228 protein-coding genes, 4 tRNA genes and 4 pseudogenes (2 of these 236 running past the window's edge) are annotated in these 217,275 nt (G+C 68.5%); 100 read left to right on the forward strand and 136 right to left on the reverse strand.

What is annotated here, in order from left to right; translation table 11 throughout:
• Positions 1-249, reverse strand: the beginning of a protein-coding gene (locus C3L37_RS01175) for a lysylphosphatidylglycerol synthase transmembrane domain-containing protein (RefSeq protein ID WP_129112790.1). Its footprint begins 780 nt before the window's first position; only the first 249 of its 1,029 coding nucleotides appear in the window; its start codon is at positions 247-249; its stop codon lies off the left edge, out of view.
• Positions 250-406: 157 nt separating this feature from the next.
• Here C3L37_RS01175 and thiL point away from each other — a divergent pair, with 157 nt between their 5' ends.
• Entirely contained in the window at positions 407-1,288 is an 882-nt protein-coding gene (thiL, locus tag C3L37_RS01180) for a thiamine-phosphate kinase (protein WP_129112791.1), read from the forward strand.
• Between the two features lie 105 nt (positions 1,289-1,393).
• Here the strand turns inward: thiL and C3L37_RS01185 are convergent, their stop codons facing one another.
• The 4 genes from C3L37_RS01185 to C3L37_RS01200 form a co-directional block, all read right to left on the reverse strand.
• Positions 1,394-2,524 carry a site-2 protease family protein gene (locus tag C3L37_RS01185; protein ID WP_129112792.1) on the reverse strand — a complete coding sequence of 377 codons (1,131 nt, stop codon included), beginning with the start codon at positions 2,522-2,524 and terminating at the stop codon, positions 1,394-1,396.
• 246 nt (positions 2,525-2,770) lie between these two features.
• On the reverse strand, positions 2,771-3,025 hold the full coding sequence (locus C3L37_RS01190) for a DUF7123 family protein (protein WP_129112793.1): 255 nt from the start codon (positions 3,023-3,025) through the stop codon (positions 2,771-2,773).
• A 298-nt stretch (positions 3,026-3,323) separates the two neighbouring features.
• A complete protein-coding gene (locus C3L37_RS01195) occupies positions 3,324-4,139 on the reverse strand; it encodes a molybdopterin synthase (protein ID WP_129112794.1) in 816 nt (271 codons plus the stop codon).
• Positions 4,140-4,192: 53 nt separating this feature from the next.
• The gene (locus C3L37_RS01200) at positions 4,193-4,897 is read right to left on the reverse strand and encodes a methyltransferase domain-containing protein (RefSeq protein ID WP_129112795.1); all 705 of its coding nucleotides are present in this window, start codon (positions 4,895-4,897) and stop codon (positions 4,193-4,195) included.
• 176 nt (positions 4,898-5,073) lie between these two features.
• Here C3L37_RS01200 and pyrH point away from each other — a divergent pair, with 176 nt between their 5' ends.
• The 3 genes from pyrH to C3L37_RS01215 all read left to right on the forward strand — a co-directional run bounded on the left by pyrH (position 5,074) and on the right by C3L37_RS01215 (position 9,422).
• Positions 5,074-5,790, forward strand: a complete 717-nt coding sequence (gene pyrH / locus C3L37_RS01205) for a UMP kinase (protein WP_129112796.1) — start codon at positions 5,074-5,076, stop codon at positions 5,788-5,790.
• Positions 5,787-7,472, forward strand: coding sequence for a lysine--tRNA ligase (gene lysS, locus C3L37_RS01210; RefSeq protein ID WP_129112797.1), 1,686 nt, complete (start codon positions 5,787-5,789; stop codon positions 7,470-7,472). Before pyrH ends, lysS begins: the two co-directional genes overlap by 4 nt.
• Positions 7,473-7,625: 153 nt before the next feature.
• On the forward strand, positions 7,626-9,422 hold the full coding sequence (locus C3L37_RS01215; protein WP_129112798.1) for a site-2 protease family protein: 1,797 nt from the start codon (positions 7,626-7,628) through the stop codon (positions 9,420-9,422).
• Between the two features lie 9 nt (positions 9,423-9,431).
• On the opposite strand, the gene C3L37_RS01220 is transcribed toward C3L37_RS01215, so the two are convergent.
• Both C3L37_RS01220 and C3L37_RS01225 read right to left on the reverse strand, forming a co-directional pair.
• Positions 9,432-9,950, reverse strand: a complete 519-nt coding sequence (locus C3L37_RS01220) for a PadR family transcriptional regulator (protein ID WP_129112799.1) — start codon at positions 9,948-9,950, stop codon at positions 9,432-9,434.
• Positions 9,951-10,021: 71 nt separating this feature from the next.
• Positions 10,022-10,861 (reverse strand): formate/nitrite transporter family protein, encoded by an 840-nt coding sequence (locus tag C3L37_RS01225; protein WP_129112800.1) that lies wholly within the window; start codon positions 10,859-10,861, stop codon positions 10,022-10,024.
• A 176-nt stretch (positions 10,862-11,037) separates the two neighbouring features.
• Here C3L37_RS01225 and C3L37_RS01230 point away from each other — a divergent pair, with 176 nt between their 5' ends.
• Positions 11,038-12,576 (forward strand): heme-binding protein, encoded by a 1,539-nt coding sequence (locus C3L37_RS01230; protein WP_129112801.1) that lies wholly within the window; start codon positions 11,038-11,040, stop codon positions 12,574-12,576.
• A 236-nt stretch (positions 12,577-12,812) separates the two neighbouring features.
• Here C3L37_RS01230 and C3L37_RS25960 read toward each other — a convergent pair.
• From C3L37_RS25960 to C3L37_RS01240, 3 genes and pseudogenes are all read right to left on the reverse strand, one after another.
• Positions 12,813-12,995, reverse strand: a pseudogene (locus C3L37_RS25960) (HVO_2922 family protein); the annotation flags it as partial.
• Between the two features lie 230 nt (positions 12,996-13,225).
• Positions 13,226-13,369: a hypothetical protein gene (locus tag C3L37_RS24065; RefSeq protein ID WP_164974629.1), complete on the reverse strand. Its 144-nt coding sequence runs from the start codon at positions 13,367-13,369 to the stop codon at positions 13,226-13,228.
• 50 nt (positions 13,370-13,419) lie between these two features.
• A complete protein-coding gene (locus tag C3L37_RS01240; protein ID WP_129112803.1) occupies positions 13,420-14,478 on the reverse strand; it encodes an aldo/keto reductase in 1,059 nt (352 codons plus the stop codon).
• A 183-nt stretch (positions 14,479-14,661) separates the two neighbouring features.
• On the opposite strand from C3L37_RS01240, the gene C3L37_RS01245 reads away from it, so the two are divergent.
• Positions 14,662-16,836, forward strand: coding sequence for a GH32 C-terminal domain-containing protein (locus C3L37_RS01245; protein WP_129112804.1), 2,175 nt, complete (start codon positions 14,662-14,664; stop codon positions 16,834-16,836).
• Positions 16,837-16,861: 25 nt separating this feature from the next.
• Here C3L37_RS01245 and C3L37_RS01250 read toward each other — a convergent pair whose 3' ends face one another.
• Positions 16,862-18,220: a glycoside hydrolase family 68 protein gene (locus C3L37_RS01250; RefSeq protein ID WP_129112805.1), complete on the reverse strand. Its 1,359-nt coding sequence runs from the start codon at positions 18,218-18,220 to the stop codon at positions 16,862-16,864.
• Between the two features lie 157 nt (positions 18,221-18,377).
• Between C3L37_RS01250 and C3L37_RS01255 the strand changes: the two genes are divergently transcribed.
• From C3L37_RS01255 to C3L37_RS01270, 4 genes are all read left to right on the forward strand, one after another.
• The gene (locus C3L37_RS01255; protein WP_129112806.1) at positions 18,378-19,283 is read left to right on the forward strand and encodes an acyltransferase; all 906 of its coding nucleotides are present in this window, start codon (positions 18,378-18,380) and stop codon (positions 19,281-19,283) included.
• A 175-nt stretch (positions 19,284-19,458) separates the two neighbouring features.
• A complete protein-coding gene (locus C3L37_RS01260) occupies positions 19,459-20,655 on the forward strand; it encodes a PQQ-dependent sugar dehydrogenase (RefSeq protein WP_228546072.1) in 1,197 nt (398 codons plus the stop codon).
• A 69-nt stretch (positions 20,656-20,724) separates the two neighbouring features.
• Positions 20,725-21,090, forward strand: a complete 366-nt coding sequence (locus C3L37_RS01265; protein ID WP_129112807.1) for a zinc ribbon domain-containing protein — start codon at positions 20,725-20,727, stop codon at positions 21,088-21,090.
• Positions 21,091-21,164: 74 nt separating this feature from the next.
• Entirely contained in the window at positions 21,165-21,899 is a 735-nt protein-coding gene (locus C3L37_RS01270; RefSeq protein WP_129112808.1) for an Nmad3 family putative nucleotide modification protein, read from the forward strand.
• Positions 21,900-22,385: 486 nt separating this feature from the next.
• Here the strand turns inward: C3L37_RS01270 and C3L37_RS01275 are convergent.
• The 4 genes from C3L37_RS01275 to cysK form a co-directional block, all read right to left on the reverse strand.
• Positions 22,386-22,456: transfer RNA gene (locus C3L37_RS01275), tRNA-Gly, on the reverse strand.
• Positions 22,457-22,538: 82 nt separating this feature from the next.
• Positions 22,539-23,831, reverse strand: a complete 1,293-nt coding sequence (locus C3L37_RS01280; protein ID WP_129112809.1) for an O-acetylhomoserine aminocarboxypropyltransferase/cysteine synthase family protein — start codon at positions 23,829-23,831, stop codon at positions 22,539-22,541.
• 129 nt (positions 23,832-23,960) lie between these two features.
• Positions 23,961-24,602 (reverse strand): helix-turn-helix domain-containing protein, encoded by a 642-nt coding sequence (locus C3L37_RS01285; RefSeq protein WP_129112810.1) that lies wholly within the window; start codon positions 24,600-24,602, stop codon positions 23,961-23,963.
• Between the two features lie 168 nt (positions 24,603-24,770).
• A complete protein-coding gene (gene cysK, locus C3L37_RS01290; protein WP_129112811.1) occupies positions 24,771-25,709 on the reverse strand; it encodes a cysteine synthase A in 939 nt (312 codons plus the stop codon).
• A gap of 139 nt (positions 25,710-25,848) precedes the next feature.
• Between cysK and C3L37_RS01295 the strand changes: the two genes are divergently transcribed.
• A complete protein-coding gene (locus C3L37_RS01295) occupies positions 25,849-26,169 on the forward strand; it encodes a DUF7553 family protein (RefSeq protein WP_129112812.1) in 321 nt (106 codons plus the stop codon).
• Positions 26,170-26,190: 21 nt separating this feature from the next.
• On the opposite strand, the gene C3L37_RS01300 is transcribed toward C3L37_RS01295, so the two are convergent.
• The 5 genes from C3L37_RS01300 to C3L37_RS01320 form a co-directional block, all read right to left on the reverse strand.
• Positions 26,191-26,934, reverse strand: coding sequence for a beta-ketoacyl-ACP reductase (locus tag C3L37_RS01300; protein WP_129112813.1), 744 nt, complete (start codon positions 26,932-26,934; stop codon positions 26,191-26,193).
• A gap of 239 nt (positions 26,935-27,173) precedes the next feature.
• Complete coding sequence (phaC, locus tag C3L37_RS01305; protein ID WP_129112814.1) at positions 27,174-28,661, reverse strand: class III poly(R)-hydroxyalkanoic acid synthase subunit PhaC; 1,488 nt, start codon at positions 28,659-28,661, stop codon at positions 27,174-27,176.
• On the reverse strand, positions 28,658-29,209 hold the full coding sequence (locus C3L37_RS01310; protein ID WP_129112815.1) for a poly(R)-hydroxyalkanoic acid synthase subunit PhaE: 552 nt from the start codon (positions 29,207-29,209) through the stop codon (positions 28,658-28,660). The genes phaC and C3L37_RS01310 overlap by 4 nt, the downstream gene beginning before the upstream one ends.
• Before the next feature lie 45 nt (positions 29,210-29,254).
• On the reverse strand, positions 29,255-29,758 hold the full coding sequence (locus tag C3L37_RS01315) for a hypothetical protein (RefSeq protein ID WP_129112816.1): 504 nt from the start codon (positions 29,756-29,758) through the stop codon (positions 29,255-29,257).
• A complete protein-coding gene (locus tag C3L37_RS01320; protein ID WP_129112817.1) occupies positions 29,751-30,071 on the reverse strand; it encodes an AbrB/MazE/SpoVT family DNA-binding domain-containing protein in 321 nt (106 codons plus the stop codon). The genes C3L37_RS01315 and C3L37_RS01320 overlap by 8 nt, the downstream gene beginning before the upstream one ends.
• A 174-nt stretch (positions 30,072-30,245) precedes the next feature.
• Between C3L37_RS01320 and C3L37_RS01325 the strand changes: the two genes are divergently transcribed.
• From C3L37_RS01325 to C3L37_RS01335, 3 genes are all read left to right on the forward strand, one after another.
• Positions 30,246-30,881, forward strand: a complete 636-nt coding sequence (locus C3L37_RS01325) for a MaoC family dehydratase (protein WP_228546073.1) — start codon at positions 30,246-30,248, stop codon at positions 30,879-30,881.
• A gap of 87 nt (positions 30,882-30,968) precedes the next feature.
• Positions 30,969-31,418, forward strand: a complete 450-nt coding sequence (locus C3L37_RS01330; RefSeq protein ID WP_129112818.1) for an HTH domain-containing protein — start codon at positions 30,969-30,971, stop codon at positions 31,416-31,418.
• A gap of 191 nt (positions 31,419-31,609) precedes the next feature.
• Positions 31,610-31,870 (forward strand): helix-turn-helix domain-containing protein, encoded by a 261-nt coding sequence (locus tag C3L37_RS01335; protein WP_129112819.1) that lies wholly within the window; start codon positions 31,610-31,612, stop codon positions 31,868-31,870.
• A gap of 90 nt (positions 31,871-31,960) precedes the next feature.
• Here the strand turns inward: C3L37_RS01335 and C3L37_RS24070 are convergent, their stop codons facing one another.
• From C3L37_RS24070 to C3L37_RS01345, 3 genes are all read right to left on the reverse strand, one after another.
• On the reverse strand, positions 31,961-32,122 hold the full coding sequence (locus tag C3L37_RS24070) for a hypothetical protein (protein WP_164974630.1): 162 nt from the start codon (positions 32,120-32,122) through the stop codon (positions 31,961-31,963).
• Positions 32,123-32,200: 78 nt separating this feature from the next.
• A complete protein-coding gene (locus tag C3L37_RS01340) occupies positions 32,201-33,364 on the reverse strand; it encodes a thiolase family protein (RefSeq protein ID WP_129112820.1) in 1,164 nt (387 codons plus the stop codon).
• Between the two features lie 139 nt (positions 33,365-33,503).
• On the reverse strand, positions 33,504-33,905 hold the full coding sequence (locus tag C3L37_RS01345; RefSeq protein ID WP_129112821.1) for a helix-turn-helix transcriptional regulator: 402 nt from the start codon (positions 33,903-33,905) through the stop codon (positions 33,504-33,506).
• A gap of 268 nt (positions 33,906-34,173) precedes the next feature.
• Between C3L37_RS01345 and C3L37_RS01350 the strand changes: the two genes are divergently transcribed.
• Together C3L37_RS01350 and C3L37_RS01355 are read left to right on the forward strand one after the other, a co-directional pair.
• Positions 34,174-34,602 carry a CopG family ribbon-helix-helix protein gene (locus tag C3L37_RS01350; protein WP_129112822.1) on the forward strand — a complete coding sequence of 143 codons (429 nt, stop codon included), beginning with the start codon at positions 34,174-34,176 and terminating at the stop codon, positions 34,600-34,602.
• A gap of 133 nt (positions 34,603-34,735) precedes the next feature.
• Positions 34,736-35,170: a CopG family ribbon-helix-helix protein gene (locus C3L37_RS01355; protein ID WP_129112823.1), complete on the forward strand. Its 435-nt coding sequence runs from the start codon at positions 34,736-34,738 to the stop codon at positions 35,168-35,170.
• Between the two features lies 1 nt (position 35,171).
• On the opposite strand, the pseudogene C3L37_RS01360 reads toward C3L37_RS01355, so the two are convergent.
• Positions 35,172-35,324 (reverse strand): annotated as a pseudogene (locus C3L37_RS01360) (helix-turn-helix domain-containing protein); the annotation flags it as partial.
• A gap of 160 nt (positions 35,325-35,484) precedes the next feature.
• On the opposite strand from C3L37_RS01360, the gene C3L37_RS01365 reads away from it, so the two are divergent.
• The 5 genes from C3L37_RS01365 to C3L37_RS01385 all read left to right on the forward strand — a co-directional run bounded on the left by C3L37_RS01365 (position 35,485) and on the right by C3L37_RS01385 (position 41,827).
• On the forward strand, positions 35,485-36,129 hold the full coding sequence (locus C3L37_RS01365; RefSeq protein ID WP_164974631.1) for a helix-turn-helix domain-containing protein: 645 nt from the start codon (positions 35,485-35,487) through the stop codon (positions 36,127-36,129).
• A gap of 120 nt (positions 36,130-36,249) precedes the next feature.
• The gene (locus tag C3L37_RS01370) at positions 36,250-37,767 is read left to right on the forward strand and encodes an arylsulfotransferase family protein (protein WP_129112825.1); all 1,518 of its coding nucleotides are present in this window, start codon (positions 36,250-36,252) and stop codon (positions 37,765-37,767) included.
• A gap of 173 nt (positions 37,768-37,940) precedes the next feature.
• Positions 37,941-38,639: a class I SAM-dependent methyltransferase gene (locus C3L37_RS01375; RefSeq protein ID WP_129112826.1), complete on the forward strand. Its 699-nt coding sequence runs from the start codon at positions 37,941-37,943 to the stop codon at positions 38,637-38,639.
• 112 nt (positions 38,640-38,751) lie between these two features.
• Positions 38,752-40,089 carry a RimK family alpha-L-glutamate ligase gene (locus C3L37_RS01380; RefSeq protein WP_129112827.1) on the forward strand — a complete coding sequence of 446 codons (1,338 nt, stop codon included), beginning with the start codon at positions 38,752-38,754 and terminating at the stop codon, positions 40,087-40,089.
• A 115-nt stretch (positions 40,090-40,204) separates the two neighbouring features.
• A complete protein-coding gene (locus tag C3L37_RS01385) occupies positions 40,205-41,827 on the forward strand; it encodes a gamma-glutamyltransferase family protein (protein WP_129112828.1) in 1,623 nt (540 codons plus the stop codon).
• Between the two features lie 87 nt (positions 41,828-41,914).
• On the opposite strand, the gene C3L37_RS24075 is transcribed toward C3L37_RS01385, so the two are convergent.
• Positions 41,915-42,079: a hypothetical protein gene (locus C3L37_RS24075; RefSeq protein ID WP_164974632.1), complete on the reverse strand. Its 165-nt coding sequence runs from the start codon at positions 42,077-42,079 to the stop codon at positions 41,915-41,917.
• A 254-nt stretch (positions 42,080-42,333) separates the two neighbouring features.
• Here C3L37_RS24075 and C3L37_RS01390 point away from each other — a divergent pair, with 254 nt between their 5' ends.
• The 4 genes from C3L37_RS01390 (at position 42,334) to C3L37_RS01405 (ending at position 45,579) form a co-directional block, all read left to right on the forward strand.
• On the forward strand, positions 42,334-44,166 hold the full coding sequence (locus tag C3L37_RS01390) for an aldehyde ferredoxin oxidoreductase family protein (protein WP_129112829.1): 1,833 nt from the start codon (positions 42,334-42,336) through the stop codon (positions 44,164-44,166).
• A complete protein-coding gene (locus tag C3L37_RS01395) occupies positions 44,163-44,939 on the forward strand; it encodes a DUF7124 domain-containing protein (RefSeq protein WP_129112830.1) in 777 nt (258 codons plus the stop codon). Before C3L37_RS01390 ends, C3L37_RS01395 begins: the two co-directional genes overlap by 4 nt.
• Positions 44,940-45,002: 63 nt before the next feature.
• Positions 45,003-45,263 carry a hypothetical protein gene (locus C3L37_RS01400; protein ID WP_129112831.1) on the forward strand — a complete coding sequence of 87 codons (261 nt, stop codon included), beginning with the start codon at positions 45,003-45,005 and terminating at the stop codon, positions 45,261-45,263.
• Positions 45,264-45,324: 61 nt separating this feature from the next.
• Entirely contained in the window at positions 45,325-45,579 is a 255-nt protein-coding gene (locus C3L37_RS01405) for a hypothetical protein (protein ID WP_129112832.1), read from the forward strand.
• Positions 45,580-45,638: 59 nt separating this feature from the next.
• Here the strand turns inward: C3L37_RS01405 and C3L37_RS01410 are convergent, their stop codons facing one another.
• Together C3L37_RS01410 and C3L37_RS01415 are read right to left on the reverse strand one after the other, a co-directional pair.
• Positions 45,639-46,271 (reverse strand): TorD/DmsD family molecular chaperone, encoded by a 633-nt coding sequence (locus C3L37_RS01410; protein WP_129112833.1) that lies wholly within the window; start codon positions 46,269-46,271, stop codon positions 45,639-45,641.
• Positions 46,271-48,400: a hydrogenase iron-sulfur subunit gene (locus C3L37_RS01415; protein ID WP_129112834.1), complete on the reverse strand. Its 2,130-nt coding sequence runs from the start codon at positions 48,398-48,400 to the stop codon at positions 46,271-46,273. Before C3L37_RS01415 ends, C3L37_RS01410 begins: the two co-directional genes overlap by 1 nt.
• A 215-nt stretch (positions 48,401-48,615) precedes the next feature.
• Between C3L37_RS01415 and C3L37_RS01420 the strand changes: the two genes are divergently transcribed.
• From C3L37_RS01420 to C3L37_RS01435, 4 genes are read left to right on the forward strand one after another with little or no spacing between them, the layout of a single operon-like run.
• A complete protein-coding gene (locus C3L37_RS01420) occupies positions 48,616-51,816 on the forward strand; it encodes a molybdopterin-dependent oxidoreductase (RefSeq protein ID WP_129112835.1) in 3,201 nt (1,066 codons plus the stop codon).
• A gap of 15 nt (positions 51,817-51,831) precedes the next feature.
• Positions 51,832-52,506 (forward strand): 4Fe-4S dicluster domain-containing protein, encoded by a 675-nt coding sequence (locus C3L37_RS01425; protein ID WP_129112836.1) that lies wholly within the window; start codon positions 51,832-51,834, stop codon positions 52,504-52,506.
• A gap of 3 nt (positions 52,507-52,509) precedes the next feature.
• Complete coding sequence (locus tag C3L37_RS01430) at positions 52,510-53,067, forward strand: hypothetical protein (RefSeq protein ID WP_129112837.1); 558 nt, start codon at positions 52,510-52,512, stop codon at positions 53,065-53,067.
• Positions 53,064-54,071 (forward strand): cytochrome b/b6 domain-containing protein, encoded by a 1,008-nt coding sequence (locus C3L37_RS01435; protein WP_129112838.1) that lies wholly within the window; start codon positions 53,064-53,066, stop codon positions 54,069-54,071. The genes C3L37_RS01430 and C3L37_RS01435 overlap by 4 nt, the downstream gene beginning before the upstream one ends.
• Before the next feature lie 34 nt (positions 54,072-54,105).
• Here C3L37_RS01435 and C3L37_RS01440 read toward each other — a convergent pair whose 3' ends face one another.
• Together C3L37_RS01440 and C3L37_RS01445 are read right to left on the reverse strand one after the other, a co-directional pair.
• Positions 54,106-54,507, reverse strand: coding sequence for a hypothetical protein (locus tag C3L37_RS01440; RefSeq protein ID WP_129112839.1), 402 nt, complete (start codon positions 54,505-54,507; stop codon positions 54,106-54,108).
• Between the two features lie 55 nt (positions 54,508-54,562).
• Positions 54,563-56,461: an ABC transporter ATP-binding protein gene (locus C3L37_RS01445; protein ID WP_129112840.1), complete on the reverse strand. Its 1,899-nt coding sequence runs from the start codon at positions 56,459-56,461 to the stop codon at positions 54,563-54,565.
• A 177-nt stretch (positions 56,462-56,638) separates the two neighbouring features.
• On the opposite strand from C3L37_RS01445, the gene C3L37_RS01450 reads away from it, so the two are divergent.
• Entirely contained in the window at positions 56,639-57,127 is a 489-nt protein-coding gene (locus C3L37_RS01450; RefSeq protein ID WP_129112841.1) for a hypothetical protein, read from the forward strand.
• A 31-nt stretch (positions 57,128-57,158) separates the two neighbouring features.
• Here C3L37_RS01450 and C3L37_RS01455 read toward each other — a convergent pair whose 3' ends face one another.
• The 5 genes from C3L37_RS01455 to C3L37_RS01475 form a co-directional block, all read right to left on the reverse strand.
• Entirely contained in the window at positions 57,159-58,436 is a 1,278-nt protein-coding gene (locus C3L37_RS01455) for an ABC transporter ATP-binding protein (protein WP_129112842.1), read from the reverse strand.
• Positions 58,429-59,547: an ABC transporter ATP-binding protein gene (locus C3L37_RS01460; protein ID WP_129112843.1), complete on the reverse strand. Its 1,119-nt coding sequence runs from the start codon at positions 59,545-59,547 to the stop codon at positions 58,429-58,431. The genes C3L37_RS01455 and C3L37_RS01460 overlap by 8 nt, the downstream gene beginning before the upstream one ends.
• Positions 59,547-60,572 (reverse strand): ABC transporter permease, encoded by a 1,026-nt coding sequence (locus C3L37_RS01465; RefSeq protein WP_129112844.1) that lies wholly within the window; start codon positions 60,570-60,572, stop codon positions 59,547-59,549. Before C3L37_RS01465 ends, C3L37_RS01460 begins: the two co-directional genes overlap by 1 nt.
• A gap of 2 nt (positions 60,573-60,574) precedes the next feature.
• Positions 60,575-61,573 (reverse strand): ABC transporter permease, encoded by a 999-nt coding sequence (locus tag C3L37_RS01470; RefSeq protein WP_228546074.1) that lies wholly within the window; start codon positions 61,571-61,573, stop codon positions 60,575-60,577.
• 90 nt (positions 61,574-61,663) lie between these two features.
• Positions 61,664-63,304, reverse strand: a complete 1,641-nt coding sequence (locus C3L37_RS01475) for an ABC transporter substrate-binding protein (protein ID WP_129112845.1) — start codon at positions 63,302-63,304, stop codon at positions 61,664-61,666.
• 385 nt (positions 63,305-63,689) lie between these two features.
• On the opposite strand from C3L37_RS01475, the gene trmY reads away from it, so the two are divergent.
• A complete protein-coding gene (trmY, locus tag C3L37_RS01480) occupies positions 63,690-64,286 on the forward strand; it encodes a tRNA (pseudouridine(54)-N(1))-methyltransferase TrmY (RefSeq protein ID WP_129112846.1) in 597 nt (198 codons plus the stop codon).
• Between the two features lie 51 nt (positions 64,287-64,337).
• Here the strand turns inward: trmY and C3L37_RS01485 are convergent, their stop codons facing one another.
• Positions 64,338-65,582 carry a cation:proton antiporter gene (locus C3L37_RS01485; protein ID WP_129112847.1) on the reverse strand — a complete coding sequence of 415 codons (1,245 nt, stop codon included), beginning with the start codon at positions 65,580-65,582 and terminating at the stop codon, positions 64,338-64,340.
• A gap of 594 nt (positions 65,583-66,176) precedes the next feature.
• Here C3L37_RS01485 and C3L37_RS01490 point away from each other — a divergent pair.
• The 3 genes from C3L37_RS01490 (at position 66,177) to C3L37_RS01500 (ending at position 68,841) form a co-directional block, all read left to right on the forward strand.
• Positions 66,177-68,369: a cation:proton antiporter domain-containing protein gene (locus tag C3L37_RS01490; RefSeq protein WP_129112848.1), complete on the forward strand. Its 2,193-nt coding sequence runs from the start codon at positions 66,177-66,179 to the stop codon at positions 68,367-68,369.
• Positions 68,370-68,453: 84 nt separating this feature from the next.
• Positions 68,454-68,526, forward strand: a tRNA-Pro gene (locus tag C3L37_RS01495).
• 108 nt (positions 68,527-68,634) lie between these two features.
• Positions 68,635-68,841 (forward strand): hypothetical protein, encoded by a 207-nt coding sequence (locus C3L37_RS01500; RefSeq protein ID WP_129112849.1) that lies wholly within the window; start codon positions 68,635-68,637, stop codon positions 68,839-68,841.
• A gap of 43 nt (positions 68,842-68,884) precedes the next feature.
• Here C3L37_RS01500 and C3L37_RS01505 read toward each other — a convergent pair whose 3' ends face one another.
• From C3L37_RS01505 to C3L37_RS01520, 4 genes are all read right to left on the reverse strand, one after another.
• The gene (locus tag C3L37_RS01505) at positions 68,885-69,286 is read right to left on the reverse strand and encodes a type II toxin-antitoxin system VapC family toxin (protein ID WP_129112850.1); all 402 of its coding nucleotides are present in this window, start codon (positions 69,284-69,286) and stop codon (positions 68,885-68,887) included.
• 3 nt (positions 69,287-69,289) lie between these two features.
• Positions 69,290-69,556: an AbrB/MazE/SpoVT family DNA-binding domain-containing protein gene (locus C3L37_RS01510; protein ID WP_129113383.1), complete on the reverse strand. Its 267-nt coding sequence runs from the start codon at positions 69,554-69,556 to the stop codon at positions 69,290-69,292.
• Between the two features lie 134 nt (positions 69,557-69,690).
• Positions 69,691-72,075: a cation:proton antiporter domain-containing protein gene (locus C3L37_RS01515; RefSeq protein WP_129112851.1), complete on the reverse strand. Its 2,385-nt coding sequence runs from the start codon at positions 72,073-72,075 to the stop codon at positions 69,691-69,693.
• Between the two features lie 267 nt (positions 72,076-72,342).
• On the reverse strand, positions 72,343-72,582 hold the full coding sequence (locus C3L37_RS01520; RefSeq protein ID WP_228546075.1) for a hypothetical protein: 240 nt from the start codon (positions 72,580-72,582) through the stop codon (positions 72,343-72,345).
• 146 nt (positions 72,583-72,728) lie between these two features.
• On the opposite strand from C3L37_RS01520, the gene C3L37_RS01525 reads away from it, so the two are divergent.
• Positions 72,729-73,997: a sulfatase gene (locus C3L37_RS01525; RefSeq protein ID WP_129112852.1), complete on the forward strand. Its 1,269-nt coding sequence runs from the start codon at positions 72,729-72,731 to the stop codon at positions 73,995-73,997.
• A gap of 100 nt (positions 73,998-74,097) precedes the next feature.
• Entirely contained in the window at positions 74,098-74,436 is a 339-nt protein-coding gene (locus tag C3L37_RS01530) for a CHY zinc finger protein (protein ID WP_129112853.1), read from the forward strand.
• A 37-nt stretch (positions 74,437-74,473) separates the two neighbouring features.
• Here C3L37_RS01530 and C3L37_RS01535 read toward each other — a convergent pair whose 3' ends face one another.
• From C3L37_RS01535 to C3L37_RS01545, 3 genes and pseudogenes are all read right to left on the reverse strand, one after another.
• On the reverse strand, positions 74,474-74,785 hold the full coding sequence (locus tag C3L37_RS01535) for a hypothetical protein (protein WP_129112854.1): 312 nt from the start codon (positions 74,783-74,785) through the stop codon (positions 74,474-74,476).
• 373 nt (positions 74,786-75,158) lie between these two features.
• A pseudogene (locus tag C3L37_RS01540) lies at positions 75,159-75,464 on the reverse strand (lycopene cyclase domain-containing protein); the annotation flags it as partial.
• 79 nt (positions 75,465-75,543) lie between these two features.
• A complete protein-coding gene (locus C3L37_RS01545; RefSeq protein WP_129112856.1) occupies positions 75,544-76,395 on the reverse strand; it encodes a UbiA family prenyltransferase in 852 nt (283 codons plus the stop codon).
• A gap of 229 nt (positions 76,396-76,624) precedes the next feature.
• Here C3L37_RS01545 and C3L37_RS01550 point away from each other — a divergent pair, with 229 nt between their 5' ends.
• Entirely contained in the window at positions 76,625-77,878 is a 1,254-nt protein-coding gene (locus C3L37_RS01550; RefSeq protein ID WP_129112857.1) for an arylsulfotransferase family protein, read from the forward strand.
• A gap of 98 nt (positions 77,879-77,976) precedes the next feature.
• Positions 77,977-78,573 carry an NUDIX hydrolase gene (locus C3L37_RS01555; RefSeq protein ID WP_129112858.1) on the forward strand — a complete coding sequence of 199 codons (597 nt, stop codon included), beginning with the start codon at positions 77,977-77,979 and terminating at the stop codon, positions 78,571-78,573.
• A 15-nt stretch (positions 78,574-78,588) separates the two neighbouring features.
• On the opposite strand, the gene C3L37_RS01560 is transcribed toward C3L37_RS01555, so the two are convergent.
• Both C3L37_RS01560 and C3L37_RS01565 read right to left on the reverse strand, forming a co-directional pair.
• Positions 78,589-79,044, reverse strand: a complete 456-nt coding sequence (locus tag C3L37_RS01560) for a hypothetical protein (RefSeq protein WP_129112859.1) — start codon at positions 79,042-79,044, stop codon at positions 78,589-78,591.
• A 137-nt stretch (positions 79,045-79,181) separates the two neighbouring features.
• A complete protein-coding gene (locus tag C3L37_RS01565) occupies positions 79,182-79,517 on the reverse strand; it encodes a hypothetical protein (RefSeq protein WP_129112860.1) in 336 nt (111 codons plus the stop codon).
• Between the two features lie 398 nt (positions 79,518-79,915).
• Between C3L37_RS01565 and C3L37_RS01570 the strand changes: the two genes are divergently transcribed.
• From C3L37_RS01570 to tgtA, 3 genes are all read left to right on the forward strand, one after another.
• Positions 79,916-80,740, forward strand: coding sequence for a CPBP family intramembrane glutamic endopeptidase (locus C3L37_RS01570; RefSeq protein ID WP_129112861.1), 825 nt, complete (start codon positions 79,916-79,918; stop codon positions 80,738-80,740).
• Positions 80,741-80,832: 92 nt separating this feature from the next.
• Positions 80,833-81,117 carry a YgaP family membrane protein gene (locus tag C3L37_RS01575; RefSeq protein ID WP_129112862.1) on the forward strand — a complete coding sequence of 95 codons (285 nt, stop codon included), beginning with the start codon at positions 80,833-80,835 and terminating at the stop codon, positions 81,115-81,117.
• A gap of 112 nt (positions 81,118-81,229) precedes the next feature.
• Positions 81,230-82,726, forward strand: a complete 1,497-nt coding sequence (gene tgtA / locus C3L37_RS01580) for a tRNA guanosine(15) transglycosylase TgtA (protein WP_129112863.1) — start codon at positions 81,230-81,232, stop codon at positions 82,724-82,726.
• A gap of 53 nt (positions 82,727-82,779) precedes the next feature.
• Here tgtA and C3L37_RS01585 read toward each other — a convergent pair whose 3' ends face one another.
• Both C3L37_RS01585 and C3L37_RS01590 read right to left on the reverse strand, forming a co-directional pair.
• Positions 82,780-83,259, reverse strand: coding sequence for a pyridoxamine 5'-phosphate oxidase family protein (locus C3L37_RS01585; protein ID WP_129112864.1), 480 nt, complete (start codon positions 83,257-83,259; stop codon positions 82,780-82,782).
• An 81-nt stretch (positions 83,260-83,340) separates the two neighbouring features.
• Positions 83,341-83,526, reverse strand: a complete 186-nt coding sequence (locus C3L37_RS01590) for a hypothetical protein (RefSeq protein WP_129112865.1) — start codon at positions 83,524-83,526, stop codon at positions 83,341-83,343.
• A gap of 179 nt (positions 83,527-83,705) precedes the next feature.
• On the opposite strand from C3L37_RS01590, the gene arcS reads away from it, so the two are divergent.
• Both arcS and C3L37_RS01600 read left to right on the forward strand, forming a co-directional pair.
• On the forward strand, positions 83,706-85,466 hold the full coding sequence (gene arcS, locus C3L37_RS01595; protein WP_129112866.1) for an archaeosine synthase subunit alpha: 1,761 nt from the start codon (positions 83,706-83,708) through the stop codon (positions 85,464-85,466).
• Positions 85,467-85,989: 523 nt separating this feature from the next.
• Entirely contained in the window at positions 85,990-86,517 is a 528-nt protein-coding gene (locus C3L37_RS01600; RefSeq protein ID WP_129112867.1) for a hypothetical protein, read from the forward strand.
• 82 nt (positions 86,518-86,599) lie between these two features.
• On the opposite strand, the gene C3L37_RS01605 is transcribed toward C3L37_RS01600, so the two are convergent.
• Complete coding sequence (locus tag C3L37_RS01605; protein ID WP_129112868.1) at positions 86,600-87,349, reverse strand: sugar phosphate isomerase/epimerase family protein; 750 nt, start codon at positions 87,347-87,349, stop codon at positions 86,600-86,602.
• A gap of 141 nt (positions 87,350-87,490) precedes the next feature.
• Between C3L37_RS01605 and C3L37_RS24080 the strand changes: the two genes are divergently transcribed.
• The 5 genes from C3L37_RS24080 to C3L37_RS01625 all read left to right on the forward strand — a co-directional run bounded on the left by C3L37_RS24080 (position 87,491) and on the right by C3L37_RS01625 (position 89,299).
• On the forward strand, positions 87,491-87,646 hold the full coding sequence (locus C3L37_RS24080; RefSeq protein WP_164974633.1) for a hypothetical protein: 156 nt from the start codon (positions 87,491-87,493) through the stop codon (positions 87,644-87,646).
• A 51-nt stretch (positions 87,647-87,697) separates the two neighbouring features.
• Positions 87,698-88,084 carry a hypothetical protein gene (locus C3L37_RS01610; RefSeq protein ID WP_129112869.1) on the forward strand — a complete coding sequence of 129 codons (387 nt, stop codon included), beginning with the start codon at positions 87,698-87,700 and terminating at the stop codon, positions 88,082-88,084.
• Positions 88,085-88,136: 52 nt separating this feature from the next.
• On the forward strand, positions 88,137-88,415 hold the full coding sequence (locus tag C3L37_RS01615) for a ubiquitin-like small modifier protein 1 (RefSeq protein WP_129112870.1): 279 nt from the start codon (positions 88,137-88,139) through the stop codon (positions 88,413-88,415).
• A 126-nt stretch (positions 88,416-88,541) separates the two neighbouring features.
• Positions 88,542-88,823: a hypothetical protein gene (locus C3L37_RS01620; protein ID WP_129113385.1), complete on the forward strand. Its 282-nt coding sequence runs from the start codon at positions 88,542-88,544 to the stop codon at positions 88,821-88,823.
• Entirely contained in the window at positions 88,823-89,299 is a 477-nt protein-coding gene (locus C3L37_RS01625) for a hypothetical protein (RefSeq protein WP_228546077.1), read from the forward strand. The genes C3L37_RS01620 and C3L37_RS01625 overlap by 1 nt, the downstream gene beginning before the upstream one ends.
• Before the next feature lie 2 nt (positions 89,300-89,301).
• Here the strand turns inward: C3L37_RS01625 and C3L37_RS01630 are convergent, their stop codons facing one another.
• The 4 genes from C3L37_RS01630 to C3L37_RS01645 all read right to left on the reverse strand — a co-directional run bounded on the left by C3L37_RS01630 (position 89,302) and on the right by C3L37_RS01645 (position 94,952).
• Positions 89,302-89,982 carry a class I SAM-dependent methyltransferase gene (locus C3L37_RS01630; protein WP_129112871.1) on the reverse strand — a complete coding sequence of 227 codons (681 nt, stop codon included), beginning with the start codon at positions 89,980-89,982 and terminating at the stop codon, positions 89,302-89,304.
• A gap of 122 nt (positions 89,983-90,104) precedes the next feature.
• A complete protein-coding gene (locus C3L37_RS01635) occupies positions 90,105-92,039 on the reverse strand; it encodes an aldehyde ferredoxin oxidoreductase family protein (RefSeq protein ID WP_129112872.1) in 1,935 nt (644 codons plus the stop codon).
• A 170-nt stretch (positions 92,040-92,209) separates the two neighbouring features.
• Entirely contained in the window at positions 92,210-93,592 is a 1,383-nt protein-coding gene (locus tag C3L37_RS01640) for a hypothetical protein (RefSeq protein WP_129112873.1), read from the reverse strand.
• Between the two features lie 55 nt (positions 93,593-93,647).
• On the reverse strand, positions 93,648-94,952 hold the full coding sequence (locus tag C3L37_RS01645; protein WP_129112874.1) for a M20/M25/M40 family metallo-hydrolase: 1,305 nt from the start codon (positions 94,950-94,952) through the stop codon (positions 93,648-93,650).
• Between the two features lie 148 nt (positions 94,953-95,100).
• Between C3L37_RS01645 and C3L37_RS01650 the strand changes: the two genes are divergently transcribed.
• From C3L37_RS01650 to C3L37_RS01670, 5 genes are all read left to right on the forward strand, one after another.
• Positions 95,101-96,219, forward strand: coding sequence for an ABC transporter substrate-binding protein (locus C3L37_RS01650; RefSeq protein ID WP_129112875.1), 1,119 nt, complete (start codon positions 95,101-95,103; stop codon positions 96,217-96,219).
• A 6-nt stretch (positions 96,220-96,225) separates the two neighbouring features.
• Entirely contained in the window at positions 96,226-97,410 is a 1,185-nt protein-coding gene (locus C3L37_RS01655; protein WP_129112876.1) for an ABC transporter ATP-binding protein, read from the forward strand.
• Positions 97,410-98,330: an ABC transporter permease gene (locus C3L37_RS01660; RefSeq protein WP_129112877.1), complete on the forward strand. Its 921-nt coding sequence runs from the start codon at positions 97,410-97,412 to the stop codon at positions 98,328-98,330. The genes C3L37_RS01655 and C3L37_RS01660 overlap by 1 nt, the downstream gene beginning before the upstream one ends.
• A complete protein-coding gene (locus tag C3L37_RS01665) occupies positions 98,327-99,160 on the forward strand; it encodes an ABC transporter permease (RefSeq protein ID WP_228546078.1) in 834 nt (277 codons plus the stop codon). The genes C3L37_RS01660 and C3L37_RS01665 overlap by 4 nt, the downstream gene beginning before the upstream one ends.
• Positions 99,161-99,248: 88 nt before the next feature.
• On the forward strand, positions 99,249-100,319 hold the full coding sequence (locus tag C3L37_RS01670) for an archaeosine biosynthesis radical SAM protein RaSEA (RefSeq protein WP_129112878.1): 1,071 nt from the start codon (positions 99,249-99,251) through the stop codon (positions 100,317-100,319).
• Positions 100,320-100,634: 315 nt separating this feature from the next.
• On the opposite strand, the gene purQ is transcribed toward C3L37_RS01670, so the two are convergent.
• A complete protein-coding gene (gene purQ / locus C3L37_RS01675) occupies positions 100,635-101,315 on the reverse strand; it encodes a phosphoribosylformylglycinamidine synthase I (protein ID WP_129112879.1) in 681 nt (226 codons plus the stop codon).
• 73 nt (positions 101,316-101,388) lie between these two features.
• Positions 101,389-101,643, reverse strand: coding sequence for a phosphoribosylformylglycinamidine synthase subunit PurS (gene purS, locus C3L37_RS01680; RefSeq protein ID WP_129112880.1), 255 nt, complete (start codon positions 101,641-101,643; stop codon positions 101,389-101,391).
• Positions 101,644-102,058: 415 nt separating this feature from the next.
• Between purS and C3L37_RS01685 the strand changes: the two genes are divergently transcribed.
• The gene (locus C3L37_RS01685) at positions 102,059-103,063 is read left to right on the forward strand and encodes a formyltetrahydrofolate deformylase (RefSeq protein WP_129112881.1); all 1,005 of its coding nucleotides are present in this window, start codon (positions 102,059-102,061) and stop codon (positions 103,061-103,063) included.
• Between the two features lie 71 nt (positions 103,064-103,134).
• Here the strand turns inward: C3L37_RS01685 and C3L37_RS24680 are convergent, their stop codons facing one another.
• From C3L37_RS24680 to C3L37_RS01700, 3 genes are read right to left on the reverse strand one after another with little or no spacing between them, the layout of a single operon-like run.
• Positions 103,135-103,809, reverse strand: coding sequence for an outer membrane protein assembly factor BamB family protein (locus C3L37_RS24680; RefSeq protein WP_129112882.1), 675 nt, complete (start codon positions 103,807-103,809; stop codon positions 103,135-103,137).
• Positions 103,745-104,359: an outer membrane protein assembly factor BamB family protein gene (locus C3L37_RS01695; protein WP_164974635.1), complete on the reverse strand. Its 615-nt coding sequence runs from the start codon at positions 104,357-104,359 to the stop codon at positions 103,745-103,747. The genes C3L37_RS24680 and C3L37_RS01695 overlap by 65 nt, the downstream gene beginning before the upstream one ends.
• A gap of 38 nt (positions 104,360-104,397) precedes the next feature.
• On the reverse strand, positions 104,398-105,414 hold the full coding sequence (locus C3L37_RS01700) for a phosphoribosylaminoimidazolesuccinocarboxamide synthase (RefSeq protein WP_129112884.1): 1,017 nt from the start codon (positions 105,412-105,414) through the stop codon (positions 104,398-104,400).
• 184 nt (positions 105,415-105,598) lie between these two features.
• Here C3L37_RS01700 and C3L37_RS01705 point away from each other — a divergent pair, with 184 nt between their 5' ends.
• The 4 genes from C3L37_RS01705 to C3L37_RS01720 all read left to right on the forward strand — a co-directional run bounded on the left by C3L37_RS01705 (position 105,599) and on the right by C3L37_RS01720 (position 110,533).
• A complete protein-coding gene (locus tag C3L37_RS01705; RefSeq protein ID WP_129112885.1) occupies positions 105,599-106,786 on the forward strand; it encodes an outer membrane protein assembly factor BamB family protein in 1,188 nt (395 codons plus the stop codon).
• Positions 106,787-106,936: 150 nt separating this feature from the next.
• On the forward strand, positions 106,937-107,812 hold the full coding sequence (locus C3L37_RS01710; RefSeq protein ID WP_129112886.1) for an alpha/beta fold hydrolase: 876 nt from the start codon (positions 106,937-106,939) through the stop codon (positions 107,810-107,812).
• The gene (locus tag C3L37_RS01715; protein WP_129112887.1) at positions 107,809-108,786 is read left to right on the forward strand and encodes an LLM class flavin-dependent oxidoreductase; all 978 of its coding nucleotides are present in this window, start codon (positions 107,809-107,811) and stop codon (positions 108,784-108,786) included. Before C3L37_RS01710 ends, C3L37_RS01715 begins: the two co-directional genes overlap by 4 nt.
• A gap of 52 nt (positions 108,787-108,838) precedes the next feature.
• Positions 108,839-110,533, forward strand: coding sequence for a thiamine pyrophosphate-binding protein (locus C3L37_RS01720; RefSeq protein WP_129112888.1), 1,695 nt, complete (start codon positions 108,839-108,841; stop codon positions 110,531-110,533).
• An 87-nt stretch (positions 110,534-110,620) separates the two neighbouring features.
• Here C3L37_RS01720 and C3L37_RS01725 read toward each other — a convergent pair whose 3' ends face one another.
• Together C3L37_RS01725 and C3L37_RS01730 are read right to left on the reverse strand one after the other, a co-directional pair.
• Entirely contained in the window at positions 110,621-112,090 is a 1,470-nt protein-coding gene (locus tag C3L37_RS01725; protein ID WP_129112889.1) for an outer membrane protein assembly factor BamB family protein, read from the reverse strand.
• Positions 112,091-112,253: 163 nt separating this feature from the next.
• On the reverse strand, positions 112,254-113,669 hold the full coding sequence (locus tag C3L37_RS01730; RefSeq protein ID WP_129112890.1) for an FAD-binding oxidoreductase: 1,416 nt from the start codon (positions 113,667-113,669) through the stop codon (positions 112,254-112,256).
• 113 nt (positions 113,670-113,782) lie between these two features.
• Here C3L37_RS01730 and cofH point away from each other — a divergent pair, with 113 nt between their 5' ends.
• Positions 113,783-115,252: a 7,8-didemethyl-8-hydroxy-5-deazariboflavin synthase subunit CofH gene (cofH, locus tag C3L37_RS01735; RefSeq protein ID WP_129112891.1), complete on the forward strand. Its 1,470-nt coding sequence runs from the start codon at positions 113,783-113,785 to the stop codon at positions 115,250-115,252.
• Positions 115,253-115,283: 31 nt separating this feature from the next.
• On the forward strand, positions 115,284-115,841 hold the full coding sequence (locus C3L37_RS01740; RefSeq protein ID WP_129112892.1) for a metal-dependent hydrolase: 558 nt from the start codon (positions 115,284-115,286) through the stop codon (positions 115,839-115,841).
• 51 nt (positions 115,842-115,892) lie between these two features.
• On the opposite strand, the gene C3L37_RS01745 is transcribed toward C3L37_RS01740, so the two are convergent.
• From C3L37_RS01745 to cofG, 4 genes are all read right to left on the reverse strand, one after another.
• Entirely contained in the window at positions 115,893-116,813 is a 921-nt protein-coding gene (locus C3L37_RS01745; protein ID WP_129112893.1) for a mechanosensitive ion channel family protein, read from the reverse strand.
• 89 nt (positions 116,814-116,902) lie between these two features.
• Positions 116,903-118,399, reverse strand: coding sequence for a Coenzyme F420 hydrogenase/dehydrogenase, beta subunit C-terminal domain (locus tag C3L37_RS01750; RefSeq protein ID WP_129112894.1), 1,497 nt, complete (start codon positions 118,397-118,399; stop codon positions 116,903-116,905).
• The gene (locus C3L37_RS01755) at positions 118,392-120,098 is read right to left on the reverse strand and encodes a nitrite/sulfite reductase (protein WP_129112895.1); all 1,707 of its coding nucleotides are present in this window, start codon (positions 120,096-120,098) and stop codon (positions 118,392-118,394) included. The genes C3L37_RS01750 and C3L37_RS01755 overlap by 8 nt, the downstream gene beginning before the upstream one ends.
• A 451-nt stretch (positions 120,099-120,549) precedes the next feature.
• A complete protein-coding gene (gene cofG, locus C3L37_RS01760; protein WP_129112896.1) occupies positions 120,550-121,701 on the reverse strand; it encodes a 7,8-didemethyl-8-hydroxy-5-deazariboflavin synthase subunit CofG in 1,152 nt (383 codons plus the stop codon).
• Positions 121,702-121,917: 216 nt separating this feature from the next.
• Here cofG and C3L37_RS01765 point away from each other — a divergent pair, with 216 nt between their 5' ends.
• A complete protein-coding gene (locus C3L37_RS01765) occupies positions 121,918-122,649 on the forward strand; it encodes a ferritin-like domain-containing protein (RefSeq protein WP_129112897.1) in 732 nt (243 codons plus the stop codon).
• Between the two features lie 297 nt (positions 122,650-122,946).
• Here the strand turns inward: C3L37_RS01765 and cofC are convergent, their stop codons facing one another.
• The 4 genes from cofC to C3L37_RS01785 all read right to left on the reverse strand — a co-directional run bounded on the left by cofC (position 122,947) and on the right by C3L37_RS01785 (position 126,670).
• Positions 122,947-123,561, reverse strand: coding sequence for a 2-phospho-L-lactate guanylyltransferase (gene cofC, locus C3L37_RS01770; protein WP_129112898.1), 615 nt, complete (start codon positions 123,559-123,561; stop codon positions 122,947-122,949).
• A gap of 40 nt (positions 123,562-123,601) precedes the next feature.
• Positions 123,602-124,396 (reverse strand): hypothetical protein, encoded by a 795-nt coding sequence (locus C3L37_RS01775; protein ID WP_129112899.1) that lies wholly within the window; start codon positions 124,394-124,396, stop codon positions 123,602-123,604.
• Positions 124,365-125,549 (reverse strand): tubulin/FtsZ family protein, encoded by a 1,185-nt coding sequence (locus tag C3L37_RS01780; protein WP_228546079.1) that lies wholly within the window; start codon positions 125,547-125,549, stop codon positions 124,365-124,367. Before C3L37_RS01780 ends, C3L37_RS01775 begins: the two co-directional genes overlap by 32 nt.
• Before the next feature lie 233 nt (positions 125,550-125,782).
• The gene (locus tag C3L37_RS01785) at positions 125,783-126,670 is read right to left on the reverse strand and encodes a complex I NDUFA9 subunit family protein (RefSeq protein ID WP_129112900.1); all 888 of its coding nucleotides are present in this window, start codon (positions 126,668-126,670) and stop codon (positions 125,783-125,785) included.
• 131 nt (positions 126,671-126,801) lie between these two features.
• Here C3L37_RS01785 and tmk point away from each other — a divergent pair, with 131 nt between their 5' ends.
• The 5 genes from tmk (at position 126,802) to C3L37_RS01810 (ending at position 131,772) form a co-directional block, all read left to right on the forward strand.
• Positions 126,802-127,392, forward strand: a complete 591-nt coding sequence (tmk, locus tag C3L37_RS01790) for a dTMP kinase (protein WP_129112901.1) — start codon at positions 126,802-126,804, stop codon at positions 127,390-127,392.
• Positions 127,393-127,489: 97 nt separating this feature from the next.
• A complete protein-coding gene (locus tag C3L37_RS01795) occupies positions 127,490-127,975 on the forward strand; it encodes a hypothetical protein (RefSeq protein ID WP_129112902.1) in 486 nt (161 codons plus the stop codon).
• A complete protein-coding gene (locus C3L37_RS01800) occupies positions 127,972-129,570 on the forward strand; it encodes a sodium:solute symporter family transporter (RefSeq protein WP_228546080.1) in 1,599 nt (532 codons plus the stop codon). The genes C3L37_RS01795 and C3L37_RS01800 overlap by 4 nt, the downstream gene beginning before the upstream one ends.
• Positions 129,567-130,037 carry a hypothetical protein gene (locus C3L37_RS01805; protein ID WP_129112903.1) on the forward strand — a complete coding sequence of 157 codons (471 nt, stop codon included), beginning with the start codon at positions 129,567-129,569 and terminating at the stop codon, positions 130,035-130,037. The genes C3L37_RS01800 and C3L37_RS01805 overlap by 4 nt, the downstream gene beginning before the upstream one ends.
• 64 nt (positions 130,038-130,101) lie before the next feature.
• Complete coding sequence (locus C3L37_RS01810; RefSeq protein WP_129112904.1) at positions 130,102-131,772, forward strand: acyl-CoA synthetase; 1,671 nt, start codon at positions 130,102-130,104, stop codon at positions 131,770-131,772.
• 27 nt (positions 131,773-131,799) lie between these two features.
• On the opposite strand, the gene C3L37_RS01815 is transcribed toward C3L37_RS01810, so the two are convergent.
• A complete protein-coding gene (locus C3L37_RS01815) occupies positions 131,800-132,120 on the reverse strand; it encodes a hypothetical protein (RefSeq protein ID WP_129112905.1) in 321 nt (106 codons plus the stop codon).
• Between the two features lie 146 nt (positions 132,121-132,266).
• Here C3L37_RS01815 and C3L37_RS01820 point away from each other — a divergent pair, with 146 nt between their 5' ends.
• The gene (locus C3L37_RS01820) at positions 132,267-133,313 is read left to right on the forward strand and encodes a thiamine pyrophosphate-dependent enzyme (protein WP_129112906.1); all 1,047 of its coding nucleotides are present in this window, start codon (positions 132,267-132,269) and stop codon (positions 133,311-133,313) included.
• Between the two features lie 116 nt (positions 133,314-133,429).
• On the opposite strand, the gene C3L37_RS01825 is transcribed toward C3L37_RS01820, so the two are convergent.
• The 3 genes from C3L37_RS01825 to C3L37_RS01835 all read right to left on the reverse strand — a co-directional run bounded on the left by C3L37_RS01825 (position 133,430) and on the right by C3L37_RS01835 (position 136,260).
• Positions 133,430-135,598, reverse strand: a complete 2,169-nt coding sequence (locus C3L37_RS01825) for a beta-glucosidase (protein ID WP_129112907.1) — start codon at positions 135,596-135,598, stop codon at positions 133,430-133,432.
• Positions 135,599-135,638: 40 nt separating this feature from the next.
• Entirely contained in the window at positions 135,639-135,857 is a 219-nt protein-coding gene (locus C3L37_RS01830; protein ID WP_129112908.1) for a hypothetical protein, read from the reverse strand.
• A 169-nt stretch (positions 135,858-136,026) separates the two neighbouring features.
• Positions 136,027-136,260: an Lrp/AsnC ligand binding domain-containing protein gene (locus tag C3L37_RS01835; RefSeq protein ID WP_129112909.1), complete on the reverse strand. Its 234-nt coding sequence runs from the start codon at positions 136,258-136,260 to the stop codon at positions 136,027-136,029.
• Between the two features lie 105 nt (positions 136,261-136,365).
• Between C3L37_RS01835 and C3L37_RS01840 the strand changes: the two genes are divergently transcribed.
• Complete coding sequence (locus C3L37_RS01840) at positions 136,366-137,055, forward strand: potassium channel family protein (RefSeq protein ID WP_129112910.1); 690 nt, start codon at positions 136,366-136,368, stop codon at positions 137,053-137,055.
• A gap of 1 nt (position 137,056) precedes the next feature.
• On the forward strand, positions 137,057-137,287 hold the full coding sequence (locus C3L37_RS01845; protein ID WP_129112911.1) for an Lrp/AsnC family transcriptional regulator: 231 nt from the start codon (positions 137,057-137,059) through the stop codon (positions 137,285-137,287).
• A 72-nt stretch (positions 137,288-137,359) separates the two neighbouring features.
• On the opposite strand, the gene C3L37_RS01850 is transcribed toward C3L37_RS01845, so the two are convergent.
• Positions 137,360-137,860: a DUF5813 family protein gene (locus tag C3L37_RS01850; protein WP_129112912.1), complete on the reverse strand. Its 501-nt coding sequence runs from the start codon at positions 137,858-137,860 to the stop codon at positions 137,360-137,362.
• A gap of 85 nt (positions 137,861-137,945) precedes the next feature.
• On the opposite strand from C3L37_RS01850, the gene C3L37_RS01855 reads away from it, so the two are divergent.
• On the forward strand, positions 137,946-138,233 hold the full coding sequence (locus C3L37_RS01855) for a winged helix-turn-helix transcriptional regulator (RefSeq protein WP_129112913.1): 288 nt from the start codon (positions 137,946-137,948) through the stop codon (positions 138,231-138,233).
• 341 nt (positions 138,234-138,574) lie between these two features.
• Here the strand turns inward: C3L37_RS01855 and C3L37_RS01860 are convergent, their stop codons facing one another.
• On the reverse strand, positions 138,575-138,772 hold the full coding sequence (locus tag C3L37_RS01860; protein WP_129112914.1) for a hypothetical protein: 198 nt from the start codon (positions 138,770-138,772) through the stop codon (positions 138,575-138,577).
• A gap of 123 nt (positions 138,773-138,895) precedes the next feature.
• Between C3L37_RS01860 and C3L37_RS01865 the strand changes: the two genes are divergently transcribed.
• Positions 138,896-139,096, forward strand: a complete 201-nt coding sequence (locus C3L37_RS01865; protein WP_129112915.1) for a hypothetical protein — start codon at positions 138,896-138,898, stop codon at positions 139,094-139,096.
• A 46-nt stretch (positions 139,097-139,142) separates the two neighbouring features.
• Here the strand turns inward: C3L37_RS01865 and C3L37_RS01870 are convergent, their stop codons facing one another.
• Positions 139,143-139,583: a hypothetical protein gene (locus C3L37_RS01870; RefSeq protein WP_129112916.1), complete on the reverse strand. Its 441-nt coding sequence runs from the start codon at positions 139,581-139,583 to the stop codon at positions 139,143-139,145.
• 161 nt (positions 139,584-139,744) lie between these two features.
• On the reverse strand, positions 139,745-140,404 hold the full coding sequence (locus C3L37_RS01875; RefSeq protein ID WP_129112917.1) for a helix-turn-helix domain-containing protein: 660 nt from the start codon (positions 140,402-140,404) through the stop codon (positions 139,745-139,747).
• Between the two features lie 427 nt (positions 140,405-140,831).
• On the opposite strand from C3L37_RS01875, the gene C3L37_RS01880 reads away from it, so the two are divergent.
• Both C3L37_RS01880 and C3L37_RS01885 read left to right on the forward strand, forming a co-directional pair.
• Positions 140,832-141,788, forward strand: coding sequence for a transcription initiation factor IIB (locus C3L37_RS01880; protein ID WP_129112918.1), 957 nt, complete (start codon positions 140,832-140,834; stop codon positions 141,786-141,788).
• Positions 141,789-141,983: 195 nt separating this feature from the next.
• A complete protein-coding gene (locus C3L37_RS01885) occupies positions 141,984-143,900 on the forward strand; it encodes a right-handed parallel beta-helix repeat-containing protein (RefSeq protein ID WP_129112919.1) in 1,917 nt (638 codons plus the stop codon).
• A 375-nt stretch (positions 143,901-144,275) separates the two neighbouring features.
• On the opposite strand, the gene C3L37_RS01890 is transcribed toward C3L37_RS01885, so the two are convergent.
• From C3L37_RS01890 to C3L37_RS01950, 14 genes are all read right to left on the reverse strand, one after another.
• Positions 144,276-144,360: transfer RNA gene (locus C3L37_RS01890), tRNA-Leu, on the reverse strand.
• A gap of 70 nt (positions 144,361-144,430) precedes the next feature.
• Positions 144,431-144,769, reverse strand: a complete 339-nt coding sequence (locus tag C3L37_RS01895) for a ferredoxin (protein WP_129112920.1) — start codon at positions 144,767-144,769, stop codon at positions 144,431-144,433.
• A gap of 39 nt (positions 144,770-144,808) precedes the next feature.
• Positions 144,809-145,531 (reverse strand): NAD(P)-binding oxidoreductase, encoded by a 723-nt coding sequence (locus C3L37_RS01900; protein WP_129112921.1) that lies wholly within the window; start codon positions 145,529-145,531, stop codon positions 144,809-144,811.
• 316 nt (positions 145,532-145,847) lie between these two features.
• Positions 145,848-146,987, reverse strand: coding sequence for a siroheme decarboxylase subunit beta (gene ahbB, locus C3L37_RS01905; RefSeq protein WP_129112922.1), 1,140 nt, complete (start codon positions 146,985-146,987; stop codon positions 145,848-145,850).
• Between the two features lie 94 nt (positions 146,988-147,081).
• Positions 147,082-148,410, reverse strand: coding sequence for an ornithine cyclodeaminase family domain (locus C3L37_RS01910; RefSeq protein ID WP_129112923.1), 1,329 nt, complete (start codon positions 148,408-148,410; stop codon positions 147,082-147,084).
• A 117-nt stretch (positions 148,411-148,527) separates the two neighbouring features.
• Complete coding sequence (locus C3L37_RS01915) at positions 148,528-149,358, reverse strand: YihY/virulence factor BrkB family protein (RefSeq protein WP_129112924.1); 831 nt, start codon at positions 149,356-149,358, stop codon at positions 148,528-148,530.
• On the reverse strand, positions 149,348-149,470 hold the full coding sequence (locus tag C3L37_RS25240; RefSeq protein WP_267195295.1) for a hypothetical protein: 123 nt from the start codon (positions 149,468-149,470) through the stop codon (positions 149,348-149,350). Before C3L37_RS25240 ends, C3L37_RS01915 begins: the two co-directional genes overlap by 11 nt.
• A 178-nt stretch (positions 149,471-149,648) precedes the next feature.
• Positions 149,649-150,626, reverse strand: coding sequence for an alpha/beta hydrolase (locus tag C3L37_RS01920; RefSeq protein WP_129112925.1), 978 nt, complete (start codon positions 150,624-150,626; stop codon positions 149,649-149,651).
• Complete coding sequence (locus C3L37_RS01925; protein WP_129112926.1) at positions 150,623-151,057, reverse strand: hypothetical protein; 435 nt, start codon at positions 151,055-151,057, stop codon at positions 150,623-150,625. Before C3L37_RS01925 ends, C3L37_RS01920 begins: the two co-directional genes overlap by 4 nt.
• A 118-nt stretch (positions 151,058-151,175) precedes the next feature.
• Positions 151,176-152,255, reverse strand: a complete 1,080-nt coding sequence (locus tag C3L37_RS01930) for a metal ABC transporter permease (RefSeq protein ID WP_129112927.1) — start codon at positions 152,253-152,255, stop codon at positions 151,176-151,178.
• Complete coding sequence (locus tag C3L37_RS01935) at positions 152,252-153,004, reverse strand: metal ABC transporter ATP-binding protein (protein WP_129112928.1); 753 nt, start codon at positions 153,002-153,004, stop codon at positions 152,252-152,254. The genes C3L37_RS01930 and C3L37_RS01935 overlap by 4 nt, the downstream gene beginning before the upstream one ends.
• The gene (locus C3L37_RS01940; protein WP_129112929.1) at positions 153,001-154,206 is read right to left on the reverse strand and encodes a metal ABC transporter solute-binding protein, Zn/Mn family; all 1,206 of its coding nucleotides are present in this window, start codon (positions 154,204-154,206) and stop codon (positions 153,001-153,003) included. The genes C3L37_RS01935 and C3L37_RS01940 overlap by 4 nt, the downstream gene beginning before the upstream one ends.
• A 329-nt stretch (positions 154,207-154,535) precedes the next feature.
• Complete coding sequence (locus C3L37_RS01945; RefSeq protein ID WP_129112930.1) at positions 154,536-154,778, reverse strand: hypothetical protein; 243 nt, start codon at positions 154,776-154,778, stop codon at positions 154,536-154,538.
• A gap of 74 nt (positions 154,779-154,852) precedes the next feature.
• On the reverse strand, positions 154,853-155,569 hold the full coding sequence (locus C3L37_RS01950) for a hypothetical protein (RefSeq protein WP_129112931.1): 717 nt from the start codon (positions 155,567-155,569) through the stop codon (positions 154,853-154,855).
• Positions 155,570-155,927: 358 nt separating this feature from the next.
• On the opposite strand from C3L37_RS01950, the gene C3L37_RS01955 reads away from it, so the two are divergent.
• Positions 155,928-157,310 carry an ATP-binding protein gene (locus tag C3L37_RS01955; RefSeq protein ID WP_129112932.1) on the forward strand — a complete coding sequence of 461 codons (1,383 nt, stop codon included), beginning with the start codon at positions 155,928-155,930 and terminating at the stop codon, positions 157,308-157,310.
• Between the two features lie 293 nt (positions 157,311-157,603).
• On the opposite strand, the gene C3L37_RS01960 is transcribed toward C3L37_RS01955, so the two are convergent.
• From C3L37_RS01960 to C3L37_RS02095, 30 genes are all read right to left on the reverse strand, one after another.
• Positions 157,604-158,365, reverse strand: a complete 762-nt coding sequence (locus C3L37_RS01960) for a hypothetical protein (RefSeq protein WP_129112933.1) — start codon at positions 158,363-158,365, stop codon at positions 157,604-157,606.
• A gap of 21 nt (positions 158,366-158,386) precedes the next feature.
• Positions 158,387-158,533 (reverse strand): hypothetical protein, encoded by a 147-nt coding sequence (locus C3L37_RS24090; protein WP_164974636.1) that lies wholly within the window; start codon positions 158,531-158,533, stop codon positions 158,387-158,389.
• A 165-nt stretch (positions 158,534-158,698) separates the two neighbouring features.
• Complete coding sequence (locus C3L37_RS24095) at positions 158,699-158,845, reverse strand: hypothetical protein (protein ID WP_164974637.1); 147 nt, start codon at positions 158,843-158,845, stop codon at positions 158,699-158,701.
• 83 nt (positions 158,846-158,928) lie between these two features.
• Positions 158,929-159,129, reverse strand: a complete 201-nt coding sequence (locus tag C3L37_RS01965; RefSeq protein ID WP_129112934.1) for a hypothetical protein — start codon at positions 159,127-159,129, stop codon at positions 158,929-158,931.
• Positions 159,126-159,551, reverse strand: coding sequence for a hypothetical protein (locus C3L37_RS01970; RefSeq protein WP_129112935.1), 426 nt, complete (start codon positions 159,549-159,551; stop codon positions 159,126-159,128). The genes C3L37_RS01965 and C3L37_RS01970 overlap by 4 nt, the downstream gene beginning before the upstream one ends.
• A 370-nt stretch (positions 159,552-159,921) precedes the next feature.
• Positions 159,922-161,394 (reverse strand): preprotein translocase subunit SecY, encoded by a 1,473-nt coding sequence (gene secY, locus C3L37_RS01975; protein ID WP_129112936.1) that lies wholly within the window; start codon positions 161,392-161,394, stop codon positions 159,922-159,924.
• Positions 161,395-161,679: 285 nt separating this feature from the next.
• Positions 161,680-162,183 (reverse strand): uL15m family ribosomal protein, encoded by a 504-nt coding sequence (locus C3L37_RS01980; protein WP_129112937.1) that lies wholly within the window; start codon positions 162,181-162,183, stop codon positions 161,680-161,682.
• Complete coding sequence (locus C3L37_RS01985; RefSeq protein WP_129112938.1) at positions 162,183-162,647, reverse strand: 50S ribosomal protein L30; 465 nt, start codon at positions 162,645-162,647, stop codon at positions 162,183-162,185. Before C3L37_RS01985 ends, C3L37_RS01980 begins: the two co-directional genes overlap by 1 nt.
• Entirely contained in the window at positions 162,647-163,291 is a 645-nt protein-coding gene (locus C3L37_RS01990; protein ID WP_129112939.1) for a 30S ribosomal protein S5, read from the reverse strand. The genes C3L37_RS01985 and C3L37_RS01990 overlap by 1 nt, the downstream gene beginning before the upstream one ends.
• A complete protein-coding gene (locus C3L37_RS01995) occupies positions 163,288-163,851 on the reverse strand; it encodes a 50S ribosomal protein L18 (protein ID WP_129112940.1) in 564 nt (187 codons plus the stop codon). The genes C3L37_RS01990 and C3L37_RS01995 overlap by 4 nt, the downstream gene beginning before the upstream one ends.
• Positions 163,851-164,312, reverse strand: coding sequence for a 50S ribosomal protein L19e (locus tag C3L37_RS02000; RefSeq protein WP_129112941.1), 462 nt, complete (start codon positions 164,310-164,312; stop codon positions 163,851-163,853). Before C3L37_RS02000 ends, C3L37_RS01995 begins: the two co-directional genes overlap by 1 nt.
• Positions 164,309-165,013 carry a 50S ribosomal protein L32e gene (locus tag C3L37_RS02005; RefSeq protein WP_129112942.1) on the reverse strand — a complete coding sequence of 235 codons (705 nt, stop codon included), beginning with the start codon at positions 165,011-165,013 and terminating at the stop codon, positions 164,309-164,311. Before C3L37_RS02005 ends, C3L37_RS02000 begins: the two co-directional genes overlap by 4 nt.
• Complete coding sequence (locus C3L37_RS02010) at positions 165,014-165,577, reverse strand: 50S ribosomal protein L6 (RefSeq protein WP_129112943.1); 564 nt, start codon at positions 165,575-165,577, stop codon at positions 165,014-165,016. It lies immediately after the preceding gene.
• Between the two features lies 1 nt (position 165,578).
• Positions 165,579-165,971: a 30S ribosomal protein S8 gene (locus C3L37_RS02015; RefSeq protein WP_129112944.1), complete on the reverse strand. Its 393-nt coding sequence runs from the start codon at positions 165,969-165,971 to the stop codon at positions 165,579-165,581.
• 2 nt (positions 165,972-165,973) lie between these two features.
• A complete protein-coding gene (locus tag C3L37_RS02020; RefSeq protein ID WP_129112945.1) occupies positions 165,974-166,150 on the reverse strand; it encodes a 30S ribosomal protein S14 in 177 nt (58 codons plus the stop codon).
• Entirely contained in the window at positions 166,147-166,683 is a 537-nt protein-coding gene (locus C3L37_RS02025; protein WP_129112946.1) for a 50S ribosomal protein L5, read from the reverse strand. The genes C3L37_RS02020 and C3L37_RS02025 overlap by 4 nt, the downstream gene beginning before the upstream one ends.
• Positions 166,680-167,414 (reverse strand): 30S ribosomal protein S4e, encoded by a 735-nt coding sequence (locus tag C3L37_RS02030; protein WP_129112947.1) that lies wholly within the window; start codon positions 167,412-167,414, stop codon positions 166,680-166,682. The genes C3L37_RS02025 and C3L37_RS02030 overlap by 4 nt, the downstream gene beginning before the upstream one ends.
• The gene (gene rplX / locus C3L37_RS02035) at positions 167,411-167,773 is read right to left on the reverse strand and encodes a 50S ribosomal protein L24 (RefSeq protein WP_129112948.1); all 363 of its coding nucleotides are present in this window, start codon (positions 167,771-167,773) and stop codon (positions 167,411-167,413) included. Before rplX ends, C3L37_RS02030 begins: the two co-directional genes overlap by 4 nt.
• A gap of 3 nt (positions 167,774-167,776) precedes the next feature.
• Positions 167,777-168,175, reverse strand: a complete 399-nt coding sequence (locus C3L37_RS02040) for a 50S ribosomal protein L14 (protein ID WP_129112949.1) — start codon at positions 168,173-168,175, stop codon at positions 167,777-167,779.
• Positions 168,175-168,627 carry a 30S ribosomal protein S17 gene (locus C3L37_RS02045; RefSeq protein ID WP_129112950.1) on the reverse strand — a complete coding sequence of 151 codons (453 nt, stop codon included), beginning with the start codon at positions 168,625-168,627 and terminating at the stop codon, positions 168,175-168,177. The genes C3L37_RS02040 and C3L37_RS02045 overlap by 1 nt, the downstream gene beginning before the upstream one ends.
• Positions 168,618-169,187, reverse strand: coding sequence for a ribonuclease P protein component 1 (locus C3L37_RS02050; protein WP_129112951.1), 570 nt, complete (start codon positions 169,185-169,187; stop codon positions 168,618-168,620). Before C3L37_RS02050 ends, C3L37_RS02045 begins: the two co-directional genes overlap by 10 nt.
• 1 nt (position 169,188) lies before the next feature.
• The gene (rpmC, locus tag C3L37_RS02055; protein ID WP_129112952.1) at positions 169,189-169,407 is read right to left on the reverse strand and encodes a 50S ribosomal protein L29; all 219 of its coding nucleotides are present in this window, start codon (positions 169,405-169,407) and stop codon (positions 169,189-169,191) included.
• Entirely contained in the window at positions 169,407-170,408 is a 1,002-nt protein-coding gene (locus tag C3L37_RS02060) for a 30S ribosomal protein S3 (protein WP_129112953.1), read from the reverse strand. Before C3L37_RS02060 ends, rpmC begins: the two co-directional genes overlap by 1 nt.
• Entirely contained in the window at positions 170,408-170,884 is a 477-nt protein-coding gene (locus C3L37_RS02065; protein WP_129112954.1) for a 50S ribosomal protein L22, read from the reverse strand. The genes C3L37_RS02060 and C3L37_RS02065 overlap by 1 nt, the downstream gene beginning before the upstream one ends.
• A 3-nt stretch (positions 170,885-170,887) precedes the next feature.
• The gene (locus tag C3L37_RS02070) at positions 170,888-171,310 is read right to left on the reverse strand and encodes a 30S ribosomal protein S19 (RefSeq protein WP_129112955.1); all 423 of its coding nucleotides are present in this window, start codon (positions 171,308-171,310) and stop codon (positions 170,888-170,890) included.
• Positions 171,307-172,038, reverse strand: coding sequence for a 50S ribosomal protein L2 (locus C3L37_RS02075; protein WP_129112956.1), 732 nt, complete (start codon positions 172,036-172,038; stop codon positions 171,307-171,309). The genes C3L37_RS02070 and C3L37_RS02075 overlap by 4 nt, the downstream gene beginning before the upstream one ends.
• A gap of 2 nt (positions 172,039-172,040) precedes the next feature.
• Positions 172,041-172,292 carry a 50S ribosomal protein L23 gene (locus C3L37_RS02080; protein ID WP_129112957.1) on the reverse strand — a complete coding sequence of 84 codons (252 nt, stop codon included), beginning with the start codon at positions 172,290-172,292 and terminating at the stop codon, positions 172,041-172,043.
• 58 nt (positions 172,293-172,350) lie between these two features.
• The gene (rpl4p, locus tag C3L37_RS02085; RefSeq protein WP_129112958.1) at positions 172,351-173,097 is read right to left on the reverse strand and encodes a 50S ribosomal protein L4; all 747 of its coding nucleotides are present in this window, start codon (positions 173,095-173,097) and stop codon (positions 172,351-172,353) included.
• Positions 173,098-173,100: 3 nt separating this feature from the next.
• Positions 173,101-174,117, reverse strand: a complete 1,017-nt coding sequence (locus tag C3L37_RS02090) for a 50S ribosomal protein L3 (protein ID WP_129112959.1) — start codon at positions 174,115-174,117, stop codon at positions 173,101-173,103.
• 4 nt (positions 174,118-174,121) lie between these two features.
• Positions 174,122-175,006, reverse strand: a complete 885-nt coding sequence (locus tag C3L37_RS02095) for a putative RNA uridine N3 methyltransferase (RefSeq protein ID WP_129112960.1) — start codon at positions 175,004-175,006, stop codon at positions 174,122-174,124.
• Between the two features lie 242 nt (positions 175,007-175,248).
• On the opposite strand from C3L37_RS02095, the gene C3L37_RS02100 reads away from it, so the two are divergent.
• Positions 175,249-175,319, forward strand: a tRNA-Gly gene (locus tag C3L37_RS02100).
• A gap of 271 nt (positions 175,320-175,590) precedes the next feature.
• Here C3L37_RS02100 and C3L37_RS02105 read toward each other — a convergent pair.
• A complete protein-coding gene (locus tag C3L37_RS02105; RefSeq protein WP_228546081.1) occupies positions 175,591-175,902 on the reverse strand; it encodes a hypothetical protein in 312 nt (103 codons plus the stop codon).
• Positions 175,903-176,001: 99 nt separating this feature from the next.
• Positions 176,002-176,247: a DUF7130 family rubredoxin-like protein gene (locus C3L37_RS02110; protein ID WP_129112962.1), complete on the reverse strand. Its 246-nt coding sequence runs from the start codon at positions 176,245-176,247 to the stop codon at positions 176,002-176,004.
• Between the two features lie 140 nt (positions 176,248-176,387).
• Between C3L37_RS02110 and C3L37_RS02115 the strand changes: the two genes are divergently transcribed.
• On the forward strand, positions 176,388-176,699 hold the full coding sequence (locus C3L37_RS02115) for an MTH1187 family thiamine-binding protein (RefSeq protein ID WP_129112963.1): 312 nt from the start codon (positions 176,388-176,390) through the stop codon (positions 176,697-176,699).
• 51 nt (positions 176,700-176,750) lie between these two features.
• On the opposite strand, the gene C3L37_RS02120 is transcribed toward C3L37_RS02115, so the two are convergent.
• Positions 176,751-177,005 (reverse strand): glutathione S-transferase N-terminal domain-containing protein, encoded by a 255-nt coding sequence (locus C3L37_RS02120; RefSeq protein ID WP_129112964.1) that lies wholly within the window; start codon positions 177,003-177,005, stop codon positions 176,751-176,753.
• A gap of 94 nt (positions 177,006-177,099) precedes the next feature.
• Between C3L37_RS02120 and mch the strand changes: the two genes are divergently transcribed.
• Positions 177,100-178,035, forward strand: coding sequence for a methenyltetrahydromethanopterin cyclohydrolase (mch, locus tag C3L37_RS02125; RefSeq protein WP_129112965.1), 936 nt, complete (start codon positions 177,100-177,102; stop codon positions 178,033-178,035).
• Positions 178,036-178,052: 17 nt separating this feature from the next.
• The gene (locus C3L37_RS02130; protein ID WP_129112966.1) at positions 178,053-178,574 is read left to right on the forward strand and encodes a hypothetical protein; all 522 of its coding nucleotides are present in this window, start codon (positions 178,053-178,055) and stop codon (positions 178,572-178,574) included.
• Between the two features lie 101 nt (positions 178,575-178,675).
• Here the strand turns inward: C3L37_RS02130 and C3L37_RS02135 are convergent, their stop codons facing one another.
• Positions 178,676-180,286 carry a GTPBP1 family GTP-binding protein gene (locus C3L37_RS02135; RefSeq protein WP_129112967.1) on the reverse strand — a complete coding sequence of 537 codons (1,611 nt, stop codon included), beginning with the start codon at positions 180,284-180,286 and terminating at the stop codon, positions 178,676-178,678.
• Between the two features lie 136 nt (positions 180,287-180,422).
• Positions 180,423-180,920, reverse strand: coding sequence for a J domain-containing protein (locus C3L37_RS02140; RefSeq protein ID WP_129112968.1), 498 nt, complete (start codon positions 180,918-180,920; stop codon positions 180,423-180,425).
• Between the two features lie 83 nt (positions 180,921-181,003).
• On the opposite strand from C3L37_RS02140, the gene C3L37_RS24100 reads away from it, so the two are divergent.
• Complete coding sequence (locus C3L37_RS24100; protein WP_164974638.1) at positions 181,004-181,180, forward strand: hypothetical protein; 177 nt, start codon at positions 181,004-181,006, stop codon at positions 181,178-181,180.
• Positions 181,181-181,199: 19 nt separating this feature from the next.
• On the opposite strand, the gene C3L37_RS02145 is transcribed toward C3L37_RS24100, so the two are convergent.
• Both C3L37_RS02145 and pyrF read right to left on the reverse strand, forming a co-directional pair.
• A complete protein-coding gene (locus C3L37_RS02145; protein ID WP_129112969.1) occupies positions 181,200-182,045 on the reverse strand; it encodes a manganese catalase family protein in 846 nt (281 codons plus the stop codon).
• 157 nt (positions 182,046-182,202) lie between these two features.
• Positions 182,203-183,000, reverse strand: coding sequence for an orotidine-5'-phosphate decarboxylase (gene pyrF / locus C3L37_RS02150; RefSeq protein ID WP_129112970.1), 798 nt, complete (start codon positions 182,998-183,000; stop codon positions 182,203-182,205).
• A 176-nt stretch (positions 183,001-183,176) separates the two neighbouring features.
• Between pyrF and C3L37_RS02155 the strand changes: the two genes are divergently transcribed.
• Entirely contained in the window at positions 183,177-184,142 is a 966-nt protein-coding gene (locus tag C3L37_RS02155) for a winged helix-turn-helix domain-containing protein (RefSeq protein ID WP_129112971.1), read from the forward strand.
• A 70-nt stretch (positions 184,143-184,212) separates the two neighbouring features.
• Here C3L37_RS02155 and C3L37_RS02160 read toward each other — a convergent pair whose 3' ends face one another.
• A complete protein-coding gene (locus C3L37_RS02160) occupies positions 184,213-185,814 on the reverse strand; it encodes an amidohydrolase (protein WP_129112972.1) in 1,602 nt (533 codons plus the stop codon).
• A 150-nt stretch (positions 185,815-185,964) separates the two neighbouring features.
• Here C3L37_RS02160 and hmgA point away from each other — a divergent pair, with 150 nt between their 5' ends.
• Positions 185,965-187,203 carry a hydroxymethylglutaryl-CoA reductase (NADPH) gene (hmgA, locus tag C3L37_RS02165; RefSeq protein ID WP_129112973.1) on the forward strand — a complete coding sequence of 413 codons (1,239 nt, stop codon included), beginning with the start codon at positions 185,965-185,967 and terminating at the stop codon, positions 187,201-187,203.
• A 152-nt stretch (positions 187,204-187,355) separates the two neighbouring features.
• A complete protein-coding gene (locus C3L37_RS25245; protein WP_267195296.1) occupies positions 187,356-187,484 on the forward strand; it encodes a hypothetical protein in 129 nt (42 codons plus the stop codon).
• 19 nt (positions 187,485-187,503) lie between these two features.
• On the opposite strand, the gene C3L37_RS02170 is transcribed toward C3L37_RS25245, so the two are convergent.
• Positions 187,504-188,019 (reverse strand): DUF5817 domain-containing protein, encoded by a 516-nt coding sequence (locus C3L37_RS02170; RefSeq protein ID WP_129112974.1) that lies wholly within the window; start codon positions 188,017-188,019, stop codon positions 187,504-187,506.
• A 130-nt stretch (positions 188,020-188,149) separates the two neighbouring features.
• On the opposite strand from C3L37_RS02170, the gene C3L37_RS02175 reads away from it, so the two are divergent.
• Complete coding sequence (locus tag C3L37_RS02175) at positions 188,150-188,950, forward strand: YihY/virulence factor BrkB family protein (protein ID WP_129112975.1); 801 nt, start codon at positions 188,150-188,152, stop codon at positions 188,948-188,950.
• Positions 188,951-189,018: 68 nt separating this feature from the next.
• Entirely contained in the window at positions 189,019-189,357 is a 339-nt protein-coding gene (locus C3L37_RS02180) for a cupin domain-containing protein (protein WP_129112976.1), read from the forward strand.
• Positions 189,358-189,420: 63 nt separating this feature from the next.
• Here the strand turns inward: C3L37_RS02180 and yciH are convergent, their stop codons facing one another.
• Entirely contained in the window at positions 189,421-189,711 is a 291-nt protein-coding gene (yciH, locus tag C3L37_RS02185) for a stress response translation initiation inhibitor YciH (protein ID WP_129112977.1), read from the reverse strand.
• 205 nt (positions 189,712-189,916) lie between these two features.
• On the opposite strand from yciH, the gene C3L37_RS02190 reads away from it, so the two are divergent.
• Entirely contained in the window at positions 189,917-190,738 is an 822-nt protein-coding gene (locus C3L37_RS02190; RefSeq protein ID WP_129112978.1) for an IS5 family transposase, read from the forward strand.
• A gap of 267 nt (positions 190,739-191,005) precedes the next feature.
• Positions 191,006-191,410, forward strand: coding sequence for a DUF1801 domain-containing protein (locus C3L37_RS02195; protein WP_129112979.1), 405 nt, complete (start codon positions 191,006-191,008; stop codon positions 191,408-191,410).
• Between the two features lie 599 nt (positions 191,411-192,009).
• Here C3L37_RS02195 and icd read toward each other — a convergent pair.
• Positions 192,010-193,272, reverse strand: coding sequence for an isocitrate dehydrogenase (NADP(+)) (gene icd, locus C3L37_RS02200; RefSeq protein ID WP_129112980.1), 1,263 nt, complete (start codon positions 193,270-193,272; stop codon positions 192,010-192,012).
• 223 nt (positions 193,273-193,495) lie between these two features.
• Here icd and C3L37_RS02205 point away from each other — a divergent pair, with 223 nt between their 5' ends.
• Positions 193,496-194,449, forward strand: coding sequence for an isoaspartyl peptidase/L-asparaginase (locus tag C3L37_RS02205; RefSeq protein WP_129113390.1), 954 nt, complete (start codon positions 193,496-193,498; stop codon positions 194,447-194,449).
• Between the two features lie 50 nt (positions 194,450-194,499).
• Here the strand turns inward: C3L37_RS02205 and ppk1 are convergent.
• Positions 194,500-197,571: pseudogene (ppk1, locus tag C3L37_RS02210) on the reverse strand (polyphosphate kinase 1).
• 217 nt (positions 197,572-197,788) lie between these two features.
• On the opposite strand from ppk1, the gene map reads away from it, so the two are divergent.
• The gene (gene map / locus C3L37_RS02220; protein WP_129112982.1) at positions 197,789-198,679 is read left to right on the forward strand and encodes a type II methionyl aminopeptidase; all 891 of its coding nucleotides are present in this window, start codon (positions 197,789-197,791) and stop codon (positions 198,677-198,679) included.
• An 80-nt stretch (positions 198,680-198,759) separates the two neighbouring features.
• Here map and C3L37_RS02225 read toward each other — a convergent pair whose 3' ends face one another.
• Positions 198,760-198,960 (reverse strand): DUF7835 family putative zinc beta-ribbon protein, encoded by a 201-nt coding sequence (locus C3L37_RS02225; RefSeq protein ID WP_129112983.1) that lies wholly within the window; start codon positions 198,958-198,960, stop codon positions 198,760-198,762.
• A gap of 236 nt (positions 198,961-199,196) precedes the next feature.
• Here C3L37_RS02225 and C3L37_RS02230 point away from each other — a divergent pair, with 236 nt between their 5' ends.
• Together C3L37_RS02230 and C3L37_RS02235 are read left to right on the forward strand one after the other, a co-directional pair.
• The gene (locus tag C3L37_RS02230; protein ID WP_129112984.1) at positions 199,197-199,730 is read left to right on the forward strand and encodes an HIT family protein; all 534 of its coding nucleotides are present in this window, start codon (positions 199,197-199,199) and stop codon (positions 199,728-199,730) included.
• A gap of 94 nt (positions 199,731-199,824) precedes the next feature.
• Entirely contained in the window at positions 199,825-200,880 is a 1,056-nt protein-coding gene (locus C3L37_RS02235; RefSeq protein WP_129112985.1) for a cation diffusion facilitator family transporter, read from the forward strand.
• A gap of 715 nt (positions 200,881-201,595) precedes the next feature.
• Here the strand turns inward: C3L37_RS02235 and C3L37_RS02245 are convergent.
• Positions 201,596-202,846, reverse strand: coding sequence for a tRNA (N(6)-L-threonylcarbamoyladenosine(37)-C(2))-methylthiotransferase (locus C3L37_RS02245; protein WP_129112986.1), 1,251 nt, complete (start codon positions 202,844-202,846; stop codon positions 201,596-201,598).
• 122 nt (positions 202,847-202,968) lie between these two features.
• Here C3L37_RS02245 and C3L37_RS02250 point away from each other — a divergent pair, with 122 nt between their 5' ends.
• Complete coding sequence (locus C3L37_RS02250; RefSeq protein ID WP_129112987.1) at positions 202,969-204,216, forward strand: outer membrane protein assembly factor BamB family protein; 1,248 nt, start codon at positions 202,969-202,971, stop codon at positions 204,214-204,216.
• A gap of 19 nt (positions 204,217-204,235) precedes the next feature.
• Here the strand turns inward: C3L37_RS02250 and deoC are convergent, their stop codons facing one another.
• Entirely contained in the window at positions 204,236-204,871 is a 636-nt protein-coding gene (deoC, locus tag C3L37_RS02255) for a deoxyribose-phosphate aldolase (protein WP_129112988.1), read from the reverse strand.
• Between the two features lie 120 nt (positions 204,872-204,991).
• Between deoC and C3L37_RS02260 the strand changes: the two genes are divergently transcribed.
• The 3 genes from C3L37_RS02260 (at position 204,992) to C3L37_RS02270 (ending at position 207,321) form a co-directional block, all read left to right on the forward strand.
• Positions 204,992-205,795 (forward strand): DUF63 family protein, encoded by an 804-nt coding sequence (locus tag C3L37_RS02260; protein ID WP_129112989.1) that lies wholly within the window; start codon positions 204,992-204,994, stop codon positions 205,793-205,795.
• Positions 205,796-205,887: 92 nt separating this feature from the next.
• Positions 205,888-206,754: a carbohydrate kinase family protein gene (locus C3L37_RS02265; RefSeq protein WP_129112990.1), complete on the forward strand. Its 867-nt coding sequence runs from the start codon at positions 205,888-205,890 to the stop codon at positions 206,752-206,754.
• 42 nt (positions 206,755-206,796) lie between these two features.
• Positions 206,797-207,321, forward strand: coding sequence for a hypothetical protein (locus C3L37_RS02270; protein ID WP_129112991.1), 525 nt, complete (start codon positions 206,797-206,799; stop codon positions 207,319-207,321).
• 88 nt (positions 207,322-207,409) lie between these two features.
• Here C3L37_RS02270 and C3L37_RS02275 read toward each other — a convergent pair whose 3' ends face one another.
• Positions 207,410-207,766 carry a toxin transporter gene (locus C3L37_RS02275; protein WP_129112992.1) on the reverse strand — a complete coding sequence of 119 codons (357 nt, stop codon included), beginning with the start codon at positions 207,764-207,766 and terminating at the stop codon, positions 207,410-207,412.
• Between the two features lie 502 nt (positions 207,767-208,268).
• Between C3L37_RS02275 and C3L37_RS02280 the strand changes: the two genes are divergently transcribed.
• Complete coding sequence (locus C3L37_RS02280) at positions 208,269-208,997, forward strand: nucleoside phosphorylase (RefSeq protein ID WP_129112993.1); 729 nt, start codon at positions 208,269-208,271, stop codon at positions 208,995-208,997.
• A gap of 18 nt (positions 208,998-209,015) precedes the next feature.
• The gene (locus C3L37_RS02285) at positions 209,016-210,452 is read left to right on the forward strand and encodes a universal stress protein (protein ID WP_129112994.1); all 1,437 of its coding nucleotides are present in this window, start codon (positions 209,016-209,018) and stop codon (positions 210,450-210,452) included.
• Between the two features lie 77 nt (positions 210,453-210,529).
• Here the strand turns inward: C3L37_RS02285 and C3L37_RS02290 are convergent, their stop codons facing one another.
• Positions 210,530-211,720: an NAD-binding protein gene (locus C3L37_RS02290; protein WP_129112995.1), complete on the reverse strand. Its 1,191-nt coding sequence runs from the start codon at positions 211,718-211,720 to the stop codon at positions 210,530-210,532.
• A gap of 72 nt (positions 211,721-211,792) precedes the next feature.
• Between C3L37_RS02290 and C3L37_RS02295 the strand changes: the two genes are divergently transcribed.
• The 3 genes from C3L37_RS02295 to C3L37_RS02305 are packed head-to-tail and all read left to right on the forward strand — an operon-like array spanning position 211,793 to position 214,541.
• Positions 211,793-213,043, forward strand: coding sequence for a potassium channel family protein (locus C3L37_RS02295; protein WP_129112996.1), 1,251 nt, complete (start codon positions 211,793-211,795; stop codon positions 213,041-213,043).
• On the forward strand, positions 213,040-214,260 hold the full coding sequence (locus C3L37_RS02300) for a potassium transporter TrkA (protein WP_228546082.1): 1,221 nt from the start codon (positions 213,040-213,042) through the stop codon (positions 214,258-214,260). Before C3L37_RS02295 ends, C3L37_RS02300 begins: the two co-directional genes overlap by 4 nt.
• A 5-nt stretch (positions 214,261-214,265) precedes the next feature.
• Positions 214,266-214,541 carry a ubiquitin-like small modifier protein 1 gene (locus C3L37_RS02305; RefSeq protein ID WP_129112997.1) on the forward strand — a complete coding sequence of 92 codons (276 nt, stop codon included), beginning with the start codon at positions 214,266-214,268 and terminating at the stop codon, positions 214,539-214,541.
• An 84-nt stretch (positions 214,542-214,625) separates the two neighbouring features.
• Here the strand turns inward: C3L37_RS02305 and C3L37_RS02310 are convergent, their stop codons facing one another.
• The gene (locus C3L37_RS02310; protein WP_129112998.1) at positions 214,626-215,480 is read right to left on the reverse strand and encodes a ubiquinol-cytochrome c reductase iron-sulfur subunit; all 855 of its coding nucleotides are present in this window, start codon (positions 215,478-215,480) and stop codon (positions 214,626-214,628) included.
• A gap of 469 nt (positions 215,481-215,949) precedes the next feature.
• Between C3L37_RS02310 and ppc the strand changes: the two genes are divergently transcribed.
• Positions 215,950-217,275, forward strand: the 5' portion of a protein-coding gene (ppc, locus tag C3L37_RS02315) for a phosphoenolpyruvate carboxylase (protein WP_129112999.1). It continues 1,368 nt past the right edge of the window; the window shows 1,326 of its 2,694 coding nt (coding positions 1-1,326); its start codon is at positions 215,950-215,952; its stop codon lies off the right edge, out of view.

Raw genomic sequence — 217,275 nt, forward strand, 5'->3', positions numbered from 1 at the left:
GGCGAAGACGAGAAACGCCTTTACGGAGGAAATTTCGACCCCGAGCACCGCAAGCACCGTCCGTAGCGCCAGGCTCCAGGCGGCGAGCCACCCGATCGTCACGAACACGACGAGGGCGACGGTCGCGGCGTCCGCGGCCGAAAGCTGCGCGACGAGGCGGTCGACGCCGACGAAGGAAAACAGGATCGCGAACACGACGAGCGCGCCGGCGAACCCCACTACCGTCGTCCGAATTCTCTCGCCGACCATGCGGCCGAATCGGCCACCGACGGCATTAAGCCACCGAAAGGAGTCAGCACCCGTCTCCCGGTTTTTCGGCGCTTCTCCCCGGTGGAGGACCGCCCGCCGAGCGGTCGGAACGGGACCTCCGGAGTCTTTACCACGTCGCCGCCGCAACCGCCGAGGCATGGACGAGCGCACGGCCCTGCGCGCGATCGCGGCGGCGCTCCCGGCGGCCGGCGACGACGCCGCGGTCGTCGACGGCACGGTCGTCACCACCGACATGCTGCACGAGTCGACGGACTTCCCGGCGGGGACGACGCGCTACACCGCGGGGTGGCGGTCGGTCGGCGCGTCCCTGTCGGACGTGGCGGCGATGGGCGCGACGGCGACGGCGGCGGTCGCGGTGTACGCCGCCCCCGCGTTCGATCCGGCGGAACTCGACGCGTTCGTCCGCGGGGCGCGGGACGTCTGCGAGGCGGTCGACGCCGAGTACGTCGGCGGCGACCTCGACGCGCACGACGAGTTCACGGTCGCGACCACGGCGCTCGGCGAGGCGGCCGATCCCGTCCGTCGGTCCGGCGCGTCGCCGGGCGAGGCGGTCTGCGTCACGGGGACGCTCGGGCGCAGCGCCGCCGCCCTCCGCTTTTTCGAACGCGGCGACGCGGATCGCGGAAACGAACTCTTCCGCTTCGAGCCGCGCGTCGCCGCCGGGCGGGCGCTGCGCGGCCGCGCGACCGCGATGATGGACTCCAGCGACGGGCTGGCGCGGTCGCTCCACCAGCTCTCGGAGGCGAGCGGCTGCGGCTTCGCGGTCGACGGGGACAGGCTCCCGATCGATCCGAGCGTCGAGGAGGTAGCCGCGGACGACCGCGACGAGCGCGAGCGTGCCGTCCACTTCGGGGAGGACTTCGAACTCGTGTTCACCCTTCCCGCGGACGCGTACGAGGCGGCGCGGGGGGCGTCGCCGACCCCGATAACGCGGATCGGCCGAACGACGGCGGAAGGGACGGTGACGATGGACGGAACGAAGCTTCCGGATCGGGGGTACACGCACGCGCGTTCGTAAAAGCGGCGGTCGATGGGGGTAACGGGCCGATCACCGGGAGTCCACATCAAAGCCCCTCCCTCAGGGAGCGAGCGGCGTATGCCGCGAGCGAGCAGGGAGGGTAGTTTACTGGAGTTGGATCGGCACGAGCATGAAACAGAGGAGACCGAGCCCGAAGGTGAACAGGCCGACGAGCTGTCGCTTCCAGCCGATTCCGGTCTCGTCGATGGGGTCCGCCGGCCCGTTGAAGGCGATGAACGTCGAGAAGAGCCCCCAGAACGCCCACAGGCCGACGGACTCGTTGATCCCGAAGCCGCGCACGTAGTAGAGGTACCCGGACAGGCCGAACAGCGCGAGCGGGACGAGCGCCGCGACCGTCTCCTGTCTGTCGCCGATCATCGCCCGGACCATGTGTCCGCCGTCGAGTTGGCCGACCGGGAGGAGGTTGAGCACGGTGAAGAACATCCCGACCCAGCCGCCGATGATGACCGGGTGGACGGTGTTCGGCGGCGGGTAGTCGGTCGGCTGTCCGATCGCGGCGGCGATGAGCTCCAAAAGCGGCGGGTTGTTGAAGTAGATGACCTCGCCGCCGCTCCGTAACACCTGCCGGGGAACCTCGAACGGTCCCAGCGAGAGACCGACGACGGTCACGACGATCGTCGCCGCGAGGCCCGCGAGCGGGCCGGCGACGCCGATGTCGAAGAGCGCCTTGCGGTCCGGCATCTGCCCGCGCATCCGGATGATCGCCCCCATCGTTCCGAACGGGAGGATGAACGGGATGACGTACGGCAGGGACACGTCCACCCCGTGGTACCGAGCCAGCGCGTAGTGGCCGAGTTCGTGTATCAGGAGGACGCCGAGGACGGCGGCCGTGAAGGGCCACGCGGCGAGCGCCGCGAGGGGATCGTCCGCGATCGTCGAGACGGGAATGTAGTACCACGCGGTCGCGCCGACGAAGAGCGTCGAACACACCGTCGCGACGAGGAGGAGGAGGTTCATCCACGGGACCCCTCCGATCCCCGTGTCGACGGGCGTGGCGACGAGCACGTCCTGCGAGTCGCGCGTGCGGGCCACCTGCACCTCGTACCCGGCGCGGCGGAACGCGGGCCAGACCTCGCGAAGGAGCATTCGCTCTGGGACGAGCGATTCGCCGTAGTAGAACACGCGTTCGCCGTCGCGGCGAACGTCTCGGAGGTGAAAAACCGATCGGAGCGCGTCGACGGCGCGACGATCCGACGGCCGGTCTACCCGATCCATTTAGCGTGAGTACGGGCGGCGGCTGTATAAATCCGGTGTCGCGCCTTCATCGGTCGAAAAACGGCGTCGAATCGCGTGGAATTCGGGTGTCAGACTGGCGTGTCGGACGGACCGCCGGGATCGACGTCGCCGACCTCGGCGGCCCGCGAGCGTCGAGACGGAACGGGCGCGGTCGAGACGGAACGGCTCGACCGCCCCGGCGAGATCGCGGGGACGTGCAGGGGAGAACGGGGACGAAAGCGCCGTTCAGGCGACGTCGGCCGGTCGAATGCGCCACGTGGTCGCGCTCGTGTACGACCACTTTTCGATGGTGAGGTCGGTCGCGGAATCGCGGAGTTTGACCATCAGCGCGCCGATCTCCTTCGGCGAGAGACCGACTTCGTCGGCGATGAACTTGCTCTTGAAGTAGAGCTCGCCGTCCTGCGCCTTGTCGACGAGGTATCGCTTCAGGCGTTCTTCTTTGGGAAGACCGTCCGCGGGGCCGTGTGCAGTTGCGCTCATGTCGTGTGACCTCGATCACTCGTCCCGCGGTCGGGATGTTATAAAGGGAGGAATATTGGGATCGCTTCGGTTTCCTTCGGTTACATTCGACCTGAACGCGCGTAAAATGGTCACTTTAGGACGTTTTTCTGGGAGCCGAGACGTTTTATGCGGCGCTCTACACAATACTTTCTGAATCAAATAAAAGAAATATCGTAATACATAGTTTCTTACTAATTACTTCGGATACGTAGTCGTAACGGATGATATTGCCGATTCAGGCTCGGTTCGACGACGGCGCGCGCCGAGGGTCGCTCCGCTACTCGCGGTCGTGGACCCAGAACTCCTCTTCGACCGTCGTCTCCTTCTTGAAGATCGGCACCTCGTCTTTGAGCCGGTTGATGCCGTCCTCGACGGCGCGGAACGCCTCCTCGCGGTGGTCGGCGAGCACGACGACGAACACGATGTCCTCGCCGTCGTCGATGACGCCGGTTCGGTGGTGCATCGCCACCTCCTCGACGCCCTCGCGCGACGCGATCTCCCGACCGATCGCCTCCATCCGGGGTTCGGCGACCCCTTCGTACTTCTCGAACTCCAGCCTCACCGTCCTGGCGTCGTCTTCCGCGTCCTTCGCGCGGACGCGCCCGGTGAACGTGGCGACGGCGCCCGCACGGTCGGCCCCCGGCGACCGCTTCACCCGATCGACGAGCGACCCGAGCGTGACGCGCGGTTCCGCGTCGTCGAGCCGCGCCGCGAGCTCGTCGAGGTCCGCCTCGGCCGCGCTCTCGGCGACGAAGAGCGCGCCGTCCGACCGAGCGTCGTCGGGGCGTTCGTCCTCGAACTCCGCGTCTCCGACGACGGCGGTCGGCAGGCGGGCGTCGTCGAAGCCGGTGACGAGGGCGTAGTCGTACTCGGGAGCGAGCGAGTCGAGGAGTCCGTCGAGGGGGCGCTCCGCCCCCGCGGCGACCCACGACCCGTCAGATGCGAGACCGTACGACGCGGTCGTTCCCGGCGTTTCGGCGTCGGGGTCGGTCTCGGGGAGTCGTTCGACCGTCGCGACGCGCCCGTCGAGGCGACGGACGAGCCGGGCGACCGCCTCGTCCGCGTCCGAGCCGACGAGAGAGAGCACGTGCATACCCGCAATCGGGCGGTGGACGGGCTTTAGTGTTGCTGGCCGGTCGGCCGCCGTCAGCGGGAGACGACGAGCGTTTCGGTCGCGCCGCGCTGAAATTCGAACGGAACCGGCCGGCGTTCGGTCGCGTAGCCGTCCGCTTCGAGCGTCCGCCGCAGATCGTCGAGTCGGCCGTACTCCGCCGCGTCGAACCCGACGAGCGGGAACACCCGGAGTTCGCCGGCGGCGACGCGGGCGAGTTCGCGGAGGGCGTCGCGGTGGAAGGCGTGATCGAGGCGGTCGTCGTACAGAAACAGCAGGTGCGCCGACAAGACGAGATCGAAGCTGTCGTCCGGGAACGGAAGGTCCGGCAGCGCCGCGCGGACGTACCTGCTCGGGCTGTCGGCGTAGTCCGCGAGGAACCGCTCCGCCGCGGTCCGGCGGTGCGATTCGAGCGTCCCGACGTCGCCGTAGTAGCCCCACTCGTAGAGGTGCTCGACGCCCGAGAGCGCGTCGACCGCTCGCTCGACGTCCCGCTCGCACCGGGTCGCGAGGTCGTCCGGCGGCGGCCCGTAGAGCGCGTCGACGGCGACCGCCTCGCCACTCCGGGCGGCGGTTTCGGCGATGAACGAGCAGGCTCCCCCGGGGCAATCGAGCACCCGAATCCCCGCGACGCGGTCGGGATCGAGATCGAACATCCGGCGGTACTCCTCGAAGATCCGACCGATGAAGGCGAAATCGTCGATTCGGTAGCGGTCGCCCGCGGAATCGTCGTCAGCCATGATCCGCACTATCGTACATCAATGCATAAAGCTAGTGTTTAATGTACAATTCCATTCGGTTACGTTTGCCGAGCGGACGACCGTCCGGCTGACCGCGGTCGGCCCGAAACACGTCGGCGAGTCGACCGTCTTCGAGTTGACAACCCTTAAGGCCGACTCACAGCAATCCGTGCGCAATGAGAGTCGTGGTTTCTATCGGGGGAAGCGTGCTCGCGCCGGAACTCGATCCCGGTCGCGTCGAGGGGCACGCCGCCGTCGTCGAATCGCTCGCGCGGGAAGGCTGTGAGATCGCCGCCGTCGTCGGCGGCGGCGGCGTCGCGCGCGAGTACATCACGGCGGCGCGCGATCTCGGGGCGAACGAGGTCCAGCTCGACCAGATCGGCATCGACGTGACGCGCATCAACGCGAGACTGCTCATCGCGGCGCTCGGAGAGCGCGCCGACCCGACGCCGGCGTACGATTACGACGAGGCGGGCGACGCGATCCGCCGCGGCGACATCACGGTCATGGGTGGCGTCATGCCCGGGCAGACGACCGACGCCGTGGCCGCGGCGCTCGCCGAGTACGTCAACGCCGACCTGCTCGTGTACGCGACGAGCGTCGACGGCGTCTACAGCGCGGACCCGCGATCGGACGACGGCGCGGAGAAGTTCCCCGAACTCACGCCGACCGAACTCGTGGAGGTCATCGTCCCGATGAGCCGCGACGCGGGCTCGTCGGCCCCCGTCGACCTCCTCGCGGCGAAGTTGATCGAGCGATCGGGCATGCGAACGATCGTCCTCGACGGGACCGACCCGGCCCGCGTGGAGGCCGCCGTCCTCCGCGGCGAACACGGCGGGACCGACATCGTCCCCGAGAGCGGGGGCGAACCGAGCTACTGGGCGCAGCGATGAGCGACGTCGGCGACGGAGCGGGGGAAAACGGGACGGGCGGCGAGGGGGACGAGGGGGGCGAACGGAGCGAGCGGAGCGAGCGGCGACACCGCGCCTTCTGGGCGGACGAGGTCGCGGACGAGGTGGAAGCGCGCGACCCCGACGAGCCGATCGTGATCAAGGGCGGCGTCTCGCCGTCCGGGGTCGCCCACCTCGGCAACTTCAACGAGATCATGCGCGGGTACTTCGTCGCGGAGGTGCTCCGCGAGCGCGGTCACGAGGTTCGGCAGGTGTTCACGAGCGACGACAGGGACCCCCTCCGGAAGCTGCCACGGAAGCTGGCCGACGAGGACGGGACCATCGTCGGCCTCGGCGACGTGGACGCGGGCGCGCTCGGCCGCAACCTCGGGAAGCCGTACACCGACATCCCCGATCCGTTCGGCGAGGCCGAGTCGTACGCCGCCCACTTCGCGTCGCTCCTGAAGGCCGACGCCGACCGCCTCGGCGTCCCGGTCGAGATGGTGTCGAACACCGAACTGTACGAGTCGGGCACGTTCGAGGAGGCGACGCGCACCCTGCTCGAACGCGCGGACGTCGCGCGCGAGGTCCTCTCGAAGTACCAGCGCAAGGTCGACGACGAGTACGTCCCGTTCAACCCGATCTGCGAGAACTGCGGGAAGGTCACGGAGACCGTGACCGACGTCGACCTCGACGCGGGCACCGTCGACTACGTCTGCACCGACATGGAGGCCGGCGACCGGACGATCGAGGGCTGCGGTCACGAGGGAACCGCGACGCTCCGGGAGGGTAAGCTCCCGTGGCGCTTCGAGTGGCCCGCCCAGTGGCAGGTGCTCGGGGTCGACTTCGAGCCGTTCGGCAAGGACCACGCCGAGGGATCGTGGCCGAGCGGCGAGGACATCGCGCGAAACGTGCTCGGGATCGAGCCGCCGGTGCCGATGGTGTACGAGTGGTTCACGCTCAACGGCGAGCCGCTTTCCTCGTCCGCGGGCAACATCGTCACCGTCGCCGAGGTGCTCGACCTGCTCGAACCCGAGGTGCTTCGGTACTTCTTCGCCCGGAACCCGAAGCGCGCGAAGGACTTCGACGTCGCCCGCCTCGACCTGCTCGTGGACGAGTTCGACCGCTTCGAGCGCGTCTACTTCGACGAGGAGGACGACCCGAAGCTGAAGGGCCTCGCGGAGCGCGCCTACCCGATGCTCGTCGACGAGGTCCGATCGGAGCGCGTCCGCCTGCCGTACACCTTCGCGGCGGTCCTCGGGATGACGGACGACCGCGACCTCCGCGAACGGATGGCCCGCAATCAGGGTCACATCGCGGACGACACGCCCGAGTGGGCGGTCGACGAGGCGCTGGAACGGGTCGAACGCGCGAGGACGTGGGCCGAGCGGCTGGACAACCAGTACAACTACCGCCTGCAAGCGACCCTCCCCGAGGTCGAGTTCGACGCGCCGACCGAGGCGGCGCTGTCCGACCTCGCGGATTTCGTCGAGGATGGGCACGCGGGCGAGGAGATACAGGGGGAGATCTACGAGGCCGCGCGCCGGCACGACGTCGAGGTCGGCGACCTCTTCGAGGCCGGCTACCGGCTGTTCTTCGACGCGACGCAGGGGCCGCGGCTCGGGGAGTTCCTCGGCGAACTCGACCCGGCGTTCGTGGTTGGGCGTCTCCGCCGAACGGAGTGAGCCGAAGGCTCGTCACGAGTGAAACGAAGTGGCGGTGTGTTCGTCGAACGGAGTGAGCCGAAGGCTCGTCGGAACGTAATTCCGACGACGTCTCCGTCCGCCGGGACTGGCCAACCCGAACGCATTTGCCGCTCCCCCGCCTCCGATTTTTCAATGAACACGCTGTTCTGGGTGCTCGCCGGCGTGCTCGCGTACTCAGTCGTCGCGCTCTCGCTGCAATCTCGCGGCCTGCTCCCGAGCTCGGTCCGGGTGCAAGGGCCGCTCACGACGATCCACACGAAGCGCGGTCGCGACTTCCTCGACTGGCTCGCGCGGCCGAGGCGGTTCTGGCGGGCGTGGTCCAACGTCGGCGTCGGCATCACGGTCGTGGTGATGGTCGGCTCGTTCTTCCTCCTCATTCAGGCGGCGCTCACGACCCTTCAGAACCCCCAGCAGACGTCCGTCAACCAGCCGCAGAACTTCCTCGTCATCCCCGGCGTCAACGACTTCCTCCCGCTGTCCGTCGCGCCGGAGATCGTCCTCGGACTCCTGATCGGCCTCGTCGTCCACGAGGGGGGCCACGGGCTGCTCTGCCGCGTCGAGGACATCGAGATCGAGTCGATGGGGGTGGTGCTCCTCGCGCTGCTCCCGATCGGAGCCTTCGTCGAACCCGACGAGGAGAGCCAGCGCGAGGCCGACCGCGGCGGGCGAACGCGGATGTTCGCCGCCGGCGTGACGAACAATTTCGCCGTGACCGTCGTCGCCTTCGCGCTGCTTTTCGGCCCCGTGGTGGGGTCGATCGCGGTCGCGCCGGGGGTCGCGGTCGGCGGCGCGTACGACGGCGCGCCCGCGGCGACTGCGGGCGTCGAGGACGGCGACCGGATCACCGCCGTCGACGGCCGATCGGTGTCGAACGAGGGCGAGTTCGACGCCGCGCTCCGGGACGCGCCCGACCGGACGGTGTCGGTGACGGTGAACGGCGGCGAACGGACCGTCGACGTGCGACGCTCCGTGGAGATCGTCGACTCGGTGCCCGGCAACGCCGCAGACCTGTCGGTTTCGCCCGACGAGCCGGTCCGGATCACCGCCGTCAACGGAACGCAGGTGACGACCATGTCCGAGTTCCGGTCGGCGGTCGGAAACGACACCTTCGCGCGTCTGTCCACCTCCGAGGGCGAAATCACGATCCCGGTCGGCGCGACGGTCGCGAACGTCCAGCCCGAGGGGCCGCTGGCCGAGGCCGGCGCGCCGACGAACGGAACGCTGACGATCACCCGGATCGACGGCGAGCGGGTGACCGACGCCGACGAGCTCGGTCGCGTCCTCGACGGGACGGGGCCGGGGGAGACGGTCGAGGTCGAGGCGGTGACGGCCGACGGACGCGAGACGTACGACGTCGAACTCGGCGAGAACCCGCAGGATGGCAGCGGCTTCCTCGGCGTCACCCTCCTGCCCGGGACGGGCGGGCTCAGCGTCACCGACTTCGGGATCCAGGAGTACCCAGCCGGGACGTACCTCGCGCTGCTCGGCGGCGACCCCGGCGCGGGCGGCGGCGACACCCCGCTCGCGGGCGCGGTGGACTCGTTCCTCGGACTGGTGTACCTCGCCCTCGTCCTGCCGCTCGCGAGCGTGTTCGGGCTGCCGTACAACTTCCCCGGCTTCACCGGCGAGGTGACGAACTTCTACGTCGCCCAGGGCGGCCCGGTCTCGTTCCTCGGCGGCGGGGTGTTCCTCCTCGCGAACGTCCTCTTTTGGACGGCGTGGATCAACCTCCAGCTCGGGCTGTTCAACTGCATCCCCGGCTACCCCCTCGACGGCGGCAGGATCCTCCGAACCGGCACCGAGGCGGTCGTCTCCCGACTGCCGGTCAGCGAACCCTACGCGCTCGTGCGGACGATCACCACCTCGATCGGCCTGACGATGCTGGCGGCGCTCATCCTCATCGTCTTCGGGCCGCAGTTGCTGTCGTGAGCTCCGCGGTCACTCCGTCGCGATTCCGCGCCCCTCGTAGAACGCTTCCGGCGTTCCCTCGACCCGTTCGAAGGGTCCGAAGTCGCGCTCGTGGTGGCGGATCATCTGTTCGACGATCCACGCGCTGAACGCCTCGTCGAAGCACCAGCCGTCGCCTGCGCGCTCGATCTCGAACCGATCGTCCGTGGCGAACGCCACGTACACGTGGTAGAAGCCGAGGATGACCTCTGCGAAGTCGCGCGCCTTGGAGCCGCACTCGCCGCGCTTGTCGTCGAGCGCGTCGCGGCCCGCCGCCGTGAGCGCGAAGTACTTCCGGTCGGGTTCGTCCTCGCGTTCGACGCGCTCTGTCCACCCTTCCTCTTCGAACTTGTACAGGATTGGGTAGACGGAGCCGTACGACGGCTCCCAGTGGCCGCCGCTCACCCCCCGAATCTCCTTCAGAATCTCGTAGCCGTACCGCGGCTTTTCGTCGAGCAGTTCGAGAACGAGATAGGAGACGAGGCCTTTCGGCGGACCGCTCTTCCGCATTAGCCCCCGTTCAGACCGACGTCGTGAAAGGGTTTCGGTTGTGGACACCGGACGCGGCCGCCCCCGGTCGTTCAGTCGTTCATCTCGGTTTCGGGGTCGAAGTCGACGTCGACCTTCTCGCCGGCGAGGGCGACGTGTCCGTAGTTGAGCAGCGCGACGAAGACCCCGCCGCCGACGACGTTGCCGATGGTCGTCCACGCGAGGACCGTCGCGAACTGCGCGGGCGTCACCCCCTGACCGAGGAACATCGCGGCGAGCATCTCCGTCGATCCCAGCAGGGCGTGGTGGAACGGTCCGAATCCGATCGCCGCGGTGGTGAGGAGCACGAGGACGACGCGGGAGATGGCGTCGAGGCTGGCCGCGACGAGCCACGTCGCGAGGCCCATCAGCCACCCGGCGACGACGCCGCTCAGGAGGATCACCCACCAGGGGTACGGGACGACGGCCTGCGCGATGGTCCCGAACGCGGACGGCTGGACGACGCCGAGCGCCGGACCGAGGCCGGCGATGAGCCCGGCGAACAGCGCGCAGCCGACGAGATTGGAGACGTAGACGACGCCCCAGAGCCCGAGGAGTTCGCGGAGCGTCGCGCGGCCGTCGAGCACCGGGATGACGGCCATCGTCGTGTGGGCGGTGAAAAGCTCCGTCTGGCCGAGGATGACGAAGACGAAGCCGACGGAGGACAGCGCCGCGAGGACCCCTTGCTCGACGAGCGACGAGGAGAACCCGCCGGCGTACGAAAGCGCCATGCCCATGAACAGCGCGCCGAAGCTCACGTTGAGTCCGGCGGAGATGCCGGAGAGGAACACGCCCTTCGCGGGGCGATTGATCTCCTTCAGCGCGTTCTCCATCTCCTGTTCGAGGATACGTCGGTACGACAGCGTCGCGCCCGTTGGCTCGTCGGATGACATCGGAGAGGGTCGTGGGGCGTCAAACGCGTGGCCCACGCAAAACGGCTACGGCTCTTTCGGCGGCCCGGACGGCGACCGAACGCGGCGTAACTCGGAACGCGGGGCGACCCGGGGCGCGCGCCCGCCGACGGCGCGGACTCAAAAGGTCCTTGGTCGCACCCTTCCAAGGCGGACGTATGCCAGAGCCGCCACAGACCGCCGAAGGCTGGTACGCGCTGCACGACTTCCGCACGGTCGACTGGGACGCGTGGCGAGCCGCCCCCGACAGGGAGCGCGAGCGGGCCGTCGCCGAGGGCGTCGAGTACCTCGAATCGCACGAGGCCGTCGAGGACGCGGCGGAGGGCGCGTCGGCCGCGTTCGGGATGCTCGGGCACAAGGCCGACCTCCTGCTCATCCACTTCCGACCGGCGCTGGACGACCTCTCCGCCGCCGAGCGTCGGTTCGAGCGCACCGCGTTCGCCGGGTTCACGGACCGCGTCTCGTCGTACGTCTCCGTCACCGAGGTGAGCGGCTACGTCTCGGACGACTACTTCGAGGACGACGCGGACGAGGTCGACGAGGGGCTGCGCCGGTACATCGAGGGGAAGATGAAGCCGGACATCCCGGACGACGAGTACGTCAGCTTCTACCCGATGAGCAAACGCCGGGGGGAGGAACACAACTGGTACGACCTCCCGTTCGACGAGCGCGCCGACCTGATGTCGGCCCACGGCGACACCGGCCGGAAGTTCGCCGGGAAGATCAAGCAGGTCATCGCCTCCAGCGTCGGCTTCGACGACTACGAGTGGGGCGTCACGCTCTTCGCGGCCGATCCGACCGACATCAAGGACATCGTCTACGAGATGCGGTTCGACGAGGTCTCCTCGAAGTACGGCGAGTTCGGGGCGTTCTCCGTCGGCCGTCGCTTCCCGCCGTCGGATCTCGGGGCGTTCCTCGCCGGCGAGCCGGTGCCCACGAGCGCGCACGGCGGCGAGCGCGCCCACCCGCACGCCGAGGGCGATCACTCACACGCGGAAGGCGGCCACCCCCACGACGCGGGCGAGTCGCGCGGACACGAGGACGGACGCCACGGCGAGGGTGGCCACCACGGCGGCGCGGGACACCGCGGCGACGAGACCGCCGGCGACGACGCGGGCGACATCCGGGGCGAACTGGAGGAGCTGAACGTCTACGCCGGCAAGCCGCACGGCGAGGACGTGTACGCGACGGTGCTGTACTCCGAGGCCGACCCCGAGGAGCTGTTCGACGAGGTGGCCGGCCTCCGGGCGAACTTCGACCACTACGGCACGCACGTCAAGACCGCCGTCTACGAGGCCGACGGGCGCGGCCGGTCGGCGGTCGTGAGCGTCTGGGAGACGGGGAGCGCCGCGGAGACGGCGGCGGGCTTCCTCTCGGAGCTTCCGGGGATCGTCAGCCGGGCCGGCGAGGAGTCCGGCTTCGGCACGATGGGGATGTTCTACACCGTCAAACCGGAGCGCCGCGAGGACTTCGTCGAGAAGTTCGGCGTCGTCGGCGACCTCCTCGACGACATCGAGGGCCACCACGACACGGACCTGATGGTCAACCGGGAGGACGAAAACGACATGTTCATCGCCAGCCAGTGGCGCTCGAAGGAGGACGCGATGGGGTTCTTCCGAAGCGAGGCGTTCCGCGATACGGTGCAGTGGGGCCGGGACGTGCTGGCCGACAGGCCGCGGCACGTCTTCTTGGCCTGACGTTCTCGATCTAATGCGGGCGAAGCCGACGGCCGAGCGCCCTTTTTGGCCCAGCTTTTTCGAGGAGCGGTTCCCGCAGCGAGCCGATTTTCGGCGAGCGAGGAAACCCGCCGCTGAAAATGGTGGCGCGGGCACGTCTTCTTGGCCTGACGTTCTCGATCTAATGCGGGCGAGGCCGACGGTCGATCGGGAGCGGCGATCGATTGCGGTCGGGACCGGATCGCTCGACGCCGTCCCTATTTCACCTCTTCTACGGGCGCGCCGGCCGCGTTCGCCTTGACGCTCCGGATTCCCTTTTTCGCGCCCCCCTTCGTCGCGTAGCCCTCGCCGCCGTCAGCGATGACGTTGCCGTTGTCGTGGCGCAGTCGCCAGCGCCACTCGTCGGCGCGGTCGCGGTACAACTCGAACGTGGCCCGCGATTCGGGCGTCTCCTCGGCTTCGACGGGGGAGGCGCTTTCGGCCGTGGCGGTCGCCCCGACCGCCGCACCGTCGGCCGTCGAGCCGGCGGTTCCGGCGTCCGGCGTCTTCCGGCGCTCGTCAGCGTTCGTCGCCGCGGTCTCCAGCGTCTCGCCGTCCACGTCCACGCGGACGGTGACGTCGATTCGGTCGTCTTTCATACCTCTCTGTTGTTCCCGCGCGGGGAAAGGTTTCACACCGCCGCGCCGTCGCCGATGGTCGCGCCGCCGTCTCGCCGCCGCGTCGGTTCCGCGACCGGCGCGACGTCGCCGTCCGCCGCCCGGACGTGACGGTGTCCACGACTCTCTCGGAACTCAACGCGAAACGAAGGGGTCACAATACGAACGAAGGGGGTCGAAACACGAGCCGTTCCGCCGCGGTTCGAGGTCAGTCGCCGGCGGCCCGCTTGTCCACGCCGGCCGCGCGGATGTCGTCGCCGCCGACCGACGAGCGCAGCGAGTCCATCCCGTCGTCGCGGGTGATCCCGAAGTTCTCGGCGTACAGCTCCTCGACGCGCGCCGCCTCTTCGGCGGAGAGCGACGGCGTGTCCGGCGCGGCGGCCCACTCGTCGATGTCCGCGATCGTGCGGAAGGTTGGCGTGACCGCGGAGACCGCGTCGTGGCTGAGCAGCCACTGGATCGCCGCCTGCCCCATCGTCCGCTCGCCGTCGCGTTCGAGGAACCGCAGGGTTTCGAGCTTCTCCCAGCCGGTCTCGTACCACACGTCCGGCCGGAAGCCGCGGTGGTCGCCCTCGCCGAGTTCCGTGTCGGGGCGGACCTGCTCGTTCAGCAGCCCCGACGAGTGCGGGACGCGCGCGACGACGCTCGTGTCCGCGTCCGACGCCTCGATGTAATCGAGGACGCGCCGCCCGGGGACCTGCTCGAAGACGTTGAACACGGTCTGGACCGCGTCGAAGCCGAGGTCGACGGCGCGCTCGTGCTCGGCGAGCCAGCCGATCGACGGCCCCATCGCCCAGCCGAGCGCGTCGACGACGCCCTCCTCGCGGAGCGCGTCGAGCGTCTCCATCACCTCCGGCGTCACCTCGTCGACGTTGGCGTTGTGGAGCTGCAGGAATTCGACGTGGTCGGTTCCGAGCCGGTCGAGGGAGCGCTCGACGCAGGTGCGGATCCACTCGGGTTCGAGCCGCTTCGGGATCTCGCCGTGGCCGGCCTGCGGGTTGTTGTAGAAGTCGTAGCCGACCTTCGTCGCGAGCGTCACCTCGTCGCGGTGCTCCGCGAGCGCCTTCCCCAGTAGCGTCTCGCTGTCGCCGTGGCCGTACACGTCGCCGGTGTCGAAGAACGTGATCCCGCGGTCGAGCGCGTGCTGGACCATCTCGACGGCCTGCTCCTCCGTCCGGTCGCCCCACCAGTCCGTGCCGACGACCCACGCCCCGAAGCCGACCTCGCTCACTTCGACGCCGGAGTCACCGAGCGTTCGGTACTTCATGGCGCCGGGTACGGAGGGACGGCACTTATCGACCGTGGTTCGGCCGTCGATCACGTATCGATCGCCGTTCGATCGTCGATCGAGGGGCGTCGTTCGATGGCCGACCGCGCGGAACTCACACCGCGGTGGCCGGCCGGAGCCAACTGACAACGCTTAATCGGAATCCCGCCCGTGTTTCATCCGATGGACTCGCTTTCGCTTCCTCTCCGGATCGCGTGCCTGTACGCGACCGACCGCTCCGTAGAACAGCGAGCGGCACACGAGTGGTGCGCCGACGCGGTCGCCACGGCCGACCGCGTCGCGCTCTCGGACGTGGCCGACGGGACGGTCGACCTCGCCGCCTACGACGCGGCGTGGTGGCACCGCGACGAGCCGCTGGACGACGTGTCGGCGGAGGCGGCGAACTGCGCGGGGGCGCTCTCGGCGTACCTCGAAGACGGCGGCGGACTCCTCCTCTCGCTGCGGGCGCTCTCGGCCGTCGAAGCCCTCGGCGTCGACCCCGTCGCCCCCGACGCGGTCGGCGTGGAGGACCACCCGAACCCGACCGGATTCGCCCCGAAGGCACTCCACGCCGCGCACCCGGCGTTCGAGTCGTTCGGCGACCGCGCCCACACCGACCCCGCGGCGCAGGACCGACCCTACGCTCGCTACGAGGCGCTCGTCCCCGAGCGGGGGCAGGTGCTGGCCTGCGCGCTCTCCGGCGACGACCTCCTCGCCGGGCGGAAGACCCTCGTCTCGTGGCGGACGGGCGAGGGGGCGGTCTTCGGCGTCGGGGCGAACGTCGTCTTCAGCGCCGAGGGCGACGAAACCGCGGCCCGCGACCGGCTCGTCCGGAACCTCCTCGCGACGGCGGGCGGCGACCGTCGGCCGGCGTTCACCGACCGGTACACGGACGGCACCGGCGCGACCGCGCTCCGGGAGGCGCTGGCCGACGACCACCACCGCCCGGCGTACCACCTCGCCGCGCCCGCGAACTGGCTGAACGATCCGAACGGACTCATCCACCACGACGGCCGCTATCACCTCTTCTACCAGTACAACCCGGCGGGACCGTTCCACGGCAGCATCCACTGGGGACACGCGACGAGCGAGGACCTCCTCCACTGGACGGACCGTCCGGTCGCGCTCGCCCCGTCGCCGGACGGCCCCGACAGGGACGGCTGCTGGTCCGGCTGCGCCGTCGTCGACGGGGACGGCACGCCCACGCTCCTGTACACGGGCGGACGCGGCCGCGTGCAACTTCCCTGTCTCGCCACCGCGAGCGACGACGGCCTCGACGCGTGGGTGAAGGACGGGGACAATCCGATCATCGAGGCCGCGCCGGACGACGTCGCGGTCCTCGAAACCGACGACTGGTCGGCGGAGTTTCGCGACCACTGCGTCTGGCGCGAAGGGGACGCGTGGTACCAGCTCATCGGGGCCGGGTTGCAGGACGGCGGGGGCGTGGTGCTCCTCTATCGCGGCGAGACCCTCCGCGAGTGGGAGTACGTCGGCCCGCTGCTCGTCGACGAGGACGACCGACCCGAGACGGTCTGGGAGTGCCCCGAACTGCTCGACTTCGGCGACGCGCAGGTGCTCCACGTCTCGAACTACGAGGAGACGCGCTACTTCGTCGGCGGGGCCGATCTCCGATCCCCGGGCTTTTCGGTCGAGCGCGCGGGCGTCCTCGACTACGGCGACTTCTACGCGCCCCAGTCGCTCCGCGCGCCCGACGGCCGCTCCCTCACGTGGGGGTGGGTGAAGGAGGCTCGCGGCGTCGACGCGCAGTGGCGCGCCGGCTGGTCCGGGGCCATGTCGCTCCCGCGCGAGCTCGACGTCGCGGGCGGCGAACTCAGACAGCGGCCGGCCGCCGAACTCGCCGCCCTCCGCGACCGGCGCGTCGACCTCGCCGCCTCGCTACACCTCGCCGCCGACGAGCGGCGGACGCTCGACCTGTCCGGCAACGCCTACGAGGTGGTCGCGGAGATCGACCTCGAACCGGGCGCGACGTTCGAACTCGGATTGTTCGAGTCGCCCGCGCTGTCGGAGCGAACCGCCGTCCGCTACGACGGCGACGCGGTCGTCGTGGACCGCTCGCGGTCCAGCCACGATCCGGCGGGCGCGGCGCACGAACAGCGGCTGCCGGTCGCCGACCTCGTCGGTTCGGACGGGACGCTCTCGCTGCACGCCTTCGTCGACGGCTCGATCCTCGAACTGTTCGCGAACGAGCGGCGGTGTCTCACGAGCCGGGTCTACCCGACGCGGGCGGACGCGGACGGCGTCTCGCTCTCGGCACGCGGCGGAGACGTCGCGTTGCGCTCGTTCGACGCGTGGGAGCTGGAGGCGACGTTCCCCGCCGGTCGGTCGCGGACGGAGTAATCCCTCTTAGAGTGGGGCTGCGGCGTCAACCGTCCGTCTCCGCCACGTCGAGGAGGCCGTCGCCGGCGTCGGCTTCGGGCGGCGTCAGGTACTCCCTGACGGGCACGTCCTCGCCGGGTTCCCACCACGGCTCGGGCAGTTCCTCGTCCGGGAGCGGCAGGTGGCCGTGATCGAGGGTGCCGACGACGCGCGTCCGGCGGCCGTCGAGCCGGAGGCGGACGGTGGGGGCGAGCGTCCCGCCGAAGCGCCGGAGCTGCTCGGACTCGGGGAGGTGCGCCACGTCGTCGAGGCTCGGGCGGTCGAAGTCGAAGTAGTTGAAGAAGGCGGTGACGAGCGCCTCGTCGCCGTGGTCGTCCGCGAGCCACGAGTACGCCTGAAACGGCGCGTTCCACGGGTTCGTCAGGACGAGACCCGAGCCGTTCAGCGGCTCGTAGTCGCCGCGGAGCGAGTCGGCGGCGAAGCCGTACAGTGCGTCGTAGCCGTCGAGCCCCGGCGCGAACGTGTGGTCGTGGCTGGAGACGAAGAGGTAGTAGGTGCCGTCGCGGACGATCAGGTGCGGCCGTTCGAGCTCCTGGTTGACGCAGACGGCGTCGAGGAGCGGCGGGCGGAGCTCGAAGGCCGCGGGGTCGCCCGTCGGCGACTCGGCGATGCCGACGCTGCCGTTGAACTCCCGCTGGGCCGCGTCGCCGCCGCAGGCCGCGGAGTCCTCCGGGACGGGCGTGTTCGCCTCGAAGAGCAGGTAGGTCCGGCCGTCGTCCTCGAAGAACCACGGGTCCCGGAAGGTGTAGGTCATCCCGCGCGACTGCGCCTCCGTCTCGTAGCGCTCGCCGTCGGGTTCGAGGAGCACCGAGTGCTCCCACGGCCCGACGATCCGGAGGCCGTCGCCGTCGGTCTCGACCGACCCGCCCCGGCCGAGCGCGATGCGCTGGGTGTAGGTCAGCTCCGCCTCACCGCGCCGGCCGGAGGCGGTGTAGTAGGCGAACACCTCGCCGTCGTCGTAGAGCGCGGAGCCCGCCCACTGGCGGGAGCCGAGCGGCTCGCTCCCCTCGAAGACGGGGCCGCCCGTCGTCCACTCGCGGCCGTCGCGCGAGTAGAAGTACCGGATCGTGGCGACGTCGTGGCGCTTGCCCGGAAGGAGCGCCGAGGACGAGCTGAGCGCGAAGATCACGCGGTACCCGTCGATCTCCGCGACGCTCCCGTCGCGGCGGCGGAGGAACCACGTGTCCCAGACGTGGAGGTCGGGGTCGAGCGGCGCGTCCGGCGGGTAGATGATCGGCGCGACGTTCTCGTCGCTCCGTTCGATGCCGGCCGCGTGCGCCCGGGTCCACGCCGGGGTGTCGTGGACGTCACGATCGAGCAGCAAGTCGTCGGATTCGAGATTCATGCGTAACGGTGACGGTTCGGTGCTCAAAGCTCTCACCGTTTGGGTCCGACCCGACCGATCGCCGGACGCGGCTCCGCAACCGAGACACCGCGTCGAGGTTTGACATCCCCTGCACACACCCGAATCCATTTGAAGGCTCCCGGCCAAGGGGTGGCTAATGACGAAGCGCTATGTGTCCCTCCCGGAGGACGCCGCCGCGGGGGTCGAGGACTTCATCGAGGACGTGGACCGACGACTCTCCTCGGACGAAGACACCTGCAAGGTCGTCCGCGACGTGCTCGTCGACCTCTACGGCGACCGCGAGGCGTGGGAAGCGTGGCGGCGCGGCGACCCGGTGTCGCCGGCCGAGCGGGTGCGGCTGCAGGGGTACGACCCGTGCAACTCGACGCTCGAAAGCGAGTACTACGCCGAAAAGGACGAGGAGAAGTTCCGCCGGTCCAAGCACCTCCAGTGGCTCTGGCGGCAGTTCGACGCGACGCCGATGGCGGACAACGTCGACTTCGCGCTCCGGTTCCGGCAGATGCTCGCGAACCACCTCTTCGAGGAGGCCGGCGACGGCCTCCGCATCTTCAAGGGCGTCTCCTTCTCCTACGGCCACAACATCACCGTCGGCGACAACACGGTCATCCACGACGACGTCCACCTCGACGACCGCGGCAAGCTCACCATCGGAGACCGGGTCTCCATCTCCGACAACGTCCACATCTACAGCCACGACCACGACATCGTCGATCAGACCGAGGTTCGAAACTACGAGACCATCGTCGACGACGACGCGCGGATCACCTACGACTCGATGATCCGAGCCGGCTGCCGGATCGGCGAGAACGCCATCGTCGGGGCCCGGGCGGTCGTCCAAGGCGACGTGCCGGCCCACCACATCGCGGTCGGCATGCCCGCCCGGAGCGTCAAGGTGAAGCCCGGGTGGGAGTCGGTTGCCGAACCCGTCGAAGACGCGAACCCGAACCGACAGGAGGAGCGGCGGATCGAGTACGACCTCCCGGACGACCTCGACGTCTTCGACGAGTTCGAGCGCGACCTCCGCCCGCCGGGCGCGGAGTGAGTGCCAGGTCGACCGAACCCAGACTTCGCGACGGCGCGTGCGTTCCTCCGGCGCACCCGCCGACGGAACGCGTCGGGATCGATCCGTTCCGGATCCGGGACTGTCCGCCCCCGGAACTATTTCAATTCTTTCATTTCTGCAACTGTTTTTAACCCTTCGGTTCCTTGCCGTTGGCATGTCACACGATCGGACGCGTTCCGACGGGTCGACGGAGAACCGGTTGCGCCGGCGACGCTATCTGGCCGGGGTCGGCGTCGGACTCGGTCTCGGCGGCGCCGGCTGCCTCGGCGCACCCGACGATTCGTCGCCCGGCGGAGGCGACGACGGGTCGGGGAGCGACGGAGCGCCCGAGGACGACGGGGGACCGCCCGTTCGCATCGAAACCGTCGCCTCCGGGCTCGAAGTCCCGTGGGGGATGGCGTACCGCGGCGGGGACCTCTACCTCACGGAGCGACCCGGCCGGGTCGTCCGCGTCCGCGACGGGGGAGGCGATGACGGGGGTAGCGGCGACGAGGGCGGCGACCGAACCGAGCTCGTCCGCGACGACTTCCCCGATCTCGAACCGACCGGCGAGGGCGGACTGCTCGGCCTTGCGTTCCACCCGGACGAGCCGACGGCGTACACCTACGGGACCTACGACGGCGGGGGAGGCCTGGAGAACCGCGTCGTCCGCCACGACCTCGAAGACGGGTGGGCCGGGGAGCCGATCCTGGGAGGGATCCCGGCGTCGAGCATCCACGACGGCGGTCGGCTGGCGATCTGCGACGGCGCGCTGTTCGTCACGACGGGCGACGCGAGCGAGGCGGAACTGGCCCAGGACCGCGACTCGCTCGCGGGGAAGGTGCTTCGGCTCACGCTCGACGGCGAACCCCACCCGGACAACCCGTTCGGCACCGCCGTGTTCACCTACGGCCACCGCAACCCACAGGGGCTGGCGTTCCGCGAGGGGACCCTCTACAGCACGGAGCACGGGCCGGACACCGACGACGAGATCAACGTCCTCGAAGCCGGTCGAAACTACGGCTGGCCGGACGCGACGGGCCCAAGCGGCGACGACGAGTACGCCGATCCCATCGCGTCGTACACCCCGACCATCGCGCCCGGCGGTGCGGCGTTCTACGACGGACCCGTCGAGGCGTGGCGCGGCGACTTCTTCTTCGGGACGCTCGCGGGCGAGCACCTCCGCCGCGTCCGGATCCGACGGGACGACGGGGTGACCGTCGACGAACCGCTGTTCGAGGGCGAGTTCGGCCGCCTCCGCACCACCGCCGTCGACCCCGACGGGCACCTCCTGGTCGCGACGAGTAACCGCGACGGCCGCGGCAGTCCGCGCGACGGCGACGACAGGGTGCTCAGATTCCTGCCGCGGTGATCCCGCCGGACGTATCATACATCTATACGATCGAAGCAACGAAGTCCCGTGCCATCCTATAGCAAAGTGATGGACATCTGGGGGTGGATCGTGGTCTACGCGGTGGGTCTCGCGGTGCTCCAGTTGCTCGTCTACCGGTACCTCTGGAACCGCGACGAGCCGTTCGCGGAGCGCGGACGGCCGACCTCCGAGCGCGAGGCGTCGGACCGCGAACCCCTCGACGACCGGGGCAGGCACGAGCGGGCCCGTCGCGAACGGATTCGCCGCGAGCAGGCGGATCCGCTGGGCAGGGCGATGTGGCGCGCGCCGCTGGAATCGCCCCCGAACGCGGGCGACGAGCCGGCGGCCGTTCGCCGCTGTCCGCACTGCGGCGAGGAGAACGAGCCGGACCCGGCCTTCACCTTCTGTCGGAACTGCGCGCAGCGCCTCGGATAGCGCCGACCGCTCCGTGGTGACCGGCGAGGAACTCCGCCGCGAACGTTTTCCGTCGGGCGGCGTACCTCCGGGTCATGCCCCGGAGCATCGCGATCAACGTCGCCGCCAACACGAACCTCCCCGGCTTTCGCGGGCCGATCCACGCCGACGGGCGCTTCGAGTACGTCCCGATCCCGGAGCGGAAGGCGACGCGCGACCGGGTGCCGACGTACGCCGACCTCGATCTCGACTTCGAGGTCCCCGCGTCGGTCGCCGACACCCCGGTTCACCTGGACCCGGAGTTCGCCACGTACCCGGGCTGTGAGAACTACACCTACGGCGACGAACACGGCGTCAAGGCCGGCCCCCTGTCGTCGCTGGAGCCGGGCGACTCCCTCCTGTTTTACGCGACGCTCGGCTACGCCGGCGATCCGGACGACCGGGCGGCGTGGATCGCGCCGGACTGGGGCGCGTACCTCGTCGGCGAGTTCCGCGTCGAGGTCGCCATGACGGGGGCGGAGTACGACCGCCTCCCCGCCGACCGACGGGCGCGGTTTTCGAACAACGCCCACGTGAAGCGCGACCCGTTCGACGCGAAGGTGCTCGTCGCCGGCGACGACGACTCGCGGCTGTACGACCGAGCGGTACCCCTGAGTTCGAGCGACTCGGGCGCGACGGCGAACCGGCTGGTGACGGAGCTTTCGAACGACTCCGGGAAGGGACCCTGGTGGCGGCGTCGTCTCTGGTTCGACGAGGAGGCGACGGCCGAACTCCGGCGGATCGTCGACGGCGACGGGCGATCCTCGCGGTTCGACGTCGAACGCGAGTGATCGGACGGAGCGGAAGCGCCGCCCGCGATCCGGTGAAGATGGGATCGCGGACCGTCGCGGGACGATCCGACGCGAAGGAAGCTCCCCCGCGGGTGTGCCCGAAATCGCGAGGGGTGAGGAGTGATGACGCGCGATCCGAGTCGCGCGAGAGACCGCGTGAATTCCGCATCCGCCCTTCGGGTGCCTCTGACCGCACTCTACGAGAGATTCGGGATTGACATGAACGTACGGCCTAACCTCTTTGGACGGCCGAGCGCGCGAGCGATCGCCGTCCGTTTTCGCGGGAACGGGCGGGCGAACCTGCGTGACGTCGAACCGAAGGAGACGAACGACTCGGTTCGTCGCTCACCGTCGCTCGCGACAGAAATGCGCCGTCCGGGAATTGAACCGAAACCAGATGGTCGTCCTCGCTCCGCTCGGACGCTGCGACTGGTAGGATTCAATTCCCCTTTCGATTTCGTCGCTCACCGTCGTTCGCGACAGAAATGCGCCGTCCGGGAATTGAACCCGGGCTATTGGCTTGGGAAGCCAATGTCCTACCACTGGACCAACGGCGCTGGGTGTTCGGATCGCATCACACCGTAGATGGCCATTCGTCTTGAAGATGGCGATCCGAAGAACCCGACGGCCGCGTCGCCCTCAGGAGCGGATCGCGGTCTCGATCGCACGATCGAGATCGGAGACGATGTCGTCGACGTCCTCCAGGCCGACGGAGAGCCGGACGAGATCGGGCGTCACGCCGCTCGCCCGGCGTTCGTCCTCGGTGAGCTGCCCGTGGGTGGTGCTGGCCGGGTGGATGGCGAGCGTCTTCGCGTCGCCGACGTTGGCGAGCAGGCTCGCGAGCGACGTCTCCTCGGTGACGCGCCGCCCCGCGTCGTAGCCGCCTTCCAGGCCGAACGCGACCATGCCGCCGTAGCCGCCGTCGAGGTAGCGCCGGGCGTTCGCGTGCGTGTCGTGGCTCGCGAGTCCGGGGTAGTTCACCCACGCGACGCCGTCGCGCTCGGCGAGGAATTCGGCGACGGCCAGCGCGTTCTCCGAGTGACGGTCCATCCGAAGCGGGAGCGTTTCCAGCTTCTGGAGCGTGACCCACGCGTCGAACGGCGACTGCTGGTTGCCGAGGTCGCGGAAGCCGCGGGCCCGCGCCGCATACGCGAACGCGGCCTCGCCGAAGCGCTCGCGGAAGGTCACCCCGTGGTACGCCGGGTTGGGTTCGGTGAGCTCCGGGTAGTCGCCGTCCTCCCACGGGAACGTTCCGCCGTCGACGAGCACGCCCCCGATCGTCGACCCGCTCCCGTGGAGCCACTTCGTCGTGGAGTGCCAGACGACGTCGGCTCCGTGGTCGATCGGCGTACAGAACGCCGGCGTCGCGAACGTGTTGTCGACCACGAGGGGGACGTCGCGTCCGTGCGCGGCGTCGGCGATCCGCTCGACGTCGGGGGTGTCCAGCGCCGGGTTGCCGATCGTTTCCACGAGCACGAACGCGGTGTCCCCGTCGATCGCCTCGCCGTACGCCCCGTAATCGAGGGTTTCGACGAACCGCGCCTCGATCCCCCGGCGCGACGCCGTGTGGGTCAGGTAGGTGCGCGTGCCGCCGTACAGCGACGACGCGGCCACGACGTTGTCGCCCGCCTCGGCGAGCACGAACGTCGCGAGATCCAGCGCGGCCATGCCGCTCGCGGTCGCCACCGCGGCCACGCCGCCTTCGAGCGCCGCAACCCGCTCTTCGAGGGCCGCGTTCGTCGGGTTCGTCAGCCGGCTGTAGACGTTCCCCGCCTCTTCGAGCGCGAACAACGAGGCCGCGTGGTCCGCGTCGTCGAACACGTACGAGGCCGTCTGGTGGATCGGCGGTGCCCGGGCGTTGGTCGTCGGGTCGGGTTCCTGCCCCGCGTGGAGGCTCCGGGTGTGGATCCCCCGGTCATGCTTTTCGGTCATTCACACGCCATTTTTTATGCAGTGTGTGCATTAAACGGCGACCACGATATGCCGGGTGTTGATGTCCTCCGCGACGGGGCTGCATCCGACGGGAGTCAGTAGTCGACGGGAGTCGCTACTCGGCGGGAGTCACGACGTCGAGATCGCGTCGAGGATCTTGCGCTGGGCGGCCGCGAGGTGTTCGCTGAACGTCGACGGCGAGATCCCGAGTTCGTCCGCGACGTCGCCGGCGTTCGTTCCCTTCGGGTGGTCGAAGTATCCCAGTTCGTAGGCGGTGCGCAGGACTTCGCGCTGACGGGCGGTCAGCCTGCCCCGATCGACCAACACGAGGTCGGTCCCCGCGCACCCGTCCGAGCGGGTGAGTTTCCGGAGACGGACGTTCGAGAATCGCTCCCGCAGCGCGGTCACGATCTCTCGGACCGTTTCGAGGTCCGGCGCGTGAAACGACGCGTGGAGCGCCCCGTCTACGGCGTGAATCTCCGAGACGGGATATCCGAACGATTCGATGCGCTCGCACACGCAGCGTCGGTCCCGAGAGCGCCTGAATCGATAGACGGTGCGTACGTCGTACGCGCCGACCTCGTCGATCTCCTCGGGCGTGGGCGGCGCGGTTCCCTCGACGGTGAACTCCTCCGCGACTCGGCCGGACGAGTCCGGTATCGAGGCCCGCGACACCGAGGTGATCGGCGTCTCCGCGTCCGCCGAAACGGCGGCCACCGGGCAGTCCCCGGGCGTCCCCACGACGACCTCGACTCGGAGTCCGGACGCCATACGAGGAGAGTTCGGTTGCCGACCGGGATGTACCCTTCCCCGAACATCTTAGCCGCTCCCGGAATCCCGCGAACTGTCGCGGCGACCGTCGCGGCCCCGTCGAACGCGCGCTCTCCCGGGCAGGGCGGACGGATCGCCGGCGCCGAGCGGATCCGCCCGAACTCTCGTTCACTCCGCGCTGGTCCGCAGAGCGCGCGCGTACAGGTCCGTGGAGAGGTAGCGCTCCCCCGTGTCGGGGAGGACGACCACGACGAGTTTTTCGGCGTTTGCCGGGCGCGACGCGACCTCGACCGACGCGTGCAGCGCGGCCCCGGACGAGATCCCCGCGAGGATCCCCTCCTCCGACGCGAGCCGTCTCGCCGCCCGCTCGGCGTCCGCTTTTCGCACTCGAACCACGTCGTCGATCAACTCCCGCCGCAACACGTCCGGGACGAATCCCGCGCCGATCCCCTGAATGGCGTGGCTCCCCGGCTCCCCGCCCGAGAGCACGGGGGACCCCTCCGGTTCGACGGCGACCGACTCGAATCCCTCCTTCTCCCGTTCCTCTTTGATGTGCTCCGAGACCCCCGTTATCGTCCCGCCCGTGCCGACCCCGGCGACGAGGATGTCGACCTCGCCGTCCGTGTCGCGCCAGATCTCCGGTCCGGTCGTCGTTCGGTGTATCCGCGGGTTCGCGAGGTTCGCGAACTGCTGCGGGATGAACGCGTTCTCGCGCTCGTCCGCGAGTTCCTTCGCCCGCCGGATCGCGCCGCCCATCCCGTCTTCGCCGGGCGTCAACACCACCTCGGCTCCGAACGCGGCGAGCAGCTGACGCCGCTCCCCGCTCATCGAGTCCGGCATCGTGAGGATCAACTCGTATCCCCTCGCCGCCGCCGTGAAGGCGAGGCCGATCCCCGTGTTTCCGCTCGTCGGTTCGACGATCACGGTCCCCTCGTCGACGAGCCCCTCCTCCTCGGCCCGGCGAATCATCGCCGCGCCGATCCGATCCTTGACCGAGTGCGCCGGGTTGAACGACTCGAGTTTGCCGACGATGTTCTCGCCGAAGGAATCGAGGCGCACGAGGGGCGTATCACCCAGCAGGTCCGTGACGTCGTCCGCGATGTTCATCGCATGAGTCGTGGAAAGCGACGCCCTTCATCGGCGTCCCACGGTATCGCGGGCGTTCAAAACGGGGCGGAACGCACGGGATCAAAACCCACGAAATACGGGTCTCGATTACTCGTCGGACGCGCCCGCACGTCCGACCGTGACCCGATCCCACCTCAGGGCGGCGAACCGGGCGCTCCTTCGGGCGATCCGGACGCCGCCGGACACCGGCGTCGAATCGGAGATCGATCGGATCGCAGACTCCCTGTGGACGCTCGCGCGGGCGGACCGCCGCCCCGACCCCGATCGGCTGCGTCGGCTCCGGCGGCGGCTGGCGGATCTCGAATCGAGGGTCGCCCCGGAGCGGGCGGCGTGCGTCCGTCGGGCCCGCGCGCACCTCCGGGCTTATCGGCGGACGACCGCCGCGCCGTTCGATTCGGGCGCGGATCGTCGACTCGCCGAAGCCGGGGCGCGGATCTGACGGGCGGGTCGGAGCGGCGGTCTACCACTCCATGCCGCCGTTGACGCCGAGCACCTGCCCGGTCATGTACCCGGAGTCGTGGCTCGCGAGAAAGCGGACGATGCCGGCGACGTCGTCGATCTCGGCGAACCGTTCGAGCGGGATGCGCGAGAGGATCTTCTGCTGGACGCGTTCGGGGACCTTGTCGAGCATGTCCGTCTGGACGAACCCGGGGGCGACGCAGTTCGCCGTCGTGTCGTACCGCGCGAGTTCCAGCGCGATCGTCCGCGTGAAGCCGAACAGGCCGCTCTTCGTGGTCGCGTAGTTGGCCTGCCCGTAGTTCCCCTGCTGGCCGACGACGCTCGAGATGTTGATCAGCCGGCCGTGATCGGCCTCCTTCAGGTCGTCGAAGAACGCCTTCGTGCAGTTGAAGACGCCGCCGAGGTTCACCTCCATCACGAGGTCCCAGTCCTCGCGCGTCATCTCCGAGAACTTCTTGTCGACGGTGATGCCGGCGTTGTTCACGAGCACGTTCGTCGTCCCGAACGCCTCCGAGATCGTCTCGCGCATCGCCTCGACCTCGTCGCGGTCGGTCACGTCGGCTTGCACGGCGATCGCCGTTCCCCCCTCGGCCTCGATCCGCTCGACGACGTCGTACGCGTCGCCCTCCGAGGATCGGTAGTTCACGGCGACGTTCGCCCCGCTCCGCCCGAGTTCTTCGGCGATTCCTCGCCCGATACCTCTCGACGAGCCGGTTACGATGCAGGTGCGGTCTTGTAGAGTCATGGTGGGATCACAGGATCGGAGCGCGTCACGCCCGACCGTCGCCTCGGGGCGGTACCCTCGACTCGGTTCCGAAGCGCAGAGCGTGGACGGCGTCCGCGCGACCTTCGAAGGTCGCACACCGCCCGCTCCGTCTCCTTACTGTGTGTCCAACCAATCCCCAGATAAAAGTTGTCCAGCCTCCACTCGCTGAATTAATTTTGTGTGAACGTACGAATCTATCGAATAAATGGTCGACCGGCTCACCGGTCCGGGGTCATCTCGCGCGCTTCCTCGATCCACTGCTCGACGCGACTCTCGGAGACGCCGATCTCGTCGGCTACGTCCCCGGCGTCGGCCTCGGCGAGCGCCGCGACGTCGTCTACGCCGCCGGCGCGGAGCCGCTCCGCGTACGCCGGACCGATGCCGTCGATGTTCTGGAGAACCGCCGACGGGGCGGTTCCCGTCCCCGCGCCCGCGTCCTCGCCCTCGGCCGTGATCGCCGTTCCCTCGGTCGCCTTCTGATCCTCGGAGAGGTCGGTCTCCGTCTGGTCGCCGCTCGCGGCGTCCGACTCGGTCCCCTCGGCCGCCTGTTCCCGCTCCTCGACGGTCGGCTCCCCGGGAGTCACTTCCTCGGTCGCGTCTTCGGGACGATCCGCCGACTCCGCCGACTCCGACCGCTCCTCGTACCACGCCGCCACTTTCGGCCAGAGCTCGGCGTGCGACTTCGCGGAGACGGAGAGTCCGATGTGCCCCGTCGGGAACTCGAAGGTCGTCGCGTCGTCGCTTGCGACGACCTCGTTGAACGGCTTGCTCGCCTCCGGCGGGATGAGGTGGTCGTACTCGCCGACGATCTGGAGGATCGGCATGTCGATCTCGCCGAGGTCGACGCGCTCGCCGTTCAGGGACAGCTCGTTCTCCATCAGCTTGTTCCCCTGGTAGATGTCGCGCAGGAACTGCTCGTAGGTCTCCCCCGCGACGTCGATCCCCTCGGAGAGCCACCGCTCCATCCTCGCGAAGTTCTCCACGAACTCGTCGTCCTCGAGGTTGTCGTACAGGCGGACGTACTTGGTGACGTAGTTGGCCACCGGGTCCATCAGCGCGAACCCGACGTCGAGGAACCCGGCCGGGACGTTGCCGAACGTATCCCTGACCTGCTCGGGCGAGTAGTGCTCGTCTTCGCCCCAGAGTTCGAGGATGCCGCCCGTCCCCGCAAAGCACAGTCCGGCCGCCATCAGCCCGAGGTTCCTGACCTTCTCGGGGTGAAGCGCGGCGTACATCGCGCTCATGGTTCCGCCCATGCAGTACCCGAGGAGGTTGATCGACTCCTGGTCGGACCGCTCGCGAACCACGTCGACGCAGTTGTCGACGTACCGGTTCACGTAGTCGTCGAGCGTGAGGTGGACGTCGAGCGTCGAGGGTTCGCCCCAGTCGATCAGGTACACGTCGAATCCGCTCTCCAGCAGTCGGCGAACCACGCTTCGATCGGGCTGGAGGTCGAGGATGTACGGCCGGTTGATGAGCGCGTAGACGACGAGGATCGGTACGTCGTGTTGCTCTTCCGTCAGCGATTCGTAGTGCAGCAATCGGAGCTTGTTCTCCTCGTAGACGACCTCGCTCGGCGTCTGACCGACCTCGATTTCGGCCATCTGCTCGGCCCGCTCTTCGAACACCTCCGTCCGCTCCGTGAACTCGGTCACGGCGTCCAGCCACTCCCGTTGAAAACGCACGGTCGCCGCGAACGGATTCATTCTTCCACCGCCTCGAGGATCCTGTCGAGCTTCTCCTCGACGGCGTGCTGTCGCCGTTCGAGTTCGACGAGTCGCTTTCCCACCTCCTCGATGTCGCCCTCTGTCGCGAAGCCGTAGGCGTGCAGGGTCGTTTCCGTCACCTCGTCGAGACCCTCCTTCGCGCCGAGCGCGTTGTCGACCGTCTGGCCCGTCGCGAGCGCGAACGCCGTCGTGCCCATCATCTCTTTGAACGCCTCGTTGGACGCGTTGAGCCAGATGTCGCGGAAGTCTTCGAGTTCCACGTCCTCGCCCTCCATCGCGTCGCTCAACCGTTCGGCCTGCTCTTCGGCCGCGCGCATCCACACCTGGTACGCCCGAACGTACCCCTCGGTTCCGTCCTTCATCGTCTCGTCCATCGGCGTGTCGTCGAGGGCCGCGAGCCACGTGTCGAGGAACCGGCTCTGTGCGTCCACGTTCCGCTCGAACGCGTCGACGAAGGCTCGGCTCATCGGCTTCGAGAAATCGGTCCACATCTCGGGGATCTCCCCCGGTGAGTCGTTTCTTTCCATTGGTCTAGTTGTATGTTGGGAAAAACAAAAAGGATTGCTCGGCGCCTATTCGGACTCGGTCGCCTGCGCCATCTGCTGGGTCCCCTCTCTGACCTGCTGTTCGGCCTCGTCGATCGAGTCCATGGCAACGTTCACCGAGTCGTCGACCATCGACATGGACTGTTCGACCATCCGATTGTACGCGTCGGAGTTGTCGTCGATGTTCTGCCGGATCACCTGCCAGGTCTGCTCGTTGATCTGGTTGACGGCGTCGAACTGGTCGTCGACGGCCTGTTCGAGGCTGTCGAACGCTTCCTCCGACTCCTCGCCGGGAACGCCGGCCTTGAACAGGTCGATGTAGGCCTTCCAGATGCTGCGCGTGGCGTCGACGCTCGTCTGCTGGACCGAACGCCCCGACTCCATCGCGTCCTGAAGCGCCTCCGGCAGCTGCTTTTGCGCGTTCGCGCTCTGGTGGAGCCACTGCTGGCCCTGCTTCATCGACTGGCGCTGCATCTCGAACATGGCGGTCATCGGGTTGGACATCTGGGTCTGGTTGGAACTTTCACTCATTGTGATCACCGGGGGATCGCTTTATCGGGATGACGAACGTCTGGACGATGTCGCCCTCGTCGAGGTCTAACGCCTCCCGCTCCGCGTCGGGAATGCTGATCCGACCGCCGCTTTGGACGCGCGTCTTGAACATCGCCATTCCCATACCCATCGACACGAGGTCTGCGGGGCTGCCCGTCCCCGATCCGGCGTTCGCCGACAGCATCTGGTTGACCCACCGCATCTGTTGATCGGTAAACTCCTCGCCCGCCTTCTGCATCTGCTTCGCGAAGAACGCCGGCGACCACGGCATATCGTTCAGTCCGTCCGTCATCTCATCCGTACCTGGGATCTCCACGCACAAGTATTTTCCCCTTAGAACCACTCAGTACCAGTAGATGGTAATGACTGTCGACGAGTGGTGGGAAGCGAGCCGACCGAAGGGAAACCGCGTATCGAAATAGCTAATAACCCATGATACCCACTACCAAACTATCCGACTTTACAAATGAGTAGTCAAGAAACGAAAGGAGACGCCGCTACCCTCGGGTACGGTTTCACCGACGCGTGGATTCGAGCGACCGGCCACATGATCAACAGCGCGGTCGAGGCCCAGCGGGCGGCGCTGGCCGCCTACGGGATCGACCGGGATTCGGCGAGCCTCACGGGCGGGACCGACTCCGTCTCGTACTCGAAAGACGACTGGTCCGATCGGCGGACGGACGACTCGCCGGACGAGATCGGCGTCGGCACCACCGTCTCCTTCAGCAAGACGCTCTCGGAGGACGACGTCGCCGTGTTCGCCGACGCGAGCGGCGACACGAACCGCCTCCACCTCGACGAAGCGTTCGCCGAGGAGTCCCGATTCGGCGACAGGATCGTTCACGGGACGCTCGTCTCCGGGCTGATCAGCGCCGCGCTGGCCCGGCTTCCGGGTCTCACGATCTACCTCTCGCAGGACGTCGAGTTCCTGCGCCCCGTCTACCCCGATCAGCGGCTGACGGCGACCGTCGAGGTGATAGAGGACATGGGTAACAGCCGGTACCTGCTATCGACTGACGTGTACGACGAAGAGGACCGCCAGATCATCGAGGGCGAAGCCATCGTCCTCATCGACTCGCTTCCCAGTCCCGACGCGGAGTGACCGGCGAACCTGACGATCTCCCCTCCGGACGTATCACTCGTCCCTTGCTAACTGTTTACACCCTTCGGGCCGACTGCCGATACGGACATGAGCGACAGCGAGCAACCACGGCCCTCGGTCACGCTGTTCGTCCGGACGAAGCCCGCCTGCGGCGTCGAGGGCTACAAGCGCCGGGTTCTGGAGCGGCTGACGGCGCTCCGCCGGGAGGGAAAACTCGCGGACTACGACGTCGAGCTGTGGGAGAAGGCGATCCCGTGCGAGGGCCCGATCGAAGAGTGCGACGCTCTCGACTCCGTCCACAGACGCATCGAGCGGTTCGAACGCTGGGCCGAACGGCACGACGCCTCGATCGACGGCGCGTTCCGCCGCCGGGAGATCCATTCGGCCATCACGGACGAGACGTACTCCGTCCTCTCCCTTCCCACGCTCTGTCTCGCGGCCTACGAGGACGACGAACTCCGCGCCGTCTACCCTCACGTCGACGGCGACGAAACCTACTCCGTGTTGGACTTTCTCGAAGCGCTCGGAAACGGATGACGACGGCGTTGCCGAAACCGTGTGATGGATGTCGATATTATGTCCTTTAACGGATTGCATTCTGTTTTAGCCAAGCACTATATGTGTGTGCGTGGTGCCACTAGCTGACCGACGGTCGGACGGCACCCGACCGGCGACGCGTCCTTCGGCGAAGTCGGACGGCGAGTCGTAACGCGGATTCGAACCCACCCATGAGCCAACACACGACCAACTACGACGCGGTTTCGAACGGCATCGAATCGACACCGGAGCCTCTCGCGGTCCCCGCGGAACTCGACTCGGCGGGCACGAAGCTCGTGTACCTCTACCTGCGGACCGCAGAGGAGGTGACGGTCGACGAACTCCGCGAGTCGCTCGGCATGAAGACCATCACCCTGTATCCGATTCTCTCGACCCTCGACCGGAAGGGGTTCGTCCAGCAGCGCGGCGACACCTACCGCTGTTCTTCCTGATCGGCGTCGATTCGGTCCGTCGCCGTCTCCCGTCGCGGTCCCTCGACGCCACCGCGCGGTCCCCATCGGGACGAAAAAATCGAAGGCCGATCAGATTTCCACCGCGCCGACCCACGCGTCCTCGCCGTGTCTCGGGCACCAGTGCACGTGCGCCTCGGCGCAGCGGTGGTCCATCGTCCACCCGCAGTTGCAGTAGTGCTGCACCTCCCTCGTCGCCATCGTCCGTCGGCAGAGCTTGCATCTCACGGCCATGTCAGAGGGTAGCACTCGGACGGAAATAAACGGCTTTCACGTCCGGACGGGACAGTCCCGCGGGTTGTCTCGACCCGATCAGCGGGCGAACAGGGCGGCGATCCCGCCGCCGCCGCCGATGCTCATGCCGACGACGCCGTACCTCGCGCCCTCCTCGCGCATCGCGTGCGCCAGCGTCGTCGCGAGCATCCCGCCGCTCGCCCCGATCGGGTGGCCGAACGCGATCGCGCCGCCCAGCGGGTTCAGCCGCTCGCGGGGGATCCCGAGCTCCGCGGCGACGTACACCATCTGGGCGGCGAACGCCTCGTTCAGCTCGAAGACGTCGACGTCGTCCGCGTCGAGGTCGTTCGCGCGGAGCAGCTTCTCGACGGCGTCGCCGACGGACATCCCGAACCACTTCGGATCGCGGTAGGCGACGGCGTAGTCGACGACCCGGGCGAGCGGGTCGAGGCCGGCGTCGCGGGCGGCGTCGGCGTCGCCGAGCAGCACGGCGCTCGCGCCGTCGCCGAGATCCGAGGCGTTCCCGGCGGTGATCGTCCCGTCGCGGCGGAACGCGGGCCGGAGGTTCGCGAGCCGGTCGAGGCTCGTGTCCGCCCGCGGCCCCTCGTCCCGCCGCACCTCCTCGCCGTCGACGGTCACCGGGACGATCTCGTCGTCGAACGCGCCGCCCTCGACGGCCGCGACGGCGCGCTCGTGGCTTTCGAGCGCGTACTCGTCCTGTTCCTGCCGGGAGATATCGAACCGCTCCGCGAGGTCCTCCGTCAGTTCGCCCATGTGGGCGTCGGAGGCGACGTCCCACAGCGCGTCGTAGATCATCGAGTCGACGAGCGTCAGGTCCCCGTGACGGTGGCCGCGGCGGACGCCGGAGAGGACGAAGGGCGCGTTCGACATCGACTCCGTGCCCCCCGCGACGACGAACTCGGCCCGGTCGGCCGCGATTCGGTCCGCCCCGAGCGCGACGGCGCGCAGCCCCGACCCGGACGCCTCGTTCACCGTCGTCGCCGGTACCTCCTCCGGGAGCCCGGCGTCGACGGCGACCTGTCGGGCGGGGACCTGCCCGATTCCGGCCGAGATCGCGTTGCCGAGGGCGACCCAGTCGAGCCGCGTCGCGTCGAGCGACGTTCGGTCGAAAAGGCCCGCGAGCGCCGTCGCGCCGAGTTCGACGGCGGATCTGTCGGCGAGCGAGCCGAGAAACGAGCCGTGCGCGGTTCGAGCGGCGTCGATGAGCGCGATCTCCGTCATGAACTGTCGGGAAGCACGCGCGCGGCGGCCAAGTAACCGCGGAGCGTTCCGATCGCGCGAGCGTTCGGATCACGCAACAGTCCGGCCGCGGAGCGTTCCGATCGCGGCGATCAGAAACGGTCTCCGCCGGCCGCCGGCCTCAGCGTCGTCGGTTCGCCCGCTCGTACGCCTCCGGCTCGGCTTCGGGCAAGTACACGACGTTCTCGCGTCCGAGTCGGTATCTCACGACCGCGCCGTCGCGTTCGAGTTCGGAGAGGGTCCGGCTCACCATCGACGGCGACAGCCGCGTCGCCTCGACGAGCGTCTTCTGGTGGATTTGCCCGCCGTTCCGTTCGACGTGGGCGAGGAGACACTCCGCCGGCGTCGCCCCCTCTTCGAGCATGAGTTCGGCCCGCGAACGCGGCCGCTCGTCGGCCGGGGGGCTTCGGAGCCCGTCCGCTTCGCGCGCCGACTCGACGGACCCCGATTCGCGCTCGGATTCGCCCCCGCGGCGGCCGAACCGGGCGGCGACGCGCCTCAACAAGCGATCGATGGCGCTCATCGTCCCGACCCCTCGACTCCCGCTCCGCCCCGTTTCGATGCGATCGGCATCTGACGTACTGTAGCTCCCGAGGGATCCGAATCACGGAATTGCTTGCTCGCGCAAGCCGGTTTTATACCCGACCTCGGAATCCGCTTCCGTCGGCGGGTTCGCGACGAACGGCCGAGGCGGCGGCGCGTCTGAAACGCCGGCCGCGCGACGCCCCGCGAGGCGTCCGCGGGCCCGACGAATAACAGAGTTTAATACTCGAACGGCCGTTAGTTAATACATGACCGTCGTAAGCGTCTCGATGCCGGAGGAGCTTCTTTCCCGAATCGACGCCTTCGCCGACGAACACGGCTACACCGGTCGGAGCGAGGTGATCCGCGAGGCGTCCCGCAACCTCCTCGGGGAGTTCGAGGACAAGCGGCTCGAAGACCGCGAACTCATGGCCGTCGTGACGGTCGTGTTCGACTACGAGACGACGAGCGTCGAAGAGCGGATGATGCACCTGCGACACGAGTACGAGGGGCTCGTCGCCTCGAACTTCCACAGCCACGTCGGCAACCACTACTGCATGGAACTTTTCGTCCTCGAGGGGCGGCTCGAAGACATCTCCACGTTCGTCGGAAAGATCCGCGCGACGAGAGACACCCTCAGCGTCGATTACTCGGTGATGCCGGTGGACAGCTTCGACGGGTTCGGGGAGATCGAGTAGACGGCGCGACCGGGTCGGCGCACGCGGCGCCGCGGATCGACGGCGAACCCCGCTCGCGATCCCGCGGTCGGTCGCTCCGCGTTTTCGTTTCGAAACGAGCCATTCTTATTATCTCATATCCGTATTTTAATACATGGTCGTTGTGAGCGTCTCGATGGACGATGCCCTGCTCGATCGGGTCGACGAGTTCGCGGACGAGCACGGCTATACCGGTCGAAGCGAGGTGATCCGCGAGGCGGCGCGGGCGCTCCTCGGCGAGTTCGACGACCGTCGTCTCGACGGGCGGGAGCTGACGGGAACCGTGACGGCGCTTTTCGAGTACGACAGTCCCGCGGTCGAGCGGCGGATGATGGACCTCCGCCGCGAGTACGAATCGCTCGTCGTGTCGAACGCCCACCACTGCGTCGGCGACGAGCGCGGGTGCGTCGAGACGTTCGTCGTCGAGGGCGACCTGTCGCAGATCTCCGCGTTCGTCGGCGCGCTTCGGTCGACGGCGGAGACGATGACCGTCGACTACGCGCTGAATCCGATCGACGGGATCGTCGACCCGCTCGCGTCGGAGCGCTGAGTCACCCCTCGTCGGAGCCGATCCAGACGGCGTTGCGGACGAGGTCCCCGTGGGCGCGCTGGAGGCGCTCCGACAGCGCCTGCTGGGAGATGTCGAACTCGCGCGCGAGCGCTCCGGTGGAGGTGCGACTCGGGATCTCGTAGTAGCCGCGTTCGAGCGCCGCCTTCCCGTCTCGTACTGGTTCTCGGTGAGGCCGAACTTCGCGCGACGGCGATCGTCGGCGAGACCGCGTCCGTCCTCCCGCCGGCTAGTTATATATGCCCTGGCATAACAAGTACACTGAACTACCTCCTCGTGTCGGCTTACTCTCCGCCGTGACGACTGCCGTCGAACTTAGCTTTCCTCCTGAGGCGTTTGTTCTCTCGGAAACGGTCGCAGAACACCCCGACGCCGAGTTGGACGTCGAGCGGGCCATCGCGAACCGCGCCGTGCTCGTGCCGTTCATCTGGGCGTCGAACGTCGATTTCGACGCCTTCGACCGATCGCTGGCCGCGGATTCGACCGTCACCGTCGGGGACTCGGTCGCGGTGACGGGAGACCGTCGCCTGTACCGGATGGAGAGCCTCCAGTGGGGCGAGATCATCCGGTATCTCGTCTCGGAGAAGGAGGCGACTGTACAGCGGGCGCGACTGCGGGACGGTCGCTGGCGGCTGCGGGCGTTCTTCTCCGATCGACAGAACGTCTCCGGGTTACTCAAGTTCTGCCGGAGGCGGGGGCTGGACCTCGACGTGGAACGGGTGTACCCGCTCGAAGAGCTGAACCTCCACCGCGCCGGATTCGACCTCTCGGAAGCCCAGCACGAAGCGGTCAGTCTGGCGCTGTCGTCCGGCTACTACGACATTCCTCGAACGACGACGGCGGCCGAGTTGGCGGCCGAACTCGGCATCTCTTCGCAGGCGCTGTCCGAACGGCTTCGGCGCGCCCACCGGACGTTCGCCGAAGCCACCGTCCTCCGGTAGGGCGATCGGACCGACGCGGATTTCGCGGCCGGAGCGCGCCTCTCGGCCGGCGAGCCGCCGCGAGCGGACCGCATTTCGCTGTCGGAATAGCTATAAGCGGGCACACTCTCCACTGTGATAATGTTCTCGCCGTCGAAGAGACGTCTCCGAATCGCCTTCGTCGCCCTCCTGCTGCTCTCTCTCGCGGCCGTCGGGTACGGGTTCGCGAAGTCGTCGACAGACACGACGCTCGAACAGCACCTCGACGGGGAAGGCGGCGTCGACGAGGGGGCGCAGATCGCCTCCGAATCGGACGGCGTCACCGTCGTCGCGACCGACTCGAACTCCTGGCGGGGCGAGCGCAGCGAGGGGCCGCGCGCGCTCGCGGAACTCGTCGCGTTCGAACCCGACGGGACGGTCCTCTACTACGACGACTCGCACACGCGGTACTGGGACGTCGACCCCGTACCGGGGACGCAGAGCACCGTCGAGTACTCGTACGCCGACCACCTCGACGGAAACGAGTGCCCGGCCGCCGACGAGTGGAACCACAGCGAGTACGGCGTCGACCGGGAGACGTGGGACACCTACTACGAGGAGCACGGAAAGATCGACGCCTGCACGTACAACGGCGTCGAGCGCGCGAACCTCTCCACCGGCGAGACCGAGGAGGTCTGGGGCCACCCGACGCCCGGTAAGGAGGCGACCCGGTACCACGACGTCGACCGCATCAACGACACCCACATCGTCGTCGCCGACATCTACCTCGACGGCATCCTCGTCGCCAACACCGAGACCGACGAGATCGCGTGGCGGTGGAACGCGTCCGACGACATCCCCACCGACGGCGCCGGCGGGCCGTACCCCAAGGACTGGTCGCACATCAACGACGTGGAGGTGCTGGAGGACGACCGCATCATGGTGAGCGGCCGCAACTTCGACCGCGCGCTCTTCGTCACGCCGCCGGATCGGGCCGGCGGCGAGGCGACGGCGAACGTCTCCGCGGACGACGTGAGCGAGACGACGAACGAAACGGCGTCGAACGAAACCCCGCCGAGCGCCGAGCTGGACGAGGAGTGGACGCTGGGCGAGGAGGACGACTACGAGATACTCTACGAGCAGCACAACCCCGACTTCATCAACGAGAGCAACGGCGGGCCGGCTGTCGTCGTCGCGGACAGCGAGAACAACCGCGTCCTCGAGTACCAGCGCGTCGACGGCGAGTGGGAGCAGACGTGGGTGTGGCGCGACGCGCGGATGCAGTGGCCGCGCGACGCCGACCGCCTGCCGAACGGCCACACGCTCATCACGGACTCGAACGGCAACCGCGTCTTCGAGGTCGACGAGGAGGGCGAGACCGTCTGGAGCGCCAACGTCGCGTTCCCCTACGAGTCCGAGCGTCTGGGCACCGGCGACGAGAGCGCCGGCGGCCCGAGCGCAGAGTCCGCAGACATCGCCTCCCGCGAAGGCTCCGCCGGGGACTGGTTCTGGATCACGCTCAAGAAGGTCCTGCCGGGCAAGTACGTGAACGGGCTGATGTACGTCACGCCGGTCTGGATGGGGCTGGCCGAGGTGCTGGCGCTCGCGCTCGGCCTCGTCGTCGCGCTCGCGTGGGGCGCGACGGAACTCCGGTGGTACCTCGGGAACCGTCGGTCGTGATCGGCGGACGACCCTGACGAATCGTTCGACTTCGACGTTCTCGATCCCGAGCAGTCCGCACGCGACCGGTCGGACCGCACCCCTTCCGACGGCGCGGATTCGAGGGAGAGAGACGCGAATGCGACGCACTGTCATTACACTCTTAATACACGTGGGCAGTGATAGCACACTGTATGAAACCGGATCCGTTCGGTCGCGCGATCCGCGACCACTTCCTCGGCGAGCGAACGGAATCGCTCGTCGACCGCGACGGGGAGCGAACGCGCGAGCACCCGATCGAGGGGAACTACTTCGGCGAACACGACGACGACGCGTGGCGGGATCGGTGGCTGGAGGGGCCGCTGATCGATCTCGGGGCCGGCGCGGGGCGGGACGCCCTCCACTATCAGGAGCGGTTCGAAACAGTCGCCGTCGACGTGAGCGAACACCTCGTTCGGACGATGCGTGATCGCGGCGTGGACGACGCCCGACGGGCGGACATGTTCTCCTTGCGCGAGCACTTCGACCGCGATCGGTTCCGTTCCGCGCACTCGATCGGGACGCAGGTGGGGCTGGCCGGATCGATGGACGGCGTCCGCGCGTTTCTCCGCGATCTCGCGCACGTGACGACGCCCGACGCGACCGCCGTGGTCGACAACTACGCGCCGGAAAAAGACGCCACGAAGAACGTGTTCGCCTACCGGGACGATCCCGCGCCCGGGCTGGGGTACCGCGTCTACCACGAGGAGTACGATGGCGACGTCGGTCGGACGCTGCTGTTTCGGATTTTCAGCGTCGATCGGCTCCGGGAGGCGGCGATCGGAACGCCGTGGAAGGTCGCCGAGGCCCGATACGGAGACGTCCAGTGGAGAGCGATCCTCGGAAAGCGGTAGGACGGATCGGTCCGTTCCCGTTCGATCCACGTCCCCGACCGCCCGCTCCCTTCGTCCGTTTTCGACCCGCGACGCGCGACAGCGTTTCGCCCCCGCGCGTCGTACTCCTCCCATGGCCGCGACGTCCGTGCGGGTCGGTGTGCTGAGCCTTCACAACAGCAGGGAGACGAAGGCGATCCTGAACGCCGTCGAGGCGCTCGGTCATCGCCCCGAGTGGCTCCGCGAGGAGAACACCGTCTTTCGGGTGACGGGCGGGCGACCGCGGTTGTCGCCGGACGTGGACGTCGTCGTCAATCGGCTGCTGGTGTCGAACGTCGACCGGCCGGCGGAGCACCTCGGCGTCGCACGCACGATCGCGGGGCTCCGGCCGACGCTGAACCACCCGGACGCGGTGGCGCGCGCGGCCCACAAGACGGCGACCGCGGCGCTGCTCGCCCGCGATGGGATTCCGACGCCGGACGCGGCCTTCGCGCTCTGCGCCGAGCGGCTGACCGAACTGCGGGGGGAGTTCGGCGAGGAGGTCGTCTACAAGACCGCGATCGGGACACACGGCGGGACCGCCTGGAAGCTCGACTCGGCCGAGCCGCTCGCGGCCGCCGTCGGCTCGCGGCGGGCGTTCCTCCAGGAGTTCGTCTCCCGGGGCGAGGGCCGCCCCCGCGACCTCCGGGTGTACGTCGTCGCCGACGCGGTCGTCGGCGCGATGTACCGCTACGCCCCGGCGGGGGAGTGGCGAACCAACGTCGCGCGCGGCGGCGAGGTGGAGGACGCGACGGAAACGTTATCGGACGAGGCCGCGCGGTTGGCCCGACGGGCGACCGCCGTCGTCGGACTCGACTACGCCGGCGTCGATCTCATCGAGTGCGACGGGCGGTGGCTCGTCCTCGAAGTCAATCCCACGGCGGGGTTCAGAGGGCTCTACCGCGCGACCGGTCGAAGCCCCGCGCCGTCTCTCGCGGCGCTCGCGATAGAGCGCGCCGGGGGTCGCGTCGACGCCGATCTGACGGGACGGCTCGCCGCGACGCTCGACGACTCCGAGCCGTCGTGCACCCCGTCGCTCGCGCGGTCGGTCGCCGCGGAGCAGCCGGTGATCGGGTTCACGGAGCGCGTCGTCGTGAGCGGAACGACGGGGACGAAGGCGGTCGTCGGCAAGTCCGACACCGGCGCGGCGCGGACGAGCGTCGACCTCCGACTCGCCGCCGAGATCGGCGCGGGGCCGATCCACACCGTCAGCACCGTCCGTTCGGGGGGGACCCGGCGCGGCCGGAGCAGGCCGGTGGTCGATCTGGTGCTCGGCGTCGGCGGCAGACAGCACACGGTCGCCGCGAACATCGAGGACCGAGGCCACATGGACTACCCCCTGCTCATCGGCCGGGACGTCCTGCAGCACTACGTCCTCGACATCGGGCGACGGGTCGACGACCGGGCGAGTCGCGCGGACGGCGGGACGTGACGTCGGCGACGGTCGCCCCGCGTCGGGGCGAGGAACGCCCGTCCCGCGCCGACGTCGATGCGGAAAGAACGTCCCGGTTGGATGCGTTTTTCACGGTCTCTTGCCATTCGATCGCATGGAACGACCCGATCTCGACGCCTTCGCGTCGCGGCGCTCGACCGTGTACGGCGCGCGGGGCGTCGTGGCGACGAGTCAACCGCTCGCCGCGCAGGCCGGACTCGCCGTCATGCGCGACGGCGGCAACGCCTTCGACGCCGCCGTCGCGACCGCCGCCGCGCTCAACGTCGTCGAACCGACGAGCACCGGGCTCGGCGGCGACGTGTTCGCCCTCTACCGCACCGCCGACGGCGAGGTCGGCGCGATGCGGAGCTGCGGGGACGCGCCCGCGGAGGCGACGATCGAACGCGTCCGCCGGGCGGTCGCCGACGCGGAGGGCGTAGACCCCGACGAGGCGACGATGCCGTACCGCGGCGCGCACGCGGTCACCGTGCCGGGAACGGCCCGCGGCTGGGAGCTGACGGCCGACGCGCTCGGTCGGAAGTCGCTTTCCGAACTCCTCCGCCCGGCGATCCGCTACGCGACCGAGGGCTACCCCGTCTCGGAGGTCGTCGCCGCGCAGTGGGAACACGGCGAGGACGTGTTCGAGGCCGACCACGCCCGCGCGGCGTACCTCTTCGACGGCCGCGCCCCCTCCGTCGGCCAGCGCGTCCGCCTCCCCGAGCTCGGGTCGACGCTCGAAACCGTCGCCGAGGAGGGCGCGGACGCCGTCTACGAGGGCGAAATCGCGGAGCAGATCGTCGCGGAGGTGCGGTCGAAGGGCGGCTTCCTCTCCCGTTCGGACCTCGCGGCGTTCGAACCGGAGTTCATAGAGCCCGTCTCGACGACGTACGGCGGCGCCGAGGTGTACGAGCTGCCGCCGAACAACCAGGGGCTCGTCGCGCTCGAAGCGCTGAACATCGCGGCGGAACTGGGAGCCGGCGAGCACCCGGCGGGATCGACGGGGCGGATCCACCGCCTCGCGGAGGCGACGAAGCTCGCGTTCCACGACGGCCACCGCTACATCACGGACCCGGAATACGAGGAAACTCCGCCGCTCGGCTCGAAGGCGTGGGCGCGGCGGCGCGCGGCCGGGGTGGGCGAGGAGGCCGCGAGCGACGTGACGTTCGGCGTCCCCGACGCGCGCGCGGAGGACGCGGACACCGTCCTCCTGACCGTCGCGGACGACGAGGGGAACGTCGTCTCCTACATCAACTCCCGCTTCGCGGGCTTCGGCAGCGGCCTCGTCGCCGGCGACACGGGGATCGCCCTCCAGAACCGCGGCGCGTCGTTCTCGCTCGATCCGGACCACCCGAACCGCCTCGAACCGGGCAAGCGGCCGTTCCACACGCTCGTCCCCGCGGTCGCGCGGCTCGCTGACGACGACTGGGCGGCTTTCGGCGTCATGGGCGGCTACATGCAGCCGCAGGGCCACGTGCAGGTCGTATCGCACGTCGTCGACGACGGCCTGCCGCTGCAGGCGGCGCTCGACCGACCCCGCTGGCGCTACCGCGAGGACGGCACGCTGGCGGTCGAACCGCACTTCCCCGACGACGTGGCGGTCGGTCTCGCGCGGCGGGGCCACGACGTGCGCGTCCTCCAGCCGGCGCTGTTCGGCGGGGCGCAGATCGTCCGAAACGACGCGGGCGTCCTCTCGGCGGCGACCGAGCCGAGAAAGGACGGCGGCGCGGTCGGGTACTGATCCGGCTTCGTCGCGGCGGTTCGGGCGTCGACGTCGGTTGACGGCGGCAGCGAGGCCAACCCGCCGCCGCCGGCACTCCGTCGGCGGTCAGGCGACCCTGTAGTACAGTCGAACCTCCCCGTCCTCGCCCTCGGTCAGCGCCCGCTTTTCGGCCTCGCCGTGGAAGACGAGCGTCTCGAGCGCCATCTCGACGAGAATCTCCGAGCGCCGCCTCGACAGCTGCCACCCGACGGCGTCCCTGATGGCGTCCACGAGGGTCGACTCCTCGTCGTCCCCGGAACAGATCCTCGACCGCGTACGCCGCCGGAGAACCGGCTTCCAGGGCGTCGCGCACGGTGTTCAGCAGGTCGTCCACCTCGGTCGCGCGGTTCCAGTCTTCGTCGCCGATCGACATGCGTCGTCCTACTCGTCGGGTCGATATAGGTCTGTTCGGACCGTCGAACCGACGGGCGACTCGGCCGCCGGCAGGCGAACGTTTATGCTTCCGACGGCGCTACTTCGTGCGAATGAATGGCACGACGCGGACCCACGTGCTCCGGGTCGATCTCGCGTCGAACGACGTCTCCCGCGAGCGCGTCCCGGAGCGGTGGCGACGGCGTTACCTCGGCGGGAAGGGGCTCGGTGCCCGCTACCTTTTCGACGAGGTCGGTCCGGGGACGGACCCGCTCGATCCCGACAACCTCCTCGGATTCTTGCTCGGTCCGCTGTCCGGGTTCCTTCCGGGCGAGCAGCGCTACGCCGCCGTCACGAAGTCGCCGCTCACCGGCGCGTTTCTGGACTCGTACGGCGGCGGCTCCTTTCCCGCGCGGCTCGCGGGCGCGCTCGACGACTGTCTCGGCCTCCTCGTCACGGGGCGGGCCGACGAGCCGGTCGCGATCGTGGTGGAGGACGGCCGCGCGGCGATCGAGCCGACCGACCTCTGGGGGGCTGACACGGTCGAGACGGACGCGGCGTTTCCGGACGCGGCCGTCGCCTGCGTCGGCCGCGCGGGCGAGTCGAGGGTCGCGTACGCGACGATCTCGTCGGACGGCGGCGACCACCACGCCGGTCGGGGCGGTGCGGGGGCGGTCATGGGTGCAAAGCGAACGAAGGCGATCGTCGCCCGAGGGGACGAACCCGCCGTCCCCGGCGAACTGGCCGCGCTTTGCGACCGGGACGCGGCAGCCTACGCCGACGGCGACACCGGCCGCTGGCTCGCGGCGGGCGCGACGATAGAGAGCGTCGACTTCGCGAACGAGGTCGGCGCGCTCGCGACCGAGGGGTGGAGCCGCGGGCGATTCGAGGGCGCGGCCGAGATCGGGATCGAAGCCGCCCGCGACGCCGCCGTCGGCCGCGAGCGCCCCGACGACGCGGTTCCGGGCGGTTTCCGCGTGGAGACCGACGCCGGCGAGAGCGTCCCGCGCGGGGCGACGCCGATGACGCTCGGGGCGGGACTCGGCGTCGCCGACTTCGACGCGGTCGCGGCGCTCGGGCGGGCGTGCGACCGGCTGGGAGTCGACGTGATAAGCGCCGGCAACGCCGTCGCGTGGGCGGTGCTCGCCCGCGACGAGGGGCTCCTCGGTCGCGATCTCGCGTTCGGCGACCGGTCCGTCTCGGACCTCTCCTTCGGCGACCACGAGGCCGCGCTGGAACTGCTCCGCGCCGTCGCGGGCCGGGACGGCGAACTCGCGGACGCGCTCGCGGACGGCGTCGACGCCGCCGTCGAGCGCTTCGGCGGCGACGACCTCGTGCCCACCGTGAAGTCGATGGAGCTGCCGGGGTACGACCCGCGCGGCGCGCCGGGGATGGCGCTCGCGTACGCGACGAGCGATCGCGGCGGCTGCCACCGGCGCGCCCGCCCGATCGAGTCAGAGGCGCTCGACGCCGGCGGCTGGACCGCCGCCGACCGCGTTCGGGCCGTCGTGGCCGAGCAAAACCGACGCTCCGTCCTGTGGAGCCTCGTCGCCGACGACTTCGTGGGCGAGACGCTGCGCGCCGATCTCGGCGCGGAGTGGCTCCGGGCGGTCGACGTTCCGCTGGACGCGGCGGATCTCGCGCTCGCGGGCGAGCGGATCTGGACGCTCGTCAGGCTGTTCAACGCGCGCGAGGGATTCGCCCGCGACGCCGACCGGCTCCCGGCTCGGTTCGCGGAACCGCTTCCGGACGGCCCGACGGCCGGACGCGCGCTCGACCCGGACGCGTTCGAGCGACTGCTCGACGCGTACTACCGCGCCCGCGGCTGGGATCTCGACGGGATTCCCACCCGGGAGACGCTCGAACGGCTCGATCTCGCCGGGACCGTCGACGGCGGATCGCCCGCGGCGGACACGAACGACGCGGACGACGCGCGACAGCCATGACCGAACGAATCGACCTCGACGACCTCGACGTAGCGACCGACGACGAGCGAACGCCCACTCGCGGGGACTGGTTCTGGCGGGGCGACGGGGACCCGCGAGACGAGTATCCCGAGGACGCCCCGTCGACGGCGACCCCGGCCGAGTCGGACGCGGCTCCGGCCGACACGGACGCGGCGGAGGTCGATCCGACCGAGGTCCGCGCAGTCCCGCGCGTTCCGCGCGAGCGCGAGAACTGGCCGGTCGGCATCCCGATCGAGGGCGGCGGCGCTGGCGGTGCTGGCGGCGGATGGGATACGAACGGTTCCGGCGGGATCGCTGGCGACGCGACCGCCGGTGACGCGGCACCCGACGATGCCGGCGCGTCGCGAACGCCGGCCGGCGACGCGGCGGACGAGCCGGCGACGCTGACCATGGCGATGACGTACGAGGCGATTCGGCGGCTCGACGATCCGGCGGGCGTCATCGCCGACGCCCGCGGGTGGGCCGACTGGATCGGCGTCGTCGGGGACGTGCCGGCGCACGCGCTCAACGCCTTCCAGCGTCGACACGGCGTCGACGTGGACTTCTTCAACGGGGCTGGAACCGCTCCCGCGGAGCGGCTCGCCGCGATCGACTCGTCCTCGATGTTCGACGCCGAACGCCTCGTCGTCGTCGGCGTCGACGGCGAGGAGGGACTCGCCCGCCGAACCGGCTGGGAGTTCGTTCCGCTTTCGATCGCCGCGGCGAAGGCCGGATGGACGATCGACGGCAGCGAGGCGTCCGACGGCGGGTGAGCGCGGCGAAATCGGTTCGATCCCGCGGTATCTTTTTGTGAGGTGACCACGCTATGTCAGATCATGTCACTCCGGAACGCGATCCGACAGAACGCGGCGCTCACGGCCGTGTTGTTCCTGTTCGGCGGGTGGACGCTCTTCACGCTCTGGAGCGTGTACGGTTCGATGGGACCGGTGACCGGCGGCGACTGGATCGGCCCGAACGGCGTCGGCGGCGTCGCGGGGGTCGTCATCCTCGCGGTCGTCCTCGCGCTCGTCGTGACCGTCTACGCCGAACTCGGCGAGACGGGGCCTGCGCCCGAGCGATTTCCGCCGGACGAGTGAAGCCGGTCGTTGGCTGGAGGCCGGGAAAAATATAAGCCGCTTCCCGAGCCATTGCTTCGCAATGTCACGGAAGGTGAACTGGCGGCCGCGGGCGGGCGTCGAGCGCGTGAAGAACGCTCGCATCGTGGACGCGGCGGCGCCGACCGACGGCGAGGACGACGAGAGCGACGAGCCGGCCGAACCGCGGTCGTTCGAGGTGTGGACGCACTCGTCGCCGCACATCATCAACGATGGGGAGGTCGACGGCGACGTCTCCTTCGATGACGAGCTGAAAGAGCGCGTCCTCGCCCGGCTGGCGACGCGCCGCGAACGGTAACCGCCGGTTCGTCGGGTTCGCGTCGCCACGTCGGTCGGCACCGTCGGCACCGCGATCGCTCAGCCCATCTGCACCGCGATCTCCGATTCGAACTCGACGTAGCCCGAGAGCAGGTGACCGACCGCCTCGTAAAACGTCGAGTCGGCGTGCTCGACGACGTCGGCCGCGCAGTCGTCCACCCAGCGATCGAGGTGTTCCTCGTGGAAGACGCGCTGGTAGCCGAACGCGTCGCGGTCGCCGTCGCGCTGTCGCCGCACGAGCCGCCGGACGAACGCGAGTTCGACGGCGACGTGATCCGCCTCCTCGGGGTAGTCGTCCGCGGGCGTCCATCCCACGGCCGCGTAGCTCGATTTCACGCGAGCGAGGCCGTCGCCAAGGTAGTCGGTGTCGTCGCGGTAGTGGGTCTCGTGCGGCAGGATCGGCGGACGCGGACCGACGAACAGCCGGGAGTACTCCAGTTGGAGCGCTTCGCGGACGGCGTCCGGATCGCGGTCGGCGCGCTCGTCCACGAACGCCGTCAACGCGGCGAAGCCGGCGTCGAGCGCGTCCCCGACCGCCGCGTCCGGAACCCGGATCTCCCCGCCGAGGAGCGTCTCGACGAACGGTTTCGTCGGCGCGTCGGCGAGGGCGTCGACGAGGAAGTTCGCGAACTCCAGGCGCGCCCGGTACAACTCGCGCTGGTCGAGCGCCATCAGCTTCCACCCCGGTCGTACAGGCGCGCCGCGCGACAGTTGCCGCAGTACTCGAAGACGCTCCCCTCCGCCCCGGGCGCGACGTCGCCGACGAGGTGGCCCACCTCCTCCTGGATCTTCCGCGCCGACCGCTCGCTCGTGAACGGCTCCCCGCAGCGCCGACACGCCAGCATCTCGCCTTCGACCACGCGCGTCCAGCCGTCGCCGCCGCGGTTCTCCGGCAGGAGATCGAGGTGGAGACCTCCGTCGAGTTCGATCGCGCCCTCGACGCACCCGTCCTCGCAGAGGCCGCAGTTGACGCAGCGTTCGTGGTTGAACTCCAGGTCGCCGTCGACGCGGCGGATCGCGTCGGTCGGACAGAGCGTCGAACACGTCGGGGTGAGCGTGCAGTCGTCCGTCACCTCGATCCGACCGAAGCTTTCGAGCCCCCGAATCACCCGGCGGTCGGGCTCGACGCGTTCCGCGATCGCGCGGACGCTTTCGAGCGCCCAGTCGTGCGTGCTGAACGCCGGCTTCTCGCCCTCGTCCGCCGCGCCGCCCGCCGCCTCGTGATCCCCGGGCGGGACCGGCGTCGGATCGAGTCCGTCGACGAAGCCCCCCACGGCGTCGACGAAGGCCCCGGGATCGTCCGGTTCGGGCGCGAGGAACGCGACGCGCTCGCCGAGTCCGAGGTCCGCAGTCGCGCGGTTGAGCCGCTCGCAGAGCGCGGCCTTGGGGTCCGCCCCCGAGTGGCGGCAGTCGCACCCGCAGCCGACGAGGAGCACGCCGTCGGCACCGGCGGCCAGCGCGTGGAGCGCGTGCGCCTCCCCGACGGTGTCCGCGCAGTTGACGGCGACGGGGAGGATCGGGGGGTACGAGACGTCGAACTCGTCGGCGGCGGCGAGGCGGCCGTACTCGCGGAGCGCGTCGTCGGCGCGCTCGGAGCAGACGAACGCGACGACGGGCGTCTCGACGCCTCCCTCGCGCGCGTTCCGACCGAAAAGCCACCCGCCGCCGTCCTCGCGGGTCGGGCGGAGGAGCGCCTCCACCTCCCGGGCGAGCCGGCGGTTCGACGGCTCTCGCAACCGCGTCGCGCCCGTCGGACACACAGAGGTGCACGCGCCGCAGTTCCGGCACGCCTCCTTGTAGAACTCGACGGCGTCGACGCGCGGACGCTCGACCGCCCCGTGCGGACAGGCGTCGACGCAGGCGGTACAGCCCGTCTGACCGGACGATCCCGCGGCGCAGACGTCCATGTCGAGGTCGAGGAAGTCGGGCCCCTCCACGCCGCCGAGCAGCGATTCGATCGCCGCGACGGTGGCCCCGTCGACCGGCCCGGTGTACAGGCCGAGCCGTCCGCCCCGGGTCGATCGATCCGCGCCGGGGTGGACGACCTGGTCGACCTCGATCTCGCGCCGCGCGCCGCCCATCTCGATGGCGTCGGTCGGACAGCAGTCGGTCCACGCGCCCTCGGGCGCGTCGGGATCGATGTCGACGGGACGGCGGGTCACCATCCCGTCCGGACCCTCGCGGACGCACTTCATACACGAGATGCAGTCGTCGGTCACGCGGGACGCCACGGTGACGGTGAACTCGCCGAAGCGACCGTCGACGGAGACGGCTCGACCACGTTCGATCGTCACGTCGTCGAGGCCGTCGACGCCCGCCAGCTCCGCGCCGTCGGCGACGAGCGTCACGTCGGCGGCGTCCGAAAGGACCGCCGCGGTTTCGGGGTCGCCGACGACGGCGACGCCGCAGCCGGCCTCCCGGCGGACGGTCCGGGAGACCGCCTCCTCTCGCATTCCCGCCGCCGCGGCGTTGACGAGCCGCGCGGTCTTGTCGGTCGCGGCGTCGCGATCGTGCACCCACCCCGCCCCTTCGCGCTGGTCGACGAACGCCACCGCGTCGGGGTGTAGTCCCTTCTCTTCCGCCAGCTCGCGGAAGGTTCCCTGCACCCCCTCGTCCGGGCACGTCACGATCAGTTCGTCCAGTTCGTGCTCGTCGACGACCGCCCCCATCGCGTCGAGCCCGTCGCCGCACAGGAGCCCGGAGTTCGCCGCCACGTCCACGCCCTCGACGCCGTCGCGCGCCGCCGCCAGGTCCACGTCGCACGTGTCGGCACACGAACAGACGAAGGCACCAACGTTCATGTTTTACGTGGTTAGACAATCCCTGACAAAGGTGTTGCGCACGCACCCGTCGACTGCCGGTTTTCGGGCCGCCGAGGGGTTCGTTTCGATCGCGTCACGTTTCTGCTACCCTAACCTTAATTATCGTTCACTACTGACCAATGTCAGTGATAAACAGTGGCACAGCAATCGGGCCAGCGGGACCGGTCGCACGAAATCTCGACTGAACGACGCACATGAGCGCAGAGCCAGTCACGATCGACCTCGACCGGCGATCGTTCCTGAAGGCGAGCGCGCTGGCCGGCGCGGTGGCGCTGGGCGGCGGCGCGACCGGACACGTGCTGGGACAGGACGAGGAGGAACCGGACGGCGTCGGTGACGACGCGGAAACCGCGAAGGTGATCTGCAACTACTGCGCGGTCGGTTGCGGGTTCAAGGCCGTAAAGGAGGGCGACGCCTTCGTCGGGATGGAGCCGTGGTTCGAGAACCCGGTGAACAACGGGTCGCTCTGCTCGAAGGGCGCGGGTATCCTCGAAACCGAACACTCGCCGAAGCGGCTGAAGCACCCGATGAAGAAGGAAGGCGGCGAGTGGCGCAAGATCACGTGGGACGAGGCGTACCGTGAGATCGCCGACACGTACCGAAACGTCGTCGAGGAGTTCAGCCCCGAGAGCGCGATGATCCTCGGGAGCGCCCACCACGCGAACGAGGAGGCGTACGCCCTCCGGAAGCTCGCGGCGTTCATGGGCACCAACAACGTCGACCACCAGGCGCGGATCTGTCACTCGACGACGGTGACGGGGCTCGCCAACACGTGGGGGTTCGGCGCGATGACGAACACCATGAACGACTACCGGAACTTCGACCTGCTCGTCATCATCGGGCAGAACCCCGCCGAGGCGCACCCGATCGCGATGCAGCACATCCTCGAAGGGAAGGCCCGCGGCGGCACGATCGTCTCGATCGACCCGCGGTACACGAAGACGTCGGCGCACGCGGACTACTACTACCGGATGCGTCCGGGCACGGACGTCGCGCTGATGATGGGGCTGGTGAACTACCTCCGCGAGCGCGGGGAGCTCGACGAGGCGATGCTCGACGAGCGGGTGATGGGGTGGCCCGACGCCGAGGCGGAGCTCGACCGGTACGACCCCGAGACGGTCGCTGACATCACCTGGCTCAGCGAGGACGACATCGCGGAGATCGGCGACCTGATAATCGAGAACAAACCGCGCATACAGATCGAGTGGGCGATGGGGGGCACCCAGCACAACAACGGGACGCAAAACATCCGCTCGTACGCGCTCACGAGCCTCGCGTCCGGCAGCGCCGCCCGGAGTGGCGGCGGTCTTCAGGTGATGCGCGGGCACGCGAACGTTCAAGGGGCGACCGATCTCGGCGTCGACGGGAGCATCCTCCCCGGCTACTACGGCGTCGACTCCGAGGGCTCGTGGCAACACTGGGCGAACGTGTGGAATCGAAGTCCGTGGACCAGCGGGTCGACCTCGTTCGAGGACCTGTACGACATGTTCGCGCTGATGCCGGAGCGGCTCTGGCGGGCCGCCGACGGCGACGAGATCGACGACTCGTTCCCGAGCAACCGTTCGATGATGTTCCAGAAGGGACTCACCGTCGCGCGGTGGTACGAGGCGGTCCTCGACAAGCAGGACCGCCTGCTCGAGTCGGAGCTGTACCAGCCTGATCCGCTGAAGCTCGTGTTCTTCTGGGGTCACTCCGCGAACTCCATCACGGAGATGGACAAGCTCCGGAAGGCCATGGCGAAGCTCGAACTGCTCGTCGTCGTCGACGTGTTCCCCGCCGTCGCGGGGACGCTCTCGGACGACGCGGACGTGATCCTCCTCCCGGCGTCGAGTCAGTACGAACACTACCGGACGGTGACCAACTCGCACCGGTCCGTCCAGTGGAGCGAACCGGCGGGACCGCCGGCCCACAACTCGAAGCCCGACCTGCAGATCATGCAGGAACTCGCGGACCGCCTGGGATTCGGCGAGCACTTCGACTGGGGAAGCGGTCCCGAACTGTACGACGGCCGGAGCACGTACGAGGACGTACTCAGGGAGATCAACCTCGGCGTTCGATCGGTCGGGTACCAGCAGTCGCCAGAGCGGCTGCAGCAGCACGTCGAGTACGACTACGCGTTCAACACCGAGACGCTGCGGTGCGACACCGAGGGGTTGCCCGTCAGCGGCGACTACTGGTCCCTACCGTGGCCCTGCTGGGGCGACGGTCACCCGGGGACGCCGATCATCTGGACCGACGACGCCGACCCGCGGGAGGGGGGCCACGACTTCCGGACCAACTGGGGCGAGCGGGCCCCTACCCCCGACGAGTGGGGGGAGATGGACGTCGACAAGCCGTACCCGATGCAGCGGACCTTCGATCAGCAGGGCGAGGACGGCCTCTCTCTCATCCGGGAGCCGTTCGAGCCCGACTGGTGGGACGGGACGATCCGCGGGGTGCCGCAGTATCCGGGGTACACCTCGACGCTCCCGGACGACGTCACGAACCCCTCGGCGATGTCGCTGCCCGTCCGTTACGCGCTCGACGAGACGCGCTCGATCTACGACGCCGCCCGCGTCCTCAACGAGGAGTACGACGGCGACTACGACCTCGAGTCGTACGAGCAGTACGACTTCGCGCAGCCGGATCCGCCGACGGGCCGCGGCCGCGCCCGCGCCGTCGTGTGGACGTTCGTGGACACCGTGCCGGTCCACCGCGAGCCGATCGAGAGCCCGCGCCCGGATCTCGTCGAGCAGTGGCCGGCGAACGGGGCGCAGACGAACTTCTGGCGGCTCGACCAGAACAACGCCAGCGTCCAACAGGAGGCGACGCGCCGGGTCCACGAGGAGCTCGAATCGGAGGGGGGCGTCACCGCGATACTCACCTCCGGTCGGCAGGTCGAACACCAGGGAGGCGGCGCGGAGACGCGGAACAACGTTTACACCGCCGACCTCCAGCCGCACATGTACGCCGAGATTCACCCGCGACTCGCCGAGGAGCTCGACCTCGTCGGCGGCGAGGACCACGTCGTCATCACCTCACAGGACAAGGGGTCGATCCTCGTGATGGCGAAGGTGACCTACCGACCCGATCCCCAGGAGGTGTTCGTCCCCTACCACTGGGGCGGCGTCTTCCACGGCAAGAGCAAGCAGGCGAACTGGCCCGCGGGGCTGGAGCCGCTCGCGATCGGCGAGAGCGCGAACATCATCACCCCGAGCGGATACGACGTCGAGACGCAGATGCAGGAGACGAAGGCCGGGATGGTCAGGGTCGAGAAGGCCACAGAGCAGCGCGTCGAGGAGCTCGGAATGGAGTTCATCGACTACCCCCAGGATCGCGCCGGGCTGGGCGTCCAAAAGCAGTACGACGTCCGCTCGTGGGACATGCGCGGCGACGGGACGAGGGCTGACGACTGAGGGGACAACGACACGATGTCAACCAACGAACCACGGACACAGCGGATGAGCGAGGGCGTGATGAGCACCGGGGAGGGGATGCGAATCTTCCCCGACGTCGAGGCGTGCATCGACTGCGGCGGGTGCGTCGTCGCCTGCAAGCGCACGTGGGACGTCCCGGCGGACGAACAGCGAATCAGCATCACGACGATGCTGGAAGGGCAGGAAGCCGACCAGGGGTTCAACGGCAAACAGACGCGGGCGTTGGCGGAGGGACGAACCCCCGGCGAGACGAGCCTCCCGATGCAGTGTTACCACTGCGAGAACGCCCCCTGCGTGTCTGTCTGTCCCACCGACGCGCTCCAGAAGCGCGACGACGGGTTCGTGACGGTCTCGGACGACCTCTGCGTCGGCTGCCAGTACTGTCTGTCGGCCTGCCCGTTCGGCGCGCCCCAGTTCCCCGACGCCGACGACGGCGTCGCCAGCATCGTCGGCTCCGGCGGAACGATGGACAAGTGCACGGGCTGTCGATCCCGGCAGGAGGCGAAGAAGGGACCGGCCTGCGCCGAAGAGTGCGCGACGAACGCGATCCTCGTCGGTTCGGCGAGCCAGATCGCGGACGAACTCGACAAGCGCGAGAGCGGGTCGTTCTTCAACGACACGGCGCTGGAGATAATCTTCGGCGACGACGCGCGCTTTTTCACCTCGTGACCCATGACCGACAGAGACACCCACTCGACGGACGAACCGCACGCAGACGGCGCGGCAGCGCCGACGTCGGACCCGACCGCCGCGTCTGCGGACGCCGATCTCGGGGACGGTCCGACCGGCGCGTCTTCGGACGCTACACCCTCGTCCGACGCGTCCCCGGCGCACGGCCGCGACGATCCGAACGGCGACGCTGACGCCGAAGACGGCGGCCTCTCCGACGGCGTGGCGTTCGCTGCGAGCGCCGTCGCGGCGATCGCGCTCGGCGTCGGCTCCGTCCTGTTCGTGGGCGAACGGGCGGTGGTGACCGAGGGGCTCATGCGCGTCCGTCCCACCGTCGAAGGCGGCGGCGTCGGCGCGGGCTGGGTCGCGGGCGTCACGAACGAGGCGCTCGGGTTCCTCATCAAGGCGGTCCACGCCGCCGACGCCGTCATGGGCGTGTTCATCCTCGTCATGGTGTTCGTCCACTGGGCGGCGTTCCACCGGCTCGCGGACAGGATGCAGCCGCCGGAAGGCTCCCGAACGGGGGCGACCGGCGACGACGGCGGGGGCGACCGGCGATGACGAACCTCGACCACGGAAAGTTCTCGCGCGTGACCACCACCTTCCACTCGCTTCTCGCGTTGACGGTGTTCGCGCTGTTCTTCACGGGGTACGCCATCGCGTTCAACACCGAACTCTGGTGGCTCGTCGAACTCATGGGCGGGACCGCCGGCGTCCTCGCGGTCCACCGGGTGGCCGGCTTCTCGCTCATCGTCCTCACGACGTTCTGGGTGACGTTCATGCTGCTCCGGTCGTCGAGCAGGGGGAACGTCTCCGCCGTGCTTCCCGACCCGAAGGAGGACACGGCGGCGTTCGTACAGGACGTGAAGTTCGCGCTCGGGCGGGCGGACGAGCGGCACCCGAACGCCCGGCAGTTCGCGGGGTACACGGCCGACGAGGTGCCGCTCCTGTCGTACGTCGGCAAGGGCGTCATCGCCATCTTCACCGTCGAGCTGCTCTTGCTCATGATCTCGGGGCTGCTCATCTGGCGGAAGTCGATGCTCATCGACCTGTACAACAGCCAGTCGGTCGTGATGGCGTTCGTGGCGTTCCACGGCCTCCTCGGCGTCATCATGATGATGGGGGTGATGTTCCACACGTTCGAACACGGCTTCCACCCCGCCTTCTACCCGGTGGAGCTGAAGGCGTTCATCCCGAAGGACCTCGTCCCACACGGTCACGAGGAGCCCGACGCCGAGACGACCGGCATCGAGCGGCTCCGGCTCCGTCCGACGTGGCGGGTCGCGACGGACGCGATGGGCGTCCTCGTCGTCGTCGGCATCGTGAGCGTCCTGCTCGCCAGCATCTCCTACGGCGGCTACCCGATCCCCGAGACGCTGGCGTTCCAGGAGGGGAGCGTCCTCAGGACGATCGGCATCAACGTCGGGATCCTCGTGCTGTTCGTCGGACTGTTCCTCTCGGCGTACGGTAACGTCCTGCGCGCTCGGTACGCGCGGCAGGCCCGGCGGAACGAGGAACGCCGAGGGCCGACGACCGCCGACGGCGGTTTCGTCGAGGACGACTGAGCGTTTTCGTCGCCTTCCGTCCGGCGGCGGGGCGCTACGCCGACAGCAGTTCCGCCCCCTCCGGCGAGAGTTCGACGGTCACGTCCTGTCGGGTCTGGTTCGCGATCTGATCGAGGTTGCGCGTCAGCACCTCCAGCACGTCCTCCGGTTCGGGGTACACCAGCATGTTCCCGTTCGCGTCCTCCATGACCAGCTGGGTGTCGGCGAGGGTGATCTGACTCCCCTCGATGCCCGCCACGATCGCCGGCAGCGCCTCCGCGCCCCCGGCGTCGCCCTCCTCGACCATCGTCACGTACAGCGCCTCCAGCCCGATGAGGTCCTTGTACTCGCGGACCCGCCTCGCGCAGTTCACCATGTCGCGCGTCACCGCCGTCTTCTCCCCGTTTCCGTGCTCGCCCTCGTAGCAGTGTTTGCAGACGCGAAGTTCCATCCGCATGGCCGTTTCTGTGGGGTCGACCGTGATATACGTTCGCTTCCCGCACCCGAGTCGCTCACTCGCCGTCGCGCGCCCGATCCGCCATTCGGTCGAGCAGCGCCGGGTCCGCGCGGTCGAGGTCGCCGGCCTGCACCGCCCAGAGCGTCGCGTACAGCCCGGAGAGCGCGACCAGTTCGTCGTGGGTCCCCCGTTCGACGACGCGCCCCTCGTCGAGCACGAGGATCTGGTCCGCGCTCCTGATCGTCGAGAGCCGGTGCGCGATGACGAACGTCGTCCGCCCGGCCGAGAGCCGCGAGAGCGCGCGCTGGATCAGCAGTTCCGTCTCGGTGTCGACGGCGCTCGTCGCCTCGTCGAGCACGAGGATCCGCGGCTCCTGCAGCATCGCGCGGGCGATGCTGATGCGCTGGCGCTGGCCGCCCGAGAGCTTCACCCCGCGCTCGCCGATTCGGGTGTCGTAGCCGTCGGGCAGGCGTTCGATGAACTCTCGCGCCTCCGCGGCCGCCGCCGCGGCGATCATCTCGGACTCCGTCGTCCCCGCCGCGCCGTACAGGAGGTTCTCCCGGACGGTTCCGTCGAAGAGGTACACGTCTTGCCCCACGTAGCCGACCGCGCCGCGCAGGTCGGAGAGCGCGAGGTCGCGCACGTTTACGCCGTCGATCCTGATCGCGCCCGCGGTCGGCTCGTACAGTCGGAGCAGGAGCTTCGCGACCGTCGACTTGCCCGCCCCCGTCGGTCCGACGAGCGCGACGGTCTCGCCCGGGTCGGCCGCGAAGCGCACGTCGCGGAGAACCGGCGCGCCGTTCGCGTACGCGAAGTCGACGCCGTCGTACTCGACCCGACCGTCGACCTCGTCGAGGGCGACCGCGTCGGGGGCGTCGGCGACGGTCACCGGAACGTCCGCGAGCCCGAAGATCCGCGCGGCGGACGCCCGCGCGTTCTCGTAGCTGTTTACGATCCGGCCCGCGCCGGCGAGCGGCGCGATGAACCGCTGGGTCATGAAGAGGAACGTGACGAACTCGCCGACGAGCAGCTCCCCCGTGAAGTACGGCGGCGGGCCGACGACGAGCCAGTAGCCGCCGACGAGGAACGTCGCGGCGAAGGCGACGCCAGCGAGCAGTTCCATGCTCGGCTGGTAGAGGTATTCGAGCTTCACGACCGCCCACGTCCGAAGGTAGTAGTCCCACGACGCCTCCGCGACCCGCGCCTCCTCGTACGCCTCCGTGTTCGAGGTCTTTATCACCTCGATGCCGGCGATGTTGTTCTCCAGTCGGGTGTTGAGGTCGCCGACGCTCGCCCGCAACGCCAGGTACAGCGGCCTGATCGTCCGCATGAACCAGACGGTGAAGGCGGTCAGAAGCGGCACGGCGACGAGCGTCACGATCGCGAGCTGCGCGTTGAGGTACAGGAGGATGCCCGCGATGGCGACGACCGACGCGACGAGCTGGATCGCGCCGCTGAACGAGTTGTCGAGGAACATCCGGAGGTTCCTGACGTCGCTGTTGAGGACGCTCAGCACCTGTCCCGTCTGCTTGTCGTCGAAGAAGGTCATGTCGAGCCGCTGCATCGCGGCGTAGGCGTCGGTCCGGACGGCGTGCTGGATCCGGTTCGAGTAGAGCGACAGCCCGATCCCCTGGAGCCACGCGAACGCGACGCCGAGGGCGAGCGACCCCGCGATGAGCGCCGCGGAGAGCCAGAGGAGTTCGGTGCGCCCGCTCGGGAGCCACGACGGCGGGACGAGCGGCAGTCGGTACGGGGCGCTCCCGTCGAAGACTGCGTCGATGGCGATGCCGAGCACCAGCGGCGGCACGAGGCCGACCACCCCAGCGAACAGGCTCGCGACCAGGCCCAGCGCGAACCAGCCGAGGTCGTCCCGCCCGTACTCGGCGAAGATTCGGAGCAGCGGATCGGCGTCGTCTCGGTACTCGTCGAAGGGGTTGGGAGCTTCGGAACTCATTCGGGCGGTGACGGGCTCGTTCGAGCGGTGGTGGATTCGTTCGGGCGGCGACGGACGCGGCGGAATCGACAGAACCCTTACGTCGGGTTAGGGTGGCGACGGATTTGAACTGCGCGCCGACCGTGCGGCCCGGGGGGAACCGACACGCGAATACGCGTCCGCCGCCTCGTCGCACGCATGCGCGCCGGAGGCGAACCGACCGACGACGCCGACCGACACGGATTCGACGAGAACCGAAGCTACCTCTCCGAGGCGCTCGGGAAGTTCGTCCCGCAGGCCGTCGCGCGGCGGGCGCTCTCGGTCGACCTCGACACCGACCGCGACCGCTACCGGCTGGGAGAGGCGGTCGAACTCACCGTCACGATCGCCAACCGGCTGCCGGTGCCGACGACCGTCGCGACGCCGCAGCGACAGCTCTGGGGGTGGACGGTCGACGGCGAACCGGAGGCGAGCGACGAGACGCGCTACGCGAGCGACGCGGCGGGGCAGCTCTCCTTCCGCGCCCGCGAGCGCAAGGTCGTCTCCGTGACGTGGTCCGGTCGGTTCAAGCGCGTCGGCGAACGGACGACGTGGGAGCTGCCCGAACCGGGAACGCACGAGATCCGGGCGTTCGTCGCGACGAGGCCCCCGAGAGCGGCCGACTCGGTAGAGATTCGAATCGAGTGAACCGCCGATAGCGGATCGAGCCCGACCGGCGTCAGTCCGCGGGCTCGGACCGGTGGAGGTGGCAGCCGGCGTAGTGTTCGCCGTCGCCGAGCTCGGGGTCGACGTAGTAGGACGGCTTCTCCTCGGCGCAGATGCTCGGCTCCTCGAACGACTCCTTGAGACGGGTCGCCGCTCGCTCCCAGTCGTCCGCGAGCAGCGCGGCGATGCTCTCGTCGACCACGTCCGCCGCGTCCCCGCGCGGCTCGGCGTCGGCGAAGAACTCGGCGCGGATCCCCCGCTCGCTCGACGGCTCGAATGTCCGGCGGTCGACCGCCCGCACGAACCGGCGAACGTTCGCCCACTCGGCGTCGGTCAGGTCGTACTCGTCCGGGGCGATGAGCTTCGGACACCGCGTCCGGAACCGACAGCCCGACGGCGGATCGATGGGCGAGGGAACGTCGCCTTCGAGCACGCCGCGCCGACCCGTCGCCCGCGGGTCGGGAACCGGGATCGATCCGAGGAGCGCCTCCGTGTAGGGGTGCTGGGGATTCTCGAACAGCTCGTCCGTCTCGGCGAGTTCGACGAGCTGGCCGAGGTACATGACGGCCACGCGGTCGGAGATGTGGCGGATGACGGAGAGGTCGTGGCTGATGAACAGGTAGGTGAGGCCGAACTCCCGCTGGAGCTCGCGCATCGTGTTCAGCACCTGCGCCTGGATGGAGGCGTCGAGCGCGCTTGTCGGCTCGTCGCAGACGATGAAGTCCGGATTCACGGCGAGCGCGCGCGCGAGGTTGACGCGCTGGCGCTGGCCCCCCGAGAACTGGTGCGGGTAGCGGTTGTAGTGTTGCGGGTCCAACCCGACCTTCTCCAGCAGCTCGCGGACGCGCTCCTCTCGTTCGCCCCGGTACAGACCGTGGGCCTTCATCGGCTCCTCGACGATGGGACCGACCTTCATCCGCGGGTCCAGGCTCGACTGGGGGTCCTGGAAGATCATCTGCATGTCCTCGCGGCGCTTTCGGACCTCCCCCGCGGGGAGCTCCGCGAGGTTCTCACCCTTGAAGTACACCGCGCCGTCGGTCGGTTCGAGGAGCCTGAGGACGGTCCGCGCGAGCGTCGACTTCCCGCAGCCGGACTCGCCGACGAGCCCCAGCGTCTCGCCCGCCCGGATGTCGAAGGAGACGTCGTCGACGGCCTTCACCTTCGGCTTCGGGAAGAAGCTGCTGAGGAAGCCGCTACCCTGACTGAAGTGCTTGGTCAACCCCTCGACTTCGAGGAGCACCTCGCTGGATTCGACCTCCTCGCGCTCCTCCCGAGTCACGACCTCACTCATCGGCCTCACCCCGCGCTTCGACGAGGCCGCCGCCGAACGCGCCCGTCGCCTCCGTTTCGAGCGGGTCCGAATCCTCGTACCCGATCTCCTCGTACTTCACGCACGAGACGCGGTGCGGCGGCTCGGTCTCGCGGCTCACGTCCTGGTAGACCGGGTGCGCCCGACGGCACACCTCGCGCGCGTCGGGACACCGGGTGTGGAACCGACAGCCCGGCGGGGGGTTGATCGCCTCCGGCATCACCCCCCGTATCGGATCGAGTTCGTCGACCGTCCGGTCGGGCCGGGGGATCGACTGGAGCAGCGCTTCGGTGTAGGGGTGTTTCGTCTCGTAGAACAGGTCGTCGACCGTCGCCTGTTCGACGATCTCCCCGAGGTACATCACGCTCACCCGGTCGCAGATCTCGGCGACGACGCCCAGGTCGTGGGTGACCCAGAGGAAGCTCGTGTCGTACTTCTCCTGGAGGTCCGCCACGAGGTCGAGGATCTGCCCCTCGACGGTCACGTCGAGCGCCGTCGTCGGCTCGTCGGCGATGATGAGGTTCGGCTCGCAGGCGAGCGCCATCGCGATCAGCACCCGCTGGCGCATCCCGCCGGAGAACTGGTGCGGATAGTTCCCGTAGCGCTCTTCGGGCTCCGGAATGCCGACCTCGCGGAGCATGTCCACGGCGATCTCCCTCGCCTCCTCGTCCGAGACGTCGCGGTTGAGTTCGATGAACTCCCGGAGCTGTCCGCCGACCGTGAACACCGGGTTCAGAGACTCCATCGGGTCCTGGAAGATGATCGCGATCTCCTTGCCGCGGATCTGCGTCCGCATCTCCTTTTCGCTGAGCATCTCCGGCGACCGGCGGCGCTCGCCGTCCGGCCCCTCCTCGAAGTCGATGAGGAGCTTGTCCTTGTAGCGGACCGTGCCGCCGACGATCTCGCCCGGCTCCTCGACGAGCCGCATGATCGAACTCGTGGCGACGGACTTGCCCGCGCCCGATTCGCCGACGAGCCCCACGAGTTCCCCCTCGTTCACCTCGAAGCTGATGCCGTCGACGGCGCGGACGGTACCCTCTTCTGTGAAGAACTGTGTCTGCAGGTTTTCGACGGTGAGTAGTGGTTCGGTCATCAGTTGTTGATCCGTGGGTCGAGTGCGTCTCGCAGGCCGTCGCCGAGCAGGTTGAAGCCGACCACCGTCACGAGGATCGCGATCCCTGGCCAGATGCTGAACCAGGGGTTCGGAAGCATGTACTGCCGAGAGTCGGCGAGCATCTGCCCCCACGACGGCGTCGGCGGCTGCGCGCCGTAGCCGAGGAAGGACAGTCCCGCGATAATGAGGATGTTGATCCCCACCTGCAGGGTCGCCTGGACTAACACGGGTGCGAAACTGTTCGGGATGATGTGCCGGAAGATGATGTTGCGGTCGCGTACGCCCGCCGCGCGCGCCGCCTCGATGAAGTCCTCCTCGCGGACCGAGAGCACTCGCGAGCGGATGAGCCGCGCGAAGGTCGGAATCGTCGCGATCCCGACGCCGATCATCGCGTACATCAGCTCGCGACCGAAGGCGGCCATGAACGCGATGACGAGCACGAGGAACGGGATCGCAAAGAGCGTCTCCGCCGCGCGCATCAGCGCGTCGTCGATCCAGCCGCCGTAGTAGCCGGCGACCGCGCCGACGAGCGTCCCGAGGATCATCGCGATTCCGGTCGAGACGATCCCGACGGTGATGGCGATCTGCGTGCCGTAGAACAGCCGCGACAGGATGTCTCGGCCGCGGTCGTCCGTCCCGAGCGGGTGTTCGAGCGTCCCCGGCTGGTTCGGGTACAGCTCGTTCGTCAGGAGGTACGGCGGCCGCAGAGTCTCCGCCTGCTCGCTCAGCGGGCTGTACCAGAACGTCTCCGCGAGCCAGTACTGCCGTACGCCGAGATTCGCGAAGAAGGCGTAGTCGGAGAGGAAGCCGAAGACGGTGCTGTCGACGAACGCGACGAACGCGACGACGGTCGTGACGACGATGATGAAGAGCCCCGCGATCGCAGTCGGGTCGCGCCGGACCTGCGAGAGGGTGTACCGGAGCCCGACGCGGGCCTCGACCTTCTCCTCCGCTTCGCCGTCCTGCACGTCGAACTCGGTCGATGTGGATGTGTTCGTTGCCATGGTCAGTCAGTGTCCTCGTAGGAGACCCGCGGGTCGACGTACGCGTACGAGAGGTCGGTGACGATGACGCCGACGACGAACACGACGCCGAACATGAGCGTCGTCCCCATCACCAGCAGGTAGTCCTGGTTGTTGATGGCCGTGATGATGAGCCGGCCCATCCCGTTTATCGAGAAGACCGTCTCCGTGAGGACGGCTCCGCCGAGCGCCTGCGTGAGCTGCAGTCCGACGATGGTGATGAGCGGTAACTGAGCGTTTCGGAAGGCGTGTTTCCGGAGGATCTTCGTCTCCGAGACGCCGTACGCGCGGGCGAGTTTCACGTACTCCTGTCCGAGCACTTCGAGCATCGAGGAGCGCTCGATGCGGGTGAAGGCGGCCATCTGGAGCGTTCCGAGCGTGATCGTCGGGAGGACGAGGTGGTCGAACGCCACCAGGACGACCTGGAACTGCGTGCTCGCGTTTTCGACGTTGGCCGGGTCGGCCCACGGCATCACGAGGCCGGTCGACGGGAAGAGCTGAATCTGGTACGAGAACAGGATGATGAGCATCAGCCCGATCCAGAACGAGGGTGTGCTCACGCCGAACAGCGCGACGATTCGCGAGACGTGGTCCGTGGGCTTGTTGCGCCGCTTCGCCGAGATGACGCCGAGCGGGATGGCCGTCACGAGCGCGAACGTGAAGCTCGACGCGAGCAAAAGCAACGTGACCGGCAGCCGTTCGAGCACCTTCTGCGTGACCGGGACGCCGTAGTAGAGGCTCTCGCCGAAGTCCAGCCGGATCACGTCGAACAGGTAGTTGACGTACCTGACGTAGAGCGGCTGATCCAGCCCGAACTTCGCCCGGATCGCGGCGGCTTGCTGTGCGCTCGGAGACGGACCGAGCATGATACTCACGGGATCTCCCGGGATCGCGTCGGTCAGGAGGAACGTGATCGTGACGACGCCGAGCACCACCGGAATCGCCTGTAGCAGGCGGACGATAGCGTATCGGAGTCTGCTCACCGGTCACGCTCCCCGCGTTCGGTGCGCCTCCGCGGTCGTGTGTTGTCGGTTGTCGAATACATGCGTGCCGAATGGCTTCGTCGCCGAAGCCTACTTTTCGAGCGAGACGTTGTTGTGGTTGCTCGTGATGTGGAAGCTGTCCACCGGGTGCGATGCGAAGTCCTTGACGTAGTTCTTCACGCCGAACCCGTTCTTGAGGTTGTACGCGGGCAGGTGGGCGCGGTCTTCGAGGACCATCGTGATCCCCTCTCTGTAGAGCTGCGTTCGCTCCTTCTCGTCGGCGGACTCGCGCGCGTCGATGAACATCTGCGTCGCCTCCTGGCCGCGGTCGCTGGACTCGGCGTAGTAGGTCCCGTCGGTCACGCCGAGGGTGTCCTCGGTCTGGCCGAACATGTAGTAGGTGAACGCGTCGGGGTCGGGCGACCCGGACCAGCCGAGCGTGTACATGTTGTAGTCGGACTCGTCGCCGGAGACGTACTGTTCGAGGAACGCGCCCCAGTCGAGCCGCTGGACGGACACGTTGTCGAACCCGGCCTCTTTGAGGCCGTTCGACACCGTGACGCCGATGTCCTCGCGCTTGTCGTCCGGCGGCACGATGATCCGCCACTCGTAACTGCGGTCGACGCCCGCCTCGTCGAACAGCCGCGTGGCCTCGTCGATGTTTCTCCCGTGGGGGATCTGCTCCCACTCGTCGACCGGCATGTCCCAGTCGCTGGCGATAGACTCAGGGAGCGGGCTGTACTGCCTGACGCCCGTCGGTTCGACGTAGCGCTCGACGGCCTGATCCATGTCGAAGCAGTAGTCGACCGCCTCGCGGACCGCCGGATCGGCCGTCGGGCCCTCGTTGCAGTTGAACGCGAGGTAGAAGTACCCGACCCCCGGTACCTCGTCGATGCTCGCGTCGTCCATGTTGCGGACCGTCGAGTACGACTTCGGCGGGATCTCCTCGATGACGTCGTTCTCGCCGTTCTGGAGGGTCGTCACGCGCGTCGTCGACTCCTCGACCGGCACGAACTCGACCTCTTCGAGGTTCGGCTTGGTGTCGCCCCAGTAGTCCTCGTGGCGTTTGATCAGGACCCGCTGGCCTTCCTGCCACTCGACGAACTCGAACGGGCCGGAGCCGACCGGCTTCTGGTTGTTGAACGCGTCCTTGTCGTTTTCGCGGACGGACTGGGGGACGATCGACCGCGTCAACGACGTCATGAACGCGCCGTAGGGGTACGCCAGATCGAACTGCACCGTCGTTTCGTCGACGACGGTGATCGAGTCGATCATGTTCACCTCACTCGCGTTCTCCGTCTCCTCCTTGACCGGCGCTTCGAACGAGTACTTCACGTCCTCCGCGGTCACCGGGTCACCGTTGTGGAAGGTCGCGTCGCCGGTCATCTCGACGACGTACCTGCTGCCCTCGTTGGACATCTCGGGTTCGCCCGTCGCGAGTCCGGGGACGATTCCGATGTCGTCGTCGTACTCGTAGAGGCCCTCGAAGATGTTCTGCGCGACCTGATCCGACGGGACGTCGTTGAGGACGACCGGGTCGAACTCCAACGGGCTCTTCACCTGTGCGATCCGAAGCTTGTTCGAGCCGCCGCCGCCACCGCCGCCGCCGCCACCGCCGCCGGGTCCGCCGCTATCGGTACAGCCGGCCAATCCGATCACGCCGGCCGCGCCGAGGCCTTGAAGCACTCGTCGCCGCTTCACCGTCGTTTCGTTCTGCACGTTTTCAGGCATTCGTTATCACAGTCCTTGGGGAAGGATACACACACTGTATCGTCGTTAAATAAATATCCTGCGATTGGTTTTCCTCTTCCACCGACGAATGGGCGAATTGTGTACGCGTACGGTTTATATCGAAATGAGTGGCTGTACGTATTCTTATTGATAGTACGTTATGAATTATACGAACTATCGACGAGCGTGCAAGATTGGATCGGCGTCGGCACCGTTACGATCGTCGATCCCTAAAACCGTCGACCGACCGCTCGTTCGTGGCGCGACCACGGACCCGAGCGCACCCGCCCGACGGCGGTTCGGCAACGCTCCCGAGGACCGGCAGACGCGGCCGCCCCCGTCCGAAAGTGAACAGAGCCATCTTCCTGCGCTCCCGACGCTCGGTATGCGCCAGTTCATCGTCCTCGGACACGACGCGCCGACGACCCCCGATTTCTCGCTCGACGACCTCGCCGGCGGCGCGGGCCGCCTCGACGTGCTGTGTCGCTGCGTCAACTCGGCGTTCTTCCTCTCGCACGCCATCCGCGAGGACGTCCGCGTCCACCTCGTGCTCCGCGACGAGTTCACCGTCGCGTTCGAAGGGGGCGAACTCAGGCGGTTGAATCCGGACGAGCGCAGCACCGCCGCGCTGATTCGGAAGGCGCTGGAGGCCCGAGACGAGGCGATCGGCCACGTCGCCGCCGAAAGCAGCCCCGGGGTGACGATCCGGCGGACGGGCTTCGAGACGACGCTCGCCGACGCGGCGGCCGGGTCGACCGTCGTCCAGCTCCACGAGGAGGGCGAGCCGGTCGTCGACCTCGATCCCCCGGCCTCGCCGCTTTTCGTCCTCTCGGATCACCACGACTTCGCCGCCGACGAAGCGGCGTTCCTCTCGGAGGCCGCCGACGAGCGGATTCGCCTCGGTCCAAAGCGCCTCCACGCCGACCACGCGATCACGGTCGCGCACAACTACCTCGACACGGCGGGGTACGAGACGTACTGAGCGGCGACCGTCGACGGTGGATCGACCGCCGGTGGCGTCGCGTCCGGACGGTCAGTGCTTCGAAACGGACGACGGTTCGCCGTCGGCTCCGACCAGCTCGTCGGCCGCTTCGAGCAACCGCACGCCCCACGTCATCGTCGCCGGGACGAGCGCCGTCGTGAAGATGGCGATGAAGACGAGGATCGAGAACATCTGCTCGTCGATGATTCCCGACGAGAGTCCGATGGAGGCGATGATGATCTCGACGGTCCCGCGGCCGTTCATCCCGAACCCGACCACGAGCCCCTCGCGGGAGGTGAGCTTCGTCGGCAGCGCGAACAGCCACGAGCCGATGATCTTGCCCGCGAAGGCGACGGCGACGAGGAGCACGAGGAGAGCGAGGTTCTCAGCGAACACGGCGAACGAGAGTTCGAACGCGACGGTCACGAAGAAGATCGGGGCGAAAAAGCCCATCGCGAGGTCGTAGATGACGTCGTGCATGTGCTCGTACAACGACTCCTGGACGTCCGCCATCCGGAGGAACGCGCCGGCCATGAACCCGCCGATGATCATGTGGAGTCCGGCCAGGCTCGCCAACTCGGCGAACGCGAGCGACACGAGCAGCGCGAAGGTGAACGCGCTCGTCTTGTCGACGAAGCCGTACCGCTCCCGGAGGGCCTCGAGCTTCGACCACAACGGCGGCAGGAAGCGATCGCCGACGACGATCGTCACCGCGAAGAACGCCAGCGCCTTCCCGAGGATGACGCCCATGTCGAGCGGGTCGACGGAGCCGGCGTTGATGAACCCGATGACGCCGGAGAAGACGACGAGCACGCCGACGTCCGAAACGAGCGCCCCGCCGAGCAACACCTTCGCGATCCGGGTTTCGAGCAGGTCGAGGTCCGCGAGGATGCGCGACTTCGTCGCGAGCGACGTCGCCGCCATCGCGATGCCGAGGAACAGCGCCCCCTCCATCGGGACGCCGATCAACACGCCGCTCGCGTAGCCCATCCCGAACGGAATGACGAACGCGCCGACCGCGATCACGAGCGCCTGCGGTCCGAGGTCGAACAGGTCGTGCAGGTCGACCTCCATGCCGACGTAGATCATGAGCAGGAACACGCCGAGTTCGGACAGCACCGTGAGCACTTCCGACGGCTGCAGGACGCCGAGCAGCGGCGGTCCGAAGGCGATCCCCGCGAACAGCTCCCCCATCATGGCGGGATATCCGAGCCGCTCGGACACCGCGCCGAACACCCACGCGAACGCGAGCACCGACAGGAGTCCGAGGATGTCGATGGTCTCCGTTCCGACCATCTCAGACCCCCTGGCTCATGCTTTCTCCTTCACTCTCCGTCTCGGCCGATCCATTCTCGTTTTCGTTCGCGCTCATGATCTTACTTCCGTGCGCGTTCGTGATCTTTTCACCGTGAAGAACGAACGGCTGTCGGCGGTAGCGAGAGACGCAAACTGGAGCTCAACGGTAGAAACGCCTCAACCGCGCCGCTGTTTTTGCGTTTCAGGCGGAGGGTCTCCGCCTCTTCGGCTCAACGTGACGACCGGGGACGGATAAAGGATCCGATCCTTCCAGATTCCCGTGACGTCCTGCGAACGCGGTCAGTCGAATTTCTCCGTTCACCGATGCGAGACGGCCAATCCGCTCCGAAAAGAGGAACCGCATTAGTTAATGTACTTCAGGTCTGACCTGCTCTCACAGGTTCACGGGCAGCGACTATTCGAAACGGGAATATTTCGCGCCTGTGTTACGGGAAACGGAATAAGGTCCCCTACTCAGTGTCGAATGAACACGATAATCCCGATTGATACGGTCACCGCACAGCGTACGGCAACCTCTCGCTCGAAGCGGGTGAGGGGCGTTCTCGACCCCCCGGCGCGCGTGGAGGCTCGCAGATGACGACCGTCGTCGAGCCGCTCGGACACCACCAGCTGCTGCTGTTGTTCCTGCAACTCAGCATCCTGCTCCTGGTCGCGCGGGGGCTCGGCGTTCTCGCCACGAGGTTCGACCTGCCGGCGGTCGTCGGCGAACTCCTCGCCGGGATCGTCGTCGGACCGTCCCTCTTCGGGGCGATCGCCCCCGGGCTCTTTCAGGCCATCTTCCCGTTCACGACGGAGCAGTTCCACCTGCTCGAAGTCGTCTCGTGGATCGGCCTCATCATGCTGATCATCCTGACGGGGTTGGAGACGGACATCGACCTCATCGTCAACAAGGCCGAGGAGGCGACGTACATCTCGATCGCGAGCATCGTGGTCCCCTTCGCGATCGGGTTCGGTTTCGCGTGGGTCCTGCCGGTGGAGTTCATCGCCGCACCCGATCAGCGACTGGTGTTCAGCCTGTTCGTGGCGACGGCGATGAGCATCTCCGCCATCCCCGTCATCGCGAAGATCCTCATGGACATGGACGTGATCAGGCGCGACTTCGGCCAGATCACGCTCGCCGCCGGGATGATAAACGACACCGTCGGCTGGATCCTGCTCGCGCTCGTCGCCGGACTCGCCCGGACTGGCGCGCTCGAACTCGGCACGCTCGTCGAGACGATCATCTGGCTGGCGGTGTTTCTCGGCGTGGGGTTCACCGTCGGACAGCGCGCGGTCGCGTGGATCATGCGCTGGGTGGACACCAACATCGGCGGGCAGATCTCGAAGATCACGACGCTCATGGTGCTCGCGCTCGCCGTCGGGTCGTTCACCCACTACCTCCACCTCGAAGCGGTGCTCGGCGCGTTCGTGGTGGGGATCCTCGTCGGGCAGGTCAAACGCTTCGACTACGAGACGGAGCACACGTTCGAGGTGGTGACGATCGGCGTGTTCGCGCCGATCTTCTTCGCCACCGCCGGCCTGCGCGTCGATCTGACCGCGCTGTTCGACCCGATCGTCTTCGCCGTCACCCTCGGCGCGCTGGCCATCGCCGTCGTCGGGAAGTTCGTCGGCTCGTACGCGGGCGCGAAGCTGGCGGGGCTCTCCCACTGGGAGGGCGTGACCATGGGATCCGGGCTGAACGCCCGTGGGGCGATGGAGATCATCGTCGCGATCATCGGGCTCGGTCTCGGCGTCCTGACGATCGAGATGTACAGCATCATCGTCGTCATCGCCGTCGTCACCTCGCTCATGGCCCCGCCGCTCCTCCGGTGGTCGCTCTCGCACGTCGAGATGAGCGAGGAGGAACGAGAGCGGATCGAGCGCGAAAAGCGCCAACAGCAGAGCTTCGTCGCCAGCCTCAAGCGGGTGCTGCTCCCCACCCGCGGCGGCGCGAACACGCAGTTCGCGGCCCAGTTGCTCGGGTACATCTCCCGCGAGGAGGAGATCGAGGTGACCGGCATGTACGTCAGCGACGCGAACACCGACACGGACACGGCGGAAAGCCGCCTCGACCTGGTCAAAACGGCCTGGCAGCGAAATCAGAACGACGAGAGCGCCGGCATCTGGCGGAGCGTCGTCAGAGAGGTCAAAGACAGCATCACGGGAACCGTGCTGCGGGAGGCCAGACAGGGGTACGACCTCCTCGTGATCGGGACGAGCAAGATCGATCCGACGCAGGCTTCGGACGAACCGCTCTTCAGCAGCGTCGAGGACGCGGTCATCCAGGAGTCGCCGTGTCCGGTCATGGTCGTCAGCTCGCACCTCGAAACGGAGCCGGAGGAAACCATCGACCGGGTCGACGTCGACCGGATCCTGCTTCCGACGGTCGGGACGGAGTACAACCGCCACGCCGCCGAGCTCGCGTTCAGCCTCGCGCGCAACCGGAACGCGATCGTCGAGATCGTCCACGTGGTCAACCCGCCGCAGGTCGAGGATCTCTTCGTCGAACAGCCGGACATGGAGCCTGCGATCGAGATCGGCGAGGAGATCGTCGACCGGGAGGCCGATCTCGGCAGACAGATGGGTGCGGAAGTGAAGACGCGGGTCATCGTCGGGGAGGACGAACCAGAACAGGAGATCGTCGACCTCGCGGACGAGAACGGCGACGACCTGATCCTCCTCGGGAGCAACCTCCGGCCGATCACCCAGCGGGTGTTCTTCGGCCACCGGACCGAGTTCATCATCAAGAACGCCGACTGCCCCGTCGTGGTCATAAGCTCCCTGTGAACCGGGAGTCGGCGTGCGGTCGACGGACCTTCGACCGCACCGTTTCGGAAGCGTTAAACGACGACCCGCCGTTGTTCGACGTGCGGGCCGGTGGGGTAGCTTGGTATCCTTCGGCCTTCGGGTGGCCGTAACCGCAGTTCGAATCTGCGCCGGCCCACTTTTCCCGCATCGCAATACGAGGAGCGAAGCGACGAGTCTGCGGTGCGGGAAAATGGACGCCGGCGCAGATTCGAGGAGGGAAGTCGCAGCCCGGAAAGCGAACGAAGTGAGCGACCCGGAACGTCTTCCCGTGTTCGACATCTGCGCCGGCCCACCGGATACGATCGAAGAGCCGTTCCTTCTCGGAATGCTCGCGAGCTTCGGACGCTCCGTCGCGTACGTCGCCGTCAAGCGCGTCAACGGCAACGACATCGACCTTCTCGATCGGTCTCACGAGATGGCGGGCGAGAAAGCACACTCGGCGTCAGCGTAGGCGATCACCGATCGGTCGGGGCCGACACTTCGACTACGAGGCGTCACTCTTTGGAATACGTTTCCAGCGGGGTACGTTCGAGCCCGACAGTGTCGTAGTCCTTCTCGCTGGAAAGCACAGCCCCTTCACCCGTGGCAACGACGCCAGCGTGGAGGGCATCGAACGGGGTCATGTGGTACTCGTCGAGGAAGGCTGCCGCCGCGAGAACTGCGTCCTCATGATCTTCCGGAACGATGGGAACTATTTCGAGCAGGTTGGCGATCGCCCGTGGGACGTCGATCTCGTACTCGGCCTCTTCACGGTTGTAGAACAGCACCAGAACCTCAGCGTAGGCCAAGATCGACGTGTGAATGTCGTCGCGCTCTTCGAGGGCGCGGAGCGCTGGCTCACGAAGCCAGTCCTCGTCCTTCACCAGAGCCGTCAGGAAGTCCGTTTCAACGTACACAGGTCACTCCTCACGTCGCTGGGACCGACTCTCAGCTTCTTCCTGAACCTCTCGGGAGATAGCCTCTCGCGCTTTCTCTTTCAGCGCGTCCACACTTTCCCCCTCGAAGGCGTCACCAACGGCGGCACGGAGCCCCTCTAGCGGGTCCTCGTCGACGGGGAAGAGCGCGACGTGGCTAGGGAGTTCGACGATACGGTACTGGTCTCCGAATCGCTTTCGGACGTCTTTCGGGAGGTAGATCCGTCCCCTCTCATCCGTCGATTTCGACACGGCTACCTTCCACTTGTACGTGAACACGCTAAAAGCTTCCCGTGATTTCAAGTGTTTTCCCGTATGCGAGGAGTGGGCGCGGTCGCGCGGCTCTTCGATCCACTTCGGTTCTATCGAACGCCCATGAGCGCGTCTCACCGCGAACTGACGACCGCCACCGGGCAGGGTGCGTTGCGCGCGATGTACTCGACGCGGTGCCCGAAGAACGCCCGCCCCGAGAGCGGCCGGAGGTTGCTCCCGAGGACGACGAGGTCGTGGCCGCGTTCGTCCGCGAGCGCGACCACCTCCTCTTCGGGATCGGTTTCGCCGACGAAGACGCTCGTGCGCACGTCGACGCCCATCTCCCGGCCCAGATCCGCCTCGGCGTCGACGATCTCCTCGCCGAGTTCGAGGGACGAACGCATGTCGGGGCGGTCGGCGAACACCTCGTCGGACCGCGGCGGCGTGACGACGTGGACGAGTTCGACGGCCGCGTCGCACTCGCGCGCGATGGTGAACGCGACTTCGGCGGCGTGACGGGTGTACTCCGTTCCGACCGTCGGGACCAGGATCCGCCGGATCGGCTCCCGATTTTTGCGTTCGCGACCGCCGTCCGGCGGCCGTCGGAGGTTCGTGCTGACGACCATGACCGGACAGGGGGAATCGCGGACGACTTCGTCGACGGGGGGACTGAAAAGCGGCGCGTTCGCGCGGTCGCCCCGGTCGGCCACCCCGAGGACGAGAAAGTCGTACCCCCGCTCTGCCTCCGCCAGCACCGTCCCGCTCGCGTCGTCGGGCCGGCGGCGCACGAGCGTCCGCGTCTGCGCGTCCGGGAGGTCGAGCTGGAGGCGCATCAGGTCGAGACACCGCCGGGCGTCGCCGGGGGGTTCGTCGTCGGCTTCGGTCGCTCCGACGTCGGCGTCTTCGTCTGTACCGGAGCGACCGACGTCGCTCGCGTCCCCTCCGCCGGTACCGTCGTCTCCGCCGACGTCGTCGCGGCCGCCGTCGCTCCGCGACGCCGGGGGCGACGCTCCCCTCGCGCGGTCGGCGAGCGACCGGAGCCTGACGAGCGGGCTCCGAACCGCGGTCGGCCGTCCCTCGCCGCGTTCGACGTACATCGTCGTCACTTCGATGTCCTCCCCGCGGGTCAGGTAGCCGAGCAACTGGGCCGCGAACTGCGAGTCGACGCTGCACCGGGTCGGCAGGAGGACCTTCCGCATCCCGCCGACGAAGCTCCGCCGCTGGCGCGCCTCCCGTTCGAGTCGGGCGCGTTCCCCCTCCGACATCTCGATCCGGGGGAGCGCAAAGCGCATGATCGCCGGGGCCATGAGCGAGGTGACGATGGCGACCATCACGATGATGCTGTACATCTCGTTCGTGAGGATCCCCAGTCCGAGTCCGATGGTGGCGACGATGATCTCCATCGCCCCACGGGCGTTCATTCCGCCGCCGATGGCGATCCCCTCCCACCGCGACAGCCGGACGAGCCGCGACGCGCCCATGACGCCGGCGAACTTGCCGAAGCAGGCGACGCCGAGGACGACCAGCGAGACGGCGAACACCGTCGGGTCGAACAGGGCGGCCACGTCCATCCGCAACCCGGCGATCGCGAAGAACACCGGCGCGAACACGCCGAGCGTCACCACCTCGAACGTGTGCCGGGGCGAGTAACCGAAGCGTTTGACCTGCCCGACGAGGATCCCCACCACGAACGCGCCCAGAATCGCCTCCAGTCCGAGGTACTGGGTGATCGCGCCCGCGGCCAGCGCGAGCACCATGAGCGTCGTGACGAGCGCGGTCTCGCTCCCGACGGCGTTGTCGACGCGACGTAGCACGGTTTCGACGACCCGTCGACCCACGGTGAACGCGATCCCGAGGAAGACGACGACCGACAGGAGGGTCGTCACCGCCGAATCGACGTCGACGACGCCGCTCCGGGCGAGGCCCGCGACGGTGGCGAGGAGGATCCAGCCGATGGTGTCGTCGACCATGCCCGCCGCAAGGATCAGCTGCCCGATGTCCCGGCGGACGACCTCGAGTTCGATGAGCACCTTCGCGATGACGGGGATGGCGGAGATGCTCATCGCCGTCGCGATGAACAGGCTGAAGACGAGCCGCTGATCGGGTGACGCGATGAACTCCACGGGAAGATACCAGCCGAGCCCGAAGCCGGTCGCGAACGGAACGACGATGCCGCCCAGAGACAGCGCGGCGGCGGTCGGCCCCTTGCTCACGATGAGGTCGATGTCGGTTTCGAGCCCGGTGACGACGAGCAGCATGATGAGCCCGACCCACGAGACGATTTCGAGCAGGTGGAACTGCGCCTCGGCGACGACGAACAGCGACTCGTAGACCCCCGGCGCGACGACGCCGAGGACCGACGGGCCGAGGAGCACGCCCGCGAGGAGTTCCCCGACGACCGCGGGTTGGCCGACGCGGCCGAACGCCTCCCCGAGCGTCCGCGCGGTGACGAGGAGGACCAGGAGCTGGACGATGACGATCAGCAGTTCGTGGTGGCCGAGCGGCTCTATGACCTGCATCGGTCACCCGCGGCGTGCGTCGGCGAGGAGGCCGATCGGCGATCGGGCGGTCGACCTCCGGCGATCCGACGTGGAGTACGTGTCATGGTGGTGAGGGACTGGAAAATGGGGACCGAGATCCAGCCGACGGCGGCCGGGAGTCGTCGGAGGGCTGGATTCGGCTGCGCGCGTCTGTCGGTTCCACCTACGATCTCGCCCTATATGGCCGTTACGTCCGCCGGATTCGACGACGGTGCGCGACGAGCGGTCCGTCGACGCGGCATCGGGTCACTCCGAGAGGTAGCCGAGCGACTTGAGCCGATCCTGGACCTCGTCCTCGTCGACGGCCTCGAAGTCCTCCTCCGCCGTCGAGTCTTCGACCCGCGCCAGCACCTCCTCCAGGACGAAGGTGATGTACTGATCCGTCGAGTCGAACTCGCTGTGCGGCAGCCGACTTTCGACGCGTGAGACGATCCGAGACGGGAGCTCGACCGATTCGGTGGCGGCGGTCATCTGACGTTTTGTCACCGGGGTACCTCCCCGTCCGAACCACTTTGTTATCCAGCGGCTACTGCCGCTCCGTCCCGGGTAGGCGACGTCGGACGTCGGCCGTCTCGGCGCTCGAACGCAGTACTCGGCGCATAACAATGTCCCGACCGGCGTTCTATCGGTCAATGACCGAGCGGAAGGACGTCGTTCTGGTGACCGTCGACAGCTGGCGCGCCGACCACTGCGGGTTCATGGGGTACGATCGGGACGTCACGCCGACGCTCGATCGCCTCGTCGACGACGGGCTCGTGTTCGAGAACGCGATCGCCCCGGCCCCGGAGACGAACAGCTCCGTTTCGACTTGCCTCACCGGACAGTACCCGATCCACGAACTCGCCTCCGACGGCGTCGAGTACGCGGAGCGGATCCGCCACCACATGCGGGCGCGGCGGACGCTCCCCCAGCGGTTCCGCGAGATGGGCTACGAGACGGGGGCGTTCACCGCCAACCCGTGGACCTCGAGGTTTTACAACTTCGACCGCGACTTCGACTCCTTCGAGGACTTCATGGACGAGAACGTGTCGAGTTCGCTCATCAGCGACGGCCGGCAGGCGAGCGTCTTCGGCGACCTGTTCGTCCAGCTCCTGAACTGGTGGCAGGGACAGGACATGTTCATGGCGTGGGAGGCCTTCTACGACGACGTGCTGGCGTGGATCGAGCGGGCGGACAGCCCGTACTTCCTCTGGATCTTCCTCGTCGACGTCCACATGCCGTACCTCCCCCCGAAGGGCTACCGGTCGCAGTCGCGCCTCCTGACCCTTCCCGCCAACCTGTCGCTTTTCGCCGGCAAGACGGACGTACGGTTCGAGTCGCTGTTTCACGACGTGCTCGTCGGGGCGTACGACGACACGATCCGCTACACGGACGAGTTCTTCCGGCGGCTCACGGCCGACCTCTCGGACGTCGGCGACGGTCGGACGAACGGATCGAGCGACGAACCTCTCGTCGCGATCCACGCCGACCACGGCGAGGGATTCGGCGAGGGCGGCGTGTACGGCCACGGTCCGCGCGTCTCCGAGGAGACCCTCCACGTCCCGTTCGCGGTGTTGAACGGACCGACGGGGAGGGTGCGCCGCCCCTTCTCGCTCCGGCGGCTTCCGGAGTTCCTCCCGGCGCTCGCGCGGGGCGAGGAGTACGACGAGCTGCTCGACGGGCCCGCGCTCGCCCGCAACTACGACCCGGCGTTCGCTGTCCGCGGCGAGTCGTGGCGGTACGTCTGGCGGCCGGAGCGCGAACGCGTCGCGCTCAGAACCGACGACGGGTGGGAGGAGTCCGACCGGCCGGAACTGGAATCGATCGGCCGGGAGCTGGTCGAGTCGCACATCGAGTCCGAGCGCGAGCGCGGACGCGTGATGGCGGCCGCCGAGGAGCTCACCGCCGAGACGAGCCTCTGAGACGCGGCGGTTCGGCCCCGTCAGCCGACTGCGACCCCTCACGCTCCCTCCGCGTGCGGATCGCAAACGGCATTCCGGTTCCGCACGAACGCCGCCCACGATGGACCTCGATTCCCGGTTCGACGTTCCGCTCCGCGGCGTCGACGTCGACGACGAAACCCGGTGTGCGCACTACCGTACGGATCGAGACGTCGTCGCGATCAAGTTCGCGTGTTGCGGCGTCTACTACCCCTGCCACCGGTGTCACGAGGCGCTCGCGGATCACGACCCCGAACGGTGGGGCGCGGACGATCGCGACGAACCCGCGGTGCGCTGCGGCGTCTGCGGCGCGGAACTCGCCGTCGACGCGTACCTGACGAGTGGCCACCGTTGTCCGGATTGCGACGCGCCGTTCAACCCCGGCTGTGAGGCGCACCGGAGCCTGTACTTCGAGGTGTGAGGCGCTCGTCGGCGCGGGTGAGAACGCGAACCGATCGTCACCGCTCGTCTTCGACGACCGGGCGTCGGCCGAGACCGTCGCCTTCGACGGCGTCGATCGCCTCCTGCGCGGCGGCGGCCGCCCTCGCCGGGTCGCGGTAGGAATCGCCGAGGCCGACCTCGCGCTTCACCCACTCGTCGCTGCCGGTCGATCGCGTGTACACGTCGACCCACCAGTACACCTGCACGTGCCGCGAGAACTCGGTGATCGTGATCCGGACGGTCGAGGGATCGTTCAGGTAGTCGACGCTGCTATCCGTCGAATCGCACCGCCAGCCGGCCGGAAGATCGAGGTCGTAGGGGTCGAACATGGTTCGAGACGCGCCGACGCTCGGGCGTCGTGGCGGGCGTAGGTCGTGCGACGGTAAACGTCTTTCAGGAGCCGACTCAGAGACGGACGCCACGACGCCACGACGTGCTACTGGAAAGACAGTTCCGCTCTCGAAAACCCTATTTAGTTCCTCGCGCGTTCTCGGGACGCTTCTGTCCGCCCGCGACTGACCGTACCACGCACACGGAAGCACCACGACCGCGGCCGCGACTGCCGGCTGGTAGCGCGCGTCGCGGTTTCGATTCTCACGCGTCCCGCTCGCTCGGAGCCGCCGCCCGGTCGTCCGCGCTCGGCGCCCGGTCTCCGCCGTGGTCGTCCGCGCGCTCCGTCGCCGACGAGTCGGCGTCGGTCGGTTCGTCGAAGAGAAGGCGGAGGTTCTCGTGGACGCCGACGACCATCGCCGGGACGACGATCATGAAGACGTGCTCTTCGATCGGGATCCCGAGCAGTTCGACGCCCGTCCGGAGGGGAATCGCGAAGACGCCGACTTCGAGCGTGTACCAGTCCCAGACGTAGGCGATCGGGTACAGCGCGAGGACCGTCCGAGCGGCGCTTCGAAACGCGTCGGCCCGGTAGAGGAGGCCGGCCGTGATCGCCCCCCAGAACACCTCGGTCGCGAGGTACGTGTAGGGGCCGAGGACGCCGATGTCGGGTACCATACGGGACGTCCGGGCGGCGGACGCAAAACGTTACTGTCGGCCAGTGGATCCGCGAACGCCCGCGAGAACGTCCGACGGATCAGGCGAGCGGCTCGAACCACACCGCGACGACGAGCAGCGCGAGGAAGACGTACGAGCCGCGGATGAGGAGCATCGTCGCGAGGCGATCGTCCGCGCGGCGCGCGACGGCGGCGACGGCGGCGAACGCGACGGCGGCGAGCACCGAACTCGGCGGGAACACCGCGGCGACGGCGAACGCCACGACCGCGAGAAGCCCCGTCGCCATCAGGAGGTAGGCGGTCGTTCGGGCGCGCCGACGGCCGAGGACGACCGCGACCGTCCGCTTGGAGATGGATCGGTCGTACTCGTAGTCCTTCGCGTCGTCCACGACCTTGATCCCCGAGAGGATGACGACGAACACGGCGGCGAAGGCGAGCACGACCGGCGACAGCGACTCCGCCTGCACGTAGTGGCCGCCGACGAGCACGACGGCGATGCCGAGCGGGTAGCCCGTCGTCGCCGTCACGGGGTTCATGTCGAGTTGCGGCGCGTGGAGGTAGCCGATGAGCCAGCCGGGGAGCGTGATCGCGGCCGCCCCGAGGCCGACGAGCCACCAGAGCGCGCCGAGGACGAGGAAGAAAAGCGCCGTCGCGCCCGCGAGCGCGAGCCGACAGCCGACCGCGGTCAGCGGGTGGTCGTCGTCCTCGTCGCGGACGTAAAAGTCCACGTAGCCGTCCTTGACGTGCGCCGTGTAGAGGGCGCAGAACGCGGACCCCATGTGCAACAGGGCGAGACCGAGATCGAAACCGCCGGCGAGCACCGCGCCGAACGCCGAGGCGGCCAGCGGCGGCAACATGAACACGGGGTGGATCTGCGAGGCGAGCGCGCGGAGCGCGGCCGCGGGACCGGTGCCGTGCCGTGCGATCTCCATGGGATTCGTTTCAGCCGTCGTCGCAATAGGTGTTGTGCGCAACCGGCCGACGTGAAAACCGGCGGAGAACCGGCCGGCCCGCCTCGGGGGGTTCTTCGGACGACGCCGGCGACGAATGCCCGGCGGCGACAGCGGGGAGCGTCCGCCCGCTGAAGTCCGCCCGGAGGGACGCCTCCAGAGTGGCGTGTATGAAAGCTTATACCCGTCCCGTCGGTGGAATCCCGTGTCAATGGTGTCCACACGGACCGCGAGCACCGCGTTGATCGTCGGGGGCGTCGCCCTGTTCGTCCTCGCGCTCGCCGTCAGCGCGGCGCTCGCGCCGACGATCGGGGCCGCCGGCGACGACGGCGACGACGTTCGTCGGACCCTCGTCGGCTCGCAGGGCGGCGGCGCGGGGCTGCACGAAGACGGCAGCGTCTACCTCCTCTCCGGCACCGAGGAGGCGTGGCGACAGCCCGGCGCGGCGAGCAACTTCGACGTCACGATGCTCGACAACGGGAGCGTGCTGGCGGCGTTCATGGACACGGGCTACGACGACTGCGGCCCGTACGACCCGCCCTGCACCCGCACCGGCTTCCGAATCGTCGACCCCGATCCCGACCCGGAGGTCGTCCACGAGTACAGCTTCCCCGTCCGGACGGGACAGAACAGCGAGGTCCACGACGTCGAACCCCTCCCCGGCGGCGGGTACGTCCTCGCGGACATGGAACACGAGCGGATCGTGACCGTCGAGGGCGGGGAGATCACGTGGCAGTGGAACGCGAGCAGCCACTACGAGGCTCCCGAGGACCCGACCCGGGAGGACTGGCTCCACATCAACGACGTGGACCGAATCGGCGAGGATCGCTACCTCGTCTCCGTGCGGAACGCGAACCAGCTCCTCGTCGTCGAACGCGGCGAGGGCGTCGTCGAGGTGATAAACGAGGACAAGAACCCGGACGTGCTGAACCGCCAGCACAACCCGCAGTGGCTCGGCGACGGGACGGTGCTCGTCGCCGATTCGGAGAACGACCGGATCGTCGAGCTCCACCGGACCGACGCCGGCGAGTGGGAGGTCGCGTGGCAGCTCCACAGCGCCGAGGGCGTGGACTTCGCGTGGCCGCGGGACGCCGATCGCCTGTCCAACGGCAACACGCTCGTCACCGACTCGGCCAACCAGCGCCTGGTCGAGGTCGACCGCGACGGCGAGGTCGTCTGGAGCTACGGCACCGACCGCATCCCCTACGAGGCCGAGCGACTCCCCGAGGGCGAGACGGTCGGCGGCGACGCCTACGGCGCGCCGGACGGCGAGGCGGACGCCCCCGACGGCGACCGCGCGGAGCGCCGCGACGTGCCGGTGCTCTCGACCGCCCTCCAGATCCTCCGGACGAGCGTCCCGCTGCCGTTCTGGCTCTCGGAGATCCACCTGTTCGTGGCGCTCGTCTCGCTCGGGATGGTCGGCTCCGGCTGTGCGATCCGGCTCCGGCTCCGGTTCGGACGGTGACGTAGCCTGCGGCCCGGCCACTCCCCCTGCATCGCCGCTGATCGTCCGGAACCGCCGACACCGGCGGACTTTTTCCCCGTCGTTCGTGACCCTTCGGTATGACCGACGATTCCCTCGACGATCCCGACGACCCCGACGACCCCGACGACCCCGACGACTCCCTCGCGTGGGTGACCACGGGCTCCGGGATCGACTACGCCTGCCCCGGGTTCGACGTGCGCCGCGACGCGGTCACCCTGCCCGACGGCACCGAGACCGACTTCCACTACGTCGACGAGCCGCCGGCGGTCGTGATCCTCCCCTTCACCGCCGACGGCGACGTCGTCGTCATCGAGGAGTGGCGGCAGGCGGTCGGCCGCGTCAACCGCGGCCTGCCCGCCGGTGGCACCGAACCCGACGACGACGACCTCGCGGCCGCCGCCCGCCGGGAGCTGACGGAGGAGACGGGCTACGTCGCCGACGATCTCGATCCCCTCCTCGCGGCGGAGCCGGCGAACGGCATCGCCAACTCGGTCCACCACTACTTCGTCGCCTGGGGGTGCGAGCCGGCGGGCGAGCAGGACCTCGACTTCAACGAGAGCATCCGCGTGGCGACGACGGGGTACGACGACCTCCTCCGGGCCGTCCTCGACGGCGAGATCCGCGACGGGCGGACCGCCCTCGGCGTGCTGCGTTACGAACTCCGGCGGCGCTGAGGGCGGGAGAGCCTCCTACTCCCCGTCTTCGCAGTTCTTCGTGTAGAAAATGGATACCCGGTCGTCGTCGGTTCCGCCGTCGTACGTTCCGACCCGTACATCTACTCCCAGACACTCGGTGTCGTACTCAGCGAAGTCGAGCGTTTGCGCAGTCTTCTCGGGACGGTCGTCGAGCCACGTCGAGAGCAGGTAGGCGTTCGACTTCGTCGGGAATCCGGTGAACCACGTTCCGACCGGATCGTCGGAACTGGCCGCCTCCAACCGCTCTGAATCTCGGTAGACGGTTTCTCCGTCGAGTTCGATGCGGACGTGGAACGTGTGCGGTTCGTCGTCGAAACTGGTCGCGCCCAACTCGACCAACCGGGGCGTCTTCCGGTCGGATCCACCAAGCGCGTTACACCCCGAGAGGGTCACGACTCCAGCGGTCGTAGCCAGCCGAAGGAGGGAGCGGCGTCCGATGCGGGGATTCATGCTTGCTGCGTCACCTTCGCTTATTTGATGGACGCGACTTCGAAGCCTTCGCTCGATTCGGCTGGATGTTCATCGGGCACGCTCTGACATCGAATTCGGTTTCGATGGATTCGGGCGTCGGCACTGCGATGCACACATCATTCACCGTCTTTACAGTTCGTCGTGTGGGCGATGGCGAACCGATCACCGCCGGCTTCGTCGTCGTACGTCCCGGCTTGGATGTTGAGTCCCAGACACTCGGTGTCGTACTCGGCGAAGTCGAGCGTTCGCGCAGTCTTCTCGGGACGGTCGTCGAGCCACGTCGAGAGCAGGTAGGGGTTCGGCTTCGTCGGGAATCCGTCGAACACCGCCCCTACTGGGTCGTCCGGATCGGTTGCTTCGATTCGCTCAGACTCCCGGTAGACGGTCTCACCGTCGAGTTCGATGCGGACGTGGAACGTGTGCGGTTCGTCGTCGAAGCTGAGCGCACTCAATCTGACGAGTCGAGGAGTTTTCCGGTCGGGCTGATTCGCAAAAACCGTGCATCCCGAGAGAGTAACGGCTCCGGCGGCCGTAGTCAGTCGAAGGAGGGAGCGGCGTCGGATGCGGGGATTCATACCTATTGCGTTACTGTCATAGCTGTAAATACTTTCTCCAGACGCCATCACTGGCAAATAAGGGAATCTCCCGTGATCACACCGTAAATCGAACCGACAAATTGACTATTCGTCACTCAATCTCCCGAGTGTACTCTCAAAGTAGACCGTTCGGTCCCGCGATCATTTCCGTGCCCGCCGGCCGTGTCCAACGGCGGATCGCTCGGCCCTTCCGCCGACTTCACGGCGCGCCGCTCGTCGGAACCGTTTTCGGTCGACCGCCCCAACGGTCGCACATGACAACGGCTCGCACCGAACGCCGGTCCCTGTTTCCGACCCTCCTCGCGCTCGTCAGCGGCGCGTTCGTCGGGGTGTTCGGGCTTGCGCTCGGCACCGTCTTGACGCTGCTCGTCGGGCTGCTGCTCGTCGTCGGCTTCGGCGTCGAACTCACGGCCGCCGCCACCATCGTCCTCGCGCTCGTGTTCACGCAGGGGATCGGCTGCGGCGGCGTCGCGCTCGCGTACCCCCGGCTCAGGCCGCGCGCCGCCGCCTTCCTCCGCGCGCGGTTCGACAGCTTCGCCGACGCCCGCGGCGACTTTTCGCTCCCCGCCTCGGTCCCCTCCGTGCGCGACCTCCTGGTCTTCGTCGTCGGCTACGTCGTCGCGTTCGGACTGGCGATCGTCGGCGGCATCGTCGTCTCGCTCACCGGCTCCGAGACGGGAACCAATCAGGCCGTCGCCCTCGGGCTGGAGAACCCCGAGGTGCTGTTGCTCTTGATCCCCGCGTCGTTCCTCCTCATCGGCCCCGGCGAGGAGATGCTGTTCCGCGGCGTCGTCCAGGGGCGCATCCGCGAGGCGTTCGGGCCCGTCGCCGGGATCGCCATCGCCAGCGCGATCTTCGCCGGCATCCACATCTTCGCGCTCACCGGGGGCACCCCGACCGGCAACCTGCTCTCCCTCGGCGTGCTGTTCTTCCCGAGCGTCGTCTTCGGAACCGCCTACGAACTCACGGACAACCTCGTCGTTCCCTCGCTCATCCACGGCGCCTACAACGCGACGCTGTTTTCGCTCCTGTACGCCGCGATCAAACTCGGAAGCATGCAGCCGCCGGGCGCGTTCTGACCGCCGCGACGGCGCGGCGTGGTTCCCCCGAACTGGGAATCGGTGACGAGGCTATCCCCTCGCGTGACCGACGTTCGGTCGGTGAACCAACCATGAAGAAAAACGTCGGCGGATACGACCGCATCGCGCGGTTCGTCGTCGGCCCGATCCTGCTCGTCGGCGGCGCGGCGGCGTTCGCGGGCGCGCTCACGCTCGCGACCGGCGCGGTGGGCGCGATCCTCGCGGCCGTCGCCCTCGTCGCGGGCGCCGTGCTGATCGCCACCGCGATCACCCAGAAGTGTCCCCTCAACAGGGCGCTCGGCGTCGACACGTACCGCGGTCCGGCCGCGACGGACGACTCGATTGACGACGAACGCGGGGCGGGGCGACCCAGCTAACGCCTCGCTACCTTCGCTTTCGGCTCGCACTTCCGCCCGGCGACGGGAACTCGCCGGGCGCGTTCTGACCGCCGAACGCAACCCTTACCGCGCGCCACCCGAAACGGCGGGCATGCGCGACTGTTTCGAGCTTCGGGACGCCGACCTCGCCGGACGGATCGGCGCGCTCTCCGTCCCCCGCGCCGGGGTGACCGTCGAGACCCCGGCGTTGCTGCCCGTCATCAACCCCAACCTCGTGACGATCCCGCCGTCCCGACTCGAATCCGAGTTCGACGCGGAGATCCTCATCACCAACTCCTACATCATCGAGAAGACGGACGGCCTCCGCGAGCGCGCGCTCGACGAGGGCCTCCACGAGCTGCTCGATTTCTCCGGCGCGATCATGACCGACTCGGGGTCGTTCCAGCTGGCCGAGTACGGCGACATCGACGTGACCACGGCGGAGATCCTCCGCTTTCAGCGCGAGATCGGCTCCGACATCGCCACGCCGGTCGACATCCCGACGCCGCCGGACGCCTCGCGCGAGCGCGCCGAGGCCGACCTGCGGACGACGGAGCGGGCGCTCGTCGACGCCGAGGCCGTCGAGACGGGTGACATGCTCGTCAACGCGCCCGTGCAGGGGTCGACCTACCCGGACCTCAGAGAGCGCGCCGGCCGCCGCGCGGCCGACACCGACCTCGACGTGTTCCCCGTCGGCGCGGTCGTGCCGCTCATGAACGCGTACCGCTACGCCGACATGGTCGACGCCGTCGCGGCCGCGAAGCGCGGCCTCGGGGAGGACTGCCCGGTCCACCTGTTCGGCGCGGGCCACCCGATGATGTTCGCGCTCGCGGTCGCGCTCGGCTGCGATCTCTTCGATTCGGCCGCCTACGCCCTGTACGCGCGGGACGGCCGCTACCTCACCGTTCGCGGGACGGAGCACCTCGTGGATCTCGCGTACTTCCCCTGCGCCTGCCCAGTCTGTACCGACCACGACCCCGAGGACCTCCGCGGGTTCGACGCCGACGAGACGGAGCGGCTGCTCGCGGAGCACAACCTCCACGTCACGTTCGCCGAGATGCGGCGCATAAAGGGGGCCATCCGGTCGGGCGACCTGCTCGAACTGGTCGAGGCGCGCGCCCGCGGCCACCCGGCCATGCTCGACGGCTACCGCGCGCTCCTCGCGCACGCGGAGCAGCTCGAACGGTCCGATCCCGCCTCGAAGGGCGCGTTCTTCTACCTCTCGAACGAGAGCGCCCGCCGGCCGGAGGTGCTGCGGCACCGCCGTCGACTCGACCGGCTGGAGGCGACGGGGAACGTCCTTCTCACCGAGGGCGGCACGCCCTCGACCGACGAGTACGACGAGACGTGGCGCGTGGTTCCGCCGTTCGGGCCGTTCCCGCGGGCGCTCTCGGAGACGTACCCGCTGACCGCGGAGGTGCCGGAGCGGCTCGACGCCGAGGCGTACGCCGCCGCCGCGGAGGGCGTCGCGCGGCTGGTCGAGTGCAACCCCGAAACGTCGTTCACCCTCGCGCACTTCGGGTGGCCGGAGGCCGCGCTCGCGACGGTGCCCGACGAGGTGACGATCGAACGCCTCGAACGGCGACACTCGGCGGACGAGACCGGGTGAGCGCGGCGACGGTGCGCTCACGCTGCGCTCGCGCCGCCGTCGAGGGGCGTCCGTTATCGGACGTCACGGTTTCCGCCGTCACCGACCGCCACGTCGGCCATCCGTTCCGAAAAGTCCCACGTGTAGAGCTTCGTCGGTTCGATCCGAATTTTGGCCTCCTCGCGCTCCGGCGACAACAGCGACGCCGCGAGCGAGGACTCGGTGCCGCCGAGATAGCGCTCCAACAGCCCGCGAAGCAGCTTCTTTCCCTCGTCGGGTTCGATCGACGTCGTCCCCCGGCCGCGGACGCCGCGGTACGGCGGACGGTTCGTCGAGACCTCGAAGGCGACGTCGGCGTTCGCTCGCAGGAAGCGAACGACGTCGGCGTCGCGGCTCGTCGCACACCAGAACGCGCCGTCGCGGTAGCGGTACCACAGCGAGAGCGTCCAGAGGTCGTCCGCGGGCGTTCGACAGGCGAGACGGAGGGGGATCGCGGCGTCGTCGAGGAAGGCGTCGAGTTCCGCGCGGGACCAGACGCCCGTGGGTTCGACCATACGAGCAGTGACGGCGAGACGGAGGAAAAGCGTTCCCGAGGCTCGAAGCGTCCGCGCCGGCGACGCTGCGGCGTACCCGGACTACGCGCTCGACTTCCTGTTCGCGACGTATCGCGCCGCGACGGCGATCGGAATCAGCGGAATCGCCGTCGCGGTCACGACGAGCAGCGCGAGGATCGCGGCCTTCGTGAGCGTCCCGGACTCGTCCCAGACGGCCCTCGTCACGTCGTCGACGCCCCGTGCGATCCGTCCTATCCGTCCGGCCATCGGCGTCGACCTCCGGTGTGCGGTGGTTTCATGATCTCTCTCCGTGCGGGGGTTCTTCGCCCGAGCGCATCAAAGCGGTGGGTCTCCACCGGGGTACGAGACGAGCGGGGGTGCGACGATGCGGAAACCGCCGAGGCGACAAAGCAAGATAGTTCACGCTCCGACGCCGAGGCCATCCCATGACCGACTATTTCGAGGTTCTCTCGCGGGACGGGGCGGCCCGCATCGGCGAACTCCGCCTCTCGACCCCGCTCGCGACCCCCGCGCTCGTTGGCGACCGCGTCAGCGACGCGGGGAGCCTCTGGGCCGCGGATCGCGACGTGCCCGAGGGCGACGAGGGCGTCCTCACGATCCTCCCGCACCGGGCGTTCCCGGCCGGGACGCACGACGAGGTGAAGGAGTCGTTCGCCGTCGATCCCCCGGCGCTGGACGCCCCGACCGCCGCCGTCGTCGCCTCCGACGCGATCGCCGACGCGGCGGCGGGGAGCGTCGACGCCTACGTCCTCTCGGACGCGCCGGGGTTCGTCGGCCACGCGGCCGCCTTCGCGGAGGCGGTGATCGCCGCGAAGGACGCCACCCCGGCGGACACCGCGCTGTACCTCTCCGGGGTCGCCACCCCCGCGAACGTCGCCACGCTCGCCTACGCGGGGGTCGATCTCGTCGACGCGAAGAAGGCGACGGTGAAGGGGACGCAGGGAAAGTACCTCACGAGCGAGGGGGAACACTTCCTCGAAGACCTGGAGGACCTCCCGTGCGCCTGTCCCGTCTGTCAAAAACCGCGCGAGGCGTTCGCCCGCGAGGACTGCGCCGAGCACAACGTCAACGCGCTCCGCGCGGAACTTGCGACCGTTCGCGAACGGATCCGGGCGGGTCGGCTGCGCGACTACGTGGAGGGGCAGGCCCGCCACGAGGCGTGGCTCACCGCCGCGTTTCGGGAGCTCGACGGACAGTACGGGTACGTCGAGGAGCGGGCCCCGGTCATCCGGGACGCCGAGCTGCTCGCCGCCTCCGAGGACTCGCTCCGCCGGGTGGAGATCCAGCGCTTCGCGGAGCGCGTCACGACCCGCTACCGCAACCGTTTCGACAACCCACTCGTCCTCGTTCCCTGCTCGGCGAAGAAGCCGTACAGCGAGTCGCAGAGCCACGGACAGTACCACGACGCGATCCAGTGGCGCGCCCACCAGGTGTCGATGACCTCGCCGATCGGCGTCGTCCCGCTGGAACTCGAACTCACCTACCCGGCCCAGCACTACGACTCCGTCGTCACGGGGCGGTGGTCCGAGGACGAGAAGTCGTTCGTCGCCGAGGTGCTGAAGCGCTACCTCGAACGCAACGAGTACCCGCGGGTGATCGCGCACGTCCCGCCGCACGGCTACCGGGACGTCTGCGAGCGCGTCGAGGCCGCCGTCGACGTCCCGTTCGAGTACACCGTCGCGGACCACCCGACGACGGCGGCGTCGCTGTCGAACCTCCGATCGGCGCTGTCGGGCGAACTGAAGTACTCGAAGCGCGAGCGCGAGCACAACACCGTGAAAGCGCTCGCCGACTACCAGTTCGGGCCCGACGCGGGCGACGCGCTTTTCTCGGAGATTCGAACGACCGGCCGCTACCCGAAACTCCAGATCCGCGATTCGGAGGGGACGCAACTGGCGGCGATGGTGCCGCAGTACGGCGTGCTCTCGTTCACCCTCGACGGGGCGCGGCGCTGGGTCGAAAGCGACGCCCCGACGAAACGCGTCGAGATCGACGACTTCGCGCCGCACGGGAGCGTCCTCGCGCCCGGCGTCGTCGAGGCGGACGCGGAGATCCGCGTCGGCGACGAGGTCGTCGTCGAGGGACCGAAGGCGCTCGCCGTCGGGCGCGCGGCCATGACCGGCCGGGAGATGACGGAAAGCACGCGCGGCGTCGCCTGCGAGGTGCGCCACGTCGAAGAGAAGTGAGCGACAGCGAAGCGAACCTCGCCGGCGGACCCGCGACCGTTCGTCCTTCGACGCTAACCGTTTCAGCCGGTAAATCCGGGCTTACTCGCCGATCGCGCGGTCGCTCACGACGGAAATCATTCGGTTATCTGACCGGTTTCCCCGTTCCCCGACGCGTTTTCGTCGCCGCGGGCGGTCGGTCGCGCACCTCCCCCGATCGCCGAACGCCGCCCTCGCGCGCGGTCCACAATGGCGTCTTATGTGCGACCGCGTAGATTTTATCCCGGGATCATTTGGCGAAAACCCAAGTTAGTTTCCATACGATGTCGGCTATTTATGAGCGGTAGGGACCTGAAAACAGGTGCGTCCCCGCAGTCCGCTGCGGCGGGAGAGGCTGCGAGGGGGGAGACAACATGGCAACCAACGGAAACCATCGACCGTCGACGCGATCGGCCGCCGGTCCCGCCGAAGGGCCCCGGCGTCGATCGAGGAACCGCGCCGACGGGCGTTCGGCTGTATCACGCGCGAACGGGGGAGTACGCTCATGGAGCCGCTGACGAACGACGTCGTGCCGCCATCCGGGTGGACGTGCGGACGGTTCGGACGGGACGAAGTCACGTTCCGCCCGGAGCGGTGGCGGATCACCGTCGGAGCAAAGCGCGTCCCGGGCCACGGCTGGGAGCTTCGGTGCCGCGAATCGGCGGGCGAGGCGAGCAGCGTCCGGTCGCTCGGCTACGTCCCGACCCGCGAGGCGGCGATTCGGACGCTGTTCGGTTGCATGCGGAACATCAACCGAACCGCGCAGGAGGAGGGACCGGACGCCCCGATGACGCTCGCGTCCCTCGCGAGGGAGATGAGCGCGCGGCCTGAGATCCGGCCCATGTCGGCCGACTGGCGGCGCGTCGAAGCCGCACCCTCGACCCCGCAGGGCGGTCCGGCGGGCGATCGGGCGCCGACCGGGCCGCACCCCGACCGACCGTGGCGCGTCGCGACGCGCTCCGTGACCGACGGCGGGAGCGACCGAGACGACGACCCGGAGCGCGACTCCGGGCCGACTCCCGCGACGTACTGAACGCGCGGCCACACGCGGTCGGATCGACGCCGTCGACCCGGCCGCCGTCTCGTTATTCGACCGATTGACAGCGTCGACCTCGTTATTCGGTCAGTTCCGACAGCGTCGACGCGCCGCGTTCGAGCGACGCGACCGCGTCGGCCGGGTCGTCGTGTTCGTAGACGAGCCAGTCCACATCGGCGCGCCGAGCAGCCGCGACGCAGTCCGCGAGGTCGAGGTCGCCGTCGCCGAGTTCGACCGGCGTCCGCGTCTCGGTCGCGACGTCCTTGAGGTGGACGATCGGTATCCGGTCGCCGAACCGGTCGAGTAGATCGACCGGATCGTAGCCGGCGGCGTTCGCCCACCCGGCGTCGAGTTCGATTTCCACCCGATCGTCGGCGTCGGCGAGCAGGCGCTCGAAGGCGCTTTCGACGGCTCCTCCTTCTCCCTCGATCTCGACGAACTCGTGGTCGTGGTTGTGATAGCAACACGCCACGCCGCGCGACGCGAGTCGATCCGCGAGCTCGGAGAGCCGGTCGGCCGTCCGCGCGACCGCCGCGTCGCTCTCGAACGCCTCGTCGGGGAGGTACGGGACCACCAACCGCTCGCACCCGACCGCCCGGTACCGTTCTATCGTCCCGTCGACGTCCGATTCGAGCTCCTCGATCGGGACGTGAGCGCCGGCGACGGCCAACTCGTTCGACGACAGCGCGTCGACCACGGAATCGGGCGACGCGCCGCCGAGGCCCGCGAATTCGAGGCCCTCGAACGACGTCTCCCCCACCCGGCCGATGAGGTCCGGAACCGGTTCGTCGAGCGATCGGAGCGAGTACAGCTGGATCCCGCGGTGCATACCGCCACCTTCCGCGGCGGCGCCTAAGGGTTTTCGCCGACCGGGGACGTCGCGCCGTCGATCGTCCCCGCGCCCCCTGCCCTCGCCGGGGCGCACCGCCCGGACGCCAGCGTTTTGCTCGTTGCCCCCGAACGATCGGCCGTGAGAAGCCACGCCTGTCGTCGCTGCGGCGCGCGATTTCACCCCGCGCGCGACGTGTACGCGGCGGTCGACGTCATGGACGCGCAGGGCGACCTGAAGGTACTCCTCTGTCGCGACTGCGCGCGGGCGTTACGCGGGTTTCTCGGCGCGGAGTAGGAGCTCTCCGGCGCGGAGTACGCTTTTGTGTCCGCCGCCCCATCTCGTCGCATGGACACGATCTCGCTCGGCGTTCCGAAGCCGATCCTCGAATCGCTCCCGGAGGGGAGCGAGGCGGCAGCACAGGACATGAAGCGCGCCGTTCAGGGCGTCGAAGGGCGGATCAACCGCGCGATCGAGGAGGCCGATGACGAGGGCGACGCGGCCGGCCACGTCGTCGACGTGATAGAACGACTGAACGACCACCTCGAACGGTACGACGAGTTCGTCCCCGAACTCCGCGCGTGGGGACAATCGCCCATCTACGCCATCGCGTGGCGCAACCTTCAGGCGGACCTCATCATGCAGCTCTACGAGGTCGAGTGGCTCGCCGAGCACCTCGACCGCGAACGGAACGCCCGACTGGTCGAAGACGGCATCAGGTTCGGCAAGCGGTGACCGGCGAGACGGCGCGCGCAGATTTTTAACCGGTGCGACCCCATTCGCGGGTATGAAGCTCACGCTCCGGTTCTTCGCCACCTTCCGCGAGGCGGTCGGTTCGAAGACCATCGAACGGGAGTACGAGGACGGCGCGACCGTCGGCGAGGTGCTGGCCGCGCTCGAAGGCGAGTTCGACGGGCTGGAGGGGAACTTGCTGGCGAATGGCGACCTGAAGCCGCAGATCAACGTGCTCAAAAACGGCCGTGAGGTGCTCCACATCGACGGAATCGAGACGGACGTGGGGGACGGCGACACGCTGAGCGTCTTCCCGCCGGTCGCGGGGGGCTGAATGCCGGACGAGTCGTCCGCCGACGATTCCGGGACGGCCGGGGTCGACGCCGAGGCCGATCGTGTCGATGCGGATCCCGACGGCGCCGACGCGGACGTCGCCCGCCGCGAGAAGTCCTTCCGGGGCATCTCCCAGCGGCTCGCCGTCCACTACCTGACGAACCTCGGCGGCGAAGAAGCGAACGACGAGACGGGCGCAGACGACGAAGCGCCCGAAGCGGAAGCGGACGACGAGACCGCCGACGAGGTCGTCGGCGACGGCTGGCGGGCCACCCTTTCGAGCGAGACGGTCGGCGTCGGACCGTCGCTCGATCTGACCGAGGTGACGATCGCGTTCGAGGGGGACGCCGAGACGCTGGACCCGCTCGTCGAGCGGTTCTCGCAGAAGGCGATGCGGGCGGGCGGCTGATGTCGGACGACCCCGACCGGGACGACGAGTTCGGCGACGGCGCACAGCCGGGCGGTGCGGACGCGACCGACGACGCCGGATCGCCCGACGTCGAAGCCGAGGCCGCCGGCGGCGGCGAACACGACTCGCCGATCGACGGGCAGGTCATCCTGCTCACGGCGGCGAAGGCGAGCGTCGCGCCGCAGGCGCTCCCCGGCCTGCTCGACCGCACGCAGGCGTACCTCGCGCCGCTGCTCGACGACTACTGCAGGCGGTACGAGATGGTTAACGAGACGGACGACTACTGCGCCTTCCTCGTCGAGCCGGGCCACTGGAAGTCGGTTGGCGACGAACTGGGGTTCGAGCGCCGGGAGTCGGACGCGGTCGAGCGGACCCACGGGGCGCAGCTGCTCCGGATCGGGAAGTACGAGAACCGCCGCGAGGAGTTCGAGACGGCGCTGGAGATACGGGAGGCGGTCGTGATCGGGACGGGGTAGGTTCAGCCCGAGGGCTCGCCTTCCCCCGCCGGATCCACTTCCATCGCCGTGAGGATTCCGAGCGCGCCCCGCCGGACTCGACGAACCGCAAGCCCCGCCTCTCGCACAACTGCGGTCGGTTCCTGATTCCACCGACAGCCCATCCGCTCGAAGTGCGCCTCGGCGCGCCAGTCCTGAAATCGCGCGACGGGTCCCGCGCTGCTTCGCCCGTGTTCGAGCAGGAGGATCCTCCCGTCGGGCTCGCAGACGCGCGCCATCTCGCGCAGCACCGCCCCCGGATCGGGGAACGTGCAGGTCGAAAGCGAGGAGATCACCGCGTCGAAGCTGTCGTCCGGGAAATCGAGATCCGACGCGTCCATCACCCGGAGGTCGGCGTCGAGGTCGAGCTTCGCCGCCCGCCGCGACGCGGCCGCGAGCATCTCCTCGCTGAGGTCGACCCCGGTCAGTTCGACGTCCGCCGGCAGATACGGGAAGTTCGCCCCGGTTCCGCACGCCACGTCGAGCACGCGGCCGGACGCGCGCGAGAAGGTGAGCCGCCGGTATCTCCCCGTCAGGAACCGGTCGATCGGACCGAGTCGCTCGACGAGCGACGCCTCCTCGTCGTAGATCCGCGCGATCTCCGCCGGCGACTTCGACGGACGGTCGACGCTCTCCGAGGACGCTTCGGCTGCGCGCGAGTTCATACTCCATCGAACGGGGGCCGAGAGGATAACGGTGCGCCCGCTCGTCGGGGCGACGTTCGAAAAATCGCCGGGCGCGACGACCGAACGGCGGTCAGTCGTCCCACCTTCGCGGTGATGACCGCTCAGTCGTCCGCCGGCGCGGGGCTGTCGCCGCTCGCGCTGACGCCCGTGCCGGGCCCGATGTCGATCTCGAGCTCCTCGAGCTTCTCGTCGGGGACGACGCCGTCGATCCACCCGCGGTGTTCGTAGTACTCCTCTTTCATCTCCTCGAGTTCGCACAGTTCGCCCTCGGATGCGCCCTGTCCCGGGATCGCCTCGTCGCCCTCGACGAACCGGCCGGGGAGCGAGTCGTCGGCACCGTCGAAGCCCGCGAGGTTGTTGTAGTAGCGTTCGAGGTTGTAGACGCGCTCGCCCGCTTTCATCAGTTCGTCCTCGCTCACGTCGAGGCCCGTCATCCCGTTGTACTGCAGGACGTACTCCTCGATGCCCTCGGCGAACGCGTTGAACTTGCAGATGTCGAACGAGTCCGAGATCGCGTGCAGGTCCTGGAACGTCGCGGTCAGCTCGCCCTTGCCCTCCCACTCGTAGGGGTCGACCTTCTCGGGGATACCGAGGATCTCCGCGGCGGGAGTGTACCCGCGCAGGTGGCACGCCCCCCGGTTCGACGTCGCGTACGCGATCCCCATCCCCTTCATGCACCGCGGGTCGTACGCCGGGATGCTCTGGCCCTTGACGCCCAGGGAGTTCTCGTGCGCGTCGAACTCCTCGGCGAGGATCTTCGAGCCGTTCGCCAGCGCGTCCGCGAGGTCGCCGTCGCGCTCCGCGATGCGACCGATGAGGTCGATCATCTCCTCGGCGTCGCCCCAGTCGATCCCCTCGTCGAGGTCGTCGAACTTGCCCTCCTCGGTCATCTCCATCGCCATCGCGATCATGTTGCCCGTCTCGATGGTGTCCATTCCGTAGTCGTTGCACCGGTCGATCATGACCGCGATCTTGTCGCGGTCGGTGTGCCCCGAGTTGGGGCCGAGCGCGAACGCCGACTCGTACTCGTAGGACTCCATCTTGACGTTCATCTCCTCGCCCTTGTGCATCGCCGACACCTCGACCTCCTTCTTGCAGGCGACCGGGCAGGAGTGACACGTCGGCTCGCCGACGAGGATGTTCTCGCGGACGTTCTCGCCGGAGACCTCCTCCGCGTCGATGTCGGGGCCGCCGTCGTCGCGGTAGCTGTGGGTGCTCGTGTACTTCCCGTTGCGAGTCGGCAGCCCGTCCATCTCCTCGGTGATGTTCATGAGGACGTTCGTACCGTACACCGAGAGTCCGCCCTCGTTGGGCGCGGTGACGTCGGACTCGCGGATGAGTTGCATCGCCTGCTGGTAGCCCGTCTGGAACGTCTCGGGCTCTTTGGGTTTGGGCATCCGCGTCCCGGACTTGACGACGACCGCCTTGAGGTTCTTCGAGCCCATCACGCAGCCGGTTCCCCCGCGTCCGGACGCGCGGTCGTCCTCGTTCATGATGCACGCGTAGCGCACCTGATTTTCGCCGCCCTGGCCGATCGCCATCACGCTGAGGTTCTTGCCGACCGAGCCGTCGACCTCCTCGCCGAGTTGCTCGATCGTGTCGTGGACGCCCTCCCCCCACAGGTGGGAGGCGTCGCGGAGTTCGACCTCGCCATCCTCGACGAGCGCGTACACCGGCTTTTCCGCTTTGCCGGTGAAGAGGAGGCCGTCGAAGCCGGCCCACTTGAGCCGCGCGCCGCTCCACCCGCCGTGGTGCGAATCGGTGACGGTCCCCGTGAGGGGTGACTTGGTGCAGACGGCGATGCGGCCGCTCATCACCGTCTGAGTGCCGGTGAGCGGGCCGTTCATGAACGCCAAGAGGTTGTCGGGACCCATCGGGTCGACGTCGGGGCCCTGCTCGAAGACGTACTTGACGCCGAGCCCGCGCGCGCCGATGTACTTTGTCGCGTCGTCGCGGTCGATGCCCTCGTAGCGGACGTCGCCCTCCGAGAGGTCGACCCGCGCCACGTGGTCCTGGAAGCCGCCGAGATCTGTCATTATAATTGTCGATAGTTGTATTGGCGCCGCAGCTTGTTAGGCGTTGTCTCGACCGTGTAACGTCTTCCGGTTACGTCGACGCCACGTCTCCCGTTTCCGATCGTTCTCCCCGAGAGAACGATCGCCCCCGATCGGCGGGAACCGGCTGAGCGCGTGATCGACCGACGCGGTCACTCGCTCGACGCGGTCTCCGTCGCCGTCGTCGGGTCGGACCCGTCGGACGTGGAATTCGACGCGCTCGACGCGTTCGGCGCGTCCGACGTCTCGTTACCGGGCGACGACCACGTCGCGGTGGTCGGCGCGTCTGGCGTCCTGGACGCGACCCTCGCGGTCCCCGACCCGAGGACGAGCGCGCCGTTCGGCGCGATGCGGACCGAGAGCGGCGACGGCGGCGTACAGATCGACCAGTCGCCGGTGACGCGCTCGCCGGCATCGAGTTCGGCGACGACGCGGTACCGACCCGCGCGGCCGACGGACGCGGTCGGAAACGCCTCCTCGCGCGGCCCGACCTCGAACGACTCGTCGAGCGCCCGCTCGCCGTCCGCGTCGACCGAAAGCGACAGGCGGTGTCCGCGCTCGTCCTCGTTCGCGATCCGATCGAGCCGGAACCGTCCGGTTCCCGCGGTCGCCCGACAGCGCGGTTCCGCGGCCGCGGTCGCGTCGAAGTCGAGGACGCGCTCTTCGGGAACGTGCCACTCGTACGTGCGCTCGCCGTCGCAGTCCACGGTCAGATCGAGCGTCGCCTCCGTGCGCGCGATCGGAACGGAGAGGCCGACGCCCGCCGGCACTTCGTACCGGTAGTCGACGAGCGTTCGTCCGCCGTCGGCCGCCGCGACGCGGACGTTTCGCCGCTCCTCCGACGGGTTCTGGAGCACGACGCCCGCGGTCGTGTACCGCTGCGTCTCGTCCACGTAGCCGAACGCGGAGTCGGCGTCGAGGGGGCCGTCGGTCCGGTCGGCACCGTCCCTTCGTTCCCCGCCGTCCGCTTCGCCTCCGCTCCCGCCGTCTCCCGCCTCCTTTCCGCCCTCCCCCTCGAACGGGAGGTCGACGGCCTCGCCCGACGCCCGGATCGGCCGGGCCGCGGGGTCGCAGAGGACGTGTTGCTCCGTGTAGATGCGGTCGTCGGTGATGCCGACGAACAGCTTCGAGGCGGTCGGCCCGACGACCCAGTCGAAGGCGGTCCGCGCGCCCTCCTCCGTCTCGAAGACGGTCGGGTACACGCTGATCTTCGCGGCGAGGTCGGCGTAGCTCGTCGCCCCGTGCGCCTCGACGCTCTCGTTCTCGTAGAGGACCGTCCGCCCGTCCTCGGTCTCGACGGCGACGGTCGCGTACTGGTCGCGGTCGGTCGCGTTCTGGACCTCGATGCCCCGCGGTCGGTCGAGGTTGTCGTCGGGATCGTCCGAGCGATACGGAAGCGCGACCGCTCCCGGCGCGTCCGTGGACGCGTCGGCCGTTCCGGGGGTCGACCCGTCGGCCGACGGATCGTCGAACAGCCGCGTCGAACAGCCGGCGAGACCGGCCGTCACGGCGGCGAGGATGACGCGGCGACGCATGGGGGACCGTCCGCGTCAACGGGTAAAAAAGGTCGTCATCCGGCGACGGACGGACTCACCCGGCTCTCAGGAACCGGCGGGCGGTTCCCGCGAGGACGTCGCCGGCGACGAGCACCTCCTCCCAGTCGATCGTCTCGTCCGGGAAGTGCGCCTGATCGACCGACCCCGGTCCGAATACCACCGTCGGGATGCCCGCCTCGACGTAGTGGCGCGAGTCTGCCCCGTACGTCTCGCCCCTGGGTTCCGTGCTCGACAGCCCGTGCGCGTCCATCGCCTCCCGAAGCGTCGCGACGATCGGCTCGTCGGCGTCCGTCTCCGCCGCCTCGAACTGCACCGAAAACCGATCGAACGAGGGCGGGTGCGCCGAGAGCCACTCGCTGTCGGCGACGACGCGGCCGAGCGCCTCCTCGAACTCCGCCTCCACGCTCTCGACCGTCTCCCCCGGCGCGACCCCGAGCCGAAGCTCGGCGACGAGCGACGCCGGGACGCTCGACGCCCACGACCCCGCCTCCACGGTACCGAAATTGATCGGCCACGGGTTGTCGAAGCGCTCGTACAGCGGGTGCGTCACGCGCTCCGCCCGCTCCGCTTCGAGTTCCGCGAACGCGGCCCGGATGCGCTCGAAGTGCGGCAGCACGGATTCCCCGCGCCAGGTTCGCGCCGCGTGGGCCGAGCGGCCGGCGAGCCTGAGGCGCTTCATCACGCTCCCTTCGGTCGCGATCACCGGCCGGAGTTCGGTCGGCTCGGTGACGACCGCCGCGTCGCGCTCGAAGGGGTACGGGTTGTCCATCGCCGCCGCGGCCGCGCCGATCCCCCCGTCCTCCTCGCCGGCGACGCTCTCGACGACGATTCTGCCGTCGAGGCCCTCCTCCTCGGCGAGGTCCGCCGCGTAGCGCGCGGCGAAGACGGAAACCGCGGTGCCGCACTTCATGTCCGCCGCGCCGCGGGCGGTGAGTTCGTCCCCGTCCCACGTCGGCTCGAACGGGTCGCTCGTCCACGAGTCGCGGTCGACCGGGACGACGTCGACGTGACCGTTCAACACGAGCGTTCTGCCGGGGCGTCCGTCGGATCCGTCGGACCGCTCGGCGGGAGGGCGCTCCGCGGTCTCGCCGAATTCGAGCACGCCGCCGACGCTGGGTCTGTCGAGCACGTGCTCGTCCGCGAGATCGTCCGGAAAGGACGGGTGGGCGGCGAGCCGCTCGGGGTCGCCCGTCCAGACGAACGTCTCGAACCCCATCCCCTCCAGCCGGTCGGCGAACCACTCCTGCGCCGGTCGCTCGTTGCGACCGGACGTGTCGAACCGCAAGAACGATTCGACGAACGCCCGCAACTCGTCCCCGTAGGTGTCCCTGAACGTCATCTGTCTCGGATCTCTGCCTCCCGTTCCGCGCACCGTCGTATAAAAATACCGCCGCGCCGCCGATCCGGCGAACCCTCCCGATCGATGCTACTGTATCCTCGCCTATAGTATCGCGAAGATATATATCCGGGTAGGAAAAAGTGGTGCCGTGTCACACGATAACGCATTCAACCGACGGGACGTGCTGCGGGCCGCCGCCGGCGCCAGCGCCGGCGGACTCGTCGGCGCGGCCGGGTGTCTCGGGGGCGGCGGAGACGGCGACTCTCGGGCTCCGATGGACGTCACGGAGTGGCCGCCGGAGGATCTCGAAGGCTCTCTTAATCTCTGGAACTGGTACGACGACTGGGCGGAGTACGCCAAGACGGAGTTCGGCGACGAGTTCGACGTCTCCGTCACGAACAGCGGCTACTCCTCGCCGGATCAGTGGTACTCGAAGTTGCAGGCGGAGGACACGGAGATCGACAACATCGCCGCGACCACGGACTGGGTCGAACGCTCCGTGGAGAACGACTTCCTCCACGAACTGCCCGTGGACATCATGCCGGCCTGGGAGAACATCACCGATCGGGTCAAGGACGTCAGCTCGTACCAGAAGGACGGGAAGGTCTACGCCGTTCCCGAGGCGCTGGTGCTGTACCCGCTCACGTACAACGAGGAGTACTTCGACGAGGAGCCGCGCTCGTGGGACGTCCTCTGGGACGAGGCGAACAGGGACAAGATCGTGATGTGGGACAACAGCACGGTCTCGTGTCAGATCGCGGCGCTGTACACCGGCCAGGACCCCATCGATCCCGGCGACTTCGACGAGATCGAGGAGGTGCTCAAACAGCAGAAACCGCTGCTTCGGACCTACTGGGGCGACTACCAGCAGGGGATGAGCCTCTTCGTCAACGAGGAGGTCGTCGCGGGGCCGCTCACCATGGGGCGGACCTACACGGCCCGGTTCGACGAGGGCGCGCCGGTTCACTACACCGCGCCCGACGAGGGCGCGATGTTCACGAGCGACCTGTTCGTCATCCCGAAAGGGGCACCGAACCCGATCACGAGTCTCCAGTTTACGAACTGGGCGTCGGAGAAGGAGCACGCGACGAAGCTGTTCGACACCATGGGGTACATGCCCGCCGTGGACATAAGCGACGAACTCTCCGAGGAGGACCGCGAGTTCACGGAGTGGCCGGACAGCTGGAACCTGGTCTTCTCGGCGACGCTCTCCGACGAGGTCCGCTCGACGTACGACGAGATCTGGACCGCGGTCAAAGCCGCCTAACCGCCGATGTCGCTGCTATCCGTACGCGGTCTCACCAAACGGTTCGGCACGCTGACCGCCGTCGACGACGCCTCCTTCGACGTGGAGGACGGGGAATTCGTCTCGATTCTCGGGCCGAGCGGCTCGGGCAAGTCGACGATCCTCCGAATGGTGGCGGGCTTCGAAACCCCGACCGAGGGCGCGATGACGCTCGACGGCACCGACCTCGTCGGCGTCCCCCCCTTCGAGCGCGACCTGAACATGGTGTTTCAGAACCTGGCGCTGTTTCCGCACCTCACGGTCGCGGAGAACATCGGGTACGGGCTGAAACAGTCGGGCGTCGCGAAGGCGGAGCGGGCGGCGCGGACCGAGGCGATGCTGGAGATGGTTCACCTCGAAGGGTACGGCGACCGCGACCCGGACGAACTCTCGGGCGGCGAACAGCAGCGCGTCGCGCTCGCCCGGGCGCTGGTGAACGAGCCGGCCCTTGTCCTCTTCGACGAGCCGCTCTCCTCGCTCGACCGTAAACTGCGCCAGCACATGCAGGGCGAACTCCAGCGCATCCAGGCGGAGACGGGCATCACCTTCCTGTACGTCACCCACGATCAGGAGGTCGCGCTGTCGGTCTCGGACCGCCTCGTCGTCCTCAACGACGGCCGCGTCGAACAGGTCGGCCCCGTCGAGGAACTGTACGAGGAGCCGGCGACGGCGTTCGTCGCGGACTTCATCGGCGACGTCAACGCGATCCCCGCGACGGTCGTCGAGCGCGCAGACGGCGGCGTGACGCTCGACGTCGGAACCGCGACCACGACGGTGCCCGCGCGGACGAACGGGGAGTCGGCGGCGGAGTCGTCCCGGGCGGACCGTCGGTGGCGGTCCGGCGACCGGGTCTCGCTCTGCGTCCGGCCGCACCGGATCCGCCTGCTCGACGCCGCGTCGGGCGCGGAACCCGTCGCGGCGACGGGCACCGTCCGCACGCGAAGCTACCAGGGGAGCGACGTGGTGTACACCGTCGAGACGGAGTGGGGTCTCCTCACGGTGGACGTTCGCGGACGGGAGTTCGCGGTCGGCGACGAGGTCGCGGTCACGTGGGACCCGGCGGACGCGCACCTGTTCCCGGCGTCGGAGACGGCGGACGCGGAGGCCGACGCGTCGGTCGACGCTCGCTCCTCCGAATCCTCGCCGAGCGAACCGGGCCCGGAGGAGGCCTGATGGCGGACGCCGCGGCGACGGCGGACCGATCGACGGAGACGAAGCGGCGGTTGCGAGCGCTCGTCGCCTTCTTCCGGCGGCATCCGTGGCTCCGACCGCTGGCCGTCGCCGGCCCGCCCTACGCGGTGTTGCTTCTGCTCTTCGCGCTTCCGGTGTTGACGATGCTCGTCATCTCCTTTCGGCTCGGCAACATCGACGGCCCGTTCACGCTCGACAACTACGCCGAGTTCCTCGCGTCGGAGACCTACCGTTCCGTCCTCTGGCAGACGCTCCTCATCACCGTCAAGACGACCGCGGTGGTGACCGTCGTCGGGTACGCGCTCGCGTACAGCATCGTCCGGTTCTCCCGGCGGACGACGCTGTTGCTCCTGCTCGTCATCCTCCCCTTCTGGACGAGCTACATCATCCGGATGTACGCGTGGATCAACATTCTCCAGAACGAGGGCGTGCTCGACTCGACGCTCACGCTCTTGAACCTCGTCGACGAACCCGTCGGGCTGCTGTACACGCAAGACGCCGTGCTCATCGGCTTCGTCTACTTGTGGCTCCCGCTGGCCGTCTTGCCGTTCTACGCCTCCCTCTCGAACATGGACCCGGATCTCATCGAGGCCGCGAAGGATCTCGGCGCGGGGCCGATCAAGGCCTTCTTCACGGTCACGCTGCCGACGACGGCGAACGGCGTCGTCACGGGGATCATCCTCGTGTTCATCCCCACGTTCGGGTCGTTCATCACGCCGCGGCTGCTCGGCGGGACGGACAACATCATGATCGGCATGGTCATCGAGAACCAGTTCAAGTCCGCGTTCAACTGGCCGTTCGGCGCGGCGATCGGCATCGTCATCTCGGCCGTCGTCGTGGCGCTGCTAATCGTCGGCGCGCGGAGCGGCGGCACCATGTTCGCGCGGGGTGATGAGCGGTGAGAGCCGTCGACGCCGCGCTCAGACCGGTCGAGCGGTTCGTCCAGCGCCGCGGGGCGCAGCTGTCGCGGCTCGTCATGATCGCGGTGTTCGCGTTCCTCTGGCTCCCGATCGGCGTGTTGGTCCTCATGTCGTTCGCGAAGGGCGGCGTCCTCTCGTTCCCCCCCGAGGAGCTGACCCTCGAATGGTACGGCGTGTTCCTCGCGAACGAGACGGCGCGGCGGGCCATCGTGCTGACGCTCCAGATCAGCACCGTCGCGACGGCCGTGACCGTCGCGCTCGCGACGCTCATCGCCTACGCGGTGGACCGGTTCGACTTCCCCGGCAAGGGCCTGTTGCAGCTTCTCGCCACGCTGCCGATCGTCGTCCCGCTGGTGGTCACCGGCGTCGCGCTGGTGCTCTTTTTCGGCACCGTCGGCCTCGGATCCGGCTACTGGCCGACCGTCATCGCGCACGTCGTCCGGACCATCCCGTTCGCCGCGCTCGTCATCATTCCTACCTTCCTCACCTTCGACCGGCGGCTCGAAGAGGCCTCGAAGGACCTCGGCGCGGACGAACTCCAGACGTTCGTGCAGGTCACCCTCCCGAACGTCTTCCCCGGCATCCTGGCCGGCGGGCTGCTCGCCTTCACCATCTCCTTCAACGAGTTCGTCTTCACCTACTTCGTGAAGGGGTCGGGCCAGTCCACGCTGCCCGTCTACATCTGGGACCAGATCCGCTACAACGTCACGCCCGAGGTGAACGTCATAAGCGTCGTCTTCCTCCTCGTCGCGGTGTCGATGGTACTCGTCGCCGTCTCGCTTACCAAGGTCGAACTGCTCGCCAGACGGTAGGGTTCCGCCGGGACCGCGCGCCCACTCGCGGCGCGTCGCCGCCCCGCAGACGAAGGCGCTTTACCCGCCGCCCCGATATGTCCCTCCAATGAGCGAGCCGAGCCCCGAGGCGTACGAGCGGGGGCGCGGGATGGACGCGCACAACGAGGTGATGCGCGAGATCCGCGCCCGAAAGGAGAAACACTACGATCCCCACGAGCCGACGCGCGTCTGGCTCGACGAGGACAACACGCCCGACGGGGTGTACCAGTCCCTCACGATCATCCTCAACACCGGCGGGTGTCGGTGGGCCCGCGCCGGCGGCTGTACGATGTGCGGCTACGTCGCAGAATCCGTCGAAGGCGGCAGCGTCAGCCACGAGGCGCTCGCGGACCAGATCGAGGTCTGTCTCGACCACGAGGCGGAGAACGCCGACGAGCGGTCCGGGCTGATCAAGATCTACACCTCCGGGTCGTTCCTCGACGAGCGCGAGGTGCCCGCGGAGACGCGGCGGGCCGTCGCCGAGACGTTCGCCGATCGCGACCGCATCGTCGTCGAGTCCCTCCCCGACTTCGTCACCCGCGAGAAGCTTGCGGACTTCACCGGCGTCGGCCTCGAAACCGACGTGGCGATCGGCCTCGAAACCGCGACCGACCGCGTCCGGCGCGACTGCGTGAACAAGTACTTCGACTTCGCGGACTTCGTCGCCGCGAGCGAGGAGGCCGAGGCCGCCGGGGCTGGCATCAAGGCGTACCTGCTGATGAAGCCGCCCTTCCTCTCCGAATCGGAGGCCATAGCGGACATGAAGCGATCGATCCGCCGTTGCGCCGAGTACGCCCACACGGTGTCGATGAACCCCTGCAACGTCCAGCGGTACACGATGGTCGACGAACTGCACTTCCGCGGGGGCTACCGCCCGCCGTGGCTCTGGTCCGTCGCCGAGGTGCTGTGCGACACCGCCGACGTCGACGCCATCGTCGTCTCGGATCCGGTGGGCCACGGCTCCGACCGCGGCCCGCACAACTGCGGCGAGTGCGACGACCGCGTCCAGACGGCGATCAAGGACTTCGACCTCCGGCAGGATCCGACGGTGTTCGAGCAGGTCTCCTGCGACTGCGAGGCGACGTGGGAGGCCGTCGTGGCCGAGGAGACGAGCTACGGGATGCCGCTGGCTCGGTGAGCGTCGCCGCCGGCGACGGGGCACGCAACCGGCGCTGATCCGCCGCTCGCCGAGGTTTTTCGCACCCTTCGACGCCGTAGGCGACGCATTACAATCCCGCCGCGGATCGTCGCCGTCCGACAGCGACCGGCGACTTCGACGCCGGCCGCGACGGAGACGACATGAACGAACACGAACGGTTCACCGCGATGTACTGTCACGACGGGTGGTTCGAGATCCGCGAGGAGGAGAATCCGGAGGGGTGGATCGCGACCGACTCGCCGGTGTGGGTGCCGCTGTAGCGCGGCGGGCGGTCGAGGAGACGCGCGAACGCGATTATGCGGACAAAAAGCCCGAGAGGATCCCCTGTCCGTCGGTGCCGCCCAGCCGGGGGAGCGTCGCGCGCTCGGGGTGCGGCATCAACACGGCGACGGTGTCGCGCTCGCCGAGCACGCCGGCCACGTTTCCGGTCGAGCCGTTCGGGTTCGCCGCGTCCGTGACCGCGCCGTCGGCGTCGCAGTAGCGAAAGAGGACCCGTCCTTCGGCTTCGAGCCGTTCGTAGCGGTCGGCGTCGATCTCGAAGCGCCCCTCGCCGTGGGCGATGGGGAGAGAGATCACCTCGCCCTCGTCGTAGGCGCGGGTCCACGGCGTGTCGGCGGTTTCGACGCGGAGGTGGACGGGTTCGCACTGGAAGCGCGCGCTGCGGTTCGTCGTGAACGCGCCCGCCGTGACTCCCGACTCGCAGCCGATCTGCGCGCCGTTGCAGATGCCGAGCACCGGGACGCCCTCGTCGGCCGCCGCCCGGACCTCGGCCAGGATCGGCGAGCGCGCGGCCATCGCGCCGGCGCGCAGGTAGTCGCCGTAGGAGAAGCCGCCGGGGAGCACGATCCCGGAGGCGTCCGCCGGGAGGCCCTCCTCGTGCCAGACGCGGCGGGCGTCGATCCCGAGGTGCGAGAGCGCCCGCACCGCGTCGCGGTCGCAGTTGCTCCCGCCGAATTGGACGACCGCAACCGTCACAGCGACCACCTCTCGTGGTGATCGCCGAGGGTTGCGGTCGGAGACGGAGCGACCGTCACAGTGGGTGCGGCGATCATTCCGCGTCGGCGACCTCGACCTCGTAGTCGTGGATGGTCGGGTTCGCGAGGAGCCGCTCCGCCATCTCGTCGGCGCGCTCGGCCGCGGCGTCGGCGTCGGTCGCGTCGAGGTCGATCTCGAAGCGGTCGGCGGAGCGCAGCCCCCGAAGCTCGAAGCCGAGCCGTTCGAGCGCGCGCTTCGTCGTCTCCGCCTCGGGATCGAGCACCCCGCGCTTCAGGCGCACCGTCACCGTCGCGGTGTAGGCAGTCATCAACCGACAGTGCGCGGCCGTGCATCATATGGGTTTTGGATGGAGCTCGATGACCACGTTCGTGGACACTCCGCCGCCGTCGACCGGTCGCCGGCCGTCCTCGTCCGCCGCCCGCGGTCTCGTTTTCCCGTCTCCGCCCGCAGTCCTCATCCTCCGGCCTCCGGCCTCCACCTCCCGCCCTCGTCCTTTCACTTTCCGCCGCAGCGTTCGCCCCTCGGCTCTCGCCGGCTGAGACGCGCCAGCGAAGTTAAGGACGATTCGAGTACCATCTCCCGTGGAGGGCGGGCGTCGATCGAATCATGCTACTAGAAAATCACGACGAACGATCGGTGAGCCCTGCGGAGAACGGAAGGCGTTTAGTCGTCCACGGCGCAGGGAAGGATATGTTCGGCTTCGAACAGCCGGAGGTGACGGTATGACGCGCGAGCTAACCGAGATCACGGTCATCGGAGGGGACAAGACCGGACTCATCGCCCGGGTCACCACCCTGCTGTTCGAGCGCGGAATCAACATCGAGGACCTCGATCAGGCGGTCCGCGAGGGGATCTTCCGGATGACCCTCCACGCGGACACGTCGGGGATGGTCTGCACGGAGGACACGCTCCGCGACGCCCTCGCGGACCTCGCGGACGAACTCGGCGTCGACATCCGGGTCCGGTTCCCCGCCGACCGAGAGACAAAGGAGATCGCGGTGCTCGTCACCAAGGAGTCCCACTGCCTCGAAGCGCTGTTCGAGGCGTGGGCCAACGGCGACCTCGGCGCGGACATCGGCGTCGTGATCGGCAACCGCGACTACCTCGAACCGCTCGCGGCGCACTACGACGTCCCGTTCCACGACGTCGGCGACGAGAAGGGGTCGCCCGACGAGGATCGCCTGCTCGAACTCCTCGACGAGTACGAGGTGGACCTCATCGTGCTCGCGCGCTATATGCGCATCCTCGGCCCGAACGTCGTGTTCCGCTACGAGGACCGCATCATCAACATCCACCCCAGCCTCCTGCCCGCGTTCCCCGGCGCGGCGGCCTACCGGCAGGCGAAGGAGGAGGGCGTCAGGATCGCGGGCGTCACGGCCCACTACGTGACGACTGATCTCGATCAGGGGCCGGTGATCACCCAGCGCGTCTTCAACGTCCCCGACGACGCGAGCGTCGCGGAGATCAAAAAGCGCGGCCAGCCGCTCGAAGCCGACGCCCTCCTCGAAGCGGTGCAACTGCACCTGAGCGACGGCCTGACGGTCCACCGCGGCCGGACGAGCCTCCGGGACGGCGCGGAGGACTACCAGCTCGGCATGCCGGAGGAGGCGGACCGGGCGAACCCCGACCGGCCGATCGACGGAAAGGCGGACGTGCTGCGGACGCGAGCCGACGACGACGACGAGCGGGCGGAGACGGACGCGCCGATGCAGTCGGACGACGACTGAGCGGCGACCGCCGCGAGGGTGCGACGACTGAGCGGTCGTCACCGCGAGGGTGGAACGACCGAAGGGCTCGTTCACGCGAACGAACCGCCGCCGTTCGCGGCTCCGTAGTAGATCCGCCCCGAACCGACCACCGGTCCCGTTTTCGGGGCGACGCCGAGATCGCGTCGCCACCGCTTCTCGCCGGTTTCGGCGTCTAGCGCGAACAGGTAGCCCGACCCGTCGTCGACGATCTCGTAGACGGTGTCGCCGGCGACGGCGGGTGCGGTACCGTACCCGACATCGTGCTCGTAGCTCCAGCGTTCGTCGCCGGTTTCGGCGTCGAGCGCCCGAAGACGACGACCGTTCGATCCGGCGACGTAGACGACGCCGTCGGCGACCGCCGGCGGTTCCCACGACCGCCCGTCGAGGCCGCGCGTCCAGACGGTCGATCCGTCCGACCCCGCCACGGCGTGGAGCGAACCGTCCGCGCGGACGACGAAAACGCGATCGTCCCCCACGACCGGCGGCGCGTGGCTCTCCCCGACGTTTCGAGTCTCCCACAGCAGACTCCCGTCGGCCGCGTCGAACGCGTAGAGGCCGTCGAAACCGTCGCGGCCTCCGCCGCTCGTCGCGTACGCGACGCCGTCCGCGGCGGCCGTGCCGCGGGGGACGTCGGACCCGGTTTCGCCCTCCCAAAGGCGCTCACCGATCGTCGCCGACAGCGCGGTGACGCGCTCGCCAACGACGTAGATGCGGCCACCCTCGATCGCCGGCGCGCCCGCGGCCGACGCGGTGTCGCCAGTATCGGTCCCCGGAGCGCAGGTCGACCGCGCGCGTCTCGTCGTCGACCGTCACGAAGACGGCGTCGCCGGCGACGGTGGGGGTAGAGATCCCCGCGCTCCCGCGCAGCCGCCACCGTCGCTCGCCGGTTTCGGCGTCGCGTGCGGTGAGGGTCGCGCGCCACTCTCGGTCCGCGGAGCGATCGTACCCGTCGGAACACGCGAGGACGACGCCGTCCGCGACAACCGGCGTCGACTCGAAGATCGCGTCCGCCGACGCCACCGGCAGCACCGGCGTCGTCTTGGAGACGTTCGCGCCGTCCGGACGGTGGCCGGATCGTCGGGCGTCGCGGCCGAGCGTCGGCCAGGGTCCCGCGAAGCCGTCGGCTATCGGGGCGTCAGCCCGATACCTGTGCGGACCGGTTCGGTTCTCGACGGCGTCGATCGGGTCGCCGACGGCCGTACAGCCCGAGAGTGCGGTTATCCCCGTGCCGACCGCGGCGAGAACCGCGCGACGGGACCTGCATGGAGGGCTCACGTCCACCCGGATTCGCCGGTCCGACAAATCCCTTTTCCCTACAGATCCCGGACCGCGTCGACGGCCTCCTCGATCTCGGGCGCGTCGAACCACTCGCTTTCGGTGTAGGCGTTCGCGCCCGCCGCGTAGAGGTCCGCGACCGCCCGGACGACGGGGTCGGGGAGCGCCGTCGGTTCCGTCCCGCAGAGGTCGCGCCAGTCCGCGATCCCGCGGTCGTCGGCCTCGACCTTCGCCGCCGCGACCGCCTCGACCCAGTCGGGCTGTTCGCGCCCGTAGTACTGGCGGACGACTTCCTTCGAGACCTCCTGGCCGTCGTAGCTGAAGCGGTTCTCGTCGAACGTGCCGACCACGTCCGCGACCTCGATCGAGCCGTCGTGGTAGAGACACTCGATCTTGCCGTCCTCGTGGACGAGGCCCGCCCGCGCCGCCCGCTCGGTCAGGATGTGGTTCACCGCGAGCGCGAGCTCTTCGAGCCGATCGATGTCGGCCGCTCCGGCGATCTCGTCCGCCTCCTCGCGGGCGAGATAGCGGTCCTGTTCCTCGAACTTCGTGGAGAACTCGACGATCGGCTCGGGGAGGTCGACCGCCTCCGTCGGCCACTCGTCGAAATCGAGGCCGACGTCGGCGGGATCGGCGCGCTTTCTGAGGCTCGACCCGACGGGGACGGTGTTGCGGAAGACGATTTCGAGGGGGATCAGGTAGTTGTTTCCGACCGCCTCGTAGAACGCGTCGTAGTCGTAGCCCGCGTTGTACCGGAGGTTCGGCGCCCGCACGAGGTCGATCGTCATCTCACGCGGCGGCTCCGTCGCCTCGCCGAGCTCCTTCACTTCGCCGTCCTCGACGACGCCGCGGTAGTGGGTGGGCACGTGATTCAGATCCAGGAGCTCGAAGTTGAACGCGCCCATCGTACAGAGGCTCGCGCCCTTCCCCGGGATCTCGTCGGGCATCGTCCCCCAGTCGAACACGGAGTAGTCGTCGGTGAAGACGAAGCGCCCGCGGCCGAGTTCCGTCTCGGTCGGCTCCGCCTCGATCCGGAACTCCTTGACGCTGGTCATACCTCCCGTGGCGTCCGGGGGCGGCATGAATCTTTCACTTCCGTGCCGGTTCCCTCCGCATCGACTGCAAGTAATGTACACGTTCGTGGGTTGTCTCGCGATACCGATGAACGGGGATTCACCGCTATCGTATCATACGTTATGGAAAGCAAAAAAACAAGTGTCCGTGAACTAATCGTTCGCCATGACCGCCCCCGAACACGGTCGCCGAACCTTCCTCGCCCTCTGCGGCACGGTCGCTCTCAGCGGCTGTACGAGTCTCCTCCAGGCGACGCCCGCCCCGAAGCACGACTGGCCGACGCTCGGCTACGACAGCCGCCACGCCGGGTACGTCCCCGACGCGACGCTCTCCCCGACGTCCGACACCCCCGAGTGGACGGTCGAGGGGCTCTCGTTCCCGTACACCTCCCCCGTCGTCGCCGGGGGGAGCGCGTACGTCGCGTCGGCCGATCGAGGGCTACAGTCCGTCGACGCCGACGACGGGACGCCCGAGTGGCGCGCACCCCTCTCCGGCACTCCCGCCGGCGCGCCCGCCGCGGCCGACGGCGTCGTCTTCGTCGCGCACGACGACCGACACGGCGACGGCGACGCCGTCGTGAGCGCGTTCGAGGCGGACGGAGACGCCGAAATCCGGGAACCGACCTGGGAGGCGACCGTCGGCGACGACGCCGCGTTCGCCCCGACCGTCGCCGACGGGACCGTCTTCGTGACGACGAGCGACGCCGCGGTCGCCCTCTCGGCGGACGACGGGGAGGAGCGCTGGCGGCGGTCGATCCACGGGTCGATTTCGGGCGTCGACTACGACGTCTGTGAGGGCCTCTCCGTCGCCGTGGACGGCGACGCGGCGTACGTTCCGGGAGAGCGGGGCGTCCTCGCCGTCGACGCGAACGACGGCACCGAGCTGTGGCGCGCGCCCCTCCCGCGGATGCGGGCGTCCCCGGCGGTGAGCGGGGGGACGGTGTACGCGACGGGCGTGGGGGCGGGCGTTCGGGCGTTCGCGGCGGACTCGGGCGAGGAGCGCTGGCGGCGGAACGAAAGCGGGTGCTGGACCTCCCCGGCGGTCGCAGAAGGGTCGGTCTACGCGACCGCCGGCTTCGACCTCGTCGAACTCGACGCCGAGAGCGGCGAGGAGCGCTGGCGGACGGGCCGACACGGCCTGCGCGCGGACGTTCGGTCCTCCCCGGCCGTCGTCGGCGATACGGTCGTCCTCGGGACGATCGATCAGACCGTCGTCGGCCTCGACCCTGGCGCGGAGGACGACACGTGGGGCGGCGGCGCGGGGACGCACACCTCGCCCGCTGTTTCGGATGGGCGCGTCTTCGCGACCGACGGGCGCGGCCTCCATGCGTTCGGCGGCGGCGAGGGAGGGTGAGAGCCGAACCGCGGTTCGCCGATCGTCCGCCCACTCGGTTCCCCTCGCGCCTCCCGCCCCAGACTACTTCACGTCGGCCCGCCATCCTCGACCCATGCCAGCACGCACCTCTCGAGCGCGCCCGGCGGCGGACCGCGGGGTGATCGCGCGATGACCGACTACCGCGAGTGGTCGTCGGCGCAGGAGACGACGACGGCCGCGGTCGACGGGCACGACGACCTCCGGGTGGCCTACTACGAGGCCGGCCGCGAGAACGACGGCCCGCCGGTCGTGTTCCTCCACGGCATCCCGACGTGGTCGTTCCTCTGGCGCGACGTCGTCGACGCGGTGGCGGACGAGCGGCGCGTCGTCGCGCCCGACCTCCTCGGCTACGGCAACTCCGAGATGCGGGACGGCTTCGACCGGTCGATCCGCGCGCAGGAGGCGATGCTCGCGGGGCTGCTCGACCGGCTCGGCGCCGAGTCAGTCTCGCTCGTCGGCCACGACATCGGCGGCGGCGTCGCCCTGCGCTACGCGGCGCACGAACCCGAGGCGGTCCGCGAGCTCGTGCTCTCGAACGCGGTCTGTTACGACTCGTGGCCCGTCGAGTTCGTGAGCGGGCTCGGCGTCCCCGGGACGGTCGAATCGTGGGAAGACGCCGAACTGAACGGAAAGCTCGACTTCGTCTTCGAGGACGGCCTGTACGCGGACGAGCCGAACGAGACGTTCGTCGAGGGGATGAAAGCGCCGTGGCTGTCGCCCGAGGGCCGCACCGCGCTGTCGCGCGCTGCCGTCGCGACGAACACGAACCACACGACCGAACTCGACTACGCGGCGATCACGGCCGACGCGCTGCTGCTCTGGGGGGCCGAGGACGTGCTCCAGCCGATCTCCTACGCGGAGCGGCTGGCCGCGGACCTCACCGGCGACGCCGACCTCGTCGCCCTCGACGGGGCGTACCACTGGGTCGTCGAGGACCGACCGGACGCCTACCGCGACCACCTCCGTTCGTTTCTGGTCCCGTCGGAGGGGGTGGGCGACGAATGAGGCGCGGCCTCCTGCTCCCCGAGGGGGAACGCGCGGCCCCGGTCGAGACGGCCGTCCGGGCGGAGGAGCTGGGGTACGACGCGCTCTGGCTCGGCGAGCTGTGGGGCGCGGACGCGTTCGTCCAGCTCGCGGCGATCGCGGCGCGCGTCGACGAGGCGGCGCTCGGGACCGCCATCGTCAACGTCTACTCGCGCTCGCCGGCGACGCTCGCCGCGGCGGCCGCAACGCTCGATTCCGTCGCCGACGGCCCCGTCAGGCTCGGGCTCGGCGCGAGCACGCCGAAGGCGATCGAGGACCTCCACGGCTCCGAGTACGACCGCCCGGTGCGCCGCATTCACGAGACGGCGGAACTCGTCCGGGCGTTCACGCGCGGCGAGGGGCGCGTCGAGTACGACGGCGAGCTCTTTTCCGTCGCGGACTTCCCGCCGCTGGACGCCGAGGTCCCGATCTACGTCGCCGCGCTCGGTCCGGCGGCGCGCCGCATGACGGGCCGCGTCGCCGACGGCTGGATCCCGCACAACGTCCCCTTCTCGGCGCTCGGCGACGCGTTCGAGACCGTCGCCAACGCCGCCCGGGAGGCCGGCCGCGACCCCGACGGGATCGCCGTCGCACCCTACGTCCCAGCGGCGGTGAGCGACGATCCCGAGGAGGCGCGCGCGGCCGTCCGCGGCCACCTCGCCTACTACGTCGGCAGCGGCGAGGGGTACCGGCGGGCGGTTGCGGAAGCGTTCCCCGACGAGGCCGATCGGGTGGCCGAGGCGTGGCGGGCGGGCGACCGGGCGGCGGCTAAAGCTGCGGTCACGGCGGAGATGGTCGACGCGCTCGGCGTCGCCGGAACCCCCGACGGAGCCCGCGAGCGGTTCAGCGAGATCGCCGCCCTCGACGCCGTCGACGAGCCGATCGTCGTCGTGCCGATGCAGGCCGAGGACCTCCGCGAACGGACCGTCGAAACTCTCGCCCCCGAGAACCGCTAAGCGGGGGTGGGTACCCGATGATTGACGCCCCTCCCGGACGATACCACGACGGATGAAAGACACCACCTACACCGGCGCGGACCTGTTCGTCGACGCCCTCGAACGCTACGGCGTCACGCACGTCTTCGGCAACCCCGGCACGACGGAGCTGCCGGTGGTGACCGCGCTCGCGGACGGCGACCTCGACTACGTCCTCGGGCTCCACGAGGACATCGCCGTCGGGATGGCCGCGGGCTACGCGAGCACCCGACGGTACCACGGCCACAGCGACCCCGACGTCCTCCCGGTCGGCGTCGTCAACCTCCACATCGCGCCCGGGCTGGCCCACGGGCTCGGCAACCTCTACGGCGCGAGCGTCGCGGGCGCGCCGCTCGTGGTCACCGCCGGCAACCACAGCACCGACTTCCGCCACGAGGAGCCGATCCTCTCCGGCGACCTCGTCCACCTCGCGGAGCGCTTCTGCAAGTGGAGCGACGAGGTGCTCGACGTGCGGGCGCTGCCGACGATGCTCCGCCGCGCGTTCCGCGTCGCGCTCACGCCGCCGACCGGCCCCGTCTTCCTCGGGCTGCCGCTCGACGTGATGATGGCCGAGACCGACGCCGAGCCCGAACGGCTCGGCGCGATCCCGACCGCGGGGCGCGGCGACGCGACCCAGATCGGGCGGGCGGCGGACGCGCTCGTCGACGCGGACGATCCGGTGGTGGTCGTCGGCGACGGCGTCGCCCGGTCGGGCGCGGCCGCCGTCGACGCGGCGGTCGACCTCGCCGAGGCGGCTGGCGCGCGCGTCCACGGCGAGATCATGGCGGCCGAGGTGAACTTCCCGACGGATCACGACCAGTGGGTGTCGCACATCCCCCCGAGCGAGGACCTCGCCGCGACGATCATGGAGGCGGACACGCTCCTCTTCGTCGGTACCTCGACGAACACGACGCTGACGCGCCGCGAGAATCCGATCGTCCCGCCGGAGGCGACGTGCGTCCACGTCTCCGACGACGCCTGGGAGCTCGGAAAGAACCAGCCAGCGGACGTCGCGGTCCTCGGCGACCCCGGAGCGGTGCTGGGGGAGCTGGCCGAACGCGTCGCCGACCGCCTCCCCGACGAGGTGCGGGAGGCGCGGCTGGAGCGCGTCGCCGCCGCGCGGCGGACGGCCGAGGAGCGGCTTTCGAGCGTGGGGACGGGCGACGCGCCGGACGATCCGCGCGCCTCGAAGGCGGAGTTGGCCGACGCCCTCCGCGCGGCGGCGTCCGACGCCCTCGTCGTCGACGAAGGGATAACCTCGCGCTTCCCGCTCGTGACGCGGTGGCCGATGCGGGCGGAGGGGTTCATTTCGAACAAGGGCGGCGGGCTCGGTTACGGCCTGCCGGCGGCCGTCGGCGCGGCCATCGCGGAGGGGCAGCGCGACGAGCCGCGCGACGTGCTCGGCTTCGTCGGCGACGGCTCGTACCTCTACTACCCCCACACCCTCTACACGGCCGCCCGGTACGGCGTGGACCTCACGGTCGTGATCCCGGACAACCGGAACTACCGCATCCTGAAGGACAACGCGCTCTCGATCCTCGGCGGCGACGAGGACGACTACGAGTTCGTCGGCATGGACTTCGAACCGCCGGTCGACATCCCGAAGAACGCCGAGAGCCACGGCGCGCGCGGCCGGCTGATCGAGTCGCCGGACGAGACCGAAGACGCGGTCCGGGAGGCGATCTCGCGGCCCGGACCGGACGTGCTCGACGTGCTCGTCCACGACTGATCCGAACCCGGTCGCCGTCGAGAACGCACTCCACGCCAGCGGTGGCGGGTGCGCGCCGTCGACGGTGGAGATCCCGGTGCCCCCGACTCAGGCGTCCAGCGCGTACAGGTAGCCGGCGTCGGTGCCGACGTAGGCCCCGGACGGAGCCGCCGCGACCGCCGCGAGCCCCTCGTCGGGGGCGAACCGCCACCGCTCGCCGCCGTCGGCGTCGAACGCGAGCAGCGCCCCGGAGTCCCGCAGCACCGCGAGCGGAACGTCGCCCGCGACGAGCGGCTCGACGCCCTCCGAGTCGAGTTCCGCCGACCAGCGCTCGGTTCCGCCCTCGGCGTCGAACGCGAACAGCTCGCGGCCGCCGGCGACGTACGCGCTCCGGGTGGTCGCGACCACGGCGCCGGCGGTTTCGGGGCCGGAGGCCCGCCAGCTGACCGACCCGTCGCTCGGATCGAACGCGAGGAGCGCCCCGCTCTCCGTCGCACAGAAGAGCCGTCCGCCCGCGAGCGCGCGATCGGCGACGGGGCCGTCGTCCTCCGACGCCGCCGCGTACCGCCAGCGCTCCTCGCCGTCCGCTCGCTCGAACGCGACGACCGAGCCGTCCTCAGAGCCGACGACGAGCAGGTCGTCGGCGACCAGCGGTTCCGTCCCGGCGTACTCCGACGCGCCCTCCTTCGCCCACAGCGCCTCCCCGGTGCGTTCGGCCAGCGCGTACAGGCCGCCGGGCGTCCCCGCGTAGAGGGTGCCGTCGGCGACGGTTCCCTCGACCGCGTCGCCGAGCGGCCACCGCCACCGGACGTACCCCCCCTCGGCGCGCACGCCGAACAGCTCTTCCTCCGCGTCGGGCCGCCCGTCGGTCGTGCCGACGAAGGCGCTCCGGTCGGTCGCGCCGAGCACCGCGAGCCGCGGCCCGCCACGATCGAAGGTCCCCTCCCACCGCCCCTCGCCGCCCTCGCGACCGACCGCGAGCAGGCGCTGTCTCGCGTCGGTTCCGCCGGCTTCGTTCGAGTCGCCGGCGTCCTCGCTCGAACCGTCGCCGCTGTCGCCCCCGTCGTTTCCGCCGGCGTCGCTCGCTCCGGTTCCGCCGTCGCCGCCGTTCGTTCCGCTTCCGCCGTCGCTGTTCGATCCGCCGCCGACGACGTAGACGACGTCGCCGCCGACGACGGGCGAGGACGCCGGCGGAACGGCGGCGTCGAACGCCCACCGTTCGCTCCCGTCTCCGGCGGCGACCGCGAGGAGGCGGTTTTCTCCGCCGTCGCCGCCCGACGAGACGCGTCCCGTCCCGGCGACGTACACGGTCCCGTCGACGACGGTCGGCTCCTGGCCGACGCGCTCGCCGACGTCGACGTGCCAGCGCAGCCGCCCGTGGGTCGTCGGATCGGGCTTGTCGGGGGCGGGCTCCGTGGTGTTCTCGGGCGAGTCGGTGCGCCCGTCCGTCGGTCTCCGGTCGGTTGACGTCGACGATCCGGGATCGTCGGGTCGGAAGCACCCGGCGAGCGACGCGAGGGCGGCCACGCTCCCGGCGCGGCGGAGGAGCGCTCGGCGCGAGGGGCCGCGACCGGTCATGGGGCTCGATCTATCCGTCGACGTAATGACTCTTTTGGAGGCAGATCGGGAAGGCGCACACGTCGCGGCGTTCGCGTCGCGCGCACGTCTTCGCTTTCGACGTCGCTCCCGCGACTCGTCCGCTCAGCGTCGCGGCGGGGTTCCTCGCGCTCGCCGCCGAGACTCACCGTTCCTCCCGGACGCGTCCGCCGTCGATCGTCTCCGGGAACACCTTTCCCGGATTCAGCGTGTCCGTCGGGTCGAGCGCCCGCTTCACGGCGCGCATCGCTTCGACGCTCGCCTCGCCGTGCTCCGCGACGAGGTACTCGCGCTTTCCCATCCCGATCCCGTGCTCGCCGGTCGCGGTCCCCCCGAGTTCGATCGCCCGCCGCACGACCGCGGCGTACGTCTCCTCGCCGACCGCGACGTGGGCGGGGTCGGCCGGGTCGACGAGCACGGTGTAGTGGACGTTCCCGTCGCCGGCGTGACCGAAACACGGCACGAGCAGGTCGCGCTCGGCGGCGAGTTCCTTCGCGTACCCGACGATCTCGGCGTAGCGGCTGATCGGGACGGTGACGTCGCCCGGGTGCAGCGGCCGGAGGTTCGGGTCCCACGAGTCGACCGCGTACGCGAGGTCCTTTCGCGCCTGCCAGAGGTCGGCCATCTCGCGCTCGTCGTTCGCGAGTTCGAACCGCTCTCCGTCGTGACTCTCGAGGATCGACCGGCAGAAGGCGATCTCCTCGTCGACGCCGTGGTCGGCGTGGAACTCCAGAAAGACCGTCGGCGCGTCGGGTAGGTCGGTGCCGCTGTAGGCGTTCGCCATCCGCGACGCCGTCCGGTCGAGGAGTTCGATCGTCGCCACGTCGACGCCCGACGTGACCGCGTCGGCGACGGCGGCCGTCGCGTCGTCGAGCGTCGGAAAGAGGGCGCGCCCGGCGCGGATCTGCTCGGGAATGCCGGCGAGCCTGAGCGTCGCCCGCGTCACCACCGCGAGCGTCCCCTCGCTCCCGACGACGAGCTCTTTCAGGTTGTACCCGCTGGACGTTTTGGCGGCCTTGCTCCCTGCGGTGATCACGGAGCCGTCCGCGAGCACCGCCTCCAGTTCGAGCACCCAGTCGGCCACCTCGCCGTACTTCACGGTCCGCATCCCGCTCGCGTCGGTGGCGATCATCCCGCCGACGGTCGAGAACTCGCCCGACGACGGCAGCGGCGGGAAGAAGAGGCCGTGGCGGGCGACCGCGTCGTCGACCGCCGAGCCGACGACCCCCGGCTCCACGTCGATCTGGAGGTCCTCGGGCCACACGTCGAGGATTGCGTCCATCCCGGTCATGTCGAGGCTGATCCCGCCGCGGACCGGCGTGGCGCTGCCCTCCAGCCCCGTCCCGGCGGCGTAGGGCGTCACGGGCACGCCGCGCTCCGTCGCGGCCGCGAGCACCGCCGACACGTCCGCCGTCGACGCCGGCCAGACGACCGCGTCGGGGCGGACGCGCCGTTCGTCCGGCGTGCCCCAGTCCCCGGCGCGGGTTTCGAGGTCGGAGTCGCCGGTCGACGCGTCACCCGCGAGGTCGAGGTCGGCGAGGAACGAACAGTCGTGCGGCATGTGTTACTCGTGAACAGGGGGGTGCGGGGGATAAATCTACGCGACCGTCGGGACGGCCGTGCGGACCGCCGGTATCGTCCCCTTTTTTACCGCCGGACGTGGGAGTTGGCCCCATGACCGACGCCGACGGTTCCGTCTCGTCCCTCGATCTCGACGGCGATAGAGCCGTCTCGTCCTCCGATCTCGACGGCGACGATGCCGTCTCGTCCCTCTCCTTCGAGCACGTCCCCGAAACGGACCAGTCGTTCGAGAACGCCCTCGAAAAGGCAAGAAACGGCGAACGACTCACGGTGGCGGACGGCGTCGAACTCCTCGCGACCGGCACCGACGTTGAGGGCATCGACCCGGTCCGGAAGGAGCGGGTGCTGGAGGCCGCCGACCGCCGCCGCGCGGAGGTCGTCGGCGAGGAGGTGACGTTCGTCGCCAACCTCAACAACAACGTCACCACGGCCTGCAACACCGGCTGTCTGTTCTGCAACTTCAAGGACACCGCCCACCAGTTCGAGGCGGGCCACGAAGGCGACCACGGCGGGTTCACGAAGACGCCCGAGGAGTCCCGCGCGATCGTCGCGGACGCGCTCGATCTGGGGATCTACGAGGTGTGTTCGGTCTCCGGGCTCCACCCCGCGTTCGCGCTGAACGACGAGCACCACGAGATCCTGCGCGCGAAATCCGACGAGAGGGATCTGAACTACAAGCCGCCCGAGGCGTACGAGACGGATCCGGGGACATACGTCGAGCAGATGCGGGCGATGTCCGTCGGCGGCGTCCACCTCCACTCGATAACGCCGGAGGAGGCGTACCACGCCCGCCGGGGGACCGACTGGACCTACGAGGAGGTGTACCGCGAGCTGAAGGCGGCCGGCCTCGACAGCGCGCCCGGGACGGCCGCCGAGATCCTCGTCGACGAGGTTCGCGACGTGATCTGCCCCGGCAAGATCGACACGCGGGGGTGGATCGACGCGATGGAGGGGGCGGTGGCCGCCGGCCTCGACGTGACGGCGACGATCATGTACGGCCACGTCGAAAACGAGATGCACCGCGTCATGCACCTGAAGGCGATCCGCGACCTCCAGGACCGCACCGGCGGCATCACGGAGTTCGTCCCGCTGTCGTTCGTCCACGAGAACACGCCGCTGTACGAGCGCGGGGTCGTCTCCGGCGGCGCGTCCGACGACGAGGACGAACTGATGATCGCCGTCTCGCGGCTCTTTCTCGACAACGTCGACAACGTCCAGTCCTCGTGGGTGAAGTACGGGAACGCGAAGGCGCTGAAGCTGCTCAACTGCGGCGCGAACGACTTCATGGGGACGATCCTCTCCGAGGAGATCACGAAGCGCGCGGGCGGGCGGTACGGCGAGTTCCGGTCGTTCGACGACTACGTCGACATGATCGCCGCCGTCGGCCGCCCGCCGGCCGAACGCTCGACGGACTACCGGACGATCCGACGGATCGACCTCGACGGCGGCCCGTACGGTCCGACGCTCGGCCCGAAGGCGGACGGGTCGCCGATGCTGGAACCCGCCCGACGCGGGGACGACGACGCTCGGCGCGAGGACGGCGCGGCGCGCGCGGACGACTGATGGGCGTCCGATCCCGGAGGGCGACCGCCCCGTGATGGTCACGACCCACGCCGCGATCGGGTTGCTCCTCGCGCTGCCGCTCGTCGCGGTCGCACCCGAACTCGCCGCCGTCGGAGCGCTCGCCGCCGTCGCCGGCGGGGTCTTCCCCGACCTCGACCTCCTCGTCGGCGTCCACCGCAGGACGCTCCACTTCCCGGCGTACTACTGGCTCCCCGCGCTTTCGGCGTCGGCGCTCGCGCTCGCCCGCCCCGGGCCGGCGACGGTCGCGGTCGCCCTGTTTTTCCTGTCGGCGGCGGTTCACTCCGTCTCGGACGCCTTCGGCGGCGGTCCCGAACTCAGGCCGTGGGAGGCCACGTCGGACGAGGGCGTCTACCTCCACCCGAAGGATCGGTGGATCCCGCCGAAGCGGTGGATCCGGTACGACGGCGCGCCGGAGGACCTCCTGCTCGCGGCGGCGCTCTCGATTCCGGCGCTTTTCGCCTTCGACGGCGTCGTCCGCTCGATCGTCGTCGTCGGACTCGTCATCTCGGCCGCGTACGCCGCCGTCAGAAAGCGGATCCCCGAGGAGCTACTTGAGCGATTTCAGTGACCGGCGCTGGACCCGAAGCCGACCGGTGGAGGCGGACGACCGAGGGCCGGTTCAGTCGTCGGCCGGCGTCTCCGTCCTGCTCGCGTCGAGGTCGCCCCCGATTTCGACGCTGCCGGTGAGTTCGCGGAACGGGTACGGCATCTCGATCGCCTCGGCGTCGCAGCGCTCCTTGACCGCCTGCACGAAGTCCGAGCGGATCCGCGCGAAGTCGGCCCGTCCCGGGTCGGCGATCCAGAACCGGGCCTGGAGGCCGACGTAGGAGTCGGCGAGTTCGACGACGCGCACCGACGGTTCGGGGTCGTCGAGGATCCCCTCCGTCCGCGCGGCCTCGTCGAGGATGACCTCCGTGGCGTGGTCGATGTCGTCGTCGTAGCCGATGCCGAAGACGAACGTCTGTCTGAGCGTGTCGTAGGCGACGGGGTTCTTCAGCGGATTGTTGGCGAGACCGCCGTTCGGAACCGTGATGCGCTCGTTGTCGAACGTCCGGATCCGCGTCACCCGGAGGTCGACGTCCTCGACGCGCCCGACGACGTCGCCCTGTTCGATCCAGTCGCCGACCTCGAACGGCCTGTCCTTGAGGATGAAGATTCCGGCGACGAAGTTTCCGAGGAGGTCCTGCGCGGCGAAGCCGACCGCCAGCGCGACGGCACCGGCGAAGACGCCGAAGGCGGCGATGACTTCCCCGAAGCCGGCGACGGTGAACGCCACGGCGACGGCGAGGAGCCAGACGGTCGCGCCCGCGACGCTCTCCGCGAGCGACTTGACGGTCGCGTCGTGTCCGCGCCGGTCGAGCACCCGCCCGACGAGCGGCACGAGCACCGCCCGCCCGACGAGGGAGACGGCGATCAGCGTGACGACGAAGAGCGCGGCTGGGATGACGAAGTCCGCGACTACGGTCTGCGAATCAGGTAGCCAGCCGGGTAGCTGCAACAACACCGGTTCGACTGCGCCCGAAGCGATCTGCGTTGACATGAACGACGTATAATAGTACGGGAAATTCATGCAAGAGTGCTTGGGCCGCGCGGATCGATCGACCGGGTCGTCCCCCGCCAGCCCGCCCCTCAGTGGTCGCCCTCGTGCGGGTTCAGAGGCGCTCCGTAGTGCTCTGCGAACTCGGTGTACTCGACGAACCGCGGGGCGTCCGGGTCGAACGGCCGTTTCAGCGATTCGAACGCCTTCTTCTTGTCCCAGCTCTGGAGGCCGCCGACGGCGCTCCGGTCTTCGAGGTCGTGGTAGTCGAGGTCCGGCTCCGCGAGGTTCCACGCCTTCAGCCCCTTCTCGGTCCGGACGATGACGCTCGAGTACTCGTCGCCGCTGCCGACCGAGCCGACGGTGACGTCGGCGCAGTAGCCGGTGAAGTCGGCGCACTCGTCGCAGCCCTTGAGAGCGGCCCCGTGGAAGTTCCGGACGTCCTCGACGAGCAGCTCTTCGCCCTCGCGGCCGTAGACGCGCATCTCCCCGTGGAGCACGTCGAGCTTGCCGATCTCCTCCGGGAGGATGCCGCGCTTTTCCGCCAGCTGCTCGCCGATGAGTCGGTAGTAGTTGAAGTTCTTCGTGCACATCAGCGCGATCGCGTACTCGATCGCGCGGACGCCGGCCTCCTGGGAGCCGTACGCCCAGTCGAAGTCCCGCAGGGCGCGGATCCCCTCGATCTCGCAGGGCGTCCCCACGATGGCGAGGCTGAGCTCCTCGACCGGTTTGTCGGGGAGCTTGTGCGCCCATCGATCCGGGTCGAGGTCTCCGAGCGCCATCGTCTGGTTGTAGAAGCTCCCGGCGTTCTCGACGAGTTCCTCCGGTGTCGTCGCCAGGAAGCTCTCGGCCTTCCAGGGTTCCTCGTCCGACTCGGTCGCGACGAGCGCGCCGTCGATCTCGCCGGCGTCGAGCAGGTGACAGAGGATGCTCGTGACGACCCCGCCGTCCTGGGCGTTCTCGCGCCACTCCTCTGTGACCTTCGCCGAGAACTCCGTGATGGGGTCGCCCGCCCCGGTCACGTTGTCGTCGCCGCCGGTGATCTTCCACTGGCGCTCGTACCGGAGCCCGCCGCGGGGGCAGAAGTCCCAGCAGAGCGAGCAGCCGGTGCACATCTTCACGAGCTCCGGCAGGTCGTCGTCGCCGACGCCGATGGAGTCCGACGGGCAGGCGGCGACGCACGTCCCGCACTGGATGCACCTGTCAGCGTCGATGACGGCGGCGTCGAGCTCCATGAACCAAGTCTTGCCGTCCGGCGTCTCGACGTCGTTCATCTCCCGCCGGATGCCGTACCCCGGCGTGTCGAGGTCGACGCCCTCCGGGAGGCCGACGCGCTCCGTCGGATCTCCCTCCTCCACGTCCTGGCTCGTCCCCTCGGCCGGCGGGGTGAACGTGATCGGTCCCAGGCTCCGGTCGCGGACGTTGACCGCGCCGCCGCCGTCGGCCGCGATACGACGGTCGCCGCCTCCGTCGTCCGCGCCGCAGGTGCAGCCAGCCCCGCAGCGGCCGTCCCCTTCGCCGCCGTCGCCTCCCTCGACGCCCTCCCTGACCGACGGAACGCCCGGAAGCGGCTCGTCGCGATCAGTCATCGGCGGCGACACCCCTCGAAACCGCGGCGTCCGCCCGACGCATGATCGCCCGCAGGCGGTCGTTGTCGACCCGTCGGCACCACTCGTAGAACCGCTCGCCTTCGTCGCGCTCCTCGGCGTAGGCCGCGAAGAGTTGTTCGAGCGCCGGAAGGACGGCCTCGGCCGGCACCGCCGCCTCCACCCAGTCGAGGAACCGATTGTCCGAGCCGAGGCTGCCGCCGAGTCCGAAGTCCATCCCCTCGACGATGGCGTCGCCCTCCGCGTTCGTGCTCCGGGCGTCCTCGGACAGCTTCACCGTCTCGCCCCTGAACCCTATGTCCGCGATCTGCGGCTGGGCGCAGGAGGCCGAACAGCCGCTCATGTGCATCCGAACGACCTCGATCTCGTCGGGCACGTCGATGCGGCGGTCGAGCTCCTCGGCCCAGCGCTTGACGCGCCGCTTCGTCTCGATGATGCCGTAGTTGCAGAACTCGCTCCCCGTGCAGCCGACGGCGCCGCGCGCGAACGGCCCCGGATCGTGGCCGTACTCGCGGGCGAACGGCTCGTCGAGGAGGGCGTCGACGTTCCCCGCCGGGACGTGCGTCACGAGGAAGTTCTGGTCGGTGGCGAGGCGGATCGTGGAGTCGTCGGTGCCGTACTCCCTCGCGGCGCGGGCGGCCGCGGCGAACTCGTCGCCGCCCATGCGCCCGGCGACGACGTTGAAGCCGACGTACCGGAGCCCCTCCTCGCGCTGGTCGTGGACGCCGACGTGGTCGCCAGTGTACCCCGTGGTCAGGTCCTCGCCGGCGCTCGGGAGGTCGACGGAACAGCGGTCCCGAACCGCGCGCTCGAACGCCTCGGGCCCCAGCTGCTGGACGAGGTAGCGCATCCGGCAGACGCCGCGGTTGTGCCGGTCGCCGAGCTCCTTGAACGTCTGGGCGACGGCGCGGCAGAACTCCACGGCGTCCTCCGGCCGGATGAAGGCGTCGAGCGCCGAGGCCATCCGCGGCCCGTCCGAGAGGCCGCCGCCGACCCGCGCGTGGAAACCGTAGTAGACCTCGCCGTCGACGACCTTCCGCGCCGGAACCAGCCCGACGTCGTTGATCTGCGACTGGGCGCAGTCGCGCCGGCACCCCGTGATCGTCAGCTTGAACTTCCGGGGGAGATTCGCGTACTCGCGGTTGCCGGTGAAGAAGTCCGACACGGCGTCGACGACGGGCTGGGCGTCGAACGCCTCGTGGTCGTCGAGGCCGGCGGCGGGGCAGCTGAGGACGTTCCGCGCGCCGTCGCCGCAGCCCTGGACCGTCGTGAGACCGACCGCGTCGTAGCGATCCCAGATCTCCGGCACGTCCTCGATCTCGATCCAGTGCATCTGGACGTCCTGCCGCGTGGTGATGTCGAGGTAGGCGTCGCCCCAGGTCGGGTTCTGTTCGTCGCCGCCGAACTCCTCGGGGGCCGTCGCGTACTCGTCGGCCACTTCGCCGATCACTTCGGCCTGCTCCGGGGTGAGTCGGCCGCCGGGCACCTTCGTCCGCAGCATGAAGTACCCGCGGTGCGTCCCGTGGGCGTACATCCCGGCCCACTTCAGCCGCTCCCACTCGCCGTCGCCCGCGCGCGCCTCGATCTCGTCGAAGGTCAGCCCCTCCGCGGCGTACTCGCGAACGTCATCGACGACGTCCAGCGGGTGCTTCTCCTGCTTCCACCGCTCGACCTTGTTCATCGGGGCCACCTCCGGCGGCGACGGACTCGAACGGACGGCGTCGCTCCGGCGCTCACGCGAGCCACCTCGTGGCGAGCGTGAGTTCGGGAGAACTCGTTTCTCCAGTTATTCACGCGAGCCACCTCGTGGCGAGTGTGAGTCCGGGAGAGTGGGCTCTCTCGTTATTCACGTGAACCACCCGCGACGGCGAGCGCGACGCGTCCGTCGTTCGTTCGGACGGCTCCCATCGAACTGTGTTGCTTGGTACCGATCATCGTGATCCGAGTCACCGTTGCACACGAGCGACGATGTACGTCGCCGTTAACGCGACTTCTGCCAGTTCTCCGCGACGGAAGCAGCCGTTTCCGGCGTTCGCGACGGGGCGACCGGTCGGGAGGGGTGGTCGGGGTGGTTCGCGTCGGGCGGCTACGCCCCGCCCCCGCCGCCGAGGGGCGTCCCCGATACCGGAAATTTATGCCGGGTCGCGCGGTCGTCGCCGAGCGAGGACGGCGCGGTACCGTTCGCCCGCCTCGTCGTCGGCCGCGAGGGTCCGCAGGATGCGCTCCGACAGCCACGTTCGCTCCCCGTCGACGGCGTCGAACCGAGCGCCGCCGTCGAAGTCGGCGCGGAGATAGCGACCGTACACGGGGAGGCGTTCGTACAGCGGCACGCCGGCCTCGTCGGCGACGTCTTCGAGTTCTCTGAGCGCGGGCCACGCGTAGTCGGGGTTGATGTAGTCGTCCGTCACCGGCGAGACGCCGCCGAGGTCGTCGACGCCGCAGTCGAGCAGCTCGCGCGTCGGCGAGAGGTTCGGCGGGACCTGCACCGACACCTCCTCTGGGAGCGCCGCCCGGGCCATCGCCACGACCCGCCGCATCGTCCCCACCGAGGGGCGCTCGAAGTCCGACCGTTCGTTCGGGACGACGTTCTGGACGATCACCTCCTGGACGTGGCCGTGCCGCTCGTGCAGTTCGCGGATCGCGAGCAAACTCTCGGCGCGGTCGCGCCACGTCTCGCCGATACCCACCAGGATCCCCGTGGTGAACGGGACGCCCGCCCTCCCGGCCGCCCGGATCGTGTTGAGCCGCTGGCCGGGCGTCTTCCGACGGGTTCCGGAGTGCGCCCGCACGTCCGCGGTCGTCTCTAACATCACGCCCATGCTGGCGTTCACCTCCGAGAGGCGTTCGAACTCGGGTTCCGTCAGGTCGCCGGGGTTGCTGTGCGGCAGCAGCCCCTCGTCCAGCGCCATCTCGCAGACCTCGAAGAGGTAGTCGAGGATCGACTCGTGGCCCCACGCCGCCAGTTGCTCGTGGATCTCGACGTACCGGGCGTCGGGCTCGTCGCCGAAGGTGAAAAGCGCCTCCGTGCAGCCGGCGTCCGCGCCCAGCCGGAGCGTTTCGCGCACCGCGTCGGGCGACATGAGCGTCGCCTCCCCCGGCACGTCGTAGTACGCGCAGTACGTGCACGTGTACCGGCAGGCGGTGGTCAGCGGCACGAAGACGTTCCGCGAGAAGGAAAGCGCGGACGCGGGGTCGACGTCGTCCGGCGTCACGGAAAGCAGGCGCTCGACCTCGCGTCCGTCGACCTCGATCTCCACGTCGTACTCCGCCGCCGCCGGGAACATAGTGGGTGGTCGCGCGCCGAGCGACTAAAACGTAGCACTTCCGGCGGGACGATCCGTCTCCCGGGACGCCCCGCGCGCGGCGGGAACCGTTCCGAATTCGGACATTTAGTTCGACGAACGGGGCCGAAATATGAACGAAATTGGGTGAGAATCCGGAAAATCTACTTCCGGCGATTGCGCGTCGTCTGGATCGTGCCCCCCGGGCACGGAGGAAGCATGACCGACGACACGCCCACCACCGAGACGCGATCCGACGGCATCGACAGCATCACGAAAACGGCCCGCAGCCACCTGACCTCTCGGCGCGGCTTTCTGGCCGGCGCGGCGGCGATCGGCGGCGGGTCGCTCGTCGCGTCGGCGGGCGGGCTCTCCGGCGTCGCGGCCGCTGACGACGACGGAAACGGCGACGGGGGAGACGACGGCACCGACGACGTCGACATCCTCAACTACGCGCTGACGCTCGAACACCTCGAAGCGGCCTTCTACGAGATGGGACTGTCCGACTTCTCGGACGACGAGTTCGTCTCCGCCGACCTCGTCTGCGGTCGGTTCGGAGAGGAGACGCGTCGACAGCTCCCCGAGTACCTGCGGATCGCCGGCGAGCACGAGGCGGTCCACGTCGAGCAGCTGACCGCGGTGATAACCGACCTCGGCGGCGAACCCGTCGCGGCGGCCGAGTACGACTTCGGCTACGAGACGCCGAGCGAGTTCCTCGAAGTCGCGTCGGCGCTCGAAAACACCGGCGTCGCGGCGTACGCCGGTGCCGCGCCGATGATCGAGGACGACGAGATCCTCGCCGCGGCGCTGTCGATCCACAGCGTCGAGGCGCGACACGCCGGGACGGCGAACTTCTTCATCGGCGAACTTCCGTTCCCCGACGCCTTCGACGAGCCGAAGGGGATGGACGAGGTGCAGGAGATCGCCGGGGGCTTCATCGTCTCGGAGTGATCCGCCGGGGGACCGGCCTCCCGGTCCCCAGCCATTTCGACCCCGACACCGCGGCGCCGCCCTCTCGACCCGCGGACGCGCTCCGTCTCCCTCTCGACCCCCTGCCGACGCCCTCGCCCTCGATTCCGTCCGTTTCCCGCTTCGACGCCGTCGAACGCGCGGTCGCGTTCGCCCGAGGCTCACCCCCGCTCAGTGAGGACGACGGCCGTGAATCAACGATCGAACCGGTGACGATAGACGCCGTCGCGTCGACGCGGGGGATCCGAATCACTTCTCCCCCGCCCCACCGCCGCCGCACTACCGCACCCGCCGAACTCCGACGCGCCCATCCCGGACGTCGAGTTCGAACCCGGCGTCCGTCAGCCAGTCGCGGGCCGCGCCGTCGCCGTGGAGCAGCAGCTCCGCGAGGTCCGACGGCTCGTCCACGTCGGTCGCGAGGCGCATCGAGTCGACCTCGCGGACGCTCGCGCCGATCTCGCGGGCGGCGCGCCGGTGATCGAGGTACGACGCGCCGTGGTAGTCGACGCGGAACGCCGGGTGTCTGATCACGAGCGCGTTCGTCCCGCCGCCGCGGCCGGGCGCGATGACGACGTCCCCCTCGGCGGCGCAGAGCCGTTCGACGCTCGCCGGCGTCGCCAGCGCGAGGTCGCTCATCACGACGCCGACCGGCCCGTCGCTCCCCTCGATCGCCCCGTTCACCGCCGCGGAGAGCGGCCGGTCGTCGACGACGACGGGCGCGTCCGCCGCGGTCGGCGCGGTCGCGAGCACCGTCGGCTCGTGACCGGCGCGTCGGACCGCGCGGAGCACGTCCCGGAGCATCGCGCCCGCGAAGTCGGCTCGCTCGTCGGGCGAGAGCACCCCGGCGAGCCGCGTCTTCGGCCGATCTGCCGCGAACGGGACGACGATTCGCATACCCCCGCTACGGGCGACGGGATGAAAAGGGGTGAGATCGTTACCCGAGCTTGTCGTAGCCGTCGCGCTGTGAACGCCACCACGCCACCCCGCCGATCAGGGCGACGATCCCGACGAAGCCGCCCGCGCCGTACATCGCGAGCCGCTTCGTCCGACTGGACGACTTCGCCTCGTTGGCCTTCGATTCGGACTCGCCCGCGAGGTTCGCCGCGAGGTCGAAGTTGCCGCTCTCGTAGGCGTCGATCGCGTTGCGCAGCGCGCGCTCCGCGTCGGCCGTGTCCCCGCCCGCGGCGTCCGCGACGGCGGCGTCGGCGGCGTCGATCGCCAGCCGCGCCTCCCGGCTCTCCGACGTGTGGTGGTGGGCGCGCCACGCGTCGATCTCGTCGTCGGAGCCGCCGTCGCGCGTCTGGGTGAGGCTCATCAGGAGGAACGTCTGCTCGGGGTCGTAGCTGTAGTTTTCGACCTCGGGCACCGTCCCCGTGACCTCCACCCGGACCTCGCTCGCGTCGTCGTCGGCGTCGACCGCCGCGCCGTCGAAGTCCGCGCCGTCGAACGACTCCTGATCGGTCTTCGAGTCGGTCTGATCGTAGTACGTCACCGTCCACGTGACGTCCTCCAGCTCCGTCTCGCCGGCGAGCTCCCACGATTCGAGGTCGGGATCGTTGTAGAGGTCGTCGAGCGTTACTGTCGCGGAGACCTTCTCGCCCACCTCGCCCTCCTCGGGGACGTCGGACTCGCCGACCGACGCGGCGAGCGCGGGGGTCGCGGCGGCGGCGACGAGGAGAACGGCGACGACCAGGAGGCTAAAACAGCGACTCCAGTTCGTCTTCGTCATCGTTGATGAGGTCCTCGAGGTTGGTGTCGCTCTCCCGTCTGATCTCGTCGATGTTGTCCTGCGCCTCGATCGCCACCTGCTGGAGTTCCTTGATCCGCGGGACGTTCGTCACGCCCGACAGGAGGACGACGCCCGCGACGAATCCGCTCCCGGAGACGGGGTAGTCGCCGCCGCGGACCTCCATGCTGCCGGTCTGCTCTTCGAGCCACTTGCGGCCGCGTTCGATGCCCTTCCGGTTCAGGTGCTGCGGCGGTCCGGCCATCACGAGCAGCGCCCGCTCCGACCCGTCGATCTCGCAGGGGAGCGTCAGCCGCCCCAGCGCCGCCTTCCGGACGAGGCTCGTGATCCGGTTGGTCGTGTGAGCGGTGTCGAGCGCGTCGCTCCCGTCGCCCCCGCCCCGGAACCGCGAGAGCAACCCCCCGGACTTCCGGTTCTCTTCGACCTGCTCGGAGGCGTACCCGACCGTCGAGACGCCGCCGCCGGAGAGCGTGTTGATGATCTCGCTGGAGTCGACGACGCTTTCCGCGACCTCCTGGCCGCTCGTGACCTCGCCCGCACCGAAGAGGATGCCGAACCGCCGCACGATCTCCTCGTTGATCTCGTCGTACCCCCCCTGCATCGACTCGCCGGTCTTCCGCCAGGCGTCGTTGTCGAACACGAGCAGGTTGTCGACCTCGCGGACGAACGTCTGGAAGGACCGCGCGGCGTTCAGCGTGTAGATGCCGCCCTCGTCGCCGCCGGGCAGGATACCCATCCCGTAGACGGGTTCCGTGTAGATCCGCTTGAGGTGCTTTGCGAGCACGGGCGCGCCGCCGCTCCCGGTGCCGCCGCCCAGCCCCGCGACGACGAGGAACGCGTCGACCTCGTGGACCGGGATCGCGTCGATCGCCCCCTGCACCTCGTCGATGTCCTCCTCCGCGACCTCCGCGCCGAGTTCGTTGTCCGCGCCGACGCCGTGGCCCTTGACCCGCGACTGCCCGATGAGCACGCGCTGGTCGGTCGGGATGTTTTCGAGCCCCATCAGGTCCGCCTTCGCCGTGTTGACCGCCACCGCCGCGCGGACGATGCCGCCGTTCGTCCGCCGGTCGTAGGCGACGAACGCGTCGACGATCTTCCCTCCGGCCTGCCCGAAGCCGATCATTGCCAACTTCATTCTTCCATTCCCCTCACCATTGCGTGAAAAACATGGTAATGACAAATATAATCTTTGTGATGAAACAGGGAATGACGGTCACGGAACCGAACCGGAAAACAGAGGCACAGAATCGCGTTCCAGGCGTTTACGCACCTCGACGGGAACTGGTCAGACCCCGGGGGGTATGACGTCGGCTGTTCCTGATAGGAATCGAACAATTAGTCCTTCGAGTGCGGCGAACGGGGGCCCCGTCAGTCCCCGGTCAGGTACGCTCGGAGCGTCTTCAGGTCGGACTCGGTCCGGCCGAACGCGTCGACGTCGTTGTGATCCGTGGTGTTGTCGAACGTGAGCGACCGGTACTGGTCCATCCCCATGGGCGACCCGGGGACGCGCTCGGCGACCCCCAGTCCGACGCCCGCGAGCGCCATCGGGACGGGGACGACCGTCACGGACCGGCCCTCGGACTCGTGGATCTCCCTCGCCACGTCGGCGAGCGTGAGTCGCTCCGGGCCGCCGATCTCGTACGTCTTCCCGACGTGCTCGTCGCCCTCCAGCGCGTCGGCCAGCATGGGCGCGAGATCGCCGACCCAGATCGGCTGGAAGCGGGTCTTCCCCCCGCCCGGCAGCGGCGTGACGTACGGCGGCGCGAGCATCCTGGTGAAGGAGACGAACTCCCCGCCCTCGCCGAAGACGACGGACGGCCGGAAGATGACCCAGTCGAGCGCGGAGCCCTTGACGACCTCCTCGGCCTGCCCTTTCGCCTTGATGTACGCGGTCGGCCCGTTCGCGTCCGCGCCGAGCGCGCTCATCTGGAGGAACCGCCCGACGCCCGCCTCCTCCGCCGCCCGGACCGCGTTCTCCGTTCCCCCGAGGTGGACATCGAAGTGCACCCCGTCGCCGCCTTTCGGCTTGAAGAGCGGCGACAGCGAGACGAGGTTGACGACCGCGTCCTGTCCCTCGAAGGCGGTCTCGATGGAGCCGTAATCCGTCACGTCGCCCGACACCGTCTCGACGCCCGTCGGCACGCCGTCTTCGTCGGGATGCCGCGAGAGGACCGTCACGTCGTGCTCTCGCGCCGCGAGTTCCTCGCTCAACGCCGTCCCGATGAAGCCGCTTCCGCCGACGACAAGGACTTTCATGCCGCATATATTTCTCCGAAACGACATAAAGATAGCGCGATCAACGCCCGCGTTCGCCCCGCGGGATTTTTCACGCTCGGCCGGTCCGGCGGATCCACGACGCTTAAGCGCCGCCGAGCGTTTTCCCCGGTATGCTCATCACGCTGGAGGGGCTCGACGGCAGCGGCAAGACGACGGCGTGGGAGGCGCTCCGCGACGTCCACCCCGACGCCGTCTTCACTCGCGAGCCGACCGACTCGTGGTACGGCGAGGCGGTCGCCCGCTCCATCGCGGACGACGACGCCGATCCGCTCGCCGAGCTCTTCCTGTACACCGCCGACCACGCCGACCACCTCTCGCGGGTGATCCGCCCCGCGCTCGCGGCGGGAAACCTCGTCGTCTCGGACCGCTACTCCGACTCCCGCTACGCGTACCAGGCGGCGACCCTCGCCGAAACCGACCTCGCCCGCCCGCTGGAGTACGTCCGCGGCGTCCACGAGGCGTTCTCCCGCCCGCCCGACGCGACGATCTACTTCGACCTCGACCCCGAGACGGCCGCGGCGCGCAGCGGCGCGACGAACAAGTTCGAACAGGCGAGCTACCTCGCCGCGGTGCGGGAGAACTACGAGCGGCTCATCGACCTCGAACCGTCGCGGTTCGTCCGCGTCGACGCCAGCCGGTCGCCCGAGGAGGTCCTCGACGCCGTCGAATCGGCCGTCGAACGGCTGCTGACCGACGAGTGATCGGCCGCCGAAGCGACTTTTTGCCGTTACGTTCCTTCCCCCAAATAATCATTATTTTACATAACGGTTATATTCCGCGGTACGGACGTGACGGACGATGCCACGGAACAAACTGATGGGGGCGATCGCGCTCCTCGCGGCGGCGCTGCTGCTCGCGGCAGTGGCCGGGACGTATCGTCTGTTCTCCTACCTCTCGGCGCTCCTCATCGTCGCGATGGTCGGGGCGGCGTCGATCGAGCGCGCCTCGCGCGAGTTCGACCTCGCGCCGTACGGCGGCCTCGTCGCCGGGCTGACGGCCGTCTTCCTCGTCGGGCTCACCGGCATCTGGTCGCTCTGGAGCCCGGAGACGACCGAGTACAGCTACGCGCTCGGGTTGCCGTCCTCGACGCTCGTCTACGTCGTCTTCATCTGGCTCCTCCCCGTCCTCGCGTCCGTCTACTACGCCGTGGTCTTCTCGGCCGTCGGCAGCGACGAGATCGTCGACGACATCGTCGAAACCGCCGACCGCGTCCAGCGCGAGCGGGAACTGCCCCTCAGCCCACGCCGGGTGGAGGCCGAAAGCGACGGGGGGCGGGAGCCATGATTCCGGCGATGGCGTCGGCGACCGCCCTCACAGCGACGCCGTTGCAGGCGATCCCGATCGCCGACAGCCCGTACGTGATCCTGTTCGGCTCCCTGTACCTCCTCATCGTCCTCGCGATCGGCGCGTGGGGATACATGCAGACCGAGAGCACGAGCGACTTTCTCATCACCGGCAAGAGCATCGGCACGTGGGTGCTCGCGCTCACGGCCTTCTCCGTGATCCAGTCGGGGTTCGGCTTCGTCGGCGGGCCGGAACTGATCTACTCGTTCGGGACGACGGCGCTTTGGATCTTCTTCACCGCTCCCCTCGGCTTCCTGATCACGTGGGTGCTCCTCGCGAAACGGATGCGCGTGCTCGCCGACATCCGGGACGTGCTCACCCTCGCCGACGGGATGTACGTCCGCTACGAGAGCCAGTGGGTCCGCGGACTGACCGCCGTCGCGGTCGTCGTCGGCGTCGTCGCCTACCTCGCGACGAACCTCGCGGCGTTGCAGTACGTCATGCGCGCCATCTTCGGCGTCCCGGTCACGACCGGGCTGCTCGTCGGCGCGTTCATCCTCCTCCTGTACAGCATGCTCGGGGGGATGATCGCGGGCGTCTGGACCGACTTCGTGCAGGCGATCACGATGATCGTCGGCGCGGTGTTCGTGTTCGCCTTCGCGGTCTCGTTCGGCGGCGGAATGGAGTCGATCTCGCGCAACCTCGCGACGGCCGACCCCGCCCTGATCTCGCCGTTCGGCGCGATGGGATCCCACGAGGAGGCCATCTTCGCCGCCCTCGGGTGGTGGATCCTCTTTTCGATCGGCACGGCGGGTCAGCCGCACCTCGTCACGAAGTTCTACATGAGCAAGAACCTCAGGATCCTCCGCTGGGGCGCGCCCATCGCCGCCATCACGTACGCGGTCTCCAGCCTGCTCGCCTTCTCGACCGGGCTGTCGATGCGCGCGATGGTCGAGGCCGGCGAGATCGCCGCGCCGCAGAACGCCTCCGTCGTCGGACCGGTGTTCGTGCTCGAACACACGCCGGGCGTGATCGCCGGGCTGATCCTCGCGGCGCTGCTCGCGGCGATCATGAGCACGAGCGACTCGTTCCTGAACATCGGCGCCGCCGCGATCTCCCGGGACGTCCCCCGGGCGCTCGGCCGCCCGATCGACGACGACCGGACCGAACTCAGGGTCACGCAGGCCGCGCTCGCGGGCATCACGATCCTCTCCGTGCTCGTCGTCGCCCAGTCGTCCGCGCTCGTCGGCATCCTCGGCACGATCGGCTGGGGCTTCTTCGCGGCCGCCTTCTTCGCGATCGTCGCCCTCGGACTCAACTGGAAGGGCGCGACCAAGGAGGGGGCGATCGCGGCCATCGTCGTCGGCCTCTCGGTCAACCTCTTCTACAACGCCGTCCCCAGCGTGGCGGGCGTCCTCGGACTGGGCGGCGTCGCCGAGGCCGTCCCCGGGCTCTACCCGTTCCCCGAGACGTTCCCCGTCGGCACCGTGTCGCTGCTCGTCACGCTCGTCCTGTTCGTCGTCGTCTCGCTCCTCACCGGCGCTCGCGACGGCGACTCGGTGGCCCCCGACGTCGCGGCGCTCATGGAGCGATGACCCCGACCGAGACGCCCCGGTGCGAGCGGACCCTCGGTCGCTTCACGGAGTGGCTCCGCCGGCGACCGAACTCCCTCGAGTTCTGGGAGGTCGTGGTGACGGACGAGCGGCTGCTCCTGTGTTTCGTCGGCGAGTCGTTCTCGTCCGCCCTGCTCCGGGCCGACACCGGCGAGACGAGGCGACGGCGACTCGACGGGCGCGCGCCGGCGGACCTCCTCGCGGCGCACGAGCGGAACGCCGCCGTCCCCCTCGACTCGCTCCGCTCGATCCGCCTCCGTCGCGGCTCGCGCCTCCGTCGCGCGTCGCTCCGGTTCGAGTGGGAGGCGGACGGTCGGATCGAGTCGCTCGACCTTCGCGATACGAAAGCGGGGGACGAGCAGGCCGACCTCGTCGCCGCCCTCGCCGCGGACGACCGGCTCTCGCACGTCGACGTCGCGGTCGAGAAACCGCGGTTCGGGCTCTTCTGATCGGGCGTGGTCGGGAGCGAGTCCGACCGGGCGTTATTTACCGGCGTGTGGTAACATGTATCGTATGGCGTGGTACGTTTCGCTCGACGACGCCTCCTACGAGGCGGCGAGGTCGTCCTTCTCGTGGGACATCCCGGAGGGGTACAACCTCGCGTACGACCTGCTGCGGAAGCACGACGACGCGACCCGGCCGGCGCTCTATCAGGCGTTTCCGGGCGGACGGCGGGAGACGTACTCCTTTTCCGACCTCGATCGGCGCTCGAACCGGCTGGCGTCCGCGCTGGCCGCCCGCGGCGTGGGCCGGGGCGATCGGGTCGCCGTCGTCGTCCCGCAGAAGCCCGCGAACGTCCTGACGCACCTCGCGTGCTGGAAGCTGGGGGCCGTCTCCCTCCCGCTGTCGGTGCTGTTCGGCGACGACGCGCTCCGCTACCGCCTGCGCGACAGCGGCGCGCGAGCCGTCGTCGCGGACGAGAGCGTCCGGGAGACGCTCGCCTCGGTCGCGCCCGACTGCCCGGCCCTCGAAACCGCCCTCGTCGTCGACGCCGGGGAAGATCCGTCGACCATTGGGAAGCAGGCCGACGGCGCGACCGCGTGGGCGCGGTTCGAGGTGGTCCTCGCCGACGGCGACGAGTCGTTCGAACTCGCCGACACGGACGCGGACACCCCGGCGGTCGTCCTGTACACGAGCGGGAGCACCGGGCCGCCGAAGGGCGTCCTCCACGGCCACGGCGTCTGGACGGGTCACTGCCCGGCGTTCTGGATGTACTTCGAGGGCGACGTGCGCGGCGACGCCGTCTACTGGACGCCGGCGGACTGGGCGTGGATCGGCGCGCTCGGCGACCTCGTCTTTCCGGCGTGGCACTACGGCCGCCCCGTGGTCGGCTACCCGATGGGGGCGTTCGACCCCGAGGCGGCGTTCGCGCTCGCGGAGGAGTTCGACGTGACGCACGCGTTCGTCCCGCCGACGGCGATCCGGATGATGATGGGCGTCGCCGCGCCCGCGGAGCGGTTCGACCTCTCGCTGCGCGCGATCTGCTCGGGGGGCGAGCCGCTGACCCCCGAGATCCTCGACTGGGCGACGGACGAACTCGCGGGGACGGTCGTGAACGAACTGTACGGGCAGACGGAGGCGAACCTCCTCGTGACGAACTGCCGCCGGTGGTTCCCGGCCAGGCCGGGGAGCATGGGCAAGGCGGTCCCCGGCCACGACGTGGCCGTCGTCGACCCCGAAACCGGCGAGGAACGGCCGCGGGGCGAAGTCGGCGAGATCGCCGTCCGTCGCGAGGGCGACCCGGTCGTCTTCCGCGAGTACCTCGATCGGCCGGAGAAGACCGCCGCGGCGTCGGTGGACGGCTGGCACCTCACCGGTGACCTCGCCGTGCGCGACGAGGAGGGGTACTTCTGGTTCAAATCGCGCGACGACGACCTCATCATCACGAGCGGCTACCGCGTCGGCCCCGGCGAGATCGAGCGCGTCCTGCTCGAACACCGCGCGGTCGAACAGGTCGGCGTCGTCGGCGTCCCCGACGAGACGCGCGGCGAGATCGTAAAGGCGTTCGTCCAGCCCGCGACCGACGCGTTCGACCCCGACGTCGTCCGCGAGGAGCTTCGCGACCTCGTGCGCGACCGGCTCGCGAAGTACGAGTACCCCCGGGAGATCGCGTTCGTCGAGGAGCTGCCGCAGACGACGACCGGGAAGATACAGCGGCGAAAGCTCAGAGAGCGCGACTCGTAGCGAGTCGCGTTCGCTCGCTCGGTCGATCTACCCCCGCGTCTCGGGGAGCTCGTACTCGTCGGGCGACGGCACGTACAGCACGTCGATGGTGAACCCGAGCGCGAGCGGCATGCCGATCATGACGCCGAAGGCGGCCCCCGGGCTGCCGAGGTCGACGCCGATGCCGAACACGCCGGAGAAGACGAGCGTCGACAGGAAGAGCACCACCGGGATGAGAAACAGCGAGTAGACGACCGCGCCGATCTGGGTGTTCAGCCGGATGCGGAAGTACCGCGTCATCACCGCCGCGACGACGGTGTGAAACACCAGCACGCACCCGAAGAGGACGAGGTTGACGAGGGTGGCCATGCGGGGGGTAGGGGCGGGGTGAACTTTGGGCTGTCGGAGCGGCGCGCGGTGCGTCGCCGGATCGGACGGTCCGACAGCCCCGCGGACGATTCCCGCCGGGCGGCCGTTTCCTCGTGATTTATCACCGACGACGGCGACGCTCCCCCATGCGCAGACTCATCGGCGAGCGTCCCCTCGACGAGACGCCGTTTTCGTCCGAGGACGCCCGCGCCGCCTACGTCGACGTGGTTCGCGCCCGCCGGTTCGACGAGCGGGCGCTGGCGCTCCAGCGCCGCGGCTGGATGAGCGGTTACCCGCCGTTTCGCGGCCAGGAGGCGTCGCAGGTCGGGGCCGCCCACGCCATGCGCGACGACGACTGGCTCTTTCCGACCTACCGCTCGAACGCCCTCCAGCTCGCCCGCGGCGTCCCGCCGAGCGACGTCCTGCTCTTCCGTCGCGGCCGCCCCGAGTTCGCCTCCGGCCACGACGTCCCCGTCTTCCCGCAGGCCGTCCCCATCGCCACGCAGATCCCCCACGCCGTCGGTGCCGGGATGGCGAGCGACTACGCGGGCTCGGACGAGGCGATGCTCGTCTGCTTCGGCGACGGCGCGACGAGCGAGGGCGACTTCCACGAGGGGCTGAACTTCGCGGGCGTCTTCGACGCGCCCGTCGTCTTCTTCTGCGAGAACAACGGCTGGGCCATCTCCCTCCCCGAGCGGCGGCAGACGGCGAGCGAGTCGATCGCCGCGAAGGCGAGCGCGTACGGCTTCGAGGGCGTCCGGGTCGACGGCAACGACCCCCTCGCGGTCCGCGAGACCGTCGCGGAGGCGCTCGAACGCGCGCGCGGCGGCGATCCGGTGCTCGTCGAGAGCCTCACGTACCGGCAGGGGGCGCACACCACCGCCGACGATCCGAGCCGGTACCGCGACGAGGAGCCCGAACTCCCCGAGTGGCGCACGCGCGATCCGCTGGAGCGGTTCGAGTCGTTCCTCCGGGCCGAGGGCGTCGTCGACGACGCGTTCGTCGAGCGGACGAGGGACGAGGCCGACGCGGAACTCGCGGAGGCGGTGGAGATCGCGGAGGCCGCCGATCCGCCCGACCCCGACGAGGTGTTCGACGCCGTCTTCGCCGACCTCACGCCCGAACTGCGCGACCAGCGGACGGCCCTGCGGGACTTTCTCACCCGGCACGATCCGCAGGAACTGGACCGCTGAACCGTCGGGTCACGGCGGCGACCCGCCGACCCACCGAGCCGTCACCTTCTCCTCTTCGAGCGGTCCCCGCTCGCCGCCGAGCCGCGTTCGATACCCCGACGACTGCTCTGCGTCCGCTATCGCTCTATCGTCACTTCCGTTCGAACGTCCTCGATCGATCGGCCGATCTCGACGTCGTACGATCCCGAATCGATCGTCCAGCCCGCGTCCGGGTCGTACCGGCCGAACGCCCGCTCGTCGAGGTCGAGCGCGACGCGTCGCCGCTCTCCGGGCGCGAGCGAGATCGCGGCGAAGCCGGCGAGTTCGCGCACCGGGCGCTCGACGCCGTCGACCGACGGCGGGCGGACGTACGCCTGCACGACCTCGCGTCCCGGCCGATCGCCGACGTTTTCCACGTCGACCCCGACCGCGCTCCCGTCGACGACGACGCCGTCCCCGTACGCGAAATCGGCGTAGCTGAGCCCGTGTCCGAACGGATAAACCGGCTCGACCGCCGCGACGTCGAAGTGGCGGTAGCCGACGAGGAGCCCCTCCTCGTACCGGGCGCGACCGTCGACGCCCGGGTACCGCGCCGGCTCGGTCGCGGGGTAGTCGTCCTCCGCCGCGAACGTAATCGGAAGGCGTCCCGACGGGTCGCGGTCGCCGTACAGGATCGAGGCGATCGCGCGGCCGTCCGCCTGCCCCGGGTACCACGCTTCGAGGATCGCGGCGACGTCGTCGCGCCACGGCAGTTCGACCGGGCCGCTCGAGTTCACCACCACCGCCGTCCGGTCGTTGGCCGCCGCGACCGCGCGGACGAGGTCGTTCTGCTCGCCCGGCAAGCGGAGATCATCCCGGTCCATCCCCTCCGTCGCCGTGTCGCGGACGAAGACGACCGCGACGTCGGCCCCGCGGGCGGCCGCGACCGCCTCGTCGAGGTCCGGGTGGGGGTCGCCGGCCGCCTCGTCGTCCCACCCGTCCGCCTCGCCGTCGCTCCCCGCCTCGTCACCTCCCCCCTCGTCACCGAAGGGGAGCGCGTCGAACAGGGACCGCTCCTCGATCGGGGGCACGCCGCGCGCGACGGTCACCGCTCCGTCCGCTCGCGCTCGGATCCCCTCGGCCGGGCTCGTCGCGTCGAACGGCGTCGTCTCCGAGGAGCCGCCGCCCCCGAGCGTCGCGTCGCGGACGTTCGGTCCGATCGCGGCGACGCTCGCCGCGTCGGACAGCGGCAGGACGCCGTCGTTTTCGAGGAGGACGGTCCCGCGGGCGGCGATCCCCTCCGCGAGGGCGCGGTGTTCCGGCGTGTCGATCGCTCCCCCGTCGCGGTCGCCGTCGAGACGACCGACGCGCTCCATCTGCCCGAGGATCCGCGCGACCATGTCGTCGAGCCGGTCCTCGGGCACCTCGCCGGCGTCGATCGCCTCGCCGAGCGGCGCGCCGAACAGCCCGCCGCGGGTGATGTCGGGGATCCCCCCCGCGAAGTCGCCCCCGGCCTCCGGGTCGAACTCCGACGACGCACCGCCGGCCGCGTCGTCCTCCCCCGCGGCCGGGACGCCCGGCATCTCGAGATCGAGGCCGGCGTTCGCCGCGTCGACGGTGCTCTCGGTCGCGAACCAGTCCGAGACCACGTACCCATCGAACCCCCACTCGCCCTTGAGCACGTCCCGCAGGAGGTGGCGGTGCTCGGTCACGTACGTCCCGTTGACGCGGTTGTACGCGGCCATCACCGACCCCGCGCCCGCCTCGACGGCCGCCCGGAACGGACGGAGATACAGCTCGCGGAGGGTCCGCTCGTCGACCTCGGCGCTCACCCGGCACCGGTCCGTCTCCTGATTGTTCGCGACGTAGTGTTTCACCGTCGCGACGACGTCCTCCGACTGCAATCCCTCGATGACGGCCGCCGCGAGACGGCCGGCGAGCGCGGGATCCTCGGAGTAGTACTCGAAGTTCCGCCCGCAGGCGGGGACGCGGACGACGTTCGCGCCGGGCGCGAGAACGGCGTCCTGCCCGCGCGCTTTCGCCTCCCGACCGAGCGCCGCGCCCGCTTCGCGGGCGAGATCCGGATCGAACGCCGCCGCGAGCGCGAGCGAGGCCGGGAACGCCGTCGCCTCCCGCCCTCCGGCCCGAACGCCCAGCGGTCCGTCCACGAGCCTGAAGGGCGGAACGCCGAGGCGCTCGACGCCGGCGACGTAGCCCGTCGCGGCCCCCTCGGGATCCGACGTCCCGCGAACGAGCCCGAGTTTCTCCTCGCGCGTGAGCGCACAGAGCAGGTCGGCGACGGTCCCCGTTGGATCGGAAGCGGTCATCGTGGTCGAACGATCGCGTCCGCGCCACTTGGTACCGCGGCTATCGGAAACGACGCGCGGTCCGGTCGCTCTCGGCCGGCGCCGACGGACGCTCCCTTCGGGACGTCGTCTCGTCCTCCCCGCGCGGGGCGATCCGCAGGCGGCGATCGGCGATCACGTCCGCGTGCCCGGGCAGGATCACCCCGCGGTCGAGGTAGAGCTGCCACGCGATCTCGGCTTCCCTCTTCGATCGAACACACTCTTTCGTTTCTGAACTCATTCAGGCGAACGAATATGTGGGCTCGTATTCAGTATGTGCCCAATACCCACTGTTAACCGACGCTTACCGCCTCCCGGTCCCCAGCTCCCCGGGGTGACGACGGACCCGCGTCGACTCGGTCGCGGCGTTCCGCGCGCCGGGTGGACGGCGAGCGGGACCGCCGCCCGGTTCAATCGTCCAGCGAGATGTACGTCTTGGTGTCGGTCACGCCCTGCAGCCCCTGCACGCGGGTCGACGACGTTTTCAGGATCTCGTACACCTCCTCGGTGTCGACCTCGGCGATGATGTCGTACGCCCCCGCGACGATGTGCGCTTCGGCGACGGACTCCAACCCGCGGATGGCGTCGACGAGCCGCTCGGACTCCCCCGCCGCCGTCTTGATCATGATAAACGCGTGAACCATACGGTGTGGTACTCCCTTTCACGGCAAAAGCCTTCCTCCGTCTCGGCGTTCGGCTCGGCCGCCGGCGGGGCAAGGTTATTGACCTCATCGCTCGTACGGTGCGCCATGCGATTCGTTATCATCGGCGCGGGACGGGTCGGCCTCCGAACGGCGCGCGTCCTGCGGGAGGAAGGCCACGGGGTGACGCTCGTCGAGCGGGATCGCGACCGCGCCGAACGGGCGCGGGTCGACGGCTTCGACGTCGTCGAGGGGGACGGGTCGCGCGAGGAGGTGCTCGAAGACGCGGGCGTCGACGCCGCCGACGCGCTCGGCGCGCTCACGAGCGACCTCAACGCGAACTTCGCCGCCTGCATGATCGCAAAGCACCACGGCTGCCGGACGGTCATCCGGATCGACGAGGACTACCGCGAGGAGATCTACCAGAAGTACGCGGACGAGGTGGACGAGATCGTCTACCCGGAGCGCCTCGGAGCCATCGGCGCGAAAAACGCCCTCCTCGGCGGTTCGATCCGCGCGATCGCGGACATCGCACAGCACCTGCAGGTGGTGCTGTTCACGATCGGCGAGGGGTCGCCCATGCGCGGCTACTCGATCAGCGAAGTCGCGCTGCCGGCGCAGGCGCGGATCCTCGCGTTCGGCAAGCGGGACGAGCCGATGGGCATCCCGCTGCCCGACGACTCGCTGGAGGCCGGCGACAGGATCGCGGTGCTCGCCGACTTCTCCGTGCTCGACGACGTGCGGCAGTTGCTCGTCGGCGACGAGACCGCGACCGCGTCGGTGCCGGGGGGTGACTGAGATGGTGACCGCCTACGTCATGGTGAAGGCGAACACGGGGGAGGCCGACCGGCTCAAGGCCGAGATGGTCGACATCGAAGGCGTCGTCGACACCCACATCGTCGCCGGCGACGTCGACTTCATCGTCAAGGTCGACGTGGACGCGCCGGGCGCGGTGAAGGACGTCGTCGCGACGCGAATACAGGCCATCGACGGCATCGAGGGCACCCAGACGTACATCTCGATGGACTGACTCCCGTCCCGTCACCCTCTCGTCTTTCCGTCTTTCCGTCCTCCCGCCCGCATCGGTTTTCGGTCCGACCGGTCAGGGAACCGGATCGCTTCCGCCGGACTGTTGCGCCCGCGAGAGGATCGTCGCGACGGGCTCGCCGTAGTCGTACCCCGGAATGATCCCCTGCACGAACGTCCCCTCGACGTAGTCCACGAGCGCGGCGGCGTCGTCGACGCCGCGACGCTCGTCGATGTCTTCGAAGGCAAACTCGACTTCGACCCGCCGGCCGTTTTCGGACACCGTCGGATCGAAGTCGTGCTCCTTCCGCGTGACGCCGGCGACGTCCTCGACGCGGAGCGCGAACGTCTCGTACCACCCCTCCTCGACCACGTCCGCCACGCGCTCTTTCGTCACCTCGCCGAGCATCGGCACGCGGACCGTGACGCGGAACTCGACGCGTCCGCTCGCCGCGGGTTCGACCTCGACGAGCCCTTCGAACGGCGTGTTCGTCGATTCGAAGGCGGTTTCGTCGACCCGTTCGAAGGCGTCGTGATCGCGGAACGCGCGTCGGACGCGATCGGGAAGTTCACCCATGTTCGCGACTGAGGAGGCGATCGGGCAAAAGCGCGTTGCGTCGCGACACGGAACTCATATACGGGAGCCATCGGATTCTCAATCAATGGCGCAGACTGAGGCCGACAACCCGGTCGAACGGCTCGTCGAACTCCTGAACGAACGGTTGCGGCAGTCCGAGTGGGACATCCTCGTCGCGCTCGCGGACGCCGACGCCCCCCTGACCGTCGACGAACTCGCCGACGAGACGGGATACACCGATCGGACGGTGAAAAAGCGGGTCGACACGCTCGAAGAGCAGGTCCACGGCGGGACGCTGCTACATCGCGACGAAAACGACAACCCGGTCCTCCACCCGCAGTTCGCCCGGGCCGTCCGATCGTACGACGAGTGAACGGTCGTCGAGAGGGACGCCGACGCTCGACGCCCCGCCGTCGGGCGGTGCGCCGCGGCGGCCGACGCTCGCACGTCGACGCGCCGCGTCCTGGCCACACGGACCCGGCGGTTCGACGTCGGTATCCCCTCCGCCCTGCCTTGTGCGGCACGTTTAAGTAGCCCTGGCGGGTGGGTGTAAGTGACGCTTCGCTTTGGAGGGCCGAAGCGTCAGCGGGGACCAATTCAGGGCGGCAAGCGGCTCGCGCGGATCATCTCTTTCCGCGGGGCCGCTTCCTACCCATTTCGAGAACAATACACGGAGAGCCACCCGTTCGTCGGTTTTTCGCCGTACCCGATCCGTCACTCCCGCGGCGGGTTCCGAACGAGTCCTTCGAACAGCGCCGCGCCGGCGGCGAGCGAACTCACCCCGCCGGCGACGTACAGCGGAATCGCGGACAGCAGTCCGACAGCGCCGCCGGCGAACAGGATCGCGCCCACGAGGAGCAAGATGAGGTCGAACCGCGTGGGCGCGGCCGGGGGGATGATGCTCGTCGCCATCGTAATTACATCTAATTACGGGCTGCCTTGTGTATCTTCTGTCCGGTCGGGGTAACTGTCCCCTCTGTCGGTACTAACAGCCCCAACGTTGTTCCCGTGGGAGGACGAACGCGTTCGTAGACCATGTTCGGACCGCTAACCGTCGGCAAGAAGGCGACCAAGTTCGGCTACAAGCGATTCGGGGTACCCGGCGCGGTGATCGCCGGCGTCGGCGCCGTGGCTGGATACGTGGCGATAAAACGGAAGCTCGCGTCGATCGTGAAAGACACCGGTGAGGACGAACCCGCCGAAGAACCGTCGGCGGGCGGCGCGTCCGCGAACTGATTCTGATCGATCGGGAACGATTCTCGTCGCGTCGTCGAGTCTCGCCTCACTGGACGCTCGTCGCCTCGTAGTCGTCGCGCTTGGAGCGTCTCGCTTCGACGAGCGAGACGCACTGAAGGAGCACGAGGAGGCCGAACGTGAGGCTCGCCCAGCCGGCGGTCGAAAGGAGCGAGAAAAACGAGACGCCGTGGTATCCGCCGACGACGCTCAAGACGCCGAAGCAGCTCACGAAACAGGCGGCCCAGCGGTGGACGTGGGTCGGGACCGCCCGGGATCTCGCCCGTCGGCCGTCGGTCGCCTCCCGTTTCGCGATCTCCGACGCGAGTTCGGAGACGTGCATCTCGCCGTCGTGCGCCCTGAGCGCCTCCACGATGAGTCGCTCGCGATCGTCTTCGAGAACGCCGTCGCCCTCGAACTCGCCCTCGTCCGTCGCGTCCGCAGATGCGACGGAGAGCTCTCTCCGCTCGATTTCGTGTGCCCGGATCATTGTGTGCCCTGAGCGCGAATCCTCCGGTATCGCACGCGTTCGAATTCGCCTCACGAACGCTATCGGGGTCCCCATTGAAAGACTTATTGGTACCCGTGTACTATCCGTAAATTCGAATAAATTTTCTCCCAATATCAATAGTGCCCCCCGGAGTCCGGCTCTCAGTCATCGTTCGACGATCCGATCAACACCGTATCCTCGATCAAGGCCTCGTGAGCGCGGCGCATTCGCTCCGAGAGCGCCTGTTGTGACACGTTTAACTCCGCGGCGACGTCGCTCAAGGTGCTCTCCCGCGGTACGTGGAAGTACCCCCCTTCGTACGCCGTCTTGAGCGCCTCGTACTGTTCTTCGGTGAGTCCGTACCGACCGGCCGGTTCCCCTTCGAGTTCGCGAATCACGGTGACGTCGAAGGTGAGGTCGTTCGCTTCGCAGAAGTCGCGGGTCCTCGAGACGGACTCCCGCGTCGGGTACAGGATCCGGATCGTCCAGCGTTGACCCGAGCCGTGCGCGTCGGTGATCGTCGCCTCCGAGTTCGTGAGCATCTGGAGGACGAGGTCGACCCGGGAGATCCACTCCATCCGATAGAGCTGTTCGTCGTCGAACTCGGCGAGAAGAGACAGGTTCTCGACGCTGGGATCGTCCGAAAGGACGCTCTCGACCGACTCGCCGTCGCCGCCGCGGACCCAGACGAACGGCATGACGGCCTCGTCGCCGCTCTCTACGATGCGCTCCACCTCGAACTCCAGGTCCGGGTTTCCCGCCAACGTTTCGTACAGCGCGAACTCGTTCGCCGGGACCGTCCCGCTGACAATCGTCGCCATACGCGTACGGACGACTCGCGTCGATATGGCCCCTCCGCAAGAGTTCGCTCTCGCGCCGGCTCGATCGCCGCCCCAAATATATAAATAGCAGGTAATGACAGGCACACGGGCGATACTAGCGTACGTCGAAGGTATGGACAGCCTCGCCGGTACCGCGGCAGGGATTCCACGGGGAACGACGCGGACCGTGGATCCGAAGCGCACGCGACGAGCACAGCGCGTCTCGCCGCCGGGACGTTTCGGAGGGCCGACCGCGACTATCCGACGATGTCGTGATCGCGTCCCGGGCCGCACGGGGCCGATGTGACCCGAGGCGTCGGCGGTAATCGACCAGGACGCCGGAGAGGAGATGCGGCTGGAGCCGAAGCGTCGGCGTCGGGCGTGCGAACCCGACGGCGAGCCGTGAGATTCGCAGGAGACGATACCAATGAGCCGTTCGTTCACTCAGTATCAAGAACAGAAGACGAAGCGGTCCACCCCTCGTGGGACCGACGACCGGGAGAAGATCGACCAGGAGTACCGGAACTCGCTCGTTCGGACGAAAGACGGAGAGCTGATCGATCCCGAGACGGGAGAGATCATAGAGGAGCGGACGATCGACTACGGACCGGAGTGGCGCGCGTTCGACTTCCGCGAGCACGAGGAACGATCCCGGACCGGGGCTCCGCTGACGGAACGGATGCACGACCGGGGTCTGACCACCGAAATCGGGTGGCAGAACAGAGACGCGAACGGGAACAGCCTGTCGGCGGAGAAGCGTCGACAGATGCATCGGCTGCGGACGTGGCAAGAGCGCATCCGAACCCAGAACTCCGGCGAGCGCAACCTCCAGTTCGCGCTTTCGGAGATCGACCGCATGGCCAGCGCCCTCGGCGTCCCCGACTCCGTGCGCGAGGTCGCCTCCGTCATCTACCGCCGGGCGCTCAAGCGGGACCTGATCCGCGGTCGTTCGATCGAGGCCGTCGCGACGGGCGCGCTGTACGCCGCCATCCGACAGGAGGGAATCCCCCACAGCCTCGGCGAGGTGTCGAACGTCTCGCGCGTCGAGCGGACGGAGATCGGGCGCGCCTATCGCAACGTTTCGAACGAACTCGGCCTCGGTCTCCCGCCGACCGATCCGCGCGAGTTCCTCCCCCGATACTGCTCGGAACTCGAACTGGACGACGCCGTCGAGCGTCGAGCGCACTCGATCCTCACGCGGGTGATGGACGAGGGTCGACACAGCGGGAAAGCGCCCGCGGGCGTCGCGGCCGCGTCGGTCTACCTCGCCGGCCTCCTGTACAACTCGAAGCGCACGCAGCAGGAGGTCGCCGACGCCGCCAACGTGACGGTGGTGACGATCCGACACCGGTACCACGAACAACTCGAAGTCATCGCGGAGTGACCGGAAACGGCTCGTTGCGACGCGGTCGGATCGACTCACGTCGTCGGATCGACTCGCGTCGTCCGATTCACGTTTCGCCGTCCGATTCGCGTCCGTCCGCCCGGTTCGGCGAGTACCTTTTAGTCCGTCCCGCGGTTCGTAACGCCTACCAGTCGTGGATCTGAACCGAATATTCGAGATCTCCGTCGATCACCGATGACGGCGTCACGTCGACAGGCACTGGCCACGTTCGCCGCCCTCGCGGCCTTCCTCGGGCGCGGCGAGTCCGCCCGCGATCGCGACCCCGATCGGTTCGAACCGGGGAGACAACTCGTCGCGACCGGCGGGGGCGTGAACGGAGACGGGAGACCGCCGGTCGATCCCGCGCGGTGGGATCTCTATCTGGCGTCGCTTCCGGAGGACACGCTCGCCCCGTTCGTTCCGTCGGCCGACGGGTGGAAGCGATGCGGGCTCTCGTTTTCCGCCCTCGACGGCCGAGAGATACGTGGGGTCGCGGACCACGTCGCGACGACGACGGCCGAACTCGAAGCCGCGTTCGACGACCTCTCACGCGGCGAAACGATCTGGATCGACGGCCGAAACGCGCCCTACCGGACGACGCGGTGGCTCGACGTCGACGTCGACGGTGCGACGGTCGTCGGGCCCGGACTCGACGGCGCGATCGCGCCCGCGGACGGGGCGAACGTCGGCGGGATCCGGATCGGACACAACGGCCACTGCCGGAACGTCACCGTCCGCGGCGTGGGGTATCACGGCAACCCGAAGAATCAGCGCGACAGCGCGAAGAAGCTCCACGGGATCATCGTCCGCGACGCGACCGACGTCGTCGTCTCGGGCAACACCGTCGCGTGGACCCACCCGTATCACGAACACGGCAGCGGCGGAAGCGGGATCAGCGTCGAACGGAACAGCGAGAACGTCCGGATCGTCAACAACCGCGTCCACCACTTCGGGGATCGGGGCATCCAACTCGGCGGGAAGAACGTCATCGTCACGGAGAACGTCGTGACCGACGGCATCGACCGCGCGATCGCCTGCGACCTGTGGGCTCCGGACGGGAAAAACGACGTCGCGAACACGGTCATCATCTCCGGGAACGTCCTCGGGAACTGCCGCGAGGGGAGCCTCGCCGGCATCGCGAGCGGGCCGAAAGGCGAAGAAGCGGAGGGATCACACAGCATCATCACCGACAACGTCGGCTTCGGCTTCCACAAGTCGTTCTGCCACGTCCGGGGCTCCACCGGCGTTCACAACGTCTCCATCAGGGGGAACATCAGCACCCAGTCCACCGACGGCCTCTGGACGAACGAGACGACGAAGTTCGCCGGGATCGCCGTCGACCCGGCGGACGGATCGAGCATCACGATCAGCGGAAACGAACTGTCGGGCTACAGCCGTCACGGCATCAACGTCCAGAGTCCGCTCACCGACCTCAAGATCGCCAACAACACGATCCTGGACCCGGACGAAACGGGGATCCGCGTCAAAGACGCCGCCGAGGGAACGATCATCGACAACACCGTCGCCCGGGCCGGAACCAACGGGATACTGCTTGACGAGACCGACGCTATCACCGTCACGAACAACCACGTCCGGGGCGTCGCCCTCGCCGGAATCGCCGTCTTGAGCCCCGGGGAGACGTACCACGAGCTCGACGGGAACTACATAAGCGAGTTCGCGACCGCCGACCGGGGCGACGTCGCGGCGATCAGAATCGAGAGTTCGAAAACGGGCGTCCGGGAGAACACGATCGCCCGGACGCCGTCCGCGACGGCGATACGCGAGGCGGCCGACGCGGGCGAAAACGTCTACGAGAGCAACCGGGCGGAAGCGGACAACTCGTGGGAGATCGCCGCCCCCTCCTCCGTCGTCCGGAGCCACGTCCCCGCGTTCGACGCCCACCGGGGGGTGCGCGACGAGGACGAGGACGGGAAGGTGGAGGTGCAGTTCGACAAGCCGCACCGTCGGCCGCCGAAACTCACTTTCGCCCGACGAGGCGGCGGGATACGGACGGTCGACTACGCGACAGACTCCGACGACAACGTCACCGGCGCGGTCGTCGCCGTCGAAACGCCGGGCGAGACGGTCGACCTCTTCGTGGAAGCCGTCTGACCGACGGCGACGAAGGGGACGCGCTCGACCGGTTCGACGCGGTCGCCTCCTATCGCCCGCCAATCGGGCGACACACGCGCCACTCGTCGACGCTCGCGGCGAGAGAAGTGCGAGGGATGGGATTCGAACCACGCGGAGACGGTCCGGGTCGCTCACGTTCGTTCGCTTCCCGGGCTGCGACTCCTCTCCTTCGAATCCCTCCGGAACGATACGCGACCCTCACTGACGTTCGGATACGCGATGCGAGGGATGGGATTCGAACCACCTCAAGACGGTCCTGCTCGCACCTCCGACGCTGCGCGGGCTGCGTCTTGCTTACTTCGAATCCCATCGGGCGACTTACACGCCGCTCGCTGACGCTCGCGACGAGAGAAGTGCGAGGGATGGGATTCGAACCCATGGACCCCTACGGGAGCGGGTCTTAAGCCCGCCGCTTTTGGCCTAGCTCAGCCACCCTCGCTCGTCGAAGCGTTCACGCGTCCCCCGCAAGTGGCTTTCGATACGTCAACGGGGGAACACCGCCGCGTCGCCTACCAGTCGACGCTCAGCGTTCCGTCGCCGCGGGGGTCCGGCGCGATCTCCTCGTCCGTCCGTCGATCGATGACGTGGATGACGCCCGCCCCCTTCTTCGCGGGGCACACCTCCGCCGCGCGGACGTTCTCCTCCAGTTCCTCCTCGTCCAGGTAGTAGGACCTCGCCCGCGCGAGGCCGGACGCGAGGTCCATCTCCCAGTTGTCGGCCACTTCGGCGCACCGGCCCGCCCCGAAGCACTTGTTCGCCTCGAAGATGATCTTGTACGGCTTCTCCTCGACCGGCGGTCCGTCGTCCCCCCCGAAGTCGCTCGGCTTCCTGACGCCGTCGTCGCTCATCACCGGAGTTTCGGGAGGGAGGGGACTTTCGTCTGTCGGTCACGGACCACCCGGTTCCGTCCGCGGCACCGGCCAGTCGACGTCGACGAGGCCCCGGACCTCTCCGCGGACGCCCCGGCGGCTCACGATTTCGAACGTCCGGTTCTCCGCGTCGGGCGTGAACAGCGACGCGACCATGAGCCGCGCGACGTCCGCGCGCGGGATCGATCCGTAGACGCTGTCGCCGCCCTCGCCGACGAGAACGTCCCCCGTCGCGGGCCCGCTCGTCAGCCGGCCGGGCCGGAGGATCGTGTACGTGAGTCCGGAGTTGCGGATCGCGGCCTCTGCGCTCTCCTTTGCCCGGAGCGATCCCCGGATGACGAGCCGCGCGGGAAGCGGCAGCCGGGTTCGGGAGCTGCCGACGCCGATCGCGCTCTCGTAGACGAACCGCGAAACGCCGGCGGCGACGGCGGCCGCGAGGAGGTTCTTCGTCCCGGTCCTGCCGACGAGTTCGCCGCCGAGGGTGTGCTTCGGACTGAGACCGGTGCCGACGGCGCAGAGGATCGCGTCGCAGTCGTCGACCGCCCGGACCGCGTCCGCCGGATCGAGGAGGTCGCCCGCGACGACCTCGTCGACGCCCCGGCGTTCGAGTGCGGTTCGGTTGGACGCGTCTCGCGTGGTCGCGCGCACCGTCAGGTCGGTGCTCCGGAGCTGCGTGAGTATTTCGCGGCCCGTGCGTCCGGTCGCCCCCGCGACGAGCACGCGATTCGGATCGGTCGACATAGCGTGACTCCCACACCGATCTTGAAAAACGTGAGCTTCGCGCCGCCGTCCGTTCGTGGCGGTTCGCGACGTTCGCGCGGTCAGTCGACTCTTCGATCGGCGGACTGGCGACGTTTCCTCGATCGGCAGACTGGCGACTCCCGGGCGACACCGAAATACCACGCCCTCCCCAGCCGATTGCGTTCCTCGTTCGCTTCGCGCCGCTCGCTCACTGCGGTACTCATCCCTCGCGCGCAGCCGTCGGCCCCGACGGGCCGACAGCGCACGCCAGCGGAGAAACGATGGAGCAAGCGAAGATCAGATCGGCGGCGATCGCTCAATCGTCGTCGCCGCGGCCGGTGATAAGTTCCTCGTATCGCGCGCCCGTCTGCTTCAGCGTCTCGGTCGAGTAGAGCCGCTCGTGCGGGACGGGGAGATACTCCGCCGCGAGTTCGTCGATCTTCGCGTCGACGGCCGCCGCCTCCCGGCCGTGGACCATGGTGAAGAGGTTGTACGGCCAGCCCTGCTCGGGGCGGCGCGGCCGGTGATAACAGAGCGTCACGTACGGCAGCGCCCCGACCGCGCCGCCGCGCTCGTCGAGTTCGTCGTCGGGCACGTCCCAGACGACCATGCAGTTGTTCCGAAAGCCCGTCACGACGTGGTTGACGACGCAGCCGACCCGCTTTATGCAGCCGTCGTCGAGCAGCCGTCGAACGGCCGCGAGCACGTCAGCCACGTCGGCGTCGACGGCCTCCGCGACGTCGCGGTACGGCGTCGCCGACAGCGGGAACCCGTCCTGAATGGCGATGAGCAGGTCCGCCTCCAGCGGCGAGAGGTCGCCGGTCGCCTCCTCGCTGATCCGGGTGGCGCTCACCTTCGGCTCGTCACTCGACGTTTCTGAGACGCTCCGCGTCTCACTGTCTCGCGGCTCATCGCCGCTCGACGTCCCCGAGGCGCAAAGCGCCTCACTCCCCTCCCTTGCGAACCGGTCCGCGTTCACGACCGGAAACTCCAAGTCGATGTAGTAGTCCGTCAGCATCGGGAGGTTCAACACCTCGCAGCCGGTCCGATCCTCGATCTCCGCGAGGATCCGATCGCGCGTCTCCCGCGATCCGGCGGTGACGACGAACCACACGTTCCACTCGTGGTCGCGCCGGTAGTTGTGGTTCACCTGCCGGTAACCGTTTATCACCGTCGCGATCTCCTCGAACCGATCCTCGGGCGCGCGGACCGCCGCGAGGGTCGAACTCCCGATGACCGGCGGGTTGAGCACCGCGCCGAACCGCCGGAAGATGCCCCGCTCGCGGAGCCGCGTGACGCGCGCCAGCGCTTCCTCCTCGGGGACGCCGAGCTCCGCGCCGACCGCTCGGAACGGGCGCTCGATCACCGGAAAACCGCTCTGGTACCCGTCGACGAGCGCCGCGTCCACCTCGTCGAGTTCCGCCCGCCAATCGACGTCGGCCTTCAGCCCGCTCATTACCCCGGCTAAGGAGGCGAGTCACTACGCTCTGTCGGTTCGACGCGGACGAGGGGCGAAACGGTCCGCGAACGCGGCCGACCGCAAGCGCCGTTCAGGCCGCGTCGAGCACCTTCTCCGCGAGCGTCGGGACGAACGTTCCGATGTCGGTCACCATGCCGATCGCCTGCGAGCTGCCGCGGTCGAGCAACTGCGTGACGGTCGCCGGGTTGATGTCGACGCAGACGACCCTCGTCGTCGACGGGAGGCAGTTTCCGACCGCCACGGAGTGAAGCAGCGTCGAGAGCATCAACACCATGTCGGCCTCGTGCGCCTGCGCCCTGATCGCGTTCTGCGCCTCCACGGTGTCCGAGAGGGTGTCCGGGAGCGGGCCGTCGTCGCGGATCGATCCCGCGAGGACGTACGGCACGTCGTTCTCGACGCACTCGTACATCACGCCCTCGCCGATGAGGCCCTCTTCGACCGCCGCGGCGATGCCGCCCGCGCGGATCACCTCGCTGATCGCGTAGATGTGGTGTTTGTGCCCCTTCCGAGGGTGTTCGAGCGTCTCCATGTCCATCCCGAGTGAGGTGCCGTAGAGGCCTCGCTCGATGTCGTGGACGGCGAAACCGTTGCCCGCCGACAGCCCGTCCACGTACCCCTCGCGGACCAGGCGGGCGAGGTCGTCGCCCGCGCCGGCATGAATGAGCGCGGGCCCGGCGACGACGAGGACGTTGCCGCCCTCCGCCTTCGTCTCGACGAGCGCCTCCGCGACCTGCTGGATCAACGAATCGGAGGGGCGCTCGCTCGAAACGCCGCCCTGCATGAACCCGAACGGCCCCGACGCGTCCCGCGGTCGCTCCGGCGGCTGGACCCGGATGCCGGCCTCGCCGGTGACGACCAGGTCGCCCTCCCGGATGGCGTTGAGCACCTTCGTGTACGCGCGCGGCGTTCTCGCGTCCTCCGACTCGCCGCTCGACTCTTTCGAGGTGCTCCGCACCTCGCTGTCCCGCGGCCCGTCGCCGTTCGACCTTTCCGAGGCGCTTTGCGCCCCGCCCTCCTCTACGATCACGGCGCAGTCCATCTCGACGTTCTCGACCTCGATCCACTCGCCGTCGTAGCGAACGTACGTCGGGTGGTTCGTCGTCGAGTAGAAGCCCGCGGGGACGACCTGATCCGCCGGGGCCGGATCGAGCGTCGCGTCGACCGGATCCGAGAGGTTCGCGCCGCTCTGGTGGAGTTCGTGGACGATCGAGGTGAGGTCGGCCTCGTCGTCGGCGTACACCTCCATCCGGCAGTACGACTCCTCGTCTTTGTGCTTGCCGACGCGGAACTCCTCGACCTCGAAGTTCCCACCCATGTCCATCACGGTGCCGAAACAGCGCTGCATCATCCCCGAGTCGATGATGTGCCCCTCCAGTTCGACGGTGCGAGCGACTGCCATTGCACTGTGGTGGTCGGACGGGCAAATGAGGGTTGTGGAGGCGGGGAGCGTTGCGACCGGCCGAGAGCGACGAAGGCGGCGGCGTTTCGAGGACGCGGCGAGCGTCCGAGCGGCGGGTCACCGCAGGAACGGTGACCGCGCTATCGCGTCCCCTTTCGCGTCCGTTTCCTCGGTTCGACCCCCCAGGACGACGTTGACGACAGCCCCGAGGAGGACGATGAGCGACCCGGAGTAAAGCCAGATCAAAAGCACGAGGACGCTCCCGATCGCCCCGTAGGCGCTGTAGGACGTGACGATCGAGACGTACACCTGAAAGAGCGTCTCGAAGACGGCCCAGCCGACGGCGGCGACGAGCGTCCCCGGGACGACCTCCCGCGCCGAGACGGCCACCGGCGGCAGCATGTAGTAGAGGGGAAAGAAGGCGACCGTCAGCCCGACGAGCAAGAAAACCGGGTTCACCAGTCCGGCGAAGGGGAGCCGCGGGAGGAACGCGAAGGCGCTCCCGGCCAGCACGACGGCGGCCACGGCGAGGCCGACAACCGACATCCCGATCGCGCCGTCCCGAAGCTGGCGACCGACCGATTTCTCTCCGACCGCGTCGTACAGCCGCGTGAACGCGACGTCGATCCCCCAGAACACCCTGACCGTGCTCCACGCGAGGACGGCGAGGCCGAGGATCGAGCCTCCGGTCTGCTCGGACGCGCGGAGCACCGCGTCGGCCACGAGCTGCCGGCCGGCCGGGCTGAGGTACGTCCGCGTCAACTCGACGACGTACGCGGCGAGGGCGTCGCCGGCGACCGCGGACGCGACGACGACCAGCAACAGGAGCAGCGGAAGCAACGAGACGAACGCGTGAAACGCCAGGCTCCCCGCGAGAAACGGCAGGTTGTGCCGTCGCGACTCCCGGAAGATCGCACGGACGACGTCGACCGCGTCGTCAGTCCGCATACTTCGTCCCGGCGCGCCGGCGGTCGGCGCGCGCCGACGTGGTCTCCGCCCGCCCACCGCGCGACGTCAATCCCCCGCGCCCGACGGAGACGCGATAGCGTTCGATCTGCACGATCGTATATCTCCACATGAGACAAAAAACTCTTGGAATCAATACGAATACAATCCAGATAACTTATGCAATGAATAACCTACGGGTAGCGGACCGGAAGCGAGAGCGAAGCGTCGCGATACGTTATCGGTATCTCGGACGGCGCAAGAGGTGCTCTGACGATCGAAAACCGCCGTCGTCAGGGGCCGACGCCGGGGCTTCGGAGGTTCGCGTCAAGGAAGGCGAACGCGTGGCCGAGCGTCTGCTCGAACAGCGACCCGTGATAGAGCCCGAAGTGATCGCTCGGCAGTCGCACCAGGGTCGAGGTCGGGATCTCGGCGGCGGCCGCCTCGACCGTCTCCGGCGGGGCGATCTCGTCGCGCGCCCCGGAGACGAGGAGCGTCGGACACCCGACGTCGCCGGCGCTCGTCGTCGGTCGGTAGCGGAGGAGCGAGAGGAACGCCCGCGCCGGCGTCTCGTTCTCCCACGCCGAGTCGGGGGGCGCGAGATCGGACAGCCCGGCCTTCGCGCCCGGATCGGAGAGCAGGGCGAACTCGTCGGGGTCGCCGACGATGGGTACCGTGTGCGGTCCGAGCGGCACGAGCGGCAGCGACTGCAGTCGATCGCGGACTCCCGCCGCGAGTCCCTTCAGGAGGTAGCCGACCGAGTTGCGGCGGAGGAACGCCCGCCCGTCGACGACCGGCGTCTGCGCGACGACGGCCGAGATTCGGGGATCCTCCGCGACGACGTCGAGCGCGTGACCGCCGCCGAGCGAGACGCCCCAGAGCGCGAGCCTGCTCGCGTCGATCCCGTCGAGTCGCCGGACGCGGGCGATCCCGGCCTGCCAGTCGGCGACGTTCTTCTCCGGGTCGATCCGGTTCCGCGGTTCGCCCCCGCTCCCGCCGATCGTGCGGTAATCGAACAGGTAGGTGGCGTATCCCCGCTCCGCGAGGCGTTCGGCGACGGCCGGGAGGCCGAAGGTGCGTTCCGCGGCGAAGCCGTGGGCCATGACGACCACCGGCGGCTCCGCGGGGCGGTCGGGGCGGTAGAGCCACCCGGAGCACACCGTCCCCGCGCTCTCGAAGTCCACGGCCACCTTCGAGAACTCGTAGCGGGAGGGCCGCCGTTCGCGCCCGGCGGGTTCGCGTCGCGCCGCGCGCGACGCTCCCCGGCTCATTCGTCTCCCTCCGTCGAGTCGGCGTTCGGGGCGCCGGCGGTCTCCGACGCGTCGACGTCTTCAGTTCCGTCGGCGTCTTTTGACGCATCGGCCGCCTCCTCCAACGTGTCGAGCACGAGCGACGAGAATTCGACCTCGCTGAGCCGGTACTCGGCGAGCCCGCGGAACCAGTCCGCCTCGGCGTACCACGTCCCCTGCACGTCGTCGTCGGTCCTGACGACGGTCGCGTCGACCCGCGCCGGCTCCCACCGGCCGTCCGACGCGAGGTCGATGAAGACGTTCAGCGCCCGCCCCATCTCGCGGTGGTGGACGCGCTCGCCGGGGAAGGCGGTCATATACGTCAGCTCGACCGCCTCGCCCCGGCGTAACTCCTCGACGCTGATGCCGTTGCTCCGGAGTTCGCCCTCCAACCCCGATATGGTCTCGGCCATGGGGCCGAGTACGGACGCCGGGGGCTAAATCCTTGCCGCGCCGACGCGTCGCCGCCGCGGAACTGCGCCCGATCGATCCGACGCGTCGTCCGCGAGGAGCCGAGCCCTCGGGCCTCACTCAGTCGTGGGCACCTGACTCCGACTCTTCGCCGCCGTCGACGGCGAACGCTTCGGACCCGTCGAGGCCGCCGTCCGTTTCGACGCCGCCCGACCGCAAGGCGTCCGTTGCGCCGAGGCGGTCGAGGACGACCGCGCAGGCGTACAGGCCGATGGCGACGATGACGATCGTGCCGCCGGCGGCCACGCCGTAGAAGTACGAGAGCGTGAGGCCGACGAGCACGGCGAGTTCGCCCACGAGGATCGAGAAGACGACCGATCCCTTGAAGCTGTGCGCGACCTGCGCCGCGGCGGCGACGGGGACGACCAGCATCGCGGCGACGAGGATGACGCCCATGATCTGCATGGCGGCGACGACGACGAGCGCCGTGAGCACGACGAGCAGCCGGTTGTACAGCGTCACGTTCAGCCGCGCGACGCGCGCGGCCGTCTCGTCGAACGTGACGAAGAGGAGCTGCTTGTACGTCGCCGCGACGACGCCCGTCACGACGACCGTCAGGAGGACGAGGATCACCGCGTTGTCGAGCGTGACGGTCGAGAGGCTGCCGAACAGGTACTGGCTGATGCTGACGGCGATCCCCCCGTCGGTGAGGCTGACGAGCACCGTCCCGAGGGCGAACCCGCCGGAGAGCACGATCGCCATCGGCACGTCGCCGTAGGCGTCCGTGTACTCGGCGATCAGGTCGATCGACAGCGCCGCGATCACGGCGACGACGAGCGCCGTCAGGTACGGCGAGACGGAGACGGAGGAGATCGACCCGACGAACAGCCCGACGGCGACCCCGGCGAACGCGCTGTGGGCGAGCGTGTCGCCGATGAAGGCCATGTCGCGGTGGACGAGGAAGCTCCCGACAAGCGGCGCGACGAGGCCGACGCAGATCCCGGCGACGAACGCCTGCTGCATGAACGAGTAACACAGCATGTCGAGGCCGGCGGCGTCTCCGGCGAGGCACATGACGTCGCCGACGAACTGAAGGCCGTCCCCGAGGGCGTCGATGACGCCGCCGACGGCGACGAACCCGCCGCTGACCGCCGTGACGACCGCGAGCGCGACCGTGGAGAGCGTGACGGTTCCGATCATGGGTGGTCGTGGCGGAGGAGCCGCTGGTTCGCGCCGTACGCCTTCGCGAGCGCGTCGCTCTCGGCGAAGCCGGCGGGGTCGCCGTGGAAGTACAGCTGTCGGTTGAGACACGCGACCCGCGAGGCGTGTTCGGTCACGACGCCTATGTCGTGTTCGATGAGGACGATCGTGATCCCGTCGTCGTTGAGGTCGTAGAGGAGGTCGTAGAACGCCTCGCGGGACTCCGCGTCGACGCCGACGGCCGGCTCGTCGAGCGCGAGGAGGTCCGCCTCCCCCGCGAGCGCCCGAGCGATGAACACTCGCTGACGCTGGCCGCCCGAGAGGTGCGCGAGCCGGCGATCCGCGAGGGGGGCGACGCCCACGGTCTCCATCGCCTCCTCGACGATCCGCCTGTCGCGCGCGCGGAGCCACCCGAAGCGGACGTGCGGATACCGGCCCATCGAGACGACCTCGCGGACGGTGATGGGCATCTCGACCGAATCCCCCGCCACGTTCTGTGCGACGTACCCGACGCGCTCGCCGGCGTCGAACCTCGACGCCGGTTCGCCGAACAGCCTGACGCCGCCCTCGTCCGGTTTCAGGAGCCCGAGCATCAGGCGGAGGAGCGTGCTCTTCCCCGACCCGTTGGGGCCGACGAGTCCGAGGAACTCGCCCCGCTCGACGGCGAGGGAGATCCCTTCCACGACCGGAACCGACCCGTAGGAGAACGAGACGTCCGACACCTCGATGACGGTCTCGCCCGCGGTCATTCTGCTCCGAGCGCCTTCCGGAGAGATGGGAGGTTAACTTCCCGCATCACGTCGACGAAGCCCCACCCCTTCTCGTCCCATTCTTCGGTCGTGCTCGGAATCGGCGTGAGCGGTACCGCCTCCTCCGCGTCAGTCTCTTCGACGAGCTGGTTCGCCGCCCGGTCGGACTCGAAGACGGGCGCGAGGACGTGCGTGATGTCGTGCTCCTCGATGAGCTCCTGCGCCCGCTTTACGTCCTGCGGGGACGCCTGCGAGTCGGGCGCGAGTCCGGTCAGCGCGTGGACGGTGAAGTCGTACCGCTCGCCGAGGTACTGGAACGCGTTGTGCCCGGCGACGAGCACGTCGTCGCGGTCGCGATTTTCGAGCGCCGACGCGAACTCCTCGTCCAGCTCCTCCAGCTTCGACGTGTACGCCTCGGCGTTGTCCGCGAACGTCGACCCGTCGTCCGCGCGGACCTCCGACAGTCCCGCCGCGATGGTGTCGACCGCCGTCGCGGCCCGCGTCGGGTCGAGCCAGAAGTGGGGGTCCTCCGACCCGTGGTCGTGCCCCTCGTGGCCGCCTTCGTCGCCTTCGTCGTGGCCGTCCTCGTGTTCTTCGTCGTGCGCGTGCTCGTCCGACTCGTCGTGGCTGTGGCCTTCGGATTCGTTGTGGTCGCTCCCGTCCGACTCATCGTGATCGCCGGATCCTTCGTGTCCCGCGTCCGACTCGTTGTGGTCCCCCTCGTCGTGCTCTCCTTCCCCCTCGTGTTCTTCGTCGTGCTCCTCGTCGCCGTGATCGTGTTCGCCCTCGTGGCCTCCTTCCTCTTCGGGCGCGCCGAGCAGTTCGACGTCCGTTCGGGCCTCGATGATCGCGACGTCCTCGTCGTTGTCGCGGACGTTCTGGACGACTTTGTCCGCCCACGGCTGGAACCCCTCGCCCATGTAGACGAACGCGTCCGACTGAGCCACCGACCGCTGGATGTCCGGCCCCGGCTCCCACCCGTGACCGTGTTGGCCGAACGGGACGAGGTTGCCGACCGTCGCGGCGTCGCCGGTGACGTTCCGCGCGAAGTCGTACAGCACGAAGAACGACGCCTGAATCGCCTCGCCGTCGCCGGAACCGGCGGCTCCGTCCTCGATACCTTCTAAACAGCCGGCGAGCGCCGTGGACGCCAGCGCCCCCGCGCCGAGACCGAGAACCTCCCTGCGAGTGTGACCGCTCATACGTGTTAAGATGTGGATTCGAGTTAATAAGGGCTACTATTCGTAAAATATCGCTTCATAAGCGGGGCGGAGGGACGCCTTCGTCGACGCCGGCGTGATGCCCTCCAACATGTCGGTGGACAGAACTATCGGGGAACGTCACCGCTCGAACCTCTCTCGGGAGCGCTTCATACATACGTAACTGGCTTACGCCGCCCGTCCCGTTCGACGAGATGAGGTAGTTAAGATCGCCGAAAAAGAGATGATTTGACGCTTTTGAACGCGGTTTCTCTCAATCGCCAAACATCTGGCGCGACATTAGGGAAACGGCTACCCCAGTGGGGTGTCCATTAGAACAGATCAGTATCGAACGTCGGGTCTCTATGGTAGTCGATGACGGTGATGAGCGCGGAGAGATACTCGATTTCGTCGTGCTGGTCAGCTTCTTTAAGCGCTTCGCGTGCACGTGATCTGGTGTCGTCGCTGGCGAAGTCGATGATCAGGTTATCGTCTATGTGAGGCTCATCAGGGTGGCCTTGCGTGGTTTCATCGATGTTGTTGGGCCATGGCTCCTTCCCATCGCCTGATTCCATATAGTATCCTCGTCAGTCCTAGTTTAAGTACTTCCTCCCAATAGTCATCACGCAATCTTCATACGTGGTATCTACTAACCGGCTACTTCTGTTTCGAGGTCATCCTGCCCCTCTCCTTCATTCGTCTCAGAAATCAACTCTTCCGAATGCTGCAGTTCGTCAGTATTTTCGCCCAAAGTGTTCAAGACGTCTTCGCGCAATCGATTCCAATGCTTCCAAGTTATTTTCAAGCGTCTGAAGTCGAGACTGTAAATTGCTGTTTTCGCTATTGCTCGCGGTCTCAATGACGCGCTTAACTTCATCTCGTGTGACGTCCAGGAAACGGTGGAACTTGATGAGTTGCTCAATCTCGTCAGAATCCAGTAATCCAATCTTGCCGGTGTTACTCTCATAGATCGGTGTGGCAAGGAATAGTTCCACTTTCTCAAATGACTCTGGAGCCGCCTGTTGAATGAGCCCTGAGAGATATCGTCTACAACGCCTTGGGCATTCTCCCGTCCTCCCTCGGGCATCTCGCCAAATCTTTCTTCAGCCATCTCGAACAGATGGTCTCCGATCACCTGTTGGATGATTCCCTGAGATTGCATTGTATGAACGGCGATTCGTAGTTGCATAATTTCCAAGCAATCAAGCTCTGTGGTCAAAGCCCGCCGAAGTATTTTACTTTGGACATTTCGCTGGCGATTGTTAAAATAGAAGGTCGAAATAAAGGATAGAATGCCACCAGCTAAGGCACCAAGTGAAGCTGCAACTGCGGGGTTTGATAAAAGAGAAGATGATTGAGCCGCCATTTTGCTTGGCAGTACATTCTAATCTTCTTCTCATAAGGGATTTGGAATCATTTCTACAACTCAGACCATCTGTAGTCGCTATTTTGCGACTTACTCTGGGATATCAGCGACTGTTTGTGTCTCCAGATCAGTGAGCTCAATAGGCTCTCTTCAGTATCGTCGGAGAAAATGGGTGACATCTTGCTTCGTAGTCACAAGGAAGTTTTCGGCGCGATGTACGGCAGTCTGAGAGAATCTGTGTATCCAATGGTTCGTGTAGGAAGACTACGAAGGAACCTGTAAATAGCCAATTCTAAATTAGGCTATTCTGAAGTAGGCTATTCAGAAGTATTATCTTCCGCCGAAATAGAGTAGGTGTATGAAGCACTTCGTGAATCGGGCTGACGAACTCTCTCGGCTACGGGGATGCTATGAATCCGACGACGCCGAGATGGTCGTCATCTTTGGCCGACGACGCCTCGGGAAGACACAGCTCGTTCAGCACTCGCTCTCCGACCGTGACGACGCAGTCATCTATCAGGCCACGGAAACCACCTCCCAGATACAACTCGACGAGTTCGTCAATGTCGCGTCCGAGACCTTCCCCAGTATCACGCAGATTAAACAGAACTGGGATGCACTGCTCGGATATCTCGGCGATCAAGACGGGATCGTGGTTCTCGACGAATTCCCCTATGTTATCGACGCCGACGAGAGCCTTCCGTCGGTCATTCAGCGGTTGTGGGACCAGCGGTTCCAGAACACCTCGGGAACACTCATTCTGGTCGGGTCGTCGATCAGTATGATGGAAGAAGCAACGCTTCTCGGGAACAGTCCCCTGTATGGGCGATTCACAGAAAGACTCGACCTCCGCCCCCTCAACTTCTCTGCTGCACAGGAGTTCGTTCCGGACGATTATTCGCCTGAAGAGCGGATCTTCACGTGGGGTATCTTCGGTGGCGTCCCGTACTACCTCGATGGCGTCGATCTCAATCAGAACCTCGGAACAGTCCTCACCGAGGAAGTGCTCTCCCAGAAAGGATATCTCCACAACGAACCGGAGTACGTGCTCCGAACTGAACTCACGGACCCAAACCGGTACTTTGCGATCCTCACCGCAATTGCCGCGGGGAAGACGACGTCGAACGAGATCGCCCAAGCAGTGGGTATTGATGGAAAACAGATCTCGACGTACACCCAGAAGTTAGAACGTCTACGGCTCATCGAGCGAGAGGTCCCGATCACCGAAGAGAAAGCAAAGTCACGCCGTGGACGTTATCAAATATTGGATCCCCTGTTCCGGTTCTGGTTCCGCTTCGTCTACGGCAAGGAAGATCGATACGAACGCCTAGGTGAGGATGCATACGACGCGGTCATAGAACCAGAGCTCCCAAACTTTGTTAGTCAGGAGTTCGAGAAACTTTGCCAGGACGTCTTACCGAACCTATACCCAGAGGAGACGTTCCTCGACATCGGACGCTGGTGGTACAAGGAGCATGAGGTGGACGCCGTCGGATTCACTACAGATGATACGATGGTCGTGGGAGAATGCAAGTTCACTAACGCACCTCTCGACTATGGTGCGCTCGCCTCACTCGAAGACCATGCTTCCGAAATCCGCTGGACGCCAGAGACCGGTGATAGAGACACAAAATATGCGTTATTCACACGGAGTGGTGCAACACGGTCCGTTCAGGAAGCGGTATCCGAACGCGATGATTTACAATTGTTCGACTTAGGTGACATTACGCAACACGCCTGAGACCACTATCTACCAAAAAGGAGGGGAAGCAGACTCGATAGCCGCTGTCTAGCGTCACTCTACCGAGCTCACACTGATGGCAGAACAGTCTGGAATATATTCTGAATAATCAGTTATGGCTGCTCCAGACCAGTCACAGGTTTGCTGTTGGCGGAGTGCTACTTCCATAGAGAATGAACTCTGAACGAACGCTTCAGTGTTCGAGAGAACCTGCAAAGCCTTGAGCAAAGACCGGATATCTACCTCATCACTACCGTCGGTGTTCTCAATATCACGCCTTCTGAGGAACCGCTCTATGAGAAGTCTGACATCGAATGATTATCCTCAATCGCCGCAGCTCTTTGCGTTAGCGTGTATCGGTTTGCTACATTGCGCCAACCCATTGGTTCGTAGTTTCGCCCACGGTTAATTCCGTCATGGGCTATGATAGCCTTTACAACAGAATCGAAGTTATTCATTCGCTCCACAGGATTGTCCAACTCAATCTCTTCGTCATCCTCTGGCTCTGGAATTTCGGTTATGAATTCGAGTGTCCCGGTAAGTGCATAAACTACTTCATCAGGGGAGATATCAATTGCATCAGCAGCTACTACTCTGATTGAAGGGACGTTCTCCTCAGAACCACCATCAGCAGCTGTTAGCTTCTGTGTCCGTTCCTGCTCCCGAATGTCGAGGAGAAGACGAGTTATCTCTTCTTTGAGCTGTTCAAGATACCCATCTTCGTCTGGAGTGTAGAAGTTGTCTTCTGTACGGTGATTTCGAATATATGTTCCACTGCCTGGGGTCGGAACACGCTCTAATACATCGATTCCAACAAGATTCCCAATCACCGTTTCTGGTTCGTGGTCAAGCTGCTCTGCTAGAGCTTCGATAATTTCTGCTGTCCGCTTCTCGCGGTTTTTTGGAGCAGTAATGTCATCGTACGCTGTCTTGTTGAACGAATCTGATTGAACCGTAATTTTCCCGTAATACCGCCCGATACGGTACGCTAGGAATCCAGGAACAAGGAACAGGAACGCGAATAGCAGATCGAGTACAGGGAGATTGAAGACCATATAGGACCGTCCTCAACGGAGCTACTCGTCGGTATCGTTCTCAGCCGCTCCTGCTTGTGCTGCCTCTGTAGTACTTCCTCGCGGGTCCTCGTCGGGCGTGTCCGCTACCCTCGCCTTCTCCAGCTCTCGACGGTCACTGGATTCGTCGTTGTTGTCGTCATCGTTCATCTCACTCGTCCCCCCCATCTCCGGAACTCGACCCTCCATCGCTGCTACCGTCACTCCCGCCTCTCGGGTCGGAATCGGGCGTATCTGCGACTTGGGCTTTCCTGTTCGAAGTTGGTTTCTTTCCGTTCCTGCTCGAACTCGAATCGCCGTTATCGTCCGACATAGTCACTCATCCCCCGAGGATTCACCGCCGTTCGATGACCCGCGTGGATCTTCATCCGGTGTGTCTGCCACTTTAGCTTTCCGGTCAACACTCGAAACCGTGTCTTTTGATCCGGAACTGGATTCAGAATCTCCGTTATCGTCAGTCATTCTATTGATCGATAGTTATCACGACAGTATAAACCATCGCCGCGGACCGGAAGTAAATCCTGTAAATTCAGTTTGTATTTTCGTTACTCATCGCTTCCACTGTTCGAATCCTCGCTTCCATCACCGTCGTCCCCGCCACCTTTCGACGTGTTCGTACCGGTCGCCTCGTATCGAGGGTCCTCGTCCGGGGTGTCCGCAACGAATGACCTTCCAAGTGCCTCCTCTTTGCCTTCTTCTCGCGGGTTCTTGTCTTTCTCCGTGTCGTCATCTTTGTCTTCACTCATATAATCACGTCCCCATTATCCTGGATTTCAGCCTCTTCGGTTAGAAGTTCCCGTAACCGTTCTTCGCCGACTTCACCAATTAGATCAGAGAGGGATTCCTGTGATACTTGGTTAAGATACTCTTGGGAGTGAACATACACCTCTGCACGCGCCCCCGTCTCCTCGGCCACAGCTTGTGCTGCCTCAAACGCAGCTCGGTTGTCCCTCTTGGCATCCTTATCGTCGAACGAACTGCCCCATCGGCCCGGGATGTACATTGCTCCAACCCTGTCTTCAGTTGGGTTGTACTGGAATCGGAATTGACCCACACAGTCATAGTGCTCATACAATCCAATAGTTATCTCTAGCGAGACATCGTCACCATGGTCAATACCTTCAACAACCCACTGCCTGAATTCGGAGTCTGCACTTTCCGGTTCCATAATTCGCGCTCACACGATATCTGTATCAGTATTCCGGAGAATCGGCACGGTAGTCAGGGACGTGTGGCAAGCGTTCCTGGATGGCGACGAAAACCCCATCACATTCATCAGTCGGGCTCACTTCAACCACTTCGTAGATGTCCTCGTCGTAGTTCAGTAGTCAAATCACCATTTAGCTCGCGGTCCACCGCGCGACGCACGACTCCTGCGAGCGTTTCGTCGTCATCGATCGCCCGTTTCCACTCGTCTTTTTTCGACGGCGTAACACGGACGTTTAGCGGTACTTGGTTCCGATTCGGCATTTCTCGCCACTACTGCTGACGAGGGATAATGTAAAAGCTTGGAAAACTGGGTACCCCAGTGGGACCCCTTAATCTCCAAACATCTGGCGCATCATCGGGTGCATCTCCATCAACTGCTCTTCCGCGATCTCCTCGTACAGCTTGTACGTGATCGAGACCGTGAGCAGCAGCCCCGTCCCGCCGACCTGTCCGATGGTGCCGAGCATGTTCGCCATGACGGCGAGCAGCCCCACGAGCGCGCCGCCGATGACGGTCACCTGCGGGATGTACCGCTCCATCACCTTCTCTATGACCTGCGGGTTCCGCCGGAAGCCGGGGATCTGCATCCCGGAGTTTTGGATCTGGCGGGCCGTCGCCTCCGGGCCCATCCCGGTCGTCTCCACCCAGAAGACGGCGAAGATGGCCCCGCCGATGACCATGAACGTCAGGTCGACGCCGATGCGGAGGAGCACCTCCCACGGCTCCGCGGAGGTCGTCCCGAGGAACCACGTCCACTCGTTGCGCGTCTGGATCGGATTGAGGTAGTAAAACAGCCCGGAAATAGGCTGCCCGTCCGAGCCGTACTGTCCCAACCACGCCGGCATCCCGCCCCCGAGCTGGCTGTTGAGGATCTGTCCGAGGAACTGGATGTTCGCCTGCAGCGCGCGCACGAGGATCATCGGCAGGACGGACGCGTAGATGAGCTTCACGGGGAAGCGCCCGCGAGCGCCCTTCACCCGCGCGTGCGACAGCGGAATCTCGACGCGGACGCTCTCGGCGTAGACGACGATGACGAAGATGAGAACCGTCGTGACGAGCGCGAGCACCTGCCCCTGATCGAGGAACAGCGCCTGCAACCCTTCGGACGTGAGCGGCGAGCCGATCGAGATGCTGCCGGTCGCGATGCCGATCCACGTCGGGATGAGCCCGTTCGTCTGCCCGAGCCCCGGCCAGGCGAACAGGCCGGCGACGAGCTGCTGGCTCACGCCGGCGATGATGAACAGGCCGACCCCGCTACCGACCCCCCACTTGCTCACGACCTCGTCCATGAACAGGATGAGGACGCCGCCGACGAAGATCTGCGCGAAGATGAGCGTCTCCACGCCGGTGGTGCCGATACCGAGCTGCTGGCCGACGGCCGGATCCGCCGGCAGGAACCCGCCCGCGAACACCATCGGAAAGCCGGTGAGAACGACCATCACGACGACCAGGAGCTTCTGGAGGCCCTGATAGAGCACCTGATCGCGCGGGTCGTTCGTGTCCAACCCGAGCAGGTCCGCGCCGCCGAGAAGCTGGAGCACGATGCTCGCCGTGACGATCGGTCCGATCCCCAATTGGAGGATCGACCCCTGCGATCCGGCGAGGATCGAACGGAACTGCCCGTAGAGGTCGCTTTCACCTCCCGTCTGCAACCCGAACAGGGTGATGTTCGTTAGGAAAAAATACATGACGAGAATCCCAGCAGTCCAGCCCAACTTCCGCTTGAAGGGGATGTGTCCCTCCGGGCGCTGGACTGCCGGCATCCGCGTCAGCACGGGTTCGGCAGCTTCTTTCCATCCCATATACCGAGATACTTCGTACGGGGCTTTGTAGGTGCTTCGTTTTACACCCTCAGACGAGTTTCCAAACTACTGACGGATGGCTGCCACCCGACCGCCGCCCGTCCGACGGACCGCCTCGCGCATGTCGACCGTCGGAGACGTTCGCGAGTGTCGCGCGCGACGCCTCCGTCTCGCGACACTCGACGATCTACCGCGAGACGACCCACCGCGACGACGGTCCGGCGGCGCAAGGGCTCGGCGATTCAGCGGCGTCGATCGAAAAAGACGATCCGTCCGAATCCGACGTTACTCGGCGGCGTCTGCGTCGCCTTCGGCGCTCTCTTCTTCCGTTTCTTCTTCGGCCCGCTTCGCGCGCTCCGTCAGTTCGACGCTACCGCCGGCTTCTTCGATGAGTTCGACGGCGCTCGCCGAGAAGGCGTCGGCGATGACGTGCAGTTCGCCGCGGACCTGCCCGCTGCCGAGCACCTTCACGACGTCGACGTCGTGGCCGTCCTCGACGACGTCGCGCGCGTCGATGCGGTAGGCGTCGCCGTCCGCCTCGGCGAGGCCGTCCGCGGCGAACAGCGCCGCGTCCTCGTCGAGCTTTCGGACCGTGATCTCCGCGACGGCGGGGCGGATTCCCTGCGGTCGCTTGAAGCCATGCTTGCCGAGCGGCTCGTAGTTGTGGAACTCGTGTTTCGCGCGCCCGGCCCGGCCGCGGCCGCCGCGGTGGCCGGCCCCGCGCCGGTTCTTGTGCGTCCCGCCGCCGTGCGTGCGGGAGCCGCGCTGTCGTCGCTTCTTGCTCGTCATTATCGCATCGCCTCCAGGAGTTCGTCGATCCCCTCGGTGGTGTGCTTGCCGAGCTGACCGCCCTCCTTGGTCGGGTGTTTGATGCCCCGGTGACCGCCGCGCGGGGGGTGCAGCCGAAGCGCCGGGGAGAGCCCCTGCTCGCGCAGCGTCGTCTCCTCGGCCGCGAGGGCGGCCGCCAGCGACTCGACGTCGTCGTAGTCGGTGTTCTCTGTGACCCAGTCGTCGTCGACCGTCGCGTCGCCTTCGAGGGGCTCCGCGCGCGTGCGCAGGAGGGTGGCCACGACCTCCTCGCTCGGCTCGCCGTGGGCGACGAAGTCGTTGACCTTCGTCACCATCCCCCGGTACGCGTCCGTCCACGGGACGAACGCGCAGTGGTTGACCGAGTGGATGTTGAGCATCGAGAGGGTGTCTTCCACCTCGCCGCTCATGTTCACGTCGCCGCGGAGCTGCACGACCGCGCGCATCACTCGCTCACCTCGCGCTGCACTTCGCGGGCGCGCCGCGGCGTCCGCGACTGCGAGGCGTTCCGCAGCGCGTTGTACGTCGCCTTCGCGAGGTTGACCGTCGTCCGGGTGTTGCCGTTCGACTTCGTCCAGGCGTCTTCGACGCCCGCGAGTTCGAGGATGCTCCGGACGGTCGGCGCGGCCGCGAGCCCGAGCCCCATCGGGGCCGGGATGATCTCGACGGTGACGCTGCCCGCCTTCCCTTCGGCCTTGCGGGTCAGAGAGTGCGTGCCGCCGGCCCGGTCCTCCCAGGAACCGGAGCCGCGATCGACCTTGATGATGTTCAGCTTCGCCACCTCGATCGCCTTCTGGATCGCCGAGCCGACCTGGTCGTCGCGGGCCTCGGCGTAGCCGAGGAATCCGTCGCGGTTGCCGACGGCGACGACGCACCGGAACTTCACCCGGCGGCCGGAGTCGGTCATCCGCTGGACCATGTTGATGTCGAGCACGTCGTCGTCCAGCCCCGGGAGGAGCTGGTCGACGATCTCGGGCTCCTTCAGCGGCAGGCCGGAGTCGAGGGCCTGCTGCATCGACGTGACGTCGCCCTCCTGTACCATGCGGCCGAGCCGCGTGCGCGGCTCCCAGCCGTTGTTGTTTCTGCTCATGCGTCGTCCTCCATCTCTTGCAATCGTTCGAGCACGTCGTCGAAGTGCTCGGGCAGGTCGCGGGCGTCGAAGTCCCCGCCGTAGAGCGGCTCGTCGAGCCCCTCCGCGTACTCGGCGATGTGCTCGCCGCGGTTGCGCGACCAGTCCGCCAGCACGCTGTCGTTGTGGGGGATGTCGAGTCCCGCGTCGATCGCTCCTTCCTGTACCGCGAACACCTTGCCGCCGGGCGTCGCCGTGTTCAGCCCGATGTCGAGGACGGCCTCCTCGACGCCGGCCGACAGGGCGCGCTTGCCCGCCAGATACCCCGTCAGGTACGCGCTCGGGAGGTTGCCCGTCGGGGCTTCCCAGCCGTACTCGGCGAGGTCGGCAGACGCGGCGCTCGCGTGCGTTTCGTCGCCCTGCGGACCGGGTGTGATCAGCTGCGCCCTGACGTGCTTGTTGCTCACGCGAGCAACGAGGCGGGGCTTGCCCGATTTCAGCAGGCGCAACCTCTGGTGGTAGTCGGTCCGGACCTCGCGGCGACGCCGCATCGGCACCTTGTACCGTGGTCCTGTTGCCATTATTCGTCCTCCAAGTCGATTCCGTAGTTGTTCTCCGCGTACGCTTCGAGCCGGTCCACGCTCTCGAACTCGCCGCCGCTCGCCTTGTTGTACAGCTCGCGGTACTGCGTCCGGTTCAGCGTGCCGTCGTCGCGAAGCTCCTTCAGACGACGACGCTGGGCGCGGATCCGGCTGATCCATGCCTTCTTCGGGTTCTGTCGGCCGCCCTTCTTCCCCCTGCGGGAGCCGGGGCCCTTGCGGTGGCCGTAGGAGCGCTTTTCGGCGCGCTCGCGGGCGCGACCGCGGGAGTTTGTCTTCGCGGTCTTCTCGCTTATGGTCCCCTGATCGATCAGGGTACGCACGTCCTCGCGCGTGATCGCCTCCTCGATGTCGTCCTGGGCCTCCGGATCGAACCAGACCCGGCCCTTGCCGACGTCGAGGATGTCGGCGGCCATTCGTCTCTGTGCTGTCAGATCTGTCATTCTTCCACCTCGACTTCGACGTAGGTGGGGTTGAGGACGCGGATCTCGCGATCCTCCGCGACCTCCTCGATGCGCTCGCGCTTGCGAGCGCCCACTTTGCTCGCGATGCGGACCGCCTGCGTGTCCGCGTCGACGCCTTCGAGGTCGTCGACGTTGTTGACGCGGACCTCCTCGAAGCCGCTCGGGTGCAGGCCGCGGGCGGCCTTCGGCGTGCGGTAGCCCGCCTCGACCGTGTCGCCTTTGCCCTTGATCCCGCGGCGCTGCTTCGAGAGGTTGCCGCGCGGCCGACGCCACGAGGTGGGCGTCCGCTTTTTCATGTGGTAGTCCTGCCGCTTGAACGCCGGCTTGCCCTCGCGGTGCTTCTGGGCGAGCGCGCGGGCCTTCTCGTCGCTGAGCGACGGCGTCTTGTCCGCGTGACCGCGCGGACGGAGCTCCGTCTCGACTTCTTCTTCGGGTTCTTCTTCTTCGGGCTCTTCGACCTCCGCCTCGGTCTCCTCTGCGACCTCGAGACCGCCGACGTCGGCTTTGATACGCGCGGCGAGCGCGTTGCCGATGCCCTCGACCTCCGCCAGTTCGGACTGGCTCGCGGCCGTCACGTCCTCGACGGACTCGTACCCGGCGTCGCGGAGCGCGTCCGCCTTGCTCGGGCCGACGCCGCTTATGTCTTCGAGCTCCTGGATCTCGGTTTCCTCGTCGGACATCTACGCACCACCTGCCTGCGGTTTCTCGGTGATGTAGACGCCGTCCTGGAACACGCGCGTATCCTTGTCGGTGACGCGCGTGAGCTGTTCGATGGCGGCGGCGGTCTGTCCGACGTCCTCCTTGCTCGGACCCGTCAGAACGACCTCCTCGCCGTCGACCTGTACTTCCGTGTCTCCGCGGACGTTCGTCTTCCGCGGCGACTTCTCGCCGAGGAAGTTGTTGATGACGACCTCGTCGCCCTCGACCCCGACCTGCATCGGGAAGTGGGCGTAGTAGACCTCCATCCGGTACTCCCAGCCCTCGGTGACGCCGTGGATCATGTTGCGAACGTGGCTCTCGAACGTGCCGACGGTCGCGTTCGTCTTCGCGTTCTCCGTGTCGCTCTCGACGACGACCACGTCGACGCTGTCGCCGTCGTCGCTCTCCACGGTCTCGACGCTGACCGAGACGTCGGGGTACCAGAGGCGCTTCGTCACGCTCCCGTTCGGTCCCTCGACGGTCAGCTCGAGGTGGTCGACCTCGGCGGAGACGTCGTCCGGAATTTCGATTTCGACTCGACTCATGTTAGTAGACGTATGCGATTACCTGTCCACCGATGCCCGCCTCGCGGGCGTCGTAGTGGCTCATGACGCCGTGGCTCGTCGTGACGATGAGCGTCCCGTAGTCGCGGGCGGGGAGGAATCGCTTCTCCCACTTCTCGTACTCGTCCGCACCCGCGGAGTAGCGGGGCTTGACTGCGCCACACCTGTTGATCGCGCCTTTCAGTTCGACCTCGAACCGCCCGGCCTTGCCGTTGTCGACGAACTCGAAGCCGTCGATGTACCCGCGGTCGTAGAAGACCTCGAGGACGGAGCCGATGATGTTCGAGGCGGGCTCTACCGTGTGTTCCAAGTGCCCGACGCTCTCGGCGTTGTCCACGCCGGAGAGCGCGTTGCTGAGTGGGTCGTTGCCTGCCATGGTTATCGGTACTTCTTGAAGCCCATGCTTCGGGCGACCTCGCGGAAGCACTGTCGGCACAGGTAGATGTCGTACTTGCCGACGAGCCCCTGCTTGCGGCCGCAGCGTCGGCACTCGTTCTCCTGGCCGGTGCGCTGCGTCGCGTGCTCGCCCGTGGCTTCGCTCTCGCTTTCGCTCATTCGTTCTCGTACACCTCCACGTCGAAGGTCGATTCGAGGAACGCGATCGCGTCCTCGGGCGTCAGACGGTGGGCCGCCGGAATCGAGCGGTTCGCCTGATCGCGCTTTTTCACTCGGTAGCCGGGGCGGACGAGGTTGACCGTCACGTCCAGCCCGTAGATTCCGATGTTCGGGTCGTACTCCTGGCTCGGGAACTCGGTGTGCTCTTCGACGCCGAAGCTGAAGTTGCCGGTGTCGTCGAACTGCGAGCGCGAGAGGTCCGCGAGCGGCAGCGCCGTCTCGAGGAACTCGTGGGCGCGCTCGCCGCGGAGCGTCACCTTCGCGCCGATCGGCGTGCCGGGGCGGACGCCGAAGTCCTGCCCGGCCCGCTTCGCGGTCGTTCGGACGCTCTCTTGTTCCGTGATCTCCTCCAGGATGTCCTCCGCGTTCGCGAGCTCGCGGCCGCCCTCGCCGACGCCCATGTGGACGACGACCTTCTCGATGCGGGGGCGACGCATCTCGTGGAACTCGCCTTCGCCTTCGGCTTCGCTCATTCGTTCTCACCCCCGGTGGTGACGGCGGCGTCGCCGCCGGTGAAGTTCTCGTCGATGACGACGACGTAGTCGGCGACCGTCTCGAAGCCGCCGTCCTCCTCCGTCACGCGCACCGTGTTCGGTCCGCTGCCGGCGGTGACGGTGATCTCCTCGACCTCGCCGATCTCGCCCGCGTGCGTGCCGGCGACGGCGGTCACGAGCGCGCCCTCCTCGTACGGGAAGTGCGCGACGACGTCCTTCGTCTCGTTGTCGACGACGATCGAATCGCCCGCGCTGTACTCGCCGGCCTCGTCCTCGCCGACGCGGATGTTCGCCCCGTCGTGCAGCGACAGCTGGAAGTCTCCGCCCTTCACCTGCCGCTTGCCGACGATCTTGCCGAGGCGGCTGTCCGCCGCGTCGGCGTCGATGGCCGTCAGCGCGAGCCGACCGCCCTCGTCGGGGAAGACGCGGTAGTACTCCTCGCGCTCCGTGAAGGCGAGGATGTCGAACATCCCGATCGGGCGGCGCACGTCGGAGACGTCGTCCCCATTGACCAGGACGGTGCCCTGGTTCAGCGCGTAGCGCGCTTCCTTCTTGGAGTTAACGTAGCCGAGCACGTCCCGCAGCAGGATGAGAAGCGGGACGCCGGCCTCGCCGTGCGGACCCGCGCCGGCTTTGACCGTCCACGTCGCTTCCTTCCGTTCGACCGGCCAGGAGTTCGGTACCGAGAGTCGTTTCTGGTGTTTCGTCATTCGTTACGCTCCTCTCCTTCGAGACGCGCCTCGCGGCGGCCGTCTTCGAGGTCCAGTTCGGTCACGCGGACGTTGCTCGCGTCGAGCGGTCGCGGCGTCTCCTCGCCGTCCGCCTTCTCGACGGTGGCTCCCTCGACGTAGACGACCTCCCGCTTGAGGTCGACTTCGATGACTTCGCCCTCCTCGCCGGCGTAATCGCCGCGCAGGATCTCGACCGTGTCGCCCGCGTTGACGCGAACGTTGCGTCGGCCGTACTCCTCGCGGAGGTCGTCCGACAGCGTCGCGCGGACCTGGCTGTGCCGCTCGTGCAGCGGCGCGTCCCGTCGCTTCGTTCGCTGTTTGCGTGGTTGCTTGCTCATGGTCTATACGATCATCGTCGCGGTGCTCGCGATGCTCCCGAAGCGCTCTGCGACCTCGCGCGCGATGGGGCCCTTGATCTCGGTCCCGCGGGGCTCTTCCATCTCGTCGATGACGACGGCGGCGTTGTCCTCGAACTTCACGCGCGTCCCGTCCGGCCGGCGGATCGGCTTCCGCTGGCGGACGACGACGGCTTCGAGCACCTGCCGGCGCATCTCGGGCGTCCCCTTGGTGACCGAGACGGTCACCTTGTCGCCGACGCCCGCTTTGGGGTGTCGGTTCTTCGTCCCGGAGTAGCCCGCGACGCTGATCACTTTCAGCTCGCGAGCCCCGGTGTTGTCCGCGCACGTGACGAGCGAGCCGCGTTCGAGGCCCTGCGTGACGTCGGCTTTCAGCGCCTCCATCAGTCGTCACCTTCCGGGCTCCGGTCCGCGGACGCGCCCTCGGTCACGTCGCCGGTCGTCTCCTGCGTCGCCTCGTCGGCGTGGCCGGTCAGCTCGGCCGCGGTCAGCGCGTCGGCCTCGCTCACGACCTCGACGACGACGTGCGATTTCGTCTTCGAGAGCGGTCGGGTCTCCGCGATTCGTACTTCGTCACCGACGGAAAGCGGCTCCAGCACGCCCGGCACGTGCGCTGGGATGCGCGAGCGCCGCTTCATGTAGCGGTCGTACTTGGGTACGCGAACGTCGTACTCCCGCTCGACGATGACGGTCTTTTCCATGTCCGTCGAGACGACCGTCCCTTCGAGGGTCTGACCTCGAACGGACAGTCGCCCGTAGAACGGACACGTCTCGTAGTCGTAGTTGTCCGGGTCCTCCGGTTCCGGAGGCATCGGAACGTCTAATCCTATCGCCATTTCGAATCACCTGTGGTTTCGGTGCGCAAGGCGGGTCGTGAGAGCAATCGTGCGCCATCCACCGTAACGTAGACCGCGCCCTCGCAACCGCCCGACTGACCGGCGCGGACGCCGGCAGTTTCCGACGGAAGTTCGGACGCGGACCCCGGGGCCTTTCGACCGCCGGCGGCTTCATCTGTGCGAGACGGCCCATCGCCGTCGAGCTCATCTGTGCGAGCCGGTTCATCACCGGCGAGATCATCTGTGCGAGGCGGCCCGTCGCCGCCGAGCTCCTCTGTGTTCTCCAGAGACGGCCCGTCGCCGTCTCTGTCGTCTTCGAGCGCGAACTCGAACGTCGTCCCCCGCTTCGGCACCTGCCGCACCCGAGACCCGCCCGCGTCGACGTCTTCACCGAGGACGCGCCGGGCCCTCGGCGCGCCGGTGTCGACGTGCAGCGTGTTCATCGTCTCGATGACGACACGGCCGGCTATCCCGACGAGGTCGGGGTTTGCGGCGTCGACCACCCGAACCGGGAGGCCGTTGAGTTCGTGTCGCGTCAGGGTCTCGGGCGTGAGCGGCATGTTACTCGGTCTCTTCGTCGAGGTCGCCTTCTTCCCGCTGGATCGTCTTGATCCGCGCGATCGTCCGGCGCAGCTCGCCGATCCGGCCGGGGTCGTCCGGCGCGCCGCCGGCGGCCTGTACGGCCTTCGCGTTGAGCAGCTCCGTCTCGAGCTCTTCGAGTTCGGCCTCGCGCTCCGCGGGCGTCATGTCGCGGATCTCCCCGGTGTAGAGGATGGCCATTACTGCTCGCCCTCCTCGTCGTCCGACTCCATCTCCGCGACGAGGTCCGCGGCCTCCTGTTCGACCTCCTCGTCGAGCTCGGAGAACGAGGCGTCCGCGTCGTCGGTCGCCTCCGCGCCCTCGTCGAGGGCCGGCTCTTCGTCCTCCACGTCGCCCGGTCCGACCGGCTCCTCCTGCGGGTCGGGTTCGGCGCTCTCGCTCCGGGAGGCGACGTCGCCGGTCTCTTCTACGACCTCTTCGACGACCTCCTCGTCGATGGCGTCCTCGGCGGACTCCTCGTGGGAGTGCTCCGCCGGAACCTGCTCGCTTTCGGCCCCGGCGTCCGGCACCTTCTCGTCTTCGGGCTCTTCGAGGAGTCCCTCGACGCCTTCGGTCTCCGCGACCTGCTCGACCGCCTCGACCTCAACGTCCTCCGCGACGGCGAAGTCGTCCGGGAGCTCCGCGCCCGGCGGGATGATCTTCACCGTCACGCCGATCGTGCCGAGCTTCATCACGGCGACGCCCTGACCGGTCTCGACGACCGACTGGGCGGGCTCGCCGTTGTGCTTGATGTAGCCGCGGTTGAACTTCTCGTCGCGCGAGCGCGCGCCGGTGACCTTGCCGTTGAGCTTGATCTCCGCGCCGAGCGCGCCCGCGTCCATGATCCGGTCGATCGTGGTGTGGCCGGCCTTCCGGAAGTACCAGCCGCGCTCCAGCGCGTTGGCGAGGCGGTCCGCGACGATCCGGGCGTTCAGGTCCGGCTCGTCGACCTCCTGGACGTCGATCTGCGGGTCGTCGAGGTCGAAGCGCTCGCCGAGTTCGCGCGTGATCTTCCGGATGTTCTTGCCGCCCTTGCCGATGACCATCCCGGGCTTTTCGGCCTTGAGGACGATCTGCGTCCCCATGGGCGTCTTCGCGACTTCCATGCCGCCGTAGCCCGCGCGGCCGAGCTCGGAGGCGAAGAACTCGTCGATCTGGGACTTCTGGAGCCCGTCCTCGATGAACTGCTGTTCGTCCGCCATCAGTCGTCACCCTCCGTCTCGTCGACCTCCTCGATGACGAGCTCGATGTCGCAGAGCGTCGTGTTCCACGGGTCCGCGCGACCCATCGCCCGGGGCTTTCGCCCCATGCGCTCGCCGACCTTGTGGGGGGCGACGTGCGCGATGCGCATCGATTCGCCCTCGAACCCCTGTTCGGTGGCGTTGTTGCGCGCGTTCTCGATGAGCTTCAGGAAGTCCTTCGAGGCCTTGTTCGGGTACCGTCCTGCGTCCCAGCCGTCGATGTCCTTTCGGTGACCGACGCCGCTGTTGTGCTGCTTGAACGGGACCGAGCGCTCGCCCGCGATGACCGCTTCGAGGTGTTCTTCGGCCTCGGCGACGGTCATCCCCTTGATCACTCGGGCGATGGCCTTGCTGTGCTTGAGGCTTACGGGCCGCTCCCGGAGCATGGCTCTCGCCGTCGTGTCCGGGTCGGCCTCGACGCTGTAGTTGATTCCCATGGCTTACTTGAGTGGCACGAACTTCGAGGACCGGGTCGCGCCGATGCCGGCCTGCCCGTGCTCGACCGACGTCCGGGTGAGCTGGAACTCGCCGAGGTAGTGGCCGATCATCTCCGGCTGTACCTTGACGCGCTCGAACTCCTGACCCGTGTAGACGGCGAAGGTGAGGTCGACGAACGAGGGGAGAACCGGCATGTCCCGGAGGTGCGTCCGAACCGGGTCGTTCGCGGTCTCCTCTTCGGTCTTGCCCTCGATCTTCTCGAGCAGCTTCTCGTGTTCGACCGTCAGTCCTCGTTTGATGGTTCGCCGCTGTCGAGCGGGGAGCAATTCTGCGACCTCGTCAAGCTCCATGTCCTGCAGCTCGTCGAGCGTGTGACCGCGGTAGGTGAACTCACCCTCGCGGCCGGTGCGGTACTCTGAACTCATTTGTTGCCTCCTTTGCCGCCGCGGCCGGTGCGCTTCGAGGCGATGTCACCGACCTTCCGTCCCGGCGGCGCGTTGCGCGAGACGCTCTTCGGCTTGCCCGGGTGCTGGCGGCCGCCGCCGCCGAACGGGTGGTCGACGGCGTTCATCGCGACGCCCCGGACCCGCGGGTACTTCGTCCCGCGCGCTTTCAGCTTGTGGTACTTGTTGCCGGCCTTGACGAACGGCTTCTCCGTGCGCCCGCCGCCCGCGACGACGCCGATGGTCGCCCGGCACTGCGGGTTCAGCCGCTTGACCTCGCCGCTCGGCAGCTTCACGACCGCGACGTGGCGGTCGTGGGTGAGAAGCTGTGCGCTCACGCCGGTCGCGCGGGCGAACTTGCCGCCGTCGCCCGGCTTGCTCTCGACGTTACACACCGGGATCCCCTCGGGGATCTCGGCGAGCGGGAGCGTGTTGCCCGGCTTGATCTCGGCGCTGACGCCGACCTGGATCTCGTCGCCGACGCCGACGCCTTCGGGCGCGAGCACGAGGCGTCGGTCACCGTCTTCGAACTCGACCGCCGCGAGCGGCGCGCTCCGGGCGGGGTCGTGCTCGATGTCGACGACCGTCCCGGAGACGGTGTCTCTGTCCTCCGACTTCTTGTGCGAGAGGTCAGCCTTGTAACGGTGCGACGGGGCCCGGAACGTCGGGCTGCCGCGGCCGCGTCGTTGACCCTGAATTCTGCGTCCCATGGTCAGAACACCCCGATTCGCGAGGCGATCTCCTGGGCGTCGTCGTCCGCGCCCAGCGTGACGGTCGCCTTCTTCTTCCCCTTCGGCGTGACCTGCGTGTTCACCTTCGTGACGGTCACGTCGTAGCGCGATTCGACCTCGTCTTCGATCTCCGATTTCGTCGCGTCGAGGTGGACGACGAACTGGAGCTTGTTGTCGAAGTCCATCTCGTTCATCGCCTTCTCGGTGACGAGCGGGTGTTCGATCACGCTCATCGGCTCTCACCTCGGGTGAGAACGACGAGGTCGTCGCGCGCGAAGCGTACGACGGAACTCATCGGTTCGCCACCTCCTCGACCGCGCTCTCGGTGAAGATCGTCAGCCGGCCGGCGTGGGTGCCGGGCGCGAGGTCCTCGGCGTTGACGTCCGCCGCGGTCGCGACGTCGGCCCCGGCGAGGTTTCGCGCCGCCTTCGACGGCTCCTCGCTCGTGACGAAGAGGATCGACTTGGGCCGCCGGTACTTTCGGCCGCGGGTCTTGCCCCGGCCGGCCTTCACCTTCCGGTTTTCGTCCGAGCGCTCGACGTCGGCGTGGACGCCGAGCGCTTCGAGGAGTTCGACGACCTCCCTCGTCTTCACGAGGTCCTCGAACTCGTCGCTCACGACGAGCGGGAGTTCGACGTCGTCGTCGAAGCGGTGGCCGCGCTCGCGGACGAGGTCCGCGTCGGCCGTCGCGGCGATGGCGGATCGCGTGGCGAGTTGCCGCTCCTTCTTGTTGATTCCTTTGCCCTGTTCCTTTTCGGCCTTCGGCGGGTGCGCCTTGCGCCCCCCGACCGTCTGGGGGACGCGTCGACCCCGGCCGTTCTCGCGCGGTACGTGCGCGAGACCGCGGCCGCTGCCCAGCGATTCCGCCGGGGTTCGCATCCCGGCGTACGGGTCGGCTCCGTAGGCCTGCTTTCTGTTTGCCTGCGCGGCGAGGACGGCGCGCTTTATGAGATCCGGCCGGTACGGCGTCTCGAAGACCGCCGGCAGGTCGAGCGTGCCCGCCTCCTCGCCGTTCAGGTCGCGTACTGTTGCTTCCATGATTTACCCCTGATTGGATGCTGTGGAGACGTGGCGCACCTCGGGATCGAGGCGCGGTTGATCGTTCGGCCGGATGGCCGGGCGGAACCGGAGGAGTCGCTTGTTCGGTCCCGGCAGCGATCCCTTGACGAGCGCGTACGGCCCGTCGACCTCGCCGTAGTTGACGAAGCCGCCCTCGACGGTGGCCTCGTCGCCGTCTCCGACGTCGATGAGTCGCTTGTTCAGCTCCGTGCGCTGGTGGTACCCCGTCTGCCCCTGCTGGGGGACGGTCGAGCGCACGCGGCTCGGGTTCCACGGGCCGAGGTTGCCGATGCGCCGTCGCCACCCCTGTCGGGCGTGTTTGCCCTTCCGCTTCTGGACGCCCCAGCGCTTTACGGGGCCCTGGGTGCCCTTCCCCTTCGTGACGCCGGCGACGTCGAGGTACTCGCCGGCGCGGAACACGTCGGCCATGTCGTACTCGCCGCCGTCTTCGAGGAGCGAGAGCGCGAAATCGGCGCGCTCCTCGACGGAGCCGCCGCCGACGCGCGTCTCCATCACGTCGGGCTTCTTCTTCGGCACGTTCTTGAGCCCGCTCGGGACCGTGTGGGTGATGACGCGGAGGTCGTCGACCCGCCCCCCGTCGACGAGGGCGCGGAGTTCCTCCGAATCCTCCCCGAACGTGTCCTCGGACGGCAGGTCGAGGACGCGGTCGAGGTCGTCGTCCAGCTCGGACGCCCACACCTCGGTGAGCGGTTTCAGTCCGTACGGCGTCTCTTCATAGGCTCGCAGCGCGACCGCTCGCATCGGCGGCACCTCGACGACCGTGACGGGCACCGACTCCTCCATCCCCTCGCGCGGGGAGTTGGACTCGTCGTTGACCATCACGACGTGGGTCATGCCGGCCTTGTAGCCGGCGAAGCCCTGCAGCGCGGGCGACCCGTCGTCGTCGGGCCACGACTTGATGCGAGGGACCTCGCTGGTCGCACGCTTGCGTGGACCGTAGCCCAGCGAGCCTTTTCGTGGTCTGCTTGGTTGTGGCATTGTGTCACTCCGTGAGTGTCAGACAGCCGAGAGATGCGAACATCGCCTCTTCGGTTCGCACGACCTCGCTGCCCTGTCGCGGAATCGTGTTCAGCCAGAGGTCGAACCCGGCTTCGGAGTCGGGTCCGACGTGTCGCCCGTCGCTACCGACGGGTCCGCCTCCCTCGCCGGTCGTCCCGGCGGGGATGTCCTCGACGTCGACGCCGAGGATGTCCGGAAGCCCCCGTTCGGGCGCCCCGAAGGCGACGGTCATGCCGCCTTCGAGGGACCCGGCCAGCGCCGAAAGCCGCGTCACGGACAGCTTCTGCCCGTGACGCGACGTCGCGATTCGGACGCCGGCGCCCTCACGGCCGAGCGCTTCCGGGAGGTCCGCGCGCTCGACGACGAACCCCGGCGGGGCCTCGTCGACGATCCGCGCGCGAACCGGCTCTCGCGAAGAGATCCTGACGGTGACGCGCTCCCCCTCCTCGACCTCCATTCCGGAGGGGACGAAGAGGGAGATCGGGTGTTGCAGTCCGCAATTGACCCGGACGCGGCCTTCAGGTCCGACCTCGGTCACGATTCCCTGTGTTGACGACCCCGAACCGTCGGGTTCGGAGCCGGTCCGTGGCGAGACGCGCAGGGGCGGGAGCACGCCGACGTACCGCAGTTCGTCGCGTTTTCCCCACGCCTCCTGTCGGAGGTAGGGGGGCGTCGCAGCGTACTCCAACACGGTAGCGACGAACTCGCCGCCCCAGCGTCGCTCGCCTTCCCGGTCGGGGAAGACGACCAGTCTGTCCGCCCGGAACACCGCCGCCGCGCGGGCGACGTAGCCGAGTTTGCGAGTGGCCTCGCGTTGATCCTCGGCCTCCCGGACGAGCGAGGACGGAACGCAGACGGTGAGCGTCATGTCCGTCCTTCGGCGTCTCGCCACTAGACTGTGGCGATTGTACCGGATACGCCCCTAAAAGGGTAGCGAAATGCGGACGCGACTGTCAGGCCCTCACATGACCGAATACGGGAGTTTCTCTCGTTTCGGTGAATGAGAGCTACCCCCACGCCCGCTATCGATTCAAGAGGATTTCGGAACCCTTAATACTCAATCGCCAGTTAGAGACGAACGCAGCAACGTGGCGCTGCGACGCGCGACGGGCGCTGGTAGTGTAGTGGTATCACGTGACCTTGCCATGGTCACAACCTGGGTTCAAATCCCAGCCAGCGCACTTCTCTACGTTCAGCACCCCGAGCGGCGAGTTTCATCTCGACGCGAGGCTTTGATTTCGTGAATGCGGAACCCCGGGATTTGAGCAGAGAAGTCGCAGCCCGCACAGCGGGCGAAGCGAACGAGCAGGACCGTCTTCGCGAGTTCAAATCCCAGCCAGCGCACTTCTCCCGAACTCACTTCCGTGAGCGACTGTACTGTCGATCGGCACTTCGAGTGATGGCGTCCGCGAGACGCTGGGATTCGAATCGCTCACACGAATCGAGCGCGGTCTAGGAGCGGTCGCCTCCCGCCTCCCGGTCCGCGTCGTCCTTCGCGCCGGAGTCGAGTCCGAGCGAGATGGTGTTCGCCGTCTCGATCCGCGCTACGTCGTCGCGCTCCGTGAGCGCGGCGACCGACGTCTCGGGGACCGTCACCAGCACCGCGTCGAACCCGAGGTTGCGGTCGACGTCCCCGTCGAGGTCGGCGATCGCCTCCTCGATCGCGTCCGGGTCGGCGGACGCGGCGCGTTCGACGACGAGCGGCACCGACTCGCCGGGCGTCGGGTCGTCCCTGATCCGTCGAACCGGGTGCGAGAGGTACACAGGTCCCCTTCGGCTCCGCGGCGACAAAAGCTCGGCGCCGACGGATCTCGGCGTCGCGCCCGTCAGTTCTCGTCGCCCCCGCCGGTTTTCTTCGGCCCGTCAGTCCTCGGTCCAGTAGTAGAGATCCTCGCGGCCCGCGCCGCAGTTCGGACACTCGCTCGGGAACGCTTCGAGGTCGCCCGTCTCGCCGCAGTCGAGACAGCGCCAGACGAGGTACGCCTCGCCGAACTCGTCCGTCGTGCGCTGGTTCGCGACCGAGACGCCGCGCGGGATCGCCCCGGCGGAGGTGCGGTCGCTGGTCGTTGTCGGTCGTCGGCCGGGGTCGCTCGTGAGCGGCTGCGCCATGATGATACATAGACGCGCGTCGGAAGCATAACGATCGCTGACTGGGGGCTGACGGATTCGGTCTCGGACTCGTCGCCCCCGCGGATCTCCGCCGCCGCCGGCCCCGCAGACTTAGGCCGCTGGCGGACGAGAGGTGAGGTATGACAGTCATCGCGCTCCTGAGCGTCGCACCGGTCACCGAAGGCAGCATGGCGGAGGAGGTCGCGAAGGCGGTCGCCGCCCTCGACGACTTCGACGTCGGCTACGAGACGAACCCCATGGGAACGGTCGTCGAGGCAGACGACGTGGACACGCTGCTCGCCGCGGTCGCCGCCGCGCACAACGCCGTCGACGCCGACCGGGTGAGCACGTTCCTGAAGATCGACGACAAGCGAACCTCGACCGAGGGCGCGCGCGAGAAGGTCGAGGCCGTCGAGCGGGAACTGGGGCGGGAAGCGCGGAAGGACCGATAGCTGGCCACCCCGACGACTGGGCGAACGACGTTTTCGTCGAGCGCCCGGCGATCAGCCGTAGTGTTCGTCCAGGTACGCGACGATGTCGTCGCTCTCGTACATCGCCTCCTCGCGTCGGTGATCGACGAGGTAGGGGATCTGATCCCGCCCGCCGAGCGCCGTCAACTCCCCGTGCGTCCCCTCGTTCAGTACGTCCCCGTCGTGGGTTCTGGGGTTGTGCGCGACGTACGAGACGCCCAGTTCGCTCAGCTTCTCGCGCACGTTCTCCGAGTAGGGACAGCCCTCCGCCTGGTACAGTTCGAGCATGGGCGTGCGGAGGCACGGGAGCGAGGCGGATAGGATCGACGGCCGTCCCGGGCGACTAACAAACCCTTTAGCCCGGTCCGCTCGAACGCCGCGTATGGACAGCATCAACCGGATGGCGATCGAACTCGTCGACGAGGCGCTCGACTTCGCCGACGAGCTCGGGATGGTCGCCTACGAGCTCGACTCGGGGGCGACGGTGCTCGACTTCGGCGTCGACGCCGACGGGGGGATCGAGGCGGGGCTGTTGCTCACGGAGATACAGACGGCGGGGCTGGCGACGATCCAGACCCGCATGGGCGACGTGGCCGGCGCACCGCTGCCGCACGTCGAACTCGCGACCGACCACCCCGGCGTCGCGCTGCTCGGCTCGCAGAAGGCCGGCTGGGAGCTGGAGTTCGGCGACTTCGACGGCCTCGGCAGCGGCCCGGCGCGCGCGCTCGTCGGGGAGGAGACGGACTTCGAGCGCCTCGGCTACTACGACGAGTTCGACCTCACGGTCCTCGCCGTCGAGAGCGTCGACCTCCCGACCGACGAGGTCGCGGCGCACGTCGCGGACCTCGCGGGCGTCGCGGAGACGGCGGTGTTCCTGCCCGCCTACGCCACTGGCAGCGTCGCGGGTAGCGTCTCCATCGCCGCCCGGGCGGCCGAACTCGCCGTGTTCCGGCTGTCGGAACTGGGCTACGATCCGCTGGACGTGCTGTCCGTCTCGGGGAGCGCCCCCGTCGCGCCCGTCAGCTACGACGAGGGCGTCGCCATGGGCCGGACGAACGACGCGCTCGCCTACGGCGGGCGGGTGTACCTGCACGTCCGCGAGGGGTTCGACCGCTTCGACGAGGTGCCCTCGACCGCGGCCGACGAGTACGGCACGCCGTTCGAGGAGATCTTCGAGAGCGCCGGCTGGGACTTCTACGACCTCCCCGAGACCGTCTTCGCCCCCGCGCAGGTGACGATCGACGTGGCGAACGGCCCGACGCACGTCCACGGCGCGACGAACGAGGACCTGCTCGCGGCGTCGTTCGACCTGCGGTGAGTCGGGGCAGGTGAGCGATGCGATTCAAGCCCGTTCCCGAGCCGCCGGCCTCGCTGGACGCCGTCGCGACGGCGCAGCGCGCGGTTCCCCTCGTGCCGGGGTCGGCGGACGACTGCACGCGCCGGCTCGCGCGCCGGCTGGACCTCCCGGGCCGCGACGCCGCCCGGACGTGGCTCGCCTTCCTCCGGGCGCTCGAACTGGCCGAGCGGACGCCCTCGGGCTACAGACGCGTCCGTATCGAGCCGACGCCGGAGCGACTGCGCGACGCGTTCCGCCGCCGCGTCTTCGGGGCCGAGGAGGCGCTCGCGGCGCTCTCGGCGGCGGACGAGCCCCGAACCGCGGACGAGGCGTTCGAGGCGCTCCGCGACCGGGTGCCCCGGTGGGAACACTACCGGGATCCTTCGGGGTGGGAAGCCGCCTGGCGCGAGCGGACGGCGCGGCTCCTGACGTGGCTGGCGCTGTTAGATCTCACGGAGGCGGTCGACGGCGGTTACGTCGCGTCGAAGGATTCGAGTGACGGCACCGATTCGTTCGAGTGACGCCGACGGACCGTTCGAGTGACTACACCGAGTCGGTCGAGCGACGGCGACGGGAGGTGCGCCGCGTCTCCCGTTCCGTCGTCAGTCGCGGTACGCTCCCCTCACTCGCGGTACACCCTCGTCACGGTGCCGACGCCCTTGCTCTGGCCCTCGCGGAAGACGAACCGTTGTCCCTCCTCGATCAGGTAGGGGCGGAACTTGAACTCGATGCGGGCGCTTCCGGTGTCGCCGGGCAGGAGACGTCCGCCGTCGGGGCGGAAGACCGCGGCCTCGCTGACCGTTTCGAGGTGGATGACGGGCTCGTAGCCGGTGCCGATGCGGGTCGGGTGGTTGAGCACCATCACGTCCGCCTCGAACGAGCGGACCGGCCGGGGGTCCGACTCCGGCGGCGCGAGCACCATCCCGCGCTCGATCTCGGCCTCCTTGACGCCTTTGAGCGCGATCCCGACGATTCGGCCGGCCTTCGCCTGATCGACGCGGTGGTAGTGCATCTCGATGGAGCGGACCTCGACCTCGCGGAACCGACCGTCTGGCATCGGTCCGAGCAGGAGTTCGTCGCCGGCCTCGACGCTGCCGGACATCACCGTGCCGGAGGCGACCGCGCCGACGCCCGTGACGCTGTAGGAGCGGTCGATGTACATCCGGAACTCGCCCGGGCGGTTGTTCGTCTTCGGGAGGCGCTCGAAGAGGCGGTCGAGGGAGTCCAACCCCTCGGTCGTGACCGCGCTGGTCCGGAGGATCGGGACGACGGAGTCGCTGATCTCCTCGATCGCCGCGTCGACGCCGTGGCGTTCGATGCGCAGCGGCGTCCGACCCACGTCGCGGAGCAGACGTTCGACCTCGCGTTCGACCTCGGCGACGCGCTCGTCGGCGACGGCGTCCACCTTCGTGATGGCGACGATGGTCGGGAGTTCGGTCGCGAGCAGGATGCCGAGGTGTTCGCGGGTGGTCTTCGTCGGGCCGTCGTCCGCGGCGACGACGAGCAGGCCGTAGTCGAGCTTCTGGCCGACGAGCCCCCGGATCGTGGTTCGGAGCCACGGCTCGTGGCCGACGGTGTCGACGAACGAGACGAGGCGGTCGGCCTCCTCGACGACCTGCGCGCGATCGGACTTGCGGTGCGGGTTGTCCATGTGGACCGGGCTGCCGTCGTCGAACCCGTAGACGGCGTACGAGAGGTCCGCCGAGAGTCCCCGCTCGACCTCGTGGGGCTGGACGTCGAGGAAGCTCCGGGTGCCGCCGTCGCCGTCGTCGGCCTGCCCCGTGACGAGCGAGCCGACGAGCGTGCTCTTGCCGTGGTCGACGTGGCCGGCGGTGCCGACGACGATGTGCTCGTCGTCGGTTTCGAGCATCGCGCCCTCCCGCACCGTGGCGACGCCGACGAGGCCGCGCTCGGGCTCCGCGCCGACGCCCCACGTCTCGACGTTTTCGATGTGCGCGCCCGCCTCCTCGGCGAGCAGCGAGAGCACGTCCATCGACTCGGAGAACGCCGAGGGCGGGATCCCCGCGATGCCGCCGTCGTCGGTCACGCCGACGACGTAGGTCGCCTCCCCGTCGCCCGAGAGCACCCGGTGGCGAAGCTGGGCGGCGAGGCTCTCCATCCGTCCGCTCGCGAGGTGGACGTCGCGGGAAAGCCGTTCTTTGAATTCGATGGGGCCGCCTTCCTCTTCGCCGCGCTCTAGGGCCTCCTCCAGGATGGCCCGGTCCGCGCTCATGGGCGCGGGTAAGGGAGCGTTTACTAAAACGCTTTTCGTGCCGTGTCTTCCCGTATCACTGTAGGTCTCACGAGCGGTACGTATCAGATCGTGTGGGGTCGGTCCCGGCGACGGGGACCGACCCACCTCGCCGCGGTCACTCGACGAGCGTCTCGTACGCGCGGTTGACCCGCTTGAACGACTCCTCGTCGCCCGAATCGGTGTCCGGGTGGACCTCTTTCACCTTGGCGCGGTAGGCGCGCTTTACCTCCTGCGCGCTCGCCCCCGGCGCGAGACCGAGAATCCGGTACGCTTCCGCCCGCGTCGGTCCCCGCCTCGCGCGCGCCGTCGCCGCGCCGCCAGCGGCACCCGCGGTTCTCGCTCGGTAGTAGTTCTCGCGCGCGTCGCTGCGCCGCGCCCCGGCGCTCGGACCCCCCATTCCCGAGCGTCCGCGCGCGCCCGGGAAGCGGACGCGCCGGTGCATCCGCTCGGCCATTCGACCGGTAGCCTGATACCACATGAAGTACGCCGTCGCGCCGAAGGCGGCCGCGAGAACGAGCAGAAACGGCTGGTACGCGAACGCGAGCACGACCTGTAACGCGGTGAGACCGACGAACACCGACGCGAGCCCGAGGACGAGTCGATCGCGGTCCACAGAGCGGGTAGGGAGCGAACGAACGTAAGCGTCCCGTCCGCACGGGCCGTGCGCTAAAAGTAGCCGGGGATCGAAGCGCGGGCATGAGCGTCACCGGCGTCTGTCAGATCTGTGAGGCGGCCGAAGCATCGCACGCCTGCGACCAGTGCGGCGCGCTCGTCTGCGAGCGCCACTTCGACCGCGAGCACGGGGTCTGTACCCGGTGTGCGGCGTCGGTCCGCGGCGACGACGACGTCGGTCCCGGAACCGGGATGCGGTAGGGGGTTCCTCGGGGCGGCCTCAGTCCTCCCCCCGCGGCGTCGGGTCGTCGTGGGTCCGCGGATCGGGCGCGCCGATGTCGGGGTCGCCGCCGGCGAGGTCGCGCTGTCGGACGTGCGAGAACCGCCCCTCGCCGTCCATCGAAGTGCCCTGCGTCCACGGCGCGTCGGAGTCCGACCCCCCGTCCACGTCCGTGGTCATGAACGCGTAGTTGAACTCCTCGTTCTCCTCCGCGTCGGGGAAGCTGTCGGGGATGGGGAACACCTCGAACGGATCGTCGGTCTCGCCGAGATCCTGCAGCACCGTGAGCCACTGGTTCTGGTGCATCGTGTCGCGCGCGATGAGGTACGAGAGCATGTCCTTCATGCCGGGATCGTCGGTCATCTCCCAGAGCCGCGTCGCCAGCAGGCGGCCGGTCGACTCGGCCATGACGTTCGCCGTCATGTCGGCCGCGAGGTTGCCGCTCGCGACGACGTAGTTCCCGTTGAACGGGACGCCGTCGCTGTCGACCGCCATCGCGTGCAGTCCCGAGGAGAGCACCTGACGGGGCTGGATGCCGTTCATCGTCCCCGCGCCGACCGCCTGCGTCATCTCCCCTTTCAGTTCGAGCGGCGCGCCTTCCAGGTTCTTCGCGACCGCCGTCGCGAGCATCTCGATGTGTCCCAGCTCCTCCGCGCCCGTGTTCAGGAGCATCCGCCGGTATTTTTCGTGCTCCGGCGGCAACGCCCAGGCCTGAAACAGGTACTGCATGGCGACCCGCATCTCGCCCTCGACGCCGCCGATCGCCTGCTGGAGCATCTTCGCGAACACGGGGTTCGGGTCCTCGACTTCGACGTCGTACTGGAGTTTGTTTTCGTGGTAGAACACTGGCCTCCACCACGGGAACGAACAGCGAAGGGCGAAATAAATTCAAGTATCGTACAATACTGCGAATTGTGTCGACGCGGCGAGAGTCACTCGCCCGACACGGAGCGAACGGCGGGTCCTCGGTCGGTGCCGACGGTATCGCTCGACGCTGTCGGCCTCAGCGGTGTCGGTTCAGCCGGTCGCGGAGCCGTTTGGCCGCCCTCCCGGCCGCTTTCTCGAACCCTTCGCCGGCACCGTCGCCCGCGAAGATGATCCCGCGCGAGGAGTTGACGAGGCCGACCCCGTCGGCCAACCCGTGCGTCACGGCGGCTTCCGCGTCCCCGCCCTGCGCGCCGACGCCGGGGACGAGAAACGGCAGGTTCGGCACCCGCTCGCGCAGGTCTTCGAGCTCCTCGGGTGCGGTCGCGCCGACGACGAGCCCGACGTTGCCGCGCTCGTTCCACAGGTCGGCGAGGGCGGCCACCCGCTGGTAGACGGGCTCGCCGGAGGCGAGTTCGAGGTCCTGGAGGTCCGCTCCGCCCGGATTCGAGGTTCGACAGAGGACGAACACGCCCTTGTCCGCCCGCGAGAGAAACGGCTGGAGTGAGTCGCGGCCCATGTAGGGATTGACGGTGATCGCGTCCGCCTCGTCGAGGAGCGCCGCGTACTGCCGCGCGGTGTTGCCGATGTCGGCGCGCTTTCCGTCGAGGAGGACCGGCACGCCCTTGCCGTGGGCGTAGGCGATCGTCTCGCGGAGCGATCGCCAGCCCGCCGCGTCCTCGTAGAACGCGGCGTTCGGCTTGTAGACGGCGGCGTACTCGTGGGTCGCGTCGATGATCCGGCGGTTGAACGCCCAGCGCGGCAGGTCCTTCTCCCGTAGGTGCTCGGGGATTCGCGCCGGATCCGGATCGAGGCCGACGGAGACGACGCTGTCGGTGCGCGCGATTCGATCGCGGAGGCGGTCGAAGAAGCTCATCACCGAAAGGTGGCGCGAACGTGGACTAAGTGTTGCCCTTTTCTACGGATCCGCGCTTCGAGCCGTCCGTGCGATTCGGCGCGGCGGACGCGCCCAGCGCGCGATTCCTGAAATCCGTTTCTGTAACGGAGTCGAGGGAGGGAACTGTTTTCCCGGACGACGCGGTAGTAATTGACATGAGTCACCCCGCCAAGGGTACGACGGCGGAGCCGCCGGAGGCGACTGGCCTCTCCCCCGCCGAGGCGTTCGCGCTCCTCGGCAACGACACGCGGATCGAGATCCTGCAGGCGCTCCTCGACGCCGGCGGCGACGAGCGGCCCATCCCGTTCTCCGACCTGTACGAGCGCGTCGACATCGACGACAGCGCCCACTTCAACTACCACCTGAAGAAGCTCACGGACCACTTCGTCCGCCGGACGGACGAGGGGTACGAGTTTCAGTACCCGGGCCGGAAGGTCGTCCGATCCGTCTTCGCGGGGATGTTCACCGACAGCGCGCGGCTGGAGCCGTTCGAGGCTCCGGGTTCGTGCTACGACTGCGGCGGATCTCTCTTCGCGTGGTACCTCGACGAACACCTCACCATCGAGTGCGAGGCGTGCGGCGCGACGCACGTGAACTACTCGTTCCCGCCGGGCGGCCTCGACGACCGGACGCCCGGGGAGCTGCTGCAGGCGTTCCACCACCACGTCAGACACCACTACTGCCTCGCCGCGGACGGCGTCTGTCCGGAGTGCATGGGGAAGGTGGAGACGACGGTCTCCCGGACGGCGGAGTCGTCCGATCTCGACGTCGCGGTCGTCCACGAGTGCACCCGGTGCCGAAACCGGCTCCACTCGTCCGTCGGGTTGAACCTCCTCGACAACGCCGAGGTGCTCACCTTCCACGCGGAGCGCGGCGTCGACCTCAGCACCCGGCCGTTCTGGACGTTCGACTGGTGCGTGAGCGACGAGCGGACGACGATCCTCTCGGAGGAGCCGATGCGCGTTCGCCTCGACATCCCCTGCGGCGACGACGCGATGTGCATCGTCCTCGACGACGACCTCGACGTGGTCGACGTGGACGGCTGCGCGCGGCCGATCGAGGCGGACGGCGCGGGCGGAGCGGATCGAGCGCGCGAGACCGGCGGCGCGGACGACGACTGAGCCGTCCGGGAGCGACCGAGTCGCCGGGCATTCGCCGGCCGTCGCGGGCGCACTCATCGCGCCGACGCGCTCACCGTCCGTCGTAGACGACGTCGCCGTCGACGATCGTCATCGCCACCCCGGTCTCCGCGATCTCCTCGGGGTGCTCCCACGGGGAGCGCTCCAGCGCGACGAGGTCCGCCCGCTTTCCCGCCTCGACGGTCCCGAGACGCTCCTCGTCGAAGCCGGCGTACGCGGCCCCGAGGGTGTACGCGCGGAGCGCCTCGGTCACGGGGAGCCGCTGGCTCTCCGCGGGCGCGTTCACGGCGTGGTGGACGCCGAGGAGCGGGTCGAGCGGCATGCAGTCGCTCCCGAACGCGAGGGGTGCGCCGGCCGAAAGCAGGGCGGGGTAGCGGTTCGTCTCCGTCCGCCGGTCGCCGAGGCGGGCGTCGTAGAGGCCGCCCTCGCCGGCCCACTTGAGGAAGTTCGGCTGGACGGACGCGACGACGCCGAGGTCGCCGAACCGCGCGATCGCCTCGTCGCTCGCCAGTTCGACGTGCTCGACGCGGTGGCGCGACGCGCCCGGGTCCTCGCAGTCGGCGTAGGCGTCGAGCGCTGCGTCTATCGCCTCGTCGCCGATGGCGTGGGCCGCCACCTGGAAGCCGGCGGCGTCGGCCCGGGCGACGAGGTCCTCCAGCTCCGCCGGATCGACCACCCACTGGCCGGTCGCGTTCGGGTCGGCGCTCCCGCCGACCTCCCCGTCCGGACCGGCGTCGGCGTACGGCTCCGAGAGCTTCGCGGTCCGGCCGCCGAAGCTGCCGTCGGTGAACGTCTTGATCGCGCCCGTGCGGACCATCCCGCTGCCGTGGTTGGTTCGCAGGCCGGCCTCGATCAGGGCGTCGAGGTGGTCCGACCAGTAGTTGATCCGGACGCGGAGCGTGAGTTCCCCGGCGAGGTCGAGGTCGCGGTACGCCCGCGGGGCGTGCGACCTGCGGACCATGTCGTGGACGCCGGTCACCCCGCGCTCGTTGGCGGCCCGCTGGGCGGCCCGGACGAGCGCGATCGTCTCCTCGGGGCCCGGTTCGATCGCCCGGTAGACGACGTCCGCGGCCTCCTCGACGACGACGCCCGTCGCCTCGTCGCCGTCGCGGTGGACGTCTCCCGCGGGCATGCCGTCGACGAGTCGATCGAGCGCAACCGAGTTGAGCGAGGCGACGTGCATGTCCTCGCGGAAGGCGACGACCGGCCGTTCCGCGGAGACGGCGTCGAGGTCCTCGCGCCGCAGGTACCGGGGCTCGTCCCACCCGCTCTCGTCGTAGCCGAACCCGAGGATCCACTCGTCCTCGTCGCCCCCTTCGAGGTCCGTCGCGCGCTCTCGGAGGCGCGTCCGGCACTCCTCGGGGCCGCCCGCCCCGGCGAGGTTCGCGTGGACGAGGTACCGACCGGTCATGGGGAGGTGCGTGTGGGCGTCGACGAATCCGGGGAGGAGGGTGCGACCGTCGAGACCCACCACCTCGGTTTCGACCCCCGCGAGGAATCCGAGGTCGTACGCGGACCCGACCCGGACGATGCGACCGTCGCGGATCGCGACGGCCTCGTGGACCTCGTCGGCGTCGCCGTCGGATCTTCCGTCGGCGTCTGCGAGCGTGTGGACCTCCGCGTTCGTCAGGAGGAGGTCTGCGGCTTCGGTCATGGTGACCGTGGGGCGGTCGCGCGGCAAAACGGTTCGGGAACCGGCCGCAGCGTTCGACCGGCGCGATCGTTCGGTTCGACGGTTCCACGCCGTCCGCCGCGGAGGCGCGGAACCGACAACCCTTAGCGACCGCCGGAACGACCGTCCGCCATGACCGACACCGCGGACTCCGACGCGCCGGACGCGGCCGAACTCGCAGAGCGCGTCCGCGACGGCGACGCCCCGTTCTACGACCTCGAAGCGCACGCGGACGCCGACACCGCGGCCGCCGCCCGACGACTGCTCGTCGAGGCGCACTCGGGCGCGGATCTCGACGCCGTCGGCGCGTACGGCTTCGACGCCGCCGCGGCGGACGCCGCCGTCGAGAACATGATCGGCGCGGCGCAGATCCCGATGGGCGTCGTCGGCCCCGTCGAGATCGACGGCGGCGCGCGCTCGGGCGAGCGGTACCTCCCGCTCGCGACGACCGAGGGGGCGCTCCTCGCCAGCGTCAACCGCGGCTGCTCCGTCATCGGGCGGGCCGGCGGCGCGACCGCGCGCGTGTTCAAATCGGGGATGACCCGGGCGCCGGCCTTCCGCGTCGCCGACGTCGCCGAGGCCGAGGCGCTGGTCGGGTGGGTTCGCGAGAACGAGGCCGACCTCGCCGCGGCGGCCGAGGCGACGACGAACCACGGCGAACTGCTCGACGTGACGACCTACGTCGTCGGCAACACCGTCTTCCTCCGGTTCCGCTACGACACGAAGGACGCGATGGGGATGAACATGGTCACGATCGCCACCGAGGCGGCCTGCGACCTCGTCGAGTCCGAGACGACCGCCTCGCTCGTCGCGCTCTCCGGGAACCTCTGCACCGACAAGAAGCCCGCCGCGATCAACGCGGTCGAGGGCCGGGGGCGGAGCGTCGCGGCCGACGCGACGCTCCCCCGGGAAGTCGTCGAGGAGCGCCTGCACACGACGCCGGAGGCGATCGCGGAGATCAACACCCGGAAGAACCTCGTCGGCAGCGCGAAGGCGGCGAGCCTCGGATTCAACGCACACGTCGCGAACGTCGTCGCCGCGATGTTCCTCGCGACCGGACAGGACGCCGCGCAGGTCGTCGAGGGGGCGAACGCGATCACGACGGCGGAGGTCGACCCCGACGGCGACCTCTACGTCTCCGTCTCGCTCGCGAGCCTCGAAGTCGGCACCGTCGGCGGCGGGACGAAGCTCCCGACGCAGGCCGCGGGTCTCGACGTGCTGGGCGTCCGCGGCGGCGGCGATCCCGCCGGCTCCAACGCCGACGCGCTCGCCGAGTGCGTCGCCGTCGGCGCGCTCGCCGGCGAACTCTCGCTGCTCGCGGCGCTCGGCTCGCGGCACCTGTCGAGCGCCCACGAGAGCCTCGGCCGGTAGCCCGTCGACCCGCCCTCGCCCGAGCGACCACCCCGTCGCGACCTCCCGGTTTCACTTTCACTTTCACCGCGCGGACAAGGCTCGATTTTAATCATACACGTCTCTTCGTGGAAAATGCGTCCGTCGGTGAGCACCTGCGGGCGCACCCACCCATGAGTCCCGACTGCCCCCCTCACGACACGCCGGAATCGCGCGCCTACCGGTGGCTGCGGTTGGTGAAGGCGCTGCTCGCGGTCGTCGTCTCGGCGCTGACCGTCGTCGAACTGCTGGGCGGGCTGTGACGCCGGACCCAGAGTGCCCCTAGAGGAGCCGATAGCGCCCTCGGCTCTCGCTCGCCTCGCCGCGGCGCACGAGCGCCGCGAGTAGGTCGCGGGCGGCGTCGGCCGGCACGTCGCGTTCCGTCGCGTACTCGACGACCTCCCCCTCGGTCGGCCGGTCGCCCTCGCGGAGGGCGTCCTCGACGATCTCGCGCCGCCCCCGAGCGCGGCCGCCAGAGACGTCCCCCGCGGCGGCGACCTCGTCGGCGTCGAGTCCCGCCCCTTCGAGGAACTCCCGGTCGTCGACTCCGACGTCGTCGAGCCGACCCTCCATCGCCGCCACGTCGTCGAGTTCCGAGAAGGCGTCGCCGTGACCGCTCTTTCTCGCGAGCATCGCCGCGCGGACCTGCCGCGCCTGCTCGCGGTCGTCCGACTCGAAGAACCGCCGGAGCTTCCGCGTCCGGTGCCGCTTGCCGCAGCGGGAACACCGCGCCGTTTCGCCGGGGTCGCTGAGCAGCCAGAGGTTGCCACAGTCGGTGCAGCCGACCACCGCGTACATGAACCTCCGTTGGTCGCTCCCGCGCTTGAATCTACTGTCCCGCTGCGGATCGCCCGGCTCTCCTGTCGGACGACGGCGACAAGCGTCTTGGTTCGACCGTCCGACACCGTCGCATGCGAAGTGACCCTCGATGACGCTGACCGAAACGATCGCGGCGGTCGTGCGGACCGCCCGCGACCGCGACGTCACCTTCATGGCGGCGGGGTTCGCCCACTACGCCTTCGCGTCGATCGTCCCGCTCCTGCTCGTCGCGCTCGCCGCCGCCTCGTTCGTCGGCGAGGGGCGGTTCGTCCGCGACCTCATCGCGGGCCTCGGATCGACGCTCACCCCCAGCGCGCGGCGGGTCCTCGTTCGGCTGCTGACCGCGACGAGCGGCCGGGCGGGCGCGGGGATCGTCGGCCTGATCGCGGCGCTGTGGAGCGGCTTGAAGGTCTTTCGCGGGCTCAAGATCGCGTTCGCGTCGGTGTACGACGCGGAGGCCGCGATCTCCCTGTCGGACCAGGTGCGCGACGGCGTCGTCGTCCTCAGCCTGATCGCCCTCGCGCTCGTCGCGATGACGCTGTCCGGGATCGTCGCTTCGTTCGTCGACCTCCCCGTCGCGCACCCGGCGCTCGCGAGCGCCGTCGTCCTCTTTTCGACGTTCGTGCTCGCGTTCCTGCCGATCTACTACGTCCTGCCGCCGGTGCCGGTGTCGCTCCGCGAGGTCCTCCCGGGGACCCTCTTCGCCGCCCTCGGCTGGCTGGTCCTGCAGTTCGGCTTCGCGCTCTACACGCGGGTCGCCGGCGAGTACGCCGCCTACGGTCTCCTCGGCGCGGTGCTCCTCTTCGTGACGTGGCTGTACGTCGGCGGAATCGTCCTGCTTCTCGGCGCCGTGGTCAACGCGGTGCTGGCGCGGGAGACGCCGCTGGCGACGCTCCGCGCGCCGCGGTAGTTCGTTCGCCCGCGGCGAGCAGTCCGCCCGGGGTGACCTTTATCGTCCCCGCCCGCGCTCGGACGCGCATGGAGCGCGTACCCACCGATGCGGTCGACTCGACGGAGGCGGTGTCCGGCGTCCACCTCTCGCAACTCGCCGCTGGCGAGCGGATGAGCGTCCAGCACTTCGTCATCGAACCCGGCGCGACGGTCCCGGAGCACAGCCACCACCACGAGCAGACGGGGTACATCGTCGAGGGGACGCTGACGTTCCTCGTCGACGGGGACGAAGTCCGCGTCGAGGCGGGCGACTCCTACGTGATCCCGGGCGAGGAACCGCACGCGGCGGAGAACCGGGGGGAGACGCCGGTGAAAGGCGTCGACATTTTCGGGCCGCCGCGAACGGATCCCGACTGGAAGGAGTAGACTATAAGAGGGCACGGGAAGAGGGCAGGGGAGCGCCGATCGACCCCGTCGGGCCGACGCGGTTCAGTCGACCTCGAACCCCATCTCTTCGAGCACGCCCGGCACGCGGTTTCGGTGGTCGCCCTGGAGCTCGACGGCGGTCTCCTCGACCGTCCCGCCGGTCGCGAGCTTGCGTTTCAGCTCCGATGCCACCTCGTCGATGTCGATGACGCTGGTCTCGAATCCCTCGACGATGGTCACGGGCTTGCCGTAGCGGCGTCGCTCGACGCGCACGGAGAGCCGCTGCTCCGCGCGGTCGAGGTCGGCCAGGGGGTCGAGGTCGTCGAAGTCGTCGAACGGATCGCCGTTTGTCACGACGTACCGTACGGGACGGACGGCAAAGAATGTGGTGCGAGCGTGCCGCCGGGGACCGCCGGGTACTCTCCCGCGAATCGTGCACTGGCGGGCGGACCTCACTTGTCGCGGGCGGTCGCCTCTCGTTATTTAACGACCGTAATTGATTATTCTGGCTCTGTTGGAATTTTCATGGAGTTACAGGTACGTCCGGTAGTGTGAGCGAATGCAGACCCTCCCGAAGTCGCGGTTACTTCGGTTCGTTGAGCAAGCATTCCACTTGGCCTCACGAGCTATCGCTCGTTACTCATCGAAGTTCTCGAAACGCCGGCACACACTTCAACAGCACATCGTCTTGCTCTGTCTCAAGATACGGAAGAATACGACGTACCGCGAGCTACTTGACGAGCTTATCGAGATGCCCCGGATTCGGAATGCCATCGATTTTGAGGAACTACTGTCTCCTTCGACGTTATGTAAGGCGTTCAATCGGCTCGATATGGCGGTTTGGCGTGTCCTGCTCAACCTCTCGGTTACACTTCTCCCGACCAACGGTGTCGTCGGGATCGACGCCTCCGGGTTCGACCGCAGTTACGCCTCAAAACACTACACGAAGCGAACGAAGTTGACGATTCAGCAGTTGAAAGTTACACTGCTCGTAGACACGAGAGCGAATGCGATCATTGATGTCCACGTAACGACGACCAGAAAACACGACTCGCAGATCGCGCCGTCACTCATCAGGCGCAATACCGGTGAGGTGGCGATTCTTCTCGGTGACAAAGGATACGACGACCGGAAGGTTCGGGCGTTAGCCTGTGAGGAGAATCTTCGTCCGCTTATCAAACACCGAGAGTTCTCGGCACTTCACAAGGCATGGAATGCTCGGCTGGACGCCGACCTTTACGGCCAACAGAGTCAGAACGAGACGGTAAACTCCCGTCTCAAGCGAAAATATGGGGCATTCGTGCGCTCACGACACTGGTGGAAGCAGTTTCGTGAGCTCGTTATCGACTGTCTCACTCACAATATCGAGAAGACACTCTGAACAGTGTGGGTATAGATCAACGATGAAGCGAACCAAGCCGTAACATCTCTGATTTTCGTTAGAAGCGCCATGACCGATACAGAGACTGTATGCAGCAGAGCGTTTTCTATAGATGGTGTGAGTGGCAAGCGGGCAACGAGACATGTCTGGCGTGAGCGAGTTCTCCATGGGAGCCAGGCTCAGCAGCGTCCCCACTAAGATGCAATTTCTATCGGTTGGGATTCTTGGCGTCCCAATCGTTAACCCGCATCCGACCTTCTATAGAGTATGGTGAAGAATGACCCGGCGAATGATGAGTCGCCCTCCGAAGAAATCGATGCGATAATCGAGGACTTGGACGACTGGAAAGGAGAGACCCTCTCCCAGGTTCGCAGTCTCATCAAAGAAGCCGACCCCGATGTCGTGGAAGAGGTGAAGTGGAAAAAGCCCTCGAACCCCGAGGGTGTGCCAGTCTGGTATCACGATGGCATCATCTGCAACGCTCAGGCGTTCAAGGAGAAAGTGAAAGTGACCTTCGAGAAGGGTGCCTCGATGGAAGACCCCGAAGGCCTGTTTAACGCAAGCCTCGATGCCAAGGTCAGCCGAGCTATCGACATCTACGAGGGTGATGAACTCGACGAAGCGGCATTCAAATCCCTCGTTCAAACCGCCGTGAGCCTGAACGAGTCCTAGCAGCACATCGCTCAGGTCGAATCAAACCATCGTTTGAGCACCCGCAGAGTTCACGCTCCGAAACTGTTTTTTTCGACACCCGGCCTGACCGATACACAGCGCGTATGCAGCACGCACGCAAAAATGTCTATCGAAACTGGTAGTTCCTTTAACAATCAGGTCGCCCACCTGCGGAACGGCCATTCTGGCGGGGAAAACGTCGAAGAAATAGGATTTCAACAAAGCCATTATTTTCTATGGTAGAGATAGCCGGATATGCGATTAAGAACGAGCGCGTTCAACTCGCGGTAGCAGTCGCTCTCACGTTCGGTCTCTTGGACTACTTCGTAATATCTCCGACTCGGGGCCCACTACTAGAGTTCGCAATTTCGGTATCCGTTACTGTAATTTCCTTTGTGACTGTTATTATTCTATCCACTAACAAGACCAAACCGTAGGTACAATCGGTAACCTCTGAGACTGGCGTTACTCTACGGCCGAGAATCCCCTCGCAGGGTCACGGGTCTCAGATCCCTCAGATTTCGAGATTCACGGATTCGTTTGCCTAGTGAAATCAGATCGAAAGAAGCAGATCCGTCGGCCGAACGGTCGAGGTCCGTCTACGCCAGCTTCTCGACGTTCTCGACGATCTTGTCGGCGAACTCGCTGGTGGCGAGCTTCTCGCCGCCGTCGATCTGCCGGTGGAGGTCGTAGGTGACCTCCTTCGAGGCGATCGTCTCCTCGACGGCGTCGCGGACGAGCGTCGCCGCGTCCTTCCAGCCGAGGTACTCGAGCATGATGCGGCCCGAGAGGATCATCGCCGTCGGGTTCACCTTGTCCTCGCCGGCGTACTTGGGCGCGGAGCCGTGGACGGGTTCGGCCAGACAGCGGCCGTCGCCGAAGTTCGCGCCGGGGGCGATGCCGAGGCCGCCGATCTGCGCGCCCGCCGCGTCGGACATGTAGTCGCCGTTGAGGTTCATCGTCGCGATCACGTCGTACTGGCCCGTGCGGGTGAGGAGCTGCTGGAGCATGTTGTCCGCGATGCGGTCCTTGACGACGAGCTTGTCCGCGGGCTGTTCACCGTCGTACTCGTCCCACAGCGCGTCCTCGGTGATGGTGACGTCGCCGTACTCCTCCTCGGCGAGTTCGTAGCCCCAGTCGCGGAACGCGCCCTCGGTGAACTTCATGATGTTGCCCTTGTGGACGAGCGTCACCGAGTCGCGGTCGTTCTCCAGCGCGTACTCGATCGCCTGCCGGACGAGCCGCTTGGTCCCGAACTCCGTGATCGGCTTGACGCCGATGCCGATGGGGCCGTCGTGCAGCTTGTCGCCGACGCCCATCTCCCCCGCGAGGAACTCCTTTACCTCCTCGACCTCGCCGGTGCCGGCCTCCCACTCGATGCCGGCGTAGACGTCCTCCGTGTTCTCGCGGAAGAACACCATGTCCATCGCTTCGGGGTTCTTCACGGGCGAGGGGACGCCGTCGATGTGGTAGGTCGGTCGGACGTTCGCGTACAGGTCGAGCTTCTGGCGGAGGGCGACGTTCAGCGAGCGAAAGCCCGCGCCGACGGGCGTGGTGAGCGGGCCCTTGATGGCGACGCGGAACTCGCGGATGGCGTCGACGGTGTCGTCGGGGAGGTTCTCGCCGTACTCGTCGCGGGCGGACGCGCCGGCGTAGACGCGCATCCAGCTGATCGAGCGACCGGTCGCCTCGGCGGCGGCCTCGAGGACCTTCTGGGCGGCGGGGCCGACGTCGGTGCCGATGCCGTCGCCGTGGATGATCGGGATGATCGGCTGCTCCGGGACGTCGAGCTTCCCGGTCTCCTCGTCGGCGAGCGTGATCTTCTCCCCCTCCGAAGGGACCTCGACCTTGTCGTAGCTCATGAACGTTCGGTGGTTTCCCGAGCAGCCTAAAATGCCTGCCGTTCTCCGCCGCGAGTCGCAAATGTCGCCGGGAGACCGGCCCGTCAGCACGTCGCACGACCGCCGGGCGTCCGGCTTCGACCAGCGCGGTTGGGTCGAGGCGCGGTTGGATCGAGGCGCGGTTCGACCGAGGCGCGCTCGGACCGACACGCAGATGTGCCGCACGCGCGACGCGTCGAGTGCCATGCACGTCATCGTCCACGGGGGCGCGGGGGGCGTCCCCGACGACCCCGGACCCAGACAGGCCGTCCTCGACGCGGCGGCCGCGCGCGGCACCGAGGCGGCGACGCCGCTCGACGCCGTCGAGGCGGCCGTGAACGTACTCGAATCGGACGAACGGTTCAACGCGGGCGTCGGCGGCGCGGTCCAGTCGGACGGCGTCGTCCGGACCGACGCCGGGATCATGACCAGCGACCGCGCGGTCGGCGCGGCGGCCGGCATGCCGGGCGTCGAACGCGCCGTCTCGGTCGCCCGCGTCGTCATGGAGGAGACGCCGCACGTCCTCGTCGCGGGGGAGCGGGCCGTCGACCTCGCCGCCGACTTCGGCGTCGAAACCGGCGTCGACCTGCTGACGGCGCGGAGCCGCGAGCGGTGGGAGGAGGCGAACCCGCCGTCGGAGGCGGGCGAGTCCCCACCGAGGGCCCACCTCGCGTGGCTCCGCGACCGGTGGGGCGACCACGACGCGGGTGAGGGCGACTCCGTCGACCGCGACGGAGGTGATGGCGTCGACCGCGCCGACCGCGGCGCGGGAACGCTCGACCACACCGATCACGACACGGTCGGGGCGGTGGCGAGCGACGGGGAGACGTTCGCGGCGGCGACCTCGACGGGCGGGCGCTGGTTCGCGCTCGCCGGCCGCGTCGGCGACGTGCCGCAGGTCGGCTCGGGCTTCTACTGCGCTCCGGCGGGGGGAGCGAGCGCGACCGGCTTCGGCGAGGACATCGCCCGCGTCACCCTCTCGCGCCGCGCCGTCTCGCTCCTCGAACGGGGACTCGACGCGGAAACGGCGGCTCACGTAGCGATCGAGGAGTTCGGCGAACTCACCGGGTCGGAGGCGGGGCTGATCGTGCTCGACGCCGACGGCGCGGGGAGCGCCTACAACAGCGACGGGATGCAGACCGCGGTCGCGCGGTCCTGAGCGGAGGTGGAAAACGGGCGGCGATGCCGGGGTGACCCGTCTCGACCGCGCTACGAACCCTCGGTGAACACGTCGCCGAGGTCGACGGACGGTTCGCGTCGTCCCTCGGCGCGAAGCGGCTGCGGCTCCTCCGCCGGTGCGCTCGCCCTCGTCCGTTCCATCAACCGCTCGTGGGCGTTTCTGACCGGCTCGTCGTTCGTCGGACGCACCTGCTCGTAGCGTCCGTCTGGACGCATCACCCACCGTTTGCGGTTGTCCGAGAGCATCGCGTCGAGGATCGTCCGCAGTTCCTCGCGGAGCGCCCCGCCCTCGACCGGCGCGACCGCCTCGACCCGGCGGTCGAGGTTCCGGGTCATCCAGTCGGCGGAGCCGACGTAGTACGCCGGGTCGCCGTCGTTGTGGAAGTAGAAGATCCGCGAGTGTTCGAGAAAGCGGCCGACGACGCTGTGGACGGAGACGGTGTCGCTCACGCCCTCCAGCCCCGGCCGGAGCCGACAGATGCCGCGGACCAGGAGGTCGATCTCGACGCCCGCGATCGACGCCTCGTACAGTTCGCGGACGATCGCCGGGTCCTCCAGCGCGTTCATCTTCGCGACGATCCGCCCCTCCTTCCCCTCGCGGGCGTGTTCCGCCTCCCGCCGGATGAGGTCCGTGAACCGCCCGCGCATGTTCTCGGGGGCGACGAGGAGTTTTCTGTACCGCTCGTGCAGCGAGTGGCCGGTGAAGAAGTTGAACAGCTTCACGAGGTCCTGTCCGACGTCGCGGTCCGCGGTCAGGAGTCCGAGGTCGACGTACGTCTTCGCCGTTTCGGAGTGGTAGTTTCCGGTGGCGACGTGCGAGTACAGCCGCACGTCCTCGCCCTCCTCGCGGACGACGAGCGCGGTCTTGCTGTGGGTCTTCAGCCCGATCGTCCCGTAGGCGACGTGGATCCCCTCCTCCTCCAGCCGTTTCACCCACCGGAGGTTGTTCTCCTCGTCGAACCGCGCCTTCACCTCGACCATCACCGCGACCTGTTTCCCGTTCTTCGCCGCCTCGATCAGACTCTCTATCACCTGCGAGTCGCTGGCGGTGCGGTAGATCGCCGCCTTTATCGCGAGCACGTCCGGATCGCTCGCGGCGGCGTCGAGGAACGCCTGCACGGTGTTCGAAAACGAGTGGTACGGGTGGTGGACGAGCACGTCGTCGCGAGCGATCTCCGCGAACAGCTCCGCCGGGCGGTCGGAGTCGAGCCCCGCAAAGCGCGGGTGGACCTGCGGCGTCCACGGGTCGAGCCGCAGGTCCGGCCGATCGAGCCCCGTGAGGTCCACGAAGCCGCGGTAGTCGAGCGGACCGTCGAGTTCGAACACTTCCCGCTCGTCGACGCCCAACTGCTCCGTCAGGAGCGCCCGCGCCCGCTCGGGCATGTCCGCGGCGACTTCCAGCCGGACGACGGTGGCGAAGCGGCGCTGGCGGAGCACGTCCTCGATCATCTCGATCAGCCCCTCCGCGACCTCCTCGTTGCGCCGGACCTCCGCGTTGCGCGTCACGCGGAACAGCGACGCGTCGAGCACCTCGACGTTCGGAAAGAGCAGATCGAGGTTCGCCTCGACGACCTCCTCCAGGGGGACGAACGTCGCCTCGCACCCGTCGGCGGTCGCTCCGTTCCCACCGATCGTCCGGTTCTCGTCGGCCTCCCCGTTCCTCCCGTCGACCGCGCCGTTCCCCGCAGCCGCACTCTCCTCTCCGTCGACGCGAACCAGCCGCGGGCGGTTCTTGGGGATCTTCACGCGCGAGAATTTCACCTCGTCGTCCGGCCCCTCGCGCGTCAGCACGCCGAGCGAGAGGCTCAGGTTCGAGATGAAGGGAAACGGGTGCGCCGGGTCGAACGTGAGGGGCGTGAGCGTCGGCAGCACCGAGCCCTCGAAGTACTCCCTGAGGCGCGTTCGCTCCGCCCCGCTCAGGTCGTCGTGTTCGACGACGCGGATTCCCGCCTGGGCGAGCCGCGGGCCGGAGTTCCTCGCGGTAGCAGCGAGCCTGCGTCTCGAACAGCTCGTGCGCCTCGACCAGGATCTCCCGCCACTGCTCTGTCGGCGTCCGGCCGTCCGCGGTGAGCTCGGTGACGCCGGCGTCCATCTGCTGTTTCAGCCCGCCCACGCGCTTCATGAAGAACTCGTCCATGTTCGTCGTGAAGATGGCGAGGAACTTCGCGCGCTCTAAGAGCGGGTTGCGGTCGTCGAGCGCCTCGTGGAGCACCCGACGCTGAAACGCCAGCTCGCTCAGCTCGCGGTTCAGGTAGTACGTCGGATCGTCGAGGTCGGGCGTCCTCCCCTCGCCGGCGTCCGCGTCCCCGCCGGTCGTCTCCTCGTCGATCTTCGCCTCGTCGATCTTCGCCTCTCCACCGTTTACCGCATCCTCGTCGTGGCTCACGCTCGTCCTCCGGTCCGTCATCGAACCGTCGCCGTCCGCGGTGTGACGATCTTCGACTCCTTTCTGTCCTGGACGGTCCGCCCCGCGTCGACGGCGACGAACTCGTCGCCGTACCAGTCGTAGGCGGTCAGTTGGCCGCCGTACACGCATCCGGTGTCGAGTCCGAGCGCGTGCTCGTGCACCGCCGGCCGCGCCATCACGGTGTGTCCGAAGAACACGCGCTCTGGCCCGGTGTAGCGCTCGAACCAGAACGGTCGATCGTAGCTCCCGTCCGGCGCGAGCGAGCGCGTGTTCTGGAGGTCGTCGATCGAGTGCGCCGAGAGGGGTTTTCGCGGGTCGACGCCGCCGTGGACGACGAGCGCCCCGTCCCACGAGATCGCGACCGGGAGCGACCGGATCCACGCCACGTCCTCGTCTGTGAGATCCGGGACGGTCTTCTCGCCGCGGAGGACCTTCTCCTCGTTGTTCCCACGGACGGACACCATGTTCGGCGACTCGCGGACGAGTTCCGCGACCCCGTGGTTGTCCGGCCCCTTCCGGATCAGGTCGCCGACGAACGCGACGAGGTCGTCATCGCCGGGGTCGAGTTCCGAGAGGAGCGATCGAAGCGCAGCCAGACAGCCGTGGACGTCGCCGACGACGTACACGTCGTCCCAGCGGTCGACGTCGACGCGCAGGTGGTGTGGCTCGACGGTGTCGTTGAAGCGGACGGTCATTGAGTTCTGTCCGTCGGCGAGGTACGGTAGTCGGGAAATAAACGGTTACTAAGAGAGATATACGGCGCTATATATCACTACGTAACCGAGGCCGGCCGTCCCCGACCGCCGTTTCGTCCCCGACCGTCCGCCGTTGCGTCCTCGGACGACCGCCGTCTCGGCCGCCGACGGTCGAATGTCGCAATCTCTTTGGCGCGATCGGACGAAGCACCCGGGCATGAGCATCGGACCCCTCGACGACGAGGTCGTCGGGAAGTATCGGGAGGCCGGCGAGGTCCTCCGGACCGTACTGGACGAAACCGCAGAACTGATCGAACCGGGGGTGACGCACCTCGAAGTCGCGGAGCACGCGGAGTCGCGGATCCGCGAGCTCGCGGACGGCTGCGCGTTCCCGGCGAACATCAGCGTCGACGAGGAGGCGTCGCACGCGACGCCCGCCGCGGACGACGACGCAAAGTTCGGCGAGGAGATGGTCTGTCTCGACCTCGGCGTCCACGTGGACGGGTACATCGCCGACGCGGCGGTGACGGTCGACCACTCCGGCAACGACGAACTCGTCGAGGCCGCGGAGCAGGCGCTGGAGGCGGCGATCGACGCCGTCGGGCCGGGCGTCGAAACCGGCGAGATCGGGGCGGAGATCGAGGACGTCATCCGCGGGTACGGCTACACGCCGGTGCTCAACCTCTCCGGGCACGGCGTCGAACGGTACGACGCGCACACCGGCCCGAGCGTTCCGAACCGCGGGACCGAACGCGGGGTCGAATTGACGGTCGGCGACGTGGTCGCCATCGAACCGTTCGCGACCGACGGCCGCGGCAAGGTGAGCGAGGGGAGCAAAGAGGAGATCTACGAACTCGTGAACGAGCGGTCGGTCCGCAACCGCGGGGCGCGGCAGGTACTCGAAACGGTCTCTTCGGAGTTTCGGACGCTCCCGTTCGCCGCCCGGTGGCTCGACGGCCCGCGGACGGAGATGGCGCTCCGTCGCCTGAAACAGCAGGACGTCCTCCGCGGGTACCCCGTGCTGAAGGAGGAAGCGGGCCGCCTCGTCAGCCAGGCGGAACACACCGTCATCGTCACCGAGGACGGCTGCGAGATCACGACGCTGTGACCTCCGCGGCCCCCTTCGCTCGATCGACGGCCGCGGCTCGGCGGGGCAAAACGGAACGAATCGGTACGCAGCGGTCGCCTTCAGGCGTTGTTCATGCGCTGGATCGTTTCGCTACCGCACTCCATGCAGACCGCGACGCGGTAGGGCTCTCGGGAAAACTCCGCGTTCTCCTTTTTCGAACTCTCGGTCCGTAGTTCCACCCGCACCTTGTGTAACGTCTCACCACAGCACTCCGAACACGGTTCGGTGACTCCATCAAGGTCGGATGGTTGTGTTGCCATAGTATCGATTCAACCGGCGGCCGATAGAATAAAGACCGATATCTGTTCCACACCATTTCGACAGTTCATCGGACGTTTTCGGGCGTCTGAGGCCGCGAAGCGCAGGAATATACAAGCCAGTCTTAGGTTCGACATACGGATCGTTGTTTCCGTTCAATCCGCGGTTATACCCCTCCTAAGCCCGGAAATCCGCGCTCGGAGACAAACGATAAGCGGGTGGGACGTCACGGGTCGATATGGAGCAGATCTTCGCCCCGTGGCGGATCGAGTGGGTCGAGCGCGAAGGCGACGGCGGCGACGGCTGCCCGTTCTGTACCCTTCCGGAGCGGGAGAACGACCGCGAGGCCCGAATCGTGGCCCGGAGCGACCGCTGCTTCGTGCTGCTGAACAACTACCCGTACAACCCCGGGCACGCGATGGTGATCCCGCGGCGGCACACGGGCGAGTACGCCGAGCTTTCCGACGCGACCCTCCTCGATCACGCGCGACTGAAAGGGCGCACGTTCGCCGCGATCTCCGAAGCCCTCTCCCCTGACGGGTTCAACGCCGGGTTAAACCTCGGCGGGGCGGCCGGCGGCTCGATCGGCGACCACCTGCACACCCACGTCGTGCCGCGGTGGGACGGCGACACGAACTTCATGCCGGTCGTCGGCGACACGAAGGTCGTCGTCGAGGCGCTCGACGACACCTACCGACGGCTCCACGAGGCATTCGCGTCGCAGGAGGGCGCGGTCGTTCCGGGACCCGACCGAGCCGTCCGTTTCGATTGAGGTCACCTTCCGGCCGAGGTCGGCGCGCCCGACGGCTCGCGCGCGGCGGACGCGGCCCGAAGGGCCTTTGGAGGCCGCCGGCGAACCGCCGTTGATGGAGCGGAAAGCGGCCGTCAGGCGGATCGGGGTGGCGGTGCTCGGGATCAACCTCCTCCTGATGGTCGGCAAGGGCGCGGTGTGGGCTTCGACGGGGAGCCTCGCGGTCGGTTCCGAAGCGGTCAACAGCCTCACGGACTCCGCGTACAGCCTCATCGTCCTCGCGGGGCTGTACCTCACGACCCGACCGCCGGACTTCGAGCACCCCCACGGTCACGAGCGCATCGAGCCGTTCGTCTCGCTCTTCGTCGCGGCGGGCGTGTTCGCCGCCGGCGGCGCGGTTCTCTGGCGGTCGGCGACGACCGTCCTCTCGGGGAACGTCGCCGCCGGCGGATCGAGTCCCGTGGCCGTCGCCGTGCTCGTCGCGACCGCCGTCGCGAAGTACCTCCTGTATCGGTACTGCCTGCGCGTCGGGAGGGCGCACAACTCGCCGGCGGTCGTCGCGACCGCGGTCGACAACCGAAACGACATCCTCACGGCGACCGCCGCGCTGGTGGGCGTGATCGGGGCGGGCGTCGGCTACCCCCTGTTGGACCCGCTCGCCGCCGGCGTCGTCTCGTTCGGCATCCTCTACACCGGCGTCGAGATCGTCCGCGACAACGTGAACTACCTCGTGGGCGCCGCCCCGCCCGAGTCGCTCAGGGCGGAGATCGTCCGACGCGCGCTCTCGCACCCCGACGTGATGGGCGCGCACGACGTCGTCGCCCACTACGTCGGCCCGGAGATCGACGTGAGCCTCCACATCGAGGTCGAGGGGGCCATGACGCTGCTGGAGGCCCACGCGATAGAGACGGCGGTCGTCCGATCGGTGCAGGAGATCGACGCCGTCGACGACGTGTTCGTCCACGTCGATCCCCGGGAGCTCGGCGAGTGGAAGGCGGACGAGGAGACCGATCGGCTCGCGGACTACGCTGCCCCGACGGAGGAGGCGGGGGGCGACGACGCGGTCGAAGGCGACGACGCGAGCGCGGGACTCGAATCGGAAGCGGACGACGCGACCGCCGGCCACGCATCGAGATCCGACGACGCCGACGTCGGCCCCGCAACGAAGTGAACCGCCGCCTCGCTCTCTCGCCCCACCACGATCATGCGGACCCACCCCAACTCGGGAATCCTGACCGCCGCCTTCGCCACGATCCAGCCTGATCGGACGGGCGGCGAAATTTCGACTGCCTGATCGTAGTAGCCGTTCGCGTCGCCCTTGGTGACGTACCCGCCGTGCGGGGCCGGGCAGTTCCGAAGCTCGTCGCAGCCGTCGACGCCGGGCGGGAGGTACGACTCGTTCGCCCGTTCGTACCAGTTCTCGCCCCGCTCGACGCGGAAGTGCGCCCGGTGGATGATCGGCGGCCCCGGCCTCGGGGGATCGAAGACGATGACGTCGCCCGGCGCGCCGAACCGTCGGTAGCCGTCCGCGGCGCGTACCGTCACGACGCCCGGGTCGCTGGCCGCCGAGACGGTCCCGTGGCCCGGCGCGGTGACGACCACGAGGTCGCCGGTTCCGATGTTCGGCTCCATGCTCCCGCTCTCGACCGCGAGAAGCGGCGGCCAGACGCCGCTCGTGACGACGACCGCGACCGCGACGACGGCGGCGAGAACCAGCAGACGCAGGAGCCAACGGGCTGACCGTCGGTCGTCCGACATGGACCTCCGTACATCGACGCTCCGTTAGTAGGTTCGCGTCGTTCTCAGGTCGCGAAAGCCCGACGACGCCGTCGTGACGGTCTCTACGACTGTCTGCCCGATCGACCGAACGCGCATCGCCGCGACAGTCAGGCCGGTCGACCGAAGGCGTACACGGTCTGGTGACCCGTCACCTCCACGTCGAGGAAGTCGCCCGGTTCGAGGCCGTACTCGGAGGCGTTCTGGACGACGATCCCCCGGTACGCGCCGTCGCGGCACTTCACCGAGTCGCCGGTCCCCTCCTCGACGACGAGCACCTCGCGCGTCGTGCCGACCATCCCCTCGTACGCCTCGCCGACGAGATCCATCTTCAGCGCCGACATCTCCTTCGAGCGCTCCTTTTTGATCGCGCCGTTGAGCCCCTTCAGTTTCGCCGCGTCCGTCCCCGGACGCTTCGAAAAGCGGGTGACGTTGATCTTCTCGGGACGGACCTCCCGCATGAGCGCCATGCTCTGGGCGTGGTCGCGGTCCGTCTCGGTTGGGAAGCCGACGATGAAGTCGGTCGAGAGCGTCCACTCGTCGAGGCGGGCGTCGAACGTCTCGACGACCTCGACGAACTCGCGCACCTGGTGCTGCCGGCGCATGTCGCCGAGCACGTCGTTCGACCCCGACTGGACCGGCGCGTGGATGAAGTTGTACAGCTTCTCGTTCTCGGCGAACACCTCGGCGAGTTCCTCGCGGATGCCGTGGATCCCCTTCGGGTTCGCCATTCCGACGCGCACGCGGAAGTCGCCCTCGATCTCGCAGATCCGGTCGAGAAGCACGTGGAGCGTTCGCTCGCCTTCGTCCCAGCCGTAGACGCCGGTGTCCTGTCCGGTGATCCGGAGCTCCTTCGCGCCGGCGTGGACGAGTGCGCGCGCCTTGCGGACGTTCTCCTCGACCGGCGGCGAATCGATCTTCCCGGTCGCCTTCTTCGTGATGCAGTACGAGCAGTCGCTCATGCAGCCGCGGGCGATGGGGAGGATGCCGACGACGCCGTCGAGCACCGGCTCCGTGTCCGGCGTGACCGTCGGACACTCGCCGTTCATCGCGGCCGTCGGCACCTCGTCCCAGTGGAGCACCTCGGCGTCGACGCCCGCCTTCCTGAACTCCTCGCCCTGCGCGAGCGCCATGCAGCCGGTGACGATGAGGTCCGCCGTCTCCCCCTCCAGTTCCTTCGCCCGGCGGATCATGTTTCGCTCCGTCTTCTCGACGACCGTGCACGTGTTGAGGATGGCCACGTCGGCGTCCTCGGGCCCGTTCGCGGGGTGGTGGCCGCCGTCGCGGAGCGCCCGCTCTATCTGACGGCTCTCACCCCGGTTCGCCGTACATCCGTACGTCTCGATGTGGTATCGGGCCATTCGACTGTCGGACGGTAGCGGGTCCGCGGGCAAAAGCGCGACGATCCGGCGGACGCATCCGAACGCGGGAGGACCGCCGCGGTCCAGAAGGCATATCGGGGTCCCCGCCGCAAGGGCGTACGATGCCCTCCAGACGGCAACTGCTCGGGGCGCTCGGCGCGGCCGGTCTCGCGGGATTCGCCGGCTGTTCGGACGACCAGTCGACACCGACGACGGAGACGGGAACGGACGACGACAACGCGATGAACGGCGGCACCGCCGACAATACGACGGCGAGCGACGCCGTCGGCGACGAGTCCGGCGACTGGCCGATGCCGGCCTTCGACGGCGGGGCGACGGGCTACGATCCCGACCACGTCGGCCCCCGGGCGGGCGTCCGGGAGCGGTGGAGCGAGGAGATCGAGTGGCCGGTCGGCCGCCCCATCGTCGCCGACGGACGGGTCTACGTCCCGACGACGGAGTCGCTGTACGCGTTCGCCGTCGACAACGGGGTGACAGAGTGGGTCGCCGACAGCTCGGGCGGCTGGTGGACCACCGCCCCGGCGTTCGACGACGGCCGGCTCTACGTGGGAGTGACCGGCGAGAACCGCGTCCTCGCGCTCGACGCGGAGTCGGGCGACGAACTGTGGGACGTGGAGACGACCGGCTCCGTCGGCGCTGCGCCCGTCCCCAGCCACGGGGGACGGTGGGTCTTCGCCGGCGACACCGACGGCGGCGTCTACCGGATCGACGCCGAGACCGGCGAGGTCGACTGGGAGGCGGAGACGTTCACCGGCGTGACCACGCTCGTCGACGTCGGGACGGTCTACGCGGGCACCGAGGGCGGCGAGGTGTACGCGCTGTCGGAGTCCGACGGTGAGGGCCTGTGGCGGCAGAAGCTCCCCGGGTCCATCCGGGCCGTCGCGGCCGACGGCGGCGGGGTCTACGCCAGCACCTTCGGCGGCACGGTGCACGGGCTCGCCGGCAACGCCCGCGCGGGCGCGATCGAGTGGACGGACTCGGAGGGGGTCGTCGCCCACGGGGCGCTCGTGCTCACCGGTGACGCGGTGTTCGGCGCGGACGGGGGCGGCCTCGAAGCGATCGACCGAAAGACGGGAGAACGACGATGGCGGGTGAAAGGCGAGTTCCGAAGCGCCCCGGCGGCCGCCGGCGACACGCTGTACGTCGGCAGCGACGCCGGCGAGGTGCTCGCCTTCGCGCTTGACGGGGGCCTCGGCGTCGACGACGTTCGGGTCCGGGCGAAGCGGTGGTCCCACCCCGTCGACGGCCCGGTCAGAAACGGGTTCGCCGTCGCCGACGGCGCGGTCTTCGCGCTCACCGTCGGCGGCGACGGCACGAAGCCGACGGCGTACGCGCTCGAAACGGCGTGAGGACGCGAGCGCGAACTCGTTACTCCGGGAACCCCTCGACGATCTCGACGCCGCTCGACGCGCCGATCCGCTCGGCCCCGGCGTCGAGCATCGCCACCGCCTCCTCGTAACTTCCGATCCCGCCGCTGGCTTTCACGGGCAGGTACTCGCGCATGAGTTCGACGTCCGCGACCGTCGCGCCGCCGTCGGCGAAGCCGGTCGACGTCTTGACGAACGCCGCGCCGGCGCCGACCGCCGCCTCGCAGGCCCGACGTTTCTCCCCCTCGGTGAGGAGCGCCGTCTCGACGATAACCTTCACCGGGATCGGCACGGCCGCGACGACCTCCGAGAGGTCCCGCTCGACGCGCTCGTCCTCGCCGGCTTTCAGCCGGCCGACGTGTATCACCGCGTCGAGTTCGTCCGCGCCCGCCTCCCACGCGTCGACGGCCTCGGCTCGCTTGGCCGCGGTGCTGTGCTGCCCGTGGGGGAAGCCGACGACCGTCGCGAGGGTCGCGTCCGGCGCGCGCGCGGCCGCCTCCGAGACGTAACACGGCGGGACGCAGGCGTTCATGCCGTACGCTTCGGCCTCGTCGACGACGCGTTCGACGTCGGTCGGCGTCGTCTCGGGGCCGAGCACCGTGTGGTCGATCCGTGCGGCGAACTCCGTTCTGTCCATGCGCGCCCCCTCGCCGCGTGGGTGCAAAAGTACCGCGAAACGCGGCGTGCGGAGGGATCGAATCGGGAGCGCGGCGGATCGATCGCAAGGCTTTCCCGCCGCGCCGACGCGGCATCGCCCATGCAGGTCCTCCCGGAGGGGTTCGCGCTGCCGCCCGCGCCGTACCTCCTCGCGCTGGCGGTCGGACTCGGCGCGGTCGGCTGGGCGTTCCTCCGACGGCGACCGGCGGTCACCGACCGGCAGGTGCTCGCGCTCGCCCCGTGGATGGGCGTCGGCGCGTGCCTGCACGTCCTCTACGTGCTCGACGCGCTGCCGGCGGCGGTCAGACCGCTCGCGGGGACGCCGTCGGTGTACCTCACGGTCGCGGTCGTCGCCGGCGCGACGTGGCTCGCCGCGGACGTCGCCGCCGACGGCGCGCGGCTCCTCGCCGGCGTCGGGACGCTGGCGCTGCTCGCGGCGCTTTCGGGCGCGCTGCTCGTCGGCGCGGCGCGAGGGACGCTCCACCCGCTCTGGCCCGGACTCGGGCTGGTCGCGTCGCTCGCGCTCGCCGCGGTCGTCTGGGTCGGGCTGACGCGCGCTCGGCCGGGGGTGGCGATCACGGGCGGCGCGGGCGCGCTGGCGGTGTTCGCCCACGTCCTCGACGGCGTCTCGACGGCCGTCGGGATCGACGTCCTCGGATTCGGCGAGCGGACGCCCCTCTCGAAGGTCATCATCGACCTCGCCGCGACGCTGCCGACGGCCGACCTGCTCGGCGCGGGGTGGCTGTTCGTCCTCGTGAAGGTCGGCGTCGCCGCCGTCGTCGTCGCCCTCATGGCCGACTACGTCCGGGAGGAGCCGACGGAGGGGTTTCTCCTGCTCGCGCTCGTCGCGGCGGTCGGCCTCGGGCCGGGCGTCCACAACCTCGTCCTCTTTTCGGTCGCCTGATCGGCGTTCGTCCCCTGTCCCTTTTTCGCCGCCCCGCCCACGGCCGCTCGCCGACTGGCGGTTTTTTGCCGCCGGACGGCGACGGACCGAGCATGCCTCGCGTCATTTGCGCCGGCCACGTCAACTGGGACGTCACCCTCCACGTCGACCGCCTGCCGGAGCCGGACGGCGAAGCGGTCATCGAGTCGCAGACCGGCGACGGGGGCGGCAGCGCGGCGAACGTCGCCTGCGGACTGGCGGGGCTGGAGGTCCCCGTCGCGCTCCTCGGAAGCGTCGGCGAGGACGACCACGGGGAGTCCGCGCGGGCGGAACTGCTCGACGCCGGGGTCGACTGCGGGACGCTCCAGACCGTCCCCGGCGGCGAGACGGCGGTGAAGTACCTCGTCGTCGCGGCCGACGGCGGCGTGTTCGTGCTCGGCCGCGACGGCGCGAACGAGGCGTTCACGGCCGGACATCTGCCGGAGCCGACGCTCGCGTCGGCCGACCACCTCCACCTCACGAGCCAGCGCCCGGACACGGCCGCGCGCCTGGCCGTCCGCGCGGCGGAGGCGGGCGTGACGGTGAGCTTCGATCCCGGGCGTCGGCTCGGCGACCGGGACTTCTCCGGGGCGCTCTCGCGCGCGGACCTCGTCTTCCTCAACGACCGCGAGGCGGCGACGGCGCTCGGCGACGCGCTCGACCCCGCGGATCGGACGCTCGTGTTGAAACACGGGCCGCGGGGCGCGGAGGTCAGAACGGAAGCGGCGACGCACACGCACCCGGGCTTCGCGGTCGAGACGGTCGACACGACCGGCGCGGGCGACGCGTTCGCGACGGGTTTCATCGCGGCTCGGCTCCGCGGCGACGGGTTCGACGGGGCGCTCGCGGTCGCGAACGCCTGCGGCGCGCTCGCCGCCGGCACGAGGGGATCGCGAACGGCGCTCGACTGGAAGCGCGTGCGAGACGTGCTCTCGCACTGATCGCCCGCAGACTTATTCCGCTGGACCGACTGATCAGTGACAATGAATCCGGGCACAGTCTTTCAACTGGCGTCCCCGGCGCTCTCTTTCGTCGCGGATCTGGGCGTCGGGGCGCTCGCGGGATTCGTCGCGGCGCTGGCACTGGCGCTGCCGGTTCGGCGACGGTCGTCGCAGACGTTCGCCCCGGCGTACGTCGCCGCCTCCGTGCTCCGGCGAAAGAAACCCGACGAGATCGGTCTCCGGGACGCGAGCGTCGCCCATCACGGCGCGGGCGCGCTCGCCGGCGCGCTCTACGGCGTCGCGTTTTCGGCGTTCTCGGTTCTCGTGCCGGGGCTGGGCCGCGTCGACGGCGTCGCGGGCGTCGCCGTTCTACCGCACCTGCTCGCCGTCGCCGTCGCCGTCCTGTCCGGATACGCCGCGTTCGCGTACCTGGTGCTCCCGCGGGCGGGAAGCGCCATCTACGAGGAGCAATCGACCGCGGTGCGCGGACAGTGGCTCCGGACGTCGCTCGTGTTCGGTGCGACGCTCACCGTGGTCGCGCCGTTCGTCTGGTCGAGCGCCGCGTGAACCGCTCCCGCGAGCGTCGAAGCGGACGAGCCGTCGGCTCGTCGGTCGTCGAACGTTCGAAAAAGGGGGAGACGAAGCGGTCGTCCGATCAGGCGTCGGCTTCCTGGTCCTGCTCGGCGACGTTCACAGCGGTTGCGCTCGCTTCCTGGTTGTTGTAGTTCGCCTGGTAGCTGCTCTGGTCAGCGTCCGTGTCCTGGTCGCCGTCGTTGTACACAGCAGCGTTCCCGGCGACCTGGGTGTTCCTGTTATCCTGGTCGACGTCCTGGTACTGGTTCACCTCGGCGTCAGCGTCCTGGTCGAGGTCCTGGTCCTGGTCGATCTCGGTCTTGTCGCCGAACTTCTCCTTTTTCCACTTGTCCCAGTCCTTGTGATCCGCCGCCGCCGATCCCGCGAATACGGTGCTAACGACCACGAGGGCCATCAGGATGCGAAGTGCCTTTTTCATGATGTATCACGGGCAGAAACGCCCGCGAGGAGCTCCACTCCACGGAACCGCCGCGCCGTGGAACCGGACTGACTCCGCGCGGACGCTCGTTGCCCAGTCGAGGCTGTCGACCGAGCCCGTATTCAACACCGATAATCGTATCATCCTGAACACGTGAATTTTACCGAGGTACTGCCGACCTGACGACGACTGTTTCCGGGTGAACGATTCCCACCGATCAATCGCCCCACTCGACGGCGGTGAACGGTCGAATCGGTTTCGCGCGAACGGCCGCCGCGACTGAAACAATCCGGTTTCGAATCGTGTGATACTGACGGGAGCGGCCGTCGGGTCCTCCCCGCGGCGGGGTTATCCGACGCGACGTCCCGCTCGGCGGGATCAACGTCGAATTGGACGACCGTCCACCGTGAAACGATCGACGGATCGGAACGACCCGCCAGTGCCCCGCGGGGTACGTTCGATCAACCGCGTCGTTTTTCTCCGTGACGCGAGAGACGACGGTATGGCCAAACAGCCCCACCTGCTCGTCGAGGAAGGCGACGTGAACGAGATCGCGCTCGTTCCCGGCGACCCCGGACGCGTCGACCGCATCGCGGCGCAGTGCGAGAACGCGACGGAGGTCGCGCGGAACCGCGAGTACAAGGTCGTCGACGCGACGTACGAAGGCGTCCCGCTCACGATCTGTTCGACCGGCATCGGCGGCCCCTCCGCCGCGATCGCGCTCGAAGAGCTCTCGCGCGTCGGCGTCGAGACCGCGATCCGCGTCGGGACCGCCGGCGCGCTGCAGGCCGACGTCGAGATCGGCGACATGGTCGTCGCGACCGGCGCGGCGAAGGAGGAGGGCACCTCGAAGCGCTACGAGCCCGCGATCTACCCGGCCGTCCCGAGCTTCGACGCGTTGACCGCGCTCGTCGACGCCGCCGAGGCGAGAAACGAGTCGGTCCACGTCGGCCCCATCGTCAGCGACGACGCGTTCTACAACGAGACGGACGAGTACGTCGACCGCTGGGAGGCCTCGAACCTGCTCGCCATCGAGATGGAGGCGGCGACGCTGTTCGCGCTCGCCCGGCGCAAGGGGCTTCGATCCGGGGCGATCTGCACGGTCGACGGGAACCTCGTGAAGGGCACCCAGAAGGGCGCGGACGGGGACGAGGAGCTGCCGGAGAAGGCGAAGAACAACGTCGAGCGCGCCATCGCCATCGCGCTCGACGCCGTCACGCGTATCGCGTAGGCGTCCGACGAACCGCCGATGCTCGACCGGCTCGAAGCGCGCGCGACCGATCTCCTCCGACGCCTCCGGCGGCTCGAACGCCGAGAGGTCGCTGAGTTCCGACGCTGGGCGGAGAACACGAACAACCTGCTCCACCTCATGATCCTGTTCGTCGTCCCGCCGCTCATCGCGCTCGTGACGCTGCTCGCGAACGCGCTCGAAGAGCTGTCGTTTCTCCTCTTCCCCCCGCTGGCGGCCGGCGCGTACACGCTCTTTGCCGACCCGGAGGGGCGGTACGCCTCGCCGTGGAAGTTCGTCGCCGGCCTGACGCTCGGCGCGGCCTGCGGCTGGCTCGCCGAGATTCTCGTGGGGACGGCGGCCGCCGGACTCGCGGACGGAACGGCGATCGTCGCCGGCGTCAGCCCCCTGAGCGCCGCCGTCAGCGTCTTCCTGACCGGGGGCCTGACGTGGGCGTTCGGCGTCGAGGAGCCGGCGGCGTTCTCGACGGCGCTTTTGGTGCTCCTCACGGACACCGCGGACCCCGGCGCGTACGTCGCGAGCGTCGCCCTCTCCGGCGCGTTCGTCGCCGCCGCCTTTACCGTCTGGCGATCCCGGATCTACCAGCGGCGTGCGCGCTACCTCTACGGGACGATCCAGGGCGACGACCACGTGCTCGTGCCCGTGCGCGGCGGCGCGGCGGAGATCACGGCGCTGTTCGGCGCTCGGCTCGCGGCCGCACACGAGGCCGGAAAGGTGGTCCTCCTCGGGCTGGTCGACGCCGACGACCCGCCGGTCGAAGAGGAGACGACCCGGCGGGCGGCCGCGACCGTCGCGTCGGAACTCGAAGCGCGGGCGTCGACCATCCGGACCCGCGTCGGCGTCCCCTGCGAGGTCGTCGTCGCGAGCGGCGATCCCGGCACCGCGGCGGTCAGGACGGCGACGAGGACGAACTGCGACCTCGTCGTGACGCCCTACGAGGAGGAGCGCGGCCTCCTCGCCGACTCGGTGCGCGCCGTCTTCGCCGGGCCGACGGACGCCGTCGCCTTCCGGTCTTCGACCGGCAAGCGGCGCTGGCGGCGGATCCTCGTCACCGTCTCGCGCCCCGGCGACTCGGCGCACGCCATGATCGACTTCGCGACGCGGCTCGCCGGTCCCGCCGGCACCGTCAGCGTCTGCACCTGCATCGACCGCGAAGTCGAGCGCCGTCCCGCCGAACGGCGGCTGGCGAACCTCGTCGAGACCGTCGGCGAAAACGTCGAGACGGCCGGCGGCAACGTCGAAACGAGGGTCGCCCGCGCGACGATCGAGGCGTTCATCGGCGCCAACGCTGGGTCGTACGACCTCCTGATACTGGGATCGAGCCGCGACCGGAGCGCCGCTTCGCGGTTCGTCTCGCCGCCGACGTTCGAGCGCCTCCGCGACGTGGAGTGCGACGTCGCCGTCGTCGACCGCGGCCGGCGACCCGGCGGAAGCTGATCCGGCACCGACGACGTCCCTTCCGTCGCGACGACGATCGTCGCCCTCCCGTCGCGACGACGGCCGACGCCGCCGATCTACGGCTCCTCGTCTCCGTCCCCGTCGCCGTCCGACGACCGATCGGTCAGGATCCGCTCCGCGAGGGCCTCCGTTCCCTCGTCGCCGAGGGCGGACTCGACGAGCAGGTGGCCGCCGATGCTCGCCGGACTGATGACCGCGTCGGCCCCGGCGCGGCGCAGTTTGTCGACGTTCTCGCGGTCGGTCGCCGCGGCGACGATGCGGAGGTCGTCGTTCAACTGGCGCGCCGTGAGGATCGAGAGCGCGTCCTCGGCGTCGTTGTTCGTCGCGACGACGGCCGCGCGGGCCGCGTCGATGCGGGCGCGGCGGAGCGGCGCTTCGTCGCTCGGGTTCGCGACGAGGGTGTCGAAGCCGCGCTCCGTGAGGGCGCGGGCGCGCTCCGCGTCGGGCGTGACGACGAGAAAGCGCGTCCGCGAGCCGAGTTCTTCGACGATCGGTTCCGTGAGTTCCCCGTGCCCGAGCACGAGGATGTGGTTTTCGAGGAGTTCGAGGTCCGTTTCTGTCATTTTTCCGAGTGCCTTCGACAGTCTCGCTTCGATGGCGGGCGTGAGGAGCACCCCAAGCGCGACGGCGAAGCTCGACACGTTGACGAGCAGGACGGAGATGCCGAACAGCTTCGCCCCGGGATCGTCCGGCGCGGGCGTCACGTCGCCGTAGCCGACGGTGCTGCCGGTGACGACGGTGAACCAGAACGCGTCCGTCAGCGTGGTAACCCCGTCGAAGCCCTCCCTGAGCGCGTAGGTGCCGACGGTGCCGTACGCCTGCGCGCCGACGAGCGCGACGAGCGCGGCCAGTTGGGTTCCCGTCAGGTCGAGATCGCGGTCGAACCGCCGCCGGTTGAGGAGGACGACCGGGAGCGCCGCGAGCGACACGACGACGAGCGGGTACGAGTACTCGCTCACCTGCAACAGCCCCTGCGCGGCCGTGATCGGGAGCAGGAGGAGCGTCGAGTACCACGCCGCGCGCAGGCCCCGGCGGAGGCCGATCGCGCTCACGAGCATCAAAAACCCGGTGAGCGTCCCGGTGAATCCCGCCGTCTCGTGGACCACCGCCGGCACGGCCCCCGCGAACGGTCCGGAGACCGATCGGGCGGCGATGTTGACGACGCCGGTCGTCACGGACAGGACCGCGACGAGGAACGCGAGTCCCACCGCCGCTCGAATCCCGACCCACTCGCGGCTCCGCTCCATAGCACCCCCTTCGCGACTCGGAACATAAACGTCGGCGATACTTGTTTATCGGCCGGTGCTCTGGTGGCTCACATGGCATCGCTCCCCGTCGAAATCCTCTCCGGCATCTATCTCGGGGTTCTCACCGGCATCATCCCGGCGCTCGTCGCCGGCACGCTGGGGTTCATCTTCCGGTACTTCACCGGGGTCACCATCCCCGGGTTCGGGGTCGTCGTGCTCTCGCTCGCCATCGCGGGCGTCAACGGCGGAATCCTCGCGCTGTACGATCAGAGCATCCTCCGGGGGGCGCACGGCCCCGCGGTCGTCGTCGCCATCCTCGTCATCCTCATGTTGTCCATGTACGCGCACGCGCAGGGCGACAAGCTCGGGGACACCCTCCCGCGGCGGATGTCGATCCGAGCGCTCACCGAGCGAACGCTCTCCGCGGACGTGGTGGAGTTCGTCGGCAACCGCAGGGAGGTCCGGGTCGCGGTCGCGGGCGAGGTCGGCGACATGGAGGGGTACCCGCCGCTCTCCCCCTCTCTCCGAGCGGAGATCGGCGAGGGAACGTGGACGTTCCCGGCCGACGTGCCGGTGAGCGAACTCGAAACCCGCCTCGCCGACCGCCTGCGGAGCGACTACGACCTCGCCGACGCGTCGGTCGCGCTCGACGAGCGCGCGCGGGCGACGATCCACGCGGCGCCGCCGGTCGGGGGCCTCTCGAAGCGGGTGCCGCCGGGAAAGCGGGCCGTCTCGATCGACGCGCTGGTCCCGACGGGGATCGCCAGGGGCGAGTCGGTTCGCGTCGTCACGTCGGAGGGACCCGTCACCGGCACCGTCGTCAGCGCGGACTCGGGCGACGACGCCTCGGCGGTCGATCCCGACGGCGCGACGACCGCCCCGCCCGCGACGGCCGGCGGCGGGACGGACGAGAAAGAGGAGGCCGCGACGTCGAGCGCGCGGTCCGCGCCCGTCACGGTCGGCGGCGAGGGGCGCATCACCGTCGCGGTCGACCGCGCCGACGCGGGGACGCTGCTCCGGGCGGAGCGCGGGCGGGTGGTCGTCCTCTCGCGGGGAACGCGCCGGGAGTTCGAACTCCTCTCCCTGTTCCGTCGGGCCGGAAAGCGCATCCGCAAGGTCGCCGTCGGGGCCGACGGCCCCCTCGACGGCGCGACCATCGGAGAGGCGGCCGTCCGCGACGCCTACGGCGTCGGCGTCCTGGCGGTGCGGCGCGACCGCTGGCGGTTCGTCCCCGACGGCTCGACGGCGCTGTCACCCGGCGACGAGCTGTTCGTGGTCGGGAGCCGCGACTCGCTCGCAGCGTTCGCGGAGGTGGTCGCGTGATCTCGGCCGCGGCGGCGCTCGTCGGCGTCGGCCTCGCGTTCGGCGACGGCGCGGTCGCCGCCCTTCAGTCGCTCGCGCCGTCGTCGGACGCGCAGGGGACGGGCGTGATTCTCCTCTGCGCGCTCGTCTCGGCGTCGACGAGCGCGACGGCGGCGCTCGGCTATCGCTGGTACTTCCGAGAGCGGATCCCGCGGGGAATCGCCGCGTTGTTCGGCCTCTCCGCGGCCGCGCTCGTGCTCAACACCAGCGCGCTCTACGAACTCTCCCTCAACAACGTCAACCTGTTCGAACCCCGAACCGCCCTCTTCAACACCGTCGCGCTCGGCGCGGCGCTCGCGGTCGCGCCGATCGGCACGCGCGTCGGCGAGGCCGTCGCGACGAACGTCTTCGCGGTCGCGGGCGCGAAGGAACTCGAAGGGGAGGTAAGCAGCGTCGTCCGGTCGGTCGGCCGCGTGACCGCCGTGACGCTCCCCGAGGAGATCGCGGACGTGGACGAGTACGACCCGGTCTCGACGGAGACGAAGGAGGAACTCGCCGGGAAGACGCTCCTCTTCCCGCGGCGGCTCACCGTCGCCGAACTCCGCGACCGCCTCGCGACGCGGCTGAAAGACGACTACGGCGTGGGGTACGTCGACGCCGACGTCACCGACGAGGGGACCGTCGAGTACCTCGCGCTCGGCCGCCGCGTCGCCGGCATCGGACCGACGCTGGCCCCGTCGGACGTCGCCGTCGCGGTTCGAGGCGACCCGGCGCACGGCGCGAGCGTCGGCGACGTCGTGCAGGTGTGGCGGGGCGGCTCCGAGCCGACGCGCGTCGTGAACGCCGAGGTTCGGGCGACCGCCGGCGACGCGGCGACGCTCGTCGTCGACGAGTCGGAGCCGGCGAGGCTCGACCCGACAATCGAGTACCGGTTCGTGACGTTGCCGGCGGAGCCGCAGGCCGACCGGGAGTTCGCCTCCCACCTCCGCGCCGCCGACGAGACGATGGGCGCGGTCGTCGTCGAAGACGGCGGCGACCTCCTCGGCGACACCGTCGGCGACGTCGGCGACGCGGTCGTCGCGGTCCGGTCCGCCGACGGGTCCGTCGACGTGCTCCCGCCGCGTTCTCGGCCGTTCGACGCCGGCGACACGGTGTACGTCATCGCCCGCCCGGACGCCCTGCGACGGCTCGAAACGAACGCGGAGGCGCAACCCTCATCACCCGCCGCGCGGGAGTAACCCGCATGGAGTGGAAGCTGTTCGCGGACCTCGCCGAGGTCGCCGGGACGCGACGCGTGACGGTCGACCTCGACGGGGAGTCGACCGTCGGCGACGCGCTCGACGCGCTGTTGGAGCGGCGGCCGGCGCTCGCGGCGCGGGTGCTGGACGACGACGGACACCTCCGAGAGCACATCAACGTCCTCCGAAACGGCGAGAACGTGTTCACCGACGAGGGGCTGGAGACGACCGTCGGCGACGGCGACGAGCTCGCGCTGTTCCCGCCGGTGAGCGGCGGGTGAGCGGGCGTCGACGCACGAACCGTCCCGACGCTCGAACCCGATCGACTGTCGAGAGCGTAACGGAGAAAACGCGCGGCCGGACGGCTACTCTTCGTCGTCGCTGTCGGTGGGGCGCGGTCGGGCGATGAAAAGCTCCTGGACGATGGTGAACGGATCGTACGTCGACTGGTGGCACTGGCAGTAGACCCCGTTCGCCGCACCGTACCGGGCCGCGTCGGCGGTCTGCTTGTAGCCGGGGACGCAGCAGAAGTGGGTGCACTTGTTCATCCAGGCGATGAACCCGTTCTGCGTGCTGGCTTGCAGCCACTCGTCGTTCTGCACCTTCTGTTCGATCCGCTCGCTCCGGATCACCTGGATCGGCAGCGTGTCGTCGCTCTCCTGCGACCGCCACGTGCCGGTCGCGGGCTTGCCGACGCCGTCGGCACCGACCTCGTTCCCCCACTCCTTGTAGTCGCTGAAGTCGTCGACGTGCAGCTTATCGCCCTCGCTGTAGGCGTCCGACTGCCAGGAGTACGGCGGATTCGCGTCGGACCGGAGGAAGTTGTCCTCCTCGGCCTGCGGGTCGATGCCGCCGTACGACTCCAGCCCGCAGTACTGGAACCACTCGCCCGAGTACGTGACGCCGCCGAGGTTCATCTCGGCGACCTTGATCTGGACGCCCTCCTGCGTCTCCGTCTTCACCTCGGGCCACACCCCCTTGAGGAACCCCTCGTCGTCGATCTCGATCGGAATCTGGGGCATGCCGTTGGGCGCGGGCCCGCCCGTCTGCTCTATGGCCATCATCTCGGTGGCCCCGCCCCCTTCCCCGGCCGGCGCGGTCGCGAGGTTGATAGTCGTCGCCCCCGTCGCGCCGGCACCGACGAGCGTCGCCCCGCCGACGACGCCCTTCACGAACCGACGCCGTCCCGAGTCCATGGGGTACTTGTCGCTCTCGCTCATGGCTGTCACTTGTAGCGGCCGATAAAAAGGTTGACGAAGTGTGCGGTGCCGCCGGCGTCGAAATTTGCGGCCGACGCGGGGGCTCGACGCGACGACGCCGGCGAGCGCGACACCCCCCACGCCGACCCTCGCGCGCCTTTCGGCACGGCGACTCGCGAACTGCCGCCGCCGCGTTCGGCTCAATAGCGCTATTGTGTCCACTTAGCGAGCTATTTGTGGCGACGGCGAGACCCACTAGTCGGCGTGGACTCGCCGGCTTTCGGCCGCGTAAGCCTGTCAACCTCACGCCATCGACCTAGCCTGTCATCCGAGCCATTACGCGTCGACCGCGTCCGGCCGGCATCTGCCCCATTGACGCCGGCCGACGTGGCCGCCGCCGCCGAGTCGACGCTCACGATTTACTCGATAGAAAGGCAATTCTTCGAGACGAGTCGTGGGCTTTTACCCCGTGCCAGCGATACTCGCAGTCATGAAGTTGCACAACCGGACCGTCAGGCAGGACGTTCGGGAGCTCGGCGCGTTGGTCGGCGACGTGCTCGAAGCGCAAACCTCGACGGACGCGTTCGAGATCGTCGAGGAACTGCGGACCGCGGCCATCGCCTACCGCGACGGCTCGGTCCCGTCCAGACAGCCGCTCCACGACGTGCTCGGCCGGCTGTCCCCCGACAGCGAGAGCGTGGTCGCCCGCGCCTTCACCACCTACTTCGAGCTGATCAACCTCGCGGAGGAGCGAGAGCGCGTCCGGGCGGTCAGGCAGGGTTCTCAGGAGGAGACGATCGAGGACAGCCTCGAAAAGACCGTCGCCCGCCTCTCTGAATCCGGCGCGGACGCCGAGACCGTCCAGCGGGTGCTCGACGACGTGCTCGTCGAGCCGACGTTCACGGCTCACCCGACGGAGGCGCGCAGGAAGACGGTGAAGGCGAAGCTGCGCTCGATCGCAGAGCGGCTCGAGACGCTCGACGAGCGCCGGCTGACCGATCAAGAGCAGTCCCAGGAGTGGAGCCGCGTCGACGCCGAGGTGACGAGCCTCTGGCAGACCGCGCAGGTCCGCGAGCGCCGGCCGGAGCCGCAGGACGAAGCCCGAAACGTCCAGTGGTACCTCGAAAACACGCTCTTCGACGTCGTCGGCGAGGTGTACAGCGAGCTCGAGGAGATCGTCTCCGCGGAGTACGACGACGTCCGGGTGCCGAAGCTGTTCGAGTTCCGTTCGTGGGCCGGCAGCGACCGCGACGGCAACCCGTACGTGACCCCCGAGGTGACGGAGGACACGCTGGAGCGACAGCGATCGGTGGTGCTGGAGAAGTACCGCGTCGCGCTCAAGCGGTTTTCGGGGCTCTTGAGCCAGGACGGCGACCGCATCGAGACGGGCGAGGCGTTCGACGAGCGGCTGGAAGCGGACCGCGAGCGCCTCCCCGGCGTCGCGGCGGAGGCGGAGGAGCGCTACCCCGACGAGCCGTACCGCCAGAAGCTGAAACTGATGCGCGAACGGCTCCGCCGCGTCGAGGACGTCCGTCCCAACGGGTACGCCGACGCCGAGGAACTGACGGCCGACATCGAATCGATCGCCGAGAGCCTCCGCCGGAACGGCGCGGAGAACGTCGTCGACGCGTACATCGATCCGCTCCTCCGGCAGGTCGACACGTTCGGCTTCTGCCTCGCGAGCCTCGACCTGCGCGATCACCGGGAGAACCACACCGCGGCCGTCGACGAGGCGCTCGCGAACGAGGGAATCGACTACCGGAGCAAATCCGAGGACGAACGCGTCGAACTGCTGACCGAGGCGATCCTGCAGGAC

Source organism: Halegenticoccus tardaugens (assembly GCF_004116405.1).
Taxonomy (GTDB): Archaea; Halobacteriota; Halobacteria; order Halobacteriales; family Haloferacaceae; genus Halegenticoccus; species Halegenticoccus tardaugens.

What these genes read in the sequence shown, in the direction of transcription:
- thiL (WP_129112791.1), top strand. Translation starts at nt 407, where the DNA reads ATGGACGAGCGCACGGCCCTGCGCGCGATCGCGGCGGCGCTCCCGGCG.
- C3L37_RS01185 (WP_129112792.1), bottom strand. Translation starts at nt 2,524, where the DNA reads ATGGATCGGGTAGACCGGCCGTCGGATCGTCGCGCCGTCGACGCGCTC.
- C3L37_RS01190 (WP_129112793.1), bottom strand. Translation starts at nt 3,025, where the DNA reads ATGAGCGCAACTGCACACGGCCCCGCGGACGGTCTTCCCAAAGAAGAA.
- C3L37_RS01195 (WP_129112794.1), bottom strand. Translation starts at nt 4,139, where the DNA reads ATGCACGTGCTCTCTCTCGTCGGCTCGGACGCGGACGAGGCGGTCGCC.
- C3L37_RS01200 (WP_129112795.1), bottom strand. Translation starts at nt 4,897, where the DNA reads ATGGCTGACGACGATTCCGCGGGCGACCGCTACCGAATCGACGATTTC.
- pyrH (WP_129112796.1), top strand. Translation starts at nt 5,074, where the DNA reads ATGAGAGTCGTGGTTTCTATCGGGGGAAGCGTGCTCGCGCCGGAACTC.
- lysS (WP_129112797.1), top strand. Translation starts at nt 5,787, where the DNA reads ATGAGCGACGTCGGCGACGGAGCGGGGGAAAACGGGACGGGCGGCGAG.
- C3L37_RS01215 (WP_129112798.1), top strand. Translation starts at nt 7,626, where the DNA reads ATGAACACGCTGTTCTGGGTGCTCGCCGGCGTGCTCGCGTACTCAGTC.
- C3L37_RS01220 (WP_129112799.1), bottom strand. Translation starts at nt 9,950, where the DNA reads ATGCGGAAGAGCGGTCCGCCGAAAGGCCTCGTCTCCTATCTCGTTCTC.
- C3L37_RS01225 (WP_129112800.1), bottom strand. Translation starts at nt 10,861, where the DNA reads ATGTCATCCGACGAGCCAACGGGCGCGACGCTGTCGTACCGACGTATC.
- C3L37_RS01230 (WP_129112801.1), top strand. Translation starts at nt 11,038, where the DNA reads ATGCCAGAGCCGCCACAGACCGCCGAAGGCTGGTACGCGCTGCACGAC.
- C3L37_RS01240 (WP_129112803.1), bottom strand. Translation starts at nt 14,478, where the DNA reads ATGAAGTACCGAACGCTCGGTGACTCCGGCGTCGAAGTGAGCGAGGTC.
- C3L37_RS01245 (WP_129112804.1), top strand. Translation starts at nt 14,662, where the DNA reads ATGGACTCGCTTTCGCTTCCTCTCCGGATCGCGTGCCTGTACGCGACC.
- C3L37_RS01250 (WP_129112805.1), bottom strand. Translation starts at nt 18,220, where the DNA reads ATGAATCTCGAATCCGACGACTTGCTGCTCGATCGTGACGTCCACGAC.
- C3L37_RS01255 (WP_129112806.1), top strand. Translation starts at nt 18,378, where the DNA reads ATGACGAAGCGCTATGTGTCCCTCCCGGAGGACGCCGCCGCGGGGGTC.
- C3L37_RS01260 (WP_228546072.1), top strand. Translation starts at nt 19,459, where the DNA reads ATGTCACACGATCGGACGCGTTCCGACGGGTCGACGGAGAACCGGTTG.
- C3L37_RS01265 (WP_129112807.1), top strand. Translation starts at nt 20,725, where the DNA reads ATGGACATCTGGGGGTGGATCGTGGTCTACGCGGTGGGTCTCGCGGTG.
- C3L37_RS01270 (WP_129112808.1), top strand. Translation starts at nt 21,165, where the DNA reads ATGCCCCGGAGCATCGCGATCAACGTCGCCGCCAACACGAACCTCCCC.
- C3L37_RS01280 (WP_129112809.1), bottom strand. Translation starts at nt 23,831, where the DNA reads ATGACCGAAAAGCATGACCGGGGGATCCACACCCGGAGCCTCCACGCG.
- C3L37_RS01285 (WP_129112810.1), bottom strand. Translation starts at nt 24,602, where the DNA reads ATGGCGTCCGGACTCCGAGTCGAGGTCGTCGTGGGGACGCCCGGGGAC.
- cysK (WP_129112811.1), bottom strand. Translation starts at nt 25,709, where the DNA reads ATGAACATCGCGGACGACGTCACGGACCTGCTGGGTGATACGCCCCTC.
- C3L37_RS01300 (WP_129112813.1), bottom strand. Translation starts at nt 26,934, where the DNA reads ATGACTCTACAAGACCGCACCTGCATCGTAACCGGCTCGTCGAGAGGT.
- phaC (WP_129112814.1), bottom strand. Translation starts at nt 28,661, where the DNA reads ATGAATCCGTTCGCGGCGACCGTGCGTTTTCAACGGGAGTGGCTGGAC.
- C3L37_RS01310 (WP_129112815.1), bottom strand. Translation starts at nt 29,209, where the DNA reads ATGGAAAGAAACGACTCACCGGGGGAGATCCCCGAGATGTGGACCGAT.
- C3L37_RS01315 (WP_129112816.1), bottom strand. Translation starts at nt 29,758, where the DNA reads ATGAGTGAAAGTTCCAACCAGACCCAGATGTCCAACCCGATGACCGCC.
- C3L37_RS01320 (WP_129112817.1), bottom strand. Translation starts at nt 30,071, where the DNA reads ATGACGGACGGACTGAACGATATGCCGTGGTCGCCGGCGTTCTTCGCG.
- C3L37_RS01325 (WP_228546073.1), top strand. Translation starts at nt 30,246, where the DNA reads ATGAGTAGTCAAGAAACGAAAGGAGACGCCGCTACCCTCGGGTACGGT.
- C3L37_RS01330 (WP_129112818.1), top strand. Translation starts at nt 30,969, where the DNA reads ATGAGCGACAGCGAGCAACCACGGCCCTCGGTCACGCTGTTCGTCCGG.
- C3L37_RS01335 (WP_129112819.1), top strand. Translation starts at nt 31,610, where the DNA reads ATGAGCCAACACACGACCAACTACGACGCGGTTTCGAACGGCATCGAA.
- C3L37_RS24070 (WP_164974630.1), bottom strand. Translation starts at nt 32,122, where the DNA reads ATGGCCGTGAGATGCAAGCTCTGCCGACGGACGATGGCGACGAGGGAG.
- C3L37_RS01340 (WP_129112820.1), bottom strand. Translation starts at nt 33,364, where the DNA reads ATGACGGAGATCGCGCTCATCGACGCCGCTCGAACCGCGCACGGCTCG.
- C3L37_RS01345 (WP_129112821.1), bottom strand. Translation starts at nt 33,905, where the DNA reads ATGAGCGCCATCGATCGCTTGTTGAGGCGCGTCGCCGCCCGGTTCGGC.
- C3L37_RS01350 (WP_129112822.1), top strand. Translation starts at nt 34,174, where the DNA reads ATGACCGTCGTAAGCGTCTCGATGCCGGAGGAGCTTCTTTCCCGAATC.
- C3L37_RS01355 (WP_129112823.1), top strand. Translation starts at nt 34,736, where the DNA reads ATGGTCGTTGTGAGCGTCTCGATGGACGATGCCCTGCTCGATCGGGTC.
- C3L37_RS01370 (WP_129112825.1), top strand. Translation starts at nt 36,250, where the DNA reads ATGTTCTCGCCGTCGAAGAGACGTCTCCGAATCGCCTTCGTCGCCCTC.
- C3L37_RS01375 (WP_129112826.1), top strand. Translation starts at nt 37,941, where the DNA reads ATGAAACCGGATCCGTTCGGTCGCGCGATCCGCGACCACTTCCTCGGC.
- C3L37_RS01380 (WP_129112827.1), top strand. Translation starts at nt 38,752, where the DNA reads ATGGCCGCGACGTCCGTGCGGGTCGGTGTGCTGAGCCTTCACAACAGC.
- C3L37_RS01385 (WP_129112828.1), top strand. Translation starts at nt 40,205, where the DNA reads ATGGAACGACCCGATCTCGACGCCTTCGCGTCGCGGCGCTCGACCGTG.
- C3L37_RS01390 (WP_129112829.1), top strand. Translation starts at nt 42,334, where the DNA reads ATGAATGGCACGACGCGGACCCACGTGCTCCGGGTCGATCTCGCGTCG.
- C3L37_RS01395 (WP_129112830.1), top strand. Translation starts at nt 44,163, where the DNA reads ATGACCGAACGAATCGACCTCGACGACCTCGACGTAGCGACCGACGAC.
- C3L37_RS01400 (WP_129112831.1), top strand. Translation starts at nt 45,003, where the DNA reads ATGTCACTCCGGAACGCGATCCGACAGAACGCGGCGCTCACGGCCGTG.
- C3L37_RS01405 (WP_129112832.1), top strand. Translation starts at nt 45,325, where the DNA reads ATGTCACGGAAGGTGAACTGGCGGCCGCGGGCGGGCGTCGAGCGCGTG.
- C3L37_RS01410 (WP_129112833.1), bottom strand. Translation starts at nt 46,271, where the DNA reads ATGGCGCTCGACCAGCGCGAGTTGTACCGGGCGCGCCTGGAGTTCGCG.
- C3L37_RS01415 (WP_129112834.1), bottom strand. Translation starts at nt 48,400, where the DNA reads ATGAACGTTGGTGCCTTCGTCTGTTCGTGTGCCGACACGTGCGACGTG.
- C3L37_RS01420 (WP_129112835.1), top strand. Translation starts at nt 48,616, where the DNA reads ATGAGCGCAGAGCCAGTCACGATCGACCTCGACCGGCGATCGTTCCTG.
- C3L37_RS01425 (WP_129112836.1), top strand. Translation starts at nt 51,832, where the DNA reads ATGTCAACCAACGAACCACGGACACAGCGGATGAGCGAGGGCGTGATG.
- C3L37_RS01430 (WP_129112837.1), top strand. Translation starts at nt 52,510, where the DNA reads ATGACCGACAGAGACACCCACTCGACGGACGAACCGCACGCAGACGGC.
- C3L37_RS01435 (WP_129112838.1), top strand. Translation starts at nt 53,064, where the DNA reads ATGACGAACCTCGACCACGGAAAGTTCTCGCGCGTGACCACCACCTTC.
- C3L37_RS01440 (WP_129112839.1), bottom strand. Translation starts at nt 54,507, where the DNA reads ATGCGGATGGAACTTCGCGTCTGCAAACACTGCTACGAGGGCGAGCAC.
- C3L37_RS01445 (WP_129112840.1), bottom strand. Translation starts at nt 56,461, where the DNA reads ATGAGTTCCGAAGCTCCCAACCCCTTCGACGAGTACCGAGACGACGCC.
- C3L37_RS01450 (WP_129112841.1), top strand. Translation starts at nt 56,639, where the DNA reads ATGCGCGCCGGAGGCGAACCGACCGACGACGCCGACCGACACGGATTC.
- C3L37_RS01455 (WP_129112842.1), bottom strand. Translation starts at nt 58,436, where the DNA reads ATGAGTGAGGTCGTGACTCGGGAGGAGCGCGAGGAGGTCGAATCCAGC.
- C3L37_RS01460 (WP_129112843.1), bottom strand. Translation starts at nt 59,547, where the DNA reads ATGACCGAACCACTACTCACCGTCGAAAACCTGCAGACACAGTTCTTC.
- C3L37_RS01465 (WP_129112844.1), bottom strand. Translation starts at nt 60,572, where the DNA reads ATGGCAACGAACACATCCACATCGACCGAGTTCGACGTGCAGGACGGC.
- C3L37_RS01475 (WP_129112845.1), bottom strand. Translation starts at nt 63,304, where the DNA reads ATGCCTGAAAACGTGCAGAACGAAACGACGGTGAAGCGGCGACGAGTG.
- trmY (WP_129112846.1), top strand. Translation starts at nt 63,690, where the DNA reads ATGCGCCAGTTCATCGTCCTCGGACACGACGCGCCGACGACCCCCGAT.
- C3L37_RS01485 (WP_129112847.1), bottom strand. Translation starts at nt 65,582, where the DNA reads ATGGTCGGAACGGAGACCATCGACATCCTCGGACTCCTGTCGGTGCTC.
- C3L37_RS01490 (WP_129112848.1), top strand. Translation starts at nt 66,177, where the DNA reads ATGACGACCGTCGTCGAGCCGCTCGGACACCACCAGCTGCTGCTGTTG.
- C3L37_RS01515 (WP_129112851.1), bottom strand. Translation starts at nt 72,075, where the DNA reads ATGCAGGTCATAGAGCCGCTCGGCCACCACGAACTGCTGATCGTCATC.
- C3L37_RS01525 (WP_129112852.1), top strand. Translation starts at nt 72,729, where the DNA reads ATGACCGAGCGGAAGGACGTCGTTCTGGTGACCGTCGACAGCTGGCGC.
- C3L37_RS01530 (WP_129112853.1), top strand. Translation starts at nt 74,098, where the DNA reads ATGGACCTCGATTCCCGGTTCGACGTTCCGCTCCGCGGCGTCGACGTC.
- C3L37_RS01535 (WP_129112854.1), bottom strand. Translation starts at nt 74,785, where the DNA reads ATGTTCGACCCCTACGACCTCGATCTTCCGGCCGGCTGGCGGTGCGAT.
- C3L37_RS01545 (WP_129112856.1), bottom strand. Translation starts at nt 76,395, where the DNA reads ATGGAGATCGCACGGCACGGCACCGGTCCCGCGGCCGCGCTCCGCGCG.
- C3L37_RS01550 (WP_129112857.1), top strand. Translation starts at nt 76,625, where the DNA reads ATGGTGTCCACACGGACCGCGAGCACCGCGTTGATCGTCGGGGGCGTC.
- C3L37_RS01555 (WP_129112858.1), top strand. Translation starts at nt 77,977, where the DNA reads ATGACCGACGATTCCCTCGACGATCCCGACGACCCCGACGACCCCGAC.
- C3L37_RS01560 (WP_129112859.1), bottom strand. Translation starts at nt 79,044, where the DNA reads ATGAATCCCCGCATCGGACGCCGCTCCCTCCTTCGGCTGGCTACGACC.
- C3L37_RS01570 (WP_129112861.1), top strand. Translation starts at nt 79,916, where the DNA reads ATGACAACGGCTCGCACCGAACGCCGGTCCCTGTTTCCGACCCTCCTC.
- C3L37_RS01575 (WP_129112862.1), top strand. Translation starts at nt 80,833, where the DNA reads ATGAAGAAAAACGTCGGCGGATACGACCGCATCGCGCGGTTCGTCGTC.
- tgtA (WP_129112863.1), top strand. Translation starts at nt 81,230, where the DNA reads ATGCGCGACTGTTTCGAGCTTCGGGACGCCGACCTCGCCGGACGGATC.
- C3L37_RS01585 (WP_129112864.1), bottom strand. Translation starts at nt 83,259, where the DNA reads ATGGTCGAACCCACGGGCGTCTGGTCCCGCGCGGAACTCGACGCCTTC.
- C3L37_RS01590 (WP_129112865.1), bottom strand. Translation starts at nt 83,526, where the DNA reads ATGGCCGGACGGATAGGACGGATCGCACGGGGCGTCGACGACGTGACG.
- arcS (WP_129112866.1), top strand. Translation starts at nt 83,706, where the DNA reads ATGACCGACTATTTCGAGGTTCTCTCGCGGGACGGGGCGGCCCGCATC.
- C3L37_RS01600 (WP_129112867.1), top strand. Translation starts at nt 85,990, where the DNA reads ATGGAGCCGCTGACGAACGACGTCGTGCCGCCATCCGGGTGGACGTGC.
- C3L37_RS01605 (WP_129112868.1), bottom strand. Translation starts at nt 87,349, where the DNA reads ATGCACCGCGGGATCCAGCTGTACTCGCTCCGATCGCTCGACGAACCG.
- C3L37_RS01610 (WP_129112869.1), top strand. Translation starts at nt 87,698, where the DNA reads ATGGACACGATCTCGCTCGGCGTTCCGAAGCCGATCCTCGAATCGCTC.
- C3L37_RS01615 (WP_129112870.1), top strand. Translation starts at nt 88,137, where the DNA reads ATGAAGCTCACGCTCCGGTTCTTCGCCACCTTCCGCGAGGCGGTCGGT.
- C3L37_RS01625 (WP_228546077.1), top strand. Translation starts at nt 88,823, where the DNA reads ATGTCGGACGACCCCGACCGGGACGACGAGTTCGGCGACGGCGCACAG.
- C3L37_RS01630 (WP_129112871.1), bottom strand. Translation starts at nt 89,982, where the DNA reads ATGAACTCGCGCGCAGCCGAAGCGTCCTCGGAGAGCGTCGACCGTCCG.
- C3L37_RS01635 (WP_129112872.1), bottom strand. Translation starts at nt 92,039, where the DNA reads ATGACAGATCTCGGCGGCTTCCAGGACCACGTGGCGCGGGTCGACCTC.
- C3L37_RS01640 (WP_129112873.1), bottom strand. Translation starts at nt 93,592, where the DNA reads ATGCGTCGCCGCGTCATCCTCGCCGCCGTGACGGCCGGTCTCGCCGGC.
- C3L37_RS01645 (WP_129112874.1), bottom strand. Translation starts at nt 94,952, where the DNA reads ATGACGTTCAGGGACACCTACGGGGACGAGTTGCGGGCGTTCGTCGAA.
- C3L37_RS01655 (WP_129112876.1), top strand. Translation starts at nt 96,226, where the DNA reads ATGTCGCTGCTATCCGTACGCGGTCTCACCAAACGGTTCGGCACGCTG.
- C3L37_RS01660 (WP_129112877.1), top strand. Translation starts at nt 97,410, where the DNA reads ATGGCGGACGCCGCGGCGACGGCGGACCGATCGACGGAGACGAAGCGG.
- C3L37_RS01670 (WP_129112878.1), top strand. Translation starts at nt 99,249, where the DNA reads ATGAGCGAGCCGAGCCCCGAGGCGTACGAGCGGGGGCGCGGGATGGAC.
- purS (WP_129112880.1), bottom strand. Translation starts at nt 101,643, where the DNA reads ATGACTGCCTACACCGCGACGGTGACGGTGCGCCTGAAGCGCGGGGTG.
- C3L37_RS01685 (WP_129112881.1), top strand. Translation starts at nt 102,059, where the DNA reads ATGACGCGCGAGCTAACCGAGATCACGGTCATCGGAGGGGACAAGACC.
- C3L37_RS01700 (WP_129112884.1), bottom strand. Translation starts at nt 105,414, where the DNA reads ATGACCAGCGTCAAGGAGTTCCGGATCGAGGCGGAGCCGACCGAGACG.
- C3L37_RS01705 (WP_129112885.1), top strand. Translation starts at nt 105,599, where the DNA reads ATGACCGCCCCCGAACACGGTCGCCGAACCTTCCTCGCCCTCTGCGGC.
- C3L37_RS01710 (WP_129112886.1), top strand. Translation starts at nt 106,937, where the DNA reads ATGACCGACTACCGCGAGTGGTCGTCGGCGCAGGAGACGACGACGGCC.
- C3L37_RS01715 (WP_129112887.1), top strand. Translation starts at nt 107,809, where the DNA reads ATGAGGCGCGGCCTCCTGCTCCCCGAGGGGGAACGCGCGGCCCCGGTC.
- C3L37_RS01720 (WP_129112888.1), top strand. Translation starts at nt 108,839, where the DNA reads ATGAAAGACACCACCTACACCGGCGCGGACCTGTTCGTCGACGCCCTC.
- C3L37_RS01725 (WP_129112889.1), bottom strand. Translation starts at nt 112,090, where the DNA reads ATGACCGGTCGCGGCCCCTCGCGCCGAGCGCTCCTCCGCCGCGCCGGG.
- C3L37_RS01730 (WP_129112890.1), bottom strand. Translation starts at nt 113,669, where the DNA reads ATGCCGCACGACTGTTCGTTCCTCGCCGACCTCGACCTCGCGGGTGAC.
- cofH (WP_129112891.1), top strand. Translation starts at nt 113,783, where the DNA reads ATGACCGACGCCGACGGTTCCGTCTCGTCCCTCGATCTCGACGGCGAT.
- C3L37_RS01745 (WP_129112893.1), bottom strand. Translation starts at nt 116,813, where the DNA reads ATGTCAACGCAGATCGCTTCGGGCGCAGTCGAACCGGTGTTGTTGCAG.
- C3L37_RS01750 (WP_129112894.1), bottom strand. Translation starts at nt 118,399, where the DNA reads ATGACTGATCGCGACGAGCCGCTTCCGGGCGTTCCGTCGGTCAGGGAG.
- C3L37_RS01755 (WP_129112895.1), bottom strand. Translation starts at nt 120,098, where the DNA reads ATGAACAAGGTCGAGCGGTGGAAGCAGGAGAAGCACCCGCTGGACGTC.
- cofG (WP_129112896.1), bottom strand. Translation starts at nt 121,701, where the DNA reads ATGTTCCCGGCGGCGGCGGAGTACGACGTGGAGATCGAGGTCGACGGA.
- C3L37_RS01765 (WP_129112897.1), top strand. Translation starts at nt 121,918, where the DNA reads ATGACCGACGACACGCCCACCACCGAGACGCGATCCGACGGCATCGAC.
- cofC (WP_129112898.1), bottom strand. Translation starts at nt 123,561, where the DNA reads ATGCGAATCGTCGTCCCGTTCGCGGCAGATCGGCCGAAGACGCGGCTC.
- C3L37_RS01775 (WP_129112899.1), bottom strand. Translation starts at nt 124,396, where the DNA reads ATGACGAAGACGAACTGGAGTCGCTGTTTTAGCCTCCTGGTCGTCGCC.
- C3L37_RS01780 (WP_228546079.1), bottom strand. Translation starts at nt 125,549, where the DNA reads ATGAAGTTGGCAATGATCGGCTTCGGGCAGGCCGGAGGGAAGATCGTC.
- C3L37_RS01785 (WP_129112900.1), bottom strand. Translation starts at nt 126,670, where the DNA reads ATGAAAGTCCTTGTCGTCGGCGGAAGCGGCTTCATCGGGACGGCGTTG.
- tmk (WP_129112901.1), top strand. Translation starts at nt 126,802, where the DNA reads ATGCTCATCACGCTGGAGGGGCTCGACGGCAGCGGCAAGACGACGGCG.
- C3L37_RS01795 (WP_129112902.1), top strand. Translation starts at nt 127,490, where the DNA reads ATGCCACGGAACAAACTGATGGGGGCGATCGCGCTCCTCGCGGCGGCG.
- C3L37_RS01800 (WP_228546080.1), top strand. Translation starts at nt 127,972, where the DNA reads ATGATTCCGGCGATGGCGTCGGCGACCGCCCTCACAGCGACGCCGTTG.
- C3L37_RS01805 (WP_129112903.1), top strand. Translation starts at nt 129,567, where the DNA reads ATGACCCCGACCGAGACGCCCCGGTGCGAGCGGACCCTCGGTCGCTTC.
- C3L37_RS01810 (WP_129112904.1), top strand. Translation starts at nt 130,102, where the DNA reads ATGGCGTGGTACGTTTCGCTCGACGACGCCTCCTACGAGGCGGCGAGG.
- C3L37_RS01815 (WP_129112905.1), bottom strand. Translation starts at nt 132,120, where the DNA reads ATGGCCACCCTCGTCAACCTCGTCCTCTTCGGGTGCGTGCTGGTGTTT.
- C3L37_RS01820 (WP_129112906.1), top strand. Translation starts at nt 132,267, where the DNA reads ATGCGCAGACTCATCGGCGAGCGTCCCCTCGACGAGACGCCGTTTTCG.
- C3L37_RS01825 (WP_129112907.1), bottom strand. Translation starts at nt 135,598, where the DNA reads ATGACCGCTTCCGATCCAACGGGGACCGTCGCCGACCTGCTCTGTGCG.
- C3L37_RS01830 (WP_129112908.1), bottom strand. Translation starts at nt 135,857, where the DNA reads ATGAGTTCAGAAACGAAAGAGTGTGTTCGATCGAAGAGGGAAGCCGAG.
- C3L37_RS01835 (WP_129112909.1), bottom strand. Translation starts at nt 136,260, where the DNA reads ATGGTTCACGCGTTTATCATGATCAAGACGGCGGCGGGGGAGTCCGAG.
- C3L37_RS01840 (WP_129112910.1), top strand. Translation starts at nt 136,366, where the DNA reads ATGCGATTCGTTATCATCGGCGCGGGACGGGTCGGCCTCCGAACGGCG.
- C3L37_RS01845 (WP_129112911.1), top strand. Translation starts at nt 137,057, where the DNA reads ATGGTGACCGCCTACGTCATGGTGAAGGCGAACACGGGGGAGGCCGAC.
- C3L37_RS01850 (WP_129112912.1), bottom strand. Translation starts at nt 137,860, where the DNA reads ATGGGTGAACTTCCCGATCGCGTCCGACGCGCGTTCCGCGATCACGAC.
- C3L37_RS01855 (WP_129112913.1), top strand. Translation starts at nt 137,946, where the DNA reads ATGGCGCAGACTGAGGCCGACAACCCGGTCGAACGGCTCGTCGAACTC.
- C3L37_RS01860 (WP_129112914.1), bottom strand. Translation starts at nt 138,772, where the DNA reads ATGGCGACGAGCATCATCCCCCCGGCCGCGCCCACGCGGTTCGACCTC.
- C3L37_RS01865 (WP_129112915.1), top strand. Translation starts at nt 138,896, where the DNA reads ATGTTCGGACCGCTAACCGTCGGCAAGAAGGCGACCAAGTTCGGCTAC.
- C3L37_RS01870 (WP_129112916.1), bottom strand. Translation starts at nt 139,583, where the DNA reads ATGATCCGGGCACACGAAATCGAGCGGAGAGAGCTCTCCGTCGCATCT.
- C3L37_RS01875 (WP_129112917.1), bottom strand. Translation starts at nt 140,404, where the DNA reads ATGGCGACGATTGTCAGCGGGACGGTCCCGGCGAACGAGTTCGCGCTG.
- C3L37_RS01880 (WP_129112918.1), top strand. Translation starts at nt 140,832, where the DNA reads ATGAGCCGTTCGTTCACTCAGTATCAAGAACAGAAGACGAAGCGGTCC.
- C3L37_RS01885 (WP_129112919.1), top strand. Translation starts at nt 141,984, where the DNA reads ATGACGGCGTCACGTCGACAGGCACTGGCCACGTTCGCCGCCCTCGCG.
- C3L37_RS01895 (WP_129112920.1), bottom strand. Translation starts at nt 144,769, where the DNA reads ATGAGCGACGACGGCGTCAGGAAGCCGAGCGACTTCGGGGGGGACGAC.
- C3L37_RS01900 (WP_129112921.1), bottom strand. Translation starts at nt 145,531, where the DNA reads ATGTCGACCGATCCGAATCGCGTGCTCGTCGCGGGGGCGACCGGACGC.
- ahbB (WP_129112922.1), bottom strand. Translation starts at nt 146,987, where the DNA reads ATGAGCGGGCTGAAGGCCGACGTCGATTGGCGGGCGGAACTCGACGAG.
- C3L37_RS01910 (WP_129112923.1), bottom strand. Translation starts at nt 148,410, where the DNA reads ATGGCAGTCGCTCGCACCGTCGAACTGGAGGGGCACATCATCGACTCG.
- C3L37_RS01915 (WP_129112924.1), bottom strand. Translation starts at nt 149,358, where the DNA reads ATGCGGACTGACGACGCGGTCGACGTCGTCCGTGCGATCTTCCGGGAG.
- C3L37_RS01920 (WP_129112925.1), bottom strand. Translation starts at nt 150,626, where the DNA reads ATGAGCCGGGGAGCGTCGCGCGCGGCGCGACGCGAACCCGCCGGGCGC.
- C3L37_RS01925 (WP_129112926.1), bottom strand. Translation starts at nt 151,057, where the DNA reads ATGGCCGAGACCATATCGGGGTTGGAGGGCGAACTCCGGAGCAACGGC.
- C3L37_RS01930 (WP_129112927.1), bottom strand. Translation starts at nt 152,255, where the DNA reads ATGATCGGAACCGTCACGCTCTCCACGGTCGCGCTCGCGGTCGTCACG.
- C3L37_RS01935 (WP_129112928.1), bottom strand. Translation starts at nt 153,004, where the DNA reads ATGACCGCGGGCGAGACCGTCATCGAGGTGTCGGACGTCTCGTTCTCC.
- C3L37_RS01940 (WP_129112929.1), bottom strand. Translation starts at nt 154,206, where the DNA reads ATGAGCGGTCACACTCGCAGGGAGGTTCTCGGTCTCGGCGCGGGGGCG.
- C3L37_RS01945 (WP_129112930.1), bottom strand. Translation starts at nt 154,778, where the DNA reads ATGGAATCAGGCGATGGGAAGGAGCCATGGCCCAACAACATCGATGAA.
- C3L37_RS01950 (WP_129112931.1), bottom strand. Translation starts at nt 155,569, where the DNA reads ATGGCGGCTCAATCATCTTCTCTTTTATCAAACCCCGCAGTTGCAGCT.
- C3L37_RS01955 (WP_129112932.1), top strand. Translation starts at nt 155,928, where the DNA reads ATGAAGCACTTCGTGAATCGGGCTGACGAACTCTCTCGGCTACGGGGA.
- C3L37_RS01960 (WP_129112933.1), bottom strand. Translation starts at nt 158,365, where the DNA reads ATGGTCTTCAATCTCCCTGTACTCGATCTGCTATTCGCGTTCCTGTTC.
- C3L37_RS24090 (WP_164974636.1), bottom strand. Translation starts at nt 158,533, where the DNA reads ATGAACGATGACGACAACAACGACGAATCCAGTGACCGTCGAGAGCTG.
- C3L37_RS24095 (WP_164974637.1), bottom strand. Translation starts at nt 158,845, where the DNA reads ATGACTGACGATAACGGAGATTCTGAATCCAGTTCCGGATCAAAAGAC.
- C3L37_RS01965 (WP_129112934.1), bottom strand. Translation starts at nt 159,129, where the DNA reads ATGAGTGAAGACAAAGATGACGACACGGAGAAAGACAAGAACCCGCGA.
- C3L37_RS01970 (WP_129112935.1), bottom strand. Translation starts at nt 159,551, where the DNA reads ATGGAACCGGAAAGTGCAGACTCCGAATTCAGGCAGTGGGTTGTTGAA.
- secY (WP_129112936.1), bottom strand. Translation starts at nt 161,394, where the DNA reads ATGGGATGGAAAGAAGCTGCCGAACCCGTGCTGACGCGGATGCCGGCA.
- C3L37_RS01980 (WP_129112937.1), bottom strand. Translation starts at nt 162,183, where the DNA reads ATGACGAGCAAGAAGCGACGACAGCGCGGCTCCCGCACGCACGGCGGC.
- C3L37_RS01985 (WP_129112938.1), bottom strand. Translation starts at nt 162,647, where the DNA reads ATGCGCGCGGTCGTGCAGCTCCGCGGCGACGTGAACATGAGCGGCGAG.
- C3L37_RS01990 (WP_129112939.1), bottom strand. Translation starts at nt 163,291, where the DNA reads ATGAGCAGAAACAACAACGGCTGGGAGCCGCGCACGCGGCTCGGCCGC.
- C3L37_RS01995 (WP_129112940.1), bottom strand. Translation starts at nt 163,851, where the DNA reads ATGGCAACAGGACCACGGTACAAGGTGCCGATGCGGCGTCGCCGCGAG.
- C3L37_RS02000 (WP_129112941.1), bottom strand. Translation starts at nt 164,312, where the DNA reads ATGACAGATCTGACAGCACAGAGACGAATGGCCGCCGACATCCTCGAC.
- C3L37_RS02005 (WP_129112942.1), bottom strand. Translation starts at nt 165,013, where the DNA reads ATGTCCGACGAGGAAACCGAGATCCAGGAGCTCGAAGACATAAGCGGC.
- C3L37_RS02010 (WP_129112943.1), bottom strand. Translation starts at nt 165,577, where the DNA reads ATGAGTCGAGTCGAAATCGAAATTCCGGACGACGTCTCCGCCGAGGTC.
- C3L37_RS02015 (WP_129112944.1), bottom strand. Translation starts at nt 165,971, where the DNA reads ATGGCAGGCAACGACCCACTCAGCAACGCGCTCTCCGGCGTGGACAAC.
- C3L37_RS02020 (WP_129112945.1), bottom strand. Translation starts at nt 166,150, where the DNA reads ATGAGCGAAAGCGAGAGCGAAGCCACGGGCGAGCACGCGACGCAGCGC.
- C3L37_RS02025 (WP_129112946.1), bottom strand. Translation starts at nt 166,683, where the DNA reads ATGAGCGAAGCCGAAGGCGAAGGCGAGTTCCACGAGATGCGTCGCCCC.
- C3L37_RS02030 (WP_129112947.1), bottom strand. Translation starts at nt 167,414, where the DNA reads ATGACGAAACACCAGAAACGACTCTCGGTACCGAACTCCTGGCCGGTC.
- rplX (WP_129112948.1), bottom strand. Translation starts at nt 167,773, where the DNA reads ATGAGCAAGCAACCACGCAAACAGCGAACGAAGCGACGGGACGCGCCG.
- C3L37_RS02040 (WP_129112949.1), bottom strand. Translation starts at nt 168,175, where the DNA reads ATGGAGGCGCTGAAAGCCGACGTCACGCAGGGCCTCGAACGCGGCTCG.
- C3L37_RS02045 (WP_129112950.1), bottom strand. Translation starts at nt 168,627, where the DNA reads ATGGCGATAGGATTAGACGTTCCGATGCCTCCGGAACCGGAGGACCCG.
- C3L37_RS02050 (WP_129112951.1), bottom strand. Translation starts at nt 169,187, where the DNA reads ATGCCGCTCACGCCCGAGACCCTGACGCGACACGAACTCAACGGCCTC.
- rpmC (WP_129112952.1), bottom strand. Translation starts at nt 169,407, where the DNA reads ATGGCCATCCTCTACACCGGGGAGATCCGCGACATGACGCCCGCGGAG.
- C3L37_RS02060 (WP_129112953.1), bottom strand. Translation starts at nt 170,408, where the DNA reads ATGGCGGACGAACAGCAGTTCATCGAGGACGGGCTCCAGAAGTCCCAG.
- C3L37_RS02065 (WP_129112954.1), bottom strand. Translation starts at nt 170,884, where the DNA reads ATGGGAATCAACTACAGCGTCGAGGCCGACCCGGACACGACGGCGAGA.
- C3L37_RS02070 (WP_129112955.1), bottom strand. Translation starts at nt 171,310, where the DNA reads ATGAGTTCAGAGTACCGCACCGGCCGCGAGGGTGAGTTCACCTACCGC.
- C3L37_RS02075 (WP_129112956.1), bottom strand. Translation starts at nt 172,038, where the DNA reads ATGGGACGCAGAATTCAGGGTCAACGACGCGGCCGCGGCAGCCCGACG.
- C3L37_RS02080 (WP_129112957.1), bottom strand. Translation starts at nt 172,292, where the DNA reads ATGAGCGTGATCGAACACCCGCTCGTCACCGAGAAGGCGATGAACGAG.
- rpl4p (WP_129112958.1), bottom strand. Translation starts at nt 173,097, where the DNA reads ATGGAAGCAACAGTACGCGACCTGAACGGCGAGGAGGCGGGCACGCTC.
- C3L37_RS02090 (WP_129112959.1), bottom strand. Translation starts at nt 174,117, where the DNA reads ATGCCACAACCAAGCAGACCACGAAAAGGCTCGCTGGGCTACGGTCCA.
- C3L37_RS02095 (WP_129112960.1), bottom strand. Translation starts at nt 175,006, where the DNA reads ATGACGCTCACCGTCTGCGTTCCGTCCTCGCTCGTCCGGGAGGCCGAG.
- C3L37_RS02110 (WP_129112962.1), bottom strand. Translation starts at nt 176,247, where the DNA reads ATGGCGCAGCCGCTCACGAGCGACCCCGGCCGACGACCGACAACGACC.
- C3L37_RS02115 (WP_129112963.1), top strand. Translation starts at nt 176,388, where the DNA reads ATGACAGTCATCGCGCTCCTGAGCGTCGCACCGGTCACCGAAGGCAGC.
- C3L37_RS02120 (WP_129112964.1), bottom strand. Translation starts at nt 177,005, where the DNA reads ATGCTCGAACTGTACCAGGCGGAGGGCTGTCCCTACTCGGAGAACGTG.
- mch (WP_129112965.1), top strand. Translation starts at nt 177,100, where the DNA reads ATGGACAGCATCAACCGGATGGCGATCGAACTCGTCGACGAGGCGCTC.
- C3L37_RS02130 (WP_129112966.1), top strand. Translation starts at nt 178,053, where the DNA reads ATGCGATTCAAGCCCGTTCCCGAGCCGCCGGCCTCGCTGGACGCCGTC.
- C3L37_RS02135 (WP_129112967.1), bottom strand. Translation starts at nt 180,286, where the DNA reads ATGAGCGCGGACCGGGCCATCCTGGAGGAGGCCCTAGAGCGCGGCGAA.
- C3L37_RS24100 (WP_164974638.1), top strand. Translation starts at nt 181,004, where the DNA reads ATGAGCGTCACCGGCGTCTGTCAGATCTGTGAGGCGGCCGAAGCATCG.
- pyrF (WP_129112970.1), bottom strand. Translation starts at nt 183,000, where the DNA reads ATGAGCTTCTTCGACCGCCTCCGCGATCGAATCGCGCGCACCGACAGC.
- C3L37_RS02155 (WP_129112971.1), top strand. Translation starts at nt 183,177, where the DNA reads ATGAGTCACCCCGCCAAGGGTACGACGGCGGAGCCGCCGGAGGCGACT.
- C3L37_RS02160 (WP_129112972.1), bottom strand. Translation starts at nt 185,814, where the DNA reads ATGACCGAAGCCGCAGACCTCCTCCTGACGAACGCGGAGGTCCACACG.
- hmgA (WP_129112973.1), top strand. Translation starts at nt 185,965, where the DNA reads ATGACCGACACCGCGGACTCCGACGCGCCGGACGCGGCCGAACTCGCA.
- C3L37_RS25245 (WP_267195296.1), top strand. Translation starts at nt 187,356, where the DNA reads ATGAGTCCCGACTGCCCCCCTCACGACACGCCGGAATCGCGCGCCTAC.
- C3L37_RS02170 (WP_129112974.1), bottom strand. Translation starts at nt 188,019, where the DNA reads ATGTACGCGGTGGTCGGCTGCACCGACTGTGGCAACCTCTGGCTGCTC.
- C3L37_RS02175 (WP_129112975.1), top strand. Translation starts at nt 188,150, where the DNA reads ATGACGCTGACCGAAACGATCGCGGCGGTCGTGCGGACCGCCCGCGAC.
- C3L37_RS02180 (WP_129112976.1), top strand. Translation starts at nt 189,019, where the DNA reads ATGGAGCGCGTACCCACCGATGCGGTCGACTCGACGGAGGCGGTGTCC.
- C3L37_RS02190 (WP_129112978.1), top strand. Translation starts at nt 189,917, where the DNA reads ATGCAGACCCTCCCGAAGTCGCGGTTACTTCGGTTCGTTGAGCAAGCA.
- C3L37_RS02195 (WP_129112979.1), top strand. Translation starts at nt 191,006, where the DNA reads ATGGTGAAGAATGACCCGGCGAATGATGAGTCGCCCTCCGAAGAAATC.
- icd (WP_129112980.1), bottom strand. Translation starts at nt 193,272, where the DNA reads ATGAGCTACGACAAGGTCGAGGTCCCTTCGGAGGGGGAGAAGATCACG.
- C3L37_RS02205 (WP_129113390.1), top strand. Translation starts at nt 193,496, where the DNA reads ATGCACGTCATCGTCCACGGGGGCGCGGGGGGCGTCCCCGACGACCCC.
- map (WP_129112982.1), top strand. Translation starts at nt 197,789, where the DNA reads ATGAGCATCGGACCCCTCGACGACGAGGTCGTCGGGAAGTATCGGGAG.
- C3L37_RS02225 (WP_129112983.1), bottom strand. Translation starts at nt 198,960, where the DNA reads ATGGCAACACAACCATCCGACCTTGATGGAGTCACCGAACCGTGTTCG.
- C3L37_RS02230 (WP_129112984.1), top strand. Translation starts at nt 199,197, where the DNA reads ATGGAGCAGATCTTCGCCCCGTGGCGGATCGAGTGGGTCGAGCGCGAA.
- C3L37_RS02235 (WP_129112985.1), top strand. Translation starts at nt 199,825, where the DNA reads ATGGAGCGGAAAGCGGCCGTCAGGCGGATCGGGGTGGCGGTGCTCGGG.
- C3L37_RS02245 (WP_129112986.1), bottom strand. Translation starts at nt 202,846, where the DNA reads ATGGCCCGATACCACATCGAGACGTACGGATGTACGGCGAACCGGGGT.
- C3L37_RS02250 (WP_129112987.1), top strand. Translation starts at nt 202,969, where the DNA reads ATGCCCTCCAGACGGCAACTGCTCGGGGCGCTCGGCGCGGCCGGTCTC.
- deoC (WP_129112988.1), bottom strand. Translation starts at nt 204,871, where the DNA reads ATGGACAGAACGGAGTTCGCCGCACGGATCGACCACACGGTGCTCGGC.
- C3L37_RS02260 (WP_129112989.1), top strand. Translation starts at nt 204,992, where the DNA reads ATGCAGGTCCTCCCGGAGGGGTTCGCGCTGCCGCCCGCGCCGTACCTC.
- C3L37_RS02265 (WP_129112990.1), top strand. Translation starts at nt 205,888, where the DNA reads ATGCCTCGCGTCATTTGCGCCGGCCACGTCAACTGGGACGTCACCCTC.
- C3L37_RS02270 (WP_129112991.1), top strand. Translation starts at nt 206,797, where the DNA reads ATGAATCCGGGCACAGTCTTTCAACTGGCGTCCCCGGCGCTCTCTTTC.
- C3L37_RS02275 (WP_129112992.1), bottom strand. Translation starts at nt 207,766, where the DNA reads ATGAAAAAGGCACTTCGCATCCTGATGGCCCTCGTGGTCGTTAGCACC.
- C3L37_RS02280 (WP_129112993.1), top strand. Translation starts at nt 208,269, where the DNA reads ATGGCCAAACAGCCCCACCTGCTCGTCGAGGAAGGCGACGTGAACGAG.
- C3L37_RS02285 (WP_129112994.1), top strand. Translation starts at nt 209,016, where the DNA reads ATGCTCGACCGGCTCGAAGCGCGCGCGACCGATCTCCTCCGACGCCTC.
- C3L37_RS02290 (WP_129112995.1), bottom strand. Translation starts at nt 211,720, where the DNA reads ATGGAGCGGAGCCGCGAGTGGGTCGGGATTCGAGCGGCGGTGGGACTC.
- C3L37_RS02295 (WP_129112996.1), top strand. Translation starts at nt 211,793, where the DNA reads ATGGCATCGCTCCCCGTCGAAATCCTCTCCGGCATCTATCTCGGGGTT.
- C3L37_RS02305 (WP_129112997.1), top strand. Translation starts at nt 214,266, where the DNA reads ATGGAGTGGAAGCTGTTCGCGGACCTCGCCGAGGTCGCCGGGACGCGA.
- C3L37_RS02310 (WP_129112998.1), bottom strand. Translation starts at nt 215,480, where the DNA reads ATGAGCGAGAGCGACAAGTACCCCATGGACTCGGGACGGCGTCGGTTC.